Source organism: Lysobacter tyrosinilyticus (assembly GCF_054779815.1).
Window position 1 is genome coordinate 684177 of the sequence record NZ_BAAGXN010000001.1, and the last position, 230686, is coordinate 914862.

Annotated in this window: 200 protein-coding genes, 1 tRNA gene, 3 pseudogenes and 1 riboswitch (2 of these 205 only partly in view); of the genes and pseudogenes, 130 read left to right on the forward strand and 74 right to left on the reverse strand. The window is 65.2% G+C overall.

The window, feature by feature from the left end:
- From ACYVGK_RS02815 to ACYVGK_RS02835, 5 genes are all read right to left on the reverse strand, one after another.
- Positions 1-247, reverse strand: the 5' portion of a protein-coding gene (locus tag ACYVGK_RS02815) for a ribonuclease E inhibitor RraB (RefSeq protein ID WP_460731705.1). It extends 104 nt beyond the left edge of the window; only the first 247 of its 351 coding nucleotides appear in the window; it begins with the start codon at positions 245-247; the stop codon falls past the left edge of the window.
- Positions 248-267: 20 nt separating this feature from the next.
- Positions 268-1128, reverse strand: coding sequence for a 4Fe-4S dicluster domain-containing protein (locus ACYVGK_RS02820; RefSeq protein WP_460731706.1), 861 nt, complete (start codon positions 1126-1128; stop codon positions 268-270).
- Positions 1125-1355, reverse strand: coding sequence for a hypothetical protein (locus tag ACYVGK_RS02825; protein ID WP_460731707.1), 231 nt, complete (start codon positions 1353-1355; stop codon positions 1125-1127). The genes ACYVGK_RS02820 and ACYVGK_RS02825 overlap by 4 nt, the downstream gene beginning before the upstream one ends.
- Positions 1352-4537: a molybdopterin oxidoreductase family protein gene (locus ACYVGK_RS02830; protein WP_460731708.1), complete on the reverse strand. Its 3186-nt coding sequence runs from the start codon at positions 4535-4537 to the stop codon at positions 1352-1354. Before ACYVGK_RS02830 ends, ACYVGK_RS02825 begins: the two co-directional genes overlap by 4 nt.
- A 126-nt stretch (positions 4538-4663) precedes the next feature.
- Positions 4664-5338, reverse strand: coding sequence for a LolA family protein (locus tag ACYVGK_RS02835; protein WP_460731709.1), 675 nt, complete (start codon positions 5336-5338; stop codon positions 4664-4666).
- 168 nt (positions 5339-5506) lie between these two features.
- Here ACYVGK_RS02835 and ACYVGK_RS02840 point away from each other — a divergent pair, with 168 nt between their 5' ends.
- The 10 genes from ACYVGK_RS02840 (at position 5507) to hslU (ending at position 16614) form a co-directional block, all read left to right on the forward strand.
- Positions 5507-6475, forward strand: coding sequence for a helix-turn-helix transcriptional regulator (locus ACYVGK_RS02840; RefSeq protein WP_460731710.1), 969 nt, complete (start codon positions 5507-5509; stop codon positions 6473-6475).
- 144 nt (positions 6476-6619) lie between these two features.
- Entirely contained in the window at positions 6620-6934 is a 315-nt protein-coding gene (locus ACYVGK_RS02845; RefSeq protein WP_460731711.1) for a hypothetical protein, read from the forward strand.
- Between the two features lie 172 nt (positions 6935-7106).
- Positions 7107-9227, forward strand: coding sequence for a prolyl oligopeptidase family serine peptidase (locus tag ACYVGK_RS02850; RefSeq protein ID WP_460732432.1), 2121 nt, complete (start codon positions 7107-7109; stop codon positions 9225-9227).
- A 234-nt stretch (positions 9228-9461) separates the two neighbouring features.
- Complete coding sequence (locus ACYVGK_RS02855) at positions 9462-11621, forward strand: S9 family peptidase (RefSeq protein ID WP_460731713.1); 2160 nt, start codon at positions 9462-9464, stop codon at positions 11619-11621.
- A 102-nt stretch (positions 11622-11723) separates the two neighbouring features.
- Positions 11724-11948, forward strand: coding sequence for an LPS translocon maturation chaperone LptM (gene lptM / locus ACYVGK_RS02860; protein WP_460731715.1), 225 nt, complete (start codon positions 11724-11726; stop codon positions 11946-11948).
- The gene (gene dapF / locus ACYVGK_RS02865) at positions 11941-12819 is read left to right on the forward strand and encodes a diaminopimelate epimerase (protein WP_460731717.1); all 879 of its coding nucleotides are present in this window, start codon (positions 11941-11943) and stop codon (positions 12817-12819) included. Before lptM ends, dapF begins: the two co-directional genes overlap by 8 nt.
- On the forward strand, positions 12816-13496 hold the full coding sequence (locus tag ACYVGK_RS02870) for a DUF484 family protein (protein ID WP_460731719.1): 681 nt from the start codon (positions 12816-12818) through the stop codon (positions 13494-13496). Before dapF ends, ACYVGK_RS02870 begins: the two co-directional genes overlap by 4 nt.
- 174 nt (positions 13497-13670) lie before the next feature.
- Positions 13671-14552: a tyrosine recombinase XerC gene (gene xerC / locus ACYVGK_RS02875; RefSeq protein WP_460731721.1), complete on the forward strand. Its 882-nt coding sequence runs from the start codon at positions 13671-13673 to the stop codon at positions 14550-14552.
- Positions 14553-14668: 116 nt separating this feature from the next.
- Entirely contained in the window at positions 14669-15220 is a 552-nt protein-coding gene (gene hslV, locus ACYVGK_RS02880) for an ATP-dependent protease subunit HslV (RefSeq protein ID WP_460731723.1), read from the forward strand.
- Entirely contained in the window at positions 15220-16614 is a 1395-nt protein-coding gene (gene hslU / locus ACYVGK_RS02885; RefSeq protein WP_460731725.1) for an ATP-dependent protease ATPase subunit HslU, read from the forward strand. The genes hslV and hslU overlap by 1 nt, the downstream gene beginning before the upstream one ends.
- A gap of 211 nt (positions 16615-16825) precedes the next feature.
- On the opposite strand, the gene ACYVGK_RS02890 is transcribed toward hslU, so the two are convergent.
- The 3 genes from ACYVGK_RS02890 to ACYVGK_RS02900 all read right to left on the reverse strand — a co-directional run bounded on the left by ACYVGK_RS02890 (position 16826) and on the right by ACYVGK_RS02900 (position 18844).
- On the reverse strand, positions 16826-17338 hold the full coding sequence (locus ACYVGK_RS02890) for a cupin domain-containing protein (RefSeq protein ID WP_460731727.1): 513 nt from the start codon (positions 17336-17338) through the stop codon (positions 16826-16828).
- A gap of 136 nt (positions 17339-17474) precedes the next feature.
- A complete protein-coding gene (locus ACYVGK_RS02895) occupies positions 17475-18293 on the reverse strand; it encodes a D-hexose-6-phosphate mutarotase (protein WP_460731728.1) in 819 nt (272 codons plus the stop codon).
- 95 nt (positions 18294-18388) lie between these two features.
- Positions 18389-18844 carry a nucleoside deaminase gene (locus ACYVGK_RS02900; protein WP_460731729.1) on the reverse strand — a complete coding sequence of 152 codons (456 nt, stop codon included), beginning with the start codon at positions 18842-18844 and terminating at the stop codon, positions 18389-18391.
- Between the two features lie 214 nt (positions 18845-19058).
- Between ACYVGK_RS02900 and ACYVGK_RS02905 the strand changes: the two genes are divergently transcribed.
- Positions 19059-20798, forward strand: coding sequence for a S8 family serine peptidase (locus ACYVGK_RS02905; RefSeq protein ID WP_460731730.1), 1740 nt, complete (start codon positions 19059-19061; stop codon positions 20796-20798).
- A gap of 80 nt (positions 20799-20878) precedes the next feature.
- Positions 20879-21640 (forward strand): bifunctional demethylmenaquinone methyltransferase/2-methoxy-6-polyprenyl-1,4-benzoquinol methylase UbiE, encoded by a 762-nt coding sequence (gene ubiE, locus ACYVGK_RS02910; protein ID WP_460731732.1) that lies wholly within the window; start codon positions 20879-20881, stop codon positions 21638-21640.
- Between the two features lie 181 nt (positions 21641-21821).
- Here ubiE and ACYVGK_RS02915 read toward each other — a convergent pair whose 3' ends face one another.
- Positions 21822-24107, reverse strand: a complete 2286-nt coding sequence (locus tag ACYVGK_RS02915) for a carbohydrate binding family 9 domain-containing protein (protein WP_460731733.1) — start codon at positions 24105-24107, stop codon at positions 21822-21824.
- Between the two features lie 149 nt (positions 24108-24256).
- Here ACYVGK_RS02915 and ACYVGK_RS02920 point away from each other — a divergent pair, with 149 nt between their 5' ends.
- The 5 genes from ACYVGK_RS02920 to ACYVGK_RS02940 all read left to right on the forward strand — a co-directional run bounded on the left by ACYVGK_RS02920 (position 24257) and on the right by ACYVGK_RS02940 (position 29668).
- Positions 24257-26215, forward strand: coding sequence for a M1 family metallopeptidase (locus ACYVGK_RS02920; RefSeq protein WP_460731734.1), 1959 nt, complete (start codon positions 24257-24259; stop codon positions 26213-26215).
- Between the two features lie 198 nt (positions 26216-26413).
- Positions 26414-27400: an alpha/beta fold hydrolase gene (locus ACYVGK_RS02925; RefSeq protein WP_460731735.1), complete on the forward strand. Its 987-nt coding sequence runs from the start codon at positions 26414-26416 to the stop codon at positions 27398-27400.
- Positions 27397-28128, forward strand: coding sequence for a hypothetical protein (locus tag ACYVGK_RS02930; RefSeq protein WP_460731736.1), 732 nt, complete (start codon positions 27397-27399; stop codon positions 28126-28128). The genes ACYVGK_RS02925 and ACYVGK_RS02930 overlap by 4 nt, the downstream gene beginning before the upstream one ends.
- A 214-nt stretch (positions 28129-28342) precedes the next feature.
- Positions 28343-28810 (forward strand): aminoacyl-tRNA deacylase, encoded by a 468-nt coding sequence (locus ACYVGK_RS02935; RefSeq protein ID WP_460731737.1) that lies wholly within the window; start codon positions 28343-28345, stop codon positions 28808-28810.
- 123 nt (positions 28811-28933) lie between these two features.
- Positions 28934-29668: a glycoside hydrolase family 16 protein gene (locus tag ACYVGK_RS02940; RefSeq protein ID WP_460731738.1), complete on the forward strand. Its 735-nt coding sequence runs from the start codon at positions 28934-28936 to the stop codon at positions 29666-29668.
- Between the two features lie 60 nt (positions 29669-29728).
- Here ACYVGK_RS02940 and ACYVGK_RS02945 read toward each other — a convergent pair whose 3' ends face one another.
- Positions 29729-31108, reverse strand: coding sequence for an MATE family efflux transporter (locus ACYVGK_RS02945; protein WP_460731739.1), 1380 nt, complete (start codon positions 31106-31108; stop codon positions 29729-29731).
- A 300-nt stretch (positions 31109-31408) separates the two neighbouring features.
- Positions 31409-32341, reverse strand: a complete 933-nt coding sequence (locus ACYVGK_RS02950) for a carbohydrate kinase family protein (RefSeq protein WP_460731740.1) — start codon at positions 32339-32341, stop codon at positions 31409-31411.
- 242 nt (positions 32342-32583) lie between these two features.
- On the opposite strand from ACYVGK_RS02950, the gene ACYVGK_RS02955 reads away from it, so the two are divergent.
- From ACYVGK_RS02955 to ACYVGK_RS02995, 9 genes and pseudogenes are all read left to right on the forward strand, one after another.
- Positions 32584-33630 carry a rod shape-determining protein gene (locus tag ACYVGK_RS02955; RefSeq protein WP_460731741.1) on the forward strand — a complete coding sequence of 349 codons (1047 nt, stop codon included), beginning with the start codon at positions 32584-32586 and terminating at the stop codon, positions 33628-33630.
- Between the two features lie 135 nt (positions 33631-33765).
- Complete coding sequence (mreC, locus tag ACYVGK_RS02960; protein ID WP_460731742.1) at positions 33766-34860, forward strand: rod shape-determining protein MreC; 1095 nt, start codon at positions 33766-33768, stop codon at positions 34858-34860.
- Positions 34857-35342, forward strand: a complete 486-nt coding sequence (mreD, locus tag ACYVGK_RS02965) for a rod shape-determining protein MreD (RefSeq protein WP_460732433.1) — start codon at positions 34857-34859, stop codon at positions 35340-35342. The genes mreC and mreD overlap by 4 nt, the downstream gene beginning before the upstream one ends.
- Positions 35339-37192, forward strand: a pseudogene (gene mrdA / locus ACYVGK_RS02970) (penicillin-binding protein 2); the annotation flags it as partial. The gene mreD and the pseudogene mrdA, both read left to right, overlap by 4 nt.
- 389 nt (positions 37193-37581) lie before the next feature.
- Complete coding sequence (rodA, locus tag ACYVGK_RS02975; protein WP_460731743.1) at positions 37582-38694, forward strand: rod shape-determining protein RodA; 1113 nt, start codon at positions 37582-37584, stop codon at positions 38692-38694.
- Positions 38695-38794: 100 nt separating this feature from the next.
- Positions 38795-39943, forward strand: a pseudogene (mltB, locus tag ACYVGK_RS02980) (lytic murein transglycosylase B); the annotation flags it as partial.
- A gap of 80 nt (positions 39944-40023) precedes the next feature.
- Positions 40024-41289 (forward strand): septal ring lytic transglycosylase RlpA family protein, encoded by a 1266-nt coding sequence (locus tag ACYVGK_RS02985; RefSeq protein WP_460731744.1) that lies wholly within the window; start codon positions 40024-40026, stop codon positions 41287-41289.
- Positions 41290-41450: 161 nt separating this feature from the next.
- Positions 41451-42659, forward strand: a complete 1209-nt coding sequence (locus tag ACYVGK_RS02990) for a D-alanyl-D-alanine carboxypeptidase family protein (protein WP_460731745.1) — start codon at positions 41451-41453, stop codon at positions 42657-42659.
- A gap of 143 nt (positions 42660-42802) precedes the next feature.
- A complete protein-coding gene (locus tag ACYVGK_RS02995) occupies positions 42803-43771 on the forward strand; it encodes a CsgG/HfaB family protein (protein WP_460732434.1) in 969 nt (322 codons plus the stop codon).
- Positions 43772-43838: 67 nt separating this feature from the next.
- Here the strand turns inward: ACYVGK_RS02995 and ACYVGK_RS03000 are convergent, their stop codons facing one another.
- A complete protein-coding gene (locus ACYVGK_RS03000; RefSeq protein ID WP_460731746.1) occupies positions 43839-44042 on the reverse strand; it encodes a hypothetical protein in 204 nt (67 codons plus the stop codon).
- Positions 44043-44130: 88 nt separating this feature from the next.
- Between ACYVGK_RS03000 and ACYVGK_RS03005 the strand changes: the two genes are divergently transcribed.
- From ACYVGK_RS03005 to ACYVGK_RS03030, 6 genes are all read left to right on the forward strand, one after another.
- Positions 44131-44409: a DUF493 family protein gene (locus tag ACYVGK_RS03005; protein ID WP_460731747.1), complete on the forward strand. Its 279-nt coding sequence runs from the start codon at positions 44131-44133 to the stop codon at positions 44407-44409.
- On the forward strand, positions 44397-45098 hold the full coding sequence (lipB, locus tag ACYVGK_RS03010) for a lipoyl(octanoyl) transferase LipB (RefSeq protein WP_460731748.1): 702 nt from the start codon (positions 44397-44399) through the stop codon (positions 45096-45098). The genes ACYVGK_RS03005 and lipB overlap by 13 nt, the downstream gene beginning before the upstream one ends.
- A gap of 25 nt (positions 45099-45123) precedes the next feature.
- A complete protein-coding gene (gene lipA / locus ACYVGK_RS03015; protein WP_460731749.1) occupies positions 45124-46137 on the forward strand; it encodes a lipoyl synthase in 1014 nt (337 codons plus the stop codon).
- A gap of 286 nt (positions 46138-46423) precedes the next feature.
- Positions 46424-48676, forward strand: coding sequence for a carboxy terminal-processing peptidase (locus ACYVGK_RS03020; protein ID WP_460731750.1), 2253 nt, complete (start codon positions 46424-46426; stop codon positions 48674-48676).
- A 77-nt stretch (positions 48677-48753) separates the two neighbouring features.
- Positions 48754-49623, forward strand: a complete 870-nt coding sequence (locus ACYVGK_RS03025) for a bifunctional transcriptional activator/DNA repair enzyme AdaA (protein WP_460731751.1) — start codon at positions 48754-48756, stop codon at positions 49621-49623.
- 135 nt (positions 49624-49758) lie between these two features.
- Entirely contained in the window at positions 49759-50109 is a 351-nt protein-coding gene (locus ACYVGK_RS03030) for a hypothetical protein (RefSeq protein ID WP_460731752.1), read from the forward strand.
- Positions 50110-50244: 135 nt separating this feature from the next.
- Here the strand turns inward: ACYVGK_RS03030 and ACYVGK_RS03035 are convergent, their stop codons facing one another.
- Positions 50245-50745 (reverse strand): Lrp/AsnC family transcriptional regulator, encoded by a 501-nt coding sequence (locus ACYVGK_RS03035; protein ID WP_460731753.1) that lies wholly within the window; start codon positions 50743-50745, stop codon positions 50245-50247.
- Between the two features lie 92 nt (positions 50746-50837).
- Between ACYVGK_RS03035 and ACYVGK_RS03040 the strand changes: the two genes are divergently transcribed.
- Genes ACYVGK_RS03040 through ACYVGK_RS03060 form a run of 5 tightly spaced genes read left to right on the forward strand, consistent with a single transcriptional unit; the run spans position 50838 to position 54352 of the window.
- Complete coding sequence (locus ACYVGK_RS03040) at positions 50838-51476, forward strand: LysE family translocator (protein WP_460731754.1); 639 nt, start codon at positions 50838-50840, stop codon at positions 51474-51476.
- A gap of 23 nt (positions 51477-51499) precedes the next feature.
- A complete protein-coding gene (locus ACYVGK_RS03045) occupies positions 51500-52009 on the forward strand; it encodes a DinB family protein (RefSeq protein WP_460731755.1) in 510 nt (169 codons plus the stop codon).
- Positions 52010-52034: 25 nt separating this feature from the next.
- On the forward strand, positions 52035-52982 hold the full coding sequence (gene yedA / locus ACYVGK_RS03050) for a drug/metabolite exporter YedA (RefSeq protein WP_460731756.1): 948 nt from the start codon (positions 52035-52037) through the stop codon (positions 52980-52982).
- Positions 52979-53914, forward strand: coding sequence for an EamA family transporter RarD (gene rarD / locus ACYVGK_RS03055; protein ID WP_460731757.1), 936 nt, complete (start codon positions 52979-52981; stop codon positions 53912-53914). The genes yedA and rarD overlap by 4 nt, the downstream gene beginning before the upstream one ends.
- A gap of 9 nt (positions 53915-53923) precedes the next feature.
- Positions 53924-54352, forward strand: coding sequence for a GNAT family N-acetyltransferase (locus ACYVGK_RS03060; RefSeq protein WP_460731758.1), 429 nt, complete (start codon positions 53924-53926; stop codon positions 54350-54352).
- A 279-nt stretch (positions 54353-54631) separates the two neighbouring features.
- Here ACYVGK_RS03060 and ACYVGK_RS03065 read toward each other — a convergent pair whose 3' ends face one another.
- The 3 genes from ACYVGK_RS03065 to ACYVGK_RS03075 form a co-directional block, all read right to left on the reverse strand.
- Positions 54632-55237 carry a hypothetical protein gene (locus tag ACYVGK_RS03065; protein ID WP_460731759.1) on the reverse strand — a complete coding sequence of 202 codons (606 nt, stop codon included), beginning with the start codon at positions 55235-55237 and terminating at the stop codon, positions 54632-54634.
- A 10-nt stretch (positions 55238-55247) separates the two neighbouring features.
- On the reverse strand, positions 55248-57434 hold the full coding sequence (locus ACYVGK_RS03070) for a xanthine dehydrogenase family protein molybdopterin-binding subunit (protein ID WP_460731760.1): 2187 nt from the start codon (positions 57432-57434) through the stop codon (positions 55248-55250).
- 199 nt (positions 57435-57633) lie between these two features.
- Entirely contained in the window at positions 57634-58089 is a 456-nt protein-coding gene (locus ACYVGK_RS03075) for a (2Fe-2S)-binding protein (RefSeq protein ID WP_460731761.1), read from the reverse strand.
- A gap of 135 nt (positions 58090-58224) precedes the next feature.
- On the opposite strand from ACYVGK_RS03075, the gene ACYVGK_RS03080 reads away from it, so the two are divergent.
- Positions 58225-59217: an XdhC family protein gene (locus ACYVGK_RS03080; protein ID WP_460731762.1), complete on the forward strand. Its 993-nt coding sequence runs from the start codon at positions 58225-58227 to the stop codon at positions 59215-59217.
- 17 nt (positions 59218-59234) lie between these two features.
- A complete protein-coding gene (locus tag ACYVGK_RS03085; RefSeq protein WP_460731763.1) occupies positions 59235-59882 on the forward strand; it encodes a nucleotidyltransferase family protein in 648 nt (215 codons plus the stop codon).
- On the opposite strand, the gene ACYVGK_RS03090 is transcribed toward ACYVGK_RS03085, so the two are convergent.
- From ACYVGK_RS03090 to ACYVGK_RS03105, 4 genes are all read right to left on the reverse strand, one after another.
- Entirely contained in the window at positions 59857-61035 is a 1179-nt protein-coding gene (locus ACYVGK_RS03090) for an ABC transporter permease (RefSeq protein ID WP_460731764.1), read from the reverse strand. The genes ACYVGK_RS03085 and ACYVGK_RS03090 overlap by 26 nt on opposite strands.
- Before the next feature lie 24 nt (positions 61036-61059).
- Positions 61060-62217 carry an ABC transporter permease gene (locus tag ACYVGK_RS03095; protein ID WP_460731765.1) on the reverse strand — a complete coding sequence of 386 codons (1158 nt, stop codon included), beginning with the start codon at positions 62215-62217 and terminating at the stop codon, positions 61060-61062.
- Between the two features lie 239 nt (positions 62218-62456).
- The gene (locus ACYVGK_RS03100) at positions 62457-63158 is read right to left on the reverse strand and encodes an ABC transporter ATP-binding protein (RefSeq protein ID WP_460731766.1); all 702 of its coding nucleotides are present in this window, start codon (positions 63156-63158) and stop codon (positions 62457-62459) included.
- 97 nt (positions 63159-63255) lie between these two features.
- Positions 63256-64497: an efflux RND transporter periplasmic adaptor subunit gene (locus tag ACYVGK_RS03105; protein WP_460731767.1), complete on the reverse strand. Its 1242-nt coding sequence runs from the start codon at positions 64495-64497 to the stop codon at positions 63256-63258.
- Between the two features lie 478 nt (positions 64498-64975).
- Between ACYVGK_RS03105 and ACYVGK_RS03110 the strand changes: the two genes are divergently transcribed.
- From ACYVGK_RS03110 to ACYVGK_RS03130, 5 genes are all read left to right on the forward strand, one after another.
- Positions 64976-65893 (forward strand): ABC transporter ATP-binding protein, encoded by a 918-nt coding sequence (locus ACYVGK_RS03110; RefSeq protein ID WP_460731768.1) that lies wholly within the window; start codon positions 64976-64978, stop codon positions 65891-65893.
- Entirely contained in the window at positions 65893-66663 is a 771-nt protein-coding gene (locus ACYVGK_RS03115; RefSeq protein WP_460731769.1) for an ABC transporter permease, read from the forward strand. Before ACYVGK_RS03110 ends, ACYVGK_RS03115 begins: the two co-directional genes overlap by 1 nt.
- 71 nt (positions 66664-66734) lie before the next feature.
- Positions 66735-68582 (forward strand): CIA30 family protein, encoded by a 1848-nt coding sequence (locus ACYVGK_RS03120; protein ID WP_460731770.1) that lies wholly within the window; start codon positions 66735-66737, stop codon positions 68580-68582.
- Positions 68583-68712: 130 nt separating this feature from the next.
- Positions 68713-69870 carry a sensor histidine kinase gene (locus ACYVGK_RS03125; protein WP_460731771.1) on the forward strand — a complete coding sequence of 386 codons (1158 nt, stop codon included), beginning with the start codon at positions 68713-68715 and terminating at the stop codon, positions 69868-69870.
- A gap of 69 nt (positions 69871-69939) precedes the next feature.
- Positions 69940-70542 (forward strand): response regulator transcription factor, encoded by a 603-nt coding sequence (locus ACYVGK_RS03130; protein WP_460731772.1) that lies wholly within the window; start codon positions 69940-69942, stop codon positions 70540-70542.
- Between the two features lie 233 nt (positions 70543-70775).
- On the opposite strand, the gene ACYVGK_RS03135 is transcribed toward ACYVGK_RS03130, so the two are convergent.
- The 7 genes from ACYVGK_RS03135 to ACYVGK_RS03165 form a co-directional block, all read right to left on the reverse strand.
- Entirely contained in the window at positions 70776-72146 is a 1371-nt protein-coding gene (locus ACYVGK_RS03135) for a leucyl aminopeptidase family protein (RefSeq protein ID WP_460731773.1), read from the reverse strand.
- Positions 72143-72856 (reverse strand): HAD family hydrolase, encoded by a 714-nt coding sequence (locus ACYVGK_RS03140; RefSeq protein ID WP_460731774.1) that lies wholly within the window; start codon positions 72854-72856, stop codon positions 72143-72145. The genes ACYVGK_RS03135 and ACYVGK_RS03140 overlap by 4 nt, the downstream gene beginning before the upstream one ends.
- A 252-nt stretch (positions 72857-73108) precedes the next feature.
- Entirely contained in the window at positions 73109-74116 is a 1008-nt protein-coding gene (locus tag ACYVGK_RS03145) for an AI-2E family transporter (protein ID WP_460732435.1), read from the reverse strand.
- Between the two features lie 120 nt (positions 74117-74236).
- Positions 74237-74611: a hypothetical protein gene (locus ACYVGK_RS03150; RefSeq protein ID WP_460731775.1), complete on the reverse strand. Its 375-nt coding sequence runs from the start codon at positions 74609-74611 to the stop codon at positions 74237-74239.
- A 35-nt stretch (positions 74612-74646) separates the two neighbouring features.
- The gene (locus ACYVGK_RS03155; protein WP_460731776.1) at positions 74647-75213 is read right to left on the reverse strand and encodes a phage holin family protein; all 567 of its coding nucleotides are present in this window, start codon (positions 75211-75213) and stop codon (positions 74647-74649) included.
- Positions 75214-75404: 191 nt separating this feature from the next.
- Entirely contained in the window at positions 75405-75770 is a 366-nt protein-coding gene (locus ACYVGK_RS03160) for a hypothetical protein (protein ID WP_460731777.1), read from the reverse strand.
- A 69-nt stretch (positions 75771-75839) separates the two neighbouring features.
- On the reverse strand, positions 75840-77282 hold the full coding sequence (locus tag ACYVGK_RS03165; RefSeq protein WP_460732436.1) for a Do family serine endopeptidase: 1443 nt from the start codon (positions 77280-77282) through the stop codon (positions 75840-75842).
- Between the two features lie 588 nt (positions 77283-77870).
- On the opposite strand from ACYVGK_RS03165, the gene ACYVGK_RS03170 reads away from it, so the two are divergent.
- The 7 genes and pseudogenes from ACYVGK_RS03170 to ACYVGK_RS03200 all read left to right on the forward strand — a co-directional run bounded on the left by ACYVGK_RS03170 (position 77871) and on the right by ACYVGK_RS03200 (position 84657).
- Positions 77871-80024, forward strand: a complete 2154-nt coding sequence (locus ACYVGK_RS03170; protein WP_460731778.1) for an adenosylcobalamin-dependent ribonucleoside-diphosphate reductase — start codon at positions 77871-77873, stop codon at positions 80022-80024.
- Positions 80025-80265: 241 nt separating this feature from the next.
- Positions 80266-80769: a hypothetical protein gene (locus tag ACYVGK_RS03175; protein WP_460731779.1), complete on the forward strand. Its 504-nt coding sequence runs from the start codon at positions 80266-80268 to the stop codon at positions 80767-80769.
- 171 nt (positions 80770-80940) lie between these two features.
- Positions 80941-81726 carry a TSCPD domain-containing protein gene (locus ACYVGK_RS03180; protein ID WP_460731780.1) on the forward strand — a complete coding sequence of 262 codons (786 nt, stop codon included), beginning with the start codon at positions 80941-80943 and terminating at the stop codon, positions 81724-81726.
- A pseudogene (locus ACYVGK_RS03185) lies at positions 81704-81838 on the forward strand (DUF5763 domain-containing protein); the annotation flags it as partial. The gene ACYVGK_RS03180 and the pseudogene ACYVGK_RS03185, both read left to right, overlap by 23 nt.
- Positions 81839-81904: 66 nt before the next feature.
- Positions 81905-82663, forward strand: coding sequence for a PD-(D/E)XK nuclease domain-containing protein (locus tag ACYVGK_RS03190; protein WP_460732437.1), 759 nt, complete (start codon positions 81905-81907; stop codon positions 82661-82663).
- Between the two features lie 216 nt (positions 82664-82879).
- Positions 82880-83701 carry a hypothetical protein gene (locus ACYVGK_RS03195; protein ID WP_460731782.1) on the forward strand — a complete coding sequence of 274 codons (822 nt, stop codon included), beginning with the start codon at positions 82880-82882 and terminating at the stop codon, positions 83699-83701.
- A gap of 173 nt (positions 83702-83874) precedes the next feature.
- A complete protein-coding gene (locus ACYVGK_RS03200; RefSeq protein ID WP_460731783.1) occupies positions 83875-84657 on the forward strand; it encodes an SPFH domain-containing protein in 783 nt (260 codons plus the stop codon).
- A gap of 114 nt (positions 84658-84771) precedes the next feature.
- Here ACYVGK_RS03200 and ACYVGK_RS03205 read toward each other — a convergent pair whose 3' ends face one another.
- Both ACYVGK_RS03205 and ACYVGK_RS03210 read right to left on the reverse strand, forming a co-directional pair.
- On the reverse strand, positions 84772-85755 hold the full coding sequence (locus ACYVGK_RS03205; RefSeq protein WP_460731784.1) for a hypothetical protein: 984 nt from the start codon (positions 85753-85755) through the stop codon (positions 84772-84774).
- 433 nt (positions 85756-86188) lie between these two features.
- Entirely contained in the window at positions 86189-86593 is a 405-nt protein-coding gene (locus ACYVGK_RS03210) for a hypothetical protein (RefSeq protein ID WP_460731785.1), read from the reverse strand.
- A 305-nt stretch (positions 86594-86898) separates the two neighbouring features.
- On the opposite strand from ACYVGK_RS03210, the gene ACYVGK_RS03215 reads away from it, so the two are divergent.
- The 3 genes from ACYVGK_RS03215 (at position 86899) to ACYVGK_RS03225 (ending at position 89193) form a co-directional block, all read left to right on the forward strand.
- A complete protein-coding gene (locus ACYVGK_RS03215; RefSeq protein ID WP_460731786.1) occupies positions 86899-87165 on the forward strand; it encodes a hypothetical protein in 267 nt (88 codons plus the stop codon).
- 129 nt (positions 87166-87294) lie between these two features.
- Entirely contained in the window at positions 87295-87978 is a 684-nt protein-coding gene (locus tag ACYVGK_RS03220; RefSeq protein ID WP_460732438.1) for a hypothetical protein, read from the forward strand.
- Positions 87979-88167: 189 nt separating this feature from the next.
- Positions 88168-89193, forward strand: a complete 1026-nt coding sequence (locus ACYVGK_RS03225) for a proline iminopeptidase-family hydrolase (protein ID WP_460731787.1) — start codon at positions 88168-88170, stop codon at positions 89191-89193.
- Positions 89194-89344: 151 nt separating this feature from the next.
- On the opposite strand, the gene ACYVGK_RS03230 is transcribed toward ACYVGK_RS03225, so the two are convergent.
- Complete coding sequence (locus ACYVGK_RS03230) at positions 89345-89833, reverse strand: hypothetical protein (RefSeq protein WP_460731788.1); 489 nt, start codon at positions 89831-89833, stop codon at positions 89345-89347.
- A gap of 228 nt (positions 89834-90061) precedes the next feature.
- Here ACYVGK_RS03230 and ACYVGK_RS03235 point away from each other — a divergent pair, with 228 nt between their 5' ends.
- The 5 genes from ACYVGK_RS03235 (at position 90062) to ACYVGK_RS03255 (ending at position 93744) form a co-directional block, all read left to right on the forward strand.
- Positions 90062-90700 carry an NADPH-dependent F420 reductase gene (locus tag ACYVGK_RS03235; RefSeq protein WP_460731789.1) on the forward strand — a complete coding sequence of 213 codons (639 nt, stop codon included), beginning with the start codon at positions 90062-90064 and terminating at the stop codon, positions 90698-90700.
- A gap of 143 nt (positions 90701-90843) precedes the next feature.
- Positions 90844-91479 (forward strand): GNAT family N-acetyltransferase, encoded by a 636-nt coding sequence (locus tag ACYVGK_RS03240; protein ID WP_460731790.1) that lies wholly within the window; start codon positions 90844-90846, stop codon positions 91477-91479.
- A 310-nt stretch (positions 91480-91789) separates the two neighbouring features.
- Positions 91790-92695 (forward strand): cyclase family protein, encoded by a 906-nt coding sequence (locus ACYVGK_RS03245; protein ID WP_460731791.1) that lies wholly within the window; start codon positions 91790-91792, stop codon positions 92693-92695.
- Between the two features lie 67 nt (positions 92696-92762).
- Complete coding sequence (locus ACYVGK_RS03250) at positions 92763-93143, forward strand: VOC family protein (protein ID WP_460731792.1); 381 nt, start codon at positions 92763-92765, stop codon at positions 93141-93143.
- 19 nt (positions 93144-93162) lie between these two features.
- The gene (locus ACYVGK_RS03255) at positions 93163-93744 is read left to right on the forward strand and encodes an Hcp family type VI secretion system effector (protein ID WP_460731793.1); all 582 of its coding nucleotides are present in this window, start codon (positions 93163-93165) and stop codon (positions 93742-93744) included.
- Positions 93745-93823: 79 nt separating this feature from the next.
- Here ACYVGK_RS03255 and ACYVGK_RS03260 read toward each other — a convergent pair whose 3' ends face one another.
- The 7 genes from ACYVGK_RS03260 to ACYVGK_RS03290 form a co-directional block, all read right to left on the reverse strand.
- Positions 93824-94246 (reverse strand): nuclear transport factor 2 family protein, encoded by a 423-nt coding sequence (locus ACYVGK_RS03260; RefSeq protein ID WP_460731794.1) that lies wholly within the window; start codon positions 94244-94246, stop codon positions 93824-93826.
- A gap of 228 nt (positions 94247-94474) precedes the next feature.
- Positions 94475-94882 (reverse strand): hypothetical protein, encoded by a 408-nt coding sequence (locus ACYVGK_RS03265; protein ID WP_460731795.1) that lies wholly within the window; start codon positions 94880-94882, stop codon positions 94475-94477.
- Positions 94883-95179: 297 nt separating this feature from the next.
- Complete coding sequence (locus ACYVGK_RS03270; protein ID WP_460731796.1) at positions 95180-95881, reverse strand: hypothetical protein; 702 nt, start codon at positions 95879-95881, stop codon at positions 95180-95182.
- A gap of 142 nt (positions 95882-96023) precedes the next feature.
- Entirely contained in the window at positions 96024-97031 is a 1008-nt protein-coding gene (gene ahr, locus ACYVGK_RS03275; RefSeq protein ID WP_460731798.1) for an NADPH-dependent aldehyde reductase Ahr, read from the reverse strand.
- A gap of 91 nt (positions 97032-97122) precedes the next feature.
- A complete protein-coding gene (locus ACYVGK_RS03280; protein WP_460731799.1) occupies positions 97123-98310 on the reverse strand; it encodes a DUF418 domain-containing protein in 1188 nt (395 codons plus the stop codon).
- Between the two features lie 238 nt (positions 98311-98548).
- A complete protein-coding gene (locus ACYVGK_RS03285; protein ID WP_460731800.1) occupies positions 98549-99205 on the reverse strand; it encodes a phytanoyl-CoA dioxygenase family protein in 657 nt (218 codons plus the stop codon).
- 106 nt (positions 99206-99311) lie between these two features.
- Positions 99312-100319, reverse strand: coding sequence for a phytanoyl-CoA dioxygenase family protein (locus tag ACYVGK_RS03290; RefSeq protein ID WP_460731801.1), 1008 nt, complete (start codon positions 100317-100319; stop codon positions 99312-99314).
- A 235-nt stretch (positions 100320-100554) separates the two neighbouring features.
- Here ACYVGK_RS03290 and ACYVGK_RS03295 point away from each other — a divergent pair, with 235 nt between their 5' ends.
- The 3 genes from ACYVGK_RS03295 (at position 100555) to ACYVGK_RS03305 (ending at position 103860) form a co-directional block, all read left to right on the forward strand.
- Positions 100555-101868, forward strand: a complete 1314-nt coding sequence (locus ACYVGK_RS03295) for a hypothetical protein (protein ID WP_460731802.1) — start codon at positions 100555-100557, stop codon at positions 101866-101868.
- Positions 101869-101992: 124 nt separating this feature from the next.
- Entirely contained in the window at positions 101993-102934 is a 942-nt protein-coding gene (panE, locus tag ACYVGK_RS03300; RefSeq protein WP_460731803.1) for a 2-dehydropantoate 2-reductase, read from the forward strand.
- 74 nt (positions 102935-103008) lie between these two features.
- Positions 103009-103860: a hypothetical protein gene (locus tag ACYVGK_RS03305; protein ID WP_460731804.1), complete on the forward strand. Its 852-nt coding sequence runs from the start codon at positions 103009-103011 to the stop codon at positions 103858-103860.
- 70 nt (positions 103861-103930) lie between these two features.
- Here ACYVGK_RS03305 and ACYVGK_RS03310 read toward each other — a convergent pair whose 3' ends face one another.
- Together ACYVGK_RS03310 and ACYVGK_RS03315 are read right to left on the reverse strand one after the other, a co-directional pair.
- Positions 103931-104518, reverse strand: coding sequence for a hypothetical protein (locus ACYVGK_RS03310; protein WP_460731805.1), 588 nt, complete (start codon positions 104516-104518; stop codon positions 103931-103933).
- 2 nt (positions 104519-104520) lie between these two features.
- Positions 104521-104871: an RDD family protein gene (locus ACYVGK_RS03315; RefSeq protein WP_460731806.1), complete on the reverse strand. Its 351-nt coding sequence runs from the start codon at positions 104869-104871 to the stop codon at positions 104521-104523.
- 221 nt (positions 104872-105092) lie between these two features.
- On the opposite strand from ACYVGK_RS03315, the gene ACYVGK_RS03320 reads away from it, so the two are divergent.
- Positions 105093-105488 (forward strand): hypothetical protein, encoded by a 396-nt coding sequence (locus ACYVGK_RS03320; RefSeq protein ID WP_460731807.1) that lies wholly within the window; start codon positions 105093-105095, stop codon positions 105486-105488.
- On the opposite strand, the gene ACYVGK_RS03325 is transcribed toward ACYVGK_RS03320, so the two are convergent.
- From ACYVGK_RS03325 to ACYVGK_RS03340, 4 genes are all read right to left on the reverse strand, one after another.
- Positions 105373-106116, reverse strand: coding sequence for a hypothetical protein (locus ACYVGK_RS03325; RefSeq protein ID WP_460731808.1), 744 nt, complete (start codon positions 106114-106116; stop codon positions 105373-105375). The two genes, ACYVGK_RS03320 and ACYVGK_RS03325, sit on opposite strands and share 116 nt — an antisense overlap.
- A gap of 246 nt (positions 106117-106362) precedes the next feature.
- Positions 106363-107397: an NAD(P)H-dependent flavin oxidoreductase gene (locus ACYVGK_RS03330; protein WP_460731809.1), complete on the reverse strand. Its 1035-nt coding sequence runs from the start codon at positions 107395-107397 to the stop codon at positions 106363-106365.
- Between the two features lie 233 nt (positions 107398-107630).
- Positions 107631-108164 carry a tetratricopeptide repeat protein gene (locus ACYVGK_RS03335; protein WP_460731810.1) on the reverse strand — a complete coding sequence of 178 codons (534 nt, stop codon included), beginning with the start codon at positions 108162-108164 and terminating at the stop codon, positions 107631-107633.
- Positions 108165-108352: 188 nt separating this feature from the next.
- Positions 108353-108733, reverse strand: coding sequence for a hypothetical protein (locus ACYVGK_RS03340; RefSeq protein WP_460731811.1), 381 nt, complete (start codon positions 108731-108733; stop codon positions 108353-108355).
- An 803-nt stretch (positions 108734-109536) separates the two neighbouring features.
- Between ACYVGK_RS03340 and ACYVGK_RS03345 the strand changes: the two genes are divergently transcribed.
- Positions 109537-110136: a hypothetical protein gene (locus tag ACYVGK_RS03345; protein WP_460731812.1), complete on the forward strand. Its 600-nt coding sequence runs from the start codon at positions 109537-109539 to the stop codon at positions 110134-110136.
- A 97-nt stretch (positions 110137-110233) separates the two neighbouring features.
- Positions 110234-110863 (forward strand): hydrolase, encoded by a 630-nt coding sequence (locus tag ACYVGK_RS03350; protein ID WP_460731813.1) that lies wholly within the window; start codon positions 110234-110236, stop codon positions 110861-110863.
- Between the two features lie 30 nt (positions 110864-110893).
- Here the strand turns inward: ACYVGK_RS03350 and ACYVGK_RS03355 are convergent, their stop codons facing one another.
- Positions 110894-111184 carry a type II toxin-antitoxin system HicA family toxin gene (locus ACYVGK_RS03355; RefSeq protein ID WP_460731814.1) on the reverse strand — a complete coding sequence of 97 codons (291 nt, stop codon included), beginning with the start codon at positions 111182-111184 and terminating at the stop codon, positions 110894-110896.
- 149 nt (positions 111185-111333) lie between these two features.
- On the opposite strand from ACYVGK_RS03355, the gene ACYVGK_RS03360 reads away from it, so the two are divergent.
- On the forward strand, positions 111334-111987 hold the full coding sequence (locus ACYVGK_RS03360) for a glutathione S-transferase family protein (RefSeq protein ID WP_460731815.1): 654 nt from the start codon (positions 111334-111336) through the stop codon (positions 111985-111987).
- Between the two features lie 28 nt (positions 111988-112015).
- On the opposite strand, the gene ACYVGK_RS03365 is transcribed toward ACYVGK_RS03360, so the two are convergent.
- A complete protein-coding gene (locus tag ACYVGK_RS03365) occupies positions 112016-112945 on the reverse strand; it encodes an aspartyl protease family protein (protein ID WP_460731816.1) in 930 nt (309 codons plus the stop codon).
- Between the two features lie 796 nt (positions 112946-113741).
- On the opposite strand from ACYVGK_RS03365, the gene ACYVGK_RS03370 reads away from it, so the two are divergent.
- From ACYVGK_RS03370 to ACYVGK_RS03420, 11 genes are all read left to right on the forward strand, one after another.
- Positions 113742-114260: a hypothetical protein gene (locus ACYVGK_RS03370; RefSeq protein ID WP_460731817.1), complete on the forward strand. Its 519-nt coding sequence runs from the start codon at positions 113742-113744 to the stop codon at positions 114258-114260.
- Positions 114261-114266: 6 nt separating this feature from the next.
- Positions 114267-116219 carry a tetratricopeptide repeat protein gene (locus ACYVGK_RS03375; RefSeq protein ID WP_460731818.1) on the forward strand — a complete coding sequence of 651 codons (1953 nt, stop codon included), beginning with the start codon at positions 114267-114269 and terminating at the stop codon, positions 116217-116219.
- On the forward strand, positions 116216-119413 hold the full coding sequence (locus ACYVGK_RS03380) for a tetratricopeptide repeat protein (RefSeq protein ID WP_460731819.1): 3198 nt from the start codon (positions 116216-116218) through the stop codon (positions 119411-119413). The genes ACYVGK_RS03375 and ACYVGK_RS03380 overlap by 4 nt, the downstream gene beginning before the upstream one ends.
- Complete coding sequence (locus ACYVGK_RS03385; RefSeq protein ID WP_460731820.1) at positions 119397-120044, forward strand: tetratricopeptide repeat protein; 648 nt, start codon at positions 119397-119399, stop codon at positions 120042-120044. The genes ACYVGK_RS03380 and ACYVGK_RS03385 overlap by 17 nt, the downstream gene beginning before the upstream one ends.
- Positions 120044-120418 carry a hypothetical protein gene (locus ACYVGK_RS03390; RefSeq protein WP_460731821.1) on the forward strand — a complete coding sequence of 125 codons (375 nt, stop codon included), beginning with the start codon at positions 120044-120046 and terminating at the stop codon, positions 120416-120418. Before ACYVGK_RS03385 ends, ACYVGK_RS03390 begins: the two co-directional genes overlap by 1 nt.
- A 67-nt stretch (positions 120419-120485) precedes the next feature.
- The gene (locus ACYVGK_RS03395; protein ID WP_460731822.1) at positions 120486-121157 is read left to right on the forward strand and encodes a MotA/TolQ/ExbB proton channel family protein; all 672 of its coding nucleotides are present in this window, start codon (positions 120486-120488) and stop codon (positions 121155-121157) included.
- A gap of 22 nt (positions 121158-121179) precedes the next feature.
- A complete protein-coding gene (locus tag ACYVGK_RS03400; RefSeq protein ID WP_460731823.1) occupies positions 121180-121686 on the forward strand; it encodes an ExbD/TolR family protein in 507 nt (168 codons plus the stop codon).
- Entirely contained in the window at positions 121683-122189 is a 507-nt protein-coding gene (locus tag ACYVGK_RS03405) for an ExbD/TolR family protein (RefSeq protein WP_460731824.1), read from the forward strand. The genes ACYVGK_RS03400 and ACYVGK_RS03405 overlap by 4 nt, the downstream gene beginning before the upstream one ends.
- An 8-nt stretch (positions 122190-122197) precedes the next feature.
- Complete coding sequence (locus tag ACYVGK_RS03410; RefSeq protein ID WP_460731825.1) at positions 122198-123592, forward strand: AgmX/PglI C-terminal domain-containing protein; 1395 nt, start codon at positions 122198-122200, stop codon at positions 123590-123592.
- A gap of 54 nt (positions 123593-123646) precedes the next feature.
- A riboswitch (cyclic di-GMP riboswitch) is annotated at positions 123647-123736 on the forward strand.
- Between the two features lie 82 nt (positions 123737-123818).
- Positions 123819-136064 carry an isopeptide-forming domain-containing fimbrial protein gene (locus ACYVGK_RS03415; RefSeq protein ID WP_460731826.1) on the forward strand — a complete coding sequence of 4082 codons (12246 nt, stop codon included), beginning with the start codon at positions 123819-123821 and terminating at the stop codon, positions 136062-136064.
- The gene (locus ACYVGK_RS03420) at positions 136061-141202 is read left to right on the forward strand and encodes an OmpA family protein (protein WP_460731827.1); all 5142 of its coding nucleotides are present in this window, start codon (positions 136061-136063) and stop codon (positions 141200-141202) included. Before ACYVGK_RS03415 ends, ACYVGK_RS03420 begins: the two co-directional genes overlap by 4 nt.
- A 355-nt stretch (positions 141203-141557) precedes the next feature.
- On the opposite strand, the gene cueR is transcribed toward ACYVGK_RS03420, so the two are convergent.
- The gene (cueR, locus tag ACYVGK_RS03425; RefSeq protein ID WP_460731828.1) at positions 141558-141998 is read right to left on the reverse strand and encodes a Cu(I)-responsive transcriptional regulator; all 441 of its coding nucleotides are present in this window, start codon (positions 141996-141998) and stop codon (positions 141558-141560) included.
- 407 nt (positions 141999-142405) lie between these two features.
- Positions 142406-142481, reverse strand: a tRNA-Gly gene (locus ACYVGK_RS03430).
- Positions 142482-142691: 210 nt separating this feature from the next.
- Here ACYVGK_RS03430 and ACYVGK_RS03435 point away from each other — a divergent pair.
- From ACYVGK_RS03435 to ACYVGK_RS03445, 3 genes are all read left to right on the forward strand, one after another.
- On the forward strand, positions 142692-143363 hold the full coding sequence (locus ACYVGK_RS03435; RefSeq protein ID WP_460731829.1) for an HAD family hydrolase: 672 nt from the start codon (positions 142692-142694) through the stop codon (positions 143361-143363).
- A gap of 186 nt (positions 143364-143549) precedes the next feature.
- Positions 143550-144857 carry a DUF5690 family protein gene (locus tag ACYVGK_RS03440; RefSeq protein WP_460731830.1) on the forward strand — a complete coding sequence of 436 codons (1308 nt, stop codon included), beginning with the start codon at positions 143550-143552 and terminating at the stop codon, positions 144855-144857.
- Positions 144858-144919: 62 nt separating this feature from the next.
- A complete protein-coding gene (locus tag ACYVGK_RS03445; protein WP_460731831.1) occupies positions 144920-146077 on the forward strand; it encodes a TIGR03364 family FAD-dependent oxidoreductase in 1158 nt (385 codons plus the stop codon).
- A gap of 171 nt (positions 146078-146248) precedes the next feature.
- Here the strand turns inward: ACYVGK_RS03445 and ACYVGK_RS03450 are convergent, their stop codons facing one another.
- Together ACYVGK_RS03450 and phnF are read right to left on the reverse strand one after the other, a co-directional pair.
- Complete coding sequence (locus ACYVGK_RS03450) at positions 146249-147949, reverse strand: alkaline phosphatase family protein (RefSeq protein ID WP_460731832.1); 1701 nt, start codon at positions 147947-147949, stop codon at positions 146249-146251.
- Positions 147950-148416: 467 nt separating this feature from the next.
- A complete protein-coding gene (phnF, locus tag ACYVGK_RS03455; RefSeq protein ID WP_460731833.1) occupies positions 148417-149193 on the reverse strand; it encodes a phosphonate metabolism transcriptional regulator PhnF in 777 nt (258 codons plus the stop codon).
- Between the two features lie 102 nt (positions 149194-149295).
- On the opposite strand from phnF, the gene ACYVGK_RS03460 reads away from it, so the two are divergent.
- On the forward strand, positions 149296-150435 hold the full coding sequence (locus tag ACYVGK_RS03460) for an alpha-D-ribose 1-methylphosphonate 5-triphosphate diphosphatase (RefSeq protein WP_460731834.1): 1140 nt from the start codon (positions 149296-149298) through the stop codon (positions 150433-150435).
- Positions 150436-150665: 230 nt separating this feature from the next.
- The gene (locus tag ACYVGK_RS03465; protein ID WP_460731835.1) at positions 150666-153029 is read left to right on the forward strand and encodes a TonB-dependent receptor; all 2364 of its coding nucleotides are present in this window, start codon (positions 150666-150668) and stop codon (positions 153027-153029) included.
- Between the two features lie 62 nt (positions 153030-153091).
- Here ACYVGK_RS03465 and ACYVGK_RS03470 read toward each other — a convergent pair whose 3' ends face one another.
- A complete protein-coding gene (locus tag ACYVGK_RS03470) occupies positions 153092-155620 on the reverse strand; it encodes an ATP-binding protein (protein WP_460731836.1) in 2529 nt (842 codons plus the stop codon).
- A 313-nt stretch (positions 155621-155933) separates the two neighbouring features.
- Between ACYVGK_RS03470 and ACYVGK_RS03475 the strand changes: the two genes are divergently transcribed.
- From ACYVGK_RS03475 to ACYVGK_RS03485, 3 genes are read left to right on the forward strand one after another with little or no spacing between them, the layout of a single operon-like run.
- On the forward strand, positions 155934-156281 hold the full coding sequence (locus ACYVGK_RS03475) for a PadR family transcriptional regulator (protein ID WP_460731837.1): 348 nt from the start codon (positions 155934-155936) through the stop codon (positions 156279-156281).
- A complete protein-coding gene (locus ACYVGK_RS03480; protein ID WP_460731838.1) occupies positions 156278-157186 on the forward strand; it encodes a hypothetical protein in 909 nt (302 codons plus the stop codon). Before ACYVGK_RS03475 ends, ACYVGK_RS03480 begins: the two co-directional genes overlap by 4 nt.
- Positions 157187-157237: 51 nt before the next feature.
- On the forward strand, positions 157238-157804 hold the full coding sequence (locus ACYVGK_RS03485; RefSeq protein WP_460731839.1) for a DUF2867 domain-containing protein: 567 nt from the start codon (positions 157238-157240) through the stop codon (positions 157802-157804).
- Here ACYVGK_RS03485 and ACYVGK_RS03490 read toward each other — a convergent pair.
- Positions 157801-158034: a hypothetical protein gene (locus tag ACYVGK_RS03490; RefSeq protein WP_460731840.1), complete on the reverse strand. Its 234-nt coding sequence runs from the start codon at positions 158032-158034 to the stop codon at positions 157801-157803. The genes ACYVGK_RS03485 and ACYVGK_RS03490 overlap by 4 nt on opposite strands.
- A 158-nt stretch (positions 158035-158192) precedes the next feature.
- Between ACYVGK_RS03490 and ACYVGK_RS03495 the strand changes: the two genes are divergently transcribed.
- Complete coding sequence (locus ACYVGK_RS03495) at positions 158193-158645, forward strand: GNAT family N-acetyltransferase (RefSeq protein WP_460731841.1); 453 nt, start codon at positions 158193-158195, stop codon at positions 158643-158645.
- 85 nt (positions 158646-158730) lie between these two features.
- Here ACYVGK_RS03495 and ACYVGK_RS03500 read toward each other — a convergent pair whose 3' ends face one another.
- Positions 158731-159891: a hypothetical protein gene (locus ACYVGK_RS03500; RefSeq protein WP_460731842.1), complete on the reverse strand. Its 1161-nt coding sequence runs from the start codon at positions 159889-159891 to the stop codon at positions 158731-158733.
- Between the two features lie 225 nt (positions 159892-160116).
- On the opposite strand from ACYVGK_RS03500, the gene ACYVGK_RS03505 reads away from it, so the two are divergent.
- From ACYVGK_RS03505 to ACYVGK_RS03520, 4 genes are all read left to right on the forward strand, one after another.
- Entirely contained in the window at positions 160117-160968 is an 852-nt protein-coding gene (locus ACYVGK_RS03505; RefSeq protein ID WP_460731843.1) for a lysostaphin resistance A-like protein, read from the forward strand.
- Positions 160965-161357, forward strand: coding sequence for a cupin domain-containing protein (locus ACYVGK_RS03510; protein WP_460731844.1), 393 nt, complete (start codon positions 160965-160967; stop codon positions 161355-161357). The genes ACYVGK_RS03505 and ACYVGK_RS03510 overlap by 4 nt, the downstream gene beginning before the upstream one ends.
- An 89-nt stretch (positions 161358-161446) precedes the next feature.
- Positions 161447-161857 carry an inner membrane protein YiaA gene (gene yiaA / locus ACYVGK_RS03515; RefSeq protein WP_460731845.1) on the forward strand — a complete coding sequence of 137 codons (411 nt, stop codon included), beginning with the start codon at positions 161447-161449 and terminating at the stop codon, positions 161855-161857.
- Positions 161858-161951: 94 nt separating this feature from the next.
- Entirely contained in the window at positions 161952-162575 is a 624-nt protein-coding gene (locus ACYVGK_RS03520; protein ID WP_460731846.1) for a GIY-YIG nuclease family protein, read from the forward strand.
- A gap of 98 nt (positions 162576-162673) precedes the next feature.
- On the opposite strand, the gene ACYVGK_RS03525 is transcribed toward ACYVGK_RS03520, so the two are convergent.
- Positions 162674-162847 (reverse strand): outer membrane protein, encoded by a 174-nt coding sequence (locus ACYVGK_RS03525; protein WP_460731847.1) that lies wholly within the window; start codon positions 162845-162847, stop codon positions 162674-162676.
- Between ACYVGK_RS03525 and ACYVGK_RS03530 the strand changes: the two genes are divergently transcribed.
- Entirely contained in the window at positions 162831-162992 is a 162-nt protein-coding gene (locus ACYVGK_RS03530) for a hypothetical protein (protein WP_460731848.1), read from the forward strand. The two genes, ACYVGK_RS03525 and ACYVGK_RS03530, sit on opposite strands and share 17 nt — an antisense overlap.
- A gap of 67 nt (positions 162993-163059) precedes the next feature.
- Here the strand turns inward: ACYVGK_RS03530 and ACYVGK_RS03535 are convergent, their stop codons facing one another.
- Complete coding sequence (locus tag ACYVGK_RS03535) at positions 163060-164688, reverse strand: ABC transporter permease subunit (protein WP_460731849.1); 1629 nt, start codon at positions 164686-164688, stop codon at positions 163060-163062.
- Positions 164685-165566: an ABC transporter ATP-binding protein gene (locus ACYVGK_RS03540; RefSeq protein WP_460731850.1), complete on the reverse strand. Its 882-nt coding sequence runs from the start codon at positions 165564-165566 to the stop codon at positions 164685-164687. Before ACYVGK_RS03540 ends, ACYVGK_RS03535 begins: the two co-directional genes overlap by 4 nt.
- Positions 165567-165821: 255 nt before the next feature.
- On the opposite strand from ACYVGK_RS03540, the gene ACYVGK_RS03545 reads away from it, so the two are divergent.
- Complete coding sequence (locus tag ACYVGK_RS03545) at positions 165822-167045, forward strand: serine hydrolase domain-containing protein (RefSeq protein WP_460731851.1); 1224 nt, start codon at positions 165822-165824, stop codon at positions 167043-167045.
- Positions 167046-167049: 4 nt separating this feature from the next.
- Here ACYVGK_RS03545 and ACYVGK_RS03550 read toward each other — a convergent pair whose 3' ends face one another.
- Positions 167050-169248, reverse strand: a complete 2199-nt coding sequence (locus ACYVGK_RS03550) for a putative bifunctional diguanylate cyclase/phosphodiesterase (protein WP_460731852.1) — start codon at positions 169246-169248, stop codon at positions 167050-167052.
- The gene (locus tag ACYVGK_RS03555; RefSeq protein ID WP_460731853.1) at positions 169245-172319 is read right to left on the reverse strand and encodes a two-component regulator propeller domain-containing protein; all 3075 of its coding nucleotides are present in this window, start codon (positions 172317-172319) and stop codon (positions 169245-169247) included. The genes ACYVGK_RS03550 and ACYVGK_RS03555 overlap by 4 nt, the downstream gene beginning before the upstream one ends.
- 214 nt (positions 172320-172533) lie before the next feature.
- On the opposite strand from ACYVGK_RS03555, the gene ACYVGK_RS03560 reads away from it, so the two are divergent.
- The 4 genes from ACYVGK_RS03560 (at position 172534) to ACYVGK_RS03575 (ending at position 179439) form a co-directional block, all read left to right on the forward strand.
- Entirely contained in the window at positions 172534-174777 is a 2244-nt protein-coding gene (locus ACYVGK_RS03560; protein ID WP_460731854.1) for a CocE/NonD family hydrolase, read from the forward strand.
- A 104-nt stretch (positions 174778-174881) separates the two neighbouring features.
- On the forward strand, positions 174882-175460 hold the full coding sequence (locus ACYVGK_RS03565; protein WP_460731855.1) for a TMEM175 family protein: 579 nt from the start codon (positions 174882-174884) through the stop codon (positions 175458-175460).
- A 492-nt stretch (positions 175461-175952) separates the two neighbouring features.
- On the forward strand, positions 175953-178199 hold the full coding sequence (locus ACYVGK_RS03570; protein ID WP_460731856.1) for an NEW3 domain-containing protein: 2247 nt from the start codon (positions 175953-175955) through the stop codon (positions 178197-178199).
- Between the two features lie 274 nt (positions 178200-178473).
- The gene (locus ACYVGK_RS03575; RefSeq protein ID WP_460731857.1) at positions 178474-179439 is read left to right on the forward strand and encodes a lipase family protein; all 966 of its coding nucleotides are present in this window, start codon (positions 178474-178476) and stop codon (positions 179437-179439) included.
- Positions 179440-179528: 89 nt separating this feature from the next.
- On the opposite strand, the gene ACYVGK_RS03580 is transcribed toward ACYVGK_RS03575, so the two are convergent.
- On the reverse strand, positions 179529-179717 hold the full coding sequence (locus ACYVGK_RS03580; RefSeq protein ID WP_460731858.1) for a hypothetical protein: 189 nt from the start codon (positions 179715-179717) through the stop codon (positions 179529-179531).
- Between the two features lie 131 nt (positions 179718-179848).
- On the opposite strand from ACYVGK_RS03580, the gene ACYVGK_RS03585 reads away from it, so the two are divergent.
- From ACYVGK_RS03585 to ACYVGK_RS03615, 7 genes are all read left to right on the forward strand, one after another.
- A complete protein-coding gene (locus ACYVGK_RS03585) occupies positions 179849-180088 on the forward strand; it encodes a DUF1653 domain-containing protein (protein ID WP_460731859.1) in 240 nt (79 codons plus the stop codon).
- A 146-nt stretch (positions 180089-180234) separates the two neighbouring features.
- Positions 180235-180624: a VOC family protein gene (locus ACYVGK_RS03590; RefSeq protein ID WP_460731860.1), complete on the forward strand. Its 390-nt coding sequence runs from the start codon at positions 180235-180237 to the stop codon at positions 180622-180624.
- Positions 180625-180674: 50 nt separating this feature from the next.
- Entirely contained in the window at positions 180675-181073 is a 399-nt protein-coding gene (locus tag ACYVGK_RS03595; RefSeq protein WP_460731861.1) for a cupin domain-containing protein, read from the forward strand.
- A gap of 90 nt (positions 181074-181163) precedes the next feature.
- Positions 181164-181631: a group II truncated hemoglobin gene (locus ACYVGK_RS03600; RefSeq protein ID WP_460731862.1), complete on the forward strand. Its 468-nt coding sequence runs from the start codon at positions 181164-181166 to the stop codon at positions 181629-181631.
- 187 nt (positions 181632-181818) lie between these two features.
- Positions 181819-182502, forward strand: coding sequence for a hypothetical protein (locus ACYVGK_RS03605; protein ID WP_460731864.1), 684 nt, complete (start codon positions 181819-181821; stop codon positions 182500-182502).
- 80 nt (positions 182503-182582) lie between these two features.
- Positions 182583-183224: a hypothetical protein gene (locus tag ACYVGK_RS03610; RefSeq protein ID WP_460731865.1), complete on the forward strand. Its 642-nt coding sequence runs from the start codon at positions 182583-182585 to the stop codon at positions 183222-183224.
- A 258-nt stretch (positions 183225-183482) separates the two neighbouring features.
- Positions 183483-185894 carry a PKD domain-containing protein gene (locus tag ACYVGK_RS03615; RefSeq protein ID WP_460731866.1) on the forward strand — a complete coding sequence of 804 codons (2412 nt, stop codon included), beginning with the start codon at positions 183483-183485 and terminating at the stop codon, positions 185892-185894.
- Positions 185895-185954: 60 nt separating this feature from the next.
- Here ACYVGK_RS03615 and ACYVGK_RS03620 read toward each other — a convergent pair whose 3' ends face one another.
- Positions 185955-186404 (reverse strand): Lrp/AsnC family transcriptional regulator, encoded by a 450-nt coding sequence (locus ACYVGK_RS03620; RefSeq protein ID WP_460731867.1) that lies wholly within the window; start codon positions 186402-186404, stop codon positions 185955-185957.
- A gap of 214 nt (positions 186405-186618) precedes the next feature.
- Between ACYVGK_RS03620 and ACYVGK_RS03625 the strand changes: the two genes are divergently transcribed.
- Complete coding sequence (locus ACYVGK_RS03625) at positions 186619-187635, forward strand: 2-oxoadipate dioxygenase/decarboxylase family protein (protein ID WP_460731868.1); 1017 nt, start codon at positions 186619-186621, stop codon at positions 187633-187635.
- Positions 187635-189053 (forward strand): FAD-binding oxidoreductase, encoded by a 1419-nt coding sequence (locus ACYVGK_RS03630; RefSeq protein ID WP_460731869.1) that lies wholly within the window; start codon positions 187635-187637, stop codon positions 189051-189053. The genes ACYVGK_RS03625 and ACYVGK_RS03630 overlap by 1 nt, the downstream gene beginning before the upstream one ends.
- Positions 189054-189094: 41 nt before the next feature.
- Here the strand turns inward: ACYVGK_RS03630 and ACYVGK_RS03635 are convergent, their stop codons facing one another.
- Complete coding sequence (locus tag ACYVGK_RS03635) at positions 189095-189406, reverse strand: hypothetical protein (RefSeq protein WP_460731870.1); 312 nt, start codon at positions 189404-189406, stop codon at positions 189095-189097.
- A 171-nt stretch (positions 189407-189577) separates the two neighbouring features.
- Entirely contained in the window at positions 189578-190696 is a 1119-nt protein-coding gene (gene ald, locus ACYVGK_RS03640; protein WP_460731871.1) for an alanine dehydrogenase, read from the reverse strand.
- Between the two features lie 155 nt (positions 190697-190851).
- Between ald and ACYVGK_RS03645 the strand changes: the two genes are divergently transcribed.
- Complete coding sequence (locus tag ACYVGK_RS03645; RefSeq protein ID WP_460731872.1) at positions 190852-191325, forward strand: Lrp/AsnC family transcriptional regulator; 474 nt, start codon at positions 190852-190854, stop codon at positions 191323-191325.
- A 49-nt stretch (positions 191326-191374) separates the two neighbouring features.
- Here the strand turns inward: ACYVGK_RS03645 and ACYVGK_RS03650 are convergent, their stop codons facing one another.
- The 3 genes from ACYVGK_RS03650 to ACYVGK_RS03660 form a co-directional block, all read right to left on the reverse strand.
- A complete protein-coding gene (locus ACYVGK_RS03650) occupies positions 191375-191584 on the reverse strand; it encodes a dodecin (RefSeq protein ID WP_460731873.1) in 210 nt (69 codons plus the stop codon).
- 269 nt (positions 191585-191853) lie between these two features.
- Entirely contained in the window at positions 191854-192648 is a 795-nt protein-coding gene (locus tag ACYVGK_RS03655; RefSeq protein WP_460731874.1) for a thiol:disulfide interchange protein DsbA/DsbL, read from the reverse strand.
- Between the two features lie 93 nt (positions 192649-192741).
- Positions 192742-193317 carry a manganese efflux pump MntP gene (locus ACYVGK_RS03660; protein WP_460731875.1) on the reverse strand — a complete coding sequence of 192 codons (576 nt, stop codon included), beginning with the start codon at positions 193315-193317 and terminating at the stop codon, positions 192742-192744.
- Between the two features lie 105 nt (positions 193318-193422).
- Here ACYVGK_RS03660 and ACYVGK_RS03665 point away from each other — a divergent pair, with 105 nt between their 5' ends.
- Positions 193423-193887: a hypothetical protein gene (locus tag ACYVGK_RS03665; RefSeq protein ID WP_460731876.1), complete on the forward strand. Its 465-nt coding sequence runs from the start codon at positions 193423-193425 to the stop codon at positions 193885-193887.
- Between the two features lie 63 nt (positions 193888-193950).
- On the opposite strand, the gene pepQ is transcribed toward ACYVGK_RS03665, so the two are convergent.
- From pepQ to rph, 8 genes are all read right to left on the reverse strand, one after another.
- Complete coding sequence (pepQ, locus tag ACYVGK_RS03670; RefSeq protein ID WP_460731878.1) at positions 193951-195300, reverse strand: Xaa-Pro dipeptidase; 1350 nt, start codon at positions 195298-195300, stop codon at positions 193951-193953.
- 183 nt (positions 195301-195483) lie between these two features.
- On the reverse strand, positions 195484-195828 hold the full coding sequence (locus ACYVGK_RS03675) for a PilZ domain-containing protein (protein ID WP_460731880.1): 345 nt from the start codon (positions 195826-195828) through the stop codon (positions 195484-195486).
- The gene (locus tag ACYVGK_RS03680) at positions 195825-198080 is read right to left on the reverse strand and encodes a DUF1631 family protein (protein ID WP_460731881.1); all 2256 of its coding nucleotides are present in this window, start codon (positions 198078-198080) and stop codon (positions 195825-195827) included. The genes ACYVGK_RS03675 and ACYVGK_RS03680 overlap by 4 nt, the downstream gene beginning before the upstream one ends.
- 132 nt (positions 198081-198212) lie before the next feature.
- Entirely contained in the window at positions 198213-199367 is a 1155-nt protein-coding gene (gene hemW, locus ACYVGK_RS03685) for a radical SAM family heme chaperone HemW (RefSeq protein WP_460731882.1), read from the reverse strand.
- Positions 199364-199663 carry an antibiotic biosynthesis monooxygenase family protein gene (locus tag ACYVGK_RS03690; protein WP_460731883.1) on the reverse strand — a complete coding sequence of 100 codons (300 nt, stop codon included), beginning with the start codon at positions 199661-199663 and terminating at the stop codon, positions 199364-199366. Before ACYVGK_RS03690 ends, hemW begins: the two co-directional genes overlap by 4 nt.
- A 3-nt stretch (positions 199664-199666) precedes the next feature.
- Complete coding sequence (rdgB, locus tag ACYVGK_RS03695) at positions 199667-200257, reverse strand: RdgB/HAM1 family non-canonical purine NTP pyrophosphatase (RefSeq protein WP_460731884.1); 591 nt, start codon at positions 200255-200257, stop codon at positions 199667-199669.
- A gap of 11 nt (positions 200258-200268) precedes the next feature.
- A complete protein-coding gene (locus tag ACYVGK_RS03700) occupies positions 200269-200661 on the reverse strand; it encodes a VOC family protein (RefSeq protein WP_460731885.1) in 393 nt (130 codons plus the stop codon).
- Between the two features lie 70 nt (positions 200662-200731).
- Positions 200732-201460, reverse strand: a complete 729-nt coding sequence (gene rph, locus ACYVGK_RS03705) for a ribonuclease PH (protein ID WP_460731886.1) — start codon at positions 201458-201460, stop codon at positions 200732-200734.
- A gap of 114 nt (positions 201461-201574) precedes the next feature.
- On the opposite strand from rph, the gene ACYVGK_RS03710 reads away from it, so the two are divergent.
- The 10 genes from ACYVGK_RS03710 (at position 201575) to ACYVGK_RS03755 (ending at position 212122) form a co-directional block, all read left to right on the forward strand.
- Positions 201575-202435 carry a YicC/YloC family endoribonuclease gene (locus ACYVGK_RS03710; RefSeq protein WP_460731887.1) on the forward strand — a complete coding sequence of 287 codons (861 nt, stop codon included), beginning with the start codon at positions 201575-201577 and terminating at the stop codon, positions 202433-202435.
- A gap of 11 nt (positions 202436-202446) precedes the next feature.
- On the forward strand, positions 202447-203064 hold the full coding sequence (gene gmk / locus ACYVGK_RS03715; protein WP_460731888.1) for a guanylate kinase: 618 nt from the start codon (positions 202447-202449) through the stop codon (positions 203062-203064).
- A 226-nt stretch (positions 203065-203290) separates the two neighbouring features.
- A complete protein-coding gene (rpoZ, locus tag ACYVGK_RS03720; protein ID WP_310054152.1) occupies positions 203291-203590 on the forward strand; it encodes a DNA-directed RNA polymerase subunit omega in 300 nt (99 codons plus the stop codon).
- A 142-nt stretch (positions 203591-203732) separates the two neighbouring features.
- Positions 203733-205919 carry a RelA/SpoT family protein gene (locus tag ACYVGK_RS03725; protein ID WP_460731889.1) on the forward strand — a complete coding sequence of 729 codons (2187 nt, stop codon included), beginning with the start codon at positions 203733-203735 and terminating at the stop codon, positions 205917-205919.
- Positions 205920-206016: 97 nt separating this feature from the next.
- Positions 206017-206400 carry a RidA family protein gene (locus tag ACYVGK_RS03730; RefSeq protein WP_460731890.1) on the forward strand — a complete coding sequence of 128 codons (384 nt, stop codon included), beginning with the start codon at positions 206017-206019 and terminating at the stop codon, positions 206398-206400.
- Between the two features lie 65 nt (positions 206401-206465).
- Positions 206466-208595 (forward strand): ATP-dependent DNA helicase RecG, encoded by a 2130-nt coding sequence (gene recG, locus ACYVGK_RS03735; protein ID WP_460731891.1) that lies wholly within the window; start codon positions 206466-206468, stop codon positions 208593-208595.
- Between the two features lie 35 nt (positions 208596-208630).
- Entirely contained in the window at positions 208631-209188 is a 558-nt protein-coding gene (locus ACYVGK_RS03740) for a DUF4166 domain-containing protein (RefSeq protein WP_460731892.1), read from the forward strand.
- Positions 209189-209198: 10 nt separating this feature from the next.
- A complete protein-coding gene (locus ACYVGK_RS03745; protein ID WP_460731893.1) occupies positions 209199-210134 on the forward strand; it encodes a nucleoside hydrolase in 936 nt (311 codons plus the stop codon).
- An 84-nt stretch (positions 210135-210218) separates the two neighbouring features.
- On the forward strand, positions 210219-210464 hold the full coding sequence (locus ACYVGK_RS03750; RefSeq protein WP_460731894.1) for a type B 50S ribosomal protein L31: 246 nt from the start codon (positions 210219-210221) through the stop codon (positions 210462-210464).
- Positions 210465-210817: 353 nt separating this feature from the next.
- Complete coding sequence (locus ACYVGK_RS03755) at positions 210818-212122, forward strand: citrate synthase (RefSeq protein WP_460731895.1); 1305 nt, start codon at positions 210818-210820, stop codon at positions 212120-212122.
- Between the two features lie 57 nt (positions 212123-212179).
- Here ACYVGK_RS03755 and ACYVGK_RS03760 read toward each other — a convergent pair whose 3' ends face one another.
- Positions 212180-212839 (reverse strand): hypothetical protein, encoded by a 660-nt coding sequence (locus tag ACYVGK_RS03760; RefSeq protein WP_460731896.1) that lies wholly within the window; start codon positions 212837-212839, stop codon positions 212180-212182.
- Positions 212840-213045: 206 nt separating this feature from the next.
- Positions 213046-215553 carry a penicillin-binding protein 1A gene (locus ACYVGK_RS03765; protein WP_460731897.1) on the reverse strand — a complete coding sequence of 836 codons (2508 nt, stop codon included), beginning with the start codon at positions 215551-215553 and terminating at the stop codon, positions 213046-213048.
- Between the two features lie 432 nt (positions 215554-215985).
- Here ACYVGK_RS03765 and ACYVGK_RS03770 point away from each other — a divergent pair, with 432 nt between their 5' ends.
- From ACYVGK_RS03770 to ACYVGK_RS03830, 13 genes are all read left to right on the forward strand, one after another.
- On the forward strand, positions 215986-217059 hold the full coding sequence (locus ACYVGK_RS03770) for a pilus assembly protein PilM (protein ID WP_460731898.1): 1074 nt from the start codon (positions 215986-215988) through the stop codon (positions 217057-217059).
- Positions 217059-217772, forward strand: a complete 714-nt coding sequence (locus ACYVGK_RS03775; protein WP_460731899.1) for a PilN domain-containing protein — start codon at positions 217059-217061, stop codon at positions 217770-217772. The genes ACYVGK_RS03770 and ACYVGK_RS03775 overlap by 1 nt, the downstream gene beginning before the upstream one ends.
- The gene (locus tag ACYVGK_RS03780) at positions 217769-218461 is read left to right on the forward strand and encodes a type IV pilus inner membrane component PilO (protein ID WP_460731900.1); all 693 of its coding nucleotides are present in this window, start codon (positions 217769-217771) and stop codon (positions 218459-218461) included. The genes ACYVGK_RS03775 and ACYVGK_RS03780 overlap by 4 nt, the downstream gene beginning before the upstream one ends.
- 1 nt (position 218462) lies before the next feature.
- The gene (locus tag ACYVGK_RS03785) at positions 218463-219017 is read left to right on the forward strand and encodes a pilus assembly protein PilP (protein ID WP_460731901.1); all 555 of its coding nucleotides are present in this window, start codon (positions 218463-218465) and stop codon (positions 219015-219017) included.
- Between the two features lie 174 nt (positions 219018-219191).
- Positions 219192-220979 carry a type IV pilus secretin PilQ gene (locus ACYVGK_RS03790; RefSeq protein WP_460732439.1) on the forward strand — a complete coding sequence of 596 codons (1788 nt, stop codon included), beginning with the start codon at positions 219192-219194 and terminating at the stop codon, positions 220977-220979.
- 178 nt (positions 220980-221157) lie between these two features.
- Complete coding sequence (locus ACYVGK_RS03795) at positions 221158-222177, forward strand: AAA family ATPase (RefSeq protein ID WP_460731902.1); 1020 nt, start codon at positions 221158-221160, stop codon at positions 222175-222177.
- Between the two features lie 45 nt (positions 222178-222222).
- Positions 222223-223116, forward strand: coding sequence for a DUF58 domain-containing protein (locus ACYVGK_RS03800; protein ID WP_460731903.1), 894 nt, complete (start codon positions 222223-222225; stop codon positions 223114-223116).
- Positions 223116-223568 carry a DUF4381 domain-containing protein gene (locus ACYVGK_RS03805; RefSeq protein ID WP_460731904.1) on the forward strand — a complete coding sequence of 151 codons (453 nt, stop codon included), beginning with the start codon at positions 223116-223118 and terminating at the stop codon, positions 223566-223568. The genes ACYVGK_RS03800 and ACYVGK_RS03805 overlap by 1 nt, the downstream gene beginning before the upstream one ends.
- A 2-nt stretch (positions 223569-223570) precedes the next feature.
- Positions 223571-224581 carry a vWA domain-containing protein gene (locus tag ACYVGK_RS03810; protein ID WP_460731905.1) on the forward strand — a complete coding sequence of 337 codons (1011 nt, stop codon included), beginning with the start codon at positions 223571-223573 and terminating at the stop codon, positions 224579-224581.
- Positions 224578-226320, forward strand: a complete 1743-nt coding sequence (locus ACYVGK_RS03815; RefSeq protein ID WP_460731906.1) for a VWA domain-containing protein — start codon at positions 224578-224580, stop codon at positions 226318-226320. The genes ACYVGK_RS03810 and ACYVGK_RS03815 overlap by 4 nt, the downstream gene beginning before the upstream one ends.
- Positions 226321-226325: 5 nt before the next feature.
- On the forward strand, positions 226326-227993 hold the full coding sequence (locus tag ACYVGK_RS03820) for a BatD family protein (protein ID WP_460731907.1): 1668 nt from the start codon (positions 226326-226328) through the stop codon (positions 227991-227993).
- Between the two features lie 93 nt (positions 227994-228086).
- Positions 228087-229418, forward strand: coding sequence for a dicarboxylate/amino acid:cation symporter (locus tag ACYVGK_RS03825; protein WP_460731908.1), 1332 nt, complete (start codon positions 228087-228089; stop codon positions 229416-229418).
- A gap of 117 nt (positions 229419-229535) precedes the next feature.
- Positions 229536-230686: the 5' portion of a dicarboxylate/amino acid:cation symporter gene (locus tag ACYVGK_RS03830; RefSeq protein ID WP_460731909.1), read on the forward strand. The gene runs 169 nt beyond the window's last position; only the first 1151 of its 1320 coding nucleotides appear in the window; the start codon lies at positions 229536-229538; its stop codon lies off the right edge, out of view.

The window sequence follows — 230686 nt, forward strand, 5'->3', positions numbered from 1 at the left end:
CGGCGGTGTGCCGCTCGGCCTTCTCGACGTGCAGCCACCATTCGATCGCCTCGCCGTCATCGGGCTCGGTCGGGAAGATCTCGACGAGGCGGTAGCCCTGCGCCTCGAGCAGCGGCGCGACTTGGCGCAGCTTTGCCTCGGAAGCGTCGGTGAAGAAATAGCCCCACAACAGCGGCCCCGATGTATCCCACGGTGCATCGCGTTCCATCGCCTCGAACATCTCGACCAGTTGTTCCCGCGTGATCATGGCATCGCTCCTGTAATGGTTCAGCGTGACAGCACGCGATCGAGCCAGCGCAATACCGGCGGCAAGGCCGCGGTGTCGAGCGCTTCCGTCGCGGCTTCAGTGGTGGTGCTCGCGGCGTCACCCGCGCGACGCGGTCGCGGCGGAAGATAGCGGTTGACCGGCTGATAGCCCAGCTCGGGCATCAATGCGACGCCGCCGCGTTCGGCCACCAGCTTCGACACCTTCGATTCGGGATCACCCAGGTCGCCGAAGTGGCGTGCGCGGGTGGGACACACCTGCACGCAGGCAGGCTCGCGTTCTGCTTCCGGCAGGTTCTCGTTATAGATGCGGTCGATGCACAGCGTGCACTTCTTCATCACGCCTTCGACGTGCGAGTACTCGCGTGCGCCGTACGGACAGGCCCACGAACACAGCTTGCAGCCGATGCATTTGTCTTCGTCGACCAGGACGATGCCATCTTCCGCGCGCTTGTAGCTGGCGCCGGTGGGGCACACGGTCACGCAGGCCGGCGTCTCGCAATGCAGGCACGAGCGCGGGAAGTGCAGGGTCATCGCCGGTTGCGCAGCCAGCTGCTGCGCCAGCGGTGCATTCGAACTGCACGCCGTCGCTGAGGTGCTCTGCGCGAGATTGAGCGCGTTGTGTTCGCCCGGATCGTGGGCTGGAGTGTTGAAGTCGGTCGCGGCAAGCTCATAGCTGTGCACGCGGTTGAACCAGACGCCGCTGGGATCTTTGCCGTAAGGCTGTTCGTCGGTCAACGGAGCGGCGAAGCCCCCCGAATTCCACTGCTTGCAACCGACCGCGCAGGCATGACAGCCCACGCAGGTGTCGAGGTCGATCACCAGGCCGAGCTTCTTGGTCGAGGGCGGCGGCAGCGCGGTCACTTTTTCCCCGCTCCATTCTTGCGCGGACCCTTGAGCAGCCACAGGCCGATCACGAACGCGCCCAGTGCCAGCAGCACGCTGGGCGCCAGGCCAATCAGGATGTCGCGCATCGAAGCCGCCTGCGCAGGCAACCCGCCGATCGGATCGATGACGCCGTACCCCAACAGCAGGATCAGCGCGAAGCCGAGAACGACGCAGAAATAGCCGGCGAGCTTGCGGGTGTTCATGACCGTTCCTTGTGTTCGCGTGCCGCGCGAAAGTTTGCGCCGTAGCGCAGCGGCCGGTTGTCGGCTTCGCCCAGCTCCAGCGGCGCGAACTGCGGCGCGCTCTGCCCAGCCGAGTCGGCCTTGGCGATGCGCACGCGCAGATCGAACCATGCGGCCTGGCCGGTGACCGGGTCGGCATTGAAGTAATCGCCGCGCGGGGTGATGTCGCTGATCAGGTGATTGAGCAGGAAGCCCTTCTCGCCTTCCGGCGCATCCTTGCTCAGGCGCCACGCGCCCTTGCGCTTGCCGATCGCGTTCCAGGTCCACACCGTATCGGGCTGCACGTTGCCGGCGAACTTCGCCTGCACGGTGATCGTGCCGTGATGCGACGTCACGGTGATCCAGTCTTCGTCCTGTAAGCCGTACTTAGTACCGGTGCTCGGGTGCAGGTACAGGTAGTTACGCGCGGCGATCTGGCGCAGCCATGCGTTCTGCGAGCCCCAGGCGTGGTACATGAACATCGGCCGCTGGGTGATCGCGCTGAGCGGGAATTCGCCTTCTCCTTCTCCCTCCGGGAGAAGGTGGCGCGCAGCGCCGGATGAGGGTTCGGAGGAGTGGATGTTGTTGCCACTCGCGTTGATGTTCCCATGCTTGCGCTGCGCATCCTGCAATTCGTTCGCGAGCGCCGGCGATTGCCGCTCCGCCGTACCCTCACCCCAGCCCCTCTCCCGGGGGGAGAGGGGCTTTGTCTGCTCGTGCTCAAACGGCTCATACCAGATGGGAAGCGGATCGAAATACGTCGCCACGCGCTCGCGATGCTGCGCCGGTGGTTGCTGTGCACCGAAACCGAGCGCCGCAAGCCGGAATTTCTGCAGCGTCTCCGAGTACAGCTGCAGCGTGATCGGCGCGGTGCCCGCTAGGAAGCCCATGCGCTGCGCCCATTCCAGATAGCCGCGATTGGCCATCTTGTAATAGCGCGCGTCCTCGGGAATCTCGCTGCGCCAGAAGCCGCCGTTAGCGATGTAGCGCTGCAGCTGCTCCGGATTCGGCGCGCCCTTGGCTTCGAGCGAGCCGTCTTCGCCACGCCAGCCGGCGAGTAGGCCGACGCCGGGCGCACGCTCGTGGCGCTGGATGTAGTCGGCGTAGTCGCGATATTTGGCCGAGCCGTCTTCATTGCACAGGCCGGGCAGGCCCAGGCGCGCGCCCAGGTCGATCAGTACGCTCTGGAAGCCGCGCACGTCGCGGCCTTCGCGCTGCTTGGCGGCCTCCAACACCGGATGACGGATCGCATCGATCGCCGCATCCGCATCGGAGATCGGCCGGTCCAGCAGCGAGATCGCATCGAAGCGTTCGAGGTAGGTCGTGTCCGGCAACACCAGGTCGGCGTAGGCGACCATCTCGGACGCGTACGCGTCGGCATAGATGATCCGCGGGATCTTGTACTCACCACCGGCGTCCTTGTCGGTGAGCATCGCGATGGTCTCGCGCGTGTTCATCGACGAGTTCCAGCTCATGTTCGCCATGAACATCATCAGCGTGTCGATCTTGTACGGATCGGCTGCCCAGGCGTTGCGGATCACGCCGTGCATCATCCCGTGTGCGGACAGCGGGTACGCCCACGAGTACGCATGATCGATGCGGCGCGGATTGCCGTTGGCGTCGACGACAAGATCTTCCGGCGCATGTACGAAACCGAGCGGCGCGGCGTCGAGCACGCCATTGGGCTGGCGCGCCTTGCCGGGACGGTTTGGTGGCGCGATCGGCTTGGGGAACGGCGGCTGGTAGCGGAACGAGCCCGGCGTATCCACCGCGCCGAGCAGCAGCTGTAACAGATGCAGCGCGCGGCAGGTGTGGAAGCCGTTGCTGTGCGCGCTGATGCCGCGCATCGCGTGCATGGCCACCGGGCGGCCGATCATTTCCTCGTGCTCGCGACCGTGCGCGTCGGTCCACTTCACCGGCAGTCGGATCTCGTTGTCGAACGCCGCTTCCGCCAGTTCGCGCGCGATTCGGCGGATGGTATCGGCCGGCACGCCGCAGCGTTCGCTCACCGCGTCGGGCGAATACTGCGGATCGAGATAGCGTTCGACCACCAGATGGAACACCGGCACCGCGCGGCGGCCGTCGGGCAAAACGTATTCGCCAACGACAGCCGGAGAGATGTCGATCGCATCGGCGCGCGCTGTTGCTCCCTCCCTTTCGCGTAGCGAAGGGGAGGGTTGGGGAGGGGTGCTCTTGCCGTTGCTGTCGTCTTCACTCGCCAGATCAGGATCAAAAGCAACCCCCTCCCGGCCTCCCCCTTGCGCTTCGCGCAAAGGGGAGGAGACAGCGCGGTTCCAGCACAAAGGCTGTCCGTCGGCATCGCGCGCGAACAATCCGTCATCTTCGCCGTGCGGGTTCTGTACCACCAGCCAGTGCGCGTTGGTGTAGCGCACCAGGTAGTCGAGATCGATGCGGTCGGCTTTGAGCAGCTCGTGGATCAGCGCAAAGGCGAACAGGCCGTCGGTGCCCGGGCGGATGCCGATCCATTCATCGGCGATCGCGCCGTAGCCGGTGCGCACCGGATTCACCGCGACGATCTTGGCGCCGTGGCCCTTGAGCTTGCCCAAGCCGAGCTTGATCGGATTGGAGTCGTGGTCTTCGGCCACGCCCCACATCATCAGGTACTTCGCGTGTTCCCAGTCGGGTTCGCCGAATTCCCAGAACGAACCGCCCAGCGTGTACAGCCCGCCCGCGGCCATGTTCACCGAGCAGAAGCCGCCGTGCGCGGCGTAGTTCACCGTGCCGAACTGCTGTGCCCACCAGCCGGTCAGCGCCTGCGACTGGTCGCGACCGGTAAAGAAAGCGAGTTCGTCGGGATTGCGTTCGCGGATCGGCGCGAGCCAGGAAGTCGCGATCTCCAGCGCCTCGTCCCATTCGATCTCGCGGAACTCGGCCTTGCCGCGTTCGCCCACGCGCAGCAGCGGCTTGTCCAGTCGTGCCGGCGAGTAGTGCTGCATGATCCCGGCCGAGCCCTTGGCGCAGAGCACGCCCTTGTTGACCGGATGCTCGGGGTTGCCCTGGATGTAGCGCACCTTGCCGTCGGCCAGCCACACCTTGATGCCGCAGCGGCAGGCGCACATGTAGCAGGTGGTGGTCTTGAACTCATCGCCCGGTGACGGGGACAAGTCGATTGCGGGCTCGACAGGAGCGGCAGGCGTGCGCATGGCACGATTGTAGAGCCTGCCCGGTACTTGATATGGGGGCGGGTACTAACCCGCCCGCTCTTTGTCTCGCGCGGACTCGGTTCGGAACTGCAGTGCTTGTCGAACCGCGGCGGGGCAAGACCCGCCTTACTGCGGCGGATCGATGCGGATTTCGGGGTCGTTGAAGCGCGAATAGCGGATGCTGATCCGCGCCGCCTGCTCGCCGACGACTTCGATCCGCAGCGGGTAGCCGTCGCCATTGACCCAGATGGTCGACTCGCTCGGGCGCGGTTGCGTGTTGCGGATCAGGAACTTGCGCGCACTCTGGCCATCGATGGTGTCGTGGCCGAGCGCTTCGACGGTCATCGTCGCCTTGTTGGCCTCGAACTTGGCGGGATCGCGATAGTTCGCGACCTGGCCCGCGGGCAGCGCCATCTTCATGGTGCGTCCCTTCATGGACATGTACATGGTGTCGCCGATCACATACTGCGTGCCCATCGGCGTCTTCATGCGGTAGCGGTCGGGCGCGACGAAATCCATGTCCATCGCCATGTCGCCCCTGGCCGACGTCGTGGTCATGTCGACGTGATAGCTCTTTACCGCGAGGAAGGCGTCCATCACCTTGCCGATCTCGTCCTTGGCACTGAGCGGGTTGACCGCATCAGCGACATTGGCGATCGCTGAGGACGCGCTGCCCACCGGCGAGGTCGCCTCGGCGGCGGAAGGGATGCGGTCGGCCGCATCATTGCGCGTGCAGGCGCCCAGGCAGGCGAGGACGGCCGTAGCCAGCAGAAGTGGAACGATGGGACGTAGCGCGGTCATGCGGTGGATTCCGGAAGTCATGTCAACTGCCGAGGCAAACGCCAAAAGCGGGTCCGGGCCGGCCAGCACTGATCCTACAGCCGGTTTTTCGCCATACTGGCGCCGCCGCGACGCGTCATGCGTCGGTTCGTCCCGCGGCACCTCCCCCCTGAGTCGCCAATCGCTCCCATGGAACGCATCGAACGCATCCACGCCTTGCATCGCATCCTCAGCGCCGCGCGCTATCCGGTGACCGTGCAGCGCCTGCAGGAAGACCTGGAATGCTCGCGCGCGACGGTCTATCGCGACCTCGCCTATCTGCGCGATTACCTGATGGCGCCGGTGGTCGGTAATGGCGAAGCCGGCTTCCAGTACGACCACAAGGAAGCGCAGCGTTTCGAGTTGCCCGGCTTGTGGTTGAGCTCGGAAGAACTTCACGCATTGCTGGCCGCGCAGCAGTTGCTGATGCGCAGCGGTGGTGGCGTGCTTTCCAATGCGCTGGCGCCGCTGCAGCAACGCATCGAGAAGCTGCTCGACGAACACGCCGGCGGCCGCCGTCTGCCGGTCGAGCGCGTGCGCGTCGTCCCGCATCGCACCCGCAAGCTCGACGAAACCGCGTTCCGCGCCGTCGCTACGGCGGTGCTGGACCGCAAGCAGCTCGGCTTCGAATACCGCGCGCGCTCCACCGACGAGAAGACGCGCCGCATGGTGTCGCCGCAACGGCTGACCCATTACCGCGACAACTGGTACCTGGATGCCTGGGATCATGGTCGCGATGCACTACGCAGCTTCTCGGTCGATCGCATCGTTACCGCGAAACTGCTCGAGGACGCGGCGCGCGATGTGCCCGACGATGAGCTCGATCACCACCTTGCCTCCAGCTACGGCATCTTTTCCGGCACGCCGAAGGGCTGGGCGAAGATCCTGTTCAGCGCCAAGGCCGCGCGCTGGGTGGCCGACGAGCACTGGCATTCACAACAGCAGGGTCGCTATCTGTCTGACGGCCGTTACGAGCTGAAGGTGCCCTACAGCGCGGGGCGCGAACTGCTGATGGACGTCATGCATTACGGCAGCGATGCGGAAATCGTCGAGCCGGCCTCGCTGCGCGAACAGGCGCGTTCGCTGCTGTCGCTGGCGTTGACCAACTACGAGCGCTGATTTCAAGGACAGCCCGCACGCTGTTTCCCCCGCGCGCGGCGGCGCGTTTGAACCGTATCGCGGTTGTAGGCGTAGGGAGGCGCCGTCGCAGCCCCTGAGATGGCGCCTTGCCACGCTGGCTCCACATCCTCTGGAGCCCGCGCCATGCGTCACGCCGAATCGACCCGCGACGACCTCGTTGTCCTTCTGGAAGAGCTGCCGCGTTACGCCCTGGCGATCGGTGCGGCGCTGGTCCTGCTGGTGCCGGCGGCGCGCGGCTTCAGCCCGACCTTCGGCTGGCTGCCGCTGTGGTTGCTGGCGATGCCTGCGACGGCGTGGTGGGCGCTAAGCGGGTTCCGGTTGCCGCGGCGTGACGGTCGCGCGGAGTCGGTGGTCGGCGTGCGCCGGCGCCGCGCCGGGGCGCAGGCGCGGCGGCGAAGCCGTGGCGTGACGAGCCGCGCTGTTGCCCGCGCTGCATAAGGTGAACGGGTAGCGCCTTTCGATTCGCACGAGTGTCGCCCTGCGAACCAATCGTCATGACCTCGGGGGCGAGCCCCGGGCCGGACGCTATGCTAGCGTTCGGCCCTTTCCACCGCCGCACTCGCCCATGTCCCAACTGCCGAAGGCCCGCAAGGCCCTGAAACACGCGGCGCTGTCCGCGTTCCTGTCCGCCGGTGTCATCGCCCTAGGAGTCGGCTCGACCCTGGGCACCGCCCATGCCGAGGACGCTCCGAAGATGAAAGATTCCGCCGATCCGTTTGCCTGGCTCGAAGACGTCGACGGCAGTCAGTCGCTCGATTGGGTCCGCGCGCAGAACGCCAAGACCGAATCCGCGCTGACGCAGACGACGCAGTTCAAGCAGCTGGAAGGCGACATCCGCGCGATTCTTGATTCGACCGCCAAGATTCCCGGCGTCGAGAAGATCGGCGCGTACTACTACAACTTCTGGAAGGACGCGCAGCACCAGCGCGGCCTGTGGCGCCGCACCACGCTGGACGAATACCGCAAGGCCGAGCCGAAGTGGGAAACCGTGCTCGACCTCGACGCGCTCAACGCATCCGAGAACGAGAAGTGGGTGTGGCACGGCGCGCAATGTCTGAAGCCGGCGTACGAGCGCTGCCTGATCGCGCTGTCGCGTGGCGGTTCCGACGCCGACGTCACCCGCGAGTTCGACCTCACCACCAAGGCCTGGGTGAAGGACGGCTTCTATCGTCCGGAGGCCAAGGGTGGCCTGGGCTGGATCGATCGCGACAACGTGTACGTCTACAACGACTTCGGCCCGGATGCGAACGGCGCGAGCTCGATGACCTCGTCGGGCTACCCGCGCATCGTCAAGCAGTGGAAGCGCGGCACCGCGCTCGACAGCGCCACGGTCGTGTACGAAGGCAAGGCGGACGACATGTACATCGCCGCCTCGCACGACGACACGCCCGGCTTCGAGCGCGATTTCGTCAGCCGCACGCTCGCGTTCTACAACGACGAGCTGTACCTGCGCGGCAAGGACGGCAAGCTCGCCAAGATCGACGCGCCGAATTCGGCCAACAAGTCGGTGCACAAGGAATGGCTGCTGCTGGAGCTGCGCGATGCGTACACGGCCGGCGGCAAGACCTACACCGCGGGCAGCCTGATCGCGGCGAAGTTCGATGCCTTCATGGCCGGCAAGCGCGAGTTCACCACGCTGTTCGCGCCGACCGAGCGCACCTCCCTGTCCAGCTATACCTGGACCAAAACCCATCTCGTCCTGAACGTGCTGGAAGACGTGAAGAACCGCATCAGCGTGCTCACGGCGCAGGCCGGCGAATGGAAGCGCGAGGCCTTCGTCGGCGCGCCGACGATCGGCACGGTGAGCGTGGATGCGGTCGACGCCGATGAAAGCGATGCCGTGTGGGTGACCGCGACCGATTACCTGCGCCCGACCTCGCTCGCGATCGCGCAGATCGGCAAGCAGCCGGAAACGCTGAAGACCAACCCCGTCTTCTTCGACGGCAGCAACAACGTGGTCGAGCAGCACTTCGCCACCAGCAAGGACGGCACCAAGGTCCCGTACTTCCTGGTCAAGCCGCAGAACCTGAAGCTCGACGGTAGCGCGCCGACCCTGCTGTACGGCTACGGCGGCTTCGAGATCTCGCTGACCCCGGGCTACTCCGGCGGCGTCGGCAAGGGCTGGCTGGAGAAGGGCGGCGTGTATGTGGTCGCCAATATCCGCGGCGGTGGCGAATACGGCCCGCGCTGGCACCAGGCGGCGCTCAAGGGCAACCGTCACAAGGCCTATGAAGACTTCGCCGCGGTCGCGCAGGACCTGATCGCGAACAAGATCACCTCGACCAAGCACCTGGGCGTGCAGGGCGGCAGCAACGGCGGCCTGCTCACCGGCAACATGCTCACCCAGTATCCGGACCTGTTCGGTGCCGTGGTCGTGCAGGTGCCGCTGCTCGACATGAAGCGCTACAGCCACCTGCTGGCCGGTGCCTCGTGGATGGCCGAATACGGCGATCCCGACACCGCCGACTGGGAATTCATCCGCACCTTCTCGCCGTACCACCTGTTCGATGCCAAGCGCAGCTATCCGCCGGTCATCTTCATGACCTCCACCAAGGACGACCGCGTCCATCCGGGCCACGCCCGCAAGATGGCGGCGAAGATGCTCGAAGCCGGCAAGAACGTGACCTACTACGAGAACATCGAAGGCGGTCACGGCGGCTCGGCCAATAACGCGCAGGCCGCGCATATGAGCGCGCTGGCCTACACGTTCCTGTGGGACAAGCTGAAGTAAAGCCGGCTCAAGCAAGACCGCTTCCGGACATTGCCAGCGTTATCTCGGACGGGCGCTCATTGCGCCCGTCCGTCGTTCCGGCCTTGGGAAGGGGCTGGCCCAAACGCAGCGTGGTTCCGGCCCCTGGATGGCTGGCCCATTGCGCACCGCGGTTCCGGACCCCATTCCATGTCCACTTCCTGTCTCCGCCGGCTTCCATCCCTGCTGGCCCTGGTTCTAATGAGCACGCTGCTGATGACTACCTCACTGTCCGCCTCCGCCGCCGACCCCGGATCAAGTCCGGGGCAGGTTCTGCCCGCACCGCCCGATGCCGCCCGCAAGCCGCACGTGGTGACGGCGCCGCACGGCGCCGCGCGCACCGACGACTACTACTGGCTGCGCGACGACACCCGCAAGAACCCGGACATGCTGGCGTACCTCAATGCCGAAAATGCCTACGCCGATGCGGTGATGAAGCCGCTGCGGCCGCTGCAGGACATGCTGTACGAGGAAATCGTCAGTCGCATCCAGCAGGACGACGCCTCGGTGCCGTTCCGCGAGCGCGGCTACTGGTACTACACCCGCTTCGAGATCGGTAAGGACTACCCGGTGCATGCGCGCCGCAAGGACGCCGCCGACGTGGACGCGATGTCGATCCAGCGCGCCAATGCCGCCAACGATTTCGCCGGCGAAGAGGTCCTGCTCGACGTCAATGCGATGGCGGCGGGCAAGGAGTACTTCAGCGTCGGCGACTACGAGGTCAGCCAGGACAATCAGCTGCTGGCCTGGGCCGAAGACAGCGTCGGCCGTCGACAGTACACGACCCGCTTCAAGAATCTCGCCACCGGTGAGGTCTATGCGGACCAGGTGGAAGGCGTCTCGCCGAATCTCGTCTGGGCCGACGACAACAAGACCCTGTTCTACATCGAGAACGATCCGGAAACCCTGCTGACCGTGCGCGTGAAGAAGCACGTGCTCGGCACCAAGGCCGCGCAGGACGTGCTCGTCTACGAGGAGCACGACGACAGCTTCTACATGGACCTTTCGCGCACGCGCGACGAGAAGTTCATCTGCATCGGCATGAGCAGCACCGTCTCCGACGAACTTCGCTGCGCGCCGGCCGCGGATCCGAAGGAATTCGCCGTGCTCGCGCCGCGCCAGCGCGACGTCGAATACAGCGCCGACCACCACGACGGCCGCTGGGTCATCCGCACCAACGCGCCGGATTCGAGCGGCAAGCCGGCCAAGAACTTCAAGCTGGTCACCGCTCCGACCACGTCGACTTCGCGCAAGGAGTGGAAGGACTGGATCCCGGCGCGCGACGACGTCTACATCGACGGCTTCGAACTGTTCGATGGCTTTACCGCGATCGCCGAACGCTCAGAGGGCCTGGAGCGCGTGCGCGTGCTGGGCAATGACGGCAAGTCCGAGCAGGTGAAGGCTGACGAGCCGGCGTATTCGATGGGCCTGGACGTCAACGCCGAGCCGGACACCGAGTGGCTGCGCTACAGCTACACCTCGATGACCACGCCGAACACCACTTACGAACTCAATACCCGCACCGGCGAACGCCGACTGCTGAAGCGCGATCCGGTGCCGGGTTATGACCCGTCGCAGTACGTCACCGAGCGTCTGTGGGCGACCGCGCGCGACGGCACCCGGATTCCGGTGTCGCTGGTCTACAAGCGGGGCTTCAGGAAGGACGGCACCGCCGCGCTGCTGCAATACGGTTACGGCAGCTATGGCGCATCGATGGATCCGGGCTTCAGCAATTCGGTCGTCAGCCTGCTCGATCGCGGCATGGTCTACGCCATCGCCCACATCCGCGGCGGCGAGGAAATGGGCCGCGCCTGGTACGACAACGGCAAGCTGTTCAACAAGAAGAACACCTTCACCGATTTCATCGACGTCACCGATTTCCTGGTGCAGGAAGGCTACGCGGCCAAGGATCGCGTCGCCGCGCACGGCGGCAGCGCTGGCGGCTTGCTGATGGGCGCGATCAGCAACATGGCGCCCGACCGCTACCGCGTGATCCTCACCGAGGTGCCCTTCGTCGACGTGGTCACCACCATGCTCGACGCCAGCATCCCGCTGACCACCAACGAATACGACGAGTGGGGCAATCCGGAAAAGCAGGATTACTACGACTACATGCTGTCGTATTCGCCCTACGACAACCTGAGCACGCAGGCGTATCCGGCGATGTTCGTCGGCACCGGCCTGTGGGACTCGCAGGTGCAGTACTACGAGCCGGCCAAGTACGTGGCCAAGCTGCGTGACCTGAACACGTCGGGGCACACGGTGATCTTCCGCACCAACATGGACGCGGGTCACGGCGGCAAGTCCGGCCGTTTCCGCCGCCACAAGGAGCGGGCGGAGATGTATGCCTTCATGCTCGATCAGCTGGGCTTGTAGGCTGGGTCGCCTTCATCGCCCCAGCATGGGCGTGACGAAATGGTGCGCGGGATGCTGGGTTGGTCAAGCCAACCCAGCCTACGGCCGCGATACACTGCCCGCATGAACCAGACCTTCCGCCTCGTCTTCATCGCCGCCGCACTGGCCACGCTCGCCGGCTGCGGCAACAAGGGTCCGCTGGTGCTGCCGACGCCCCCGGCCGAGCCGGTCGTCGCTCCTGAAGCGCCTGCCGAAACCCCGCCGGCCGAGCCTGCCACTGACGGCACCACCACGCCGCCGGAGCAGACGCCGGTGCCGGCCACCAGCGATGGCGGCGGGAATGGCTGAAGCGGTTCCCTCGACCGCGACCATTTCTCGCGGTGCGCGTGTGCTGCGCTTCAGCAAGATGCACGGCGCGGGCAACGACTTCGTCGTGATCGATCTGCGCGACGGCGCGACCACGCTGGATGCCGAACTGTGCCGCGCGCTGGGCGATCGCCACATGGGCGTGGGCTGCGACCAGATCCTCACCATCGAGGCACCGCGCAGCGCGACGGCGGTGGCGAGCTATCGCATCTGGAATTCCGACGGCTCCCACGCGCGCCAGTGCGGCAACGGCGCGCGCTGCGTCGCCGCGTGGCTGCTACGTGACGGCACGGCAGATGGCGACGCCTTCGACGTCGACAGCCCAGTCGATACGCACCACGTCACGCGCCTGGGCAACGGTAACTTCCGCATTGCCATGGGCGTGCCGCGCTTCGCGCCGCAGGACGTGCCGCTGCGCGGTTTCGAGTATGCGCAACCGCAGTACACGCTCGAACAGGCGGGCGAGACCTACTTGTTCGGTGCCGTATCGATGGGCAACCCGCACGCGGTGATCGAAGTCGCCGACGTTGCCACGGCGCCGGTGGAAAGCGTCGGCCCGCAATTGCAGTCGCTGCCGGCGTTCCCGGACAGCGCCAACATTGGCTTCGCCCAGATCGAATCGCGCCAGCGGGTGCGCCTGCGCGTGTACGAACGCGGCGCTGGCGAGACGCTGGCCTGCGGTAGCGGCGCCTGCGCGGCGGCCGCGGTCCTGATGCAGCGCGGTCGTGTCGATCGCGAAGTCACCATCGCGCTGCCGGGCGGCGAGCTACAGATCGCCTGGCCGCACGATGACGCACCGATCACCATGGCCGGCCCGGCCGCATTCGTATTCGAAGGGGAGTGGATCGCATGAGCGATGTACAGGAGAAGCTCGGCGCGCATGAAATCGCCGCGTGGCTGCGACGGCACCCGACCTTCCTCAAACAGTTCCCCGATCTGGCGCTGAGCATGGTCGTGCCGCGCGATGAAGGCCCGGCCGCGTCGTTGGCCAGCTATCAGCTCGACGTGCTGCGCGACAAGAATCGCGAGCTGGCGCGGCGCCTGCAGGACCTGTTCGCCAACGCCCAGGAAAACGAGCGTCTGGCCGTGCGCACGCACCAGCTGACTTTGGCATTGATGAAGCAGTCCACCGCCGCCGACACGTTACGCGCGATGGTGGCCACGCTGGCCGAGGACTTCAGCGGCGATCTGGTCCGTGTCGTCACCTTCGCGCCGGTCGCCGGCCTGGACAGCGCCGACTGGCTGCAGCACATCGCCGCCAACGACGCGCGCCTGCAGCCGTTCCGCGACTGCATCGCGCAGGGCGAGCCGCTGTGCGGCCGCTTGCAGCCGGAAAAGAACGCGCTGCTGTATGGCCTGCGCGTCGACGAAGTGCAATCGAGCGCGCTGCTGCCGGTGGCCGATGTCGGCCTCGTCGCCGTTGGCAGTCACGATGCGAACCGCTTCTTCCCCGGCATGGGCACGCTGTTCCTGCGCATGATGGGCGAGGCATTGGGTGCGGCGTTGAAGCGGTATGCGCCGGCCGGCTGATTCTTCAGCCTTTACGTTCCCTGCTTTTGTCGTCATCCCGGCGAAAGCCGGGATCCATTTTGCTGTTGCTCTTGTCGCCCTGAATCCAGCGCAAGGGCAAAGTCAAAATGGATCCCGGCTTGACCAGCTTCGCTGTTGTGAAACGCTTCGCCGGAATGGCGAACTGGTGGATTGATGCCTTCGGCCCTCGAAGACTTCATCGCCTACCTCGCCGTCGAACGGCAGATGTCCGCGCACACGCTCGATGCGTACCGCCGCGATCTCGAAGTGCTGAGCGGATGGACGCAGGCGCAGGGCATCGATCCGGCGGTGCTGCAGGCCGACCAGCTGCGTCAGTTCGTCGCCGCCGAACATCGTCGCGGCCTTTCTCCGAAGTCGTTGCAGCGGCGGCTATCGGCCTGCCGCAGCTTCTACGCCTGGCTGCTCAAGCACGGTCGCATCGATGCCAATCCCGCGGCCGCGGTGCGCGCGCCCAAGGCGCCGCGCAAACTGCCACAGGTACTCGATCCCGACGAGGCGAAGGCCCTGGTCGAAGTGTCGACCGATGCGCCGCTGGGCTTGCGCGACCGCGCATTGCTGGAACTTTTCTATTCCTCCGGCGTGCGCCTGAGCGAACTGTGCGCGTTGCGCTGGCGCGATCTCGACCTCGCCGAAGGTCTGGTGACGGTGCTGGGCAAGGGGCGCAAGCAGCGCAGCGTGCCATTGGGCTCGCACGCACGCGCTGCCTTGCAGGAGTGGCATGCATCGAACGGTGCAGCGCCCGATGCGCCGGTGTTTCCTGGACGCAACGGACCGATCACGCCGCGTGCGATCCAGTTGCGCGTGCGCCAGCTCGCGCAGCAACAAGGATTGTTCAAACGCGTGCATCCGCACCTGCTGCGGCATTCCTTCGCCAGCCACATCCTGGAATCGTCCGGCGACCTGCGCGGCGTGCAGGAGCTGCTCGGCCATGCCGACATCGCCACCACGCAGATCTACACGCACCTGGACTACCAGCACCTGGCCAAGGTGTACGACGCCGCGCACCCGCGGGCGAAGCGCAAGACGGACAAATAACGCCATCACTACGGGCGCGCATTGAAGATGGTGCCGTCGTGCTACGGCATGACTTCCGTCCCGCTTGAACCCCGTCGCCCGGGCCCCCACGTCGGTGGGACCCCACGGAGAAGCCCATGGACCCCAGTCGCAATCCCGACGTTTTCCACGCCACGACCATCGTGTCGGTGCGTCGCAACGGTCACGTCGCCGTCGCCGGCGATGGCCAGGTTACGCTCGGCCACACAGTGATGAAATCCAACGCGCGCAAGGTGCGCCGCCTCGGCCGCGAAGGCCAGGTGCTGGCCGGATTCGCCGGTGCCGCCGCGGATGCCTTCACCCTGTTCGAACTGTTCGAAGCCAAGCTCGAGAAATACGGCCAGCTCACCCGCGCGGCGGTGGAACTGGCGAAGGAATGGCGCACCGAACGCCGTCTCGGCAAGCTCGAAGCGCTGCTGATCGTCGCCGACAAGGAAACCTCGCTGATCATCGGCGGCACCGGCGATGTGATCGAACCGGAGGACGGCATCGTCGCCATCGGTTCCGGCGGTTCCTACGCGTTGGCCGCGGCCCGCGCACTCGCCGCACACACCTCAATGGATGCCAAGAGTATTGCCAGCGAGGCGCTCAACATCGCCGGCGATATCTGCATCTACACCAACCGCAACATCGTGGTGGAAGAACTGTGATGAAGAAACTCGTGAATACTTCCGCCACGATGACTCCGCGCGAGATCGTGCAGGAGCTGGATAAGCACATCGTCGGGCAGCACGCCGCCAAGCGCGCCGTCGCCATCGCCCTGCGCAATCGCTGGCGCCGCATGCAACTGGTGCCGGAGCTGCGTGACGAAGTGATGCCCAAGAACATCCTGATGATCGGCCCCACCGGCGTGGGCAAGACCGAAATTGCACGCCGTCTGGCCACGCTCGCCAATGCGCCATTCGTGAAGGTGGAAGCCACGCGCTTCACCGAAGTCGGCTACGTCGGCAAGGACGTCGAGCAGATCGTGCGCGATCTCGCCGACACCGCGGTCAAGATGTACCGCGAGCAGGCCAAGCAACGCGTGCGCACCCAGGCCGAGGAGCACGCCGAGGACCGCATTCTCGAAGCGCTGCTGCCGCGTCGCGCGGTGACGTTGTTCGGCTTCCAGGGCGATCCGGAAGGAGTGCAGAAGGAAGAAGAGCCGAAGGAGTCGGAAGCCGACGACAAGACCCGCACCAAACTGCGCAAGCAGTTGCGCGCCGGCGAGCTGGACGATCGCGAGATCGAGGTCGACTTCTCGGTGAACGTCGGCGTCGACATCATGGCGCCGCCCGGCATGGAAGAGATGGGCCAGCAGTTGCGGCAGATGTTCTCGCAGGTCGCCGGCGGAAAGACCCACAAGAAGAAGCTGACCGTCAAGGCGGCGCGCGCGCAACTGATCGAAGAGGAAGCCGCGAAGCTGGTCAACGAGGACGACGTGCGCGACGCCGCGATCGAAGCTTGCGAGCAGCACGGCATCGTCTTCATCGACGAGATCGACAAGGTCGCCAAGCGCAGTGATAGCGGCATCGCCGGCGGCGACGTCAGCCGCGAGGGCGTGCAGCGCGACCTGTTGCCGCTGGTTGAAGGCTCCACCGTAAGCACCAAGTACGGATCGGTGAAGACCGACCACATCCTGTTCATCGCATCCGGCGCGTTTCACCTGGCCAAGCCGTCCGATCTGATCCCGGAACTGCAGGGCCGCTTCCCGATCCGCGTCGAGCTGGGTGCGCTGAGCAAGGACGACTTCGTCCGCATCCTTACCGAACCCAAGGCGGCGCTGACCACGCAGTACGTCGAGCTGCTCCGGACCGAAGGCGTGGCGCTGGAATTCGTGCCCGACGCGATCGACCGCCTCGCCGAGATCGCAGCCACGGTCAACGAACGCCAGGAAAACATCGGCGCGCGCCGTCTGCATACGGTGCTGGAGCGCCTGCTCGACGTGTTGAGCTTCGAGGCGCCGGACCGCGACGGCACGTCGGTGACGATCGACCGCGCCTACGTCGATGCGCATCTCAACGAGCTGGTGAAGGATCCGGATTTGAGCCGGTACATCCTCTGAGGCTGCGATTCCTCGGCTTCCCTCGCCCCGCTTGCGGGGAGAGGGACCGCGTTGCGCAGCAACGCAGGGTGAGGGGAGGTCGCGTAAAGACAAGAGCGCCCCTCATCCGCCCTTCGGGCACCTTCTCCCCACTGCGCGGGGAGAAGGACAGCCAAATTTGCGGAAAGAATTGGCGCGCTACGAACGCGCAGAAACTCGAGGCTCAGAACGACTACTTCGCCTTCTTCTCCGCTCCCATCTGTTTGCGCGGATCGTCGGCCGGATTGACGTAGTTGATCTGGAAGGGCCCTGTGCTGTTGATCTGCACGATCACGCCATTGCGGGTGCTTGCTTCGTGCAGCATCTTCGCGGGCAGCAACACGAAGTCGCCGGGGCCGAAGTCGGCCGAATGCGCATCGGCGCCATCGCCCATCGCCAGCGTGAAGTCGCCTTCGATCACGGTCACGCTCTCGTCGGTCGGGTGCCAGTGGCGAGGCACGCGATAGCCCGGCGGTGCCTTCAAGCGGATGGTGAAGTTGCCCGGCTTGCCCGGATCACCCGAAAGCACGACGGCTTGCGCGCCGGCTGGCAGCGACGCAGGCGCATCTCCCCACTTCGCTTCGGTTGCACGCACCATTATGTGCGTCGACATCGGCTTGGCTGCCTTTGCGGGCGCTTGCTTGGGATCGGAAGCCAGCAGACAACCAGGCAGCAGGCACAGGCCAATCAAGATGGACGGTTTCATCGAATCATCTCCGCTGTGGCGGCCCGCGGATTGGGCGGGTCGGGAAATCGCGGCCGTGGCTGGCCGGGCTTCCGCATTGTTCTCCGCTCTTGTTAAGGCGGCGCGATAGCGCTTCGCCGGGCGCAAGCCCGCGAAATCAGCTCAGCTGCTGGGTTCCGGTCCAGCGATCACCCGGTGCCAGGCGTACCGGCTGCAGCACCTGTCCGGCTTCCACGCAGACGAAGCGTCGATGATCATCGGGCGCGAGGTCGCTGATGCCGGCGGCCAGCGTCGCGCCCGGATTCCATACGACCGTGTCGCAGAAGCCGCGCTGCGCGATGGTCGTGAGATGCGATCCCGCCCGCAACGCGAGCGGCTGCGATGGAGCGACATAGATGCGGTCGACTTCGCCGGCAAAGCGCAGTGCATCGTGTGCCTGTTGCCGGATCGCGCCGGCTTCGACGCTGTCCTCGTACTGGCAGCCACCAAGGCCATGCAGCTCAACGGCTTCGATATCGTCGACCGCCAGATAGGTGTGCAATGCGGCGGTGAAGGCGAATGTGTCGCGCCCGGCATTGGCGATTTCAAGCGTGATTTCCACCGCATCCGCGTCGAGCGCGACATGCACGCGCGCGTTGAACGCATGCGGCCAGCTCGCAGTGGCTGGTCCGTCGGTCAGCTCGAAGGTCGCATGCTCATCCGTCCCAATCAGGCGCCACGGCAGGGTGCGTGCGAAGCCGTGCTTCGGCAGCGGTCCGCGCCCGGCGAACTGCGGAAAAATCACCGGCACGCCGCCGCGGATCGCCGCGCCTTCCGCGAGGCGTGCGCGTTCGCTCAGGAACAGGCGTTCGCGTCCGTCGGCGGGGATCCACGACAGCACGTACGCACCATGCAGCGCCACCAGTGCGCGCGCCCCGTTCGCGCCATGCAGGCGCACGCAGGGCAGGCCGTTGAAGAAAGTGGTTTCAGCTTTCATGGATGTCGTAGAGCCGGGCCTGCCCCGCTCGCTGTTCGTCACGGTGTCTGGCAGTGCAAGCGGAGCCGGGCGGGCCCGGCGCTACGAAGCAAGCGTCAGTCCTCGCCGATGTCTTCGTTCCACACGTCGGGATTCGCGGCGATCCAGTCGCCGAGCATTGCGATGCATTCCGCATCGGCCAGATCGATCACGCGCACGCCGTTGTCGCGCAGCCAGTCGATCCCGCCGCGGAAGTTGACCGATTCGCCGACCACGACCGTACCGATGTTGAACTGCCGGACCAGGCCGCTGCAGTACCAGCACGGGGCAAGGGTCGTCACCATGATGGTGTCGCGGTAGCGACGCTGGCGGCCGGCCTTGCGAAAGGCATCGGTCTCCCCGTGCACCGACGGATCGCCTTCCTGAATGCGGCGATTGTGGCCGCAACCCAGCAGCCGGCCGTCGTCGTGGTACAGCGCGGCGCCGATCGGTATGCCGCCTTCGACCAGGCCCTGGCGGGCTTCGGCGACGGCGGTGGCGAGCAGGGCACGGTAGTCGGGGGTGTCGATCATGGCGATTGATGAATGGGGCGCGATCAATCATGCCGCATTCCCTTGGGCGCGGCCGAGGCGTTGATCGAGCCTGCACCACGGTCTCGCGGCGCCAATCGGCGCTTTGCCGCGCCCGTACTGGACAAGTCCGGCCCGGTCCCGGTTAATGACGGCTCGAGGTGAAGGGCGCAGCACTTGCGTACCCGGGCTCGGTCACCGCAGGGGGATCAAACAAGTGAAACAACAGGCACTCGCCGCGGCGCTGGGCGCCGCGCTGGCATTTTCGGCATCCGGCAGCGCGTTGGCCGCGCAGCCCGATGCCAATCGCGTCTGGGTGAAGTTCAAGGCGGGTGCCGCTCCGAAGGTCGAGGGCACTCTGCGCGCGGCCGGCGGCAAGATGCACCATCGCTTCGACAAGCTAGGCGCGTTCTCGGTGACGATGTCGCCGCAGGCGGTGAACGCCCTGCGCCACAATCCGAACATTGAGTACATCGAGCAGGATGCGCCGCGCTATCCGTTCGGCCAGGTCACGCCCTACGGCATCGGCAAGGTGCAGGCGCCGCAGACGGTGAGCACCGGCGCCGACGGTACCGGCATCAAGGTCTGCATCATCGACTCGGGCATCCATGCCGGGCATGAGGATTTTGCCGGCATCGCGATGTCGGGCTATCCCACCGGCTGGAACAACGATCAATGCGGCCACGGCACGCATGTCGCGGGCACCATCGCCGCCGCCAACAACGGCCTGGGCGTGATCGGCGTGAGTCCGGGAAAGGTGTCGCTGTACATCGTCAAGGTGTTCGGTGATTCCTGTGCCTGGACTTACAGCTCGGACTTGATCGATGCCGCCCAACGTTGCCAGGCCGCTGGCGCGAAGATCATCAGCATGAGCCTGGGGGGCGGCGGCAGCAGCACTACCGAAGCCAACGCCTTCGCCCAGCTCAATACCCAGGGCATCCTCAGCATCGCCGCCGCGGGTAATGACGGCAATACGACCATGAGCTACCCGGCGTCATATCCCAGCGTGATGTCGGTCGCGGCGACCGACAGCAACAACGCACATGCCAGCTTCTCGCAGTCCAATTCCGAGGTGGACATCGCGGCGCCGGGCGTAGGCGTGCTCAGCGCCTATCCGCATAAGGACGCTTCGCTGGATGTCGGCGCGGCGAGCTACATGGTCGCGCCTCTGGACGGCACCGCGCAGGGCAGCGCCACGGGCATGCTCGTGAACGGCGGGCTGTGCACCAGCGCGGGCAGCTGGTCGGGCAAGGTCGTGCTGTGCCAGCGCGGCAGCATCACCTTCGCGGAAAAGGTCGCGAATGCGACCACCGGCGGTGCCGCGGCCGTGATCGTCTACAACAACGTCTCCGGCGGCTTCTCCGGCACGCTCAATGGCAGGTCGACGATCCCGGCCATCAGTGCCACTCAGGAGGATGGCCAGTTTCTGGTCAACAACCGTCTCGGCCAGATCGGCGGCGTGAGCACGGTCCCGCAGAGCAACGCCAATGGCTATGCCTACCTGGATGGCACCTCGATGGCGACGCCACACGTTTCCGGCGTGGCAGCACTGGTGTGGAGCGCCAATCCGACGGCGACCAATACCGCGGTCCGCAATGCCCTGGAATCCACCGCGCTCGATCTGGGCGTGGCCGGACGCGACAACGATTACGGCCATGGCCTGGTGCAGGCGCTCGCCGCCACGACTGTGATTACCAGCGGCGGTGGCGACCCGCCGACTGGCCTGACCCTCCGCAACAACGGCACCGCGATGGCCAGGTTGCAGGTCGGCTTGAGCTGGAGTGGTGGCAGCAGCAAGGTCGACATCTATCGGGGCAGTACCAAGATCAAGTCGGCCATCACCAATACCCAGGGGGCGACCGATGCCGTCAGGCTGCGCACCAGCACCCTGCTGACCTACCGGGTTTGCAACGCCGGCAGCACCTCCTGTTCGAACACGGCTCAAATCCTTTACTGAGCGAGGGCCCGCTTCGGCGGGCCTTCCTTTTTCGGGGCGCTGTCCGGGCCTTTCCGGGGACGCGATGCGATAATCCCCCGATGAACGAACACGACACTCCCCCCGGCACCACCCACTTCGGCTTCCGCGACGTCCCCGTCGCCGACAAGCAGAAGCTGGTCGGCGAAGTCTTCTCTTCGGTCGCCGGCAAGTACGACCTGATGAACGACCTGATGTCGCTGGGCGTGCACCGGGTGTGGAAGCGTTACTTCGTCGGCACCTGCCAGGTGAAGCGCGGCGACCGCGTGCTCGACCTGGCTGGCGGCACCGGCGACATCGCCATGCTGCTGCGCGAACGCGTTGGCGCCGCCGGCAGCATCGTGCTCGGCGACATCAACGGCGAGATGCTCAAGGTCGGCCGCGACCGCATGACCGATCGCGGCATGGTTTCCGGCCTTGAATTCGTCGAATGCAATGCGGAGAAGCTGCCGTTCCCGGATGCCAGCTTCGACCTGGTCACGATTGCCTTCGGCTTGCGCAACGTCACCGACAAGGATGCCGCGCTGCGCGAGATGCACCGCGTGCTCAAGGTCGGCGGCCAGGCGCGGGTGCTGGAATTCTCGGAAGTGAAGGCGGAGTGGTTCAAGCCGATCTACGACTTCCATTCGTTCAACATCCTGCCCAAGCTCGGCAAGCTGTTCGCTAACGACTCCGACAGCTATCAGTACCTGGCCGAGTCGATCCGCAAGCATCCGCCGCAGGACGAGCTGAAGGGAATGATGGAAGCCGCCGGCTTCGCGCGCTGCAGTTACAAGAACCTCAGCGCCGGCATCGTCGCGATCCATACCGGCTACAAGGTCTAAGCCAGGGCTCACAGCTGCCCGCACCGCTGTTCACGCACCGGCCGGGCATGGACGCGATGCAGCCGTACCACGAGGCCGACGCCGCGATGTACGCCGCCAACGCGCGCGGCGGTGGCGTGCTGGTCTGCGACGACGGCTTAACGTGCTCGCGCCTCATTGAGGCGCGAGAGTCGTCCTGGAGTTACGGCTGCCAGCCGTAACTGATCTTCAGGAACACGCTGCGCGTATTGCCGAACAGTTCGGGATGATCATCGTCCATGAACGCGCCGTAGGAGGCGCCCGCGTACATCGCGGTGCGTGGATTGATCTTGTAGGAATACACGAGCTGCGTGGCCCAGTCGCGCGCCGTTTCATTGACCGCCACTGTGCCCACTGACGGGCCGAGCACTTCCGCGGTATACAGCGACTGATCGCGCAGCACTTCGCTGCCCTGCAGCGTCAGGCGCAGGCGCTGACGTGGATCCAGCTGCCAAGCCAGGCGCACGTCGGCGACGCTGGCTTCGAAAGCGGTGCCGCCGTCGCGTTTCAGCTGCTGGCGGCTGATATCCCACTCCGCGTACAGGCCGCGACTCATGTTCGCGTTGCCCCAGATTCCGAGCAGGGTGCGGTGGCCGGTTCGCGAAGCTTTGAGGTCGAGCACCTGGCCAACGTTGACGGTCGCGCCGAACTGCACATCGGGCACCGGACGGAAGTTGCCTCGCAGGACCAGAATGTGTTCGTCGAACATGGCGCCTTCCCAGAAGCGGACACGGGTAAGCGGCGCGAGTGTGACGCTGCTCTGCTTCGGTCCCTGGATGTTGAGGCTGGCTTCCAGTTCGCGTTCCAGCAACTGGCCGTCGAAACGGTGGGTGATGTCCCAGTCGCTGTACAGCTCGATGCGGTTCACCGCCTTATCGTCGCGGAACCAGGTGTGGCTGCCGCCGATGACCGACTTGTCATAACCCACCTGGCCCATGAAGCCCAGGTCGGCGCGGAAGCCGGGGTCGATGTCGATATGCGAGGTGTTGAACGACCAGTTGCGGTTGGAAAACATGTACTGCGCGCGCCAGGCCTTGCCTGACGGCGTGGCGTCGGCACCCAGGTCATCGCGGTAAGCATCGACGATGTCGACGGGATACTCGGAACGGCTGTGCAGCAGCTGCGCGGTGACCGTGTGCGCGTCTTTCTGCCAGCGGCCGTCGACGCCCGCCACGTCATTGCCGTAGTCGTCGCCATGGCGGAAGGTGCCGATCGCGCCGATGCTGGTGTGTTCGTTCAAGTCATGGCGATAGCGCGTCACCGCGACGTCGGCCTGCTGGTCGAGCGTAAGGAACTGCGAGCCCTGCACGCCGGGGACCAGCACAAGCGTGGTCGCGTCGCGCGCCACGATCGCACCGTAGGCGCCGCTATCGGTGCGGCCGGTCACACGCATGCCGTAATCGGGATCGGCGATCTGACGGGTATAGAGCACGTCGAACTGGCTGTTGAAGTAGTCCGCTCCTTCCAGGAAGAAGGGGCGCTTCTCCGGGAAGAACAGGGCGAAGCTGTCGTTGAAGCTCAATTGCAGCTGGTCGGTTTCGACCTGCGAGAAGTCGGGATTGAGCGTGGCGTTGAGCGTCATGCTGGGCGAGGGCGCCCAGCTCACATCCACGCCGGGTTCGATCGACGTGTCGTCGCTGTGCCACGCCGTACCCGCCGCGTCACGCGACTGCGTCTTGCCGACGGTAAGGGTCGGCACGATTTCTAGATTTCGGCCCTGCTGCACGCCAGCCATGCCTTCGTATTTGGCCCAGGTGCACGGAAAGCAGTTGGAGTCGCGCGGAGACTTGTGGCTGGTCAGCTGGTGGCGCTTGTTGCGCGGATAGTTCCGGAACAGCGAGATGCCCCAGCGCTGGTCCTGCGGACCGCCGCGGAACCGCAGGGTGGAGAACGGGATGCGCATCTCGACGTCGTAGCCTTCCGCCGTGAGCTGGCCGGCGCTGCTCCACAGCCCGTCCCAGCTGGAGTCCTCCTGGTTGTCGGAGTTGGCTTCGTCACGGATCAGGTCGGACTGTACGCCCAGCGGATTGACGATCATCTCGTAGCCGCGGCGCTGGTCGTCGAAGGTGTCGAGGAACAAACCCACCCAGTCGTCGCTGAAGGCGGCGTCGCGGTCGCGCAGGTGAGCGAGGATCGCGGATGGATTGTCATCCTGCGCATGGAAGGCGACGTACAGGGCATCGTGGGTGTAACCCAGGCGCACGATGGTCTTCACGGGCGCCGGCGTGTTGTCGCCCGGTTGGATGTCGTAGGCGATCTCCTGCACCAGAGCGCCTTCCCAGGCGGCTTCGTCGAGCCTGCCGTCGATCGCGATCCCGTCCTGCAGCAGGGGAATGCGGCCGCCTGGGATGTAATCCGCGTTAGGGGCCGGGATGTCGTTCGCGAGGACGGGGGCGCACAACGCAAGCAGGCAAGCGAAGGCCAGAGGGCGCGGACGAAGCAGGGGCATGCGGATCGGTGGGAGTCGTGACGATCCACATACGATGCAGAAGCGGCGAGCAGGGTTTAAGTGATGTAAGTGGGGGTTGACGCCGGTTGGCGCGCCATGCGAACGGCGGAGCTAAACTCGGCGCTTTCCGATCCTCAGGTCCAGCACCCATGCGTCACTCGATCCTGATGTTGTCCCTGGCGGCCGCACTGGCCGTCACCGCCTGCCAGCGCGATGCGGCGCCCACCGGCGCCGGCACGGCCCAGTCCTCCGCAACCGCCACCACGGCCACTACCGCCATGCTCGACGAGCACTCCTACGCCGAACCGGGCAAGGTCAAGGTCAAGGACCTCGCGCTCGAACTGAAGCTCGACTTCGACAAGAAGGTCATCGACGGCAGTGCCACGCTGTCGCTGGACTGGCTCGACAAGAATGCTACCCAGCTCAATCTGGATACGCGTGACCTGACCATCAGCAAGATCGTCGGCGAACGCAGCGACGGCAAGTGGGAAGACCTCAAGTACACGCTGGCGCCGGCCGACAAGGTGCTCGGCAGCAAGCTGAGCATCGAGACGCCCAAGCGCAATGCGCGCGTGCGCATTACCTACACGACGTCGCCGAATGCCTCGGGCCTGCAATGGCTGACCGCGGCGATGACCGAAGGCAAGAAGACCCCCTTCATGTTCAGTCAGTCGCAGCAGATCCACGCGCGTTCGTGGGTGCCGCTGCAGGATACGCCGAGCGTACGCTTCACCTACACCGCGCATGTGCTGGCACCGAAGGACACGATGGTGGTGATGAGCGCGGCGATCGAGCCGGGGATCGAAGGCAGCGGGGACACCAGCGGCGACAAGCGCGACGGCGACTACAGCTACAAGATGCCGCAGCCGATCCCGTCGTACCTGCTGGCGATCGGCGCGGGCGACCTTGTGTTCAAGCCGATCGGTAAGCGCAGCGGCATCTGGGCCGAGCCGGCCTCGGTCGACAAGGCGGCGCGCGAGTTTTCCGATACAGAAAAGATGATCGAAACCACCGAGCAGCTGTACGGCCCCTACCGCTGGGACCGCTACGACATGCTGCTGCTGCCGCCCTCTTTCCCGTACGGCGGCATGGAAAACCCGCGCATGACCTTCCTGACCCCGACTGCGATCGTCGGCGACAAGTCGCTGGTCTCGCTGATCGCGCATGAGCTGGCCCACAGCTGGTCGGGCAACCTGGTGACCTTCTCCACCGCCAAGGACGCCTGGCTCAACGAAGGTGTCACCAGCTACGTCGAGAACCGCATCGTGGAGGCGCTGTACGGCAAGGATCGCGCCGACGAGGAAAGCATCATCAAGCGCCATGAACTCAAGGCCGAGTTCACCGATGCCAACAAGGCGCTGCAGCGCCTGGCCGGCAAGCCGGGTGAGTTGAAGGATCCGGACGACAACCTGAGTTCCACGGTCTACACCAAGGGCGCGTGGTTCATGGAGTTCCTGGAGAAGCGCTACGGCCGAGCCGATTTCGATGCGTTCCTGCGTGGTTACTTCGACCATTTCGCGTTCCAGTCGATTTCCTCGCAGCAGTTCGCCGACTACGCCAAGGCCAACCTGTTGGACAAGCATCCGGGCAAGGTCACGCAGGCCGAATTCGACGAGTGGCTGTACGAGCCGGGCGTGCCGGCGACGGCGCCGCAGACGACCTCTGCCGCCTTCGATGCCGTCGATGCGGCACGTGCCGCATGGCTGGAGAAGGGCGCGATCCCCGACAAAGCGCTCACGGGCAAGTGGAATACCCACGAGTGGGTGCACTTCATCGAAGGCATGCCCGAGACGCTCAAGACCGAGCAACTCGCCGCGCTCGACGCCGCCTATCACTTCACCGGCACGCCCAATGGCGAGATCGCGCAGCGTTGGTATCCGCTGGCGGTGCGCAGCGGCTATACGCAGGCCAATGCGGAGATCGCGAAGTTCCTCGAGCGCGTCGGTCGGCGCAAGCTGATCATGCCGACGTACAAGGAGCTGGTGAAAACGCCGGAGGGGTTGAAGCTAGCTGAGGAAATTCTGGCGAGGGCGAAGCCGGGGTATCACCCGATTACTACCAGCTCGGTTGAAGCGACGATTGCTGAGGCGAAGGGTTCAGCGAAGTAAGGCTGGCGCAATAGCGGTCCTTCTCCCCGCGTGCGGGGAGAAGGTGCCCAACGGGCGGATGAGGGGACGAAGCGGCACCGCATGAACTCCATGGATACCGCACGAACCCACACCCCTCACCCTGCTTCGCTGCGCGAAGCGGTCCCTCTCCCCGCCACGCGGGGCGAGGGGCAACGCACGCTGCTTCGCGGATAACACGTGCCACGCGCCGCGCGTCCGCTTTTTCTGCGCAATGCAGCCATTGCTGCACTGGTATTGGTTGCACTAGCGCTTATCGCAATCGCGCTCGACCCCTACGTCCTGGTCCGCGCCGAATTCACCCGCCAACGCCTCGATGCTGGATTGAGGCTAGGCACGGTGGAGACCGCCGGCCATCGCTGGACCTACGCCTACAACAACGACGCACCCGCAAACGCGCCGACGCTGGTGATGCTGCACGGCTACACCGGCAGCAAGCAGAACTGGTACGCGCTGGCGCAACGCCTGCGTGGCAAGTACCGGTTGCTGATTCCCGACCTGCCCGGTTGGGGAGACAGTGAGCGCAAGCCCGGTGCCGATTACGGCTACGCTGCACAGGCCGCGCGCGTAGACGCATTCGTACGTGCACTGTCGCCGCGCAGGCCGGTGGTGTTGCTCGGTCATTCCATGGGCGGCGGGATCGCGGCGGTAGTGGCGGCGCAACATCCGCACGACGTCGCCGCCGTCGGTTTGATCGCCGCGTCCGGCGTGCGCTTCCAGGACAACCGCTTTGGCGCGCAGGTCCTGGCCGGCGAAAATCCGTTCGGCGTGCACGACGAAGCCAGTCTACAGCGCTACCTCGACATCCTGTTCAACGACGCCGCGAAGAAGCCGGACGTGCCGTGGCCGGCCTCGCGCGGTCTGATTGCGATGCGGCGGGGCGATGCGGCATTCGAGCAGTCGGTGCTCGACCGCATTGGCCGCGGCCCAGAGCGCTTCCTGCCCGGTGACGTCGCCACGAATATCCATCAACCCGCGCTGCTGCTGTGGTGCCGGCGCGATGCGGTGATCGATTCGAGCTCCCTGGCGCTGTACGCTGCGCGCATTCCGCAGGCTCGGAAGGTCATGCTCGAGGGCTGTGGGCATATGTCCATCGTCGAACGCCCCGTCGCCGTCGCCGTCGCGGTGACGGCGCTGATCAACTCTTCAGGAACCACACTGCAATGAAGCCCTCCCGTCTCACCCTGATCCTGGCCTCCGCACTGGCGCTGTCCGCCTGCGATTCCGCCGAGAAGCAGAAAGCCGCCGAACAGGCCGCCGCTGCGGCGCAGGCCGCAGTGAAGGAGCAGAAGGCGGAGGAGCTGGGCAAGCAGTTCGATAAGGAATACGCCGCGCACAACTGGGACATGGCGCGCGCGCATGGCGAAGAGCTGGTGGTGATGCATCCGGACAGTCCGGTCAGTGCACGCATCAAGGCGCAATACGAGGAAGCAAGGGGCAAGTCCGATGCGCTGCGCGAGCAGCGCCGCATGGCAGGGTTGTGGGAATACCAGAGCATCCCGGTGAAGGGCGGAAACCAGCTGTCGGCGGCGATGTACTCGAAGAAGGCCGTCGATACCGGCGTCGGTACGCCGTACCCGGTGCGCCTGATCTTCCGCGACCACCCATCATGGGGACGCAGCAGCTACCTGGTGCTCGAGAATGGCGACTTCGATTGCTACGGCGGCTGCAAAGTGCAGGTCACGCTCGACGACAAGGCACCCAAGGCGATGGCGGCATCGCGTCCGAAAACCGACGAGGCGATCGCGATGTTCATCGAGGACGAGGGCGCACTGTGGCGCATGGCCGGCAGCGCGAAAACGATGACGATCGAATTCCCGGTCAAGATGGGCGGCAAGCGCACCGCGATGTTCGAAGTCGGTGGCTTGGACAAGGGGCGCCTGCCGAAGTGGTGAGCACCGGGCCGCAGCCGGTGCGAGCGGGCGAGGCGAGCAGGTAGAACGTCCGCTTCACGTTTGCCCCCGGCAACCGGAGTAAGCTCGCCGCGACGGCGTTAATGCAGTGCTTCGGGCCTGCCACGCCGGGTCGGCGCCATGCAGGATGCGTGCGCCGCGTACACCAGCGGCGCCGCCGCACGGGACGATGGGCGGAAGCCTCGCGGAGGGAGTCATGCTATCCCCACGCTTGCATAACCTGCTCGACGAGCATCACTCGCCTTACCAGACCCTCGTGCACGATCGCACCGTGACCGCGCATGAGACGGCGACCGCTTCGCACATCCGTCAGCAACAGTTTGCCAAGACGGTGATGCTGAAGGTCGATGGCAAGCTGGCGATGATGGTGATGCCGGCCGCGTATCGGGTCGATCTCACCCGCCTGTCCCGCGCGTTGGGCGGCGGCATGGTCGAGCTGGCCAGCGAAACCGAATTCAAGGACGCGTTCGCCGATTGCGAAATCGGCGCGATGCCGCCATTCGGTCATCTTTACGGCATGCCGGTCTACGTCGATTCGCGTCTGGCGCAGCAATCGGATATCGCATTCAACGCCGGCTCGCACACCGATGCGGTGCGCATGCCGTACGAGGAGTTCGAGAAGCTGGCGCAGCCCGAATTACTGTGGCTTGCCCACATGATGTAGCAGTATCCGGAGGGCATGCCCCTCCGGTTGTTTTTGCGCGTTCTGCAAGGCCGCGGTATCGAACGAATCGCGGACAGGCGGCTGCGCATCGCGAACGAGGGACCACCGAACCGGGAGCGAATGATGGACCGTCTGAAAGGCTGGATCTGCGGCGCGCTGGTTGGCCTGGCCGGAATGGCAGCCGCGACGCCGTGCGAAGCAAAGACGCTGTGGTTTTCCGGCATCAGCTGGACGGTGCGCCCCAACGGCATCGGCGGGCCCGGCGCCAACACCTGGTGCGAGAACAATGCTTTCATCGATGCGAACGGCGACCTGCATCTGCGCATCACGCGTTCGAAAAACAACAAGTGGTGTTCGGCCGAAGTCGTCAGCGACATGCGCTTTGCTTACGGGACCTATCAGTTCCAGTTGAAGAGCCGCGTCGATCTGCTGGATCGCAATGTGGTGCTCGGCCTGTTCAACTACCCCACTTCCGATGTCGGCGCCGATGGCACCAACGAGATAGATATCGAGTTCGCCCGTTGGGGCGATGCAAATGCGGACAAGCTCAACTACACGGCGTGGCCGGTACAGGCATCGCTTGGGCCCTCGGGCAATACCTTTCCGCTCGCACTTACCGGCAACTACAGCACCCATCGTTTCAACTGGCAGCCGACATTCATTCGTTACCAGTCCACGCATGGTCACTTCGACGACAACCGATATCCGATCGCCGACTGGACGTTCGCACCGACCGATTACAGCAAGCGCATCGGGCACGCGGCCATGCCGGTGCACATGAATCTGTGGCTGTTCGGCACACCTTCGACCCGGCAAACAATCGAAGTGATCATCAGCCAATTCAAGTACACGCCCTAGATCGCCGCCAAGAAAAAGACCGCCCATTTGGGCGGTCTGTTCGTTTCGCACTTTTGGATTTCAGTCCGCTGCCGGTTGCGCAGTGACCGGCGCGCGTGCGACCAGCGTAGGTAACTTGCGCCGGAATTCACGCTGCAGCAGTGTGAAGCTGACGATGGCCTGCAGCGCCATCGTCGCCATCGACAGCAGCCACAGATGACGCAGCTCGAACCCCGGTCGGCTCGACAACCACAGTGCGGGCACCACGAAGGTCAGCAGGCGGGTAGCCGTGGCGAACAAGGCGGGCAGGGTGTTGCCCAAGGCCTGGAACATGCCCGAGCAGGTAAACACCAGGCCAGAGGCCAGGAAGTTCCAGGAGATATAGCGAAGGAATTCGCTCGCCACTGCAATGACGCCGGCGTCGTGGCTGAAGCCGCGTACCAGCAGTTCCGGGCGCCATTGGCACAGCAGCGTAAGCGCCAGCATGAACGTTCCGCCGAACCACATCGCCACGCGGAACGTTTCGCGCACGCGCAATGGATGGCCCGCGCCGACATTCTGGCCCGCCACCGGCGAGGCCGCGAACGCGATGGCCATAACCGGCAGAAAGATCGCCTGCATCACCCGCGAACCGATGCCGAATCCGGCCTGCGCATCGGCGCCGAAATGGCGGATCACCCAATAGATCACGCCGATGTAGATGAACATCAGCGCGAACTCGCCACCGGGGGGCAATCCGACGCGGAGCAGACGGCGCCAAACGTCGAAACGCGCTCGCATCTGCGTGGTGTCGAAACCGACGTAGTGCTCGAGGCGAGCGAAGTACAGCGTCATCATCACCACGCCAACCGCGATCGCCAGTGAACTGGCCAGCGCCGCACCCGCCACACCCATGGGCTTGCCGGTGCCCCAGCCGGCGATCAGCACGGGCGCCAGAATGGTGTTGAGCACGACGGTGACCACCTGCACCAGCATGGTGGGTTTGGCGATGCCGGTGCCGCGCAAGGCCGAACCCATCGACACCAGCGCGAACTGCAGCGCCAGCCCCGGCAGGAACCAATGCAGGTAGGTGATGCCGGCCGCGGTGGTGGCGGCGTCGGCGCCGAGCGTATGCATGTACGCGCCGGTGAGCGCGTAGCCTCCGATCAGTACCAGTGCGGCGCAACCGGCCGAGAGCAACAGGCTCTGGTTGAACACCAGGTTGGCATCGCTCCGGTCCTTGCGGCCCACCGCCTGCGCGATCAACGCCATCGTCCCGACGCCGAGCACCTGGGTCAGGCCCATGATGATGAATTGCAGGTTGCTCGCCGCGCTGACGCCCGCCACGGCGGTGCCGCCGAGGCGCGCGACGAAGTACAGGTCGATCAGCACGTACAGCGTCTGGAACAGCATGCCGATCGCGATCGGTACCGCCATGCGCAACAGGTGCTTGGAGATGGAGCCTTGGGTCAGGTCCTGCATGGTGGGCCTCGCGATTTGCCGATTGCTTAGGATCGCATTGCTTCGCATAGACACCAATTGACAGCTGTCATTGAAAGCAAGTCCATGTGACGCCGCCCTTCTCCCCGCATCGCGGGGAGAAGGTGCCCGAAGGGCGGATGAGGGGCGCTTTTGCTGTTGCTCGAGCGTTCGCGTCACTTCCCCTCACCCTGCGTCGCTGGCGCGACGCTGTCCCTCTCCCCGCACGCGGGGCGAGGGATGACACAAACAAGAAGGCCGCCCTTGGGCGGCCTTCGATCGCGGTTTTGCCGGCGACTCAAATCAAAGCGCGTAACCAAACTGCTGCTTGAACTGTTCGGCGAATTCTTCGTAATCGAAGCGCTGGTTCTGCGTGCCCGGATGCTCGACTTTCAGTGCACCCATCAGGTTGCCGATGCGGCCGATCGTCATCCAGTCGTAACCCTTCTCGATGCCGAAGATCAGGCCCGCGCGGAACGCGTCGCCGCAACCGGTCGGGTCGGTGACACGGCGCTCGTGCGCCGGCGGCACGTCGAGCTTCTTCTCCGCGGTATGGATCTCAGCACCGTGCGGGCCGCGCGTGCAGATGTAGGCCTTCACCCGCTGCACGATGTCCTTCTCACTCCAGCCGGTCTTTTCCTGCAGCAGGTTGGACTCGTAGTCGTTGACCGTGACGTAGTCGGCCAGCTCGATGAAGTCGCGCAGCTCGGCGCCGTTGAACAACGGCATCGCCTGGCCCGGATCGAAGATGAAGGGGATGCCCGCTTCGGCGAATTCCTTCGCGTTCTGCAGCATGCCCTCGCGGCCGTCGGGACTCACGATGCCGAAGGTGACGCCGGGGACGTCCTTCACGTGGTTCTCGTACGACCGCATCATCGCGCCCGGATGGAACGCGGTGATCTGGTTGTTGTCGTGGTCGGTGGTGATGAAGGCCTGCGGCGTGAACAGCTCGTCGATCACCTTCACACGATCCAGGGTGATGCCCTGTTCGTTGAACCATTCGCGGTACGGACCGAAGTCCTGGCCCACAGTCGCCATCGGGATCGGCTCGCCGCCCAGCAGCTTGAGGTTGTAGGCGATGTTGCCGGCGCAGCCGCCGAACTCGCGGCGCATACGCGGCACCAGGAAGGACACGTTGAGGATGTGCACCTTGTCCGGAAGGATGTGGTTCTTGAACTGGTCCGGGAACACCATGATGGTGTCGTAGGCCAGCGAGCCGCAGATCAAGGCTGCCATCGGGAAGATCTTCCTGGTCGGGTGCCCGGTGAGGGGCGGGTAAGAGGTGTCCCGGGGTGCCCCGGGCGCCCGACAGGCGGGCGGCGCGTAGGGTAGCCGTTGGGCCCCGGCCGGGCCAGCTTTCACGCGCTTTTTGGGCAATATTTCCTTGTCTGGACAAGGGGCTAGGCGTAGTCTACCGGGCTCCCTGTGCCTCCATCCCCCAGTCGGCAGACAGCCGGCCAAAACGGTCAAATCCCCCGATGTTCAAGAAGTTTCGCGGCATGTTCTCCAATGACCTGTCCATCGACCTGGGCACGGCCAATACCCTTATTTACGTCCGCGGCCAGGGGATCGTGCTGAACGAGCCGTCGGTGGTGGCGGTGCGCCAGGACCGCGTGATCGGCGGCAATCGCACGGTGGCGGCGGTCGGTAGCGAGGCGAAGATGATGCTCGGCCGCACCCCGGGCCACATCAACACGATCCGCCCGATGAAGGACGGCGTCATCGCCGACTTCACCTACACCGAGGAAATGCTCAAGTACTTCATCCGCAAGGTGCACAAGTCGCGCTTCCTGCGCCCCAGCCCGCGTGTGCTGGTCTGCGTGCCCTGCGGTTCGACCCAGGTCGAACGCCGCGCGATCAAGGAATCGGCTGAAGAAGCCGGTGCTCGCGAGGTCTACCTGATCGAGGAACCGATGGCGGCTGCGATCGGCGCCGGCATGCCGGTGACCGAGGCCCGCGGCTCGATGGTCGTGGACATCGGCGGCGGCACCACCGAAGTCGCAGTCATCGCCCTGAACGGCATCGTCTACTCGCAGTCGGTGCGTATCGGCGGCGACCGCTTCGACGAAGCGATCATCAGCTACGTCCGCCGCACCTACGGCACCCTGATCGGCGAAACCACTGCCGAGCGCATCAAGCTCGAGATCGGCTGCGCGACCCCGCAGAAGGACCCGCGCTCGATGGAGGTCTCCGGCCGCAACCTCGCCGAGGGCGTGCCGAAGATGGTCAAGCTGAACTCGAACGAGGTCTACGAGGCCCTGCGCGAGCCGCTCGCCGGCATCGTCGCCTCGATCCGCCTGGCGCTGGAGCAGACCCCGCCGGAACTGTGTGCCGACGTCGCCGAGCGCGGCATCGTGCTCACCGGTGGCGGCGCGCTGCTGCGCGACCTTGACCGTCTGATCAGCGAGGAAACCGGCCTGCACGTGCAGATCGCCGATGACCCGCTGACCTGCGTGGCACGCGGCGGTGGCCGCGCGCTGGAGCTGGTCGACATGCACGGCAACGAGTTCTTCGCGCCGGAATGAAGTGCGTAGCGGAGCGATGCGCGGAAGCTCGACTGCCGCCACACATCGCTCCAGCGCTTTGCGCACAATGCAGCATCCGCGAGGCGCATTCGTCGCCTCGCTTCCCCTCGATCCTCCTTCGCCCGAACCGCTGACGTGCCTTCCTACGCCGGTCCCTCCGCAGCCCGCTCCGGCGAAATCGCCGACACCTTGCGGCTGCTGGCCTACCTGGCGCTGGCGGTCGTCCTGATCGTGCTCGATCACCGTGGCGGCTGGCTCAGTCGCGTGCGCCAGCAGGCGCAGGTGGTGATCCAGCCGATGCGTTCGGTCGCGGGCTTGCCGGGTCGCGTGGTCGAAAGCGTTTCCACCGATGCCGGCACCCTGAGCCAGCTGAGCGCCGAGAACAGCCGCCTGCGCAACGAGTTGCTGGTCACGCGGGCACGCATGGCCCGTCTGGCCACGGTCAATGCCGACAACGCGCGCCTGCGTGGCCTGCTCGGCGCCTCCGGGCAGGGCAGCCTGGATGTGCAGCTGGCGCCGGTGCTCGACATCGACCTGGATCCCACGCGTCAGCGCCTGGTGCTGCGCGCCGGCAGCAGCGATGGCGTGCGCACCGGGCAGATGGTGATCGACGCCGGTGGCGTGGTCGGGCAGATCATCGAAGTGGCGTCGCAGCAGTCCACGGTGCTGTTGCTGACCGACCCCGATCACGCGATCCCGGTGGCGATCGCGCGCAATGGCGTGCGCCTGGTCGCCTACGGCACCGGTCGCGCCGATCGCCTGGCCCTGGCCAGCGTGCCGCTGTCCAGCGACGTGAAGGTGGGCGACCTGCTGGTGACCTCGGGTCTGGGTGGTCGCTTCGCCGCCGGGTTCCCGGTGGGCACAGTGTCTGCGCTGCGACCCGACGAGAGTCGCGCCTTCCTGGTCGGTGACGTGAAGCCGGCGGCCCAGCTGGATCGCGGCCGCGATGTATTGCTGCTGCGTACCTTGCCAGCGCGCCCGGTCATCGGCCCCGTCGCGCCGGGAACGATCCCCACGACGACCCCAACCACGGCGCCTGTGCAGACGAGCACAGTGCCGCCGGCCGCGAGCGCGAAGCCACAGAAGCCAACGACTGACGCCGCACGTGCCAAACCCACGTCGGCCAAGCCCGCCGCGACTCCGGTCACCGCACCGGCCCAGCCCGCGCCGACCAGGCCGACTCCTGAAGAACCGGTGCCGCCCGCGCCGCCCAGCGAGGAGCAACGCTGATGCGCGCACGTTCGCCCTGGATCCTGCCGCTGAGCCTGCTGGTCGCGCTGCTGCTCGCGTTGTTGCCGATGCCGGCGCTGCTGCAACCGCTGCGGCCCTACTGGCTCGCGTTAGTGATGGCGTATTGGGTGATGGAAGACCCCGATCGCGTCGGGCTCGGTTTCGCTTTCCTGATCGGCGTCATCGCGGACCTGGTGGTCGGCAGCCTGCTGGGTGAGCAGGCGCTGCGGTTGGTGGTGATCACCTTCATCCTGCAGCGCTTCCGCGCGCGACTGCGGTTCTTCCCGATGTCGCAGCAGGCGCTGGCGATCGGTGCGCTGCTGCTCAACGATCGCATCGTCACCGCGGCGATCCGCATGGTCTTGGGTGAGCCCGCTTTGGGCGGCAATGCCTGGCTGTCGCCATTGCTGGGCATGCTGTTGTGGATCCCGGTGTTCATGCTGCTCGATGGCTTGCGCATGGGCGGCTGGCGCCGGCGATGAGTTTCCGTCCGCGCCGCCGCGTGCTGAAGAACGCCGCGCTGGAGGCCGACCAGTTCCGTCGTCGCGCCTTCCTCGCCTTCGCCGGCGTGCTGTTCGCGCTGAGCGGCTTGGCGCTGTGGTACTTCCGCCTGCAGGTTTGGCAGCACAGCGAATACGCCACGCGCTCGGAAGAGAACCGCATCAAGCTGCGCCCAGTGGTGCCGGCGCGCGGACTGATCTACGACCGCAAGGGCCGCATCCTCGCCGACAACGTCCCGGCCTATCGTCTCGATGTCACGCCCTTTGAGGCCGGAGACAGCAAACAGTGGCTGCCGGAGCTCGCGAAGATCGTGTCGCTCTCGCCTGAGGACATCGCCAGTTACGAGGCCAATCGCCATGTCGCGCGTGGTTACAAGCCGGTCACGCTGAAGCTGCGCCTCACCGAAGAGGAAGCCGCGCGTTTCGCCGTCGATCGCTGGCGTTTCCCGGGCATCGAATTGCAGTCGTATCTCAACCGCCGTTACTTCTACGGCGAGCTGTTGTCGCATGTGATCGGTTACGTCGGCCGCGTCGATGTGAACGACCTCAAGACGATGAGCGAAAGCGACGCAGCCTTGAGCCACGTCGGCAAGACCGGATTGGAGCGCTTCTACGAGAAGGACCTGCGCGGCAAGGTCGGCTACGAGAAGATCGTCACCAGCGTCGATGGGCGGCCGATGTATTCGGCAGGCCGCGTGCCGGCGCAACCGGGCGCCGATCTGCGTCTGAGCATCGATCTCGACTTGCAGCAGGCCATGGTGACCGCATTCGGCGACATGGACGGCTCGGCCATCGCGATCGATCCGCGCACCGGCGAAGTCCTCGCCATGGTGAGTCTGCCGGCGTACGACACCAACCTGTTCGTCAACGGCATCTCGCACAACGACTACCGCGCGCTGATGGACAACCCGTCGCGACCCTTGTTCAACCGCGACGTGCTCGGCGGCGGTCCGCCAGGCTCGACGGTGAAGCCGCTGATTGGCCTGGCCGGCCTCGACAGCGGCCTGCGCACGCCCGAATCCAAGGTGTTCTCGACCGGCACCTTCTACATCCCGGGCCAACGCCGTGGCTGGCGCGACGCGCACGGCGCTGCTGGCTGGACCGATCTGCGCAAGTCGATCTCCAATTCGGTCAACTTCTATTACTACAAGCTGGCCTACGAGATGGGCATCGAGAAGTTCGATGCCTACATGCGCAAGTATGGTTTTGGCGACAAGACCGGCATCGACCTCGGGGGCGAAAATGTCGGCGTGGTGCCGTCGCCGGAATGGAAGGCGAAGCGTTCGAAGGAAGGCTGGTATCCGGGCGAGACCGTGAATGCCGGCATCGGCCAGGGTTACTGGATCGCCACCGTGCTGCAGCTGGTGCGTGGCACCGGTGCGATCGCCAATGGCGGCGACCTGCGTCGCCTGCATCTGGCGAAGGATCGCCGCGACGGTTACGACCAGCCGTGGTCCCCGTTGCCGCAGCCGCAGCCGGTGCGCATCACCGACAACGCCGATCATCTGCGCGCGGTGCAGGGCGGCATGGAAGGCACGATGTACGACCCGGGCGGCACCGGCCGCGCCGTTGGCCTGGCGAACGGCGCGCCCTATCTGATGGCGGGCAAGACCGGTACCGCGCAGAAGATCAGCCGCAAGGGCAACGTCAGCTTCGATCCGCATGCGCTGCCGTACAACCTGCGCCATCAGGCGCTGTTCGTCGGTTATGCCCCGGCGGACAACCCGACCATCGCGATCGCGGTGTCGGTCGAGCATGGTGGCTTCGGCGCATCGTCCGCCGGTCCGATCGCGCGCAAGGTGTTCGATGCCTGGCTGCTGGGCAAGATGCCGCAACCGGCCGCGGGCGTGACGCGTTCGCCGCAGGGTGGGGTGCTGATGCCGGGGCGTGCGCCGCCGCCCGCGGTGGTGCCGTTGCAGGCGGCGGCGACGCCCTTGCTCCCTTCTCCCTCCGGGAGAAGGGTTGGGGATGAGGGTACGGCGCAAGCGGACATGTCGCCGACGACGGGGGCCGCAATTGCCCCCGCGACAGCGCAGGCGCCGAATCCGCCGGGCAATCTGCAACAGCAGCGCTCCGCCGAACCCTCATCCGCCCTGCGGGCACCTTCTCCCGAAGGGAGAAGGGAAAAGCAACCGCAACAGCAACCGCCGACGCAGCCGCAGAAGCAAACCGATACGTCGCCGCAGACGCCACCGGCGCCGCAATCACCGGAGCCCACGCGATGAAACTGATCCTGCGCTGGCTGTTCGACCTGCTGCTGCGTTTCACCCGCACGCTGGACCTGCCGCTGCTCGGCGCGCTGCTCGCGCTGATGACGATCGGCCTGGTCGTGCTGTACAGCGCGGGCGATGCATCGATGGGCCTGGTACTGCGACAGGGCTCGCGGTTCGTGATGGGCCTGGGCGCGATGTGGGCGCTCTCGCGCCTGCCCACGACGCAGCTGCGCAACTGGACGCCGCTGATCTACGCGGTCTCGCTGATTCCGCTGCTGATCGTGCTGGTGATCGGGCAGGGCAAGCACGGCAACCTTTGGATCAACCTGGGCGTGTTCTATTTCCAGCCCGCGGAAGTGCTCAAGCTGAGCCTGCCGATGATGGTGGCGTGGTATCTCAACCGCCGCCCGCTGCCGCCGCGCTTCAACGTCGTGCTGATGGCGGCGGTGATCATCGGTGCGCCGACCGGCCTGATCCTGCTGCAACCCGACTTCGGCACCGCGATGCTGGTCGGGATCAGCGGCGCTTTCGTCCTGTATCTCGCGGGCTTGCCGTGGTGGTGGTTCGGCGCGGCGTTCGGCGCAATCGGCGCGATCGCACCGATGGCGTGGTTCTTCCTGCTGCGGCAGTACCAGAAGGACCGCATCCTCACCTTCCTCAACCCCGAATCCGACCCGCTCGGCACCGGCTGGAACATCATCCAGTCCAAGATCGCGATCGGCGCGGGCGGCTTCACCGGCAAGGGCTGGGGCGAGGGCAGCCAGTCGCACCTCAACTACATTCCCGAGCACACCACCGACTTCATCTTCGCCGTATTGAGCGAAGAATTCGGCTGGCTCGGCGTGCTGCTGGTGCTGTCGCTGTATCTGTTCGTGATCGGTCGCTGTCTGTGGATCGCGGCTGGCGCGCGCGATGGCTATTCGCGCCTGGTCGCCGGCGCGCTGGGTCTGGCGTTCTGCGTGTACGTCATCGTCAACGGCGGCATGATCGCGGGCCTGCTGCCCGTGGTCGGTGTGCCGATGCCGTTGCTCAGCTACGGCGGCACGTCGGCGGTCTCGCTACTCGCCGGCCTGGGTGTGGTGATGGCAGTGCAGGCGCATCGACCGGTGCATGCACGCTGAAGTCGTCGTGGTGCGTCTTCACGCGAAACTGACCGATGCGTTCATCCCGCGGAAAACCAGAGGTTTTTCGATGCGGAGTCGCGTGCTACCCTCGGTCGCGATGACCCGATGCCCGTCCCCTTCACGCGCGTGGCTCAAGGCGGTGCGACCGGCACTGACCTCCGCGCTGATCCTCGCACTCGCCGCCTGCGCCACGCAGGCCTCGCAGGCCGCCAAGCACAAAACCGCATCCAGGAAGCACGCCGCGCCGTCCGCGCCGGGCATGACGCCGTCCGATGCGATCTCCAATCCCCTGCCGCCGCCCAAGCCGCCGAGCGATGAGGTGCGCGCGGCGTTCGTGGCCGAGACCGCGACGAAGTACGGCCTCGATCCGGCCTACATCGAATCGGTGCTGGCGCGCGCGCAGATCCGCGAAGCCACCGTCACCGCGATGGCGCGTCCGGCCGAAACCAAGCCGTGGCGCGACTATCGCCCGATCTTCATCACCCAGCAGCGTATCGATGGCGGCCGCGCCTTCATCGCCGAACACCGCGAGCAGCTGGCGAAAGCCGAAGCGCAGTACGGCGTCCCCGCCGAAGTGATCGTCGCCATCCTCGGCGTCGAGACCAGCTGGGGCGCCAACACCGGTAAGGCTTCGGTGCTCGATGCGCTGTACACGCTCGCCTTCAACTATCCGCGCACCAACCTGCCGGACAAGATCGCACGCGAGAACCAGCGCGAGGCCTTCTTCCGCGACGAACTCGCGCAGCTGATGAAGCTGGGCAAGGAGACCGGCTTCGACGTCGCCACGCTCACCGGCAGCTATGCCGGCGCGATGGGCTGGGGCCAGTTCATGCCATCTAGCTACCGGCTCTATGCCGTGGATGGTGATGGCGACGGCATGCGCGATCTGTTCAACGATCTCGACGACGTGTTCGCCTCGGTCGCCAACTACTTCGTCAAGAAGGGCGGTTGGATGCGCGGGCAGCCGGTGATGGTGCGGGCGAGTTATGCGCCCGGTCCGTTGCCGCTGCTGGATACCAGCGGCGAGCCGATCCATACGCTGGCCACGCTGGAGCTGGCCGGCTACAAGCCGCTCGAAGCCGTGCCGGCCGACATCACCGGCGCGCCGATCCTGCTCGACGGCGAGGCCGACGAATACTGGCTGACGTTCCGCAACTTCCGCGCGATCTGGAGCTACAACAACTCGATCCGCTACGCGACCGCGGTGCACCAGCTGTCGCAGCTGATCGCGGCGCCGCCGCCGGTCGCACCCGCGGAGCCGACTGCACCGGCAGTGCCAGACGGCAGCGCGCAGGCCCCCGCCATTTCCGCCGGACAGCCGGCGCAATGAGGCGCCTGCTGATCATTGCCGCGGTCTCGGGCCTCGCCGCCTGCGCCGGGGCACCGAAAAAATCCCCGCCGCCACCCACCACTTCCACCCATCCGGTGGAAGCGCCAACGCCGAGCGCGGGCAGGGATCGGAAGAAGTCGCCGTACGCGCCCGCGCAGGAAGATCCGGGCAAGCGCGGCGATTACGTTGCCGGCGGCCTGTATGCGCCGCACGTCCGCGACAGCGTGCCGGACGAGATCGTCGACGTCGATGCGATCCCGGAGCCGGAAGTCACCAACGAGCCTCGCTCGTCGGTCGGCAATCGCAAGACCTACTCGGTGCTGGGCAAGAAGTACGCAGTGCTCGACGATGCGCAGGGCTACGTCGAAACCGGCACCGCTTCGTTCTACGGCAAGAAATTCCACGGGCGCCGCACGTCGAATCTCGAGGTGTACGACATGTACGCCTTCAGCGCCGCGCACAAGACGCTGCCGCTGCCGAGCTTCGCGCGCGTGACCAATCTCGACAACGGCAAGTCGGTGATCGTGCGCGTCAACGATCGCGGCCCTTTTCATGACGGTCGCATCATCGACCTGAGCTACGCCGCGGCGACCAAGCTGGGTTACGTCAGCCGGGGCACCGCGCGTGTGGAAGTGCGCGCGCTCACGCCCGGCGACACGGTCCCCGAATACGCGGGTGCAGCGAACAATCCGCCGCCGCCCGCGCCGAAGACCAGCGACAACAAGCCTGCGACCCGCAAGCCGACGGCGATGGACAAACTCATCGCCGCGATGCCCGTAGCCACCGCTGCGGCGGCCGACAAACCGGGTCTTTCTGAAGACCGCAAGGCCGACGATTATCGCTTCGACATGCGCGCCGACGGCCGCACGATGAGCGCGGCCGAATTCGATGCATGGATGAAGGCGCGGCAGCTGCGCATCGCCACCGGGCGGCCGGGCAAGCCCGGGTCGGCCGAGGGCAGTGCCGTCTCGCCGACGCCCCCCCAGCCTGAAGTGCCGACGTCGGCTATCGCGACCGTCACGCCCCAGGGCGAACGCGTCTACCTCCAGGTCGCTTCCTTCGCGGCGCGGGCCAATGCAGATCGGGCGCTGGCGCTGCTGCAGGGAGCCGGCATCGACGCGGCCACGCTGTCCGATGGCGACGCCAACGGCCACAAGGTCTGGCGCCTGCGGGTCGGCCCGCTGGCCGCGACGGCGGCGCCGGAACTCGCCACACGCATCGCCGGTCTGGGCTTCGGCACACCGCAACGCGTGCGGGAGTAGGATCGCTTCCCGCAGCAGGCGAAGCGTCGCGGAACGCCGGTTCGCGGGATATGAGCAACCCCGCCTCGGCATTACGATTTTCCCGCCTTTTTCACCCCGCTTCTGCTTTTCAATCCACGCAGTACCGACCGCCGTCCCGGTCGTCCGGAGTATTTCCCGCAATGAAACCGCGCCTTGCCTTAGCCGCCGCCTTCCTCCTCACTTCGACCTTCGGCCTCGCCGTCGCGCAGACCCCAGCGGCGTCCACGCCGGCGGCGCTGCCGCCCGCCAGCGATGCGCTGCCGGTCCCGCCGCCCCCGAAGATCACCGGCACCGCCTGGGTCCTGATGGATGCCGCCAGCGGCAACGTCCTGGAGGGTTCGAGCTACGACACCCGCCTGGAGCCGGCGAGCATCACCAAGGTGATGACCAGCTACGTGATCGCCGCGGAAGTCGCCGGCGGCAAGGTCAAGGCGACCGACCAGGTGATGATGAGCGAGAACGCCTGGCGCACCGGCGGCGCCGGTACCGACGGCAGCTACAGCGGTTTCGAGGTCAACAAGACCGCGCCGCTGGAGCAGATGGAAAAGGGCATGGCGATCCAGTCCGGCAACGACGCCGCGATCGCGCTGGCCGAACACGTCGCCGGCAGCGAGGATGCCTTCGCTTCGCTGATGAACGCCTATGCCGCGCGCATCGGCATGAAGAATTCGCACTTCGTCAACGCGACCGGCCTGTCGGCGCCGCAGCACTATTCGACCGCGCGTGATTTGGCGCTGCTCGGTCGCGCCTTCATCCGCGATTTCCCCGAAACCTACGCTTACAACAAGATCAAGGAATTCACGGTCGGGCCGATCACCCAGCCCAACCGCAACCGCCTGCTGTGGCTGGATCCGACCGTCGATGGCATCAAGACCGGTCACCATTCCGGCGCCGGTTACTGCCTGATGGCGTCGGCCAAGCGCGGTGACCAGCGTCTGGTCAGCGTGGTGATGGGTTCGAGCTCGGACGATCAGCGCACCAGCGACAGCCAGGCGCTGCTCAACTGGGGCTTCCGCTTCTTCGAAACCCACAAGCTCTACGACGTCGGCAAGTCGATCGCCACGCAGAAGCTGTGGAAGGGCGCCGCCGACCAGGTGAGCCTGGGCGTGGCCGAGCCGATGCTGGTCACCGTGCCGCGCGGCAAGTACAGCCAGCTCAAGCCGTCGATGGACGTGCCCAAGAAGCTGGTCGCGCCGATCACCAAGGGCCAGAAGATCGGCACGGTGAAGGTGATGCTCGACGGCAAGGTCATCGCCCAGCGTCCGCTGGTGGCAATGACGGCGGTGGAAGAGGGCGGCTTCTTCAAGCGCCTGTGGGACGAGTTTTGGATGTGGTGGGAGTCGGAGTGACGTCCGCGGCCGGGCTGTGAGCCCGGTCACGTTTTCTTGTTAGCATCGAATCCAGTGGCCGCCCCGTGCCGCGAGTGCGGGGCGGCCACAGTGCGTTTTGGGGACGCCAATCGGCGTTCATGGATGACTACAAGGGAACGGATATGAAGAACCGCAAGACGACTCACGCGCTCCTGCATGCCTGCCTGCTGGGCAGCGCGCTGGTATTGGCCTCGACGCCCGTGCTGGCACAACGCAAGAGCGTGCAGGACCAGCGCAAGGAAAAGGAAGCGCAGATCCCGGTATGCGCCAAGAAGCTCGGATCGATCTCGATCCTCGAGCCGGAAGACGCCACCGACTGGTGGACCGGCCAGCAGCTGCCGGCGCCGTCCAAGCTGATCAAGGTCTTCGTCAACAAGTCCCGGTGCTTCACCCTGGTCGACCGCGGTGCCGGCATGGACGCGGCGATGCGCGAGCGCGCATTGGCCTCGAGTGGTGAACTGCGCGGACGCTCCAACGTCGGCAAGGGCCAGATCAAGGCGGCCGACTACGTGATGGTTCCCGACCTGGTCTCGAAGAACAGCGACGCCGGCGGCAGCGGCGTGGGCGCGCTGATCGGCGGCCTGCTCGGCGGCAGCCGCGGCGCGGCCCTGGGCGGTGCGGTCAACTTCAAGAAGAAGACCGCCGACGTGGTGCTCACCGTGACCGACGTGCGCTCCTCGGAGCAGGTCGCGATGGCCGAAGGCAACGCCAAGAAGACCGACATCGGCTTCGGTGGCGGCCTCGGCCTGTGGGGCGGCAGCGGCCTGGGTGGCGCGGGCGTCGGCGGCTACGCCAACACCGAAATCGGCCAGGTCATCACCATGGCCTATCTGCAGGCCTATACCGACATCGTCAGCCAGCTCGGCGGCCTGCCCGGTGACGCATCGGCGGCCAGTGCCTCGCAGGCCGTGACCGTGACCAAGCCGGCACGCCTGTTCGCCGGCGCCGACGGCAAGAAGGTGGTGCGCTCGCTCGACGTCGGCATGATGCTGTATCCGACCGGCACCAAGCAGGGCGTGATGTGGGAGGTCGAGGACGAGCTCGGCAACAAGGGCTGGGTGTCGTCGACTCTGCTGGAATTGTCCAAATAACGTCGGCCTGTAAAACACGAAGGGCTGCCTTTCGGCAGCCCTTCGTGTTTGGTGCATCCGTGCCCGGCTAGACGCGCACGAAATACGGAATCGCCATCAGCGCGGCGCCCACCAGCACCATCGCCCACAGGCTCGACACGAAATACGGGAACACCATCAACGCGATCCCGCACACGAGCGGAACCGGTGCGTGCTGGCGCTTGCCGTAGATGAAGAAGCCCAGCCCGATCGAGCTGAACAGTAGTCCGCAGAACAGCAGGCCGACATCCATCGAAGTGGTCCGAAAAGTGGTTGAAAAACGGGATTGGGCGCATCCTACGCTCCCTTGGGTTATCCGGCCCCGTCCCCATCTCCCGCCCATGGAAATCAAGTCCGACAACCCCGAGCACGGCTTCCAGTTTCCCGGCAGCTTCGAACTCAGCGCCATGGGCACCGCCGATGCAGGTCTGGAGCGCGAGTTGCCGCAACGCCTGATCGACGCGGGCATCGAAGTGGAATCCGAAACGGTGCAGTGGAAGCACTCGTCCAACGGCAAGTATGTCTCAGTGCGCATCAGCTTCCGCGCTGAAAGCCGCGAGCAATACGACCGTGCCCACCAGGTGCTGCGCGACCACCCGGAAGTGAAGTGGACGCTGTGACCGAAGCGGCCTGCCCGGCATCGGCGCCGGTCGAAGCGGTAACGGCGGCGCCGGCGTTGCTCCGCGACCTGGGGCGCCAGCCCTACGAGCCGGTCTGGCGCGCGATGCAGCGCTTCACCGATACGCGTGGCGACGACACTCCGGACGAGCTGTGGCTGGTCGAGCACGATCCCGTGTTCACCCTGGGCCAGGCCGGCAAGGACGAGCACGTGCTGCTGCCGGGAGATATCCCGGTCATCCACGTCGACCGCGGCGGCCAGGTGACCTACCACGGCCCTGGCCAGATCGTGCTGTACCCGCTGCTGGACCTGCGCCGGCTCAAGATCGGCGTGAAGGAATACGTCTGCAAGATCGAGCAGGCGATGATCGACACCCTGGCCGACTGGAACATCCACGCCGAACGCCGCGACGGCGCCCCCGGCGTCTATGTGAATGGGGCCAAGATCGGCGCCCTGGGCATCCGGGTCCGCCACGGCTGCACCTTCCACGGCCTGGCCTTCAACATCGCCATGGACCTGGAGCCCTTCATGCGAATAAATCCTTGTGGATACGCGGGGTTGCAGGTGACCTCGATGCTAGACTTGGGCGGCCCGTCCGGCCTGGACGCGGTCAAGCCGGTGCTGGTCGCGCATGTTGCCCGCCTGTTCGGGCTGAACATCGAATCCGCCGCACCGCAGCTCCCCGCCTGACCCCCGTCCGCTACCGATCCAAGCCATGACCGAGTCCGCTCCCAAGACCATTCCGCTTGCGGTGGTGAATGCCGACGCGCCTGCACCGCTGCAGGAAGGCGTGAAGCAGCTCGGCGGCGACAAGATCGGCCGTTCGCCGGTGCAGTTCGCCGACGCGCCGGTGCTGCGCAAGCCGTCGTGGATCCGCGTGCGGATTCCGTCCGGCAACTCGGTACAGCAGCTCAAGGCCAAGCTGCGCGAGAACCGTCTGGTCACGGTGTGCGAGGAAGCCAGCTGCCCGAACATCCACGAGTGCTTCAGTCACGGCACCGCGACGTTCATGATCCTCGGCGAGGTCTGCACCCGCCGCTGCTCGTTCTGCGACGTCGCCCACGGCCGCCCGAAGCCGCCGGATCCGGCCGAACCGCTGCACCTGGCGCAGACGATCAAGGACATGGAGTTGAAGTACGTCGTGGTGACCTCGGTCGACCGCGACGACCTGCGCGATGGCGGCGCCTCGCACTTCGTCGACTGCATCAGCGCGATCCGCGAGTTCAGCCCGCGCACCAAGATCGAGATCCTCACGCCCGACTTCCGCGGCAAGGGCCGCATGGAGCGCGCGCTGGAGATCCTGAACGCGAATCCGCCGGACGTGTTCAACCACAACATCGAGACGGTGCCGGACCTGTACACCAACGTGCGTCCGGGCGCCGACTACCAGTGGTCGCTGACGCTGCTGCAGAAGTTCAAGGCGCAGCATCCCGACGTGGCGACCAAGAGCGGCATCATGCTCGGCCTGGGCGAGAACATGGAGCAGGTGCAGGCGACCCTGCGCGACCTGCGCGCCCACGACGTCGACATGATCACCATCGGCCAGTACCTGCAGCCGACCGCGCACCATCACCCGGTGATGCGTTACTGGACGCCGGACGAGTTCAAGCAGCTGGAAATCTACGGCTACGAACTCGGCTTCAACCATGTCGCTTCCGGGCCGCTGGTACGTTCGTCCTACCACGCCGACCGTTCGGCGATCGAAGCGGGCGTGGTTGCTTCGGCCTAAACGCTGAAGCAATGCCCGCCGCGCCGAAGCGATGGCGCCGGCCGACGATGCGAATCGCATCGCAAAGAACAATCGACCCGCGCGAAACGCAGCGGAGAATGCTGACTAGGGGTCCACCAAACTGAACCGTACCCGGCATGCGCGGGTACGAGGGCGGTAATCGGCCTTCCGGCACGCTTTGTGCCGTTTTTTCATCGTGACAGCGCCTGCAACTTCCGGCACTGTGGACCGGTCGAATCCCGCGACATCCTTGCCCAGGACCGTACCGGTCCGCGAAGACCCCGCGATGAACATCAAGACCCCACGCGTCACGACCGCTCTGGTCGCCTTCCTGCTCACCGCCCCGGTCGCGCTGCTTGCGGCTGATGGCTCCAAGACCGCACAACTGCCGGTACCGCCGCAAAGCGACAAGGCGCTGCTGAAGTCGGTCGACGCGAAGACGCTGCCCAACGCGCCGACCACCGACCAGGCCACCGCGGCCAAGCTGGTGTACGGCTTGTTGTCCGACAGCCGTTACGCCTATCGCCCGCGTCCGCTCGACGACACGCTATCGGCGGACATGTACAAGCGCTATCTCGAAGCGCTCGACAGCGGCAAGCAATTCTTCACCGCGCAGGACATCGCCAGGTTCGATGCGTACAAGTTGAAGTTCGACGACGCGATCAAGTCGGGCGACCTGACTCCGGCGTACGCGATCTTCGCGACCTATCGCCAGCGTTTCGACGCACGCGTCACCTATGCGCGCAACCTGCTCAAGCAGGATATCTTCGGCTTCACCGGCAACGACCGCTTCGAGTACGACCGCGAGGATGCGCCGTGGGCCGCTGACGCGACTGCACTGGATGCGGTGTGGAAGCAGACCGTCCGCAACGACTGGCTGCGCCTGAAGCTCGCCGGCAAGAAGCCGGAAGACATCCGCAAGACGCTCGACAAGCGTTACGCGAACATGTCCAAGGGCGTGGCCGAGCTGAAAGGCGAGGACGTGTTCCAGACCTTCCTCAACAGCTACGCCAACGCGATCGATCCGCACACCGATTACTTCACCCCGCGTACGGCCGACAACTTCAACATGACGATGTCGCTCTCGCTCGAGGGCATCGGCGCGGTGCTGCAGAAGCAGGACGACGTGGTCGCGATCCGCGAAATCGTGCCGGGCGGTCCCGCCGGCAAGTCGCAGAAGCTCAAGCCCGGCGACCGCATCGTCGCCGTCGGCCAGGGCGACAGCGGCCTGATGGAAGACGTGATCGGCTGGCGCATCGACGACGTCGTCGCCAAGATCCGCGGCGCCAAGGGCACCAAGGTGCGCCTCGACGTGATCCCGGCCGAAGCCGGCCTCGATAGCCATCCCAACCGTCTGGTGCTGGTGCGCGACAAGGTGCGCCTGGAAGACCAGGCCGCGAAGTCGGAAATCATTTCGCTGCCCGCCGCCGACGGCGCGGCCGCGCGCCGCATCGGCGTGATCAAGCTGCCCGGCTTCTACCAGGACTTCGAAGGCCGCCGCCGCAACGATGGCGACTACGCTTCGGCCACGCGCGACGTGGCGAAGCTGTTGGCCAAGCTGCGTTCGCAGAAGGTCGACGGTGTCGTCCTCGACCTGCGCAACAACGGCGGTGGTTCGCTCGATGAAGCCATCGATCTCACTGGTCTGTTCATCGATCGTGGCCCGGTCGTGCAGCAGCGCGAATCCGGTGGTCGTGTGCAGGTGTACGGCGACGAGGATTCCGGCATCGCGTGGGAAGGTCCGCTCGCGGTGCTGATCAACCGTGGTTCGGCATCGGCGTCGGAAATCTTCGCCGGTGCGATCCAGGACTACGGCCGTGGCCTCGTCATCGGTGAGACCAGCTTCGGCAAGGGCACGGTGCAGAACCTGGTCGATCTCGACCGTTGGCCGGCCAACGAGACCGCGCGCTTCGGCCAGGTGAAGCTGACCATCGCGCAGTTCTTCCGCGTCAGTGGCGGCAGCACCCAAAACAAGGGTGTGGTGCCGGATATCGCGTATCCGGTTTCGGTCGATGCCAGCGAATTTGGCGAGAGCACCTACGACAACGCGCTGCCGTGGACCCGCATCGCCTCGGTGCCGCACACCCGTTACGGCAACTTCGTGCCGCTGGTGCCGAAGCTGCAGGCCCTGCATGCCGCACGTATCGCCAAGGACAAGGAATTCCAGTGGTGGAGCGAGGACGTTGCCGAGTTCCGCGAGGAACGCGCGAAGAAGTCGGTATCGCTCAATGAAGCCGAGCGCCGCGCCGAACGCGACCGCGACGACGCCAAGCGCAAGACACGCCAGGAACAGCGCAAGGCACTGGGCCTGGCGATCGATCCGCTCGCCGACGACGCCGGCGACGACGGCTTGGCTTCCAGCGAACGTGACATCGCCGCGGACGCCGCGCGCGACAAGCTGGCCGACCAGCGCCCGGATCCGCTGCTGCGCGAATCCGCCGCCATCTTGGGCGACGCCGTGCAGTTGCTGAGTGGCGATACCAAGCTGTCCGCGCAGGTGCTGCCGCAGGCCGCGACGCCGGGTCATTGGGCGGACTGAGCGCGCGGCTTCCCGCCGATGGGCCACAACAAGAATCGGATAGCGGGCACCTTCGGGTGCCCGCTACGCTTCGGGCCATGAACGCCATGGTCAAGAAAATCCCCGCCGAAGTTTTCCAGCACCAGGCCAACGCTCCGCGCGACAAGCTCGAACGCGTGCGCGCGTTGCTCGATGCCGGCGAACCGTCGTTGAACGAGCTGGCCGCGGCGGTCGGACTCAGTCCCTCGCACCTGCAGCGCAGCTTCGCCGCGCGCTATGGCATCAGCCCGGCCGAATACCTCGCCCAGCGCAAGCTCGGCACGCTGAAGTCGGCGCTGCGCGAAGGCCGCGATGTCAGTGCCGCGCTGTACGACGCCGGTTACGGCTCGCCCTCGCGCGTGTACGAACGCGGCGCGGCGCGGCTTGGCATGACCCCGGCCCGCTACCGTGCCGGCGGCGAGGGCGAGCAGATCCGCTGGAGCCTGCTCGACACCGCACTGGGTAAGGCGCTGGTGGCGACCACCCAGCGCGGTATCTGCATGGTCGAGCTCGGCGAGGATCCGGCAGCGCTGGAAGCGAAACTGCACAGCGAATTCCCGCGTGCGGTGCTCGAGCGAGTGGATGCCGGCCGCGACGAATTCCTGGCGCCGCGGTTGCGCGCAGTCGCCGACGTACTGGCCGGCAAACAGGCGCGGGTCGACATCGACCTGATCGGCACCGTCTTCCAGAAGAAGGTGTGGGACGCGTTGATGAAGATTCCGGCCGGCGAAACCCGCAGCTATGCGGAAGTCGCCGCGCAACTGGGCGCGCCGCGCGGCGCCCGCGCCGTGGCGAGCGCCTGCGCCCACAACCGCGTGGCGGTCGTAGTGCCGTGCCATCGCGTGGTTCGCGGCGACGGCTCGCTGGGCGGCTATCGCTGGGGCCTGCCGCTCAAGGAAAAGGTGCTGCAGCGCGAACGCGCGGCCTGAGCGGCGGCAGCGACACCGGTTCACCACGCCATCGCGGGCTCGTGACCCGCGAATGTCGATCATGACGTTGCCCGTTCGTCGGGGAAGTAAGGGCCGCAGCAAATCCGTTGCGACCCGCAACCTCAAGGAGACGTCATGAAGAAGTTTATGGCTGTGTTCACCGGCTCACCCGACGCCATGGCCCAGTGGCAGGCGCTGGACGAGGCCGAGCGCAAGCGCCGCGAAGCCGAAGGCATGCAGGCGTGGAAGCAGTGGACCGAGCAGCTGGGCGCCAAGATCGTGGAGCAGGGAGCGCCGCTGGGAAAGACCAAGCGCGTCACGGCGAATGGCATCGCGGACACACGCAACAACCTGGCCGCCTATACGGTCGTGCAGGCCGAGTCGCAGGACGCGGCGGCGCGACTGTTCGAAAACCACCCGCACTTCTCGATCTTCCCCGGCGACGGGGTGGAGATCATGGAGTGTCTGCCGATACCGGGTATGTAAACCGATTCCCCGCCGCGGACGGCGCGCGTGCATCAGCGCTTGCTGCGGCGGGGGCAAAGCGTCCGCGCGGACGCGGACCTACAAAACCGCGCTCTCTTCCGTGCTTAGCCTCTTGTAGGTCCGCGCCTGCGCGGACTAGCGTTTGCGCCGTCCCGGTGGCCGCGTCGGCAATGCGAGGCCCTGCTTGACCGGCTCGAACACCATGCGCGTCTCGTAACGCTTGAGGTAGTCGATGTCGTCGCCGCCGAACAGCCGCTCCGCCACTTCGCGCGTATGCGCCAGGCCGGTGGTGGCGAGGATGACGAGGTAATCCCATTCGCCGGCGAGCACGTAGCACTGCTGCACCTCCGGCGCCGCGCGCAGGCGAGCGTGCAGGGCGGCGTGATGACGTGCGGATTCGCGCTCGAGCGCAACCAGCACGGTGGCCAGGGTGACGTTGGCGAGCTGCGCGGGGTTGAGCACGGCGACCGTGCGCATCAGGCCGCTTTCGCGATAGCGCTTGATCCGGCGTTGCACGGCGCTGGCTGAGAGCCCCACGGTCTCGCCCAGTGTGGTCAGCGTGGTCGAGGCATCGCGCTGCAGCAGCTCGAGCAGCCGATGGTCGAATTCGTCGAGCGCGAGGGGTCCGGAGGCCATGCAAAATTTTTGCGCTAAGGCGGGTTTATTTTCAAGCGCGATGCTTGGCGCGTCGATACGCTGGTTTGCATTCCCCCACATCAAAGCGACGCATGATTCCGATCGAGAAGCTGCTGTTGTTCGCTGCCACGTGTCTGGTCATGGTGCTGACGCCGGGGCCGAACATGATCTATCTGGTCTCGCGTTCGATCAGCCAGGGGCCGCGCGCGGGCGTGGTCTCGCTATTCGGTGTGGTGTGTGCGTTTCTGGTGCACATGACCGCTGCCGCGGCTGGCCTGACCGCCCTGTTCATGGCCGTGCCGCTGGCCTACGAAGTGTTGAAGCTTGCCGGCGCGGCGTACCTGCTCTACCTCGCTTGGCAGGCGGTGAAGCCGGGCGCCCGCTCGCCGCTGCAACCGACGCTGCTGCCACCGGATTCGCGCTGGAAGCTGTTCCGCATGGGTTTCCTCACCTGCCTGCTGAATCCAAAGGCCGCGGTGCTGTACCTCTCGATCCTGCCGCAGTTCGTCGATCCGCACCGCGGCTCGGTGTTCGCACAGAGTGTTCTGCTGGGGTGCCTGCAAATCGCGATCAGTTTCACCTTCAATCTGCTGATCGCGCTGTCCGCAGCGGGCATCGCCTCGTGGTTCGCGCGCAAGCCGGTGTGGATGGCGGCGCAACGCTATTTCATGGGCACCGTGCTCGGTGGCCTGGCGATCCGCATGGCGCTGGAACCGCGCCGGCTGGTCTGATCACGCATCCCGAGGAACGCGTCATGATCGATACGACCCTGCAAACCCTCGCCGCCTTCCCGGATCAGCTGGAAGCGCATTACGCCGCAGTGCCTGCCGACTTCGTCCACTGGGCGCCACCGTCGTGGGAGGGCGTGCCGAGCGAGCGCTTTACGCCGATCGAGCAGGTGCTGCACGTGCGCGACATCGAGGTCGACGGCTACCACATACGCTTTCGACGCACGCTGCAGGAATCGCAGCCGCTGCTCGCCGACATCGACAGTTACGAGCTGGCTGCGGCCAACGGTTACACGTCCGCGACCGATGCAGAGGCGGCGCTGGCCGATTTCCGCGCCGCACGAGCGCGCACCGTGGCGATGCTGTCCGCGCTGACGCCTGAAGAGCTGGGACGCACCGCGATGTCCGAAGGCTATGGACCGGTCACGGTCCGTGGCCTGATGCACTACCTGTGCAGTCACGACCAGCAGCATCTGGCGGGACTGCAATGGCTACTTGGGCAAATCGAAGCCGCCCGCATCGAGCTATCTTCCTGAACCCGCTGCTCCACGGTTACCGCCAATGAACGCCGTCGCTTCTTCTTCCCACCGCAGTGCATCGCCGGTCGCCATCGCCTTCGCGCTGGCTTCGGTGTACGTGCTGTGGGGTTCGACTTATCTCGCCATCCGCTTCGCCCTGGAGAGCTACCCACCGTTCCTGCTCGGTGCGATCCGCATGGCGATCGCGGGCGTGCTGATGTTCGTGGTGCTGCGCTGGCGTGGAGTGAAGCCGCCCACGCGCAAGCAATGGCGCACCCTCGCGGTGCTGTCGATCTTCATGGTGCTGCTGTCCAACGGCCTGGTGAATCTGGCCGAGACCCAGGTCGGTTCCGGCCTGGCTGCAATTGCCGTCGCCTCGATGCCATTGTTCGCGGGCGTGTTCGCGATGCTGCGCGGTCGCCATCCGAGCAAGATCGAATGGGTCGGCACGATCATCGGCTTCCTTGGCGTGATCTGGCTCAACGCCGGCAGCGAACTATCCGCATCGGTGATGGGCGTGGTGTGTCTGGCGACGGCGGCGATCGCGTGGGCGTGGGGTTCGATCTGGAGCCGCGACCAGGATCTGCCGGAGCCGTTCATGGCGGCGGCCGCACAGATGATGGCGGGCAGCGTGTGGATGCTGGTCGCCGCATTGGTGACCGGTGAGCGTTTCGCCGCCGTGCCGTCGATGGGCGCGACCGCAGCGATGCTGTATCTGGTCGTCGCCGGCTCGATCTTCGGCTTCACCGCCTACATCTGGTTGCTGCACCACGTGCGCCCGGCGCTGGCGACGAGCTATGCCTACGTGAATCCGCCGATCGCGGTGTTCTTCGGTTTCATGCTCGGTGGCGAGAAGTTCACCACGCACGATCTGGGCGCGATGGCGGTGATCCTGGTCGGCGTGGTGATCATCACCCTGGCGAAGGCGCGCGCGGCGGCACCGACGTCGACGCCGATCGCTAATGCTTCCGCCAGCGAGCCGGCCGCATGAATCCGGGCACTGAAAACCGCAGCGGCCTGTGGGTCGCGATCGCTTCGTTCGTGCTGTGGGGGTTGATGCCGCTGTACTGGCATCTGCTCAAGGTGGTGCCGTCGTTGCAGGTGGTGGCGCATCGCGTCGTATGGAGCACGCTGCTGGTGGTGGCATGGCTGCTGTGGAAGCACGGCCGCGGCTGGCTACGGGCCGCGCTCGCACGACCGCGCGCGGCGTGGATGCTCGCCTTGAGCGGCACGCTGATCGGCTTCAACTGGAGCCTGTACATCTGGGCGGTCAACGCCGGGCATGTGGTCGAGAGCAGTCTGGGGTACTTCATCAATCCGCTGCTCAATGTCGTCCTGGGCGTCGCATTCCTGCACGAACGCCTGCGCCGCGCGCAGTGGTTTGCGGTAATCCTGGCCACGGCCGGCGTGTTGTGGCTGACCCTGCGCTTCGGCCAGCTGCCGTGGATCGCGATCTGCCTGGCACTGTCGTTCGCGTTGTATGGATTGTTGCGCAAGCTGCTGTCGATCGATGCCGTGGCGGGTCTCGGCGTCGAGAGCGTCTATCTGTTCCTGCCCGCCCTCGTCGTGCTGGCGTGGGGCGAGACGCACGGGCAGGGTGGTTTCCTGCCGCTGGATGACGCGAGTTGGGGCTTGGGCATCGACGCGCTGCTGATCTTCGGCGGGGCGCTCACCGCACTGCCGCTGATCGGCTTCGCCTTTGCCGTGCGCCGCGTGCCGCTGTCGGTAGTAGGACTGCTGCAGTACATCGCGCCGACGCTGCAGTTCCTCACCGGCGTGTTCGTGTTCCACGAGGCTTTCGATCAGGATCGGCTGATCGGCTTCGCCTGCATCTGGACCGGATTGGCGATCTTTGCGATCGATGGCGCGTTGCGGGCGAGGCGCCAGATCGTGGCGCCGGTCGCGGCTACAAGCGAGGTTTGAATGGACGGAATGGAGATCCTGGAGGCGCGCAGCGACGAGGAGATCGCGGCGACCTTCGATGTGATGCACCAGTTGCGGCCGCATCTGCAGCGCCACGACTACGTGGCGAGGATGCGCGCGCTGCAGGCGAGTGATGGCCTGCGGTTGTTCGCGTTGCGCGACCGGGGCGCCGTGCGGGCCGTGGCGACCTGGCGTTTGATGAACATGCTGTACTGCGGGCGGTTGCTGTATGTCGACGACCTCGTTACCGATGAAGGCACGCGTTCACGCGGCTATGGCTCACTCCTGATCGCGCGGTTGAAGGATGAAGCCCGCGCCCATGAGTGCAGCGAGATCCAGCTGATCTCGAACGTGAAGCGCGAAGGCGCGCATCGGTTCTATTTTCGGGAAGACTTCGGCATCGAGTGCTTCCACTTCCGTGCTCAGCTCAAAGGCTGACTGTCGTGTTTCGCAGTTGATCAAGAGCAAGAGCAGCTCGCTGTGCTCGCCGCCCCTCACACCCCAAGGGTGCTTCCTTCGGGGCGACGCATCATCACCCCTCGCCCCGCTTGCGGGGAGAGGGACAGCGTCGCGTTAGCGGCGCAGGGTGAGGGGAGGCAACAGCCAAGGCGCCCCTCATCCGGCGCTTCGCGCCACCTTCTCCCCGCAGGCGGGGAGAAGGACAAGCAGCTAGGAGAAGTCGCTCGCGCCTGACGATGGGGCAACGGCCCGCCTACCTCACGCATCCGGACACGGTCCCCCCGCATCCACCCACGTCTTGAACGCCACGACCAGATCATCGTGCGGCACCGGCACCGGTGCGCGTTCGCCACCAGGCGTCCAACCCCACAGCACCAGCTTGTCGTCGCTGACATGCTTGAGCAGCGCGGCGAGATCGCGATTCCCGTTGTGCTTGCGGTCCTTGATCATCTCGCACGTCGCCTTCGGCGACAGGCCGATCCAGGCCATCTTCTGATGCGGCGGCGGCAGGCCCCAATGCGGCGCGCCCGGCGGCGCGTGTGGGCCGTAGCTCGCCGGCGAGTTCTTCTCGCCGTGGCAACTCGCGCACGGCAAACCGACGGCGCCATGACCTTCCGGCCCGCGTGCGACACCCATCGGATGCGGCACGCCGATATCGGTCACCAGGGGCGCGTCGCCGGGGATGTGGCAATTGGCGCAGCGCGGATGCTGGAACACCGCATGGATGGTGGCGAACGCCGCCTTGCCGGCCTGCTGTCGCTCCGGCGCGGCCTGCGTTTCACAGCCGGCCACGGCAAGCACGCCACACAGCAGCAACGCCGTGCGCAGGACGATCATCGATTGAATCGTCGATTGGATTCGCATGGCACGCACCTCAGGCCTTGGCCGACGCAGTGGCCGGCAATTGCAGCGGCAACTCGCGCAGACGTTGCCCGGTCAGCGCGAACACGGCGTTGGCGACCGCCGGCGCGATCGGCGGCACGCCGGTTTCGCCGATGCCGCCGGATTTCTCGGTGCTCGACACGATGTGCACTTCGACCTTGGGCATTTCGTTGAGCCGCAGCACCGGGTAGTCGTGGAAGTTGGACTGCGCGACGCGACCCTCGCGGAAGCTCAGATGACTGTGCAGCGCCGCACTCAGCCCGAAGGCGACACCGGATTCCATCTGCGCGCGGATCGATTCGGGATTCACCGCGATGCCGCAGTCGACCGCGCATACGACCCGATGCACGCGAATGCTGCGCCGCCCCTGCGGTGAGTCTTCCAGCGACACCTCCGCGACCTGCGCCACGTAACTGCCGAAGGATTCGTGCACCGCGATGCCCCGAGCGCGGCCCTTCTTGAGCGGCTTGCCCCAGCCGGCCTTCTCGGCGGCCAGATTGAGCACGCCCAAATGGCGTGGGTGTTTCTCCAGCAACGCACGCCGGTACGCGAGCGGATCCTGCTTCGCCTCGTGCGCCAGTTCGTCGATCAGGCTTTCCATCACGAAGCCGCTGTGGCTGTGGCCGACCGAGCGCCACCACAGCACCGGCACCGGTTTGTGCGGCGAATGCAGGCCGACGCGATGATCCGGAATCTCCTTGAGGTACGGCGAATCCGCGACGCCTTCGACCGAAGTGCCATCAATGCCGTTCTTCACCAGCATCGCTTCGAACGGCGTGCCGGCGAGGATCGATTGCCCGGCGATGCCGTGCTGCCACGCGATCGGCATGCCCTTGGCATCGACGCCGATGCGCGCGTCATGCACGTAGGCAGGCCGGTAGTAGCCGCCGCGAATGTCGTCCTCGCGCGACCACACTGTTTTCACCGGAGCGCCGGCGGCCTTGGCGACGTGAACGGCTTCGGTAACGAAGTCCGAGGTCGGCGTTGCGCGCCGGCCAAAGCCGCCGCCGAGGAAGGTGGTGTGGATCTGCACTTGTTCGGGCTTCAGGCCGAGGATCTTCGAAGCGACCATCTGGTCAACCGTCTGGAACTGCGTGCCGGTCCAGATCTCGCAGGCGTCCTTGCCGATCTTCACCGTGCAGTTGAGCGGCTCCATCGGTGCATGCGCGAGATAGGGCACGGCATACACCGCGCTCAACGTCTTCTTCGCCTTGGGCAACGCGCCGGAGACATCGCCGGCCTGCGCCGCGGGCGTTCCCGGGGTTGCGGCAAGCCGGGTGAGTTCCGCACGCATCGCCTGGCTGTCCATGGCGGCGCCTTCGCCCAGGTCCCAGTCGACCTTGAGCGCATCGCGACCGAGCTTCGCCGCCCAGTAGTGATCGGCGACCACAGCGACGCCACTGGGCACCTGGACGACCTTGCGTACGCCCTCGACCTGCTTCGCCGCCGTGGCGTCGAACGATTTCACCTTCGCACCGAACACAGGTCCACGCGCCACGACCGCGGTGAGCAGGCCGGGGAACTGCACGTCCATGCCGAACTGCGCGCGACCGGTGATCTTTTCCGGCGTGTCCAGGCGTTTGGTCGCCTTGCCGATGAACTTCCAGTGCTTTGGATCTTTGAGCTGCAACGACTTCGGATCCGGCGCCTTGAGCTTGCCCGCGTCGTCGGCGAGCGCGCCGTAACGCAGGCGTTGCGCGCCTGCGATAACTTCGCCGTTCTCGGTGCGTACCTGTTCCAGCGGCACGTTGAAGCGCGTGGCCGCCGCTTGCATCAGCATCGAGCGCGCGGCGGCGCCCGCTTGGCGGTAGCGGTCGAACTCGGACCAGGTCGACGTTGAGCCGCCGGTCATCTGCATGCCGAACGCGGTGTGTGCGTACGCGGCAGCAGCAGGTGCGTGCTCGACGCGGATCTTCGACCAGTCCGCGTCCAGCTCCTCGGCGATCAGCATCGGCAATGCGGTCCAGATGCCCTGGCCCATTTCCGAATGCGCGATCAGCACGGTGACGTTGTCATCGCTGCCGACGCGCAGGAATGCGTTGGGCACGAAGGCCGCTGCAGGATCGGCGAAGGCGAACCGGCGTGCGCCAGGGATGACGAAGCCGACGACGAGACCGCCGCCGACCACGGCGCTGGTCTTGAGGAAATCGCGGCGGGAAAAGTGTTTCGCGGTGTTCATGGAAACCTCCGCTTTTTGTTTTTCCCTTCTCCCTCCGGGAGAAGGTGCCCGAAGGGCGGATGAGGGTCCGGCGGGGTGGAGGAGTTCGATCGACCGCAAGGTCTCAGCGAGCGTGGTTTGCCTGTTGATCGTTCACCATGATCGCTTCGCCGAACCCTCACCCCAACCCCTCTCCCGACGGGAGAGGGGCTCAAAAACATCAAGCCTTGTTGAGCTCCGCCGCCCGATGCACCGCAGCGCGAATCCGCGGATAAGTGCCGCAACGACAGATATTCCCGGACATCGCCTGGTCGATATCGGTATCGCTGGGATTGGGCACTTTCGCCAGCAAGGCGGCGGCCGCCATCACCTGTCCGGATTGGCAGTAACCGCACTGCACGACGTCGAGTTCGGTCCAGGCGCGCTGCACCGGATGAGTGCCGTCCTTGGACAGACCCTCGATCGTGGTGATCTGCTTGCCGACCACGCTCTCGACCGGCGTGACACACGAACGTCGCGGCATGCCATCCACATGCACGGTACAGGCGCCGCATTGCGCGATGCCGCAACCAAACTTCGTGCCGGTCATGCCCATCAGGTCGCGCAACACCCACAGCAGAGGCATCTCCGGCGGTGCAGCCACCTCGTGCTCGGTGCCATTGACGTGCAACTTCATGGCGCGCTCCCGCAGGTCGGGAGGGCCGAGCCTACTCCTGCCCCGGCCGGGTTGCATGGCACGCCGCAGCAGCGCAGGCCGGTGCTTCCGGGCATAGACTCTGGCGGTCGCCAACGCCTCGGGGTTCGCGTCCTCATGGATATCCAGGTTGCCGTAACCCGTTCGCCGCCCGGTGGTCCGCGCGCCGTGCTGGAAGCCTCCGCCCTGGCCGCGCAGCGTGAAGAAGCCGCGGTGCTGGCGCTGGTGGTGGCGACCGAGGGTTCGACCTATGTGCGGCCGGGCGCGATGGCGCTGTTTGGCGACGATACGGGCCAGGTCGGGTGGCTCAGCGGCGGCTGCCTGGAGCCGGAGATCGAACGCCGCGCGCGTCACGCCGCAGCCGCGCTGCGGATGAGCTGGCTCGATATCGATACCCGCGACGACGAGGATCTGTTCTCCGGCTCGGCGTTGGGTTGCCGCGGCCGGTTGCGCCTCGCCTTGCTGCCGTTGCATGGCATGCCCTGTTGGGGGGATATCGTCGCCGCCTGGCGCCGCGCGCAGGCGCCGCTGTGCATCGCCATTTCCAGTGACGGCGATGTGCGCGCACGGATCGACGCACTCGAGCGTCACTGGCAACTCGAATGTGTGAATCCGGATGATGTGCAGGCCGGTCCATGGGAAGTCGCCATCCCGACACCGCCCATGGTCGCGATCTTCGGCGCCGGTCCGGAAACACCGACGTTGTTGCCCGCGCTGCGCAATCTGGGCTGGATCGTCACGTTGATCGAGCAGCGTCCGCGCTGGGCAGCGTTGGCGGCCGCGGCCGACGCGCCGATCGAGCAGTCGCCGCAGGCCGCCTTCGCAGCATTGGCGGAAGCGCGGTTCGATGCCGCCCTGGTCATGCACCACAACTTCGAGCTGGATCGCGAGGCCTTGGCGGCATTAAGCGCGAGCAGGATTGGCTTCATCGGCCTGCTCGGGCCGGCGCGGCGCCGTGACGACCTGTTCCAGGTGCTGCCTGCCGAGATGCGTGAATCGCTGGCCCCGCGCCTGCATTCGCCCGTTGGCTTCGACCTGGGTGGGCACGGGCCGGAGGCGATCGCGCTCAGCATCGCCGCGCAACTGCACAGCTACCGCCATTCACCATGAGCAAGGAGCACGTCGCCATGAGCAGGGAGCACGCCGCGATCGTGTTGGCCGCGGGCGGTAGCCGGCGTCTGGGACACCCCAAGCAACTGCTCGTGCGGGGCGGCGAAACGCTGGTGCATCGCACCGTGCGACTCGCGCTCGCCACGGGCGCACGCCGCGTCATCGTGGTGACCGGCGCCGATCACCGGTGCATCGCGGCGGCGCTCACCGGCCTGCGCGTCGAAGTCGTGCACAACCCGGATTGGGAAACGGGACTCGCGAGCAGCGTGCAGGTCGCCGCCCGCGTATTGCAGGCGCACGGCGGGCACGTGCTGATCCTGGGCTGCGACCAGCCGGGGCTCGAAGCCGATCATCTGCAACGGCTGCTGCTCGCCGCATCCGAAGCGTTCTCCGGTTGCGCCGCCACGCGCCTGGCCGATCGACTGGGATCGCCGGCTGTCGTGACGGCAACGCTGCTGCAGACCGCGGACCAGTTGCAGGGCGACCGCGGCTTCGGCACCTACCTCAATGCATTGGGGCCGGGCACGGTGTGGTGCCTGCACGCACCCGAGCTGTACCTGGACATCGATACCCGTGAAAACGAACAGGCCGCGATTGCTCGCGGCCTGCTCGATGCTTCAAGTTTGGACCGTGTAGCGATTACGCCGCACGCAGCGCCGAAGTGACCGGCATCCGCGCCGCACGCCATGCCGGCAACAGGCCACCGAAGAAGCCGATCACCAGCGCGATCACCAAGCCGGTCATCACCAGCGGCGGGGTGACCTTGAACGCGAACACCACCTGGGTGAAGTTCTGGCCCAGCGTCGACACCGAGAAGTTGTTGAACAGCAGGTAGGCGATCACCGCGCCCAACGCCCCGCCGACGAAGGCCAGTACCAGCGACTCGATCATCACCGACAGCAGCACCGGCATGCCGCCGAAGCCGATTGCACGCAGCGTGGCGATCTCCTTGGCGCGGGTGGCAACCGCGGCGTACATGGTGTTGAGCGCGGCGAAGATCGCACCCAGCGCCATGATGAAAGTGACCACGCCGGCGAGGAAGCCGATCTGCTGGCGGAAGTTCTTGGTCTGGCCGCTGAAATATTCCTGTTGGCCCTTCACATCGACCGTGAGACGCGGATCGGTCTTCAGATTGTCCTGCAGGGTTTTCAGGCCATTGGCACCGTCCAGGCCGACCAGCACCGAACTGTAGCCGCCGCGGTTGAACGTCGTCTGCGCGACCTCCGCATCCGTCCACAGCTCGCTGTCGTACGCGTCGCCGGATTCGAACACGCCGACCACGGTCCAATCAGAGCCGCGCATGCGAAGTGTCTTGCCGAGCTCGGCTCCCTGGAACTGGCGGGTGACGCCGCGACCGACGATCAGCTCGCGCAGGCCGGTGCGGAACTTGCGGCCTTCGACGATCTTCAACTGCGGGCGTAATGCGAACGAATTGGCCTCGACGCCGCGTACCGTGATGTTGGCGCCGTTCTTCGCATCGCCCTGGCGGACCAGCTCGGCGATCACGATCATCTCGCCCGAAGCGAGCGGCTTGCCGTCGGCGCCCTTGCGGATGCCCACGGCCTGCTTGATCAGCGTGGCCGAATCGCGACTCAGGCCCGAGTTGAGTTCCGCATCGGAACCGCCACGCAGGATGATCGCGTTGTCGGTGCGACCGGTGGACGCCAGCGTCTTCTCGAAGCCGGTGGCCATGGCGAGCAGTGCGGTGAATACGGCGACCACGCCGGCAAGGCCGACGACGATCACCAGCGAGGAGGCCCAACGCTCGGGAATGCTCTTGAGGTTGAGGCCGGTGATGGCAGTGATTTGACTCAGCATGTTGTTCTCCTCAGCTCCGTTCCCTTAACGTCCCGCCAGGGCGTCGACGATCTTCAAACGGCGCGCGCGCAGCGCCGGCAGCAGGCCCACGGCCAGGCTCATCAGCGCAATCGTGATCAGTCCGGTCGTCCAGACCCAGCCATTCACGCTCAACGCGAACTGGCCGCCGGTGCCCTTCTCGATCATGGCGCCGAACAGCGTGGCGATGGACATGCCCACGATGCCGCCGAACAGGCACAGCGCGACCGCTTCGGCAAGCACGAAGCCGAGCACGCTGCCGTCGGAGAAGCCCAGCGTCTTGAGCACCGCCAGTTCCGGTATGCGTTCGCGCACGCTCTGCGCCATGGTGTTGCCCACCACCAGCAGCAGGGTGAAGAACACCGCGAACAGGATCCAGCGCACGATCATGCCGATGTCGCCGATCTGCTTGATGAAGCCGACGTTGAAGTCCTTCTCGGTCTGCGTCTTGGTCTCGTCGGGCGAGTTCTCGTACATCTTGTCGATGGTGCTGCTGATCTTCGCGCCATCGGCCCCGGGGGCCAGCTTCAGCATGAAGAAGTTGGTGCGGCCCTTGCTGAACTGGTTGGCCTCGTCGAAGTAGTCGTGGCTGATGAAGACCGTGTTGGTCTGCTTCTGCCAGTTATCATCGCTGCCGTCATAGATGCCGACCAGGTCGAACGCCCAGGCCTTGCTGCCGTCCTTCTGCGGATAGATGTTGGAGCGGATCGGGATCTTCTGGCCGATCTTCCAGCCGTACTGGTTGGCGATGTTGCGGCCCGCGATCATCGCGGTGCGCGTGTTGGCGAACGCCTTCCATTGCTGCTCGGGCATCACCCATTCCGGGTACACCTCGTGCTGGCGCATCGGGTCGACGGCGAACACGAACAACGGGGTGTTCTCCTGCCACACGCCGCCGAACCACTGCATGTGCGCGACACGCGCCACGCCCGGCACGGCCTCCAGCTTGGGCAGCATGCTCAGCGGAACGGGTTGGGTGAACGACACGCGCGCCTGGGTCACCAGGCGGGTCGCGCCAATGAAGTCGGCGCCCGCATCGAAGATGTGGTTCACCGATTGCAGCAACCCGAACAGCAGGAAGGCCATGATCACCGACAGTAGGGTCAGGATCGTGCGGGTCTTCTTGCGGAACAGGTTGGCGATGACAAATCCTGTCTTGGTCATGAAGGTTCTCCAGTTTTGGCCCTCCCTTTCGCCGCAGGCGAAGGGGAGGGTTGGGAGGGGTGCTCCTGCCTTTGCTTTTGCTTCATACAAGCAACAGCAACAGCACTCGCGCCCAGGGCGCTCGACCCCTCCCCAGCTAGGCCCGTCGGCATAGCCGACGGGCGTTCGTCGGGACGCGAGCCAGTGGCTCGCAAACGTCCCTTCTCACTCCCTTCGCTGCGCGAAAGGGAGGGAGCTGATCACACGCCCACCGATTGCTCGGCGAGACGGCCCTTGTCGAGATGCAGGGTGCGATTGGCATATTCGGCCGCGAGCGGGTCATGGGTGACCATCACGATCGTCTTGCCGTGTTCGCGGTTGAGCGCCTGCAGCAGCTTGAGGATCTCGTCGGCGGTGGCACGGTCGAGGTCGCCGGTCGGTTCGTCGCAGACCAGCAGGGCCGGGTCGGAGACGATCGCGCGGGCGATCGCGACGCGCTGTTCCTGGCCGCCGGAGAGTTCGCGCGGCTTGTGCTTGGCGCGATCGGCCAGGCCGACGACCTGCAGCGCGACTTGCACGCTCTTCTTGCGCTGCGCCGCGGACAGCTTGGTCAGCAGCAGCGGCAGCTCGACGTTGGCTTCGGCGGTGAGCACCGGCATCAGGTTGTAGAACTGGAACACGAAGCCGACGTTGTGGCTGCGCCAGCGGGCGAGCGCGCCGCCCTTGAACTGGTCGATGCGCTGGCCGTCGACGCTGATTTCGCCGGAGGAGGGCGTGTCGAGGCCGCCGATCAGGTTCAGCAGGGTGGTCTTGCCTGAACCTGAGGGGCCCATCAGCGCGACGAAGTCGCCGCGCGGCACATCGATATTGAGTCCGTGCAGCACTTCTACCTTCTGCTTGCCGCGCTCGTACGACTTGGTGACGTTGCGGATGCGGATCATCGTCTCGTCGTGCTTGCTCATGTCGTTCATTGCCTGCCTCGATCCTTTGGACGGGTTGTCTGTTATTCGCAGGTCGGTGCCATTGCTGACAGGGCCTGCGGGATGAATTTCGTATCGGTTACTTGTCTTCGGCGAGCTGTACCGCGTCGCCGTCCTTTAGCGTCGCCGGCGCTTCGGTGATCACGCGCTCGCCTGCGTTCAGGCCGGCCAGCACCTGACGGTTGTCGCCGATGTTGCCGCCGAGCTTCACCGCGCGGCGCTGGGCCTTCTCGTCTTGCATGACGAAGACGACGTCCTGCTCGCCATCCTTGCGCAGCGCTGCCGCGGGAACCTGCATGCGCGGCGCGGCCTGGGCCACAGCGGCGGTCTTCTTGTCTTCGGGCTCGAGGAACGAGACGCGCACGCCCATGTCCGGCACGATGCGCGGATCCTTCGACTTCAGTGCGATGCGCACCTTCACCGTGGCCTTGGCGCGATCGGCGGTCGGGATGATCGCGATCACCTCGGCCGGGATGCGCCAGTCCTGGTAGGCGTTGAGCACGGCTTCCACCGGCATCTTCGGCTGCACGCGGCCGATATAGGACTCGCTCACGTCGACTTCGACTTCCAGCGAATCCATGTCGACGATGGTACCGATGCCGGTACGGGTGAAGCCGCCGCCGGCCGACAGCGGCGAGACGATCTCGCCCGGCTGCGCGGCCTTGGCGATCACCACGCCGGCGAACGGCGCGCGCACGACGGTGTTGTCGACGCCCTGCGAGGCGATGCGCAGTCCGCCGCTGGCAACCTGGGCGTTGCGTTGCGCGGTGGCGAGCTGCGCGCGCAGCGCGTCGCGTTGGGCGATGGCCTGCTCATACTGCGCCTTCGACACCAGCTGCTGCTGCGTCAGGCCTTCCAGGCGCTTGGCGTTGGCTTCGGCCTCCTTCAGCTGCGCTTCCACGCTGCCGATCTGGCTGCGCGCGGCGGCGAGTTGCGACGAGGCGAGATCGCGTTGCGCATCGGCATCGATCGGATCCAGCGTGGCCATCACCTGGCCGGCTTCGACGCGCTGGCCTTCCTCGATCAGCACTTCGCGCACCTTGCCGGTGATCTTGGAAGACACCGTGGCCATGCGCCGGGCGACCACATAGCCGGTCGCATCGAGCACCGACGCGCTGCCGCCACCGCTGTTGAGCGAGGTGACTTCGGCGGTCTTCACTTCGATCGCCTTGTCGCGGCCGAGCACCATCCAGGCTACGACAGCCAGCACCACCATCACGGCCGCAATGCCGAGGCCGATCCACAGGCCCGTCCGCGACGGGGCCTCCGGCGGGGCGCTGCGGTCGATGCGGAGTTCCTTGAGCAAATCCACGTTGTTCATCCGGTTTCGTCCTGAATCAAAAGCGGGGAGCCGTAGGGTCATCGATACGACGAGTGACGCCGGCGTACTTCGACATCCTTACGGCGCAAAGTGGCGCCAGTGTGGCCATGCCCGGGTCCGGTGCCAGCTGCCGGAAGTCAGTTTTTTCGTCGGCACGGCTGGGCGACGCTCGGCAGGTTAGGGGATTGGCGGGTGTCATGCACCTGATGCTTGTCATGCGGTTGGGGTGGCGACTGTGAGTCCGGGGTTCGGGCCGTGTTCGCGCCAATTCATGCATATGCGGGAATTGCGTATCGGGCGAAAGGCGCGATGAGAGCACGCCGCCGTCTCACCCATGCAGACGGCACGATCCCTGACCGTGGTTCGCACCAAATGCCGCGATCTGACGTTTGTCATCCGCGATTTCTGACATCGGCAACTGCCGACGGCGGGGCCGGACGCCCAATGTGTGCGGCATCCACCCAGGGAGCCACAGGCAATGAGCGACGAAGGAACCGTGCTGGCCAGTTTGCGCGGCGCAGTCAGGAACTACGGCAAGGTCCGCGCGCTGGATGGCGTCGACCTGCAATTGCGCAGCGGCGAACTGCTGGCATTGCTCGGCCCCAATGGCGCCGGCAAGAGCACCGCGATCGGCCTGTTGCTCGGACTGGTTACGCCCAATGAAGGCGACGTCGCATTGCTGGGCCAATCGCCGCAGAACGTGGGCGCCCGCCAACAGATCGGCGTGATGCTGCAGTCCGCCGGCATTCCCGACACGCTGTGCGTGGGCGAACTGATCGAGCTGACCCGCAGCTACTACCGGCAGCCGCGCAGCGTCGCCGATTGCGTTGCACTGGCGGGTCTCGAAGGCCTGCTCGATCGCCGCTACGGCCGCCTGTCGGGCGGCCAGCAGCGGCGCGTGCAGTTTGCGCTGGCGATCTGCGGCCGGCCCAGCGTGTTGTTCCTCGACGAGCCGACCACCGGGCTGGATATCGAGGCCCGCCAGCGCCTGTGGAGCGCGATCCGCGAACTGGTTGCGCAGGGCTGTGGCGTGCTGCTGACCACGCACTACCTGGAGGAAGCCGAGGCGCTCGCCAATCGCGTGGTGGTGCTCAACCTGGGCCGCGTGGTCGCCGCGGGCAGCATGGAGGAGGTGCGTGCGCATGTGGCCCAGCGCCGGATCCGCTGCGTGTCGGCGGTCGATGCGGAGGCAGTGGCCGCATGGCCGGATGTGCGCAGCGTGCACCGCGAAGCCAATCGCATCGAGATCGTGGCCGATGCCGCCGAAACGGTGGTGCGTCGCCTGCTCGAACTCGATACCGGCCTGAGCGAACTGGAAGTCCAGCGCGCCGGCCTGGCCGAAGCCTTCCTTGAACTCACCCAGAACTCCACCGCGCCGCAACCGGAGATCGCGTAATGCACGCCGCCGCTACTTCGTCGTCCTTTTCGTTGCGCTGCTACTGGCTGGAAGCCAAGTACGAGTTTCTGCGCCTGCTGCGCACGCCCTCGTTCGCGGTGCCGTCGCTGGTGTTTCCGGCGCTGTTCTATCTGCTGTTCGGCGTGCTGTTGAATGGCTCGCGCCCGGGCGGTGCCGAGATGGCGCGCTACATGCTCGCCGGCTATGGCGTGTTCGGCATCATGGCCGCGGGCCTGTTCGGCTTCGGCGTGACCGTAGCCAATGAGCGCGAGCGCGGCTGGCTGACCTTCAAGCGCGCGCTGCCGATGCCGCCGGGCTCGTATCTGCTGGCGAAGATGGCGATGGCGATGACGTTCGCCGCGGCCATCTCGATGATCCTGATGCTGTTGGCAGTGTTCGTTGCCAAGGTTTCGCTGCAGCCGGAACAGTGGGCACTGCTGTTCGCGATCAATGTGCTCGGCGTGCTCCCGTTCTGCGCCATCGGGCTGCTGATCGGCACCTCGGTCGGCGCCTCGGCCGCGCCGGCGATAGTGAACGTGTTGTACCTGCCGATGGCCTTCCTGTCGGGCCTGTGGTTGCCGTTGCAGGTGCTGCCACCGATCTTCGCGAAGCTGGCGCCGGTGTGGCCGTCCTATCACCTCAGCCAGATCGCGCTGGGCGTGGTTGGCCGCAACGCAGGCGGCAGCGTGCTGACCCACCTGGGGATACTGGCCGTAGTGACGATTGCGCTGTTCGTGGTAGCCAAGGCGCGGCTGGCGCGTAGTGGCTGACGCGTCACATTCGATCTCTCGCTCGTCGTTGCTTTCAACTCATTCTCTGTGAACCCATAGGAAGGAACCGTATGAAACGCTGGCCTGAATACACCGCCATCGCCGCACTCGTCGCCACGCTGACCACGGCCGTGATGGCACAGGATGCCCCCGCGAAGCAGGCACCCGATACCACCGCGCACGCAGCCACCGACAGCAACAGCTTCGCGGTCCGCAAAGTGCGCGTCTTCGACGGCCAGCGCGTGCTGGACGAAGCCAACGTCGTCGTGCGCGAAGGCCGCATCGTTGCCGTCGATGCCAACGCCGCGATTCCGGCGGACATTCCGGTCATCGACGGCACTGGTAAGACCCTGCTGCCCGGCCTCATCGATGCCCACACCCACAGCTGGGGCAGTGCGCAAGGCGATGCGCTGCGCTTCGGGGTCACCGCCGAGCTCGACATGCTCGGCGACTGGAACCGCCTGCCCGCGCTCAAGCAGCAGCGCGAATCGCTGGCGCGGACCGCGCAGGCCGATTTGTGGTCGGCCGGTGCCGCGGTCACCGCGCCGGGCGGGCATGGCACCGAGTACGGCATGAAAGTGCCGACGCTGCCCGCCGACGGCGATGCGCAGGCGTTTGTCGACGCGCGCGTCAAGGAGGGTTCCGACTACATCAAGCTGATCGTCGAAGACATGAGCGCGTACAGCAAGACGCGGCGCATCCCGACCATCACTCCGGCGCAGGTTGGGGCCGCGGTGGCCGCTGCACATCACGACGCCAAGCTGGCGGTGGTGCACGTGTCGCTGCAGAAGGATGCCCTGAATGCGGTGAATGTCGGCGCGGACGGATTGGTGCATGTGTTTGCCGACACCGAGGCCAACGATGGCTTCATCCAGGCCGCGCAGCGTAAGCACACCTTCGTGGTGCCGACGTTGTCGGTGCTGGCCAGCATCGCAGGTGCCGGCGAAGGCGAGCGGCTCATCAGCGATGCGCGACTGCAGCCGCAGCTGTCGGCGGAACAGATCGACAGACTCAAGGCCAGCTTCGGCAATACGCATCTGCAGGAACTCGACCATGCGCTGCAGAACGTGCGCAAACTGCACGCGGCCGGCGTGACCATTCTGGCCGGCACCGACGCCGGCAACCCAGGCACCACGCACGGCGCGAGCCTGCATGGGGAACTGGCACTGCTGGTGCGCGCGGGCCTGACGCCAACGCAGGCACTGAATGCGGCGACCGGCGCCACCGCACAGCGCTTCGGCCTGAGCGATCGCGGCCGGATCGCTCCGGGTGCGCGTGCCGATCTGGTCCTGGTTTCCGGCGATCCCACCCGCGACATCACCGCCACGCGCGCCATCGATACGGTCTGGAAGAACGGCTATGCGGTCGACCGCACGTTGGCGAGCGACGCCAAGCCCGTCGCGGCCGCAGCCGCACCGGACGGGACCCTGGTCAGCGATTTCGACGGCGACGCGATCGATGCACACATCGGCAAGGGCTGGCAGGAGACCACCGACCAGATGATGGGCGGCGCGTCGACGGTGAGTCATGCGCTGGTAACTGGCGGCGCGGCGAATTCACGCGGTGCGTTGGGCGTCACTGGCGAGATCAAGCCGGGGTTCGCCTTCCCGTGGTCGGGTGTGATGTTCTTCGCCAGCAAGCAGCCGATGCAGCCGCTCGACTTCTCCCAGCGGCATGAACTGGTGTTCTGGGTACGCGGCGACGGCCGTCAGTACACGGCGATGATGTTCTCGGGCCCGAATGCACAGGCCATGCCGAGCATGCAGAGCTTCACCGCCGACGTGCAGTGGCGCGAAGTTCGGTTGTCACTGGCCGGCTTCAAGGGCGGCGACCCGGCCCAGCTGCGCGGGATCGCCTTCACCGCCGGGCTGCCAGAGGGCAAGTTCGGCTTTCAGCTCGATCGGGTCGAACTGCGCTGAGTGTCGTTAACATGATCGCGATGGACGCAGCCCCATCGCGGTCCTGCTGTGGCGATTCAATGCAGCACAGCCCTCCGGCGATGGCGTGAGTTGCGCGCTGCCGCCAGCGTCCGTGACAGGAGCCCTGCCCGTGTTTTTCGAATACTTCCGGCCTTCCGACAATTCATTGCTGGCCTTGCGCGCCCAGCTCATGGGCGGCCGCCACGGTGGGCAGTGGACGGCATGGCTGATGCTGGTCTGGTCGATCTGGATCTTCCTGACGCCGGCCATCACCGCACCGGGAGTCTTCCCGCATTGGCTGTGGCCGACGCTGGTCGCGTATGCGGTGTTCCTGTGGCTGTACTACCGCGCCTACTACCGTGATCGTCGCAAGGTCCTGTGGTCCGCGGTGGGTATCGCTGCGCTGGGCTTCGCGCTGATGCCGTTCAACGGCGGCGCGCAGGGCTTTCTGATTTACGCCTGTGCCTTCCTGGCGTTCGCCCTGCCGCCACGGCGTGCGATCGCCGGCATGCTGGGCGTGCTGGCGCTGCATGCCGTGCAATGGCTGTGGCTGGGCTTCCCGTGGCCGTACATCCTAAATGGCGTCATCGTGGGACTGGCGGTCGGCCTGATGAATGTCACCTACGCGCGCAAGATGCACGCCGATGCCGCGCTCAAGCTCAGTCACGACGAAGTGCGGCGACTGGCGGCGCTGGCCGAACGCGAACGCATCGGTCGCGATCTGCACGACCTGCTCGGTCACACGCTGTCGCTGGTGGCGCTGAAGTCGGAGTTGGCCGGCCGCCTCATACAACGCGATCCCGAAGCGGCACGCGCTGAAATCCAGGAGGTCAGTCGCGTAGCGCGCGAAGCGCTGGCACAGGTGCGCGCCGCCGTGACCGGCATCCGCTCCGCCGGTATTGCCGCGGAGCTTGCATCGGCCAAGCTGCTGCTCGAGTCCGATGGCGTGGTGTTCAAGTACGCGATGAACGAGGCGGCCCTGCCGCCGCGCGTGGAGACCGCGCTGGCGATGACGGTGCGCGAGGCGGTGACCAATATTCAGCGACATGCGCGCGCGAGCAACGCGGAAGTGGCTTTCGCCACCGAGCGTGGCGATGCGATCGTCCGCATCAGCGACGACGGCCGCGGTGGCGCGATCGTGCCGGGTAATGGCCTGGGCGGCATGCGCGAGCGCATCGAAGCGCTGGGCGGTCGCCTGCGGATCGACTCTACGGCGGGCAAGGGCACGCGCATCGAAGTGCGGCTGCCACTGGCCGCCAACGACGACACGCACGCGCCCGAACCCTGATCCGCGGCTGCGCCGGATGATCGCGTTTGCTACTTTTCCCGGCAGCTTCCCAATAGGGCGTCCGCCCCGATGATCCGTGTGCTGCTGGCCGAAGACCAAACGCTGCTGCGCGGCGCCCTGGCGGCTTTGCTCAATCTGGAATCGGATCTCGAGGTCGTGGGCGCGGCGGCGGACGGCGAGAGCGCGTGGCGCGAATTGCAGCGTCTCAAGCCGGACGTGCTGGTCACCGACATCGAGATGCCGGGCCTGACCGGCCTCGAACTGGCGCAGCGCATCCAGCGCCAGGAATTGCCGATCCGGGTGGTGATCGTCACCACGTTCGCGCGCCCCGGTTTCCTGCGGCGCGCGCTGGACGCCGGCGTCGGCGCGTACCTACTCAAGGATGCGCCGGCCGAGCAGCTCGCCGACGCGATCCGCCAGGTGCAGCGTGGCGGCCGCGTCATCGATCCGCAGCTCGCGCTCGATGCGTGGTCCGAAGCCGACCCGCTCAACGATCGCGAACGTCAGGTGCTGCGTCTCGCTGGGGAAGGACTATCGGCCAGCGAGATCGCCGCACAGCTCAACCTCTCGCACGGCACCGTGCGCAACTACCTGTCCGAAGCGATCGGCAAGCTCAACGTCGGCAACCGCATCGAGGCGTATCGCCTGGCGCGGCAGAAGGGTTGGTTGTAGGGCGCATTGCGGCGCAGTCCATTACCGGCAATTGGCGCGAAGCCCCAATGAGTTCCTTCTCCCCGCTTGCGGGGAGAAGGTGGCGCGAAGCGACGGACGCCCCGAAGGAAGCACCCTTGGGGTGTGAGGGGCGCTTTTGCGGTTGCCCTTACTTCCCCTCACCCTGCGTCGCTGGCGCGACGCTGTCCCTCTCCCCGCAAGCGGGGCGAGGGGTACGCAGTGCGCCGGCTACGTCAGCACAGCCCCTTCAACATCGCGTACGCCGCACGCAATCCCTGCGCTTCACCACCCGTCGGCTTGCCCGGGCGTTCGCTGTCATTCCACGCATACACGTCCAGGTGCGCCCACTTCTGCTGCGCGGGCACGAAACGCTCGAGATACAGCGCGGCGGTGATGCTGCCGGCCATCTTCGACGGCCCGCCGTTGGCGATGTCGGCAATCGTGCTGGTGAGGTAGCGCCAGTACGGACGCCATAGCGGCATGCGCCACAGTGGATCGCGCAGGCGCATGCCGGCTTCGAGCCATGCATTCGCGGTGGCGTCGTCATTGGAATACACCGCCGGCAGATCCGGGCCCAGCGCGATGCGCGCCGCACCGGTGAGCGTGGCGAAATCGAGCAGCAGGTCCGGCTTGAGTTCGGCGGCGCGGGTCAGCGCGTCGCACAGCACCACGCGGCCCTCGGCATCGGTGTTGTCGATCTCGACGTTGATGCCGGCACGGGTGGCGATCACTTCGCCGGGACGGAAGGCATTCGGACCGACCGCGTTCTCCACCGCCGGCACGAACAGGCTGATCCGCAGCGGCAGATCGCGCGCCATGATCCATTCGACCAGCGCGATCGCGTGCGCGGCGCCGCCCATGTCCTTCTTCATGTTGCGCATGCCATCGGCGGGCTTGAGGTCGAGGCCGCCGGTGTCGAAGCACACGCCCTTGCCGCAGATCGCGATGTGCGGCAGGCCTACCGCGCCCCAGGTGAGCGCGATCATCCGCGGCGCGCGGTGCGAAGCACGGCCGACCGCGTGGATCGCCGGATAGTTCTGGGTCAGCAGGTCGTCGCCGCTGACGACTTCGATATGCGCGCCGAAGCGCTCGGCCAGTTCGCAGCACACCTGCTCGAGCTGGTCCGGACCCATGTGTTCGGTCGGCGTGTTGACCAGGTCGCGGACGCGCAGGCACGCGGCGAGTTCGGCCAGCACGTCGTCGACGTCGTCTTCGATCAGTAGCGAGGCCGGCGTGCGCAGCGGCTGCTTGTAGCGGGTGAAGCGGTAGCTGCCCAGACCCCAGCCCAGTTGCAGCGCTGCGGTTTCGGCGGCATCGAGGCGATCGGCGAGGCGATAGGTGCGCATCGGCAACGCATACGGGGCATGGCCGTAGGCGGCCGGATCGAAGCGGTCAGCGACGCCGAGTACCGCCGCGGCGATGCGGCCGTCGGTATCCGGCACCAGCTGCGCGGTGTACGCGCTGCCGTCGAAGCCTTGTGCATCCAGCCAGGTACCGACCGCCGCGGGCTGCGCCGTACGCCACTCCGCGAAATCCGCACGGGTGACGATGTGCAGCGGCAGCGCGTTGGTGGAGTCGAGGGTGAGTCCGGCGGGTAGGGTCATGCGGCGGCTTCTTCTTGTGGGTGCGCATCCAGCCAGTCGGCCAGTGCGGTCAGCGTGGTGAATTCGAGGTCGGGGCGCACGTCGTCGTGCGGCCAGGCCTGGTGTTCGCGATTGAGCCAGCAGGTGCGCAGTCCCGCGCGTGCGGCGCCGACGACGTCCATCTCGATGTCGTCGCCGACATGCAGCACGTGGTACGGCGAGGCGCCGAGCCTGGCGCAGGCGGCGTGGAAGATGCTGGCCACCGGCTTGGGCGCGCCGTGTTCGCGCGCGCCGAGCTGGAAGGTGAAGTGGGTGTGCACGCCGACGCGGACCAGATCGGCATTGCCGTTGCTCAACGCGGCCAGCGGCACACGCGCGGCCAGGCGTTGCAGCGCGTCGAGCGCGTCAGGGTAGAACTCGACCCGGTTGCGTTCGGCGAAGAAGGCCTCGAACGCCGCGTCGACATGCACCGGATCGTCGCCGGCCAGGCGCATCGCGCGGTCCAGGGTCATCCGCCGCATCGTGCTGAAGTCGTGGATCAGGTGCGGATGCTCGGCGTCGAGCTCGGTGCGCAACTCGCGCATCTTCACGATCGGGAACTGCGCCGCGGTGCGCGGGCAGTTGGCTTCGAGCCAGTCGTGCAGCACCTGTTCGACCCGCGCCCCGATCGGCGCGAAGGGCCACAGGGTGTCATCGAGGTCGAGGGTGATGGCGCGGATGGGGAAGGTCACCGGGGCATTGTAATGGCGCCGGCTCGCGCAGGCCGACATCCTGAATGCGCCAAGGCCCCAATTCGCAGGTTTTGTAGAGCGGAGCTTGCTCCGCTGCCCTGGCTCCCGTAGATCCGGGCCTGCCCGGATCGCTCCTGCCTGTTGCGAAAAGCGCGCCGGGCTGGCGCAACGAAAAGCGCACCGCAAGAGCAGCGGAGCGAGCTCCGCTCTACAAAGATCAAGGCCAGGCCTGGATGCTCGAGTGTCGTATGGCTACTCCAACAACCGCGCCCACCCCTCCATCCCCTCGGTCCGCTCCAGCACCAGTTTCACGCACACCAGCAGCGGCACGGCCAACAGCAGGCCGATGATTCCCCACAAGGCGCCGAACACCATCAACACCAGGATCAGCACCAGCGGCGACACCCGCATGCGCCGGCCGAGCACGATCGGCGTCACCAGCTGACCCTCCAGCGTGTGCAGTGCCAGGTAGATGCCGGACGGCAGCAGCGCCTGCACGCCGTCGAACGCGGTCATGCCGATCAGCAGCATCACCGCCATGCCGACCAGCGGACCCACGTAAGGCGCGAAGTTGAGTAGCGTGGCCATCGTGCCCCACAGCAGCGCCTCGGGCAGCGGCAGGCCCAGCAGGATCAGCGCGATGGCAAACACCAGCCCGACCACCGCATTGATCAGGCTGATGGTGAGCACATAGCGCGACAGCTCCGCCTCGATCGATTGCAGGATCTCCACGGTGAGCTTCTTCTGCTGCCGGCTGTGCAGCAGCGCGATCGCGTTGCGCTGCAGGTTCTCGCCATAGACCATGAAGAAGAACGTCAGCAGCACCACCGCCAGCACCGAAGCAATCAATCGCGGCGTGGTGGTCAGCAGCTTGTAGGGCTCGTTGACCTCGGTGCGCACCACCTGCACCGGCTTGGACTCGCCACCCGCGGCGCGGGCAAGGTTTTCCGCCGCCTTGTTCGCCTCCTGCACCGGCTTGACCATCGCGCGCAGCTTGGGCGCGAGCTCCTTGAGTTCCTTGGGCGCCGAGCGCACCCATTCGCCGGCCGGCTCGACCAGCTGATTGGCCAGCGCGCCCGCCAGCAGCAGCCCGCCCGCCAGCACCAGCAGCGCGGCGAGGAAGCGCGGAATCCACACGCGTTGCAGCACGCGGATGATCGGATTGCCGATCAGCGCGAAGAACATCGACAACAGCACCGGCAGGATCACATCCTGCGCGAGCCACAACACCATGCCCACCGCGATCGTCGCCAGCACCACGGCCGCGAAGGATGCGCGTGGACGCGGCGCGTCGGATGCGGTGTGCGGAAGTTGCGCGACATCCGCGTCGTCGCTGGAAGCGTCGTTGTTGGAAGAATCGGATCGGGGCAGCGACACGGCTCAGGATTCCGCGACAGTGGATGAAACATCCTGCGATGTTGCCGTCGGCGCCGCCATCGTGCCGGCGGCATCCTCGACCGTTTCCGCGGTTTCTTCCGCTGCCTGCGCCGCGGCCTGGGCACTGCCGCCGGCGAATAGTCCCGACAGCATCGTCACCAACTGCATCCATTGCCCACTACGTGCCGCCACGCGCAGCGGATGCGTGCGGCCTACGAGGAAACCGGCCACCACTCCCGCGATGATCACGCGCCCCGGCGTCCACGCTTCCTTCCAGGTGGTCTTCAACCGCTGCCAGTCATCGACCACGAGGCGCTCGCGCGCTTCGAGTGCGGCCTCGGCCTGTTGCACCTTGCTGAGCAGTTGCTTGAAACCCATGCGTGTCCAGGTGGTTGTCGCGTGCGGGAATCGGATCAGGGCGGCGTGACGTCCACGCCCAGGCCCTTCTTCGGGGGATCGCCGCCGCTGTCGTTCATGCGTTCGGCGGCGTGATGGGTGGCTTCGTGCGAGCCGGGATCGGGCATGAAGTCGGACAGTTCGCCGATGCCCAGTCGCGCCAGTTGCCGGCGTGTGGCGTGCATGCGCGTGTGTTCGAAGTAGTGGATCGCGCGCCAGATGCCCAGCGCGGTCACGATCAGGCTCAGCAGTGCGCACACCGACAGCGACAAGGTCCACGACCAGCCCAGCGCATCGTGCAGCACTGCGGTGAGCGCGGCCATCAGTAGCATCCACGCCGAGCCGCCGAAGGCCACCGCCACACCGGTGTAGGCCAATGCGCGTCCGAACGCGCTGCGCGCCAGCGACAGATCGGCGGAAATCAGGATGCGCAGCGCCTTCGCGGCATCAGTGGCGGCATGCAGGCCGGCCTGACCGGCGGCGCGCACCTGGCGCAGCGACTCGGCCAGGTCCGGTGCGGTCGTAGCGCCGCCGGGCTTGCCGGCATCGGAGGGAGCGTTGCTGTCGCTACGCGGTTCGTCCATCGGGCCACCGTGCCTTTAGGCCAATGCGGTGAGAGTAGCCCGGGCGGGCGCGGTTCGTGCGGGGCGTTCCCGACAACACCCCGAGGGCGGACCCGGCTCTCCGGCATAGCCGGAGGGCGCTCGTCAGGGCGCGAGCCAATGGCTCGCTAGCGCCCTTCCTCACCCCGCCCGGGCCACATTCCAACCAGGACTTATTTATCGCCGCCGCCGCGGGCGAGCTTGGCGATGATCCAGCCGGCCGCGAAGGCGACGCCGAACGACGCCAGCGGCCGCTCGCGGATCAGGTCGGCCGCGCTGTCGATCAGGTCGCGGCCCTTGTCCATCAGCGTGTCCATCTGTTCGCGAGCGGCACCGCCGGCGTGTTCGGCGGCAGTGATGCCGGCCAGCGCGCTGTCGGCGAGATCGGCTTTCACGTTGGCCTTGCCCAGGCGCAGCTCGTCGGCGGCGGCGCCTGCGGCATTACGCAGTGCATCGCCGGTATCGACCGCAGCCTGCTTGAGATGACCGCCGGCCTCGCCGAGATGGGCCTTCATGCCATCGGTAGTGGTGGGTGACATGCTCGTTCTCCTTGGTGAGAAGCGGATGACCTGCCGACGATACCCCGCGCCGCGTGAGCCCCGCGGGTTTTATTGCATCGGCAGGTCGCCACGCTGGCCGCCACGCCAGACGCGAAGCACCAACTGTGCCGGGGCGCGTGTGAAGCTGGCGCGGAAGCCGGGGAGGTCGTCGAATTCGCCCGTGCTGGCGGCGAGGATCACATCGCCCTGCTGCAGGCGGTTGCGGGCCGCGCGGCTGCCGCGGGTGACGGCTTCGACCAGTACGCCAGTCGCGCCCTGCTGGCGCAGCGAGGCGGGCAGTTCGGCGAAGGTCGCGCCTTCCAGACGCGCGTCCAGTTCGACGCCGGCGATCGAGCGGGCCTGCTCACGCAGCCCGGCGCTGAGCTGCAGCGGCTTGCCGTCGCGGATCACCTGCAGTGACACCCGGCTGCCGACAGACTGCAGGCCTTCAAAGTTGCGCAGCGAATTGCGGTCGTCGATGTGCTCGCCGTTGGCGCCGATGATCACATCGCCGGTCTTCAGACCGGCGGCAGCCGCGGCCGAACCCGGGAATACCCGCGTCACCACCGCGCCGCGCGCTTCACCCAGCCCCAGGCCTTGAGCGATGCGCGGATCCACGTCCTGCGCTTCGACGCCCAGCGTGCCGCGACGGACCTGGCCGGTGGCGACCAGCTGGTCCATCACGCCGCGCGCGATGCTGGTGGGGATCGCGAAGCCCAGGCCGATGTTGCCGGCCATCGAACCGCGCGGGTTGAAGCTGGCGGTGTTGATGCCGACCAGTTCGCCATTGAGGTTGACCAGCGCGCCGCCCGAATTGCCCGGATTGATCGAGGCGTCGGTCTGGATGAAGTTCTGGAAGCCCAGCCCGCGCAGGCCGCTGCGGCCGACCGCGGAGACGATGCCGGAAGTGACGGTCTGGCCGATCCCGAACGGATTGCCCACCGCGACCACGAAGTCGCCGACCTTGAGCTGGCTCGAATCGGCCAGCGGGATCGCGCTGAGCTTGTCGGCCTTGATCTTCATCACCGCGATGTCGGTGTCCGGGTCGGACCCCACGAACTCGGCCTTGAACGTGCGCTCGTCCGACAGCGTCACCGACACCTCGTCCGCGCCTTCGATCACGTGGTGGTTGGTGAGGATCAGGCCGCGCGCCGCGTCCACGATCACGCCCGAACCCAGCGACTCGCTGATCCGTTCCTGGGTGAGCTGCGGAAACATGCGGCGGAACACCGGATCGTCGGCGAACGGCCCCACGCCCACCTGCACGCGTTGCTTGGTGTGCACGCTCACCACCGCGGGCGTGACCCGCGCCAGCATCGGCGCCAGCGACGGCAGCGGGGTGGTGCCGACCGCGGCCGGCAGGGCAGCGGTGGCGGGGATCGCCGGTGCCGCAGCGGGTGCGGCTTCGGCCGGGGCTTCCAGCGCATCGCGCATCGCGGTGGCGGCGAAACCGCCGAAGGCCGCGGCGGCGGAGAGGGTGAGCAGGGTCTTCTGGGCGTTCGACAGGCGCATGCAGGGCAGGTCGGCTGAATGGGTCAGGAAGTGAAGTCGCGACGCGCACTCAGGAATCAAGCCGTCGCGGTACGGTTCAGTGTCGGCGCTAGCCGCCCAACCGTCCATGAAGTTGACCGGAAGTTTGGCCGTCATCTGCAAATTGCGCGCCAACCCGCATGGCGACTGGGCTACGCAGTCGTGGGTGTTTTCCGGCCACGCAAAGTCGCAAAAAAACGGTTGACTTGGGTAGGGGGCGGGTTTAGGTTTGGTCCCCGTCCGGCCACTACATCTTGTGGTTAGCCGGACGGGAAGAGCCCAAGCTTAGGGGTAAAGCTTGGATGTCAAGGCCAGGCCGGAAGACGCGGGGGAGCGGCGGACGGCAGGAGCAAACAGGACCGGCGAAGCAGCTGCCACGCCAGGTCCAACGACCCATACAACTGACGGCACGCGGCGCATCTGCATCTCCAATGGGAGTTCCAGGAAAGCGGTCGCGGGCCGTGCTATCGGCGTTATGGGGCAGTGTGACGCGCAGCACAAAAAACCATAAGAACAGCATGGGTGGTTGGTGTTCGTAGCAGCCACCCCATTGAAGGAGACAGGACAGGCATGAGCACCGTGCGCCTTGAAGCGGTAAAGACCCCCATGGCCCAGCAGGAAATCCCGATGCAGCCCGCGTCCCAGGACATCTGGGACAAGAAGTACCGGCTGAAGACCAAGTCGGGTGAGGCGGTGGACGCGGACATCGACGCGACCTACCAGCGCGTCGCCAAGGCCCTGGCGGAGGCCGAACCGAATGCCGAGAAGCAGGCCTACTGGCACGACCGCTTCGTTTGGGCGCTGCGCCGCGGGGCAATCCCGGCTGGCCGCATCACGTCCAACGCCGGTGCGCTCGAACACAAGCCCGCCACCTCGACGATCAACTGCACCGTCTCGGGCACCATCGAAGATTCGATGGACGGCATCCTCGAGAAGGTCCACGAAGCGGGCCTGACCCTGAAGGCCGGCTGCGGCATCGGCTACGAATTCTCGACGCTGCGTCCGCGCGGCGCGTTCGTCGCCGGCGCCGGCGCGTACACCTCGGGCCCGATGTCCTTCATGGATATCTACGACAAGATGTGCTTCACCGTGTCCTCGGCCGGTGGCCGTCGCGGCGCGCAGATGGGCACGTTCGACGTGTCGCATCCGGACGTGAAGGATTTCATCCGCGCCAAGCGCGAAGACGGCCGCCTGCGCCAGTTCAACCTCTCGCTGCTGATCACCGACGGCTTCATGGACGCGGTCAACAACGATCAGGACTGGCCGCTGGTGTTCCCGGTCAACACCAAGGAACAGGGCGACATCGACGTCAACGACGCCGAGCAGGTGGTCTGGCGCGAATGGCCGACCCACCGCAACTACATCACCCGCGACGACGGCCTGGTCGCCTGCAAGATCTACGGCCACATCCGTGCCCGTCATCTGTGGGACATGATCATGGTCTCGACGTACGACTACGCCGAGCCGGGCTTCATCCTGATCGACCGCGTCAACGAGATGAACAACAACTGGTGGTGCGAGTCGATCCGCGCGACCAACCCCTGCGGCGAGCAGCCGCTGCCCCCGTACGGCGCCTGCCTGCTGGGCTCGGTGAACCTGACCAAGTTCGTGCGCAAGCCGTTCACCGATGAGGCCTCCTTCGATTGGGAGGAATATAAGGAAGTCGTGCGCGTGTTCACCCGCATGCTCGACAACGTCGTCGAAGTGAACGGCCTGCCGCTGGAACAGCAGCGCGCCGAGATCATGCGCAAGCGCCGCCACGGCATGGGCTTCCTCGGCCTGGGCAGCACCGTGACCATGTTGCGGATGAAGTACGGCTCCAAGGAGTCGTGCGACTTCACCGATCGCATCGCCCGTGACATGGCCGTGGCCGGCTGGGAAATGGGCCTGTCGCTGGCCAAGGAGAAGGGCGCTGCCCCGATCATGGACGAGCGCTTCGACGTCACCGCCGAGATGCTGCGCAAGCGTCCGGAAATGGTGAAGGACGGTTGGAAGATCGGTCAGGAAATCGAAGGCAAGACCCTGCACGCGCGCTACAGCCGCTACATGCAGCGCATTGCTTCGGTCGCCCCGGAGCTGGTGGACGAACTCGCCGAGGTCGGTGCCCGCTTCACCCATCACAGCTCGATCGCTCCGACCGGCACCATCTCGCTGTCGCTGGCCAACAACGCGTCGAACGGCATCGAGCCGTCGTTCGCGCACCACTACAGCCGCAACGTGATCCGTGAAGGCAAGAAGTCGAAGGAAAAGGTCGACGTCTACTCGTACGAGCTGCTCGCCTATCGCGAGCTGGTCAACGCCAAGGCCATGCCGTTCAGCGAGGAAGTCGACGCCAAGCTCCCCGACTACTTCATCTCCGCCGACGACATCACCCCGAAGGAACACGTCGACGTCCAGGCCGCCGCGCAGAAGTGGGTCGACTCGTCGATCTCCAAGACCGCGAACGTCCCCACGGACTACCCGTACGAAGACTTCAAGGACATCTACCGCTACGCCCACCAGCAGGGCCTGAAGGGCTGCACCACCTTCCGCTTCAACCCGGCCGCCTTCCAGGGCGTGCTGGTGAAGGAAGCCGACCTCGAGAACACCACCTACCGCTTCGAACTCGAAGACGGCAGCACGATCGAGGTGAAGGGCAACGAGCAGATCGAATACGACGGCGAAATGCACACCGCCGCCAACCTCTTCGATGCGCTTAAGGAAGGCTATTACGGCAAGTTCTGAGGAAGGCGCGCAGTAGATTTTCCGGGCCGCGCTTTTCCCCCTCCCTTTCGCGCAGCGAAGGGGAGGGCCGGGGAGGGGTTGAGCGCCGCAGGCGCGAGTCGCTTCAACGGTTCAGTCTTCCGCACCGCCAGCTTCACCACGATTTCGAAGCCCCACAGGTATAGGATCAATTTCGCAACACCGCAGTCCCAATTGTTTGTCCCGATAAGAACCAAAGGCATAACGCCCGCGAGGAGGGCACATGAGCAACGGGAATGGAGTGACGTCGACCCTGTCGCAGGCGGCGGAAGTCGTGAAGGAAGCCGCATCCAACGCCGGCACCGCCATCGCCAACACGGCCGTGGTCAAGGCGGTGAAGAAGCGCGCCAGCTCGGCCACCAAGGCCGTGAAGAAGCGCGTGAGCAAGGCGAAGAAGGCGACGAAGAAGGCCGTCACCAAGGCTAAGAAGAAGCTCGAATCCGCCTCGGCTGCGGCGAAGAAGGAAGCCTCCGCCCTGCGGGCGAAGGTCGCCGGCAAGAAGGCCGCGAAGAAGGCAACCAAGAAGGCTGCAAAGAAGACCGCAAAGAAGGCTGCCAAGAAGGCGACGAAGAAAGTCGCAAAAAAGGCCGCCAAGAAGACCGCACGCAAGGCGACCAAGAAAGCCGCCGCGCGTAAGGCACCCGCCAGGAAGGCGGCGAAGAAGGCAGTGAAGAAGACGGCACGTCGACCGGCCAAGAAGGCCGCGAAGAAAGCCGCTCGCAAGTAAGCAGTACTTTGTAGAGCGGAGCTTGCTCCGCTGAGGCCGTACCGAAGTAATCGAAGTAACCAGAATAGAAAGCCCCGATTGGTCACCGCGCCCCACGCGGGCGCGGTGACCGCACTGAACCACTTGGCGCCGCCGCGAGCGCGCCACCACGCACCACCAGGAATCACGCCGATGACCGTCAAAATCGAAAAGAAGATCAAGGGCTACGCCGTCGTAACCGCCGACGACAAGGCCAAGGAAGCCATCAAGGCCGAGTCCGTCTCGCGCGCTGCCGCCGAGACCGAAGCCAAGCCCATGGCTGACGTCATCCAGATGCACGAGCGCGTCGAGCGCCCCGAAGTGCTGATCGGCTCCACCTACAAGATCAAAACGCCGCTGGTCGAACACGCCATGTACGTGACGATCAACGACATCGTCCTCAACCCGGGCACCGAGCACGAACTGCGCCGCCCGTTCGAGGTCTTCATCAATTCCAAGTCGATGGACCACTTCCAGTGGATCGTCGCCCTGACCCGCATCATGTCCGCCGTGTTCCGCAAGGGCGGCGACGTCACCTTCCTGGTCGACGAGATGCGCGCCGTGTTCGACCCGCGCGGCGGCTACTTCAAGGCCGGCGGCGTCTACATGCCCTCGCTGGTCGCCGAGATCGGCGCCGTGGTCGAAGAGCACCTCAAGTCGATCGGCCTGATGCACGATCCCGAGATGAGCGACGCCACCCGCGCTCTCATCGCCGAGAAGCGCAAGGTTTACGAAGAGCGCGCAAAAAAAAACAGTGAAGTAAGCCGCTCGCTCGGCAGCGATGCCGAAGCCCGCACCGAAGAAGTCATCGAAGTCACCGGCGAAGGCGCGTCTTTCCCGCCGTCGGCCACCATGTGCCACAAGTGCTCCACCAAGGCGGTGGTGATCATGGATGGGTGTGCGACTTGTTTGAACTGTGGTTACAGCAAGTGCGGGTAAGGCATCGCGCTTGGCTCTGAATTCGACTAGCTCTAGCAACGCTTGCAAAGGCAAGACCAGGGACGGCCGTCGCTGTGCTAGACAGGCTGGTAGCTCGGGGTATTGCGCGCAGCACACCAAAGCAGCATCTGCTGAACGTCAAGGAGATGCTTCTGATTCGGGCGAGCAGCGCATGCGCATGGATGAAGCGCTAACTTCAGTGCTGCGGACCTGTCGAGCGAAGGGGTGGGATGCGCGAACGTCCCATCAAGACCGGGAGTCTTGGCGGTATGCGACGATCTCTGTCGAGAAACACATCTTTTCTAGAGGTGTGTCTGACTTCATTACCGGTCAGCTCAATATCACTGTTGACGGTGGTGTTGAGATTTCGACAAGCAAAACATCCTTTTATTCGCATGGGATAAACGATCTTCAACGCGCGGTAGTGAGCGATCTCGAAAAGCTTCCTTGGCTCGAGCCTGCGAAGAAAGGGTTGCCTCCTCCGGGAATCGATCGAGTGCTGATGATTGCGAGTCGATTCCATGCGGTCGCCACGCAGCTGCGACGCCGCTATGGAGGGCGTGCGTCGTTAGAGATCGAAGACGAGTACGACGTTCAAGATTTGTTGCATGCACTCCTGAAGCTCGATTTTGATGACGTTCGCCCGGAAGAGTATTCGCCAAGCAAAGGCGGGGCCAGCTCACGCTTGGATTTTTTGCTCAAGCAGCAAAAGATGGTTATCGAAGCGAAAATGGCGAGTCAGTCGCTTACTGATAAGAAAATTGGCGAGCAGCTCATTGTTGACATAGAGCGGTATCGCGCACATCCAGATTGTGAGCGGTTGGTGTGTTTGGTTTATGACCCGCATCATCACATCCGCAATCCGGTGGGACTTGAGCGCGACCTAAGCCGCAAAGAAGCAACGATAGAGGTTCATGTAGTTGTCGTGCCGAAATAGGGAAGGCAGGGGGCTGGGCACGTTTTAAGGAAGGGTCGAAGGGTCAGAGTACGTTTTCTCAGCGATCACGAAGCCTGCTTGACCTCTGTTTCCGAGCCGCACCTGCGAGGGAATAAAGGGGTCAGGTTCATTTACGCGAAGAATAAAGGGGTCAGGTTCATTTACGCGTCGGCTGTAAATGAACCTGACCCTTTTTGCAGCTAAAGGGGTAAAGGCATGGGCGCAACTAACCTTGGGAATCAGCTTAATCAGATCGTCTCGTCCGCTCGGGCGTCAATGTTTGATCAAGGTGAGCTAGTGCAGCTCACTTATGGCGCCTTCGATATTGCAGCTCGTGGCATGCAAGAGAGCGGGCAGCAAGAGATTCAAGTGACCTTTCCGATCGGGTACAAGGCAGACAAGACGGCAATATCTTCGACGCGCACCTACAAGCAAGATCAATTGCTAGGAAAGTATCAGTTCTTGGCGTTCCATCAGTTGAGTGTCAATGGGATCCTTCAGCTGGTTACGCTCGTCGAAGCCATGCTGAGTGACGTGCTTAGAGCCGTGGTCGTACGCTATCCGCACAAGATTGGCGGCAAGCGGTCCATCCCTATCCATTCGATTCTGGAGGCGACGTCGCTAGATGAAGTCCATCTACGGGCGACTGATGCGCTGCTAAACGAGCTTTCCTACAAGTCACCCGCCGAATTCGCCGAGGTGATTGAGCAACAGCTTTCCGTTAATTTGCTGGAATGCCCCGCATTCCATTGCTACGTAGAGATCAAGGCCACCCGTGATATCTACATTCACAATCGCGGAATCGCAAACGATGTCTATGTGCGTAAGTCCGGATCTCACGCCCGGGTGAGGTCGGGCATGCAAGTCCCAGTTAGCACGCAGTACTACCTAGAGTCTTACGAGCATTGCTTGCAAGTTGCCGATTGGCTGGAAGAGCAGTTGCATGAGCATTGGCACAGCTCAGAGTTCGAAGCCAGGAAAGCGCCCCAGATTGAAATGCCGCTAGAGGAAAAACAGGGGTCAGAGTACATTTTTTAATAGGACTTCGACGCCGCTATAAACAAGAAAACCGGGGTCACAGCGATAAAGGGGTCAGGTTCATTTATGCGTCGGCGGTAAACGAACCTGACCCTTTTATAGTTGGCGCTCCGGACCAACAAGCAATCGTAAAGAGAAGTAATCAAGTGAAGTTTTCTGCTCGTCGTTTAATGATGCCCGTCATCCTGCTGTGCATAGCTGTCTTCAGCATCGGCTGCACTGTCGCCCAGCCCGATCCGGGTGACGTCGCCGTCTACCAGGATCGCCCGTACCTCTTTGGCCATGAGGGCATCCGGTCCGACGTCCTTACGGAAGGTCGTGACATGACGTGGCCGTCCACCACGATCATCTACGTCACCACCGCACCGCAGACCCTGCACGTATCGTTCCAAGACCTCTCGTCGATGGACAACATCCTGCTCGACTTCGACACCAGCGTGCAGCTGCGCGTCGTCGATGCGGCGGACACCTTGAAGCGCTTCGGTCCACGGTGGTGGGAGAACAACGTGGTGTCGCCCTACAACTCGATCGTCCGCAAGGCGGTCAAGTCCGAGAAGATGGCGCAGATGATGTCCGACCCCGTGGCGGCCGAGAAAGTCGATCAGGAAGTGACCGAGCAATTGCGCGCGCTGATCAAGGCGTCCGGCATTCGCGTGGAAGTGATGGCGGTCAACCTCGGCAAGGCAAAGCCGAATGACAACGTGCTGGCGCAGATGAACAACACAGCAGCCGAACAGCAGCGCAACCTGACGCTGGTCGCCGCCACCATCGCCGAGCAGCAGCGCAAGCTTGAGCAGGAGGCCAAGGCCGACGCCGACAATGCCTACCGCAACAGGATGGGCCTGTCGCCTGAGCAGTACCTTGCCCGCCAGTTGGCCGAGATCCAAGCCGAAGCGTGCCAGAAGGCAGCCGCATGCTACCTGGTGCCGCAGGGAACGAACGTCGTCGTCAAGTAACTTGCGCCTAAACAATAAAAGGGGACAGGTTCATTTTATGCGCTGGCTATAAATGAACCTGACCCTTTTATAGTTGGGCGTCTACCGGCGCGGAGCTTGGCGGTAGTGCATGTCTTATGGGCGACCCGGCACTCGACAGCAGCGGGCGGTCGCGGTCACTGTTCCCGCCGAAGCGCTGTCGTTCACCATGTTGCAATGCGACGTCCAACTGCCCGCGACCCGCATGCCGAAGATGGAAGGACGACACTGCGTTTCGACTGCCGTGTAGCCCGCGGGGCACGCACCCGCGAACGCATTTCCGGCCGCCCCCGCCGCCAGATTGAGCGGCGTGCCGTCGACCTCGACGCACTGCAGCGCGGTCGGCTGCGGATTGATGTAGTAACCAACGATGTCGCCAACCAGATGGGTCTGCGCGAATGAGTACACGCTCAGCTCGTTCGCAGAAGCGCCCTGGTCGAGCTTGACCACGGCAAAGTTGCTGGCGATGTCGCCGGCGCGGTAAACCGCGGTAGCGGCGAGCGGTTGTGTCCCACCAAATGGAAATGCGGTGATGTAGCCCTGACTGATCGGTGTCACCCAGGTGAAGTTGATGGCTGCCGCCGCGAACGAACCGGCAGCGCCCACGCCGTCGCAATCGCCGGAGGCACCGCCCTGGAAGGTGTAATCGCTGACCGCGGTCACGTCGAAGCTGCGCACGGTGTTGGCGGCGATCGCGCCGCCGGCGAGGCGGGTATCGAAGATGCGGCAGGGGCTGATCGGCACGAACACCAGATCGTTGTCGGGGTCGCCGAGGCTGCTCGGCCCGACCTGGCCCGACTGGGCCAGCAACACATCCTGCGCACGGCGGCTGCGCTCGCCGTTGGCGATGAGCGCTTCGTTCATCGCATCGAAACTGCGTGCGTCCGCGGCACGACGCAACGTGTCGAGATCCGCCTTGGCGAAGATCGGCGCCATGTCGGACGCCCATTTGCCCACGTTCGCGCGATAGGCTTCCTGGACATGATTGCCCCATTTCATGACGATCTGGTACACCAGTTCGCCGCGAGGGCCACGCTTATCTTTCTCTGCGGCTTCGGCATTCATGCTCAGTGACAGCATGGGCAACGCCAAGGTCAGACAAGTAACGAGCAAGTATGTTTTTTTCACGCATGTACCCCGTTGGGTGGTGAGTCGGTGATGGTCAGGCCGGTTCCGGCAGGTCTTTATTGATGCGGTAGCGGCTGGACATAGCCCAGCGTCTGTGAAGTAAACGGAAGGTCGCCGCAATCAAGGACAAGGCGGAAACAGGGGTCAGAGTCACCTTTCCGAAAGAGGGGGCCCTGGAAAACTAGGGTCAGAGTCGACTTTCTCTCGGCGTATTTCTCTCGACGTAAACCATGGCCTCAGGACTAAAGGGGACGGAGGCAATTAAGTGATGCTAATTGTCTCGTCCCTCCAGTCCGAGGTTCCTGCAAGCGGCAAAACGAACCTGACCCCATAACTTTCTATCGAGAAAAGGGGACGGAGGTAATTAAGACCTCTCCGGCGCCGCTCAAGGATCCGGCGGATATGTGGTTTCCCGATCGGGAACGACCCCCCGGATGACGCTGAGGGTGACAGCCGTGCGGTCGAGGAGGAATTGCCGGTTTTCATAATCGACGTGCTCGACCCTCACCTTGTGCGTATGCGTCGCCAGTCGGGTCTGCAGCTGCTGCATGTCGTCCTGCGCCTTCACCAGCGCTGCCTGGGTAGTGGCCAGCTGCTGCTGCGTGGCAGTCAGCTGCTCCTGCATCGCATCGATGCGTTCTTCCAGCTTCACCTGCAACTGCGCCCAGTCGGGCATGGCGCGCGGGGCATTGGGATCGTCGGTAAGTTTGCGGGATTGGGACAGGACGACCACCTTGGGCGGGCCGGCGAGTACCGGGGTCGAAAGCAATGCGACGGACAACATAGCCATACAGCTAACGCGCATGAAGATTCTCCAAATGGTGTGAAAAGACAAAAAAGGGGACGACAAAAAGGGGACGGAGGTAATTAAGGGCTGTTAATTACCTCCGTCCCCTTTTCGGGGGCTGCGGATAAGGTTGTGATAGTCGATCAAATGCTGCGAGTTTTCGTGGAGGCTGATGGATTCAAGCTGCAACTCGCACAGCTGCCACATCTTCACAATCCATAGACGTACTCCAACGTCAGCTGTATGCGGTTCATGAACCCGGCAAAAAGGCCGCTATATTTCGATACCCCAGACGAAGGAGGATTGAAATGCTTCTGACCAAACAAAACTTGATGACGGCACGTACGCTCGGCGTGGCGATCATCGCCCTGAGCCTTGGCGCCTGCGCCACCTATAAAGACGAGTTTGCAACGATCAACTCCCGACTCGATCAGCTCGACGCGAAGGTGCAGGGTGCAGCCCAGAGCGCCGAATCCGCCAATCAGTCCGCGCAGCAGGCCAACCAACGGCTGGATCAAATGGAAACCCGCGTCCAGCAGCTTGAAGCGGCGCCGCGCCGCAAGCCGCGCGGTTAGTCGCTCTTGCCGAACCAGGACCCGGTGGCCTTTGCTGGCCACCGGTCTCCTTATCTTCACCCAGTCTTCGTAAGGAGCCGTCCCATCCGTACGCGCACACACCCTGCGATCCGGGCCGTTAATGGTGCGCTGGCACTGGTGCTGGCGTTCGCGAGCTTCCGCGTGGCCAGCGCCGAGGATGCCGCCGCGCAACCGGTCGCCGCCGTCGACCAGCTTCCGCGAGGTCAAGAGGTGTCCGGCACCGTGATTGAGCTCGCGGGCTGGGTTGTCGCAACCAAGGACAGCCAAGGCTATCCGTTCGCGGTCATAGACAAGGCCGCCGCACAGATCTTGGTGTTCGGCGGCGACGGCCGGCTTCGCGGCGCGGCACCTGGGCTCTTTGGCTCGGCGATCGGCGACCATACGGCCCCCGGCATCGCCGGTCTCGCGCTTCGCGAGATTCCGGGCCGAGATCGCACGACGCCTGCTGGTCGCTTTGTGGGCGGTTTCGGTCCGTCAATCGACGCTGGGCGCGTGCTGTGGGTGGACTACGAATCCGCGGTCTCCATCCACCCTACCGCTACTGGCGTCCCGGCCGAGAGGCGCGCCGAACGCCTTGCATCGCCTGCGCCGGACGACAACCGCATCACTCATGGCTGCATCAACGTCTCGCCCGAGTTTTACGAGGGGATCATCCGTCCGACGTTCGAGCGGGGCGGGGTGTTCTACATCTTGCCGGATGCGGCGCCGATAGCGGAGATCTTCCCGGAGTTCGCGCAAAGTCGCGCGACTACGCAACGCAACTATGGAAGAGGCGCACGGCCCGCCGAATAACAGGGGTCAGAGTCGACTTTTCAGGACCAAAAACTCGGGTCAGAGTCGACTTTCCAGCGCCGCGCACTTCGTAACGAAGGCGATTCCACCCGGGTGAGGGCTAGGGTGTCCCTGGGCAACGCGTCGGCAGGCCATGCCTGACCTCTACGACGCTAGACTTTCCCGACGCACGCACCCGTGGAGTACGCCATGCTCCGGTTCCTGTTTGCGCTGTCGCTCGGTTTGCTGTTCGTCTCGCCCGTCCTCGCCGCCGACCCGCCCACGCTGCGCGCCTACCACGCGAACGCCAACCATGCCGACGCCTGGCAAGGCGGGGTGCGCATGATCCCCATCCACACGCCCGCAGGCGACTTCCGCGTGTGGACCCGTCGCGTCGGCAACAACCCCCGCATCAAGCTCCTGCTGCTGCACGGTGGGCCAGGGGCGACGCACGAGGCGTTCGAGGTGTTCGATTCGTTCCTGCCTGCTGACGGCGTCGAGTACTACTACTACGACCAACTCGGCTCCTACTACAGCGATCAGCCCGACGATCCGCGGCTGCTGACGATCGATCGCTACGTCGATGAAGTAGAGCAGGTCCGCCAGGCGCTAGGCCTCGACCAGGACAACTTCTACCTGCTCGGCCACTCGTGGGGCGGCCTGCTCGCGATCGAGTACGCGCTCAAGTATCCGGGGCACCTCAAGGGCCTGGTGATCTCCAACATGATGTCGAGCATCCCCGCATACAACCGATACGCGAATGAGGTGCTCATGCCGCAGCTCGATCCGGCGGCGCTCGCCGAACTGCGCCGGCTCGACGCGGCGAAGGACTACGCCAACCCGCGCTTCGAGGAACTGCTCGTCCCGCACTACGAAAACCATTTCCTGCGTCGTCCGATCGCCGAGTGGCCGGAGCCGGTGCTGCGTGGCTTCGTCAAACATCTCAACCGCAAGGTCTATGTGCCGATGCAGGGTCCAAGCGAACTCGGCGCCAGCGGCGTCCTCGCCGACTGGGATCGCACCGCGGACCTCGCGAAGATCACCGTCCCCACGCTCGTCATCGGCGCGCGGTACGACACGATGGACCCGACGTGGATGAAGATGATGAGCCGGCGCCTGCCGCACGGCGAGTATCTCTACCTGGCCAATGGCAGCCACGCGGCCTTCTACGACGACCAGCAGGCCTATTTCGCCGGGCTGCTGAAATTCCTGCATCGGGTCGACGACGCGCGTTAGTTCCTGAAAACTGCAGCAGAACGAAGAACGGTGTCAGAGTGCCATTCTAAGAAATGACGTGAACTGTCCCGAAAACGGGATCCGGATCAAAAGGGGACGGAGGCAATTAGGACCTGCTAATTGCCTCCGTCCCCTTTGTCACTCTCAAAAACTAACGAGGCACGTACTTGATACGTGCGCTATCGGTGTCGACCAGAATCGTCGACCCGTTGCTGGCGCCAGGCAGAATCACGACGTAGTCGCTGCGAGTGAGCATGCTGATCGCGCCATCGCCGAGACGGTCGGACGAATGGCGAACTGCCAGACGGTCGTAGATGTTCTGCAGGGTCGCATCTGCGGGCGAATAGGTCGCGGCGATGTGGCTGGCGATGTTGATGCGATTCGGTTCACCCGTCGATACGCCGCGATCGCCCCAGGCGCACTGTCCAGGGGCCAACGATCCCCCATTGGGCCCGGCCGAGCTCAGGGTGCGGGTGAACGTCGCCGTGAACCCACCGTAGATTCCGCCTGATTCGACGACGAGTGGGCCGCGACAGTACAGGTCATACGTACCCGAACCAAGCGCGGTGCCCGACAGAACCGAGCCCGACAGAATTACCCCGCCGACGGCAACGAACCGCAAGATCTTCGTGACGCGCATCTTCTTCCTCCATAAAGACGAGAACCACGAGAACAGTAGCACGCATGATCAGTCACTCAGGCAGCGCTACGCCTATGGGCGAGCGAAAAGGTTCCAGGTTCGATTTCATCGAACCTGGAACCTTTACTTGTTTCATATGCGCTCGTTGACTCCATGCCTGAAAATCAATGCAGCAGACCCGATAGAGGGCTCTGCTCGGTCTCGCTGTTTGTCCCGATGGAGAATTTGATGAAGATAGGCGTTCTTGGATCCGGTGAAGTCGCCAAGACATTGGCCACCGGTTTTATCAATCATGGCCATGAAGTCATGGTGGGCACGCGCGACAGCGCGAAGTTGGCCGAATGGGGCGCGCAGAACCCGGGTGGCCATGTCGGCAGTTTCGAGGCAACGGCCGCCTTCGGCGAAGTCGTTGTCCTGGCAGTGAAAGGCAGCGCGGCGGCGGACGTCCTGCGCGCAGCGGGTGCGGCCAATCTGGTGGGGAAGCCGGTGATCGACACGACCAATCCGATCGCTGATGCGCCGCCCAGCAACGGTGTTTTGAAGTTCTTCACGGGTTCCGATGATTCGCTGATGGAGCGCCTGCAGGGCGAATTCCAAGCCCTCCGTTTTGTGAAGGCGTTCAATTCCGTCGGAAGTAACCGCATGGTCGATCCGCAGTTCACCGATGGCAAGCCGACGATGTTCATTTGCGGCAACGATGATGCGGCCAAGCAGACGGTCGGTGGTCTCCTGGATCAATTTGGCTGGGAGGTTGCCGACATGGGCAAGGCTGAAGCCGCACGCGTCATCGAGCCGCTGTGCATCCTGTGGTGCATTCCCGGATTTCTGCGTGGCGAGTGGTCGCACGCCTTCAAGCTGCTGAAGTGATTGATCTGTCCGGCAGGCTGGGTTGGCCCCACTGACCCAGCCGGCCGATAAAAGGGGTCAGGTTCATTTACGCATCGACTGAAAGTGCGCCTGACCCTTTACCGGAGAAAGGAACTCTGGCCCCTGTTTCTAACATCCTTGTTATGCCGAGAACTCCCATTGATCACTCGTTGCTTCTGGCTTGGCTCACCGCGCGATCAGTGGCTCGTGATCTTCCGCTCCCCGTGCCAGACCGGGGCGGGTTCCGGGTCGACACGAGTTCCAAGGACGAGGTGTGTCGCTGGGTATTCCCCGAGGTCTGCGAAGGCCTGAGTGAACTCGGACGTGAGCTCACTGCAGACCGCCACTTTCTGAAGCTGTGCGGCGCCGAGCAAGATCTGCGCAACGCGCTGCCGCCGCAGTGGAAGATCCAGCCGACGCGCTACTTCATGCGAGCCGGATCGGCACAGACGGACGCGAAACCGTTGTCGGACGGCTACGTGATCAGGTGCGAAGAGATGGGTTCGAACATCTGTGCGGCCGTTTTTGCAGCCGATGGCAGTCTGGCGGCCCGTGGCCATGCGGCCGAAGCAGCCGGTGTGTTCGTCTATGACCGGATTGAAACCGCCGTTGGCCATCGCAGGAAGGGATTGGGGGCGAGCGTCATGAGCGCTCTAGGTGCGCTTCGCAGATCTCCTGCGGCGCCGCAGCTCCTTGTTGCGACGGAGGACGGCCGCAAGCTTTACGAAACCCTGGGGTGGTGGGTGTTGTCCCCATACGCAACAGCAGTGATTCAATGAAACAGACCTCGTGGGGCGCAATCGATCAAAAGGGCGCAAACCGGGGTCAGAGTCGACTTTAGGAAGGTCGCCGCCCAGGTGCCGCACGCGGATGCAGGTGCACTTTGCGCACCATTGGATTCAAGTGCAGAACACTGCCCCATCGGTTGGAGGATTGAACATCCTGGATGCTGTCGTATGTTCCGGGTCGTGAAGCCGGGTGCGACTTGCGCTATTGCCGCGCCGAACCACGACTTCGATCCGCAGTTGACCACTGACACGCGCCGACAACCGTGCGCGGGCACTGACACCCAAACCGGACACGAGAGAAATGACTGACAGACGTGCTTGTTTCGACTTCGAGGTCGACTTTTCCAACGGAGGAGGCATCCAGGGCCAGGGATTCCGCCTGGACATCGATGGCGACGATATCGACAACGATGCGCTGGCTGCCTACATCATCCAGGACCTGCGCCTGTTGATGGTCGGTGAGGTGCGCATCCTCAACAAACGGATCATCGAGGAACGACACAAGCGCGCCATCAACGTCGTCGACGCCGATGAGGCCAGCGATCATGCCGAACTGATCGACCTGAGCCACACGATCGAAGACGGCATGATCACCTACAAGGGCCTGCCCGCCCCGCTGATTTGCGATCACCTTTCGCGCGAACAATCCCGCGCGGCCTATGCGGAGGGCACCGAGTTCCAGATCGGGCGCATCGATATGGTCGCCAATACCGGCACCTATATCGACACGCCGTTCCACCGCTATGCGCACGGCCATGACCTGGCCGGTCTGCCGCTAGCGAAAGCGTCAGGTCTGCCCGGGGTCGTGGTCCGGCTCGAGGGGTTCGAAGGACGCGCAATCGATTGGCACGCGTTCGCAGCGACCGATGTCAAAGGCAAGGCCGTGCTTGTCCAGACCGGATGGGACCGCCACTGGCGTACCGATGCCTACTTCGAAGGACATCCCTTCCTGACGGAGAAAGCGGCCCAGCATCTGCGTGACAACGGCGCGGAGCTGGTGGGCATCGATTCCTTCAATATCGACGACATTTCCGGTGGCGAGCGGCCGGTGCATTCCGTGCTGCTCGGCGCCGGCATCCCGATCGTCGAGCACCTGACCGGGTTATCAAGGCTGCCAAATCAGGGCTTCAGCTTCTGGGCCGTGCCGCCGAAAGTCGCTGGCATGGGCACGTTTCCGGTGCGTGCACATGCGAGGGTCCGTTCGTGACAAAGGGGTCAGGTTCATTTGGACCCTGCGTTGAATCCGCGTAATCCCGTTTTGCAAGGAGCCTACGATGCACCACTCCCGTCTTTGCGCACTTTTGATTGACTGCCAGGTGTCCGATGTCGATCAGGCGGCCAAGTTCTGGGCCGATGCACTAGGTCGCAAGGTAGATCTCGATCATCCCGGCACTCGCGGCAATTACCGCATGCTGGAAACGCCTCCCGATGAGCCCATCGTCCAGATCCAGCGCGTCGAGCATGAGAGTCGTGTCCACATCGACATCGAAACCGACGATATATCTGCCGAGGTTGCACGTCTGGAAGCGCTGGGTGCCCAAGTGGTTGACCGCCTGGAACGCTGGGTCGTGATGCAGGCTCCCACGGGGCAGCGCTTCTGCGTCGTTCGAGTTCAGCGGCCCGGATTTCCAAAGAACGCCACACGCTGGGATTAGATCCCGTAAGGACAACGTCATGGATTTGATACTGCTACAGCCGGGTAACAAGACGATTTTCGGAGGCGACGACACCAACAGCTGGGCCGCCGACGCCGCCCCGGGCGGTCCCGCCTACGGTCTGGACGATCCGATCGCCAAGCAATTCGGCCACTGCATCGAGTTGGTGTCGGTGCATCAAGGCGTGAAGCAACAGGTCACGACCGATGTCAGTAACTCGGCGCGCACCTCGGGCCGCCCGATCATCACCGACTTCACTTGCGTGAAGTACGTCGACAAGACCTCGGTAAAGTTTTACGAGTTATGTCTGCGCGCTGAGCCGCTGGGTAAGGGCAAGGACCAGCCGACCAAGATTCATATCCTGCGCAACTTCGGCGACAAGACGGCGAATATTCTCTCGTTCCATCTGCGCGATGCGTTGATCAGCGAGATCCAATTTCAATCGCATTCGGATGATATGCCGACGGAGCAGTTCAAGCTCAACTTCACCGAAATCCTGTGGGAATCCACGGTGCAGAGCGCTGACGCCGCCCGCGCCGGTATCGAGTCGTCCGGTTGGAGCCTGGCGCGTAATCGGGTGATCGGAAGCTTTACGGATTAGCGAAAAAATGGAGCGGAGGTAATTAGGAGCTATTAATTACCTCCGACCCCTTTGTCCTAAACGCGATTGCTGCGTTATGTCAGTTTTCCAGCTTGGAATGCTGCGAATACCAGGCGTGCCAGCGGCCGTCGCGGAAATAGAAGACGTCGACGGACCTGTCAGTGTCGCCGTGGTGTTGCACGACCGCGGAATTGCCGATCACGCGAATAGTGGAGGTGGGCGACAAGGGCTTGGCATGGTCGCCCGGGTGGGCTTTGGCGTAGTTGCTGGCCAATTGCAGGATCTCCGCCTTGGTGCGGGCATGGCCGGTGGTGCTGACCGAAACGTAGTCGGCATCCAGCAAGACGGCGAGCGCGGCGGTATCGCCGGTGATGAAGGCTTCGCTCCAGCGGTTCTCCGCCTCCCGCACGCCGGCACTATCGGCGACTGTAGCGGCACCAAGCGCGGCGCTGGAGATGCAGATCAAACAGGACATTGCGATGACGCGGCCACGCAGTGACATGAACCTCTCCTTGGGAAGATGGGGAACGGCGTGTTGCGCCGAGTCCGACCCCGTCGGGCGAAAAAGGTTCATGGCCCGCGCAGCCCGGGTAAGCGAGGCGCACCCGAGCCCGTAGGCTGGGTTGGCCTAATCAACCCAGCCGGAATCGCTGCTATTGCGCCCTATGCTGGGTTGATGGAGCCAACCCAGCCTACGCGGCTTATCCCCAGCCGCGGGGAGCCCAGTTCCCTAGTCGAACCTGAGCACGTTGCGACGCGTGCGCGGACGTTGGTGGCAGCCAAGTTCCCGCCATCGCTGACGGCAGCGTTGCGCGGTTCGTCGCGCGTCATGCTCGACCCTGCGATGGTCGCGATCGCCGCCGTCGAAGCATTCGCGGTTGACTCGCGCGCGCGCGTCGATGCACAGCGAGTTGCGGAGAATGCGCTGGCTGATGCTGTGGCAGCCGGTCAGGCCATCACAGGTGCGAGCGACGTCATCACACAGGGGATGAACCGGAGCCTGCAGTGCGCGATGCCGTGCCTCGGTACAGCGCCCGGGCGGCCGCAGCGGGATGCCTCCACCGAAGGCGTCGATCCCGTCGATCAGGGCATCCAGCATCTCGTCGATGTCGTCGTAGCGATCCGCAACCGTGTGCATCGTGCCGCTCCCAACGCTGCCTGGCCCGCGCCGATTCAACTCTACGGGAGCATGGGAATCCGGCGACATCGCCTGATGAGGCTAGGACGAATGTGGCAAGACCGGGGTCAGAAGGGCCGTCGGCTGGGTTAGCTCCATCAGCCCAGCATCCGACCAAATCGCACGGGCAGACTGCGGTAGGCGTAGGCCGTTGGATGCCCAGGCAAAAGGGACGGAGGCAATTGAGAACTCTTAATTGCCTCCGTTCCGTTGCTCTTTGAAACGACTGCCTCACGCCGTCGCCGTACCACTCGGAGCTCAGGCGTTCGCCTTCCGCATCAACCACACCGCGGCCGCGAGATTCCAGGTCAACTGTGCCAGCAGCACACTGAGGATCGCGGTCATGGTCATGCTGGTGGGCGACAGCAGCACCGCCGCACACACGGCTGCGCTCGACAACAGGCCGATCGCTCCGACGACGCGATTCGAGCCACGCGACCGCAGCAATGCGAACGACCACGCCAGCGTTCCGACCGCCTGCAGCACCCACCCCAGCTTGGCCAGGTCGTTGAGAACCAAGCCGAGGTAATGGATGAAGTCGTAACCGAAGCGAACGCGTTCGGGAGAACCGGCAATCGCATCCATGGCGACATGTGGCGTGACGAAACCGTCCAGCACCGTCGCTCCGATCATGGCAACGCAGCCAAGCAGATAAACCACCAGCCCCGCCAGAACCTGCGGACGGTGCAGATCCAGGCGCCGGGCCAGGCTGGCGTAGCCGAAGGCGTAAGCGCATACGCTCGCGATCGCCACGCCGTGCACCAATTCCTTTTGTGCCTGCAGTCTGGCGATCCCCCGGAGGATTTCCATCGGCGTCGTGCCGCCACCGCCGCTATCGAGGGCTACGAAGACGGTGGAAATGATCGTGGCGGCAGCAATGGCCATGCCCGCCGACCGGGTGTGCGTGGGGATGGGCCGGCTGGTCAGCGTGACCGGGTCCAGCGTGGCTTCGGAGAGCATCACAGGCGTTTCCTTGAGGACGCATGACGGGGATCGTCGTGCTGGCCCGCAAGGTAGGGGAGGCGTGTATGGCTACTCTTTCCGTCTGGTAAAGATTTGTGAAGCGTGGAAGCGTCGAGCACTTATCCCCAACTTCGCGCAATCACGCATCCAGCACGATGCGATAACGCGCCTTGCCCCCGCGCAGGTGATCCAGCGCGTCGTTGACCCGACTCATCGGGAAGTGCTCGGTCTGCGGCGCGATGCCGTGACGCGCAGCGAAGCCGAGCATCGCGTCGATCGTGCCGCGCGATCCGGTGGGCGAGCCCGACACGCTCTTCTGCCCGGAGATCAGCGCGAACGCGACGACCGGGATCGGCTCCAGCACCGCGCCCACCACATGCAGGCGGCCGTTCGGCGCCAGCGCGGTGAGCAGCGCCGGCCAGTCCAGCGGCACGTTGACGGTGTCGATGATCAGATCGAGCGTTCCGGCCAGCGCCTTGATCGCCGCGCTGTCGCGACTGGACACGACGCGATGCGCACCGAAGGCGCGCGCTTCCTCGGCCTTGGAATCGCTGGAGGTGAAGGCCGTGACTTCGCAGCCCCAGGCGCGGCAGAACTTCAGCGCCATGTGCCCCAGGCCGCCAATGCCGAACACGCCAACGCGGCTGGTCGGACGAATGCCCAGCAGTTCGAGCGGCGCGTACACGGTGATGCCGCCGCACAACAACGGTCCGACTTCGGCGAAGGGCAGGGCGTCGGGAATAGGTACCGCCCATACCCAGTGGCAGCGGACCTTGTCGGCGAACGCGCCGTGGCGCCCGGTGATGGTGCCGACCACCGCGCTGCACAGGTGATGACGGCCGGCGATGCACTGTTCGCAATGCAGACAGCTGTAGGCATTCCAGCCGATGCCCACGCGCTGGCCGAGCGCCAGTCCTTTCGCCTCCGCTCCCATCGCCACGACACGGCCGACGCCTTCGTGCCCAGGCACGAACGGATAGCTCGTCATGCCCCATTCGTTGTCGAGCATCGACAGGTCGGAATGGCAGATGCCGCAGTGCTCGATGGCGATCTCGACGTCTTCCGCACCGAGTGGTCCCGGGTCGTACTCGAACGGCTGCAGTCGTTCACCGGCGGACTGTGCCGCCCAGGCCTTGATCGTCGCCATCGTCTGCACCTCGGGCGGAAGGTGCCGATGTTACGCAGCGTTCGTTCCGTCGCCGTGAGTGTGGCGACGGCCGTGTGTGGGTTGAAGCCCCCTATCGGTTGATTCCCTCTGGCACGGCGAGCTTCGATATTCCAATGGACGAGATGGCTCCGCCGTAACACAGCTTCCTCCAAAGCCACTCCACTGGACCGTATTGGAAGCGCGCCAGCCACCATCGGCTCAGAAACACCTGAAGGGTATAGATGCCAATGGCCAGGATCAGATAGAACCAGTACGGCTTCGTGTTGAAGATTCCCAATCCGGCTCCGGAAAACACCGCGGCGATCAGTACGCACTGGACCATGTAATGGGTCAGTGTCATGCGGCCCATGTCTTGCAGGTGAGCACTCAAGACCCGCATCCGCCCCGTGCCGTGCAGCCAACACAGGCCGGTGGCGACGGCAAACATCGTGCTGATGACACCCCAGTAGCCGAACCTGAAATAGGTCAGGAGCGGGGCCTTGGTCTCGTTCAAATACGAGAACGCCGCAGTCAGGACAACGGCCAAAGCAAGGCTCGTAAAGAAGATGCGCCTGACCAGCCTCGGATCAGTGCCGAGCCTATGGATGAAGTTCGACCGGTGTGCCGCGACGCCCAAGAGCATGCAGGCCAACATGAGTACATGCACCATGATGGCGTAAGGCGGATTGAGTATCTGCAGATACCAGGTCGTTTCCAGGTTGAAGCGGAAAACATCCAGCCAGCTGTGACTCTTGAAGGCGGGAATCAACGCATCGGCCTGAGCCTGGAAGCTGACCCCAAGCGGTCGCGTATAGGCCGACACGAACGGAATGACCAGGATCAACAACAGGCTTGTGCGCAGCAGCGTTTGCGGGGAGCTCTTGCGGAACAGGAGCAGGAACACCCCCAGCAGCGCATAGTCCCGAAGGATGTCGCCGAAGAAGAACATGGAGTTCAGAAAAGCAAACGCCAGCAGCCACGCCATGCGCTTGAGGAAGAAGGAAATCGGCTTCGCGGTGTTGTTCACAATGTTCCCGATCAGAACGCTGAAGCCATAGCCGAACAGGATGCTGAGCAAGGTCCAGGACTTCGCGGCGAACAGATACCGCGCGATAAATTCCAGGACGAGGGTCAGGGTGTCCTTATCGCGCTCCGGGTCTGCTCCCAGGTAGTAGAACGACAAGAAGTTTCCGATCACTACTCCCAATAGAGCCCAACCGCGCAGGAAGTCGACGACGGGGGCACGCAACTGGGAGGGCACGGGCTGGGCAAGGCGCATGGATTCTCTCGAGGAAGCTCTTCGGGCCGCCGCGTCTGTCTCGTCATTTGTCGGGAATGCCTACCCCAGTCCGAACGCAGGCGCGGACCTTCCCTGTCAAGCGCAGCAACGCGGCGATGCCAAGCTAGATCCCAATCACGGGCGCGGACAGTACCGGTTCGATGCGATCCCTTGGTGCCAATTCGCGCCAGGGAAAACAGGGTCACGGCCGTACGGCGGTTGAAATCGCCCTACGACGTTACGGATCAAACCGCTCGGTCGTATCCATGCGGACACCGCGCAAATGCGCTGTGGCGAGGTGCGAGGTATGACGGGGCTCGGCGAAATAACCGATCAGGATGGAGCGACGTCGCGCGCCGTTTTGGTTCAGGCTGGCCGCATGCAGCAAATCGGCATCGAACACCAGGATGTCGCCCGCGGCGCCCGTGAGCTGTACTGACGCGGCTTCGCCGTTGACGTCGCACAGCGTCGCGCTCTGCGCGGGCCGATGACTGCCCGGGACGACGCGCGTCGCGCCGTTCGCAGGACCGAAGTCGTCGAAGAAGGCCAGGGCGTTCACCGTGTCGCCGGACCGTTGCGCCGACAGGTCGCGATGCAGACCCTGATGGCCAGCGCCCGCGAGCGGCTCGCGACCCTCCACCTGCGCGAGGAAATACCGTTCGCCGATTAGCGTGCCGACCACGGCCAGCAGCGCTGGCAGGCGGCACACGGCCTGCACGTTGGCGTCGAGGTCCAGCTGCGAATGGCGCCAGCCGGGTCCACGCGGCACCGGCCATTGGTCGGATGGCCTGACGCCCGCATCGAACGCGCTGCGTAGATCGTCCAGCCACTCGGCCGGGATCGCTCGGCGGAGCAGGGCGTAGCCGTCTTGCTGGATTTGTTCGTGGTCGATCATGGCTATTCGATTGCGGTCGTTCCAAAAGGACCAGGACGGGAGCACATGGCTGATGCAATGCAGGATCGTAGGCGGGATTGGCTCCTCCAGCCCAGCCTAGGTTGCCCTAGAGAATGCCGCCGGCCGACATCGGCTCCTGGTGCGGCCGGGCCAGGTAGAACCCTTCGGCGGCGGGTTGTTCCAATCCACGCAGCCAGGCGTATTCGTCAGTGCGCCAAATGTCCCCTTCACGCCAGAAATGCGAAACGATGGATTGGCGCGTGGCATCAGGTGCAGCGATGGGCAGCCCGCCATGAACCGTATGGGCATGCCAGAAGAACACATCGCCGGGCTTGCCGAGAAAGTGCGCGCGCCGGATGCCGCGGCGCTCGATCTCCGCCAGGATGTAGTCGAGATAGCGGGGCTTCTCGCGCTCGATCGAGCGCACGCTGCCGTGCGAGAACAGGTACTGCGGGATGAGGTGCGATTTCGGGTAGTAGAAGAGCGCGCCGTTATCCATCGAGTAGTCCTCGAGCACGATCGTCATTCCCGCCATCTTTCCCTCGATGGCCGGTGGCAAGACGAACGTGTCCACATGCGGCTCGTTCTCGCTGCCGAAGTTGAAGTGCAGCGAGTTGACGATCAGCGGATGCCCGTCGAACGCCTGCCGCAGGAACGATGCCAGCCCGCCACTCAGCAAGGTATGCCGGAACGAGGCCGATTCGAGGTAGACATCATTGAGGCGATGGTGTGCATCGCGCACATGCGCCGGGCAGTCGCGGATGGCAATGCGGTGGTCGCGCAGCTCGCCGCTGGTGATATCCACCATGATGCGGCCCATGTCCGGATCCAGCCAGCAGCGGTCGCGCTCGGCCTGCAGGCGCGCGACCTGGTCGGCATCGAAGTAACCGCGAAAGATCGCGAAGCCGTTCTCGTTCCAGCAGCGAACCTGCTTGCGGATCTCGGCCGCATCCGCCCGCAGGCGGTCGCGCAGCATCCAACGTGCCCGTTGCGCCTTCTCGGCCGCTTTGCGCAAGACGCCCTTCATTGCATTTCCCTTGGTGTGATCTTGATTGCGATTTCGGCGCGCATTCTGCGGCAGATTTTCAGCGCGGGGAATCATCGCGCTTTGCATCGTCTGCTCGGAATCGCACGGCGTGTCTGTCGAGCGCCCAGATGCAGTAGCCGTCAGTCGAGCACGGTGCCCAACAGCTGCAGGTCGCTGCGCTTACACGCTGATGGCCCAATTGATCTGCGCTGAGCCATGCAGGTTTTCGCCAAGGATTGCGTGCTGGTCAAGCAGTGCACCATGCCACCGAGGCTCTCGACCTGCTGCATACTCGCGGTCCATTTCTCGCATGGACTATGAGATGACGCACTCGCTCTTCCGCATCACCCTGATCGCCTGCGTGGGTTTCGCTGCAAGCCTGGAGGCCGTACCTGCGACAGCGGCGGTCGATCGCGACGGCGCCAACCTGGTGTTCGACGAGTCGCGCACCATCTGCGAACGCGATGCCGGCGCACTGTGGGATCGTTCGTTGTGTGGCCCGATCCTGATCGTCGATCCCATGGACCTCGCCGCGATCGCTAACCAGCAGGACCAGGGCAACAAGTTGACGGCGAACGGCGGCGTGTTCACAGGGACGCTGCCGAGCAGCGCCATCCTCGCCAATACACGCATCGAGTGGTCCGGCACGAACTGGACTCAACTGCTGTGGCCGGTGTCGTTCGAGACGTCGATCCGCCGGGTCACGCTCGCGCACGAACTCTTTCACCGCATACAGCCCGACCTCGGCCTGACCCGGCCCGAAGCGGGCAACAGTCACCTCGACACGCTCGAAGGCCGCTATCTGATGCAGCTGGAATGGCGTGCGTTGGCACGGGCGCTGATGGCCGACGATGTGAAGGCCCGCCGCGGCCATGTCGCCGATGCGCTTGCGTTCCGGCACGCGCGTCAGGGCTTGTCCAAGGACGCTGCCGGCGACGAAGCCGCGCTGGAGATCAACGAAGGCATCGCCGAATACACCGGCGTACGGCTTGGCCTGGCGCGCGCGGACGCGCGGCTGGCTTACGCGACCTTCGACTTGTCGCGTTTCCTCGACGCACCGAGCTTCGTGCGCTCGTTCGCGTACGCCAGCGGTCCCGCCTACGGCCTGCTGCTGGACGATGCCGATCCCGCCTGGCGCCACAAGCTTGCCGCCGGTGCCAACCTGGGCACGCTGCTGGCGGACGCCTACAAGACCGGCACGGTCGCGTCCGCCGAGCTCGATGCACGCAAGCGCCGCTACGACGCCGACGGCAGCCTGCGCGACGCGGAAGTCCGCCGTGAGCGCGAGCGCGTTGCCCGCGTCGACGCCTACCGCGCTGCGCTCGTCGATGGGCCGGTGTTGGTCTTGCCGCTCGCGAAGTCGAACTACCAGTTCAATCCCCAGACACTGGTCGCGCTCGACGACACCGGCACCGTATACCCGACCCTGCGCCTGACCGACGCCTGGGGCGAGCTGGCGGTGGAGCGCAACGGCGCGCTGGTCTACGCCAATCAGACGCGGGCAACGGTGCCCTTGCGCAGCGGCGAACCGCTCCGCGGCGACGGATGGACGCTCACCCTGAAGCCCGGATGGAAGATCGCGCCGGGTGCGCGCGTCGGCGATTCGACGCTCGTGCGCGACGACCGCCAGCCGTAAAGAAACTGACTCAAGGGACGGAGGCACTTGGGAGAAACCCATTGCTCCGTCCCTGTTCTCTGGTGTGGCAAGAAGCCGGCTCGCAGCGGAGAATCTGCGCCTTCTCGCGAGGGACAGGGATTCAATGCGGATATTGGTATTGGGTGCAGGCGGAATCGGCGGCTACTTTGGTGCCCGGCTGCATGACGCTGGCGGAGACATCACGTTTCTGGTGCGTCCCGCCCGCGCGGCGCAGTTGCGATCCGAAGGACTGCGCGTAACCAGTCCGCTGGGCGACGCCCGAATCACGCCGAAGGTCGTGACGGCAGCGGACCTGCAAGGCCGATTCGATCTCATCATCGTCGCGTGCAAGGCCTATGACCTGGCCTCCGCCATGGATGCGATCGCTCCCGCGGTGGGCGATCAAAGCGCCATCCTTCCGCTGCTGAACGGCCTTGCCCATCTGGAGGTATTGGATGCGCGCTTTGGCTCCGGCAACGTGTTGGGAGGTCTGGCGCATCTAGCCGTGGCTTCCCCGTCGACCGGTGAGATCAGGCATCTCAATGGCTTTCACCGGCTGGTCGCGGGTACCCGCGGCGCCGACAGCCCGCATCTGCAGTCGCTTGCCCGCTTGCTTGGAGCGACATCGATCGAGTTCTCGATCTCCGAACAGATAGAGCACGACATGTGGGGCAAGTTTGTGTTCCTCGCCACGCTTGCGAGTGCGACCTGCACCATGCGCGCCAGCATTGGCGAGATACTGGAAACGACAGCGGGCGAGGATTTCGTCGTGGGTCTTCTGGATGAGTGCGAGCAGGTCGCAGTCGCGAACGGTCACCCGCAGACGGCGGCACAAATCTCCGCCTATCGTGCGCAACTCACGGAGCGAGGTTCGAGCTATACCGCTTCCATGCTGCGCGACATCGAGCGCGATGGGCCAACGGAAGCCGATCACATCCTGGGCGACATGATTCTTCGCGGCTCCCGTTGCGGGGTGGTCGCGCCACTTCTCCGGTTGGCCTACTCGCACCTCCAGGCGTATGAGTCACGTCGCCGACCGGATGCGCTCTACAGCGATCGGAATTGATGGCTGCCACGAAATGAAACTGCACCTGGCTCGACAAGTGCCTCGACACCAATACCTCTACTAACGCTCACGCCATGTCCCGACCCGTCATCTACGCCGCTGTTCTCGGCTTCTACTTGCTGGGCTCTGCCCCTGCGGTTGCCTTCGAGGCGCCGGAGGAGGATCGAGCGGGAAATCGGATCGAGGCGTTTGAGGCGATAGCAGCGGATTCTGCGGTCCACTGCACCCCGGACCGTCAATGGTGTGCGCAGATCCATTCGGACGCCCAAGACGGAAGCCGGCTGCTCGAGGTGTTCGACCAGACGGCCCCTGTCAAAGAACGACCGACATGGCGTTACGCGCTGCCTAAAGGTGAAGACTACGAAGAGGGCGATCCGCCCACGTTCTGGCCCCGCATCGTGCGCCTGCAAGCTGGCGATGGTCCCGGGCACGGACGACACAGCGCGATGATGGGTGTGGTAATGCACTTCCGCGCCGGGTACTCGGGGGGCGGAGCGAGCGCTGATCACCTTGTCCTGATCAAGGTCGATGCGGGATATGGCAGTGAGGCGACGTTTGCGGAGGTGCTCTCAGTTCCACTGAGCGGCGCGGCCATGATCCGCGCCTGCTTCTCGGACGCGGATGTCGAACAGCGGGCGGGGGCTTGCCACGACGAATACAGCTTCTCGGCGACCTTGACCTTGCACGATGCGGACGCCTCCGCGGGCCTGCCGGAGTTCAGTTATGAAACGGAGGCAACCAGCTTCCCGGGGCCCGTTTCACGCAACGCAGACTCGCTCGCCAACCCGGCGCTCAAAGAGAGCGACCTCGTTACAGTCGTCAATCAAGAGTGCAGCTACAGCCGCATCCTGCGTTTCAATCCGGCCATCGGGCGTTACGAAGCCGACTCACCCCTGCCAGACTGCAGTGAGTTCACTGCGCCGTAGGCGAATGCAGGAAGTACAGGGGCGACAGAGAGGGACGGAGGCGTGAGAGAGGCTCCGTCCCCCATTTCTTCTATGGGGTTTTCGCCGGCCCCAGTTCGTCCGGCTTGAACCGGAATGCATACGAGCGCCAACCGGTCGCGATGCCCAGGTCATATCCATACGTCAGCGTCACTGCGACGACGTCGCGTTTCGCGAAGCCCGGCGCGGCCTGCAGCATCTTGCTGGCGATGCCCTTGGCGAAGGGCTTGTCTTCCACGCGCGGGTTATCCAGCTGGAGTATGGCCGCGACATAGGTGAGTTCGCCGCCGCTGCCGGAACTGAAGCCGGCGTTGACGGTTGCGTACTTCACACCGGGCTCGGCGTTGATGGCTTCGAGCGCGGGGAATATTTCCTCGAACACCGGCAGTCGCGTCAGGGACTGCGTCAGGAGCGGCAACGACAACGCCATCACCAGCAGCAACGCCACCGCGATGACGTGTCCGCGCCACAGTCGCGGCACGTGCCCCGTCGATGCGGGTGCAGCGACACGCACGACCCATGATCCCGCTGCGAAATCGTGCAACGAGCGCCGCGTGGTTCGATTGAAGACGAGCAGGTACAGAATCGAAAGCATGCCGCCGAACACGACCAACGAAATCACGTAACCCAACGGGGACATGATCACGTCGAGCGGCAGTGCTGCGTTGTTGAGGAAGACACGCCATAGCGCAGCAAGGAACGCGGAACCGACATCAATTGGCCGTCGAGCGTGACGGCACGGATGGACAAGGCCCGCTTGCCGAGCGTTTGTCCGCCACCGATCCGGCTGTTCAATACGCCGAAATAAAGCAACGCGACGGCGAAACCCAGCAGCCGGCCATACGGGCCCAGTTGCGCCAGGGTGTCGAACATCGCGAACCCGGCAATCATTCCGAACACGCCCAGCACCACGCTGTCGATCGCAAATGCGGCCAGGCGGCGCCAGAAGCCACTCACCGGCGACGGCGCGGCTTCAGCAACAACAGTTTCCATGCGTTTCTCCCCAAGAGTCGCTACATAATGCCCGGAAGAGCGGGGGTCGGAGCGCCTTTTGGGTTGCGTGTGTCTTGTCGCGCGACACTCGCACCGCTTTGATTCCAGGCTAGAGAGGAAGGAAAGAGACCAATGTCTCCGTCCCGATTTCCAGCCACAGCACCGCCGTGACACCGACCAAGTTGCTTCAACGCCTACACCTACTCCGGAGAAGGACCCCGATGAAATACCTGCCGCTCGCTATGCTGCTCATACCGCTGTCCGCGTTCGCCGCCAATGGCGGAATGGGGGAGGCCATCACCGCTACAGCCCGAGCGACGGGCATGAGCAACCAGTTCGGCACGCGCTGTGGCTTCGACAAGACGTTGATGGCGCGGCACAAGGCCAAGTTCGAGGTGGAGGCACGGCAGGCGAACGCGACGCTGCCCGCCGGACAGCAGGTGGACGCGGACGCGGAGTTCCAGACGGGCTTCGACGAAGCCAACAAGTTCTACGACTCGATCAAGGACGCCGCGATGCGCCAACAGATGTGCCAGGCAATGATGGTGCAGATCCGTCAGGCCGTGGACTACCCGAGCGTCCTGTCTCTGCCCACGCGTGGCATGCGGCCGCGGTAAGCCTGCTCGCGTAGGCCGGGGCAAACCATGGCAGTACGGTAAAGGCAGCCTCTTCGCCCCGCTCCTGCGCCTCGCCGGTTTCGTTCAACGCTTCCGGATCCGTTTCCAGTGCGACCCACGCGAGTTCGGGCATCGGATGTTTGCGCAACAGCGCCGACAACTCGTTCGCCTCGTCCATGCAGCCGCGACACCAAGATGCCCAAAGCTGGAAGGCGGCAAATCGCTTCCCGTCCAGTTCACTGCGTTGCAGGAGAGTGCCATCCGCATGCCGGGATGCGGCGATCAACGAATCCAGCAATGCCGGGGATGAGGATGCATGCAATGCATTGCTTGCCGGCGTCGCATGCGTGCTCGCGAACCTGGCCAGTGGCTCGGCAAGGTCGCCGGTGACGGCAGCCTTGCCGGTCTTCAGATCGACCAGATAGAACTGCGGCACAACCACATCCTTCTTCTGGTCGATGACGATGTTGGCCAGCAACTTGCGGTCGTAAACGACTGCGATACGTGCGACACCGGCGGGCGCCGCGGGCAATGACATCCTCGGGCCTAGCGGCGCAACACTCTGCTCCTTGCCATCGACGAGGATCCTGCCGTCTTTCCATTCCAGGCACTTTCCATCGTCGATCACCCCCTTGCACTCGTGCTGCGCGGACGTGTCCGCGGTGGCAGGCCGTGAAGTGGTCTGAGCCCATGCCGAAGCCGCGAACAAACCACACCACAACACGCCGATGAGCCTGCTTCCCTGCATTGCCCTCTCCTCTCTGGTTGGCGGCTAACAGCCTATGCGGAGTGCGGTGTTCTCTGTTGTGCCGGCAATGCGGACTCAGAGCGCCGAGCCAATCAGGAAATGCGGCGCCTGCGCCCCCCCAACCCGTCAATCCAGGCCCACCAATCGGCGCGTCACTTCGCCCGCTGCCATGTCGGGAAAGCCGCCGGGCCGTGTACCCGACCACAACGGCGTGAAGTCGTCCTGACCGCGTGCTTCTGCGGCCGCGCGCAGTGGCGCGAGCGCTTGCGCCGCCCAGGGAAACGCCGGTGGCAGGGCCGACAATGCACCCAGGTCGCGCATGAGACGGTTGACCAGACCGCGCGCCGGGCGGCCGGTGAATAGATTGGTGATCGCGGTGTCGCGTCCGGACTGCTGGAGCGCAGCCCGATGTACCGCCGAGGTTTTCGCTTCGGGACACAACAGGTACGCCGAGCCGACCTGCACGGCGGCCGCGCCCGCCGCGAGCATGGCTTGCACGTCGCCTCGGCTGCCAATGCCACCAGCGGCGATCACCGGCACACTCAGGTTGCGGCACAAGGCGGCAACAAGTTCGGGAGTCATCGGTTGGTTGTGCACGTCGTTGGCGAGGAAATGCCCGCGATGGCCGCCGGCTTCGATGCCCTGCGCGATGACGACATCGGCGCCATGGCGTTGCAGCCAGAGCCCCTCGTCCAAGGTCGTGGCCGACGCCAATACCACCGTGCCCCACGCCTTGATCCGCGCCAGCAGCGGCGCGGGCGGCAGGCCGAAATGGAAGCTGACCACCCTGGGGCGGAACGGCTCGAGCAGATCCACGGTCGCCGCATCGAGTGGCCGACGTGCGCCAGCGGTTGATGGCGCTGGGGGCTGAACATCGAACTCCCGGTAGTACGGTTCGAGCACGCCTCGCCAGCGTCTCTCTTCCTCGGGATCGGGCTCCGCCATGGCGTGACAGAAGAAGTTGAGATTGATCGGTCGCGCAAGCGTCGCGAATTTCTGCAATGCGGCCAGCAGCTGCGCCGGACTCAGCAATGCGCACGGCATCGAGCCGAGTCCACCCGCCGCGGAAACCGCAAGGGCGAGTGCTTCGTCCTGCACGCCCGCCATGGGCGCTTGCACGAGCGGCAATTCGGTACCGAGCAATGCATGGATGGCGCTCATCGCGATTCCCGCCTGATCGAGTCCGCAAGCTTACGGCCGGCAGTGGAAACAAGGTGCGTAGCCTGGGTCGGCTCCGCCGTTGCGCAAAAAAGAAGGCCCGCTTGCGCGGGCCTTCACATACATGCCGGAAGCCCGGATTACTTCCTCGGGAGCAGGGCCAGAGTTTCAAGCGAACAGGCGCGGGTGAGTCCAATCATCCGCCCGCGGCCCATTTCTTCATCTGACCCGGCTCATCACTCCTGCGGTCGCACGCCGAGATACGCGCCGGCGATGTGCTCGCTCATCCAGGGGTCGTTGTTCTCAAGTTCGACAGCGCGGTCGAACATGCGTTCGGCAGTGGCGCGGTCGCCCTGCAACAGGTAGTTCGCGCCCACTTCCGCGAAGCCGCGGGCGTCGTCGGGATTCTTGGCGAGGAAGCCTTCGAACATCGGCTTCGCCTTGTCCCAATCACCGGCCTCGGCATAGACGCGAGCAATGCGATAGACGTCGCTGTCTTCGTGCTTGCCATTGAGCACGGCGTCGAACACGGCCTGGCCCTCGGCCTTCATTCCGCCCAGGTAATAGACGCGGCCGGCGCCGATGCGCTCCCAGCTGCCGTTCTTGCCGGATTGCACGAGTGCCAGCGACAACATGGTTTTTGCAGCGTCCTGCGGCGACTTCTCGCGGTACGAGGTGGGCTCGGGTCGCAGCTTCTGCGCGCTGTAACCCACGCCAATGCCGGTGACAAACAGGACCGCGGCGGTGGCCGCCATGACGCGCTTCTTCATGAAGATTCCCCTGGTGAAGTGATGAGCGCGCGTTCGTTGCGAACGCGCAGGCCACGCACTATGCGGCGCGGCGGGAGGGAATAAAAGTAGCGCTGGGTGCAACGACGACCAGTGCTACCAACAGTGCGACAACCTGCAAAAAAGAAGGCCCGCTTGCGCGGGCCTTCGTATGCATACAGGAAACCGGATTACTTCTTGGCTTCCTCAGCCGCCTTGTCGGCCTTGTCCGCGACGTTCTTTGCGGCGTCGGCGGTCTTCTGTGCAGCTTCCGCAGTGGCGTCGGCCGCCTTCGAGGTGGCTTCGGCGGCGGCGGCCTTCGCGGCGTCGGCGGTCTGCTCAACGGCAGCGCCGGCTTCGGCGGCGCCTTCGCCGGTGGCGGCGGCGCCGGCTTCGACGCCTGGCTGCGCGGCTTCGCCGGTGGCTTGAGCAGCGTCGCTGGCAGCCTGGCCGGCCTGATCGGCTGCGGCCTTGGCTTCAGCGGCTTCGTTCTGGGCCGTCTGGGTTTCGTTCTTGCAGGCCGACAGCGCCAGGACGGCGGCGGCAAGGAGCACGACGAGCTTGGTGTTCATGACCGATCTCCAAAAAGGTGGTTTGAAAACAACGATCTCTTTGCAAAGCAGGATCAACTACAACAGGCAATGTCAGTGCGCACTGCGTCCGGCCAACGCCGGCCCGATCGTCACTGACCAAGACGAACCGACAGTTTCTCCGATAGCGACAAGGCCGTTTACCACAACAGGTGTTCGCGACTCTTCACGGGCCCGGATTTCTACCACGGTCTGGTACGACACGCGAGTACGACCCTAAGCCGTCCCCTGACAGCCGGCGTCGGGGGCGACCGATGCAAACCTTGAAGGAACGGGTGGCGGCCTCGACTTCTTGCTGGCTTCACGACTGTCCGGCAGGCTCGACCAACGGCTTGGAACACGGTCGGGGCAATTGGATATGACCCTGTTTGCGTCGGTGAGTATCGCGAAGCGATTGCCAGCTATGACGCCTCCATCCAGCGCAACCCTCAGGGCCGCGTCCTCCTATTACGTCCGCGGCTTGGCCAAGCGTGCGATGGGTGAAGCCGATGTCCAGGCCGACTTGGATAGGGCGTTGTCGCTGGAGCCAGGAGTGCATGGGCGTTATGCGGGCCATGGGGTTGCGCCTTAAGCGCGCGGGAATCCGCGCCTTCCGCTCCAATCCGTCAACCGCTACGCTGCGCCGCTGATTTCCGGGGGAACTCATGCGAACCACCTCGCTCCTGATTTGCGCCGTCGCGCTCACGGCTTGCTTCTGTGCACCCGCTGCTGCGGGGCGCGGCGCTTCGCCGACTCGCGTTACGAAGACGGCAGAAGAATCGCCGGTACTGCCGCCCGATGCCCGCGTGGCAGGCGTCAGCTTCGGTGAGTGGACGGCGCATTGGTGGCGCTGGGCTTTGTCGCAGCCGATTCCTCCCTATCTCGACCCGGACGGACGGTTGTGCCAAATGGGGCAGGGCGGTCCGGTGTGGTTTCTTGCGGGGACGGACGGGACGTTCACGGCGCGGCGCAAATGCGTGATACCCAAAGGCAAGCATGTGCTGATTCCGGTCATCAACATGTACTACCCCTACCATGCGGCCGCTTCCGATCCGGAACATACGCATCCTTGTGAAATCCTGCAGGCGCGCGCGGCAGTCAACAACGATCATCTGGTGAGCGCGGTCGTGCTGATCGACGGCAAACCAGTGCCCGACGTCAAGCGTTACCGCGTGCGCAGCGACGGTTGCTTCGCGCTCGATACCAGCGTGCCGATCGAGGAAAGCATCACCGCGGCCTCCGATGGCTACTGGCTGATGCTCAAGCCGCTGTCCCCGGGGCGACACGTCGTGAATATCGGCGCCAATTACGGCGCCTCCGGCAAAGGCTCGTACGGGCACATGCAACAGAACTTCGAATACGTAATCGACGTGGGTGGGGCGACGGATCTGGCCAGCGCGTGGTAGCCCCTTCCTGGCGGCTTCCCTGAAGCGCACCTGCTTGATCCGTTCTTAACCCCGGCTGCGCGGACAATCGCGCACTTTCCCCGCGCAGGAGTCCGTCATGTCCGGTGTCACGCCGATCCGCGATCCGAAGACCGACGCGCTGCTCACGCCGCACAACGCCGCCATCGCCTTCATCGACTATCAGCCGGAGCAGTACGCCGGTGTCGGCTCGATGCCGCACGACGAACTGGTGGCGAATGTCACCCTGTTGGGGCATGTGGCGACCGCATTCGGCTTGCCGGTGGTGCTGTCCACGGTCTACGTGCAGCACGGCATGGGCGCGACCAATCGCGAGCTGCGCGCGGCGCTGTCCGGCATCGAGGAAATCGACCGTACCTCGATGAACTCGTGGGAGGATCCCGATTTCCGTGCAGCCGTCGAGGCGACCGGGCGTCGCAAACTGATCATCGCCGGGCTCTGGACCGAAGTGTGTGTTGCCTTTCCCACGCTCGATGCGCTGCGCGAAGGCTATGAGGTGTACGTCGTTGCCGATGCCATAGGCGGCGTCAGCACGACATCCCACGAGAGCGCGATGCAACGCATGATCCAAGCGGGCGCCAAGCCGATTACCGTGCTCTCCCTGGCCTGTGAGCTGCAGCGCGATTGGGGTCGGCCCGAAGCCGATCGCCTGCGTTACGTCCTGCGCGAATATTTCGCTGCGCATCGGGCGTTGCGGTCGGCGCGCTGATTTTGTCGGTCGGATGATGGCTTGCGAAGGTCAGCGGTCAGGCTCTTCGCCGCGCTGCTCATACAGTGACGGCGTCACGCCAGCCGCAGCCAGATAGCCGCGCAGGCTGCGCACGGCGTTGCGGTCTAGCGCCGTGCCCTGATGCGGGCGATGCAGTACTGCTTCGACCTGCTTGATGCGGAAGCGGATGCGATTGCCGCTCAGGGTTTCGACTTCCGCACCCAGGTGGTGCAGCAGGGATTCCACTTCGCGCCAATGGATATTGGCGCTGACCGGGTCGTGGAAGATGGTGCGGATCAGTGCGCCGTGGCGATGGCTCATGGTGCGAAGTGTGCCGTTGCCCTACTGGCGCCAACGACCTTCAGGTGCGGAGGCGGCCACGGGTACGTCAGGGACGAGAGACGGCGTGTCGCCCCAAGTCGCGCGATCGCTGTGCGCGATCATGATGTATCGCCCCGTTGGATGTCCGCATGACCAGGATCCTGTACTCCGGCACCCGCAATGCATCGAGCTGGGCCTTCCGCGCCTGGCTTGCGCTGAAGGAAGCCGGTATCGCCTTCGACGAGGAGGTGGTGGACATCCGCCAGCCGCAGCGCCTTGCGAATCTCGCGCGGATCCGGCAGTTCTCGCCGCCGGGTGCGGTGCCGGTGCTGGTTGACGACGATGCGGTGATCTTTGATTCGCTGGCGATCATGGAATACGCCAATGACCTCGCCGGCGGCGTGCTGTGGCCTCGGGATCTGCGTGATCGCGCCCAGGCGCGTGCTTTGTTTGCCTGGCAGCACGCAGGTCTGTCGGGACTGTGCCCGCGGCTGTCGTTCGAAAGCGCTTTCTATCCGGATCGCCGCGCGATGAGCGAAGCCGAACGCGGTGACGCGGCGCGAATCTTTGAAGTCTGGGAGCAGGCGCTGGCGCGCAGTGGCGGGCGCTGGCTCGCGGGATCGCTGTCGCTGGCGGACCTGGCCTTCACCCCTACCGTAGTTCGCCTGCGCGCACACGCGCCCGAGCTGTCGTCATGGCCGCAGGCCGCGGCGTGGATGGATGCATTGTTGGCACGCGCCAGCGTGCGCGAATGGATGGAAGAGGCGCGTGCCGTGCCGCCGGTTCGTCTGGCGGACTACTAGCGAGCGCCGGCTGGTCCTCCGGCTGGTCCTATCGACACAGCGCGATGGTCTTCGAGCGCTGGTCGATGATCAGCACGAAGTTCTGCAGCACGTGCGCTCCGACGAGCAATTCGGGAAAGCGGTCCGCGACGCGCACTTCGACGTCGGAAACGCTGATGCCTCCGATCTGGAATGGGCCATGGATCGTTGCCCGCTGGGTTTCGATTTCGCCATTCGTCAGTTGCCCGTGTCCGGCTTGTTCGAGCGTGCCCGCGGCAACTTTGGCGTACAGCGCTTGAGGAAGCACGAAGCTCACGTTGGCGCCCGTGTCGAGGCTGCCCTGGGCCTGCACTCCGCCGATGGAAATGGGGACGCGGAAGGCGCGTTCATAGCTCAAGACGTTGCGGTCGGTGGGTGACAGCGCGTGGCTGCGGTTGAACGTCAGGACCTTCCTGGGATAGTCGATGACCAGCAGCCCATCGGCGAAGAATTCCCGCGCGATGATTCCGGAAAAAGCGGCCTCGGGCGCCTTGCGGCTGCTGTAGTCGCGGGTGATGACGTCGAGATCGTGCCGGGCCAGGCCGCCCAATTCGAGCGCCGCCAGATGCGTGGTTTCGACGGTTGCGGTCTGTACGCCATCCGAACTGCTTGCCTGCCCCTGCAGCGTGAGCCCGAGCGCGGACACCAGGCTGGCATCGGCGCGGGCCATTCCGCTGGCACCCGTGTCGACGGCGAACCGATACGGGCCGCCGCCATTCACCCGCGCCTGGACGTAGATGCGGCCGTCCACCACTTCGAATGGCGCGTGGACGAGGGCATCCGTCTCCGCGGCTTTGGACAGTCTGCAGGCGTCGTGCGCGGCGGCATGGGCGTCCATGCAGGTCGCGGCGAAGAATGTGCTTGCCAATGCCAACGCCAATGCCAGCGACGCGACGGCGCTCTTCGCTGGAGAGGCGATGGCGGGTTTCTTGTTCGGCACGTGGGTGCTCCGAGGGCCAGCGGGATTGGCCGCAGGGCGCGGCTTTGCTGACGAGGCTCCAGCCGGGTTGCCATGCGGGCAACGCATTTGCGACGAATCGCGGCTAGGGGCGACGAAGTCTGCGACGTGCGCGACGACGGAAGCAAAGCAGCTCGCTGCGCTCGCTCCCCCTCACACCCCAAGGGTGCTTCCTTCGGGCGTCCGGCCTTCGGCCCCCTTCTCCCCGCACGCGGGGAGAAGGGGATGCTAGCTCTTGCGCGCACGCCGGGAGGGTGCTGGTTCTTGCCGAAGGCGGGTGAGGGGCGCTTTTGACTTTGCTGTTCGCCGAAGCAGAAGCAGCTCTGTAGCTCATCTCAATTGCGACGCGCGTCAAAACTCGCGCGTGACGCTTGCAACGACTTCTCAGGCGTCAGCGACTCGACTGCTTTGCGCACATCTGAGATGCAGATCAACTTTCGATGCCGGAATACACCGAGAGCCGCATTCAGCATTGAAGATCTTCATCACATTTTCGTTGAGAGGTTGCGTCGGCTTCTGACAAAAATGCGCACCTTCCGCCGCTCTGCGTACCAAGTTCTGCAATGACCATCTCACTGCGCGTGAATAGCCAGCTGGTCTAATCGCCGCCGTTTTAACCGGTAGATAACAAAGAGCGCGAGCAGTCGAAACACTGCAGCGCCAGTCGCCGGTCGAGGGGAAACAAAAAATCCACGTAGCGAAACCACTGCAACCCGCCATGCGCGGGTTGCACGGGGAAGTGCGTCTTCGTGGCCGGGGAACTGTGAGGGCGGATTGCATGAAGAAGATTTTCCTGAAGGCGGTTGTGCCGTTCCTGCTGGCCGCGGCCTGCGTGCCCGCGTGGGCCGCGGACAACGCTTATCGCGAGCAGATGAAGGGCCTGGACGAGCAGGTGCAGGAGGTCAAGTCCGACGTCCTGTCCATTGCCGCCGAGCTCAGCCAGCTGGAAGAGAAGCTGCTGTATCCGTCCGACACGCACTTCGCGGTCTTCGTGCAGCTCGCCAAGGGCGACACGCTGCGCCTGGACTCGGTGGACGTGAAAGTCGACGGCCAGCCGGCCGCGCACTACATCTACAGCTTCAAGGAGCTCGAAGCCCTGCAGAAGGGCGGCGTGCAGCGCCTGTACACCGGCAACATCGCCAGCGGGCAGCACCAGCTCGAAGTGACCGTGAGCGGCAAGCGCGCCAACGGCGAGGCCTACAGCCGCAGCCAGACGGTCGCGGTCAGCAAGGAGATCAAGCCCAAGCTGGTCGGCCTGACCGTGTCCGGCGATTCCATCACCGCCACGGACTGGTAAGGCCCGATGCGTCGCGCATCCAGCATCGTGTTGGGATTCGCACTGGTCGTGCTGCCGGGGCTTGGCCCCTGCGTGGCCGCCGATGCGGCGCCGACTGCGGGTGAGCAGGATCCCTACTTCGGCGAAGCCCTGTACAACGCCTACCAGGGGCGCTGGTTCGAGGCCTTGCAGCGTCTCGATACCGAGTTGGCCCAGCACCATCGCGTCGACGAACCGACGCTGGACTCGCTGTTCCCGTTGATCGGCCATGCCGAGTTTTCGGTCGGCGACTTCGAACTGAACTACCGCATGCACCATCGCGCCGGCCGCGCGATCAAGGCGGTGCTGGAAGCGGACGTCGAAGACGTGGTGCGTAACGAGGCGGCATTCCGCCTGGCGCGCATCCATTTCCAGAAGGGCCAGCCGCAGGACGCGATGCAGGCGCTGGAACGCATCCACGGCGAAGTGCCGGAGGAGATCCGCGACGAGATCGAATTCCTGCGCGCCAACACCTACCTCGCCATGGGCCAGCCGGCCGAAGCGGCTGCGGTGCTGAAGAAGCTGCAGGGCGCGAAGGGCCTGGAAGGGTTCGCCGGCTACAACTACGGCATCGCACTGCTGCAGGACGGCAAGACCGCCGAAGGCCAGCTGCAATTGGCGAAGGCCGGTGAACCGGACCGCAAGGATTCCAAGGCCGTCGTCGCTATCCGCGACAAGACCAACATGGTGCTTGGCCGCCTGATGCTCGAGGCCAAGGACTACGCCAGCGCGCAGCGCTACTTCGATCGCGTCAGCCTCGAAGGACCGTATTCCAACCAGGCGCTGCTGAGCGCCGGCTGGGCCGATGCCATGGCCGGAAACTTCGAACGTGCGCTGGTGCCGTGGAAGATCCTGGCTACGCGCGATTCCACCGACAGCGCCGTGCAGGAAGCCAAGCTGGCCCTGCCGCATGCCTACGGCAAGTTGAACCTGCATGGCCGTGCCGCGGTGTTGTACGACGAAGCCCTGAAGTCCTTCGGCGAAGAACTCGAAATGCTCGAGTTCTCGACCAACGCCGTGCGCGACGGCAGCTTCCTCAAGGCGCTGGTGCGCGAGGAAATCCATCAGGACAAGCTGTGGGTGGTGAAGCTGCGCGATCTGGAAGACGCGCCGGAAACCTTCTACCTGACCAAGCTGATGGCGTCTCACGACTTCCAGACGGCGCTGCAGAACTACCTCGATCTCGAGGACCTGCGTCGCAAGCTGGAATCCTGGCAGTCGAGCTTCGACGCGTACGACGACTTGATCGCCCAGCGTCGCGGCTACTACGAGCCGCTGCTGCCCGGCATCGACGGCAAGTTCCGCGAACTGGACGCGCAGTACAAGCTGCGCCTCGAGCAGCGCAGGATCCTGGCCCGGCGCCTCAAGGACCAGCTGACCAAGCCACGCCCCGAACTGCTGGCCACCGCGGAAGAACGCATTGCGCTGGATCGCATCAATGCGACGGCCGCCGCCATCGCGCGCCTGCCGGAGGCCGCGCGCGCCGAACAGACGGAACGCCTGCAGCGCCTGCGCGGCACGATCGACTGGAAGCTGCGCACCGAATACGCGGACCGGCTGACGGAAGCCTACGAGCACCTGGCGCTGCTGGATACGGACCTTGAGGCGTTGCAGGTCCGCTACCAGTCCTTCGTGCGCGCGCGCCAGGCCAGCGTGCACAGCTACATCGGTTACGACGACGGTATTCGCGATCTGCGCAACCGCGTGCGCGATTCGCTGGAGCGCGTGAACCAGTTGCAGAAGCAGCAGGGTTCGCTGATCGAGGCGGTGGCCATCACCGAACTCACCGCGCGCACCGAACGCCTGAAGGCCTACCAGACCCAGGCGCGCTACGCCGTCGCCGACAGCTATGACCGCGCCAGTCAGGCGCAGGGCGCGGATGCCGCGCCGGATGCATCGAAGGCGGCGCCGAAGGGCGCATCGGCCGGGGAGGGTAAATGAGGCTTCGTCTTCGCACTGTCGTAGTCGCGGTGCAGGTCGCGCTGTTGGCCGCGTGCGCGCATACCGAACGCGCGGGCACGCTCGCCTCGTTGCGAGAGGTGAAACCGGATACCACGGATGTGCGCGTTGACAACGGCCTGCAGAAGGCCGTGGACGGCTATCGCCACTTCCTGGCGGAAACCCCGGCCAGCGAGCTGACGCCGGAGGCGATGCGTCGCCTGGCCGACTTGCAGCTGGAAAAGGAATACGGCGTTCGCGGCACGACCGAGATCGTGGTCGACCGCGTGCCTGCGGCGACGACGACTGCGGCCGCGAGCACAACGGCTGCGACCACAGCAGCCGCGCCGACTACCGCCGGCCCGAAGTCGCTGGCGCTGGCGGCGCCGGATGCGGTTACCAAGATTTCGGCTGCGGCCAAGTCCTCGACCAAGGCGGCGGTCGCTGGCGCGCCTGCTGACCTCGAGCGCGCTGTCGAGCAGCGTGCGAACGAGAAGCAGGCGATCGCCACCGCTTCCACCACCGGTGTCGCAGCGGCATCGGGTCCGCTCGAGTCGATCCAGCTGTACGACAAGCTGCTCGCCGAGTTCCCGAACTACGCCTACCGCGACCAGGTGCTCTACCAGAAGGCCCGCGCCTACGACGAACTCGGCCGCTCCGAGGACGCGATGGCGGTGATGGAGCAACTGGTCAAGAGCAACCCGGATTCCAAGCTGGTCGACGAAGTCCAATTCCGTCGCGGCGAAAGCTTCTTCGCCCAGCGCAAGTACCGCGATTCCGAGAACGCCTACCAGGCCGTCGTCGCCAAGGGCGCGGCGTCGGAATTCTACGAGCCCGCGCTGTTCAAGCTGGGCTGGTCGTTCTACAAGCAGGGTGCCTTCGAAGAGGCGCTGCACCGCTATTTCGCGCTGATCGACAACAAGGTATCGAAGGGCTACGTGCTCGGCGCGAAGCACACGCCGGCCGAGGATCGTCGCGTCGAGGACACCTTCAACGTCATCGCGCTGTCGTTCTCCAACCTCGGCGGTCCCGAGGTCATCGGCGAGTACTTCGGCCAGTTCGGCCATCGCCCGTATGAAGATCACGCGTATCGCTACCTGGGCGAGTTCTATCTCTCCAAGCAGCGCTACCAGGACGCCGCGACGGTCTTCAAGGACTTCGTCGGACTCTACCCTTTCCATGCCTCGTCGCCGGATTTCAGTCTGCGCGTCATCGGCATCTACGAGACCGGTGGCTTCCCGCAACTCGTGGTCGAAGCCAAGCGCGCGTTCGCGGCCAACTACGGCCTGAAGGCCGAGTACTGGAAGCACAACGCGATCGGCGAGCGGCCTGAGGTCGTGGCCGCGGTCAAGTCCAACCTGATGGACCTGGCGAACTACTACCACGCGCGCTACCAGGATCCGACGCTGGCCAAGGAGAAGCAGGAAAGCTTCGCCGAAGCCTCGCGCTGGTACGGCGACTTCCTCGATTCCTTCCACGACGATCCGACCGCACCGGCGGCGAACTACCAGTTCGCCGACCTGTTGCGCGAGAACGGCGACTTCCGTGGTGCAGCGACCCAGTACGAGCGCACCGCCTACGAATATCCGGCGCACGAGAAGGCAGCCGCCGCGGGCTACGCGGCGATCTTCGCGCATCGCGAAAATCTCAAGGTAGTGGCCGCCGCCGGACAGGAAGAGGCCAAGCGCGCCACGGTCGCCAGTTCGCTGCGCTTCGCCGACACGTTCCCGAAGCACGAGCAGGCACCGACCGTGCTGGTCGCGGCCGCACAGGATCTGTACGAGCTGAAGGACTACGTCGCGGCGCGCGAAGCCGGCCGCAAGCTGCTGGAAAAGTTCCCGACGGCGAGCAAGGAACTGCAGCGCACCGCGTGGACCGTGGTGGCGCACTCGTCGTTCGAGCTCTCGGAATACCCGGTGGCAGAGCAGGCCTACACGCAGGTCCTGGCCGCGACGCCGGCCAATGACGAAACCCGGTCCGCGCTGGTCGAGAACCTTGCTGCGTCGATCTACAAGCAGGGCGAGGCGGCCAACGCCGCCGGCGACTACCGCACTGCGGCCAACCACTTCCTGCGCATCAAGCAGGCGGCGCCGACCTCGAAGATCCGCGCCGGCGCGCAGTACGACGCGGGCGCCGCACTCATGCGCCTGCAGGACTGGAAGACGGCCGCGCAGGTGCTGGACGAATTCCGCCGCGACAACCCGACCCACGAGCTGGTGAAGGACGCGACCAAGCAGATCGCGAGCGCCTTCCAGCAGGCTGGAGAACTGGGCAGCGCGGCCGGCGAATACGAACGCGTCGCCAACGAGTCCGCCGATCCCAAGCTGCGCGCCGAAGCGCTGCTGCTCGCGGGCAAGCTGCATGAAGACGCCAAGGACTTCGATCGCGCGCTGGCGGTTTACACCCGCTATGTCGGCGAATTCCCAAAGCCCGCCGCCGATGCGATCGAAGCGCGCCAGCACATGGCCGACATCTACAAGACGCGCGGCGACGACACGCGCTACCGCGCCGAATTGCAGGAGGTCGTGCAGGCCGACGCCAAGGCTGGCGCCGAGCGCAACACCCGCACGCGCACGCTGGCCGGTCGCGCTTCGCTGGTGCTGACCGAGCCGCTGTACGCCCGCTTCGCGTCGCTCGAACTCAAGCTGCCCTTTGAGAAGAGCATGGCCGCCAAGCAGAAGTCGATGGCGGAAGCGATCAAGGGCTTCAACGCGCTGGTGCCGTACGAAGTGCCCGACGTCACCGCGGCCGCCACGTTCTACATGGGCGAGGTGTACGCCAACTTCAGCCGATCGCTCAACGACTCCGAGCGACCGAACAGCCTGAAGGGCGGTGAGCTGCAGGACTACAACGACCAGCTCGACGAACTGGCGTTCCCGTTCGAGGAAAAGGCGATTGCTCTCCACGAGAAGAACATCGAGCTGCTCGAAGCCGGCGTTCACAGCGAATGGATCGAGAAAAGTCTGGCGCGCCTGGCCCAGCTGGTACCGGCCCGTTATGCGCGTCCGGAGGCGAGCACCGGTTTCCTCGGCCAGGCCGAACGCTACGAGTACATCAAGCCGGTGCCCAAGGTTGTCGAAGCGGCGCCTGCGAACGTGTCGGCAACACCGGCCGAAACAAACGACGGCAGCGACGTCGAAAGCACGGCCCCCGCCACGCCTGCCAACACCGGAGATGCCGATGCCCGCGCGCACTGATCCGAACATCCGTCGTGCCGTGCGCCATTGCGTGAGCCTCGGCGCGCTCCTGCTTGTGTACGTCGCGACCACGGCCATGGCCGCGCGTCGCGAAGCACCCGGCGTGAACGTGAGCGACACCGGCTTCACCATCGTCGAGTCGACCAAGATCGACGGTGCGACGCGTTCCGACTACGCCCGTGCCGCGGGCCTGCTGGCCCAGGAGCGCTACGCCGAAGGCATCACCCTGCTGCAGGCGATCATCGCGAAGCAGCCCAAGCTGGCCGCGGCGCATGTGGATCTGGGCATCGCCTACGCCAAGACCAATGAACTGGAGAAGGCCGAGGCGAGCCTGAAGCAGGCACTGGAACTGCAGCCGAAGCATCCGATCGCCTGGAACGAACTCGGTCTGGTGCAGCGCAAGCTGGGCAAGCTGGAGGATGCGCGCGCTTCGTACGAGAAGTCGCTCGCCGCCGCGCCGGGCTTCCATTTCGCCAGGCTCAACCTTGCCGTGCTCTGCGACCTGTACCTCAAGGACACCGCCTGTGCGCTCGACAACTACGTCGCCTATCAACAGGCGATGCCCGACGACAAGCAGGTCGCCGGCTGGGTCGCGAGTGCGCGTGCCCGCGCCGAGAAGGGGGGCAAGTGATGCGCGTGATCCTGAGCCTGTGTCTTTCGCTGGCGACGGTTACGGCGTTCGCCGCCGAGCCCGCGTCGCACGACGCGAAGAGCAAAGCCAAGAACGAAGCCAAGAACGAAGCCAAAACCAACGCGGCTGACGCGAAGAAGGGCGCAACTGCACCCGCTGGCGACATGGTGCTGTCGGGCCTGTCGATCCTCGGCAACGACGAGACCCCGAAAGAACTGGTGATCGTGCCGTGGAAGAGCTCGCAGCTCGCTGATGCCCCAGGCATCTCGCGCCTGCTCGACGACAGCACGCAGCCCGTCGACAAAGACGTGTTCATGCGCGAACTCGATTACTACGGACTCACGGTTGACGAACCAAAAACCGGCAGCGAGTGAGTCAAGGCTTCACCCAGGTTGTTTGTTTCCCCGGATCTTCCATCGATTTTTCAGTGAGGGCAGTGCCATGTTTCATTCCGTAGCGGAGTTCTTCAAAGCCGGCGGCGCGATGATGTTCCCGATCCTGCTGGTCGGCCTCGTCGGTCTGGCGATCGCCGTCGAACGCTGGGTCACGATTGCGCGTGCGCAGAAGCAGACCAAGAACATGTGGGTCAAGGTCGAGCCGTCGCTGAGCGAAGGCGACTTCGAAAAGGCGCGCAAGATCGTCGGCGACGACAACAGCCCGCTCGGCCGCCTGCTTGGCGCCGGTCTGGCCATGCAGGGCGCCGTGCGCCGCCGCGACGACGTCGAGAAGACGATGCAGGAAGGCATGATGGAAGTCGTGCCGCGCCTGGAAAAGCGCACGCACTACCTCGGCACCTTCGCCAACCTGGCGACCCTGGTCGGCCTGCTCGGCACCGTGTCCGGCCTGATCGGCGCGTTCAGCGCGGTGGCGACTGCCAACCCGGCGGAGAAGGCCAACATGCTGTCGGCCAGCATCTCTGAGGCGATGAACTGTACGGCGTTCGGTCTCGGCACCGCCGTGCCGCTGCTGTTCATGCATGCGTTCCTGACCTCGCGCACCCAGCACCTGGTCGAGAGCCTGGAAATGGCCGCGATCAAGTACTTGAACGTGCTTTCGCTGCGCACCAACCGCGCCGCCCAGCAGGGTTCGGTCCAGAACATCCGGGCCGCCTGAGTAAGAGCACAGGAGAGACGCCATGGGTCTCATGCCCCGTCGCAAACCGCCGGCCAAGCCGACCGAGCTGATGCTCGTGCCGATGATCGACATCTTCAGCGTGATGATCACGTTCCTGCTGATGACTGCCGTGTTCTCGCGCATTTCGATCATCCAGCTCGATCTGCCCAGCGCCGCCGCTGGTGCGCCTACCGAGCCGACCTTCCGCCTCGAAGTCATGGTGCGCAAGGAAGGCCTGGAGCTGACCAACGGCCGCGACTCGATCGCCGTTTTGCCCGTTGAGAACGGGGCTTATCCGCTCAAGCAGCTGACCAACCTCGCGGCCAACCTGAAGGGCCAGCACGTCGAAGTCGACACGGCTTCGGTACTGATGGCTCCGGATGTCGAGTACGACCATCTGGTGCAGGTGATGGACGCGATTCGCAGCACGGACCTGGCCAACGCCAACGCTAACGGCTTCACCGGCACGCCCGATGCGGCCGGCCGCATTTCGATGTTCCCGAAGATCGCCGTGGGAGATGCACCATGAGGATGTCGCTCAACCCGTTCCGCGGCGCGCGCAGGCAACACGAAGAACCGCAGCTCAACCTGATCCCCATGATCGACATCATGTCGGTGATGGTCGCGTTCCTGTTGATCTACTCGACCGAAGTCGAGGTGGTTCCGAACGCGAAGAACGTGGAGATCCCGCTCTCCACCGCCGAGGCCAAGCCCGCCGAGACCGTCGTGGTGACGATCACCAAGGACATGCTGCTCGTGCAGGGCGAAAAGATCGCGTCGATGGACCAGATCCGCGACCCGAACGCCGCGTTGATCGAGCCGTTGCGCGAGTACCTGTCGCGTCCGCTGACCACCAAGAGCGGCGCCGCCCAGCAGGCCGCGCTGGCCCATCGCGAGATCACCGTGCTGGCCGACAGAGGCTTGCCGTACGAGGTAATCCGCAAGGTGATGACTACCTGCACCGCGGCTGCGTACGACAAGTTGTCGCTAGCCGTGCTTGAAACGGGCGGCAGTGCGCCGGCCGGTGGTTGAGGCAGGTCATGACCGATACCAACGCAATGGAACTTGAAACCCATCCCGCCGAGGCCCAGGCGGCACTCGCCGAACAGATCGCGGAAGCACGTGCGCGACTAGATGAGTTCGCGCACGACCTCGCCGTCATCGAAGAAGAGCTCGAAGGCTTCGCAAGCGAACGCGTCCGCCATCGGCTGCTCGAGCAGGCGTGCCATGCGCTCGAAGAGTTGGAGCAGGTCGGCGGCGCGGATCTGTTCTGGGACGGCCTGGCCGCGAACGGTGCATCGGCCGGATACATCGCCCGCGCACGCCGCCGCACCGAAGCGGTGCGGGCCCAGATCAACGAAGTCGAAGCGCGCCGCGGCGCGCTGGTAGAGCGGATCGGCGAACAAAACGAAGAACTGTTCCTGCTGGAAGACGAAGCCTTCGAGCATCAGGAAGAGCTGGACCGCCAACGCAACGAATGGATCGTCGAGCGCGAACTCGACGCCGGCCGCGTGCGTCCGCATCTCATGCTGTGGATGCGCGGCGACGAAGACCGGCGCTCGCGCAAGGGCCTGGCCATCGCGCTGTGCGTATGGCTGCTGCTCGTCGTCGTGATCCCGTTCATCAAGATTCCGGAGAAGCCGGTGCTCGCGCCGGAAGACATGCCCGAGCGCGTGGTCACCGTGATTCCGGAACAGAAGAAGCTGGAACAGGCGCCGCCGCCGCCGCCGGAACTCAAGAAGCCGGTCGAGCGCAAGGTCGAACACAAGCCGACGCCGCGTACCGAAGTCGCGAACGTCGAGCGTCCGGTCGCACCGAACCAGCCGCAGACGCCGAAGCCGCAGGGCATCCTTGCGTTCAAGGACGCGCTCAAGGCCGTCGACGACATGCCCACCGCGGCCAATCTCGGCAAGGCGGCGAAGCTCAGCACCGATACGGGCGCGGCGCGTCCAGAACGTTCGATGCTGACCAGCAGCGCCGCGGGTGGCAGCAGCGGCATCAATCTTGCCGCCGAAAGTCGCAGCTTCGGCAGCGGTGGTGGCGAGCGCGCGGCGATCAAGGGCACGGCACTGACGCGGGCCAGCAGCGGCATCAACGCGATCGCGGCCAAGGATTCCGCGACGAGTGGCGCCTCGCGGCGTGGCGGACGTTCCGACGAGGAGATCCAGGTCGTCTTCGATCGTTACAAGTCCGCGCTGTACCGCCTGTACCAACGCGAGTTGCGTAACGACGCGACGTTGCAGGGCAAGGTCATCCTGCGCCTGACCATCGAACCGGATGGCAGCGTGTCGATGGCACAAGTGAAGTCGTCGGAAATGGAAGCGCCCGCGCTGATCTCCGACATCGTGGCCCGCGTGAAGGGCTTCAACTTCGGCGCCAAGGACGTGCCGGCGGTGACGATCGTCTATCCGATGAACTTCCTGCCGGCAGGCTGAAGACATCAGATCGCACCGTGCCGCCGAACGCGGCAAGTCAAGGCAACAGAAACACATCGACAAAGGCAAAACCACCGAAAGGTGGTGACGCAAAGTCACCGGCCTGTAGGGCGCGACACGCCCCATGGCAGCGGGACCGCCGAATAACGCGCAGGACTTCCTGCGCGCGTTCTCGCGGATCCCGTCGGCTTTGCGATCAAGGCAAAACCACGAGGAACAGAAGAACATGGAAACGAATGCGAACGACGGGACGAAAGCGGGCAGGGGCCGGGCGCGGCACCTTCTGCGCAGCTTCGCGCTGTGGGCCTGCACGGCGTTCGCATTCTTTTTCACCGGCACGGCCTTCGCGCAGCAGTGCGTTGCCAGCAACGTCAACCCGAACGCGCTGGTACAGGTGCTGAGCAACGGCAACAACAGCTACTGCGAGCTGTGCGGCTACGGCTACGTGACCGTGCGCCTGAGCAATCCGTTCATCACCGGCAGCCAGAACAACGTTCCCTTCGAACAACGCACCATCAACGTCGGCAACAACACGATCGACCAGTGGCGGGTCAATCCCACCTACGGCACGTCGAATCCCGACATCAACTATTCGTCCAACAGCGTGGTGATCACTCTGCCGAACAACGGCCTGGTGTACTACGCCGGCGCCAATGTCACCGTTGGCGGCGCCAACTGGACCAACTTCGTGGTCAACGCGGCGGGCAACCAGATCACCATCCGCAACCTGGGTGCACTGGCCAATGGCTCGCGCGGCAACCCGAGTACACGCGACATCCGCATCCCGATCCATCGCGCGCCGACCAACACCCCGGAAAGCCTGTACAACGCCAACCCGACCGCGCAGGCACAGATCAACATCAGCTCGATGGCCGACAGTTGTTCGATCGCCAATTCGCGCGAGTTGCCCAACAACGACACCAACTGGCACAACGGCTTTCCGCCGGGAACCACGGCGTTCAATCCCGCGTTGAATCACACTGGCAGCATCGACGTGCGCCAGCCGAACCTGCAGATCTACAAGCAGGGATGGAACTACGACGCCGGACAGAGAGAGGCGACCCGCAGCGACACGGTGTACGGTCACAACGACGACGACATCGTCTGGCGTTTGAACATCGCCAACCAGGGCGATGCGCCGCTGCAGGATCTGCGCATCGACGACGTGATATCGCGCGCCGACGTCATGAACGCGCACTATGTCTGCCCGACGCAGGTGGCGGCGGACGCGATTGCGGCGGCCGACGGCGTGCTGCCGGCCGGTTCGGTCTGCGTGACCACGATGGCGCTGACCGGCAACGTCCTGGCCGACTGGGCCGTGCCGGCGCCGTTCGGTCTCAACGGCGACATTCCCGCGCCGTATGCGAACACGGTCAACGCGGTGACGCCGGGCACGTCGGTGGATGCCGTCGACATCGCGGCTGGCGCGAACATCAACCTTTACGTGGTCGGCAAAGTGCAGCGCAACGCGTCGTGCTCCAGCGGCACGCCCATGACCAACCAGATGCGCGACATCCAGTTCGGTTGCGCGGTGCAGACACCGCCGGGCGGTCTTCTGCAATCCGCCAACCTGACCGACAACGCCACGCTCAAGACTTACTACGGCCAGGGGGGCAGCAACGCCCCGGCGCAGGCCGCCTTGCAGGTCACCCGCACCCTGACCGGTATCGACGGCAGCGCCACCGTGGGCATGCGCGGGCTGGTGACCGTGGTGCTGAGCAACCAGAGCGGCGGCACGGTCTGGTTCGATCCGGCCATGGGCTATCACCTGAAGGACGCGCTGCCGGCGGGTTATGTCATCGACCCCGGTTATGCGCCGCGCCTGATCGATCCGGCGAATGTCGGCAACCGTTCGTTCTACGGTGCCTATCCGGGGCGCATCGACACGCTGACCTGGAGCAACCGCAACGGCGCCATCCCGGCGAACACCGGCGACAGCACCAGCTATCTGGCAAACGGCGCTCCGGAATTCAAGCTGTCCAGCACGACCAACTACAACGATCGCAACCCGGACTCGGCTTACGGTGGCGCGCCGGACGGCAATGGTCATGTCTATGCGAATCTGATGCGTCACGGCGACGTACTGGTGATCCGCTTCGCGATCGTGCTGAAGGATCCGAAGGACTTCGACCGCGCCGCCGACCTCGACGTGCAGACCGAAGACCCGGGTACGCCGCTGTACCAGCGCCCCGAACCCACCGACCCGGATCAGTCCGGTCTGCTGGGCCTGCACAACACCGTGGACCTGCGCTTCAAGACGCTGTGTGCCGGGCAGGGAACGCAGAGCTACACCCTGGTGGACAACGGCACTAGCACCGGCAGCCACACCGGCGGCGCGATCACGTTCGATCCCGAAGACCTGGACATCAGCGTCGACCAGCCGACCTTCATCGTCACCAACGACCGCACCCAGACCACTCCGCTGTCGGTGACCTTGCGCAACAACGGCGGCGTCAACGCGCGCGACTTCAGCGCCTTGGTCAGCTTCGGCCCAACCCTGAACGTGACCAGCGTGACCGCGCCGGCCAACTGGGCCTGCGACGTAGTTCCGTTGTCGGGTGCGGTGCCGCAGCCCGCTCCGTACAAGGCGTGGGTGGTGAATCCGCCGCCGGACGCGCCCAACGTGCCGCATTTGCCGTTGCCGGCCAACGGCACGGTGTACCGCTGCTATCCGAATCACGTCAACGCCTTCAACCGGGTGTTGGCGCCGAACGCCAGCGTGCAGTTCGCCTTCCAGGTCAACAAGACCAGCGACGCGGCGCGCATCCTTGCCGACGACGTGACCTTCCGCGCCGACGTGGTCGGCGAAATCTGGACGGTCAGCGGCATGACCACGCCGCTGCTGGACATCGACAAGGCCGACAGCGGCGGCAACCTCGACGACCTGACGGTGAGTCTGCGAAACACCGCCGCTCTGCACAACGTCAGCCAGATCGACAACCATGCGCCGATGTGGTTTCCGGCGCCCGGAAGCACCAACGCCGGCTACTACAACAAGCGCAGCGACGGCGAAGTCGATCGCGGCAACCTGTATTCGCTGGACGCGCACTGGTCGCGCGGCATCGGCTTCAACCTGATGAAGGACCAGGTGACGTGGAGCGTCACCGGCGGCGACACCAGCACCCTGATGGGCGCGGTGCCGGCACTGGGCGCGTGCAACGAGAACGTTACCGATACGACCCGTGTCCCCGCACTGCCGGACAGCGCGATGTCCGATGGGATGCCCAACTTCGCACGCAAGCAGCGCGAGCGCGTGCAGATCGGCGAGGAGTGCAGCAATCGCATCCAGGCCGGCGGCTGGTTCGGCTTCAAGTCGCGCGGCTTCCGCTTCATCGGCGTGCGCGACGTGCAGATGCAGGACGAAGTGCAGGACGGGCTGGTGTACGTGGCCAGCACTGCACCGCAGGTCGGCTCGCAGATCGCCGGCGCGACCCAGGCGCCGAACGACCCGGCGAAGTCGGCGCTACAGGAACTGCTCTTCGGCTGGCGCTTCACCGGCAACCGCCCGGACAGCGTCAGCAACACCGGCAACGACTACATCGTCGACATCGACCAGTGGTTCCACATCAACGCCGTCACGCGCCTGCAGAACAAGGCGGTCAACCAGCGCGCGCTGCCGGACCTGCACGGCGAAGACCGCAATAACGCATTGAACTCGATCTTCAAGGCGGTCTATTACAACGACAACGCCAACCGTCCTGAAACCTATGCCTTCGGCAGTGGCCAGGTCGGCATGCTGCTGCCGACGCCGGCCCTGGTTACGGGCAAGACGGTCGGTTATCCGTGGGAACGCATCCGCCGCAGCGACGTGGTGGTGACCGAACCGCGCGTGCAGATCGCCAAGCACGTCTGCCAGGACAACAACTTCAGCGCCGGTGCCAACGGCGGCACCTGCGCCGGTGGTTGGCAGACGGCGATCGCCAACGCCGACACCACGCACAACTACGTGTTCCGGCTGATGGCGTGCAATGGCGACATCGGCAACATCAACGCCGGCAGTCCGACCTGCGCCGTCAACAACGATGCCGGCCAGCCGCGCGCGCCTGCCTACGACGCGGTGGTGGAAGACACGCTCGACGCCAGCGACCTGATGGTCGTGACCGAGATGGCCAGCGACGGACTCGACAACGACGGCGATGGCCAGATCGATGAAGCCGACGAAGCCAACGCGCAGAACATCGGCGACAACGCGCCGATGAACGGCGTGCCCGGCGTCATCACGTTCTCGCACCTGCGTGGCGTGGATGGCGCCGGCCTGCGACGGATCAACAACGGCAGCAGCGCGTGGCTGTACTACGTCGTGGACCTGGACGATCGTCTTGCACCGAACCAGACCATCGGCAACGGCGTCGAACTGGACCGCTACGACTCATTGGCCGGCAGCGCCGACGATGACGGCCAGCAGATGACCGCGCAGCGCGGTAGCGGCGACATCGCCGGCGCGCGCGTGTACGGCTTCAACACCACCAACGGCGATCCGAACCTCACCGATCGCGTGTCGCTGACGCTGATCCAGCCGCAGACCCGGCCCAAGGAAATCATTGCACTGTCGCAGTCGCAGCGTCTGCCCGCGGGCACGCAGCCAGTGGTGATCGGCGAGGAAATCACCTACCGCCTGACCGCGTCGCTTCCGGTGACGCGCCTGCGCGGATTGACGATCACCGACAACCTGCCTTCCGGGTTGAGCTGCGCCGATGCGCCGGTGGTTGACCTGAGCAGCGGCGTCTACGCGGCGGCCGGCTTCAAGCGTCCCGACCTCAGTCCGGTGCCGCCGGTCACCCCGACCTGCAGCGGCACCATGGTCATGTGGAGTTTCGGCGACGTCGTCCTGACCCGGGCCGACAACGGCCAGAACACTTTCACCTTCCCGTTGCAGTTCGTCGCGCGCGTGGACAACACGCAGCCCAACCAGGACGGCGTCACCCTGTACAACGGCGGCACCCGCAACGGCGGCACGATCCTGCGTTGGCAGGATGCGGGTGGCGCGGAGCAGACCCGCACCTACGGCGAAGTGGCCGTAAGGGTGAGCGAGCCGCAGCCGTTCACCGCGACCAAGGTGCTGAGCAACGTCACTCCGGGCAAGGCCGCCAACGCACCGCTGGCCGCCGGCGACATTGCGCAGTACGTGGTGACACTCCGCAACGGTGGCTCGTCGACTGCGTACGACCTCAACATCGTCGATACGCCCGCGGCCGAACTGCGCCTGAGCAGCGGCGTTGCGCCGACGGCGACGATTGGCGGCGCGCCGGTGGCCGGCTTCGTCGCCACGCCCGCGGGCGCGCCGAACGGCCCGCTGGTCTGGGGCCGCGGCAACAACGACGGCAGCCTCGACCTGCCGGCCGGTGCGACCCTGGTGCTGCGCTATCGCATGCAGGTCGCCACCGCGCCGGCGGCCGGCACCAGCATCATCAACACCATCGTGGCGGACTGGACGTCGCTCGATGGCGCCAGCATCCATGAGCGCACCGGCGCCGATGCGCCCAACGCCGCCGCGCTGAACAACTACTTCATCGAAGCCCGCGAAGTAGGCAACCCTGATCCATCGCCGACGGTGGCGCTGGCCAAGGCGATCACCCAGCCGACCGCGGCCATTGGCGAGGCCTTCGCCTACCGCATCACCGTGCCGGCCGCTCCGTCCACGCGCCCGCTGTACGACGTGCGCATCAGCGACAACCTGGCCTCGGCCACCGGCGTGGTGCTGGAATTCGTCTCGGTGCGCAAGGTGTCCGGCGGCGGTAGCTGGACCCCGGTCAACACCGGCAGCGGCCAGAACCTGGTCATCGAAGACACCACCAGCGGCGGCATCGACATCCCGGCCGGACAACAGGCCGTGATCGAAGTGCGCGTGCGCCTGGCCAACGACCCGGCCAATGCGGTCGGCGACACCTTCACCAATACCGCCGGTTACGAGTTCGACCACGTCGACAACGACCGCAGCGTCGCCGGCGTCGGCGTGCCTGCCACGTCGCCGCAGATGACCGTGGTCGCACCGCAACTGGTCATGGACAAGAGCGGCCCGGCCTCGCTGCAGATCGGTCAAACCGGCACGTTCGTCCTCGACGCGGTCAACACCACCGCGGGCAACACCGCCGCGACCGCGTGGAACGCGCGCATCATCGATCGCCTGCCCGACACCGCCGATGGCGGCGGCGCCGGCGGCATGTGCGCGACCGCGCCGACCATCACGTCGGTGCAGCTGTTCGCGGCCGACGGCACGACCCTGGTCGCCACGCTGGCGGCCGGCAGCGGCTACAGCGCCAACTTCGCCGCAGCGGGCGCCGGCACGAGCTGCACGCTGACCGTCGACACCACGGCAGGCATCGGTCCCGGCCAGCACCTGCGCGTTACCTATCAGGCCGCTGTCGATGTCGACACGCCGCAGAACGCGACGCTGACCAACGTGGCTGGCGCGAACCGCTGGCTGAGCACCAATCCGGCCGGGGCGGGCAACATGCCGCTCGCCTACGACAACGTGTTGACCGACGGCACGCCGAGCGTTGCCGACTTCCAGGACGCGCACACCTTGCAGGCGCGCAACCCGATGCTGCGCTTCGAGAAGACCGTGGCCAACCTGAGCCGCGGCGAAAACCCGGCCACGCTGGCGATGCCGGGCGATCGACTGCGCTACACCCTGCGCGTGGAGAACCTGGGCAGCGCGGCGGTGTCGTCGTTCGACATCCGTGACGAACTCGACGCGCTCAACGCGGCGCAGGCCGCTTTCGTGCCCGGTTCGCTGGTCGTGGTCGCCGTGCCGGCAGGCGCGAGCAACAACAGCAATGCCAACGGCGGCGCGCGCGGTACCGGCCTGCTGGACGTGCGCGGCATCGCGCTGGGTGGGCAGGGCAGCGCCGTGCAGGTCGTCTTCGACGTGCAACTGGCCGCGAACCTCGCCAACGGCAGCAAGGTCGCCAACCAGGCGACACTGCTGGTCAATGCCAGTGCGCTGGCCCTGAGCGACGACCCGAACGTCAACGGCCAGGCCGACCCGGCCGTGGCCGGCGACGAAGACCCCACCGTGGTGCCGATCGCGGTCGCGCCCGATCCGGCCAGCAAGATCCTGCTTTCGCCCACCAATGGCGAAGCCACCATCGGCCAGGACGTGGTCTATCGCATCACCCTGCCGGGTGCGGTGCGCAACACGCCGATGCATGACGTGCGCCTGACCGACGTGCTGGACGCCAACCTCGAATACCTCGGTGCCACCATCACCGGCGGCACCGGCGTGAGCAACAACAGCACGGCGAATCAGCTGGACATCGCCATCGACCAGATCCCGCCCGACACCCAGGTCGTGGTCGAGTTGCACGCCCGCGTGCGCAACATCTTCGGCGCGCAGCAGGGCATGGACGTTGCCAATACCGCGCGCTTCACTTACTCCGAAACCGACGGCGGTAAGCAGGAAGACCCGCTGGACACCAACACGGTGAAGTTCCATCTGGTCGAACCGGGCCTGAGCATCGCCAAGAGCGCCAGCGCCGCCACCGCGTCCGCGGGCCAGGTGATCCGCTACACCGTGACCCTGACCGCTGCGAGCGGCGCGGATGCATCGGGTGCGTTCGACATCGATGTGGTCGATACGCTGCCCGCGGGTCTGACCTATGCAGGCAATGCCACCCTCGACGGCAACCCGCTGGCCGCACCCGCCATCAACGGCAACGTGCTGACCTGGACCAACCTGGGCGACATCGCCGAAGGCGCGAGCGTTGTGCTTGCCTACGACACGCGTGTGGCGGGCAACGCGCTTCCCGACCAGGTCATGACCAACAGCGCCATCGCGCGTTGGACTGGCCTCGACGGCAGCAACATCAACGAGCGCACCGGTGTCGATGGCGTCGGTGGACTGAACGACTACGTCACCGCACCGACGGTCGTCAGCGTGGCCACGCCCGGTTCGCCGCCGCACAAGGTGCTGACTGCACCGGCATCTGGCCTGGCCACCATTGGTGAGGACGTGGTCTATACCCTCACCGTGCCCGGCGCGCCGAGCAGCAGCACCTTGTACGACGTGCAGGTGCTCGACCCGCTCGATGCCAACCTTGAATACGTGTCTGCCACGGTCACCGGCGTGGCCGGCGTGACCAACAGCAGCACTGCTGCGCAAATGAACCTCGCCATCGCGCAGATCCCGGCCGGCCAGCAGGCGGTGATCGAACTGCACACGCGCGTGCGCAACATCGACAGCGCCAACGCGGGCGTCGTGGTAGGCAACATCGCCGCGTACAGCTACGCCATCAACGCTGGCGGCCAGCGCGTCGCCCCGCTGCAAAGCGAGGCGGTGAACTTCACCATCGTCGAACCAGTCGCCACCGTGGCCAAGACCGGCGACAAGACCGCGGTCACCGGCGGCGACATCGTGCGCTACACCGTGAACCTGGCCGCGGCCAATGCGGCGGAGAACTCCGATGCGTTCGACTTCAAATTGGTCGACACGCTCGCCCCGGGCCTGGAATACGTCGGCAACCCGACCGTCAGCGGTAGCGGCAACACCATCGCCGCGCCGGCGATCAGCGGCGATGGCAGTGCGGCCAATCCTTATGTACTGACCTGGAGCCTGGCCGGCGGCAGCGACATCGACGTGGCCAAGGGCGAGACCGTCGCCATTGCCTACGACGTGCGCGTGCGCAACGGCGCGCCCGCCTTGCAGAGCCTGCCGAACCGGGTGACCGCGGAATGGACCGGCCTCGATGGCGATTCGACGTACGAACGTCACGGCAACGGCTGCCCGTCCATCACCGCGCCGAATGACTATTGCGCCGGGCCGGCCAGCTTCGTCGTGGTCACCGATCCGCCGAAGCTCAGCTTCGCCAAGACCGTCACCAGCACCACGCCCGCGCATCCGGGTGAGTTCGCGAGCTATCGCCTTGAAATCGCCAACGTGAGCACGGTCGGCGTCAGCGCCTTCGAGCTGATCGACGAAATCGACGCGCTCAACAACACGGCCGCGTTCGTGCCGGGTACGTTGCAGATCGTCGGTGCATTGCCGGCCGGCGCCGTGGACAACAGCAACGCCAGCGGCGGCACCAAGGGCACGGGCCTGCTCGACATCCGCAACCTGACCCTGGGCGCGGCGGGCTCCGGCAACGAAACCCTGGCGATCGACTACCGCGTGCAGCTGGTGCCGGTGATCGCCAACGGCAGCGTCGTGCTCAACCAAGCGCGCGCACAGTCGGGCAGCACCTTGCTGGCCTTGTCCGACGATCCGTCGGTCAATGGCGTGGCCAGCCCGGACGTAGCCGGGGACGAAGACCCGACCCGCCTGCCGATCGAATCCGCGCCGCAACTGGTGATCGAAAAGACCTCGACCTATCTCGGCGCCAATCCCGCGCTGCTGATGGCCGGTGATCGCATGCGCTACACCATCACCGTGCGCAATACCGGCACCGATCACGCACGCAACGTGATCCTGCGCGACCTCGTGCCGGCCAATACCAGCTACGTGGCCGGCAGTACGACGCTCAATGGTGCGGCACTGGCCGATGCGGCCAATGGTTTGCCGCTGCAGAACGGCATTGCGGTCACCTCGCCGGTCGAGACCGTGGCTGGCGTGGTTCGCGTCGACAGTCCGGCCGATGCCGCCGCCAACGTGGCCACGCTGGGCTTCGAAGTCGTCGTGTCGCCGACCGCGGCCGACGGCACCGTGATCGCCAATCAGGCCTTCGTCATGGCCGACACGCTGACCGCCGAAGCGCCTTCCGACGATCCGCGCACGCCGGTCGTCAACGACCCCACCCGCGACGTGGTCGGCAATGCGCCGCTGCTGTATGCGGAAAAGGCGGTTGTCTTGCAGGTCGACACCAACAGCAATGGCGCAGTCGATCCGGGCGACACCCTGCGTTACACCCTGCGCATCCACAACACCGGCGCGGTGCCGGCAACGGGTGTGGTGTTGCAGGACGAAGTGCCGCCGCATACCACTTATGTCGCCGCCAGCACCCGTCTGAACGGCGCGCTGGTGAACGACGCCGCCGGCGGCTCGCCGCTGGTGCCCGGTGTGGCCATCGGCGACATCGCGCGCGGCGCGGTGGCCACCGTGCAGTTCAACGTGACCGTCGATGCCGGCACCCCCAACGGCACGCTGATCGAAAACCAGGCCAACGTGCGTAGCGTCGAGCTGCCCGACCTGCTGACCGATGGCGACGGCAATCCCTCGACCGGCCCCGAGCCGACCGTGGTCGTGGTCGGCCCGGCGCAGGCGCTGGCCATCAGCAAGCAGGTCGCCGTGGTCGGCGGCGGCGCGGCACTGCCTGGCGCGGAAGTCGAATACCTCATCAACGTGCGCAACGTGTCCACGGTAGCCGCCACCCAGGTGCGCATCGTCGATGACCTGCCGCCGCAGTTGGCCTACGTCGCCGGTTCGGCCACGCTCAACGGCAGCGCCGCTGGCGTCACCGTCACCGGCAACAACATCGTTGCCGATTACACCGCGGTGAACGGTCCGCTGGCCCCGGGCGCAACCGCGACCGTGCGCCTGCGCGCGCGCATCGCCAATGGCCTGGCCATCGGCACGCGGGTGACCAACACCGCCACCGTGAACTGGAACGACCCGGTGCAGGTCGCCAGCGCCAGCGTCGGCTTCGACGTCGGCGGCATGCCCGGCGTGGGTACGCTGAGTGGCCGCGTGTGGCACGACGCCGACTTCGACAAGTCCGCGGACCCGGCCGAGCGCCTGTTGCAGGGCTGGAGCGTGGAACTGCTGCGCAACGGCCGTACCGAACGCACCGTCACCACCGACGCCGGCGGCAACTGGCAGATGGGCGGCGTGTCGCCGAACGTGGCCGGCACCGCGGTGGCCGGTGATCTGCTGGAACTGCGCTTCACCGCGCCGGGTGCAGTCGCGACCACGGCCAAGCTGGGCTTCGCCGACTCGTCGTTCACCAACGAGCTGCAACGCATCCGCGCAATGGTGGTGCAGCCAGGCGCGGTGCTGGCCAGTCTGAACCTGCCGATCGAGCCCAACGGGGTGATCTACGAGTCGATGAACCGTGGCGCGATCCCGGGTGCGCGTCTGCGCATGCTCGACGCATCCGGTGCGGCGTTGCCCGCCTCCTGTTTCGCCGATCCGGTGCAGCAGGGCCAGGTCACGCTGCAGAGCGGCTACTACCGCTTCGATCTGAACTTCGCCGATCCGGCATGCCCGGCAGGTGGTGCTTATCTGGTCCAAGTCGCGCCGCCTTCGGCGAACTTCATCGCCGGTGCTTCGGCGCTGATCCCGCCGACGTCGGATGCGAGCACCGCGGCGTTCTCGGTGCCGGGCTGCCCGGCCAGCGTGAGCGATGCCGTGCCCGGCACGACCCAGCGCTGCGAAGCGCAGCCGTCCGAGTTCGCGCCGTCCACGTCGGTCGCGGCGCGTTCGGCCGGCACCACCTACTACCTGCACCTGCGCATGGACGACACGTTCGTGCCGGGCAGCAGCCAGATCTTCAACAACCACATCCCGCTCGATCTCGATCTGAACGGTGCGTTGGCCATCAGCAAAACCACGCCGAAGAAGAACGTCGTGCGCGGCGAACTGGTGCCTTACACGATCACGTTGCGCAATATCTCGGGCCTGCAGCTGCGCGACGTGCGTGCGGTCGACACCTACCCGGCGGGCTTCCGCTACGTGCCAGGCTCGGCGCGCGTCGACAACGTGGCGATCGAGCCAACGCAGAACGGACGTGAGCTGACCTGGAGCGGCGTCGCCTTCGGCACCAGTGATCAGCACGCGATCACGCTGCTGCTCGCGGTTGGCGCCGGTGTGGGCGAGGGCGAGTTCGTGAACCACGCACGCGTGTGGAACGGCCTCACCGATCGTCCGCTGTCTGGCGATGCCACGGCCACCGTGCGCGTCACGCCGGATCCGACCTTCGACTGCACCGACGTCATCGGCAAGGTCTACGACGACGCCAACCGCAATGGTCACCAGGACCAGGGCGAAGGCGGCCTCGGCGGCGTGCGTCTGGTGACGGCGCGCGGCTTGGCGGCGACCACCGACAAGTTCGGTCGTTACCACATCACCTGCGCGGTGGTGCCGAACGAAGACCGCGGCAGCAACTTCGTGCTGAAGCTGGACGACCGCACGCTGCCCAGCGGCTACCGTCCCTCCACGCGCGAGACCGTGATCGCGCGCGCCACGCGCGGCAAGGCCCTGAGCATCGACTTCGGTGCGTCGGTGTTCCGCGTGGTCAGCCTGGATCTCAGCGACGAGGTGTTCGAGCACGACGGCACGCAGCTGCGCGATCCCTGGCAGCCGCGTCTGCAGACCTTGATCGATGAACTGGCGAAGGAACGCTCGGTGTTGCGCCTGTCCTATCTGGCCGACCTCGAGGATCCGGACCTGGTCGAAGCCCGACTGGCGGCGATCAAGGCGAAGGTCATCGAAGCCTGGCCGGACGCCGGTGCCGACTATCCGCTCACGGTTGAGCAACAGACCTTCTGGCGCCGCGGCGCGCCGGTGCAACGCCCTGCGGGCAACCAGGGGGCGCGCAAGTGAACAACCAGCTGAAGAACAACATGTTGACGAAGAGCATGCGCCTGTCGCTGCTGGCCCTCGCCCTGATGACCGCCACTGCGGCGGCACAGACGGTCGAGGAGCCGGTCGCGGACGATCAGGCCGCTAACGAGCAGAGCGTTGATCAGGCCCCCAAGGACGTGCCGATCAACGAATCCGTCGAGCGCCACCTGCCGGGTGACCAGACGTTCCGTCCGTTGGCGCGCGATCCCAACGTGCTGCAGAACGAAGCCGGCGATCGCGTGGAGAAGCAGCAGGTCGCCGGCGAAGTGATGGAGACAGTGAAGCTGGGCGGCATCATCGCGCCGCTGCACTTCGATTCGGGCGCGATCAAGATCCGCGAGCGCGACATCGAGAAGATCCGCCGCGCGCTGGATTCGGTACGCGGCAAGGCCAACGTGCGCCTGCATCTGGTCGGACACGCGGACAACCAGCGTCTGTCACCCGAACTGACCGCGCAGTACGGCGACAACCAGGGTCTGTCGCGCGAGCGCGCCGGCGAAGTCGCCGAAACCCTGCAACGCGCGCTGTCGCTGCCGCCGGAAGGCGTCGCCTTCGAAGGCATGGGTGACACCAAGCCGGTCGCGAGCAACGCGACCGACGCCGGCCGTGCGCAAAACCGTCGCGTCGAAGTGGAAGTCTGGTACGACGAGCCCAAGGCCGCGACCAAGGAACAGGAAGTCGTGGTCAAGGCCGACCTGCGCCAGATCAAGGTCTGCCGCGTGCAGGAGCTCTGCCTGATGCGTTTCCAGGAAGGGCACGAGAAGCGCACGCGGGTGAACAACCTGGTGGCCGCGCTGCACTACGGCGAGGAAGGCGTGGACGTAACGCCCGAATTCGTCGAACAGGTGCGCAAGGGCTTCGCCAACCTGCAGGGCAAGCAGAACGTCGTCGCCAAGTTCATCGGCTATGCCGATGACATCGCCCTGTCGGATCGCAATGCGCGCATCTATGGTGATGCGACCGCGCTGTCCAAGGCACGCGCGCATCGCGCCGCGCTCGCCGTGCAGCAGGCGCTGGGCCTGCCCGCGGCGGCCGTGCAGAGCGACGGCCGCGGCGCGACGACCTTCGTCGCCCCGAACGACACCCCGCAGGGTCGCGCCCTCAACCGCCGCATCGACGTGCAGTTCTGGTACGACGACCCGATGCAGGAGCTGTCTGAAGCGCCGCAGATGTGCCCGGCCGAGGCGGACAACGAGATCGTCACCCGCGTCCATCAGCCCTCCGGCGGCACGCTGCCGACGCTGCAACTGGACGGCAGCGAGATCGTCATCCCCGTGGGCATGACCGACCGTCTTCGCAGTGCGCTGGATGAAGTGAAGGACCGCGACAACGCGCGCCTGCGCTTCATCGGCTACACCGGCAACGAACGCCTGGATCGCCGCACCGCCTCCGCCTACGAAGACGACATCGGCCTGTCGGCGGCGCGCGCGCGCCGTGCGATGGACACCATTCGCAGCCTGATGGAGCTCAGCCCGGAACAGGTCGAGCACGAGGGCCACGGTTTCGTGCAGGTCGCCGACGCGTCGAGCGAAGGTTTCGTCCAGGGCCTGGATTCCTATATCGAAGTGCAGGTCGTATACGACGAGCCGGCACTACGCGACGACCTCGAAGGCGTGGACATCACGCGCCTCAACCGCGAGCTGACCCCGCGCAATGCCTTCGGACTTAATCCGATGCACATCTCGGTGGATGGCAAGCCCATCGACGATCCGGGCCGCAGCTCCGCCGACGTGCAGCGCTGCACCGACGTGGCGCTGGACGAGTCCGGCATCAAGTTCCAGTTCGACGACCTGAGCGCCGCGCCGCGTCTGGCGGTCTCGGCATCGCCGCAGGTGGCGCTGGTGGACGAGCCGGTGCGCTTCCGGATGTATTCGAACTATTCGGGCTTCTTCCAACGCGCCGAAGTGCGCATCCAGGAGAAGGAACAATCCACGCAGGCCACGCCGCTGGCGGTGGTGGCGCTGGATGCGAATGGCGAGGCCGAGTGGCAGCCGAGCGTGGTGGGCATTTCGGCTTCCGGCCGCGAATTGCAGTACGTGCTGCGCGTGTATGACGCGCAGGGCCGCTTCGATGAAACCAGCCCGCGTCCGTTGTGGCTGGTGAATGCAAGCGACGATGGCAGCGTCGCGGACATCGCTACGGCTAGGGCCGAAGGTGCCCCGCCGCCGCTGGCCGGCTACGGCGAGAACCAGCTCGCGTTGCGCAATATAAAGATCGGCGCCAATACCATCGCCGTGCGCGGCAGCGGCATTCCGGAAGGCCACACGGTATTCGTGGCTGGCCGGCCGGTGCCGGTGGATCACAACGGCGACTTCGTCGCCGATGAAATCCTGCCCGATGGTTTGCAGACCGTGGAAGTCGCGGTGCTCGATCCCGAGGGCAACGGCAACCTCTACCTGCGCGATCTGGAGATGCGCAAGCACGATCGCTTCTTCGTCGGTGTCGCCGATCTGACGGCTTCGAAGAGCAAGACCAGCGGTCCGGCCGATCTGCTGCAGGGCGAAAATTCCGGTTACGAGCGCAGTTCCAACTTCGATGGACGCCTCGCCTTCTACGGTACCGAAAAGTTCGGCAACGGCTGGCGCCTCACCGCCAGCGCCGACACGCGCGAAGGCCCGGTCAAGGATCTGTTCGGCAACCTGTTGGACAAGGCGCCGGATTCGTTGTTCCGTCGCATCGATCCCGACTACCACTACCCGACCTTCGGCGATGACGGCATCGTCGAAGAGATGGCGCCGACGCTGGGCAAGTTCTATTTCCGCGCCGAGCATGGCGACGACTACGCGATGTGGGGCAACTTCAAGACCGACTACGCGGGCAATGAACTCGCCCAGGTCGATCGCGGGCTCTACGGTGCCAACGTCGAGTGGAAAGCGGATTCGACCACGTCGTTCGGCGAACGTCGCGCCACAGTCGGTGGATTCGCCGCCGAGCCCGGCACCATCGGTGGTCGCGACGAATTCCGCGGCACCGGCGGATCGCTGTTCTACCTGCGCAACCAGGACATCCTCAACGGTTCGGAACGCTTGCGCATCGAGATGCGCGACAAGGATTCGCAGCTTGTCACCGGCACGGTGGAGTTGCGTCCGGGCCTGGACTATGACATCGACTATCTGCAGGGCCGCATCCTGCTGAATGAGCCACTGTCGTCGACCGGTCGCGACAGCATGCTGGTGCGCAGCGGTGGCCTGTCCGGCGAGGAAGCCTGGCTGGTGGCGCGTTACGAATACGCGCCCGGCTTCGACAAGATCGACACGCTGACCACCGGCGGCCAGGCGCATGTCTGGATCAACGATCACATCGGAGTGGGCGTCACCGGCAGCCGCAGCAGCGACGATTCTGCCGACAGCAGCGTGATGGGTCTGGACGTCACCCTGCGCAAGAGCACCGAGACCTGGCTGAAGCTGCAGGGCGGCCGCACCACCGGCATGGTGTCGCTGTCGCAGTACTCGTACGACGGCGGCTTCGGCTTCAACGGTGCCAACTCCACCGCGTTTGACGACGCGGCGGCATCCGGCTACCGCGCCGACGTCAGCGTCGGTGTGGGCGACATCTTCAAGAACGGCAAGGGCCGCGTGACCCTGTACACGCAGGCGCAGGACGCTGGTTATTCGGCCCCTGGCCTGGGCACGGTCTCCGACCGTACCTACTACGGCGGCACCCTGGATCTGCCGATCGGCGACAGGCTCAGCCTCGTCGGCAAGGCCGACCATCGCGAACAGGACGCCGGACTCACGCTCGAAGCAACGGAGTTGAACGTCGAGTACAAGATGAGCGAACGCTGGAGCGTGGCGACCGGTGTGCGCAACGACAAGCGCGACGATCAGCGCGCCACGGTGCCGCTCACGCAGGAGCAGGGTCAGCGCACCGACGCGGTGGTGCATGTGGGCTACGACTCCGGCAACACCTGGAATGCCTGGGGCTTCGCCCAGGGCACGGTGTCGAAGGATGGCGATCGCCAGGACAACGGCCGACTCGGTGCCGGCGCCGCGATACGTGGCCAGAAGTTCCGTGTCGAGGCCGAAGTCTCTGCCGGCGATCTGGGACCGGGCGGTCGCGTGGGCACCAACTACATGGTGTCCGACAAGACCACCCTGTATTTGAACTACGCGCTGGAGAACGAGAGCGGCATCACCCTCGATGGCACCAGCGTCAGCGGACAGCGCGGCAGCCTGGTCGGCGGCATCAAGCGACGCCTGTCGGACAGCAGCAGCGTGTACGCGGAAGAGCGCCATCAGGACAGCGACCGCGCCACAGGCCTGACCCACGCCGCTGGCATGTCGTTGAACCTCGACGATCATTGGTCGGTGGGCGTGAACGCCGAGCTCGGCACCCTGCAGGACAGCGAAACCGCGGCCGAGACCGATCGTCGTGCCGGGGGCGTGCGCGTGGCCTACACCAACGGGCCGACCCAGGTCTCCAGTGGCGTCGAGTACCGCAACGACAACGCCGAACAGGCAGATGCCACGCATGTCGAGCGCCAGACCTGGCTATTCCGCAACAACTTCAAGTTCCAGATGTCCGACGACTGGCGCCTGGTGGGCAAGTTGGATCATTCGTATAGCGAGAGTTCGCAGGGCCAGTTCTACGACGGCAAGTTCACCGAAGGCGTGATCGGCTTCGGTTACCGCCCGGTGCTCAGCAACCGTTTGAACGCGCTGGCCAAGTACACGTACTTCTACAACGTGCCGACCACGGACCAGATCACGCTGACCGGCACCGCGGCGCAGTTCATCCAGAAGAGCCACATCGCTTCGGTGGACGCGACCTATGAAGTGACCCCGTCGTGGTCGGTGGGCGGCAAGTACGCCTACCGCCTGGGTTCGGTCAGCCTGGATCGCGAGAATCCGGAGTTCTTCGACAATCGCGCGCAGCTGGTGATCCTGCGTACCGACGTACGCCTGTTCGACAAGTGGGAAGGCCTGCTCGAGGGACGCCGGTTGCAGCTGCCGGACCTCGACGAAACCCGCAGCGGCATGCTGCTGGGCGTGTACCGCTACTTCGGCGAGCACGTGAAGGCCGGCGTGGGCTACAACTTCACCGACTTCTCGGAAAACCTCACCGACCTGAGCTATCGCCATCGCGGCGTGTTCGTGAATGTCGTTGGTGCGCTGTAAGCGCCGGCGAAAGGAAAGGACTTCGGTCTCCAATCTCTCTCCCCTCTCCCGTCCCCGGGAGAGGGTGCCCGAAGGGCATTGCTCTTCGGGCTTCTTTTTTTCAGCGGAAGAACGTCTCCCTCTCCCCGCTTGCGGGGAGAGGGTCGAAGCGGCCGCTAGGCCGCTGAGGGAAGGGCGGGTGAGGGGGGCGAGCGTAGCGAGCTGCTGTTGCAGTTGCTTCTGCGGCGACGTCGAAGAGCCAAAGCAACTCGCTACGCTCGCTCCCCCTCATCTGCCCTTCGGGCATCTTCTCCCCGCGAGCGGGGAGAAGAAAATCCGTAGCCAAGCGCGCTCATGTCGCGTACGTCCTCCACGCTCACCCCGCCAGATCATCCAGGATCGGGCACTCCGGGCGCTCGTTACCGCGGCAGTGTTGCGAGAGGTCGAGCAACGCGCGTTGCATCGCCTGCATCTCGCGGATCTTCGCGTCCAGTTCCTGCGCGTGGGCCAGCGCCAGCGCCTTCACTTCCGCACTCGCGCGTTGGCGATCGTTCCACAGTGCCAGCAATGCCTCGATCTGCTTCATCGAGAAGCCGAGATTGCGCGCGCGGCGGATGAAGCGGAGCCGATGCAGATCGGCATCGGCATACAGGCGATAGCCGGCGAAGGTGCGGTTCGCCGCGGGAATCAGGCCCACGCTCTCGTAGTGCCGGATCATCTTGGCGCTGACCCCGGTGGCGGCCGATGCCTCGCCGATGTTGTGCAGCCCCTGTTGCCTGGCCTCGGCCAGCTCGGGGCGTGGTGATTTTTTGACCATGCGTCGATTCCCGCGGAGTGCCGCGTTGCGCTCACAGCGTGAACCTTACCCCCATGGGAACGTCAATGGCCCTTTCCGGGACGGACACCGTGTTGACCTTGCCATGGGGGCAAGGCCCAGCCTGCGCTCCACGGCATCCCGCCGTATTCCGGAGAAACGTCATGCATAGCGTCGAAGTCGAGAAGAACCAGGCTTGTGGCTGCTGCAAGTGCCAGGAATGCACATGCACCGTGTGCGGTTGCTGCCAGTGCCAGCCGCGGTCGTGCGGTTGCGCAGGGAAGTAAGCAGGAGCGAAGCGGGCTGCAGGAGATCCAGCCCGTTCTTTGTAGAGCGGAGCTTGCTCCGCTGCTTTTGACTCGATATGGCGAAAACGACGACGCCCCGCAAGCGGGGCGTCGTGCTGAAACTGGAGCGGGAAACGAGACTCGAACTCGCGACCCCGACCTTGGCAAGGTCGTGCTCTACCAACTGAGCTATTCCCGCGGGGGCGCGAAGTTTACGCAAAACCACAGGGAAAAGGAAAGCGGCGTAATCCAGCCGGCACCGCAACCCCGGTTTCGAGCGATCACCGGCCCAAGGCGGTGCCGTCGCGCACCAGCCCAATGGACCTGTCTACATCCGGTAACTGAGGGTCGGACGCTGGCCGATAGGCTAGACGGCTTTGGCATTCCGGCGAATACGATGAAATACCGCATGGCTGTTTTCGACATGGCAGGCACCACGGTGCACGATCCGGGCCTCGTGGCCGAGGCGCTCGCCCAGGCACTGGTCGCGCACGGCGTGGCGGTCGAACCCGAGGCCGCGCGTCCGCTGATGGGCTACGACAAGCCCGAGGCGATCCGGCGGCTGCTGCGTGCGCACGATGCGGCAGCCGTCGCCGAAGACGCGGAAGCGGTCGCGAAGATCCATACGAACTTTGTCGCACGCATGATCGAGTGCTATCGGCATGATCCGCGCGTGCAGCCCATGCCGGGCGCGGAGGCGACGTTCCTGCAGTTGCGTGGGTACGGCATGCGCATCGCACTCAACACGGCGTTTTCGCGCGACATTGCGGATGCCATCGTCGGTCGCTTCGGCTGGCAGGAGCGGGGCGTGATCGATGATCTGATCGCGGCGGATGAGGTTCCGGCCGGGCGCCCGGAGCCGTACATGATCGAAGCGCTGCGCATGCGTGCCGGCGGCATCGACGCTGGCGCCGTGGTCAAGGTCGGCGATACGGAAGTCGACATCGCCGAAGGCCGCAACGCGGGCGTCGGCAAGGTCGTGTCGGTCACCACCGGCGCGTATCGACGCGAAGAGCTGCTGGCTTATGCGCCCGATGCGGTGATCGACGACCTGCAGGAACTGGCCGCGCTGCTCGATTGATCCTGGGCTCGCGTCCTGATTTGTAGAGCGGAGCTTGCTCCGCTGCCTTTTGCGCTTCCATTCGCACAAATCAAATGCAGCGGAGCAAGCTCCGCTCTACAAAGCAAAGGCGAAAACATCGCCACGCGACTAGACCTGTCTAGTCGTCGTCATCGCCGGGCCACCGCCGGGGCCGAAGCTGGTGCGATGTCTTCTACCTCGTCGCACCGCGCACAGCCGCGCGTACCCCATCCGCTGCAGATCACCCTGCTTGCCGGCAGCGCCGCATTGGCCACGTATGCCTGCATGTACGCCTTCCGCAAGCCATTCGCGGTCGCGACTTTCAGCGGCCGGGAAATCGCCGGCGTGGACTACAAGGTCTGGCTGGTGGTCGCGCAGATCCTGGGCTACATGTGCAGCAAGTTCATTGGCATCCGCGTGATTGGCGAGCTCGACGCGCGCCATCGCGGTCGACTGCTGCTGATGCTGATCGGCGGGGCGTGGCTGGCTCTGCTTGGTTTCGCGTTGGTGTCGGCACCCTGGAACGTACCGTTCCTGTTCCTCAACGGCTTGCCGCTGGGCATGGTGTGGGGGCTCGTCTTCAGCTATCTGGAAGGCCGCCGTGCGACCGAGGCGATGGGCGCGATCCTCGCATCGAGCTTCATTTTCGCCTCGGGCATGGTCAAGACCGTCGGCAAGCTGTGGCTGCTGGCAGGCGTGAGCGAATTCTGGATGCCGTTCCTGACCGGCGCGGTGTTCGCGCTGCCGCTGCTGCTCGCCGTGCGCCTGCTGGAACGGATCCCGCCGCCGGATGCCGCCGATCGCGTCGCGCGCCATGAGCGCAAGCCGCTTGATCGTGCGCAGCGCCGCGCGTTCGTGAGGCGCTTTCTGCCGGGGCTGGTGCTGGCGATTGCCTGCTATGTCGCGTTGACCGTGGTGCGCGATTTCCGCGACAACTTCGAAGCCGAGCTGTTCATCGACCTGGGCTACGGCCAGCGCGCCGGGCTCTTCACCCAGCTGGAAACCCCGATCGCGATCGCCGTGCTGTTGCTGACCGCGTCCTTGATGCTGGTGCGCGACAACCTGCGCGGGCTGATGGCGCTGCATGCTCTGATGCTCGCCGGACTGCTGACCGCGGGTCTCTCTACGTTGGCCTTCCGCGCCGGCCTGCTCGCGCCGCTGTGGTGGATGGGGCTGGTCGGCTTCGGTCTGTACCTGGCCTACGTGCCATTCAACTGCGTGTTCTTCGAACGCCTGATTGCGACCTTCCGTGTCGCCGGCAATGTCGGCTTCCTGATGTACCTCGCCGATGCCTTCGGTTATCTCGGCAGCGTGATCGTGTTGCTGAGCAAGGAGTTCGTGCACCTGCATCTGTCGTGGACGCAGTTCTTCTCGGCTGCCGTGCTGCACCTGGCCACCTTCGGCAGCATTGCTCTGGTCGGCTCCGCGCTGTATTTCCGCCAAAAGGTGCGCAGTGTCAGGCGCGCCGAACTCGCGCTGCCGCAATCGGCCTGAATCTTCCGGAATATTTTGTCCCCAAAGGAAAGACGCCGTCGCACCGGCGGCCGCATATCGCAATGAAGAACGAATCCGCAATCATCATCGGCGCCGGCATCGGCGGTTTGGCCGTGGCCCGTGCCCTGGCCGTACGCGGCTGCCGCGTCACCGTGCTGGAACGCTACGACCGCGCCGTGGGTGCCTCGGTACGCAACTTCGGCATGGTCTGGCCGATCGGCCTGCCCAACGGTCCGCTGTACGAGCGCGCGCTGCTGTCGCGTTCGATCTGGCTGGAGATGCTGCAGGAAGCCGGCATCTGGCACGACACCTGCGGTTCGCTGCATGTGGCCTACGCCGAGGATGAACTGGCGGTGCTGCAGCAATACGCTGAAGCCAATCGCTCGCTGCGTCCATGCCGGATGCTCAGCGCCACGGCGGCGCTGGATATGTCGCCCGCGCTCGTGGCCACGGGTTTGCGCGGTGCGCTGTTCAACGCCGACGAGATGGTGGTCGATCCGCGCGAGGCGATCCGCCGCCTGCCAGCGTATCTCAGCGAAAAGTACGGCGTGCAGTTCCATTGGCGTACGCCGGCGACCGCGGTGGAGACCGGCGTCGTGCACAGCGGCAAGCAGCGCTTCGAGGCCGATCGCGTTTACCTGTGCAACGGTCCCGAATTTGAACAGCTTTTCCCAGAGTTGTGGGCGGCCGCACCGATCACGCGTTGCAAGTTGCAGATGCTGCGCATGGTCGCGCAGCCCAGCGATTTCCGCCTCGGCGCGGCGCTCTGCGGCGGCTTGTCGCTGGCGCACTACGCCGGCTTCGAGCAGGCCGCCGATCTCGCGCCGTTGCGTGCGCGCTATCGCGCCGAACACGCCGATCTGCTCGAACTGGGCATCCATGTGATGGCAGCGCAGAACGGCATGGGCGAGGTCACCATCGGCGACTCGCATGCCTATGCACATACCCACGATCCCTTCGACGAACAGAGCGTCAATGCGAAGATCCTGGGCTATCTGTCGACCTTCGTCCGCCTGCGCGATCCGCGCATCGTGCAGACCTGGCATGGCATCTATCCCAAGCTCACCGATGGCAGCAGCGAGTTCGTGATGGAAGCCGCGCCCGGAGTCACCGTGCTCAATGGGTTTGGTGGCGGTGGTTTGGGTATGACCCAGGCATTGGGTTTGGCGGAGCAGCTGGTGGCGGGGGATTACCGGATAAAGCAATCGCTTGCGGCGTAACCCCTCGCCCCAGCGACTAGCTTCCCTCGCCCCGCTTGCGGGGCGAGGGACAGCGTTGCGTAGCAACGCAGGGTGAGGGGCCGTGGCGGAAGATCAAGAGCGCCCCTCATCCGCCCTTCGGGCACCTTCTCCCCGCAACGCGGGGAGAAGGGGGCTTTCAATAAGTCCGGATCAACAACCACCCGTCACGCTACACACCTCACGCCCAGCTCCGTTGTTGAACAACGTCCGGATCTCATCCTTACCCAGCGCCCGGCGCCACACGCCCAGATCATCCACGTCGGCCTTCAACTGATAGCCGTAGCTGCCGGTGCCGTCCTGGCCGATGTTGAGCGGTAGCAGCGAACGCAGATCCTGCAGCGAGTTGATCTCGTTGGCGATGAAGTAGAGCTTGCCGTCGGGACTGCCGGCATACAGCGTCGACAGACCGTTGCTGCGGTCGACGGTGATGGCCAGGAACCACCACTGCGTGGTGAAGTCCTTCGTATCGATGCGGTAGGCATCGGCGCGGCGTGCACCGGTGTCGGCGAGGTTGAAGCCGAGTTCGTTGCCGCCCGCGCTCGCTACCGAAGCGGTCCAAAGTAGCCCCGGATTGGCGCCGCTCGCCCAGTTCTTGTTGCCGATGATCACCGGATCGCCGCTCTGCGTGCCCGCGCGATACCACAGCGTGAAAGTGAAATCGCTGGCGCCGGTGCCGCCGAAATCGAGATCGGCCTTGCCGTTGCCGAAGCTCAGATATTCCTTGTCGCCCTTGCGATTGGGCAGGATCTGCACCGCGCTGCCGAACTTGCCGCTGATGAAGGCAGGCGAGCCGGCGCCGATGGTCACGCTGTTGCCACGGCCGGTGTTGTCGGCGTAGGTGTCGTTGAACCGCAGGTTCGCGACCAGACCAGTCGCTAGTGACGCCGGCAACGCGGGCCGCACACTGGCGCCGCGCGCGGTGTCGTCCAGCGTGTAGTTGCCGCTGCCGTCGATGCGCGGGAAGCTCTGCGCAGGGTCATAGCCGAAATGGCTCAACACCGTCGCCATCGTGTCCATGTTGTGCGCACGCCCACTGATCACGCCCTGGCTGGCCGTACGACTCGCCACCAGGAACGGGATGGTGAAGTACACGGCGCTGCGCGGGCCGTGGCTCGTGCCGTAGCCGCCGTGGTCGGCGGTGACGATGATCTGCCAGTTCTCGTTGGCGAAATTCGGGCGCGCGCGCACCGCGTCGAGGATGCGTCCGATCTGCGTATCGGCGGTCTGCAGTGCGCTGTAGTAGTTGCTGCTCAGCCAGCCGTAGGTGTGACCGGCGTGATCGGGGTCGTCGAAGAAGACGAACATGGCGTCGACGTTGCGTCCCAGCGCCCAGTTGGCATCGGTGTACGTGCCCCCCAGCATCTTCACCGCGCGATCGGTGGAACCCGCGTCGCTCTCGATCTTCAGGTAGTCGGAGGCAGTCGGCACATTGGCATCGAGGCTCCAAGTCGCCAGCTTCACCGTATTGAGCGCACTGTTCTTCAGTTCCAGCGCGGACAAGTAATCCAACTCGTTTACCGCACTCATCTGGGCCGCGTCGTTCGCGGTCACACCGTGCTTGGCCGACGTCACGCCGGTGTAGATCGAGGTGTGATTGGGGCCGCTCATAGTGTCGGCGTCTTTGATCGTCTGTGCCTGGTAGGCATACGCGCCCTGGTAGCCCGGCTGCCAGGTGCCGTTGATCAGGCGTTGCAGATTGGGTGTGCCGGCGATTTCCAGCGCGTCGGCGCGGGCGCCGTCGAGCGCAATGACCAGCGACTTGGGTTGTGCGCTCTGCGCACATGCCGGCAAGGTCAGCCCGATTAGGGTGACCAGCACGGCCGCGCGCCGCATTAGGGTTGATACGGACATCCGGAAGCTCCTGTTGAAGGCATCGATGGGTGATGCGCCGGCAGCAGGAGTCGCGATGTGTGTGCGTGAACTCTTCCCGCAGGACATCGCGACGGACAACGGCCCGGCGCGACGTCAGCTTGCGGATGGGGATTGGCAGGGCGGTGGCGCGATACGGGCCGGGCTCGCATCCTGTGCGGTACGGATGCGGGGAATACGGATCGGCAGCGACATCACTGAAGGTGCATTACGTACCCGCCAGTTCTCAATCTTGTCCCTCGCCCCGCTTGCGGGGAGAGGGTGCCCGAAGGGCGGGTGAGGGGGGCGAGCGTAGCGAGTTGCCTTTGCAGTTGCCTTTTTCATAGGTGAATGGAGCAGAGCAAGAGCAACTCGCTACGCTCGCCGCCCCTCATCTGCCCTTCGGGCATCTTCTCCCCGCAAGCGGGGAGAAGAGCGAGATTAGTGTGCATCGCGCTCGACTTGCGGCCTTAGCCATCCGGATGCAACGAAAGCTGCACCCAATCCCCGGCGAAATGAGTCACGCCGTACTGCACCGCCAACCCATCGGGATCGACATTGATCGATTGCACGCACAGCACCGGGCGGCGCGGCGACTGACCGATGACCCGCGCGATCTCCGCGGTCGGCAACTTGGCCATCACGCTGGTGTGCTTGCGCAAGTAGTCGTTCACGCCGAATTCGGCCAGCGTGCGCGTCACCGAGAGGTGGCGCCGGAATACTTCGGGCAGTTGCGGGAATCGCTGCGCGGGGAACCAAGCTTCGGCGTGGTCGACGATGCGCTCCTCGCCTGGGCCGACTTCCACGCGGGTGAAGTACACGATGCGATGCGCGCGTTCGCGTCCGACCAGCCCCAGGGCGCTGGCTACCTTGCGATCCGGAACCTGCGTCGCCGCCTCGATCAGTTCGTAGCGACTGCTGACATTGAGGTTATTCATCGCCTTGGAAAAGCGCGTGCGCCGACCGATCGGGTACTGATACGGATGCTCCTGCACGAAGCTGCCGCGACCGGATTCGGTGCGCACGTAACCGCGCGACTCCAGCGCTTCGAGCGCGCGACGTACGGTGTGCCGGTTGACGCCGTAACGGTCGGCGAGTTCGAACGCCGATGGCAGGCGCGTGCCCTCGCTGAGTTCGCCGTCGCGGATCTGCTGCAGCAGTGCGGCTTCGATCTGCTGCCATAGCGGCAGGGCGCTGTCGCGACTGAGCGACCTCGCGCGCGAAACCGGCGATTCGGCGACTGTCATGAAACTTCCATCCGGAGGTGTTTTGCTGGCGTGCTAGCTAATCGCCTGGATATTGCAGTCGGGTGACAACAACCGGATTCGGCAAAACAGCGGCGGCAAGACGTGACGTACGAAACTGTTCTGGACAATGCGCGCCTGGTCTTGGCGGACGAGGTGATCGACGGCCACCTGGTGTTGCGCGGCGGCCGTATCCACGCAGTCGGCCAGGGTCGGGTGAGTCAGCCCGCGGCGATCGACTGCGACGGCGACCTGCTGCTGCCGGGCCTGGTCGAGTTGCACACCGATAATCTGGAAAAGCACCTGCTGCCGCGCCCGGGCGCGTTCTGGCCCGCCGATGCCGCGGTGGTCGCGCACGATGCGCAATTGCTCGCTTCGGGAATAACGACGGCGCTCGACGCCTTGTCGGTGGGCGACGACGCGGAGGAGTCGCCGCTCGATCCGGTCGTCACAGTCCAGGCGTTGGAGCGAGCGCATCGCGCCGGCCGTCTGCGCGTCGACCATCACCTGCATTTGCGCTGCGAATTGCCGTGCCCCGACCTGCCTGCACGTCTGGAGCCATTGTTGGAGCAACCGCGCCTGCGTCTGCTGTCGCTGATGGATCACACGCCGGGACAGCGGCAGTTCCGCGACCTGGAGCGCTATCGGGCCTACAGCAGTCGGCATGGCGTGGCGTGGGACGAAGCCGGCTTCGCCGCGCGTCTTGAGCGCCTGCGCGCGCAGCAGCACGCGTACGCCACGCCGCATCGCGCGTACGTACTTACTCAGGCGCTGGCACGCGGGGTGCGCGTGGCCAGCCACGACGACGCCGACGCCACGCACGTCGAGCAGGCGTTGGCCTGCAACGCATCGATCGCGGAATTCCCGGTGACCCTGGAGGCAGCGCGTGCGGCGCATGCGGCAGGGCTGCACGTGCTGGCCGGTGCGCCCAACCTGGTGCGTGGTGGTTCCCACAGCGGCAACGTCGCCGTCGCCGAACTCGCGGCACAAGGGACGTTGTCGTTGCTGTCGTCGGACTACGTGCCCGCGAGCCTGTTGCACGCGGTGTTTCTGCTGGCGCGCCTGCCGGGCTGGACGCTCGCGGCTGCCGTGGCGACCGCAAGTGCGACACCTGCGCGCGCCGTGGGTTTCGATGATCGCGGTGTACTGGCAGCTGGCAGACGCGCCGATGTGCTGCGCGTACATGCCAGCGGTCCGGTACCCGTCGTCCAGGGTGTCTGGATATCAGGTGTGCCGCGCTACTGAGTCGGAAAACGAAAGAAGTAGTTCTCAGTACTTTCGTTTCATGCAGACAGGTGACGGCCGCGGCCCACGCCCCGCCGCATCCACTTCATTTCAAAGCCATGACCGTGCAATGGCGCACCGTCGTAATGCCGGCCGGCGCCGCGGCTTGCGTAGGGACACGTCTTGCGTAGGGACACGTCATGCCCGCGTGAGCGCCGTCCCGTATTCCAAGTTGCCTACCGAGATCGCTCATGTTGACCCCGATTCGTTCCCCGCTCGCGCTGGCCCCGCTGTATCTGGCCTTGCTCGCGGCACTTCCCATGGCCGCACGCGCCGCCGACGTCGCCACTGCCACGTCCTCCGCCGATGCCGATACCTCGACCGCCACCACTGGCGATGCCGCGGCCGCAACGCTCGACGCGATCAACGTGGTCGGCTCGCGCGAAACCCGTTCGGTGCAGACCGTTGGCCAGGTCGAGCTGCAGAAGTTGGCTCCTGGTACCAACCCGGTGAAGGCGCTGGAGAAGCTGCCGGGCGTGCACTTCGTCGCCTCCGATCCATGGGGCAGCTATGAATGGTCGAACCGCATCGCCATCCGCGGCTTCAACCAGAACCAGCTCGGCTACACGCTGGATGGCATTCCGCTTGGCGACAACAGCTACGCCAACCACAACGGCCTGGCGCCGAACCGCGCGATCCTCTCGGAGAACGTCGCGGAAGTGGAACTCGCGCAGGGCGCGGGCGCGCTGGGCATCCCCTCGACCAGCAATCTCGGCGGCGCGTTGGTGATGTATTCGAGCGATCCGCTGACCGAATTTGGTGGGCGCGTCGGCCTCGCTGCGGGCGACAACGGCCTGCGTCGCGGCTTCGTCCGCGTGGACACCGGCGACTTCGGCGGCTTCTCCGCGTACGTGTCGGCGATGGGAAACCAGGCTGACAAGTGGAAGGGCGATGGCGTGCAGGAACAGCGCCAGTGGAACGGCAAGGGCGTGTACCAGTGGGATACCGGCCGCATCGCACTGTGGCTGAGCACCTCGCGCCGCAACGAAACCGACTACCAGGATCTCTCGCTCGACTTGCTCAAGCGCTGCGGCTACGAATGGGACAACTACGCCCCGGATTGGAATCGTGCGCTGAACGCGGCCAAGGGCGTATTCACTGGCTGCGTCACCAACAAGGACGATGCCTACTACGCCGCACGCGGCCTGCGCGACGACTGGCTGGGCAGCTTGTCGGGTGAGTTCTCGCTGGGCGACACCGCGACGGTGAAGAGCACCGCTTACTACCACCGCAATGAAGGCCAGGGCCACTGGTTCACGCCCTATGTGATCTCGTCGCCGCAGATCCCGATGGCGTTGCGCATCACCAGCTACGACATCGAGCGCAAGGGCGTGAACGCCAGCGTGACCTGGAACGTCAGTGCCCATCACGAGGTCGAAACCGGCTTCTGGTACGAGGACAGCGTGCACGGCGCCGGCCGCAATGCCGTGGCGATCGATGGTCCGGTCGACGACGGCCATTTCTTCCCGCGCGAAGACTTCGATTTCTTCTTCTTCCGTCAGCGCTTCGATACCAGCACGCGCCAGTGGTACCTGCAGGACACCATGAGCTTCCTCGACGACAAGCTCACTGTGAATGCCGGCTTCAAGGGTCAGAACGTGGTGACTGATGCGCTCGCCATTCCGGCGCCGGCCGGTCAGTCGACGCAGTATCAGTCGCAGCGCACCAGCGGCCAGCTGACCACCAAGGACAGCTTCATGCCGCAGGTCGGCGTGCGCTGGGCGCTGGATGAACACAGCGACGTGTTCGCCAACTATGCCGAGAACCAGGTGGCGTTCCGCGCCGGCGTCAACGGCGCATGGTCGCTCAAGCAGGCGCAGTTCGACGCCGGCAGGGCCAATGCCAAGCCGGAAAGCTCGCGTTCGCTGGAAGTCGGCTACCGCACCGGCAATGACGACTATCAGGTCTCCGCCACGCTTTATGGTGTGCGCTTCGACGATCGCCAGCTGATCATCGTGCCGTGCGCCGGCGTGGTCAGCTGCCCCAACCAGTTCGCCAACGTCGGCAGCGTGACCACCCATGGCGCCGAGCTGGCCTTCATCTTTTCGCCGGGCGAGAACTTCCGCTGGTTCAACAGCGCATCGTTCAACGATTCGCAATACGACGACGATTACATCAACCGCGCCTATGTGAGTCCGGATCCGGCCTGTGCGGGTGCGACCAAGCCGGAATCATGCTTCGTGGTCCACGCCGGCGGCAAGCAGGTCGTGGATACGCCCAAGCAGTTGTTCGCCAGCGAAGTCGAATACCACTGGGGTGATTTCACCGCCAAGCTCGGCGGCAAGTACACCGGCAAGCGCTACTACACCTACAACAACGACGCCGGTGTCGACGCGTTCTGGCTGTGGAACGGCAGCGTGGCGTGGGAAAAGCAGGATCTGGGCTGGCTGCACCGGATGCGCGTGAGCCTGGATGCCACCAACCTGCTCGACAAGCAGTACATCGCGACGCTGGGCAGCAACGGCTTCCGCGATTCGGATCCGAATGGCACGTTCGCCACGCTGCTGGCGGGTGGGCCGCGCCAGCTGTTCCTGAGCGTGGATATGGAGTTCTAAGTAAGTGACGCGGGAGGGCCGCTCGCCGGCCCTCTTCGCGGGAAGTGCGAAACGGACGCCGGTCAGCCGGAGGAGTCCGCCGTTCTCCTGGCGTGGGATAACGTGAAATAGAACGTGGCGCCTTCTCCTACGACGCCCTTCGCCCAGATCTGGCCGCCGTGGCGGTTGATTACGCGCTGCACGGTGGTCAGGCCGATGCCGGTACCTTCGAATTCCGAGGCGTCGTGCAGACGCTGGAACGGTACGAACAGCTTTTCCGCCTGCGCCATGTCGAAGCCGGCGCCATTGTCCTGGATGAAATACGTCACCGGATCCACGTCGTTGGTACAGCCGATGGTGATCCTCGGTGCCGCCTGCTTGGCGCTGAATTTCCAGGCGTTTCCGATCAGGTTTTCCAGCACGATCATCAGCAGGTCCGGATCGCCCTGTGCGTTCAGGCCTTCCGCGATTTCGACCACGCCTGCGTGCTTGGGATCGCGTCGGCGCAGGTTCGCGACGACGGTGTGAGCGAGCTGGCTCAACGCGACCGGCCGCATGCGCACCGGGCTGCGCGTGGCGCGCGAGAGCGCGAGTAAGTCTTCGATCAGCTGCGCCATTCGGCGGGTGCCAGCGCGCACCCAGCGCAGGTAGTCGTGCGCCTGCACGTCGAGCGTATCGGCGTATTCGTCTTGAAGCGCCTGGCTGAAGCCGTCGATGGTGCGCAACGGGCCACGCAGGTCGTGCGACACCGCATAGGTGAAGGCTTCCAGCTCCTGGTTCTTGAGTTCGAGATCGTCCAGCAGGAGTGCGCGGGTTTCCGCGAGCTCGCGCGCGGCTTCGATCGCGGTGCGGCGCACGCGGGCCAGATCCAGGTGCGTTCCCACCCGGCTCAATAGTTCACGCGCGGAAAACGGTTTGACCAGGTAATCGTCGGCGCCGGTTTCCAGGCCCGCGACAACGGCTTCCTCGCCGGCGCGTGCGGACAGCAGGATCACCGGGATCATCGCGGTCCTGGCGTCATCGCGCAGCGCCCGCAACAGTGCCACGCCATCGCGGCGCGGCATCATCACATCGCTCAGCACCAGATCGGGCGGCCGCCGCAGGACGCTGGTCAGCGCGTCTTCGCCATCGACGACGACTTCGACTTCCCAATGCGGTGCGAGCAGGCGCGCCAGATACTCGCGCATGTCCGGGTTGTCATCGGCGACCAGCACGCGCAGCCGCGCCGGACCGGTTGCGGGTTCATCGCGCACATCGATCGGAACCCGACGGTCGATGGCCTTTGCCCACGACGATATTTGCCGTTCTTCCGACGCGGCATCGAGATTGCTCAGCTGGTCGCCGGGACCGATCTGCTCGACGGGCAGATGCGCGCAACCGGTGGGAATGGACACGGTGAAGGTGCTGCCCTTGCCGGGTTCGCTCTGCACCTCGATCGTGCCGCCATGCTGGTGCACCAGTTCGCGGACCAGGGCCAACCCGATGCCGGTGCCTTCGAAGCTGCGGCCCTGTGCGCCGGCGACACGGTGAAAGCGCTCGAAGATGTGCGGCAATTCGTGCGTGGGAATGCCGGTTCCGGTATCGGACACGTTGAGCACGACCTTGCCGTCGCGTGACTGCAGGCGCACGGCGATCTCGCCCGCGAACGTGAACTTGAACGCATTGGAGATCAGGTTGAGCACGATCTTTTCCCACTGCGATCGATCCACGTACACGGGTTCGGGCAGCGGCGGGCAGTCGATCTTCAGCGTGAGGCCGGCCGACGTCAGCAGTGACTGGAAGGAGCCGGCCACGCCGGCAGTCACCATCGCCAGGTCGGTCGGCTCGAACGAGGAGGTCAGGCGGCCGGCTTCGACGCGGGCGAAATCCAGCAGGCTGTTGACCAAGCGCAGAAGCCGCAGTGCATTGCGTTGCACCGCTTCCAGCGTTTCGCCCTGCAGTGAGCGGCGCGAGGTGCTCAGCGCGTCTTCGATCGGGCCGAGAATCAGTGTCAGCGGCGTGCGGAATTCGTGGCTGATGTTGTTGAAGAACGCGGTCTTGGCGCGATCCAGATCGGCCATGCGGTCGTTGGCTTCGCGCAATTGCTCGTTGGCCGTGGCCAGGTCCTGGCTGCGCTGCAGGATTTCCCGCGCCATCGCTTCGCTGCGCTGCTCCAGGACATTCGAACGTTCGCGCTGGCGTTGCTCCTGCTGCGACAGCCGGACGAACGCGGTGACGTCTTCGACGCGATGGATGATGTAGAGGACTTCGCCGGTGGCGCCGAGCACCGGTGAATTGAGCGGACTCCAGTAGCGCTCCTCGAACGCGCCATCGGGTCGGCGGATGTCGTATTTCTGCACCGCCATCGTGTCGGCGGTGCGCTGGGCCACCGCTCGCACCAGCGAGGCTTTCAGGTTGCTGGTGCCGGTAGCGGACTGGTCGTCGGGATTGTCGGGGAAGGCCAGGAACAGGGCCTTGCCGACGATCTGTTCGCGCTCGGTCAGCGTGGCGCGCAGGTAGGCGTCGCTGGCGGCAAGAATGGTGAAGTCGGGGTCGGGTCGCAGCACCAGAAACAACCCCGGAATGCTCTCGAAGAGAGCACGGAAATCCGGACCGTCCATGCGGATGCGCATAAGCGCGTCTCTCAATCCATCCCCGATAAGAAGATGCGACCGCGATCGGGCGGATGTCAAACCAGGATGCGCCGCCTGCGGATCGCCTCGAACCCGCTCATGGAACGGTCCTTCCATCGCTGAATCCAGCATCCATACCGGCCCTCCGCCGCTTGGCCGGTATGGCCCGGCGCCCGCTGATCGGGTGTTCCCTGCTGGCCAGATCCTCGTCGAACTGCCTCCTGGGGCTGGCCTTGCCGGGCCGGGGTGGGACGGGCTGGTTGCCATACTGTGTAGTGCTATGTATCGTGCGATGCACACTACAAGGCGAAGCATGGCTGACTCTCGCGAAAACCCCGTCCCCAAGCTGGAACTCGAGCTGCGCCGCGGCGCCCTAGTGCTAGCTGTGCTGTCGCAGCTGCGGGAGGTGCAGTACGGCTATTCCCTGCGGCAGGCACTGGCCCAGCGCGGTATGCCGATCGAGGAAGGGACGCTGTATCCGCTGTTGCGCCGGCTCGAAGGGCAGGGACTGCTCGCCTCCGAATGGCGGATCGAGGACGGCCCGCCCCGTCGCTACTACCGACTCAACGACGCTGGCGAGGCACTTCTCGTCGAACTCACGGCCTTCTGGAATTCCCTGGTGGGGACCATGGCCGACCTGCTGGGAGGAAGCGAGCAATGAAGCCGAGCGAAGTAATCGACTCCTACGTGACCGACGTGATCCGCCGGGTGCCACGCAGGGATCGCGACGAAGTCGGGCTGGAACTGCGCGGTCTCCTCAACGAGATGCTCGACGATCGCGCGCTTGGCGAAGGGCGCACCGCAGACGACGCCATGGTGCTGGCGATGCTGCGCGACTTTGGAACGCCCACTGAAGTCGCCGGCCGCTATCGCGAGCCGGGCATGGTCATCATTCCCGAGGAACAGACGCGTTCGTTCGCGCTCACGGCAGTCATCGGTGTCAGCCTGCAATGGGCACTGACGCTGCCCCAGGTCTTCCAGGGCGAACCCCTGTCCCGCTGGTGGCTGACCTGGGGCGTGGGTGCGCTGTGGTGGCCAGGCCTGATGGCGATGGGCGCACTCGCAGTAGCTTGTTTGCGCCGAATCGGGTTGCTCAAGTCGACATGGCGTCCGCGCACGGTAGACCCGGATCGGATCAATCGCGCCGCGATGGGCTTCGGCCTGGTGTGGTTCGCCATCGGGGTCGCATTCGTGACCTGTCTGCCCTGGACCGTGACTGCATTGCCGCAGCCGTTGTCGCAGGTGTTCGCATTCGATCCGGCGTTCCTGCACGCACGGGTCTGGCCTGCGCTGTTGCTGTGGGGCGGTCACTTCGCCGTCATGGTCATGGCGTTCGCTCAGGGGCGCTGGTCGGCGCGCATGCGTTCGCTGGACATCGCCTTCGGTGCGGCGTGGCTTGCGCTCCTGGGCTGGTGGCTGGTGGCGGGCAATGTCTTCCTCGCGGAGCCGACCAACGACGGTTTCCGCGGTGCCATCACCCTCGTGATGCTGATCATCGCCGTGGACCTGGCGATCAAGTTGCACCGGCGGCGTACCCAGATCCGGATGCCGGCCGCGATCGGTTGATCTCGCCAGCGGCAAAGGAGCAGGTTCGCCGTCGACAGACGAGCCTGCTCCGTGGTTTCCCACTACGCTTACGCGGCCATGCGAAATCAGAATCCCGTCGTTTCTCCGGTCGTGCTGCCGGCCGAGTCGCAAATCAGCGGCTTCTATCCGTCGGTGACTTTTGCCGACGCGTATGCGATCCGGCTTCCCACCCATGCCTCCCGTGATCCTGAAGTGCTTGCCCGCTTTCTCTTCGCGCGCCCGCCATCGATAGTGCGATCGCTGTTGAAAGTCCGCGATCTGCTAGTCGCGCCTTTTGGCATCAAGACGGCGGATCACATGCAGGCATCGGGAGCGTCCGGGTGCGATCAGCGTATCGGCATCTTCAGGATCTACGATTCGAATGCGGATGAAATCGTCCTGGGTGAGGACGACCGCCATCTGGACTTCCGGCTGTCGGTGCTGTGCCGCCCCAGCGATGGCACGGGGAGCGTTACCGAGGTCGTCCTGTCCACGGTCGTGAAATGCCACAACGCATTCGGACGCGCGTACATCACGGTGGTCGCGCCATTCCACCGCGCGATCGTGCAGGGAAGCCTACGGCGCGCCGCGCGATCCGGCTGGCCGCCCTGCGCCTAGGTTGCGCCGCCGCGCTCGCGGGAAACCGGGTCCGCGTTGCGTGCGACGACCGCCGGTCGAATGTGCAGAAGCTGGTTCTCCCACACGGAGAGGACGCTGATGTACTGGTCCAGCAATGCGCGGTCTTCGAGATGAAGTCCGGCCCGGTGGCCCAGGCTGACCGTCGCGATGCGGTCGAGCCGGGCCAGCAATTCGCGCAATCGATGCCTCTGCAAATCGTGCAGTTCCATGTTCGCCTCCCTCAGGAGAACGACTCTTTAACAGAGGCGCCGTCAACGGGGCGCGATTTCAACGCATGGGCGCGGCGCTGACCTGCACGACCAATGGAGTCGGAAGCCTGCACGCGATCGCCACCCTCGCCGCGTAAGATGATTCCGCTGTGTTGGTCTTGCCTTCCATTCGTCTCGCCACTCCGGCTGACGCGCACGCCATCGCCGAGTTGTCGCGCGATGCCATCGAGTGCGGATTGGGCTGGACTTACACGCCCGCACGAGTCCTGACAGCACTTCGCAGCCGCATCACCAACGTGGCCGTGATCCGCGACGATGACACGCTCCATGCCGCCGGCATCATGGATTACGGAGACACGTCGGCCCATTTGATCCTGCTGGGCGTGCAACGCGGCGAACGTCGCCGCGGCCTGGGCCGGCATGTCCTGACCTGGTTGGAGGAATGCGCGGCGACGGCCGGACTGCGCACGATCGGGGTCGAGGTCCGCGCCGACAATCCGGGCGCCATCGCCTTCTACTTGGCGCAGGGCTATCGATTTCGCGATCGCGTGCCGAACTACTATCGCGGCGTGCTCGACGCGATGCGCTTCGCGAAGCGGCTCGGCGTCTGAACCCGACAGCCGGCAAACGCCACGCGGGAAAAAAGAAAGCCGTCGCACTGCGACGGCTTTCGTGGACTCACTGACTAGCCGAAGCTCAGTGGTTATCCGCCTGGGTCAGCTCGGGCAGCACGGATTCGAACTGGCCCGCCACCGACAGGGACGGCTGGATGTGACCCTGCTTCTGCGCCGAAGCGGCGAGATTGGCGCCCCACACCGAGCTGCGCAGACGCTGGTTCGGCGTACCGTGGTGGCCGTCGGAACTGAAGCCGCAATCGCCGACCTGGTAGAGAGACTGCTGCGACGGCAGCAGGCGCTTGGAATTCAGGGCGAGGCCACGCTTATGCGTGAGGTAGTAGGTGCCAAAGGCGTCCGCCATCAGCTCGGTGCGACGCGTCGCTTCGGCGCCGGTCAGCGGCGAGTCGTACAGACCGTCCTTGAACTGCACCTGGTGGCCGAATTCGTGCGCCAGGATGGTGCGCGCGCCATTTTCGTCGAGGCCGACGGCGGCCATGCCTTGCAGGATGCCGTCACCCATGACGATGCGTTCGGGGATGCCGAGGCTCGGAGCGCCCGGGAACGCGAACGCGTTGAAGGTGAAGATCGGATGCGCGCCGTTCTGCAGCGCGGGATCGAGCTGCAGCGTCTGATGGATCAGATTGGCGACGAGCGGCGCGAGGTCCGGGCCATAGACCAGCTCGGCGGCGCGTTCGGTGCGTTCGACGCTGCTGAAGACGTCCGCGCCGTGCATCGGGACCATGCCCATCGTGCGCGTATCGACATCCCAGAAGCTCTTGAGGTCGCGGAACTCATGCGTAAGCTTGAGAGTGTATTCGCCATTGATGCCGTAGCTGTTCGCGGCGGCCGGATCGCCGTACACCAGCGCATCGTAGGACGGCAGATCGAAAGCGCCCAGGATCGAAAGGATGTAGAGACTAAAAGGATTGACCTTGCCGACTTCAGCGTTGACGTAGCTGCCGAGCGCCGTGCCGGAGCACTGGTAGTCATCCGGATCGATGGCGCTGCTGGAGATCGCCGACCATTGGGTTTCGCGGATGGCGTGCTTCATCGCCGCGTTCGCCTTCCAGTCCTGCAGCTTGACCTGGAGTGCCTGCGCGCGCGCGATCAACTCGGCGTAACGCGCATCTTGGGCCGAAGACGCGGCCGGTGCGGCGGTGGCCGTCGCCGGAATGGTGGCGCCGATGGCGAGGGTCAGGCCTGCGGCAATGCAGGTGGCCAGAAACTTGTGCTTCAACACGATCGTTCTCTCCTTGATGGTTGGGAGCAGCTGGCTGCTCTAAGGAAATAACGTCGCTGCGTGCGAGTGCCCTACCTGGCTCATACGGAAATTGCGCGATCGCGCCATTGGTTGGTGTGTCGAACGGCACTTCCATCGATCATTGCGCGAGCCGCGCGGGCCGTGTAGAACGAGCGCGATTGCGCCCTCGTAGGCACGAGCGCACGTAGGGGAAGGAGTCCAATCATGCAGAAGACTTCCTTGCACGAGCTGTTGCGTCTCTTCGGGTTCCTGCTGCTGGCCGCACTGGCGATGGCGGGTTCAGGCGTGGTATCCGGAACGGTGTTCGCGATGCTGGCGATTACTCCCGACAGACCGCTGGCCGCATGGATGTTTCCTGCGATCGCCACCGGCCTGCTCCTGCTCGTGACCTGGGTTGCGCTGCACGTCGAGAAGCTTGGGTTCGCGGCGTTGGGGCTGGCCTGCACGCGACGACGCGCGTGGGAATTCGCCATCGGATTGGCGATGGGCACGCTGGCATTTGGCTTGCTGACCATGCTGAGCGCATGGTGGGTAGGCGCCCACTGGCAGGTGGACTGGGCGAGCGGCGCGCGCGTGGTCGTGCAGGGACTTCCGCTGGCGTTGTTGATGCTCCTCCCGGAGGAGCTGGTGTTTCGCGGCTATGCCTTCCGCAAGTTGCAGACGTTATGCGGCGCGCGCGTTGCGCTCGTGCTTTCGTCGCTGCTGTTCGGCGCCTATCACCTGCTGGGTTCGGGCGACTGGGCGATGGGTGCGGTCTTCCGTTTCGCGATGCCGGCACTCGGGGGACTGGTCTTCGGCTATGCGCTGTTGCGCACCGGTGGTCTTGCGATGCCGATCGGGCTTCATCTGGGCGGCAACTGGATCCAGGGCAGTTTGTTCGGCCTGGGAGCCGAACCGGGAAGCACGTTGTGGGCGGCGCCGTTGGATGCGGAGCAGGTGCGTGCGCTCGCTGCACCAGACCTGATGCCGCACCTGCCGTACCTGCTAGCCATGTTGCTGCTGGGAGCCTTTGTCATGATGTGGCGTCCCCAACCAGCACCAGCGGCAGTGCGATGAAGCAAGCCATTCACCGATTCGATCCGGCCGGCGAATACGACACGCTCGAACGTTGCTACATCAACGAGCTCTCCAATACAGCTCACGATCCGGACGTTTCGATTGCGCGTGCACGCGTGGCCGTGGGCGTTACGACGCGCTGGCATCGCCTGCGTGGCACCAGCGAGCGTTACGTCATCATCGAGGGCAGGGGGATGGTGGAAGTGGGCAGCTTGCCTGCCACTGAAGTTGGCGTGGGCGACGTCGTGTCGATTCCACCCGACTGCCCCCAGCGCATTACCAACACCGGGTCGGTCGACCTCGTATTCCTCGCTGTGTGCAGCCCGCGCTTCGTGCCTGAGGTGTATGAAGACACCGAAGATCAGAGGATCCAGTGCCCCGAGCCGTAGCCGCTGAGAAGTATCGGCCTTGGGGTGGGGACATTGACCAGCCTGAACGCGTCCCGGCAGACTCCAGCCTTCGTTTCCGAGGAATAGACATGAGATCACACGCTCAACGCCCGACTCCCGCGTTCATTGGCGCCTCGTGGGTTGCGCTGTTCGTCGGGTCGATCGCGTACTTTGCCGGGCTTTGGAACGCGCCGATGCAGCTCAACGAAAAGGGCTATTACTTCACGGTGCTGATGTACGGGCTGTTCTCCGCGGTCTCGCTGCAGAAGTCCGTGCGCGACCGGCTCGAGGGTATCCAGGTCACGGGGTTGTATTACGGCTTGTGCTGGTTCTCGCTGCTCGTCGCCGTGCTGCTGCTGTCCACTGGCCTGTGGAATGCGACGCTGTCCCTGAGCGAGAAGGGTTTCTACGCGATGGCGTACCTGCTGAGCTTGTTCGCCGCGGTGGCGGTCCAGAAGAACGTGCGCGACATGGCGGCACTGCAACGCGATCCGGCCTGACCAGGATTGCGGCGCGATGGCCGATGTCATCGCGCCGCGCGAGGTCGGAGGGTTCACCCAGCGCCGAACCGTCGGTGCGCCAGAATGATCGCCGATGACCGCGCGAGCATTTCCTCAGAGAGATATCGAGAGGCCCGCTGGATACAGCGGAGCCGGCTTTGTCTATGTCGCCGCATGCAGCGGTCCTGAGGACATTCTCAAGGTGGGACTCAGCCATGATCCCATTGCGCGCTGGTCTGCGTTCCACCGCAGGTGGTTCGAAGCATTCGATCTCGAGCAGAGCCTGTTGATCCAGACCGAGACGCGCCGCGATGCCCAGACACTGGAAACGCAGTTGCACCGGCTGTTGCGGGAGCACAACTGTCCCGCGCCGATGACCATGCGCGATCAGTTCGGTGGCGCCACGGAATGGTATCGCGGTGCCTATGCGACGGCGCTCGGCTTTGCACAGGCGGCCGCGCGCCAAGGCTACGTGCTCCACTTGCCCGCGAGGCGCTGGTTCGAACCTGCGGTGCGGGCGCGGGTGGATGTTCTGGCGGGACTACTCGACCAGGCCCGGCGCGACGTGGTCAGCGGTGCCATGTCGCCTGCGCAACTGGAGGCACTGCACGATCTGATCGATATGTACCGTGCGTTCGATGACAGCCTCGATGCGCGCTATTCGGTGGAGCTGGCGACGCTGCCTCGACCGGGCGGTCTCGATTGGTCCCGTGATTAGCAAGTGTCGCGATACGCAGGGCGAATGGAAGCCCGCCCTGCGTTGTAGAAGACAAGAGGCCTGCGGACGCAGGCCTCTTGTCCACTCTCCGATTCCGATCAGAATCGATAATTGAGGCCGACGCGGAATACGTTCAGGCGCAGATCCGCCGTATGGGTAAAGACGTTGCTCGGGAAGTTCTGCGAGGGCGTAAAGGCGGTCAGGTTGGTGCTGGTGCCGCTGACCTTGCCGAAGTCGGCATATAGGTATTCCGCCTTGAACGACGAGTTCAACGACACCTTCGCGACGGCGCACGAGAGCTTCTCCACCTCGAAGACCAAGCACGACTGGGCCTACGGCGTTGGCTACGAGTACGGCTTCGCGGGCCAGTGGTCGGGTCAACCGACGGCTCAGGCCCAGTTGCTCGGCGCCTTTTGATTTGCCGGCTCCGGTCAGGAGAACATTGTGTCGGCGCAATCCCGCTGGGGATTACGCCGAATGCTTCCTAGACGCGAGCAGCCACGCCCTGTCGCCATCCGACCACCAGCAGCGCAATCGCCATCGGTATCCCCGCGGCATGCCAGGCCAGCGTGGTCTGCGGCGCCGCCAGCGTATTGAGCACGAGTGCGCCCTGCGCACTGATGTAGGCCGCGACGAGCAGGCTCAGTTCGAACGGACGCGCGTTGCGGAACAGCGCGCCCATGGCCAGGCCCCACAGCGCCACCGAAGCGCCGACCAGGATGGTGGTGAGGGCTGCGGTCGGATGCTGCACTGCCAGTCGCAGCAGTGCCGGTAGTGTCACTGCCCAGGCGAGACCAATCGCCATCGCCACTCGCGTGCCCAGCAGCTTTGAGCGCATGCCCGGTGCGGTGAATACCAGCGCCGCGGTGCGGGTGTCGTGCTCGCGCAGGATCAGGCGCGAGAACACATCCAGGCACAGGGTCCAGGCGACGAGGATGGCGATCGCCAGGTTCTCGTCCGGTGTTGCCAGTTGCACGATGAACACGATTGCCATCGCCAGCCACCACCACCAGCGCCGTGAGCGCAGCACCAGGCGCAGTTCCGCGGCCAGCAGCGCGCTGCCGGTGTGCCGCTGCATTGGCTTCAGCAGCCAGTCCAGCCAGCGCAGCGAGGCGCCGGCGCCACGGCTTTCATTGGCCTTGCTAGTGCGGGAAGCAAAGCGATCAAGCAGCGGCGAAGCCGCCAGCAACACCAGCGTTGCCAGGCCGAGCCAGAAGAGGCGGGCAGACAGCTGAGCGCTGCTGACGTTCCATTCCTTCCAGCCGATCAGGATCGGTCGCGCGCCTTCCAGCGGCTGCATGCCCACACTCAGGCCAGACGTCACGGTGCTTTCATCGGCGCCGAACTGATCGGGGTTTTTCGCCTTCCCCCCCTGCGCCCGCTCGCGAGCCCACTGTGCTTCCAGTGCCTCGCGTGCCGCGGGCCAGTTGTGCGCGATGTCGTATTCGGCCGCGACCAGACCCTGGCTGTCGCCCGGGAACGGCGGCGGGGCGCTCTTGTCGCGCGCGGCATTCGACACGCCGATGCTCACCAGGGCGATGAACACGAAGAAGAACAGCACGTTGCCGGCACTACGACGCAGCCATGGCACCAGGTCGAACCAGATCGCCAGCGCGGCGGTCAACGCGAGCGACGGCATCGTGATCAACGCGACCGGCTTGACCAGTTCGATCAGGTCGACGTGCATGTCCTCGCCGCGGATCAGCTGCAGTGCCAGCCCGAACAGCAGGCCCACCAGCAGCACGCCGCTAAACACGGTCAGGTGGCTGAGCCATTTCGCGATCAAGTAGGCGCGGCGGCTCATCGTGGTGGTGACCAGCAACTGCCAGGTCCGCGTGTCGATATCGCGCGTCACCGTGCCGCGCACGAGATAGAAACCGGCCAGCGAGAGCAGCGGGCTGTAGATCAGCGCCACGGCCATACCCACCCAGGCGCTGGAATAGCGGCCGCGCAGGTTGCCGATGCCTACCGTCAGGTAATCGGCCGTCGCGGGTGGCAGACACCACCACATGAAGGCGCCCAGCGCGAATATCACGATCCAGTAGCGCGGCGAGCGCATGCGTTGCAGCAGGTCGGCGCGCAGGATCGCACCGGTTGCGCGGAGTGTGTTCATGCCGATGCTCCCGCGCGATGCAGCAGCCACAGATAGGCGTCTTCGAGGTCGGGCGAGACCAGGGCGGCGTCGTTCGACGGTGCGCGTTCGCCGACTACGCGAACTTCCACGCCTTGCGCGCGACGTTGTGCGCGGCTGATGCGAAACTTCGCACGCACGTCGGCGAGTTGCTCGGAAGGAACCATCCAGTTCCACACATGGCCCTGGGCCGAAGCGATCAATGCCTCGGGCGTGCCATGGAAGCGCAGCTGGCCGGCGGCCATCACCGCAAGCTCGCCCGCGCTGGCTTCGATGTCGGAGACGATATGAGTGGAGAGGATCACCAGCCGCTGTCCGGCCAGTTCGGCGAGCAGGTGGCGGAAGCGCACGCGCTCTTCCGGATCCAGGCCGACGGTCGGCTCGTCGACGATCAGCAGGCGCGGATCATTGAGCAGGGCCTGGGCAATGCCCACGCGCTGGCGCATGCCGCCGGAATAGCCGCCCAGGCGGCGGTCGGCGACGTCGTGCAGGCCGACCATTTCGAGACATTCATCGACACGCTCGGCAACCTTGCGCGCGGGCAGGCCTTTCACCGACGCGAGGAAGGCGAGAAACTCGCGGGCCGAGAGCGCCTCGTAGACGCCGAAATCCTGTGGCAGATAGCCCAGCTCGGCGCGTAGCGCATCGGGTTTGCGGGCGATGTCCTCGCCGCGCCACAGCACCCGGCCGGTGGTGGCGCGGGCCAGGGTGGACAGCACGCGCATCAGGGTGGACTTGCCGGCGCCATTGGGGCCCAGCAGGCCGACGATGCCCGGACCGAGCTTCAGACCGACGTCCGCGACCGCCTGATGACCACCGCGATAGCGGTAACCGACTGATTCCAAAGTCAATTCAAGCATGGTCCTGCACCCCTGAGGTGATTCGTTGTGTAGGTAGTGTAGTGAAGTATAACACCTACATACATATTACTTCTGGCAGGGGGTTCGAAGGCGCCGAGACGAGGGGCTTGGATCAGGGCCAATGGGTAGTGGCGGCAAAGACCTGCACCTTCCCGTTACATTTCGGCACGCCGTGGCGGGGGACTAGTCCGCGCCGCCGCAATGGATGGACAAGGTCGAAGTCGCTTCCCAACGCCGCAGCCGAAGGAACTTCCCATGCAAGTGCACGGACTGGCCACGCCGCGATTCGCCACTATCGCCGCACGTGCATTCGCTTCGGCGTCGCGGCTACTGATCGCGACTTGCCTGCTGCTCGCGTGCCCGCAGTTGTCGGCGCAACCGCGCCTCAGTCAGGACCAGATCGCCAAGATCGACGCGTTGTTTGCGGGGTTCGATCGAGAGGGCTCGCCGGGATATGCCATCGGTGTCGTGAAGAATGGCGAGCTGGTGTACGCACGCGGGTACGGGCGGGCCGATCTCGAGAACGACATCCCGATCACGCCGCAGACGTCGTTTCACCTGGCGTCGTTGTCGAAGCAGTTCACGGCCGCCGCCGTCGCCCTGCTGATTCTCGACGGGAAGCTCAGCCTGGATACACCAGTCGCGACCTTCATCCCCGAAGCGCGCAAGTACGGCGACGACCTGCGCCTCAAGCATCTCATCTATTTCACCAGCGGCCTGACGGAATACTTCTCGCAACCGCGCAGAAACGGATTGCCCTGGTTCTCGTTCGACTACTTCACTACTGATGAAGCGATCGAGGCATCGCTCAAGGTCGACCGGCTGAAATTCGCGCCCGGCTCGCGCTGGGAATACGCGAATATCGACTACATGCTACTGGCCCGAATCGTCGAGCGCGCCAGTGGCATGCCGTTCTCCGAGTTTCTTGGCAGGCGCGTCTTTGCGCCGCTGGGCATGGACGATTCGCTGCTCAACGACGATCCGACCACGGTCATACCGCATCGGGCCACCGCCTATGCCGATCGTTCGAATGCCGATATCGCCCGCGCGCTGCATTCGGTTGGCGTCGACATCCATGACGGCACCGGCTATGTGCGCCTGCCCCGGGTGTCGCCGCATTTCGGTGGCAGCGGCGTGTTCAGTTCGGTCGAAGACCTGGCGAAGTGGGATGCGGACTTCTACCGGCACCGGCTCGCCGGTCCCGAATTCACCGAATTAATGCTGCGGCGGGAGAAGTTCCAGCACGACAAGGACAACGACGCCTTCGGCCTGGTCCACGGCTCCTACAAAGGGCGGCCGATGATCTGGTTCTCAGGCGCCGACTTCGACGCGTCGACCTACATGGCGCGGCTGCCGGAAGACGGGCTCACCGTGATCTGCCTGTCCAACATGCCGACGGGTGATGCGGAAGGCAAAGCCCGACAAATACTCGACGCCTTGTTGGCCGGGTCGGCGCCGCCGCCGGCTGCGAGCCAGTGAGCCGCTAGATCGGCGCGCGCGCTGTTTCGATTTCGGTCACATACACCGACAGCGGACGCGGCCGGTCGAACAGATAGCCCTGTCCGTAATCGACGCCGAGTTCGATCAGTGCGTCGCGTTGCGCCGTGGTTTCGGTGTGTTCCGCGATCGTCAACTTGTTCAGCACGTGGGCGATGCGGGTGATTGAGCGGACCACTTCCAGGGCGATGGGCGATCGATCCATGTCGCGCACGAAGCTGCCGTCGATCTTGAAGTAGTCGACGTCGAGCGCGCGCAGGTAGCTGAAGGAACACAAGCCCGTGCCGAAGTCGTCCAGCGCGAACTGGCAGCCGAGTGCGCGCAGCTCGCTGATCACGCGCTGCGCGCGCGCCATGTCGCGCACCGCACTGGTCTCGGTGATCTCGAAGCACAGTCGTTGCGGTGCGACCGAGCTGCGGCGCACGCGTTGCACCAGGTAGCCGATGAAGCTTTCGTCGGCCATCGCATGCCCGGTCAGGTTGATCGCGCAGGTGGAGATCTGTCCGGTGGCATCGGGGTGCGCTTCCAGGCATTCCAGGGCCATCTCGACGACCTTGCGATCGATCCGCGCACTCAATCCGAAGCGCATCGCCGCAGGCAGGAACTTGTCCGGCGTGTGCGGTGCGCCGCCGTTGGAATCGCGCAGGCGCAGCAACAGTTCGAAGCGATGGCCGGCGGCGGGCGCGGCCAAGGGCATGATCGCCTGAGCGTACAACTGGAAGTCGTCGCCCTTCAGGGCCTGGCGGATGCGCAGCGTCCAGCGCATCTCCGAGGTGGCATCGTTGAGCGCGCCGGCGAGCGATCCGGCCATGATGACGCGATTGCCGCCCTGTTCCTTGGCGGTGAAGCAGGCCGCGTCCGCCTGCGACATGAGCTCCGGCAACGTGATCTCGCCCGGCTGGAACGGAACCAGCCCGATGCTGGCCGTCGTCGACAGTCGTTGTTCCTCGTATTCGGTCTGGCAGTTCTCGACCGCGCGCAGCAGCGCCTGTGCACGCTCGCGCGCTACGGTGATGCTGCAGCCGTTGAACAGGACGATGAATTCATCGGCGCCGTAATGCCCAAGCAGGTCGAGCGGCGTGAGTTCGCCGCGCAAGGTCTCCGCGACCGCGGCGATCAGGGCATCGCCTGCGGCATGGCTGGCGGTGTCGTTGATCAGTTTCAGGTTGTCGAGATCGAGATAGGCCAGTGCCATCGACGAGCTGGCCGGATCTACCAGCAGCGTGGCGGCCTTCGCTTCGAATCCGGCGCGATTCGGCAATCCGGTGAGCGGATCGGTGCTGGCGCGGCGCTCCAGCGAGCGCGCGGTCGCGCGCTGCGCGCGCATGGCCATGGCGAGGATCGTTGGCATGCTCGCCAACACGCACAGGTACACCAGCAGGATCACGGCTTCGAGGGTTCGCGATGGCGGTCGGAAACCGCCCAGGCCATAGCCGGCCAGCATGCCGACGAGCGCAACCGTCAACAGCACCGACGATGCGGTCCTTACCGGCGAGAAGCGCAACGCACTCCACAGCATGATCGCGAGCGGCAGGCTGGTCAGGCCGAGTGCATAGCGCGGCGAGAGGCTTGCGCCCCAGGACATCAGCAGGAAGCTGGCGATCAGCGCGATGTTCCAGATCTGGCGCTCGGGTTCGGTGCCGGGGCTGGCATCGACACGCTGTGGCCGCTCGCGTGCGTCCAGCAGCAGCAACACGGCCGGCGCGACGCTGACCACGCCGAGCACGTCGCCGAATGCCCAGCGGATCCACGCGTCGCTCAATTTTTCGATGGGGACGAGGTGCGAAACCGACATGCCAAGGGTGCCGACGCTGGCGCTGACCAGCGCCAGCAACAGGGCCGCCACCGGCAGGCGCGTAACCATTTGCGCGACGTTCGACAGCTCGTCACGGCCGGCCCACCACGCGCCCACCCACGCGCCGAACGTCGTGGCCAGCAACGAGAACGGCAGGAAGGCGAGCGGTACCGGGGCGAAGCTGTGCACCAGCAATTGCGCCAACGGCACCAGCAACACCCACCGCTTGCCGTAGCGCATGGCACCAGCCAGCGCCACGCCGGAGGCCGGCCAGTACAGCGCGACTTCGTCCGGGTGGCCGATGTTGTAGACCGCGAACGCACCGGCAGCGACGTAGGCGCCGACCCACCCCAGCGCCAACGCCACGCTCTTCGCTTCCACACGGATCATGCGGTCGGCTCCGCCGTGCGCACTTCGGAGGTCAGCAACTGCAGGCGTCCGGCCACGAGCATGGCGTCGAGGTCGCGGCGCAATTCATCGATCAGCGTGGCCAGGTCCGTGCGCTCCGTCGGCAGCAGCGCGGCCCAGCCATCGCGGCCGTGCTGTTGCTGTGCGCGATACAGCGCGTAGTCGGCCAATTCGGCGATCTGTTCCCAGCCGAGGCGGTGGCGGCTGTCGCGATGCAGTGGGTATTCCGCGAGCCCGACCGTACAGGTCAGATGCAGCGGCGCGGCTTCGCCGACATCGAAGGGGAACGCCGCGACTGTCGAGCGCAGCCGCTCGCCCAGCATCCGCACCTGTCCCGCCGGCATCGGTCGGCTGACCAGCAGGAATTCCTCGCCGCTCCAGCGCACCAGATAGTCGCCTTCGCGCACCACCGACTTCAGCAACTGCGCGACCTGCTGGAGCACGCGATCGCCGACGCGACGACTGAAGCGCGTGTTGACCTCCTTGAAGCGGTCCATGTCCACCATGGCCAGCACGAGCACGCGATCGTAGTCGCCGCTGCGCTGCTGCTCGCGGTCGTAGTACGACAGATCCGCGGGGAGCTGGTTGCCAAGATAGCGCCGGTTGTGCAGTCCGGTGAGCGGATCGGCGAGGCTGACGCCTTCCAGCCGGGCGTTCGCGGAGTGCAGTTCCAGTGTGCGGTGCTGCACTTCCTTTTCGAGTTCGGCGCGTTGGCGCGCATGCAGCCACTGCTGGTGCCGGTAGATCGCATACAGCGAAACCGCGGCCAATGCGGCTGCGAGCATCTGGAACAGCCGCGTCTCGTAGAACCAGGGTGCGATGGTGAAGTGCAATGTCGCAGGCTGGCGGCTCCACACGCCGGCATTGTTGGCGCCGATCACCTCGAACGCGTAATCGCCCGGCGGCAGATTGGTGTAGTTGGCACTGCGCTGACTGGTGTCCTGGACGTGGTGCCAGGTCGGGTCGTAACCGCGCAGGCGATAGCGCAATTGCGTGCTGTGCGGGTCCTGGAAGCTCAGCACGGTGAATTCGAAGCCGAGGTCGCGTGCATCGGCCGGAAGCCCGAGCGTTTCTCCCGGTTGCGGTGTGCGCCAACCGTCGCGGGTGCGCACGCGTTCCACGATGACCGATGGCGCGAGCGGATTCTTCACGATCGCGCGCGTGTCCAGCGCCACCACGCCGTCGCGCGAGGGCAGCCAGAGCACACCGTCCGCATCGCGGAATCCTTTCGACATGCCCGCGCCGTTGCAACACAGACCGGGTTGCCCGGCATGGGGTGCGCTGCGCTCGGTGAGGACCATTTCGCCCGGCACCGGTTGCTTCGATTCGGCCGCGGTGGCCGGCAACGCCGACGCTGGCACCCGCGAAACGCCGCGGATGCCGGCGATCCACACCATTCCGTGCGGGTCCTCGGTCAGGAAGAAGGCGGAGTTCGCGGGAATGCCTTCCGCTTCGCCGAGCCGATGCCAGCGACCGCCCGCGAGCACGGAGATGTGCTGATCGAGCGTGCCGATGACGAGGCGGCCATCGTGCAGTTCGATGATGCTGGTGACATCGAGTTCCGGTGCCAGCCCGGCGTCCAGGCCGAGTTGTCGGGCGTGTCCGTCGCGCAGCTCGTACAGGCCCGACTGTGTGCCCAGCAACGTCCGCCCTTCGCGCAGGAAGGCGATGACCCGCACGCGCGGATCGCGCAGGCCCTGCTCCTGTGCGTAGCGCCTCAGCGTTCCGTCCTGCAGGCTATACAGCCCTTCGCTGCTGGTGATCCACAGCACGCCGGCCGGATCGCGCACGATGCCGTTGATCTGCGCGGTCGCCAGCGGGGCGAGTTCGGGTGGCGCGATGACGCGACCTTCCTGCAATACCACCAGGCCGCGCCGGGTGCCGATCCAGACGCGATCCTGCTCGGCCAGCAGGTTGTACGCATGCGGATGCGGCAGCGCAGATCCCGGCACCACCAGCTTCAAGGTGCCGTGTTCGAACAGGCTCAGGCCATCGTTCGTTCCGACCCACAGCCGACCATCGGGCGCCTTCGACAGCGACCACACGACCGCGTTGTGCAGGCCATCGCTGGTGCTGTAGCGACGGGTCCAGCCGTTCCACACACGCGCCAGGCCATCGGGTTGGCTGCCCAGCCACAGATTCCTTTCCCGGTCCTCGTAGATCGATGCGATCTGCTGCACCGCGCGCGGGTGCGATTCCGGAACGAATTCCACCAGCTTCGCGCCGCGCAGTCGCGCCAGTCCGGGATTGGTGCCGATCCACAGATTGCCGTCGCCATCGGCGCGCATCGACAAGACCGGAGCGCTGGCCAGCGCCGGATGCGCCTCGAAGCGCGACCAGCCGGTGCTATCGAGGGTGAACACGCCCTGCGCGGTACCCGCCCACATTCTTCCCTGCGTATTCACCAGTTGGCTGACTACGGTGGTCGCCGCCGCGGCCGGTAATGGCAGATGTGCGCGGCGGCCATTGGCGAGCCGGTCGACGGCGCCAAGCGTGCCGACCCAGAGTCCATCGGAGCGCACCAGCAGCGAGGTCGCCGGACGGGGACTGCCGGGAATCGCGACGAGGTGATTTCGGTCGACGCGGAAGACACCCTCCGATGTTGCGGCCAGGAGCGTGCCATCGGGCTTCTCGGCCAGGGCGAACACGTCGAGGGTGGGCATTGCCGGATCGGCTGGTGGCACCGGAATGAACCGGTCGCGTTCGCGCACCGCCAGACCCTTGTAGGTACCGATCCAGAGCCGGCCGCTGCGGTCGGTGAGCAACGCGCGAATCCAGATGCCGGGCAACCCGGGCGTGTCCTCCGGCGTGTAGGAGGTGAAGCGCATGCCGTCGAAACGCGCCAGCCCGCCCTGAGTGCCGACCCATAGATATCCGGCGCGATCCTGCGTGATGGACAGCACCGAGGTCTGCGGCAGTCCGCTCTGCGTCGTCCACCGATCGATCACGTAGTGGTGGAACGCCTTGTCCGGATCGAGCGCACTCGCAGCAGCCGCCCATGACAACAGGGCGACAAGACCGAGGCATTGCGCCAGACGCAGGCGGGCCGACATGACAGGAAGATTCCGCCGATCGTCGGGGCTTGTCCAGTTGCTACAGGAGAGTGCTGAATCCTTCATCCCGCTTCGAAGCTGGCGCGTGCTGCACTGCAAACCGGAAGCGCGCACATGGATGTTCCCGTGCCCGCCGGAACCGCCCCAATGGGGGATGACATGCGCCCTGTCTAGAATGCTCCGGGGCTCAAGGCGTCAGGGAAGGGATCGATCCATGTTCAGATCGTTGTTGGCCGCCGTACTGCTCTTGTGCGCGGTGCCGTCGGCATCGGCACAGCAGGTTCGATTCACGAGTGCGACCGGCGACGCCGCGCTGGCGCGAACGATGCCGGTCCTGGCCGAACGGACCTTGGCCGTGTACCGCGAGGACGACCGCGACCGTTACCTGGCCAATCTTTTCCGCCTGCAACTGGTCGCCGGCCGATACCCCGAAGCTGCGGCGACGATCCGCAATCTTCGGGAGCTGCGTGCAGCCAATGGCCTTGGCGCGACAGGCTTGTACGTTCAGTACGAGGTCTACGCCCAAGCCAAGGCCCTGCAACGCGCCAAATCCATCTCCTTCGCCCGGGCGTTCGAGCAGGCCTTCCGCACCGTGCATGCGGGTCTGAACGACAATGCCGCTCTGCAGGCGCAGTTTTCCTTCCGCGCCAACCTCGACGCGATGCAGGATGACCTGCGCAAGGCACTGCGTCAGCAACGCGGAAAATCCAGCATCGCGCTGACCGATGCGCTCGAACTCCTGCGCAGGTACCAGGTGCGCCAGGCTTATGCCGCGATGGCTCCACTTGCCGGTACGCTGATCGCAGAGGACGACGCACGACGCTATGTAGCGGATGCCGATGTGCTGGTCCGTACTCCGGACGGAGCGAATATCGCTGCACTGATGGTTCGGCCGAAATCCGCGTCGAAGCCGCTGCCGACCCTGCTGCAGTTCACCATCTACGCCAACGACGACTGGTCGTTGGCGGACGCCAAGCGTGCGGCGGCCCACGGTTACGTCGGTGTCGTGGCGTACACGCGCGGCAAGGGCCGCAGTCCCGATGCTGTGGTGCCCTACGAACACGATGGCGACGATGCGCGTGCGGTGATCGACTGGATCAGCCAACAGCCGTGGAGCGATGGCCGCGTCGGCATGTACGGCGGCAGCTACAACAGCTTCGCGCAATGGGCGGCAGCCAAGCGCCTGCCGCGGGCGTTGAAGGCCTTGATGACCTCAGCGTCCGCCGCACCGGGTATCGACATACCGATGCAGGGCAACATCTTCATGAGCTTCCTGTATCCATGGCCGTTCTATGTCGGCAACAACCACGCGCTCGACGACGCGACCTACGGCGACCAGAAGCGCTGGGACGCGCTCAACCGCAACTGGTACCGCAGCGGCCAGGCGTATCGCGACCTGGACCGGATCGACGGCACGGCCAATCCGATCTTCCACCGCTGGCTCGAACATCCCGGCTATGACGCCTACTGGCAGGCGATGATTCCGTATCAGCGCGAATTCGCCGCCATCGACATTCCGGTGCTGGCGACGTCCGGCTACTTCGATGGCGCCCTGGTCGGCGTGCAGTACTACTTCAACGAGCACACGCGCTACAACCGCCGCGCCGATCACACCCTGGTGATCGGTCCGTACGAGCACTTCACCATGCAGACCGGCGTGGGCCGCGTCGTGCAGGGTTACGAAGTCGACCCGGTGGCCAACGTCGACCTGCAGGACCTGCGCTTCCAGTGGTTCGACTACGTGTTCAAGGGCACAGCGAAGCCGGAGTTGCTCAAGGATCGGGTCAACTACCAGGTCATGGGTGCCAACGTCTGGAAGCACGCGCCGTCATTGGCTGCGATGAGCAACGGCGCCTTGCGCATGTACCTGCTCGCAGGCGAGGGCAAGCAGAACCGTCTGAGCACGGAAAGGCCAGGCCACAACAGCGTTATCGAGCAACGTATCGACTTCACCGACCGCGGCGATGGCGACTGGACTGCGCCACTGCTGTCGGTCACACCCACACTGGATGACCACAACGGCCTGGTGTTCACCAGCGCGCCGATGGAGCAGTCCACCGAAGTCAGCGGCCTGCTGTCCGGCCGGCTCGACTTCGTCGCCAACAAGCGCGACCTGGATGTGTCGGTCGCGCTGTACGAACGGATGGCCGATGGTCGCTATCTGCAGCTGACGACCTACATGGGGCGCGTCAGCTATGCACGCGATCGCAATCATCGCCGTCTGTTGACGCCGGGCAAGCGGCAGCGGGTGGATTTCGTCAGCGAACGCGCGACCAGCCGCCTGCTCCAGCCCGGCAGCGCCCTGGTGGCGGTGCTGAGCATCAACAAGCAGCCGGATCTGCAGATCAACTACGGTTCGGGCAAGGACGTGAGCGACGAAACCGTTGCTGATGCCGGCGAGCCGCTGCAGGTGCAGTGGCGTGGTGGCAGCTATCTCGATATTCCGGTCCGGCGTTGAGCGCGTGTGGCAAGCTGCATCTGGGGCGCGTCATCGGGGAATTCCGCGAGAGCCCGTGGGAGTGCTGATGCGAATCACTTATCCGGGACGCGAGGAGGGCGGGTATGGGCAAGAACAGGCTTGAAGCCTTCAGCGATGGCGTCATCGCCATCATCATCACCATCATGGTGCTGGAGATGAAGGTCCCGCATGGCGACACGTTGGCATCGCTGCGTCCGATCCTGCCCGTATTCCTGAGCTATGTGCTCAGCTTCGTCTACGTCGGCATCTACTGGAACAACCACCACCACATGCTGCATGCCTCGACCAAGGTGTCCGGCGCGGTGCTGTGGGCCAATCTGCATCTGCTGTTCTGGCTGTCGTTGTTTCCCTTCGCCACCGGCTGGATGGGCGAAAACCACTTCGCGGCTTGGCCGAGTGCGTTGTATGGCGTCGTGTTGCTGATGGCCGCCTGCGCGTACTGGATTCTGCAGCAGGCCATCATTGCGACAGAAGGATCCAATTCCCTGCTCAAGTCGGCGCTCGGCAATGACTGGAAGGGCCGGGTTTCGCCGCTGCTTTATCTGACTGGGATCGCATCGACGTTCTGGTTGCCGTGGATCGCACTGTCGATCTACGTGCTGGCTGCATTGCTGTGGCTGGTGCCGGATCGACGTATCGAGCGCGCGCTGCGTAATCGTTAGCAGCCTGTTCTTGTAGAGCGGAGCTTGCTCCGCTGCCTTGCCACGTCACGAAAAGCAGCGGAGCAAGCTCCGCTCTACAAATCGCTGGACGCTTCGCAGGCTGTCCCTGGAGCCCCTGCGCCCGTCGCGTATTCAGGCTGCCGCACCAAATGTGACCTAGCGCACAGGTTGGCACGCTTCATTCCATTGCTTCGGTGGCGATTTCGCCGCGATGGCGTCCGTGCGCCCGTTCAAGTCCCGAAATCCGCATTCCAGGCGCGGTTTGTGACCGCGTTCAAATGAGCTTTCCCTGTTCATTTTTCACATTCACAACTCCCAGCTGAACACTTCTAACCGGTGATCCGCTCTACGCGCGATCAGGCCCCGGTTCTCGAAGTTTTCGCACGCGAAGTGTGGCGACACGCACAAACGCGCAAAAACCCCGTCCCTACAGTCCGCCCCGGCCTTGAGGGAGGCGCCAACCAACCGTCAATCACACGGAGTTGTCCTCCCATGTACGTCGCGACCCTTCGCACCCGCAAGCTGTCCAAGGTCATCCTTTCGCTTCTTCTTCCGTCGATTGGCCTGGCCGCTTTCGGTGCCGCCAACGCCAGCACGTTCTACGTGCGCGCCGATGGTGGCGATGCGTCCCAGTGCAACGGTCGCGCCGATGCGGCGTATCCGGGCAGCGGCACCGCCCAGAACTGCGCCTGGAAGAATCCCAATATCGCGCTTCCCAATTCCGGCTCCGCCCGAATTGCCGGTGGCGACACCCTGCTGATCGGTTCCGGCTCCTACCAGATCGGTAGCGGCGGCTACATGCAGGCGATCCCGAGCGGCACCTCGTCGACTGCCAAGACCCGCATCCTCGGCAACGGCGCCACCGCGCCGAAGCTGATCGGCATCGGTGGCATCCACCGCGTGCTCAACCTCGACGGCAGCTCGAACGTCGAAATCGGCAACCTCGAAGTCACCGACGGCAGCGACTGCGTCTACAACCATTCGCAGGCCGCCGCGCTCTGCACCAGCACCATGCCGTGGGCACGCGTCGGTCTGTATGCGCGTTCCTCCAGCAATGTGTGGCTGCACGATCTCAACATCCATGGCATGGCCAAGAACGGCGTGAACGCCGGCGGCCTCACCAACTGGACGATCGAGCGCTTCAAGATCAACAAGAACGGCGCCGCGGGCTGGGACGGCAACATCGGTACCGTCGCGCCGAACGCGGGTCAGATGATCCTGCGCAACATCGAAGTCGCCTTTAACGGTTGCGGCGAGAAGGTTTCCACCGGTGAGCCGTGGGCGTGCTGGGCGCAGCAGACCGGCGGCTACGGCGACGGCTTCGGTACCACCGATACCGGCGGCCAGTGGCTGGTCGAAGACGCCTTCGTCCATCACAACACCTCCGACGGTCTCGACTTCCGCTACATGGATGGCGCCGACACCACCACCGTGACGATGCGTCGCGTGTACTCGGTCGCCAACGCCGGCAACCAGGTCAAGATCAAGGGCAACTCGCTGATCGAGAACTCGGTGCTGGTCGGCCAGTGCACCTACTTCCGCGGCAAGGACTACATGACCGAAGGCGATCTGTGCCGCGCCTACGGCAGCTCGCTGCTGCTGATTCTGACCGGCAACGACGTCGCGACCGTGCGTCACAACACCATCGCCGGCGAAGGTGATGCGCAGATCGCCTATGGCGAAGGCGCTTCGACCGACAAGGTGATCGTCCAGAACAACCTGGTGGTCGGTTTCCCGTACTACGCCAACACCGCGAGCAACACGCTGTTTGCAGGGGGCAGCGCGCCGGCGGTGAAGACGTTCTCGGGCAACATGGGTTGGAATGCGAAGAGCTGCCCGTCCGGCAGCACCTGCACGCAGAACCCGACGCTGAAGAACATGACGCTGGCTTCATTCGATGCCGAGCCGCTCGATGGCAGCCCGGTGATCGACAAGGCGCCGATGATCAGCGCCGTGACCACCGACTTCGTGATGGGCCAGCGTCCGGCGGGTGCCGCCAATGACGTGGGCGCCTATGAGAAGCAGGCTGCGGTCGTTCCGCCGCCGCCCCCGCCGCCGCCGGCTCCGGTGTGCACCACCGCTGCTCCGACCCTGACGATGACGGGTCCGACCGCCGCCGTCGCCGCCGGTACTTCGAACACCTACAGCCTGACCCTGAAGAACAACGACAGCAGCGCTTGCACCAACACCTCGTTCGCCCTGGCGCGTAGCGTTCCGAGCGGCTGGACCGGCACGCTGTCGGCCTCGGCTCTCGACCTGGCACCGGGTGCCAGCGCTACTGCCACCCTGGTGGTGGTCTCGTCGACCTCCGCGGCGGCTGGCAGCTATGGCCTCGGTGTTGGTTCCAGCAGTGCGGCGGGCAGCGTGCATACCCAGAGCGCTTCGGCCACCTATGCGGTTGCTGCGCCTGCGCCGGTTCCGCCGCCGGTGGTTGCGCCGATCACCGAAACGGTGAGCACGGACAAGGCCACCTATCGGACCGGTGAAGTCGTCTCGATCTCGGCACGCGTTCTCCAGAACAGTGCGGCGGTTGCGGGTGCGACGGTCAGCTTCAAGGTGACCAAGGTCAACGGCGGCAGCGTGGTCCTGAGCGGCACCACCGACAGCAGCGGCTATGCGCGGGTCTCGTACAAGACCGCCAGGGGCCAGGGCGGCGCCGGCAGCTACCAGCTGGTGGCCGACGCCACCAGCGGCAGCCAGACAGCCAAGGCTACGAGCACGTTCTCGGTCTCCAAGTAACCGGAACGCACGAGTAAGAGGGAGAGAGGGAGCGAAGGGCCCCGGACGAAATCCGGGGCCCTTTTTATGTGCTGCGACGGGTGATTGCCGAGCCGTGTGAGCGAAGGGACTGCACTGTCTTTGTCACAACGTCTGGCCTAACCTCGCTGCCGGGAAAGCTGCCGAGACCGCGCAGCTGGTTTCCCGCTGAAGGCCCGGTGCAGGCCACGACGATGTGCCTGGATGGAAGGCGGCAGCACCCGGCTGCGCTCACTCAATCACAAGGAAGGACTCCGTGAACAAGCCCTCTGCTGTTTCCGCACAGCCCACACTCGATCCCACGCTCACGCTCGCCCTCGCGGTGGCATCCGAAGCGGCGTACGACTACTACAGCGGCGATCCGATCACGCCGCCCGAGAACTACACACAGGTCGACGGTTGGACCGGTTGGGATGAATTCCTCGAAACCGGATCTCAAGAGAAGTACGGCCTGGTGTTCCAATCGCAGGTCGACGCGGGCACGTTCATCTTCGCATTCCGCGGCACCGATTCGGACCTGGATGCCTGGGAAGACGTGCACTTCCTCACCACCGACTTCGTACCGAACAAGGGCAGCATCAACCCGACACCGCGTGTGTCCTCGGGTTTCTACGGCATCTACAACGACGTGGGCGATGGCATGACCCAGTCGATGCAACAGCAGCTGTTCGCGCTGATCGCCAAGTACCAGCCGACCCAGATCTACGTCACCGGCCATAGCCTGGGCGCAGCGCTGAGCCAGCTGTTCTCGCTGGATCTGGCGATCAGCCAGCCGATCGCTTCGATCAACATCAATTTCGCCAGCCCGATGGTGGGCACCGATAGCTGGCAGACGGCCTATGCGAATGCGATTTCCGCCAGCAACAGCGTCCGCGTCTACAACTACTGGGACTACGTGCCGTCGCTGCCGCCGGACAAGTTCGGCTACCGCACCGTCGGCAATGGCTTTCTCACGTCGTTCTATGTGAAGGGCGAGTGGTTCCCGCATGAGCTGTCGCGACATTCCATCGTCAATCTGACCACGGTGCTGAGTCATGCCTTGCCGCTGACGCCGCAGCAGTGGACCGGAACGTTCGTGGACTATGTCGAGCCGACGTGGACGATGCTGAGCACGGTGCCACCGGCAACGGCCCCGGTGCGGTGGGTGGAGAAGGCGCGCGAACACATGGAGTTCGAGCGCTCGCTGCGCCAGGCCGCGGTGCAGGAACTGCAGCCGGCGTAAGGACCGGGTGCGACCCGGTTCAATGGATCAGGCCCGCACAGGGCCTGGTCCGCAGATGGAACCGGATCCGATTGATTCCGCGGGATCCGTCATCCGCCGCTGGAAAATTTGCAAAGCTTGGCGGCAATGCATCGATGCTGGTTGTCGCAGACCGACTTGGCCGACGAGGACATGGCACCCTCGGGCACGAGACTCCAGGTGCGGCGGATATAGACCGTTTTTCCGGCGATGGGGCAGACGTATGGGGTCACGGAGCTGTCGATACGTGTTTCCTGCATGTGGCTTTCCCTGCTTTGTATTCAATCTTGCGAGCGGCGTGCGCCTGGTGCGTCTTCGCCGCGATGTCATTGCTGCTAGGTCGATGCTGCTAGGTCGTTGCTGTTAGGTCGTTGCTGTTAGCATCCGCCGCATGTCCGAACTTCCTGAACTCCCGTCGCTGCCTCCGGGCCGCTATCGCCACTACAAGGGCAACGACTACGAGGTGATCGCCGTCGTCCGGCACAGCGAGACCATGGAAGTACTGGTTCTCTACAAGGCGTTGTACGGAGAGGGCGGACTCTGGGTCCGTCCCTACGCGATGTTCACCGAAGACGTTCTTGTCGATGGTCGCCCGATGCGTCGCTTTGCACCTTTGGTAGATGCGTCCTGAGCTCATCGGGTTGCAGTGATGTTCGACGATCCGGGTCGTCGCGCAACGTGTCTTAAGTACCGTGACTGATGGCAGGCCGTCACGGTTAAATCGACATGACGCTGGCGTACCGTCAAATGCAAGGCGGCACTTGGGACAACTTTCGAATGGACCTCACCATGCTCGGCCCTATCAGTCATATCGCTCTGGTAGTGCGCGACCCGACGCGTACTGCGGAATTCCTGCAGCAACTCTTCGGGGCGAAGGTCGTGCGCCGTTCCGATGCCGACGGACACGATGAAACTTATGTGCGCCTGGGGACAACGTGGTTCGTCCTGCCCATGGCCGATGTCGGCCGGCCACTGCTGGGCGATCACGTGGCCTTCCAGGTCTCGTCGGAGCAGTTGGGCGCATACGCCGGCAGGCTCGAGCAGATGGGGCATGCGTTCCAGATGGCCAGGTCGGATACGGCGCTGTATTTCACCGACTTCGACAATCACGTGTTCGAGCTGGATTCCACTAGCCTCGAATTGGATGCTGTGGCCGAAATCCGATAGTTAGCCGTCAACCAACGATACGGGAGGCATCAGTGGAACCATCTGGTCGAGTGGCATTGTTCCTGGCACCCGGTGAGGGGCGGGCTTACCCAATGGGTCGAATCTCGGCACTTTTTAAGGCGGACGGTTTTGAAACCGCAGACCGCTATTCCATTTCAGAGTGGTGGCTTGAGCCCAATACGCAGGGCCCCGGAGCTCACTCACATCCAGAGGATGACGTCTTCTATGTCATCGAAGGCACCATGAGCTTTCTCGTCGATGGCCGCTGGGTGGATGCGCCGAAAGGTTCATTCGTACTGGCCCCTGCGGGCGTAACCCACGACTTTGAGAACCGTAGCTCTACGCGCGCGGGGGTCCTCAATTTCTCTGCACCCGGCAACTTTGAGCAGCACATGCCCAGCATCGCTGAGTGGTACACCAACAACCCACCTGGGCATGCCGGCGGCTGACAATTCATTCAAGCCGAAGCCGCTTCACGGCCCTGCTTAGGCGCTTGAAATCAACACCAGATTTCTTGTTTCAGGACATGGGAGCACGTCATGACGGAAGCAGTTCCAACCCTCTACGACTGGCTGGGTGGTATCGATGCGTTGCGTCGTCTGACCACTCGGTTCTATCAGCACGTGCAGGCCGATGCCTCGCTGGGCGACGTATTCCGGCACATGAGCGCGGATCATCCGGAACACGTGGCTGCGTTTCTGGCGGAAGTCCTCGGTGGTCCCGAGGATTATTCCAGGCAGCATGGCGGCCATGCCGAGATGATCAGGCACCACCTAGACCGCCATCTCACCCAGGAGCTGAGGCGTCGCTGGGTGAGCCTGCTGCTGGAGACGGCCGATGAACTGGGCATGCCGGACGATCCGGAATTCCGTTCCGCGCTGGTCGGGTATCTGGAATGGGGTTCGCGTCTGGCGGTGATCAATTCACAGCCGGGCGCGGCAGTGGAAGCGGAGGCGCCGATGCCCAAGTGGGGATGGGGCGAGGTGAAAGGTCCGTACACCGGTTGAAATGCGCGGTCGCAGACGAGTGACGACCATGAGTGGCTTCGGCTCGAGGTCGAGGGCTTCTTCATCGAAGTGCCGGCGGGCGCGTGTTCGTTCGTCGTTGGGGGCGGCGCAAAGCCCATAACGGTTCGGGCAGCAGGGCGTAGCCGCTCGGCCTACACTTGCGCCTGGTCTTCCCTGGAACGGCGAAATGATGCGTGGGTTGGTGCTGTGGCTGCTTTTCTTCGCGACCATGCCGCTGGCGATGGCGGGCGACCTGCTGCCAGGGCGCGCGCCATCGTCGGATCCGCCGGGATCGCACGGCATGCTCGTGGTCGGCACCGATGTGGTGTATCTGTCGCATCTGCCGATGTTCCATGTGCCGCACAACTACCAGCTGATCTTCGAAGCCACGCTGGATGCGAAAGTGCTCGCTGATTACCGCCGCGACAGTGCGGCGCACGCGGATACCTACTACACCCTCGTGCCGACGGGACGTTGGGTGTTACCGAACACCATCGTCGAGGGTGCGAGCTTCCGCGCCGACCTGTATCGAGGCCACTTCGAGCGCGGCGGTACGCCGATCCGGCAGGGCATCGCAGTGAAGGTGCGGCGCATCGTCCATTTCCGCCGCTTCGATCCCGGACATGCGCCGGATCCGACGCAGTGGATTGCTTTCGGTCGCGGCCGCGAGCATTTCCTCGCGCATCGCATCGAAGCTGCTCCGGACATGGATCAGGTCGTGCAGCTCGCGTCGCCACCGGTGGAAGGGCAGGCCGTGCGCCTGTCGTTGCAGGGTGAATCGAAGGCGGGCGAATTGAAGGTTGGCGACGCCGTGCCATCGGGTGCCGTGCAACGCGTGATCTACACCGAGTATGGCGACCTGGCGCAGTAGAGGCCGCGCCTGCATTTCATGTCCTGTTGATTCGCCGTTTGGCTATCCATCCGGGATTTGCCCGCACGCAAGGAGCTGTCATGCGCAAATTGATGTTGATCGCGTCAATCGCCGTACTGTCCGCTTGTCGGCCCGCCGCAACTCCGAACAAGGTCGCCGAACCCAAGCCCGCGGAGACACCCGCATCTGCCGCGACGCCTGCATTAACACCGGCGGATGCCGCTCCCTCGGTGCAGACAGACTTCGCGGGCAAGGTGTGGCGTGTGCAATCGTCTTCGGCAGGCGAACCGGGCAGCACGTACGCGTTCCTTGCCAACGGGGAATTGGTGATCGACTCGCCCCATGGCACCCCGATGCATGGGCAATGGCGTTACGAAGACGGCAAGCTGACGATGGTCGAGGAAGGCATCGCTTATCCCACCGACGTCGTCAAACTGGATGCGGGCACGTTTCAAATCCGCAGCCACAATCCGGGTGGCGCGGTGGATATCACGCTGGTCCCCGCGACCGGGGTTCCGTTGCCGGCAGCGTCCGATGCCGGAAAGACCGAGCCCGCGATGCCGGGTTCCGATCGCGACGCGCATGGCTGCATTCCATCCGCGGGCTATTCGTGGTGTGCGCGCACCAACCAGTGCGAACGTCCGTGGGAACTCGCCAAGGCGAAGGGCTTCGAAAACACGCCGCAGGGGTTCGAGCAGTTCTGTTCGGCACCGTCGAAGTAGCCGCGCTACCGAGTCACAAGCAAGCAGGGCCGATCTTCGCGGATCGGCCCTTTGCTTTTTTTGGCGGAGGGCGGGGGTGGTGGGAGCCCTTCGGCGTCATTGGACATGACCGGGTCCACGGTTCCGGCACGACGTCACCGGATCTTCACGCGGTTGTCATCGCTGCCTGCCAACCATGCGCCCGGTCTGCCCCCGCCCAGCGGGGGCAGCGCCTGTCTGGGGGGCAGGTTTCGCCATCACTTTCATCGGGGATCCATCATGAAGACCAGCCAAGGTTGGCTGCTGCAAGGATTGCTGTTGTGCGCACTCGGATTCGCGCCGGCCGCCCAGGCCAAGCAGCGCATCCTGCAGTTGACCGAAGACAATGCGCAGACGCGCACGCTCTCGACACAAGGTTTGCTTGCCGCTGCCGCGCCCACGCGCGTGTGCGAACCGAACGCGAAGTGGATCCGCCTCAACTTCGCCGACCTGCAACTGCACAGCTACGACTCGCTGGTGCTGCGCAGCTCCGGCGGCGATCGTTATGTGTTCTCCGGCGAGCAGTGGAATGACCGCCGCTTCTCCGCGCGTGCCCTGCGCGGTTCCTGCGTCGACATCCAGCCGTACTTCGGCAGCGCCGACAGTTCCTACAAGGTCGACAGCTACAGCTTCGGCACCCAGGCGCTGGCACTAACCTCGGTCGTGGTCGCCGGCGCCGGCGACATCTGCGACAGCAGTGGGACCAAGTGTCAGGGCACCTCCGACCTGATCGTGAGCATCAACCCGACCGCGGTGTTCACCGCCGGCGACAACGCCTACACCAACGGCACGCTCAGCGAATACAACAGCAACTACAACCCGACGTGGGGCCGCTTCAAGGCGCTGACCAGCCCGGCGCCGGGTAACCACGACTACAACACCACCAACGCCACCGGTTACTTCGACTACTTCAACGGCGTGGGCAACCAGACCGGCCCGGCCGGCGATCGCAGCAAGGGCTATTACAGCTACGACGTCGGCGACTGGCACCTGATCGCGCTCAACACCATGTCCGGCGGCACCGTCGCCACCACCCAGATCGACTGGCTCAAGGCGGATCTCGCCGCGACCGCCAAGCCGTGCGTGGCCGCGTACTTCCACCATCCGCTGATCAGCGTGGGCAACTACACCGGCTACAGCCAGGTGAAGCCGTTGTACGACGCGCTGTATGCGGCGCATGCCGATCTGGTCCTGGTCGGTCACGACCACAACTACCAACGCTACGCCAAGATGGACGGCAGCAAGGTGGCCAAGTCCGACGGCCTGCGCCAGATCCTGGTCGGCACCGGCGGCCGCGCGTTCTACGGCATCACCGGCAGCAGCGGCCTGCTTGAAGCCAGCAACGCCAACACCCACGGTGTGTTGAAGCTGACCCTGACCGCGACCGGCTACACCGGCGACTTCGTGCCGTCGGACAACAGCTACACCGACACCTTCACCGGCACTTGCAACGCCAAGGGCACGCCGACGAATGTGCCGCCGGTGGCGAACTTCAGCTTCGTTACCAGCGGCCTGACCGCGACGTTCACCGACAGCTCGACCGACAGCGATGGCACGATCGCCTCGCGCAGCTGGAACTTCGGTGATGGCGTGACTTCGCCGAGCACCAATCCCTCGCATACGTATGCCGCTGCGGGTACGTACACCGTCACACTGGCCGTCACCGACAACGCCGGCGCGACCAACACGACGACCAAGACGGTAACCGTGAGCGGCCCGGTCAATGCACCGCCGGTAGCCAACTACAGCTTCACCACCAGCGGGCTGACTGCGACATTCACCGACAGCTCCACCGACAGCGACGGCACCATCGTTTCGCGCAGCTGGGACTTCGGCGACAGCAGCACGTCGACCGCCACGAACCCGTCGCACGCGTACGCAGCCGCCGGCAGTTACAACGTGACCCTGACGGTGACCGATAACGGTGGTGCGACCCACAGTGTCACCAAGTCGGTGGCCGTGTCCGACACCAGCGACACCGTGCTGCAGAAGGGCGTGGCCAAGACCAATCTCGCGGCGGCCACGGGTGCGTCGCTGAACTACACGATGGTCGTGCCGGCCGGGGCCACCAATCTGACCTTCACCATGTCGGGCGGTACCGGTGACGCCGACATGTACGTGAAGTTCGGTAGTGCACCGACCGACAGCGTGTACGACTGCCGTCCGTACAAGACCGGCAATGCCGAAACCTGCACGTTCGCTGCGCCGTCGGCGGGCACTTACTACGTCCGCCTGAAGGCCTACGCCGGCTTCAGCGGTGTCAGCCTTGTCGGCAATTACACCGATCCGTGCACCGGTAGTTGCCCTCAGACGTACAGCAATGCGACCGACTACAACATCCCGGACAACAACGCGACGGGCATCAGCAGCCCGATCACGGTGTCGGGCCGCACCGGTAATGCGCCGAGCAACGCGACCATCTCGGTGAATATCGTGCACACCTACGTCGGCGACCTGAAGCTGGACCTGATCGCGCCGGATGGCACGGTCTACAACCTGCGCAGCAACACCGGCGGCAGTGCCGACAACATCGTCGAGACCTACACCAGGGATCTGTCGACGGAAGCGCTCAACGGCGACTGGAAGCTGCGCGTAACCGACAATGCCTCGCAGGACACCGGCTATATCAACAGCTGGAGCGTGACGTTCTGATTCCGCTGCAATCGCAAGCCCCGGCCACGCGCCGGGGTTTGTTTTCATGTGCAGGCATGATCAGGCGCTGCGATCCACCCGCATCGCCAGCACCACCGAACTGGTGGTCTTGATCACGCCCTCGATGTCGCCGATCTCGTCCAGCAGCGCATCCAGGCGCGTGGTCGATTCGGCGTGCAGCACCGCCATGTAGTCGAATTCGCCGCTCACCGAGGCCAGCTGGCGTACTTCGGGGAAGCCGCCGAGCTTCTTGGTGACTTCGCGCCCGGCGCGCGGCTGCACCGTGATGCCGACGAAGGCCTGTACGCCGCGATCCTGCTGCGCCTCGCCTCCGAGCTTGGTTGTGTAGCCGACGATCACGCCGGTCGCCTCCAGCTTGGCCAGTTTGGCCACCACCGTGGTGCGGGCGATGCCGAGCTTGCGGGCCAGGTCGGCATTGCTGATGCGGGCGTTGGCCTGCAGCAGGGTGATCAGCTGGCGATCGATCTTGTCCCGGGCAGCTGCGCTCATGACCGAACCCTGCTCTTTGACGATATGGAGCAAGTATCGGTCATATCGTCGAAACATTCATTTATTTCGACGATGTCGCGCTTTTTTTCGACGGGCCCGATCCCTAGAGTGGGCCGCCCGCACGCCGACCGCCTTCCCGACTGTCGCTGCATCGCCCTCGTGAGCATTCGCCCGGGGCGCGGGTCCTGGCTTTGGTCTTAAGAGAGTGACAACGATGCTGGATACCGGTCTCTTCCGCCTGCTGAGCAGCGTGCTCGGCGAGGCTGGCGCGCTCAACGCCTTCGAACAACTGCATGTCGCCCCGACCCTGGTCGAGCCGGTCGGTCCGTTTGTCACCCGGGCGGAGATGGCGCAGGCGCTGAATATGGCGCTGTTCGTCGGTGTGATGCAGCGCGTGCCGGAAGGCGCGGCGTATGTCGCCGATTGCCGCCGCACCGGCAACAGCGTGGTGTTCGATCACGGCGCGTTGCGCACTGTGGCCTGGCCGAGCGGCGCGCTGCCGCCGGGCGAAGCCGCGATCACCCGCGTGCTGCGTCCGCTGGGCTTCGTGCACGCGGAGACCTATCCGCTGCCGAAGCTCAACATGACCGGTCGCAGCTGGCGTCACCAGGATTTCCCCGAAGACATTGCGCAGTTCTTTGTCTCCGAGCTGCATCCGGAGCAGTTCTCCGGTGAATTCCAGGCCGCGGTGAGCCGCGTGGTCGGCGCCTCGCGCGATCCGCTGTCGGCGGCCGACACGGCCGCGCTGGAGCGCCTGTCGCGCGACGGCCGTCTGCCGCTCGCCGAAGCGCTGGCCCTGCTGCCGCACCTGCTGAGCTGCTTCGAGCGCCAGCATCCGCTGTTCTCGCTCGACGACTACGAGCTGCTCAAGCGCGAATCCGCCGAAATGGCGTGGATCGCCACTGAAGGCAATGCGTTCAACCACGCGACCGATCGCGTCACCGATATCGAGACGCTGGCCGAGCGGCAGCGCACGCTCGGTCGCACGATCAAGGACCGCATCGAAGTGTCGCGTTCCGGTCGCGTGCGCCAGACCGCGTTCCGCGCCGCGCAGGTGCAGCGCCAGTTCCTGCACGAAGGCCACGTCATCACCCAGACCGTGCCGGGTTCGTTCCACGAGTTCATCCAGCGCGAGAACGATGGTGCGAGCCTCGATCTGCGTTTCGATGCCGGCAATGCGACCGGCATCTTCAAGATGACCGAAATGGCTGAAGCCGCCGAGGCCTGCTGATGTCGGCAGCCTTCCTCGATGCCGCGCGCACGATCTGCGGCGGTGCCGAGTACGCGGTCGATGGCGCGGCCATCGAGCCGCGTTATCTGGAGCCGGCGCGTTATGCGTCGGGCCGCGCTGCCGCCCTGGTGCGGCCGGGCACCACCGAGCAGATCGCCGCGCTAGTGAAGCTGGCCGCGACGCGTGGACTCACCATCGTGCCGCAGGGCGCGCACACCGGCCTGGTGCGCGGCGCCACGCCGACCGACGCGGAGCGTCATGTGCTGCTGGCGACCGATCGCCTGCGCGGTCGTTTCGAATTCGATCCGCTGGATCGCACACTCGTGGTCTCGGCCGGCTACAAGCTGTCGGAAATCAACGCGCGTCTGGAAGAACACGGCCTGTTCTTCCCGATCGATCTCAGCGCCGATCCGAGCGTCGGCGGCATGCTGGCGCACAACACCGGCGGCACCCGCATGCTGCGTTACGGCGATGTGCGCGCCAACACGCTGGCGCTGACCGCAGTGCTCGCCGATGGCGAAGTGGTTCACGCCGGTCGCGGCCTGCAGAAGGACAATGCGGGGCTCGCGCTGCAGCACCTCTTTATCGGCAGCTCCGGGTCGCTCGGCGTGATCACCGAGGCCACGCTGAAGCTGCATCCACTGCCGCGCCAGCGCGCTGCGACGCTGGTCGCGCCCAGCAGTCTCGACGATGTATTCCCGCTCTACCAGCGCGTGATGCAGAGCGAATTGGCGGGCCTGGTCAGCGCCTTCGAAGGCATTTCCAGGCCGGCGCTGGAAGCCGCGCAACAGCACCGCAGCCGTCACGGCAACGTGCGTCCGCTGTTCGACGGCAACGCGCCCGAGTACGCGCTGCTGATCGAACTATCGAGCGAACTCTCGCAGGCGCGCCTGGATCTGGAAGCGCTGTTGCAGCAGTTGTTGGAGCAGGAATTCGAAACCGGTCGCGTCGCCGACGCGGTGATCGGCGCCGACCACGACGTGTGGGAAGCGCGCCACAGCATCAGCGAAGGCCTGCGCGAACACGGCAAGGTGATCGGCTTCGATCTCTCACTGCCGCGCAAGCACTTCATGCGTTTCCGTGCCGAAGGCGCGGCGTGGTTGGCGGCTCACTTCCCGCAGGCACAAGTGGCCGACTTCGGTCATCTCGGCGATGGCGGACTGCACTTCAATCTGGTCTGGCCGCACGACGCACCTGTGCTGGACGCGGCCGCGATGGAATGCCTGCGCGCCGGCGTCAATGAAATCGCGGTGCGCATGGGCGGTAGTTTCAGCGCCGAACACGGCGTGGGGCCGCAGATCCAGCAGGCCTACTGGCAGTTGAGCGATCCCGCGAGTCTGCAGTTGTCCGGACGCATCGAGCGCGTGATGAATCCGGATGGCGTGCTGGGCCTGACGCGATTCGGACCGGCCGAATAGGGTCGAGGGCGCCGGGTCGGATCGATCCGGGCGCCTGCCAGTCATCCGGAATTTCGGGTGCGCCGTCGCGCACGCGCTAGGCGCTCGATGTCGTCGACACTGAATTCCATGGTGATGCGGCTGCCCGGCATCACGCCCCAGCGGATGCCGATGCGCGCGAGGCGCGCTTCCACTTCCGGCCGCTGTTCCGCGGGCACCAGGGCCAGGATCGCGTCATAACGCTCGGCCCATGCGCTCGCCAATGCGAACACGCTGCCGTGGCGCAGGTAGAGGTGCGGCATTTCCTCTTCGAGTTCCTGCAGCCGCGCGTCCACAACGCAGCCTGCGTCATCCTTCACGTCGGTGGGATGCATGGTGTCCCCTTGCGTTCGGCGATCCGTGCACTTTGGGAGTCCATGGTGTCGCGCGCAGCATACGCGCTCTGTATGAGAGCGCAAAAAGGGCGGCGATGAGCTTCGTTGCAGGCAAAAGAAAAGGGACGGAGCAAGCTCCGTCCCTTTTCGCGATGACACTGCGGCTGCGACTTACAGGCCGATGGCCGTTTCCGCCGTCACGTAAGGCAGGTTGTGCGCCTGGGCGACCGGTTCGCAGGTGACCTGGCCTTCGCACACATTCAGACCGTTGCGCAGGTGCACGTCCTGCGCCAGCGCCTTCTTCCAGCCGTTGTTGGCCAGCGACAGCGTGAAGGGCAGGGTCACGCTGTTGAGCGCGAAGGTCGAGGTGCGCGCGACGGCGCCCGGCATGTTCGCCACGCAGTAGTGCACGACGCCGTCGACGACGTAAGTCGGATCGGCATGAGTGGTGGCGTGCGAGGTTTCCACGCAGCCGCCCTGATCGATGGCGACGTCGACGATGACCGAGCCCGGCTTCATCGTCTTGACCATTTCCTTCGTCACCAGCTTCGGCGCAGCGGCGCCCGGCACCAGCACGGTGCCGATCAGCAGGTCGGCGCGGCGCACCAGTTCCTCGATGGCAGCGCGGGTGGAGAACACGGTGGAGATCGAGGTGCCGAACTGCGCGGCGAGGCGCTTGAGCGCATCGGCCGAGCGATCGACCACGGTGACCTTGGCGCCCATGCCCACGGCGATCGTCGCCGCGTGGGTGCCGGACACGCCGCCGCCGAGGATCACGACTTCAGCCGCCGGCACACCCGGCACGCCACCGAGCAGCACACCGCGGCCGCCCTGGGCCTTCTCGAGCGAATGCGCACCGACCTGCGGGGCGAGACGGCCGGCGACTTCCGACATCGGGGTCAGCAGCGGCAGCGAGCCGTTCGGGGCAGTGACGGTTTCGTACGCGATGCAGACGGCGCCCGAATCGATCAGGTCCTTGGTCTGCGGGGCATCGGGGGCCAGGTGCAGATAGGTGAAGAGGATCTGGCCCTTGCGCAGCTTCTTGCGCTCTTCGGCCAACGGCTCTTTGACCTTCACGATCATGTCGGCGCTGGCGAAGATTTCGTCGGCAGTCGCGATGATCTTGGCGCCGGCGGCGATGTAGTCGGCATCCGACAGGCCCGCGCCGAGGCCGGCACCCTGCTGCACCAGCACTTCATGGCCGTTGTGCACGAGTTCGTGCACGGACGACGGAATGAGGCCGACGCGGTACTCGTGGTTCTTGATTTCCTTCGGTACGCCGATACGCATGACTAGGTTCTCCCCGGTGGTGTTGGCACCGGTCGCCCGGCGTCTTCAGGTGGGGCAGTATGGGCGAAGGATTGCGCACTTTGGCGCGAATTTTGTTGATATCACCGCCTCAATGTCGCATCTTTGGTGACTGAATTCGCGTTCGGTGGAATAAAATGTCACAGATCGATCCCGGCCTGGACGAGCGCGACCGCGCCATCCTCCGCCTGCTGCAGGAAGACGGCCGCCTGACCAATCTCGAGCTGGCACAGCGGATCAACCTGTCGCCCTCCGCCTGCCTGCGTCGGGTGAAGCTGCTGGAGGAGTCGGGCCTGATCTCGCGCTACGTGATGCTGCTCGACGAGAAGGCGGCCGGCCTGCCGGGCACGGCCTTCGTGCTGGTAACGCTGGACCAGCAGGGACGCGCGGCATTGGACACGTTCGAAGCGGCGATCCAGGACCATCCCGAAGTCACCGAGTGCTGCCTGCTCGCCGGTGTCGCCGATTACATGGTGCGCGTGGCGTACGCCGATTCGGCCGACTTCGAACGCATCCACACCGAGATCCTCACGCAGCTGCCCGGCGTGGTCCGCGTGCAATCGACGCTGGCGTTGCGCACGGTGAAGAAGACGACAGCCTTGCCCGTGTGACCAGTGCGCGGGTCACGCAGTATGCGAATGACGCGCTGCGCGGCCGCTGTTATTCCTCCAGCGTGAAACCGACCTTCAGCGTTACCTGCCAATACGCGACCTTGCCGTTTTCCACATGGCCGCGGGTCTCAATGACCTGGAACCAGCGGATGTTGCGCATCGACCCGGAAGCGCGTTCGATCGCGGTGCGAATGGCGTCGTCGCTGCTGGTGCGGGACGAGCCGGTGAGTTCCAGCGACTTGTAGACATGGTCGGTCATGGCGCGAATCCAGTGCGGGGTCCGATGCGGACGGGCACTTGATCCAACGAGGCGACGGTCTGGCGCCGGTCAGGGCCTGGCCATGGATCGCGAGGGGATTGCGAATTGCGGCCGACGAAGGCCGATCGGCGGAAGGGACGCGTGGACCAGGCGCGCTAAGCGGCGGATGGTGTGCTGTCCGGAAGATGCTTTGGTCCGTCGCCGATCGGACGGACCGCGTGGAGTTCGCTGCGGGCGCAAGGCCAGCAGCGAACCCTACGCAAGGGTTATCAGGCGCCCTTGCCGGCCGCGGCGCGTTCCATCGCGATCAAGTGATCGGCGATGCGCAGCTTGTCTTCCCAGCTCTTGCCGCCGGAAACGCGGTACTTGCCGTTGATGACCAGCGTGGGCGTGCTGGACACGCCGCTGCGGGCCATGAACTGCTTGCCGCGCTCGACCTTGGAGTTGGTCGCGAAGCTGTTCATCGCGGCGAGGAACTGCGCCGGATCGGCGCCGTAGGCGGCATAGAAGTTGGCGATCTTCTGCTCGTCCGGCTTGTCACCTTCACCCGGCATGGTGTGCTTCGCATGGATGGCGGTGATCAGCGCATCGTGCGAACGCTTCACCAGGCCCATCGACTCGGCGACGTAATAGCCCTTGGCATAGGGAATCCATTCGGGGCCGAACGGCGCGGGCACGAAGGTGAAGTGGACGTCGGCCGGCAGCTTCTTTTCCCATTCGCTCACCACCGGATGGAAGCTGGCGCAGGCGGGACAGACGTAGCCGAACACTTCGACCACTTCGATCTTGCCGTCGGCCGGCTGATAGGGCTGGCCGCCGGCGATGACTTCGTAATCGGTGCCCGCGACGGGGGCCGGGCCCTGCGGCGGAACGATCGGGTTGTTGTTCGGCGCTTCGGGTTCTGCGGCGATCGGTGCGGCCGGGGCGGCGGCAGGCGTCGCCTCCGTCGGAGCGGTCGCTGTCGGCGTGGTGGCGGCGGGAGCGGCCGTTTCCGGCGTCTGCTGCTGCGAGCAGGCGGCCAGGGTCAGCAAGGCAAGAAGCAAGGAGGCCAGGCGCAAGTTCATCGTGAAATCTCTGCGTGGGACGGAACGGGAGGCGCAAGCATAACGGCGATGCGGTCACGCGGCGATGCAGCCGCGTCCGGCTCGGTCGCCGGGTTACGCAGCGCCGCTGAGGTGTTCGTAAAGAATCGCACCACCCACCGCAATCAGGATCACGCCCCCGGCGATTTCGGCGCGCTTGCCGATGAGCACGCCGAGCGCGCGGCCGAGCATGATGCCGAGGGTGACCATGGTGAAGGTGCACAGGCCGATCACCAACGCGACGATGGCAATGGGCACATCCACGAACGCCAGGCTCACGCCCACCGCCATCGCATCAATGCTGGTGGCCAGACCGGCTATGGCCAGCTTGACGAGGTTGCCGTGGTCGTCCGCGACTTCCTCTGCATCGTCGTTCGCCGGTTGCAGCGCCTGCCAGATCATGTGCATGCCCAGTGCGGCGAGCAGCACGAACGCGATCCAGTGATCCCAGGCCTCGATGAAGCGCGAGGCCGCGGTGCCCAGCAGCCAGCCGACGACCGGCGTGATCGCCTCGACCACGCCGAACACCAGGCCAGCGCGCAACGCCTGTGGCCAGCGCGGCCGCGCCATCGCCGCACCCTTGCCGATGGCGGCGGCGAAGGCGTCGGTCGACATAGCCAGGCCGATTAGCAGGATCGAGAGCGGGTTCATTCGGTCTCGCAGGACACGCAGGGGCCGCCATCATCGCCCGATCGAATGCGGTCGCGCGATGCGGACTTCGGCGGAATGGGGCGTTTACGGCCGCGACGCCTTAGGATGAGCGCCCCCAGCCAGGCGCTACGGCGCGAGTACTTCATGTCCAGGAATTCCAAGGCTCGCCGCGACGCGCGCAAGAAGAAGGAACCGAAGCGTCCGATCCGTCGCCTCGGTTCGCAACTGCAGCCGCATGCGCAACTGGAAACCGCCGACGGCAACACGATCGGCGGCGCCGGTTACCGGGATGGGGAATGGCTCACCGTGCTTGGTGGCCAGGTGGCCGCACGCACACAGAGCGCAGCGATGACGCTGGCGATGCTGCGCCACATCGTTGCCTTGCAGGAGCAGGCAGGCCAGGCGTTGAAACTGACGTATTCGCCGACGATGGAGGCGGTCGCCACGCGCGAAGCCGCGGCGGAGGGGCATTCGCTCGAAGACTACCTGCAGATGCTGGAACGCGAGCGGATGGAACGTGCGGCGGACGACGAGACACCGCCGCTGCCGGACGAAAGCCAGGACCCATAACACCGCAAACGAAAACGCCGACAGCCAGCGCTGTCGGCGTTTCTGTTGCAGCGTGTGCGTGGGTCAAGCCGCGGTGAACTGCTCGCGCGTGAGATTGATCGGATCGCCGTCGGTGCACACCACGTCGTCCTCGATGCGGATGCCGCCGTAGGGCTTGAACGCCGCCACGCGATCCCAGTTCACGCTCGGTCCCAGGCCCTTGTCCTTGAGTTCCTCGAGCAGCATGTCGATGAAGTACAGGCCCGGCTCGATGGTCACGACCATGCCCGGCTCCAGCACACGGGTCAGGCGCAGATAGGGATGGCCCTGGGGCTTGGCAATTGTGCCGCCGCGATCACTTTCGGCGAATCCGGCGACGTCGTGCACCTGCAGTCCGATGCCGTGACCGATGCCGTGCGGGAAGAATGCACTGCTCACGCCGGTTTCCACTGCGACTTCCGGCGACACGTTGATCAGGCGGAAGTCGTGCAGGATGCGCGCCAGCGACAGATGCGCATCCAGATGCAGCTGCTTGTAGTCGAATCCGGCCCGCACCTGGGCGCACATCGCTTGCTGCGCGTTGTCCACTGCATCGATCAGCGCCTGGAATTCGCCATTGCGGTCGAAGGCATAGGTGCGGGTAATGTCGCAGGCGTAGCCATGGAAGCTAGCGCCGGCGTCGATCAGGAAGCTGCGCATTTCGCGCGGCGGCAGGCGGTCGCGATCGAAGTTGTGCAGCACTGCGGCGTGTTCGTTCAGCGCGACGATATTGCCGTAGGGCAGGTCGTTGGCATCCTGCAGCGCCGCCTGGCAATAGATCAGATGGATGCCGAATTCGCTGGTGCCGGCGCGGAAGGCGCGTTCCGCGGCGCGGTGCGCGCGCACGCCGATGCGAGAGGCTTCGCGCATCATCGCGACCTCGTACAGCGTCTTGTAGGCCCGCTGGTACTCCAGGTAGGCGATGACCGCCTGCGGATTGTTCGGAGCGAATTGCGGGTTTGTCGCCGTACCGAGTGCACTCTGCGGCTCGCCGAGGATCGCGCAACGCGAGGCATCCGCCGGCAGGTGCTGCAGGGCTTCATCCGGCTTGCGGATGATCACGATGTCGAAGTGTTCGACCCAGTAGCCGCTCGGCGCTTCCGGCACCGAATGCCAGTAATCGAACGGCTGCAGATAGATCAGCTTCGGGCGGCGGCCCGGTGTGATCACGAGCCAGCTGCCGGGATTGCGCGTAAGCGGCGCCCAATGTTTGAACTGCGGGTTGACCGCGTACGGATAGTCGCGATCGTCGAAGAGCTGGTAGTGCAGGGTGCCGCTGGGTACGACCAGATGGTCGAAGCCACCGCGTTGCAACGCCTCGGCGGCGCGCTGTTGCAGGGTGGCCAGATGCTGCGGATACAGTGCAGCCAGGGTGCTCGTTGCGGACGGACTCATGCGCGATCAACCAGGTGGGGTCGCCGCATTCTACGGCGCGCGCGTGGGCGCACCGCGCCGCCGCGCACTCCGGGCCGCGAGGCGGTCGAACGCGCCGCCGCGCGCGGGGGCAGTCGGCATACCGGCTTTGCCATAAGGGCCACGCGTACAGCGTGGTGGCCCCAACAGATCATGAACCGCTTCTCAGGCGTACTGGCTGCCGGGAGCGTCGATCCAGCGCCGCAACTGCTGCAGTTGCTCATCGCTCATGGTGATGAAGCGAAACCCGGTCCAGGACTGGCCGGGTGCGCTGGCCTGGTCGCGCCACAACAGGTGCGCACCGACTTCCAGCGGCAGCTTGAGCGGGCCATCGGGCAGGGCCAATCGCAGTTGGTAAAGCGCATCGTTCACCAGCGGCGCATTGCACATCACTAGCATGCCGGTCTCGGAGACGTTGCCGACGTGGCCGATGACGGCCTCGGTCATGGTGTCGGTGACATGAATGACCTCGGCGACCTGCCGACGACGGCTGCGGCGGAATTCCTTCATTCCTGCGATTCCCCGTGGTGTTCCTTGCCCTTGACGAAGCCGCGCAGCACGCCGAGCGCGCTGTGCCAGGCGCGGTCGACCAGGTTGCTGTGTTCGACGGTCACGATGCGCGCCTGACCGTTCGCAAGCGCGCGAGCGACGCTGTCCAGCGACTGTTCTCCCACGCGCTGGCCGCGCTGGTTCACGAACAACGCGTGATCCGTCATGGGGCTGTACCAGGAAAGACGTCGGCGTACGACGTCGCCCTGCTGGTTGGTGACGAATTCAAGCCATGCACCGAACGGCAGGGTGCGAAGCATGTCGTAGGCCGCCTGCTCGTGCCCGGTGCGCGGCGGCAGGTCGGGTTTGTCGCCGCTCGCTTCCTGGCCGAGGCGGCCGCGCGCCTTCAGCCGCAGCGCCAGCTCGGTGCGCGATGCGGAGTCGTTTTCGTCATCGACGCGCGCCGTGAGTCGTCGCGCGATGTCGCTGGCTTCCTCGGCGTGGTAGCCGACCAGCGCGAGTGCCTGCTCGATCTGCCCGGCCAGCTCCGGCGGCGGCGAGGCTGGATGGTTGAGCGAGGTCGCCTGCACGATGGCGTGCGTGGCTTCCACCTGCTGCTGCCATTCGTCCGAATCCTCGCCGTTACGCAGCAGCACCAGGGTGAGTACGTCGGTCCAGGAGTTGGCGAGTAGGGTTTGCACGAATTTCGGCAGTTTGTGGTCATGGGACGCCTCGTCGATGGCGTCGGTGGCCAGCCGTTTGGCCAGTTCCAGCTTTTCCTTGCCGCGCGCGGCCTCGACGTGGCGGCGCTCGGAGACTTCCGCCCGGCGTGCCATGACCTGCAGATGCTGCTGGACGCGCTGGTTGGCCGATTCGAAGACGTTGTTGTCGCCCTGGTAGTGCTTGACCACGTCGTCGACGGCGTAGCTCAGCTGGTCGTTGAGCTGAGTGTCGACTTCCTCTTCGCCTACCCAGTTGGCGCCCGACTCGGCCACCGCGTTGAGCAGTTGTCGCGCGGGATGCGCGGGGTGAACGAAAAAACCGCGGTCTTTCAGTACCAGACGCAGCAACGGCACCACCAGTCGATGCACGAGTCGGTTGCCCGGGGCGTCCTGGCGTAGCTCGCGCTGGATTTCGGCGAGCAGGATCGCGAGCAGCTCGAAGGTGTCGTTGTCTTCGCGCGTGAGCGCCGTGCCTTGTCCATGCGCCTGCCGCGTGTGCGCGAGCAGTGCCTGTCGCACCTCGTGAACGCTGCGCGGCGGGCGGGCACCTTCGGCGTCTGCCGGATCGCGCGCGTTCTGCATGCGCTCCAGCGCCTGCATGACGTCTTCGGTGCTCAGTTGCGTGCGTGGCTGGGATTCACCGTGGCCTGGCGAGAACTTGTTGAGCAGGTCGCGGCGTGAGGCCAGCATCTGCTGCAGCAGGGAGAAGCTTTCTGGGCTGTCGCTGGCTTCGTCGTCGCCGCTGAACCAGCCGGTATAGGGCTCCTGTGGTCCGTTCGCGCGTGCGCGGGCCTGTTCGCGGCGTTCCCGCACCGCTTCGCCGGTGAGTTCGGATTGCAACGCCGGACGCGCCCGGATCGGTACGTAGGCGAGGTTTGGCAGGATGCTTTCGCGCGCCAGCGTGGCATTCATCGCTTCGACCAGCTGCGAGTAGCCGTTGAGCGCGTAATGGTCGAAGCAGCGGAACAGATCCAGGCGCGGCTGCAGGTCGAGCTGCAATACGCGGCTGGCGCTGGCGAGGATCTGGCCCAGCCGGTGCGGGCCGATCGGCAGATGCTCGGCGTCGAAGGCGGGAGCGCCGGCGAGCACGCCGAAGCGCTGCCCCAGTAGGTGCAAGGGCAGGCTGGAGCGCGATTCATGCCGCGAGGCGATGGCGCGCAACACGCTGCCTTCGTCGAGCTCGTGGTCTTCGACCAGACGCAGGTCGCCGAAGTGCAGGGCAGTGGCGAGCTTGCCCGGCGGTGGGGGCAGGTTGCGGATGCCGGCGAGACCGGCCTCCAGCCCGCCGAGAAACTCCGGAATCAGGTCCGCGCGGTTCTGTCGCACCAGGCGCAACGTATCGAAGTACGCCTGCTGCGCGCCGGGATTGGGGGCCTGGTCGGCCAGGCGGAACTGCTGCTGTTCGAACTCGAGCAGCATGCGCTCCAGCGCGCGTGCCATCTCGTCCGCGGCGAGGTTGTAGATCTGCTCGAGGGCACGGCGCACGCGGCGCGGCAGTTGCGCCGAAGCGAGGGTCGGGTGCAGGGCTGAGTGTTCGAATGTCACCGACATTGCATCCTTCCCCGGGGTGCGCCCGGATGGCTGACCGTGATCTTAATCACGGTCATGGCATGGCTGCCAGCGGCGACCCCATTCGGGCTAACGAAAAACCGACGCCTGGCACGGCCAGCGCGCTGGCCGGCATTACAGGAACAGCGACACCAGGTCGTTGTTGAATCGACGACCGGCCTCGGTCGGGCACACATGTCGATCGCGGATCTCCAGCCATTCGTTCGCCACCGCACGCTCGAGCTGGGCGGTGATGGCCTCTTCCGGGACACCGGTGCGCAGGCTGAACAGGTCGAGTTCGAAGCCCCCGGCCAGGCGCAGCGCATTGAGCATGAACTCGAAGGGGCGCCGTTCTGGCTCGATGCGGTCGTCGCCACCAATGGCGTCGGCCTTGCCGGCCACCGCGAGGTAGGCGGTCGGATGTTTGGTCTTCCAGCGGCGCAGGATGCTTTCGTCGTGGCCGAGCGTGAGCTTGCCGTGCGCACCGGCACCGATCCCCAGGTAATCGCCGTAGCGCCAGTAATTGAGGTTGTGCGCGCATTGCCGGCCAGGCTGCGCATACGCGCTGACTTCGTATTGGGCATAACCCTGCGCCGCCAGCAACGCCTGGCAGTGCTCCTGCATGTCCCAGCTGGCGTCGTCGTCGGGGATGCCCTGCGGCGGCCGCGCGGCGAAGATCGTGTTGGGCTCCAGCGTCAGCTGGTAGTGACTGACGTGGCTCGGCTGCAGGGCGAACGCGCGTTCCAGGTCGCGTTCGGCCATCGCCAAGCTCTGCTGCGGCAACGCGTACATCAGGTCGAGATTGACGTTGTCGAAGCCGGCGTCCTGCGCGAGCTTCACGGCGGAATCGGCTTCCTGGCTGTCGTGGATGCGGCCCAGGCGTTTCAGGCAATCGTCGTCGAAGCTCTGGATGCCGAAACTCAGCCGGTTCACGCCGGCATTGCGGTACAGCTCGAAGCGTCCGTGTTCGGCGGTGCCGGGATTGGTCTCCAGCGTGATCTCGCAACCCGGGGCGAAGCGCAGGCGGCTGCTCGCGCCCTGCAGGAAGCGATCAATGAATTCCGGCGGAAACAGGCTCGGCGTGCCGCCGCCGAAGAACACCGTCTGCACCGTGCGTCCCCATACCAGTGGCAGGTCGAAGTCGAGATCGGCCAGCAGTGCGTCGACATAAGTGCCGAACGGCAAGGCGCCGCGACCTTCGTGCGAGTTGAAGTCGCAGTACGGACATTTGCGCACGCACCAGGGCAGGTGCACGTACAGCGACAGGGGCGGGGGAGTGAGCGTGGTCATGTCGTCGTGAAGCGACCCAGGCAGCGCTCGCTCAGGGTGAGCGCATCGCCGCGCGCATCAATCTGCGCGTAGCGGGGTTTGGCCGCAGTGAGGAAAGCGGCGTAGGCGTCGGCGGACGACCAGCGGTCGATCGTGACGAAGCGGTTCGAGTGGCCGACGTCGCGCAGCAGCTCGGTGCCGACGTAGCCGTCATATTCGCGAAACAACGCCACCCATTCGCCGTCGCTGCCATACAGCGCTTCGAATGCGGCTTCACAGCCTGCGCGTGCCTCGTATTCCCAGATCGCCACGAACATGGCCTACAGCCGGCTATCCGCCAGCTTCTGTCGCAGCACCGCGAGCGCGCGGCCGCGGTGGCTGAGACGGTTCTTGATCGCGGGTTCGAATTCGGCGGCGGAGAGATTGTTCTCCGGATCAAGGAACACCGGGTCGTAGCCAAAGCCGCCGTCGCCGCGCGGCGCATCCAGGATCACTCCGGACCAGCGGCCCTCGGCGATGATCGGCTGCGGATCATCGGCGTGGCGCAGCAGGACGATCACGGCGATGAAGTGCGCGGTGCGGCGTTCGCGCGGCACATCGCGCATCGCATCGAGCAGCTTGGCGATATTGGCTCCCGCGTTGCCGTGCGTGCCGGCATAACGCGCCGAGTACAGCCCGGGCGCGCCGTCGAGCGCATCCACGCACAGACCCGAATCGTCGGCCAATGCGGGCAGTCCGGTAGCACGCGCGGCATGACGTGCTTTCAGCAGCGCGTTCTCGACGAAGGTCAGTCCGGTTTCCTCGGCGTCGCTGACACCGAGCTCACCCTGGGTGACGAATTCGTAGCCGTCGAGCAGGTCGCGAAATTCCGCGAGCTTGCCCCGGTTGCTGCTGGCCACGACGAATTTCACCGGCCTCAAATTCACGCGTGCAGCTCGATCAGATCCCAGCGATTGCCATACAGGTCGACGAATACCGCGACCGTGCCGTACGGCTCATGCCGGGGCTCTTCGGCGAAACGCACGCCGCGTTCCGTCATCGCCGTGTGATCGCGGACGAAATTGTCGGTATGCAGGAAGAAGCCGACACGCCCGCCGACCTGGTCGCCGATGCGTGTGCGCTGTGCTTCGGTGGCGGCATGCGCGAGCAGCAGCGCGGTACCGGTCGCGCCAGGCGGCGCCACGCGCACCCAGCGCTTGCCGTCGCCCAGGTCGGTGTCCTGCAGCAGAGTGAAGCCGAGCACCTGGGTGTACCAGATGATGGCTTCGTCGTAGTCGCCGACGAGCAGCGCGATATTTGCGAGATGTTGCTTCATGTGCGGCGGGCTTGGGCCCGCGTTTCCTGCAGAGGGGGAGTAGATGGGCAAAGACGGGGCGTGGCCCCTCTCACCCCAGTGCCTCGCGTTGCTTGGCGACGAGTTGGGCGATGCCGGCCTCCGCCAGCGACAGCAGCGAGTCCAGTTCATCACGCCGGAACGCGTGTCCTTCGGCAGTTCCCTGGACCTCGATGAAGCCACCGCCGTCGTTCATCACCACGTTCATGTCGGTGTCGCAGTCGCTGTCTTCGGCGTAGTCGAGGTCGAGCACCGGGGCGCCGCGATACACGCCGACCGAGACCGCGGCGACCGCGCCGATGACCGGGCTGGTCGCGAGCATCTTCTTCGCCTGCATCCAGCGCACCGCATCGACCAGCGCGACGTATGCGCCGGTGATTGCGGCCGTGCGCGTGCCCCCGTCGGCCTGCAGCACGTCGCAGTCGAGGGTGATGGTGCGCTCGCCCAGCGCCTTGCGATTGACGCAGGCACGCAGGGCACGGCCGATCAGGCGCTGGATCTCCAGCGTGCGGCCGCCCTGCTTGCCGCGCGCGGCCTCGCGGTCGTTGCGGCTGTTGGTCGAGCGCGGAAGCATGCCGTATTCGGCGGTGATCCAGCCTTCGCCCTTGCCGCGCAAGAAGGGCGGGACCTTGTCGTCGACACTGGCGGTGCACAGCACTCGGGTGTCGCCGAAGCTGACCAGGACAGAGCCTTCGGCATGGCGCGTGTAGCCACGCTCGATGCGCACATCGCGCAGCTGGTCGGCGGCGCGGCCGCTCGGGCGGAGAAGAGAGGTATTCATTGCACACAGTCTAGCAGCGCGCCCGAAACCGCCCCGGCGGGCCGCGCGTTCAGGCAGCGGGCGAGTCAATGGCATACTGCGCGCCCAAAAAACGCCGCCCGGCCGGAGTTCCGCATGATCCGCAGCATGACCGCCTTCGCCAGCGGCGAACGCGCCACGCCCTGGGGCACGCTCGGCTGCGAACTGCGCTCGGTCAATCACCGCTTCCTCGAGATCGGTGTGCGCCTGCACGATGAGCTGCGCTCGCTGGAACCGATGCTGCGCGAACGCATTGCCGGTCGCATCGCGCGCGGCAAACTCGATCTCACCCTGCGGCTGCGCGCGCCGGAAGGCGCCGCCACCCTGCAACTGGATCCGACCCGTCTGCGCGAGCTGAGCGAGCTGGCCGTCGACATGGCCGCGCGTTTCCCGGGCCTGCATACCGATTTCACCCAGTTGCTGCAGTTCCCCGGCGTGCTGCAGGCGCCGGTGGCGGATCCGGCGGCATTGCAGGAAGCCGCCCTGGCGCTGCTCGATCAGGTGCTGGATGAATTCATCGCCTCGCGCGAACGCGAGGGCGGCAAGCTTGCTGCGGTCATCAACGAGCGCGTCGACGGGATCGCCCGCATCGCGGCCGAAGTGCGCACGCTGATGCCGACGATCCGTGCCGGCCAGCGCCTCAAGCTGGAAACGCGGCTGGCCGAGCTGGCCCAGCCGCTGGAACCTGGCCGGCTCGAGCAGGAGCTGGTGCTGTGGCTGCAGAAGCTCGATGTCGAAGAGGAGCTCGACCGGCTCGAGTCGCACGTCAGCGAGGCGCGTCGCGTGCTCAAGCTGAAGGAAGCCGTCGGCCGCCGTCTCGACTTCCTGCTGCAGGAATTCAATCGCGAAGCCAACACGCTCGGCTCCAAGTCGGTCGATGCCCGCAGTTCCGCCGCCGCGGTGGAACTGAAGGTGCTGATTGACCAAGTGCGCGAGCAGATCCAGAACCTCGAGTGATCGGACCGAACATGCGCGGAACCCTCTACATCGTTGCGGCCCCGTCCGGCGCCGGCAAATCCAGCATCGTCAACGCCGTGCTGGCGCGCGATCCCAACATTGCGCTGTCGATCTCGTTCACTTCGCGCCAGCCGCGTCCGGGCGAGCGCCATGCCGAGCATTACCACTTCGTCAGCGCTTCGGAATTCGAGGCGATGGTCGGCGCCGGCGATTTCTTCGAACACGCGCTGGTGCATGGCGACTGGAAGGGCACCGCGCGCCAGTCGGTCGAGCCGCAGCTGGCCGCGGGCAAGGACGTGCTGCTGGAAATCGACTGGCAGGGCGCGCGCCAGGTGCGCAACAAGGTGCCGGATGCGGTGAGCGTGTTCATCCTGCCGCCGTCGCGGCCGGCGCTGGAGCAGCGCATGCGCAACCGCGGGCAGGACAGCGACGAAGTGATCGCCCAGCGTCTGGCCGCTGCGCGCGAGGAAATGTCGCACTACATCGAGTTCGACTACGTGATCGTCAACGAGCATTTCGAGACCGCGGTCAGCGAGATGTGCGCGATCTTCGTGGCCAGCCGCCTGCGTCGCGAGGCCCAGGTGGCCCGGCACCAGCGCCTGATCACCCAGCTGTTGGTGGACGAGTAGCGCCCGCCCCCTGTATCGCATGGCGGCCGGTCAGGATGAATGCCGCGCGCGCGGCTAGATCCGGCGAACAACCGCCCTTACAAGCAAGCGCAGCCTAAGTATTGAGTCAAATCCAGCCTAACTGACTGATTCATAAGGCTTGGCTTGCTTTCGGCGCGCTCGCGCCCTTACAATCCACGCCCCCTCAAAGCCTGATGGACGGCCCGACCGGCCGCCCGGGAGTCCCATGGCCCGCATCACCGTAGAAGATTGCCTGGAAGTGGTCGATAACCGCTTCGAACTCGTCATGATGGCCGCCAAGCGCGCGCGCCAGCTGGCCAACGGCGTCGAGCCGCTGATCGATAACAGCGAAGCCCAGGACAAGCCGACCGTGCTGGCGCTGCGTGAAATCGCCGCGCGCCGCATCGATACCGGCTACATCGACGCCGTCGAGAAGTCCGAGCGCGAGCGCAAGGAGCGTGAGGCACTGGAATGGGCCGCCGCGGAAGTGGTCGCCGACGACGACATGTCCAAGGGCGACGACTGATCGTCTCGCGACGTCATTCGTACCGTCACGACGGCCCCGCCCTGCGGGGCCGTTTTGTTTTTGTCGAAAGCCGTCGTTTTTCACCCATCGGTTCAGGTGAATTTCCGTTGCGCCGCACCCATTGCGCCCTTAGATTCCAGTCATGACACCCGTCTCGCCCGTACTGACCCCGGCCACGCCTGCTTCCGACGAAGCGGACCTGCCGGACTACGTACGCGAGCTCGAACAGGCCGCCCACTACCTCCCGGCACCGCAGCGCGAACAGCTGCGCCGGGCCTGGAGCATCGGCGCCGCCGCGCATGCCGGGCAGACCCGCAAATCGGGCGAGCCCTACATCACCCACCCGGTCGCGGTGGCGAAGGTGCTGGCCGACCAGGGTCTCGATGTCGAAACGCTGGTTGCCGCGATCCTGCACGACACGCTCGAAGACACGCCGCTCACCCCTGAGGCGATCACCACCGAATTCGGTGCCACCGTCACCGATCTGGTCGACGGCGTCACCAAGCTGGACAAGCTGCAGTTCCGCGACCGCCAGGAGGCCAATGCGGAAAGCTTCCGCAAGATGCTGCTGGCGATGTCGCGCGACCTGCGCGTGATCCTGATCAAGCTCGCCGACCGCCTGCACAACATGCGCACGCTCGGTGCTCAAAGCGTCGAGGCGCGGCGGCGCATCGCCACCGAAACACTGGAGATCTACGCGCCGATCGCGCAACGCCTCGGCATGAACCTGATCAAGGCCGAGCTGCAGGATCTGGGCTTTCGCGCGCTGCATCCCTGGCGCCACGCCGTGCTCGAGAAGCGCATTCGCACCCAGCCGGTGATGCGGCGCGAGGCGATGGTCCAGATCGAGGCGCAGCTGGCGCAGAAGCTGGCCAAGGAGAAGCTGCAGCACCGTCTGGTGAGCCGGGTGAAGTCGCCGTGGAGCATCTACAGCAAGATGCGTTCGGAGCACAAAAGCTTCACCCAGGTGATGGACGTGTTTGGTTTCCGTGTCGTGGTGGGGGCGGTTCCGGACTGCTATCACGCGCTGGGTGTGGTGCACGCGGCATACAAACCGCTCGACGCCCGCTTCCGCGATTTCATCGCCATTCCCAAGGCCAACGGCTACCAGTCGTTGCACACGGTGCTGTTCGGGCCCTACGGATCGCCGATCGAAGTGCAGATCCGCACCGAAGACATGGATCTGATCGCCGAGCGCGGCATCGCGGCGCACTGGTCGTACAAGCACGGCGGTCGCTCGATGCCGTCCAGCGCGCAAAGCCGCGCCCAAGGCTGGATCACCAACCTGGTCGAGTCGCAGCGCGCCACCGGCTCGTCGCTGGAATTCCTGGAGAACGTCAAGGTCGACCTGTTCCCGGACGAGGTCTACCTGTTCACGCCCAAGGGCGACATCCTCGCCCTGCCGCGCAATGCCACCGCGCTCGATTTCGCCTACGCCGTCCACACCGACGTGGGCAACCACGCCGTCGCCTCGCGCGTCGACGGCAAGCTGGTTCCGTTGCGCAGCAAACTCGCCAGCGGCCAGCGCGTGGAGATCATCACCGCCAAGTCGGCGTTGCCGAAGCCGCAGTGGCTGGAGTTCGTCGTATCCGGCAAGGCGCGCACGTCCATCCGCCAGCAGCTCAAACAGATCGAGCACGAGGATGCGGTCTCGCTCGGTCATCGCATGCTCGATCGCGCCCTAGAGGCCTTGGGCAGCTCGCTGGAGCGCGTGCCTGTGCAGCGCGTCGACGCCCTGCTCGCGGAACATCGTTATCCGCGTCTGGAGGCGTTGCTCGCCGACATCGCGTTGGGCAACCGCATGCCGCAGCAGGTCGCGCAGGCGCTGGTGCGCGAGACCACCGAGAAGAAGTCGCGCAAGATCGTCGCCGAACCGCTGCCGCTCACCCAGGATCACATCCTGATCACCGGTGCCGAACGCGGCGTGATCAGCTTCGCCCAGTGCTGCCTGCCGATCCCGGGTGACGAGATCATGGGCTATCACACCACCGGCAAGGGCATCGTGGTGCACCGCCTCGACTGTCCGAACGTCGCCGAGTACCGCAAGTCGCCCGATCGCTGGGTGGCGATCGGCTGGGACCGCGAGGTGAGCGGCGACTTCCCTACCGCGATGCGGATCGAACTCGACAACCGCCCCGGCGCGCTCGCGCAGGTTGCAGCGGCAATCGCCGAGGCCGGCTCGAATATCGATCGTCTCGAATACATGGAACGCGACACCCACGTCTCGGCGATCCGCTTCCAGATCGAAGTGCGCGATCGCAAGCATCTGGCCGAGGTGATGCGACGGGTGCGCCGCCTCAAGGTCGTTCTGGGCGTGCAGCGGATCTGAGAATTTGGAATAAGAGCCGCGGGAATTCGGATCCGGAGCGCGCATCGGCATCGATGCCATTACGATTCCCTCCCGATTTCCACTCCCGGATACGCCCATGTCCCGCGACATCATCCATACCGACCGCGCTCCCGCCGCCATTGGCCCGTACTCGCAGGCCGTGCGCGTCGGCGACACCGTTTACCTGTCCGGCCAGATCGCACTGGACCCCAACACCGGACTGGTGGTCGAAGGTGATGTCGAGGCACAGGCACGCCGCGCCTTCGAGAACCTCAAGGCGGTGTGTGAAGCCGCGGGCGGTTCGCTCGACAAGGTCGTGCGGGCGGGCCTGTTCCTCACCAACCTTGGCGACTTCGCCAAGGTCAACGCGGTGATGGCGGAATACTTCCAGGCGCCGTTCCCCGCGCGCTCGACGGTCGAGGTCTCGGCGCTGCCGCGCGGTGTGCAGTTCGAAGTCGACGCCATCATGGTGCTGGACTGACGGAGCGGTTCTCGTCCGCGCCCGCCGGGGTTTTGCCCAACGCACATTCCCGGCATGCTTCGCCCATGCCGACTCATCCCGGCGGCGCCGCGAAGCGGCTGGCCGTCGACCTCAACCAGCAAGCCCTCAGCAGCCTGCGCGGTGTCGGGCCGAGCGTGGCCGAGAAACTCGCCACGCGCGGCCTGCTGACCGTGCAGGACCTGTGGCTGCACCTGCCCCGGCAGTACGAGGACCGCACTTCGCTCACGCCGATCCGTGCGCTGCAGGCGGGCGTGGCGGCGCAGGTCGAAGGCCGCGTGGATGCGGTCGAGCGTGGCTTCCGCTATCGGCCCATGCTGAAGGTGGCGATCAGCGACGATTCGCACGCCACGCTGGTGCTGCGCTTTTTTCACTTCCGCGCGACCCAGGTCGCTCAGTTCGCTCCGGGAGCGCGGGTACGTTGCTACGGCACGCCACGGCTCGGGCAACAGGGGCTGGAGATCGTCCATCCCAGTTATCGCCTGCTGGGCGATGACGCAGATGTCGAGCTCGGTAGCGCGCTTGATCCGGTCTATCCCGCGATCGAGGGCTTTGGGCCGGCGTCATTGCGCAAGCTGATCGGACTCGCGCTGGATAGGCTGCCCGGCGACGACTCCTTGGAGCTTCTGCCGGCGTCGGTTCGCGAGAGTCTGCACCTGCCCACCCTGCGCGAGGCATTGCTGACGGTGCATAGGCCGCAGGCGAGCGACGACATCGCCGCATTGCTGGCCGGTCGCCATCCCGCGCAGCGCCGGCTGGCGCTGGAGGAGCTGCTCGCCCATCACCTCAGTCTGCGTCGCCAGCGTCTCGCGCAACAGGCGCATGCCGCGCCGGTGCTGCGCAAGGCGACGCTGGCGGCGAAGCTGCGCAAGTCATTGCCGTTCAAGTTGACTGGTGCACAACAGCGTGTGTTCGCGGAGATTCAGTCCGACCTCGCCAAGCCCATGCCGATGCTGCGCCTGGTGCAGGGCGATGTCGGCAGCGGCAAGACCGTCGTCGCCGCGCTCGCGGCGATGCAGGCGGTCGAGGCGGGCAAGCAGGCCGCACTGATGGCGCCGACGGAACTGCTCGCCGAACAGCACCTCAACAATCTGCGCGGTTGGCTGGAACCTTTGGGTGTGCGTGTGGCCTGGCTGGCGGGCAAGGTCACCGGCAAGGCGCGCAATAAGGTGCTCGGCGAAGTCGCGTCCGGCGAGGCGCAGGTGGTGGTGGGCACGCATGCTCTGATGCAGGAGGGCGTCGCCTTCAGCGATCTCGGTATCGCGATCGTCGACGAGCAGCACCGCTTCGGCGTGCACCAGCGCCTGGCGCTGCGCGACAAGGGCACCGGCAGCACCGGCAATGGCGACAGCATCGTGCCGCACCAGCTGGTGATGACCGCGACCCCCATTCCGCGCACGCTGGCCATGGCGGCGTACGCCGATCTGGATGTGTCGGCGATCGACGAGCTGCCGCCCGGCCGCACGCCGGTGCACACCGTCGCCTTGAGCGCGGAGCGTCGTCCCGAGCTGGTCGAACGCATTCGCGCGGCCTGCGCAGAAGGCCGGCAGGCCTATTGGGTCTGCACGCTGATCGACGACAGCGACGAGGTCATCGCGCAGGCGGCACAAAGCACCTTCGAAGAGCTGTCGAAGCAGTTATCGAAGCTGCGTATCGGCCTCGTCCACGGCCGGATGAAGGCGACCGACAAGCAGGCGACGATGCGCGCGTTCAAGGACGGCGCAATCGACCTGCTGGTGGCGACGACGGTGATCGAAGTTGGCGTCGACGTGCCAAATGCGTCGTTGATGATCATCGAGAACGCCGAGCGGTTGGGCCTGGCGCAGCTGCATCAGCTGCGGGGTCGGGTGGGGCGGGGAAGTGCGGCGTCGAGTTGCGTGCTGTTGTACCAGTCGCCGCTGTCGCAACTGGCGAAGCAGCGGCTCGAAACCATGCGCCAGACCCACGATGGTTTCGTGATCGCCGAGAAGGACCTGGAACTGCGTGGCCCGGGCGAGTTGCTGGGCACACGCCAGACCGGCCTAGCGGGCTTCCGCGTCGCCGATCTCGCGCGCGATGCCGACCTGCTGCCGAAAGTGCATCAGCTTGGCGCGCAGCTCCAGGCCGAGGCACCCGAGATCGTCGAGCGCATCATCGCGCGCTGGGTGGGTGGTGCCGCACGCTACGCGTCGGCGTGATCCGGATGCGACCTGCGGACCCCAATGCGAATGCTGTGACCCGCTGGTTCGGCGAGGACTTCGCCCGCCTGCATCCCGCGTTGCAGGCTTTGCATCGCGAGGGCGGCACACTTTCCGGCGCGGTGACGATCACCACCGGGCGAGGGTTCGCCGGCGCGCTGGGACGTCGCATGGCCCGGCGACTGGGTATCCCGACGGTACCGGGGCTGGCTGGCTTCGAAGTGCGGATCACGCATGACGCGCAGGCGATGCGCTGGGAGCGCCGCTTTGGCGAGGGGCGCACGCTGCTCTCGGTGTTCCGGCCGTTGGGCATGTGCCCACATGGCTATTGGCTGGAAGATACCGGCGTAGTGCAACTGAAGTTGACGGTCGATATCCGCGATGGTGGCTGGTACTGGCGCCTGCTGGGGGCATCGCTGCGCGGCGTGCCATTGCCCTTGTGGTTGTTCCCACGCACCGAGGCCTTCAAACGCATCGATGCCGACGGCGGCTATCGCTTCGCGGTGGCGTTTGCGCTGTTTCCATTCGGCACCTTACTGAAGTACGAAGGCGTGCTCACGCCCGAGCGTGCGGCGCAGGCTGCGCCGCGGTAATAATGACGCCATGACCGATCGCATCCCATTGCTGATCGATACCGATCCCGGTGTCGACGACGCCTTGGCCATCCTGATGGCCTTCAACGATCCGCGCCATGAAGTCGTGGGTCTCACCATCGCTGCCGGCAACGTAGGCCTGCAGCACACCGTCGCCAATGCGTTGAAGTTGTGCGAAATCGCCAATGCTGACGTCCCAGTGTTCGCCGGTTGCGCCGCGCCGCTGCTGCATCCGGCACGCGATGCCGCCTATGTGCATGGCCATGATGGTTTCGGTGATACCGGCTACCAGCCCGCATCGCGCCGTGCCGCGGATGAACATGCGGCGCTGGCCATTCTGCGCTTGTCGCACGAGCACGCCGGGCGCCTGCTGCTGGTCGCACTGGGGCCGCTCACGAATCTGGCGTTGGCGCTCAAGCTCGATCCCACGCTGCCTTCGCGTGTCGCGCGCTGCGTGGTCATGGGCGGGGCCGTTACAGCGCATGGCAATATCTCAGCAGCGGCGGAATTCAATATCGCCTTCGATCCCGACGCGGCGCACATCGTGTTCAGTGCCTTCCCGCAGATCGATCTGGCCGATTGGGAGGCCACGCTCGCGCATGGTCTGCCGCACGTGGATGTCGATCGGTGGCTGGGGGCGGGGTCACCGCGGGCGCGTTTTTACGACGCGATTTCCCGGCAGACCCGAACCTGGGCGAGCGGGCGCCATGGCGACCGCTGGCATTCCGCCGATAGCCTTGCCATGGCCTACGCGCTGCTACCGCAACATGCCCAGGAAATCCTCGAGCGGCCCTTGGCCGTGGAAACCGAGGGCCGGCATGCCCGCGGGGCCACGATCGTCGACTGGCGGCGCGAAAGCGGCCGTCCGGACAACGTCAGGATCCTGATGCGCTACGACCAGGCCCGGTTCGAGGCCCTGATCGAGGCGGCTCTGGCGGCGCGCTGATTCCCGGACAGGTCGGAGTTGCCACAGGGGCGGAGAAGCCGCTATACTGCCGGACTTTCCCCGCAACCATATTGGCACGTTGGCATGAAGACCGGCATCCATCCCAACTACCGCGAAGTCGTTTTCCAGGACGTGACCACCGAGTTCGCGTTCCTGACCCGCTCGACCCTTGTCAGCAAGGAAACGGTCAAGTGGGAAGACGGCAACGAATACCCGCTGATCAAGCTGGATATCAGCTCGGCTTCGCACCCGTTCTACACGGGCAAGCACAAGATCATGGACACCAGCGGTCGCGTCGACAAGTTCCGCAAGCGCTACGCGCAGAAGTGATCTTGTCGCTCGCGCGATTAGCGCGAGTGTGAGAAGGCCGGGCTCAGTGCCCGCAATTCTCCGCGAACCAGCATCAAGCCCGCCCTTCGAAGGCGGGCTTTTTGCGTTTAACGCCTGCGGTCTGTTGGGCGAACAGCGGCTCGGGCGATGCATGAAATGTGCTGCGAATATGCCGGGTTTTTGAGCAGTCGCTCTATTTGCTGATTGGTACGTATACGACTTTGGTGCGGCGATGCTGCGCTGAATGCTTGTGCGATAATTCTCCATCGCGGCGCCCGCGCCGTTTCCATTCAGTGTGTTTTCCTCCACCCGCCGCGGCCGTCCCTGCGGCGTGCAGATACCAGGAGCGTTGCGTGTCCGAGTCCTCCAAGTCCGGCCTCGACCAGGTCACCCTGACCGCGGGCGACAAGAGCGTCACCCTGCCGGTCCATCAGCCGACCCTGGGTGCCCCGTGCATCGACATCGGCAAGCTGCCCAAGGAAACCGGCTGCTTCACCTACGACAACGGGTTCACCGCTACCGCCAGCTGCCGTTCCGCGATCACCTATATCGACGGCGACAACGGCGTGCTGCTGTATCGCGGTTACCCGATCGAGCAGCTCGCCGAAAAGTCGAGCTTCCTCGAGGTCGCCTACCTGCTGATGAACGGCGAACTGCCGAACAAGGATGAGTTCGCGACGTTCGAGCATGAGGTCACGCATCACACGATGATGCACGAGGCCTTCCGCACGTTCCTGTACGGCTTCCGCCATGACGCGCACCCGATGGCGATGCTGACCGGCATGCTCGGATCGCTGGCGAGCTTCTATCACAACAAGCTCGACATCGAAGATCCGGAACAGCGCCGCCTCGCCGCGATCCGCCTGATTGCGAAGGTGCCGACGATCGCCGCCGCCTGCTATCGCTACTCGATCGGCTGGCCGATCCGCTATCCGCGCAACAACCTCGAATACACCACGCGCTTCCTGCACATGCTGAAGGAAGTGCCGTCGGAGCCGCTGGAGCTCAATCCGGTCGCCGCCAAGGCGATGGATCTGCTCTTCATCCTGCACGCCGACCACGAGCAGAACGCGTCGACCTCGACCGTGCGTCTGGTCGGTTCCACCGGTGCCAACCCGTACGTAAGCGTCGCCGCCGGCGTTGCTGCACTGTGGGGGCCGGCGCATGGTGGCGCGAACGAAGCCGTGCTCAAGATGCTGGCCGAGATTGGCAAGCCGGAGAACGTGGGTTCGGCGGTCGCCAAGGCGAAGGACAAGGAGTCGGGCTTCCGCCTGATGGGCTTCGGTCATCGCGTCTACAAGAACTTCGATCCGCGCGCCAAGATCATCCGTTCGATGTGCCATCAGGTGCTGAACGAGCTGGGCGTCAACGATCCGCTGCTCGACGTGGCGATGAAGCTGGAAGAGGCCGCGCTGAAGGACGAGTACTTCATCCAGCGCAAGCTCTATCCGAACGTCGACTTCTACTCCGGCATCATCTACAAGGCGCTGGGTATTCCGGTGGAGATGTTCACCGTGATGTTCGCCATCGCGCGGACCGCCGGCTGGGTCTCGCACTGGCTGGAACAGCAGAACGATCCGGAGAACAAGATCGGTCGTCCGCGCCAGATCTATACCGGTTCCGCCGAGCGCGATTACGTCGGCATGGACAAGCGCTGAGTTCGTTCACCGCATGCAAAAACGCCCCGCAGCCGCGGGGCGTTTTTGTTTTCGGCTTCACCGTTGGTCGTGCTCGTAACCGGCGATTTCTTCGTCGGCCAGGAGCTGGCGCAGCTGGCTGGCAGAAGCGCGCTTCATTGGCTTCTCATCGATGCTGGAGAGTGGTGCCTGTCGCAGCACGTCGCGCGGCAGCACGGTCAGGTCGAACGGCAGTCCTTCGGCGCTGAACACCCAGACGGGAAACTCCTCGCTGCGCTCGCGATCGAGGCGAATGCGGCGCGTGCGCGATTCGGCCGGAATGCCGTGCTGGTCCAGATGGCGGTGCGCGGCCTCAGGATCGTCGCAATGCAGGTGGAGCGAGACCGCAGTGCGCGCGTCGGCTGTGCCGTCGAGCACCGGGCCGACGAGGCGCGGCTCGAACTCGGCGAAAAATTCAAGCGCGCGCAAGGCGGCTTCGCGGCGCGCGCGCTGTTCGAATGAGTTATCGCGCTGGAACAGGCGCTGGTACTCGCGCAGCGCGTCCTCGATCTCGCGATTCCGCGGTAACGAGGCGTCGTCGTGGATGCCCAGTCGCTCCGCTGCCTTGAGCTTGGCCTGGTGATAGTCGCGGATACCGCCCTCCGCCATCAGGCGCGCGGCTTCATGGGCGAGGCTGCGACGGCGCTCGTGGGTGCGGGTCTGGGCGTGTTGGTGTGCGTGCTGTCGGGCGTGGCGCATGACGTCCTCCGCGGCTGGCACGACACGGCGAGCACTTCGCCGCGGCCGGCGCGTGCCGGCAGGGGCAAGCTAGCACGGTTGAAGTGAATCAGGAATGCCGGCACCGAGCGCGCGTTGCTGCCGATGCAGTTTTGTGACCCGCAAACGAAGAAGCGGGCCGAAGCCCGCTTCACTTGATGCTGAGTTGCCTGACGCCGTTGTAACCGTCAGAAGATGTCGAACGACTCTTCGGTCGGCAGCGTGTCCTGCGGACCGTAATCGACATAGGTTTCCATGCGATCGAGGTCCTCGGCCTTGACCCACTCGACCACGCCGCCGTTACCTTCCGGCAGCAACGTGCCATTCGCGGCGACCGACACCTTCACCATGCCTTGCGGCGGTTCGTTCACCGCAACCGGCTTGTCCTTGAGCGCCACGCGCATGTAGTCGATCCAGATCGGCAGCGCCGCCCGACCGCCGTATTCGCGATAGCCCAGTGACTTGAAGTCGTCGCGCCCGACCCAGACGGTGGTCACATACGGGCCACCGATACCCGAGAACCAGGCGTCGCGATGATCGTTCGTCGACCCGGTCTTGCCACCCACGTCTTCGCGATTGAGCACCTTGGCTGGCGTGCCTGTGCCGCGCAGCACGACGTCACGCAGCATCGACACGATCTGGTAGGCGATGCGGTTATCCATTGCGCGCGGCGCGACCACCATGTCGGCGGGCGGCGTCTTGGCTTGCTTGGGCTTGCTTTGTTCGGTTTCCTTGACGGCCGGTTGGCTGCCTCCCGCAGGTCCCAGATCGAAGCCGTCGACAACGGTAGAGTTCGCAGACGTCGCCGCCATGATCTTGCCCGCCGTGCCGACGGCGCAGTCGGGACAGGCAGTCGCAGGCTTCTCCTTGAACAGCACGGCGCCGTTGTTGTCGCGCACTTCATCGATGAACCACGGCGTGATCAGGAAGCCGCCATTGGCGAAGGCAGAGAATCCGCGCGCCACCGACAGGGGCGTCAGCGAGGCGGTGCCGAGCGACATCGACAGGTTGGGCGGCAGCTGCGTTTCTTCGAAGCCGAGATGACTGATGTACTTGCGCGCGTAGTCGACGCCGATGGCATCTAGCAGGCGCACCGACACCAGGTTGCGCGACTGGACCATTGCTTCACGCAGGCGCATCGGGCCGGCGAAGTTGCCGGTGTCGTTCTGCGGCCGCCACAGATGGCCGCGGCGGTCCTTGAAGACGACGGGGGCGTCGAGCACCACCGATGCCGGATTGAAGCCACGCTCGAATGCCGCGGCGTAAACGAACGGCTTGAAGCTGGAGCCCGGCTGGCGGCGTGCCTGCGTGGCGCGATTGAACTTATTGCCGGCGAAGCTGTAGCCACCCGATAGCGCACGCAGCGCGCCATTCGACGGTTCCAGCGACACCAGTGCGGCCTGGGCCCGCGGCACCTGGCCGAGAGAGTAGCGGACGCCAGGAGCGGCCGGCTTGCCGCCGGCGCCAGGCGCGGCGGGCGTTTCGGTGCGCAGCACGCGTACCAGGTCGCCGCGTTTGACCAGCTTTGCGGGGGCCTGGTTGTTCCAACCCTGGCTGGCGGTCAGGTCGAGCTGGCGACCATCGCTCAGCAGCACCTTCGCGCCACTGTCATCCGTGGCCAGCACGATCGCCGGAAAGAGGTCGGCCTGCGGCGAGACGCTGCGCACGCGCGCCAGCGTCGTGGCTTCGTCCTCGTCATTGGCGAGATCGAAATGCTGTTCGACCCCATGCCAGCCGTGGCGCAGATCGTAGGTGCGCAAGCCCTCGCGGATCGCCTGGTCGGCCTGCGTTTGCAGTGTCGGGTCGATGGTGGTGACGACGTGATAGCCCTTGGTCAGGGCCTCGGCGCCATAGCGCGCGACCATTTCCTGGCGAACCATTTCCGCCACATATGGGGCGTTGACCTCAACCGGACGCTCGTGCGGCGTGGCATGCATCGGCGCAGCCTTGGCCGTGTCGGCCTCGGCCTGGCTGATGAACCTGAGCTGCGCCATGCGTTGCAGGATGTAGACGTCGCGACGTTCCTTGGCGCGGGCCGGATTGCTCAGCGGGTTGGCGGTCGACGGGAATTTCGGAATCGCCGCGAGCGAAGCCATCTCGTCGAGCGTCAGCTCGTTCAACTTCTTGCCGTAGTAGAACTCGGCCGCGGCGCCCACGCCGTAGGAACGATGACCGAAGAAGCTCTTGTTGAGATAGAGCTCGAAGATCTCGTCCTTGCTCAGCTCGTTCTCGATGCGCATCGCCAGCATCATTTCGGCGATCTTGCGCTTGTAGCTGTATTCCTGGCTGAGGAAGAACTGGCGCGCGACCTGCTGGGTAATCGTCGAGCCACCCGGCACGCGCTTGTCGTTGGTCGTGGCGAGCAGCCAGACCGCGCGGGCCACACCCTTATAGTCGACGCCATGATGCTTGTAGAAGCGCGCATCTTCGGCGGCCAGGAACGCCTGCTTGAGGCGCTCGGGTACGTCTTCGATGTTGACCGGATAGCGCCGTGTCTCGCCGAACAGCGCCATCAGACGGCCGTCACGGGCATAGACGTACATCGGCTCCTGCAGCTCGACGTTGCGCAGGGTTTCCACGTCCGGCAGCTTGGGAGCGATCAGGAAGTAGAGCGTGCCGAGCGCGATGGCGCCAAGCAGAACTACGCTGGTGGTCGCGATCAGCGCCCAGCGCAGCAAACGACGTAGACGGGGCATCAAGCGGAGTTCCTGAGTAGCGAGGATTGCGGGTGCTATGGACGGAGAGTATAGAGGAGGCAGATAGCGACCCCGAACGGCAACTGCTTACTGACGAGGTCGCGCTTGCGACGTTGGTCCCACTGTTTGGTTTGCGCAGATTCGCGGTCGGAAGAGTGAGCGCGCGCCACTTGGCCGTTTTTTTTATCGCGCCGGCGGTGCCGGATCAGATCCAGGGTGGCAGGGGTAGGCTTGCGCCAGAGGTTGGGTGGGGGGTACCGAACCGGGGGTCCTGCTAGGGGTTCGCGACTGCCACGGCCGTTCCGGTTCCGGTTCAGCGTTGGGAGGGAAAAGCGGTCTGGTTGGCAGTTCGGGGCTCGGGGGAGTTGCCAGCCCGGGTAAAGTCCGATATTTAAGGCACGGCCACACGAAGTGCGCGTAAGCGCTTGTGGCATGGGGAGAAAAATCGTGGGGATCGTCACAAAAGGCCAGCCGACCCTCGTCGGCGTGGACATCAGTTCGACCGCGGTAAAGCTGTTGCAGCTCTCAAGGGCTGGCGACCGCTACCGGGTTGAGCACTATGCGGTCGAGCCGCTGCCGCCGAATGCTGTGGTCGAAAAGAACATCGTCGAGGTCGAGGCGGTGGGCGAGGCCATCAAGCGGGCGGTCAACCGCTCGGGCACCAAGGTGAAGTACGCGGCCGCCGCGGTTGCGGGGTCGTCGGTCATCACCAAGGTGATTCCGATGCCTGCGGATCTGGACGAGGAGGATCTCGAGTCCCAGGTCGAGCTCGAAGCCGTCAATTACGTGCCGTACCCGATCGAGGAAGTAAACCTCGACTTCGAGGTGCTCGGCCCGATGCCGAACAATCCCGGAACGCTGCAGGTGCTACTTGCGGCATCGCGTTCCGAAAACGTCGAGCTGCGCTCGTCCGCGCTGGAGATCGGCGGCCTGACCCCCAAGGTCATGGACGTCGAGGCCTTCGCGATCGAGAACGCCTTCGCGTTGCTCGCCAACCAGTTAAGCGGCCCGCGCGATGGTCTCACCGCGCTGATCGACTCTGGCGCGACGATGACCACGCTCAACGTGCTGCGCAACGGTCGCAGCCTCTATAGCCGCGAACAGGTCTTCGGCGGCAAGCAGCTCACCGACGAGGTGATGCGCCGCTACGGCCTGAGCTACGAGGAAGCCGGACTGGCCAAGCGCCAGGGCGGATTGCCGGAGAGCTACCAGGCCGAAGTGCTCGAGCCGTTCAAGGAAGCCATGGTCCAGCAGGTCAGCCGCCTGTTGCAGTTCTTCTACGCGGGTAGCGAATTCAACCGCGTCGACCAGATCGTGCTGGCCGGTGGCAACGCCGCCATTCCGGGCATTGCGCAGATGGTGGAAGAGCAGCTTGGCGTGCCGACCCTGGTCGCAAACCCCTTGGCCCACATGACGCTCGGCCCGCGCGTACAGGCACATGCCCTCGCGCAGGACGCCCCCGCGCTGATGATCGCCTGTGGCCTGGCCTTGAGGAGCTTCGACTGATGGCACGGATCAACCTCCTCCCCTGGCGCGCCGAACGGCGCAAGCAGCGTCAGAAGGAATTCAGCATCCTGCTCGCCATGTCGGCGCTGGGTGCGGTCCTGCTGTCGTTCCTGTTGGTGGGCTACTACAAGGCGCAGATCAACGGCCAGAACGAGCGCAACCAGTACCTGACCGATCAGATCGCGCAGGTGCAGAAGCAGATTGATGAGATCAAGTTGCTCGACGAGAAGAAGGCCAAGCTGCTCGCGCGCAAGGAAATCATCGAAAAGCTGCAAGCCAACCGCTCGCAGATGGTGCATCTGTTCGATTCGCTGGTCCGCACGATTCCCGATGGCGTGATCCTGACCTCGATCAAGCAGGATGAAGACACGCTCACGCTGGAAGGCCGCGCGCAGTCGAATGCACGCGTCAGTACCTACATGCGAAATCTCGAAGGCTCGGGCTGGATGACCAAGCCGGACCTGTCGATCATCGAAGCGAAGGGCGACGACAAGGCCTTGCCGAACGAGTTCAAGCTGGCGGTCAAGCTGGCCAACCCGAACGCACCGAAGGATGAAGATGGTGACGGCGTGCCGGACGCGCCTGCGCCGAGTAGCGCGCCTGCCGGCACGGCTCCCGCCGGCGCCGCGCCTGCTGCCCCGGCAGCCCCTGCTGCCACTCCGACCGACAAAGCCCCGGCTGCCGCCCCCGTGAAACAAGGAGCCGCCTCGTGAGCGCCAAGAAATTCTCACTGCGCGAACTCGACTTCAACAACATGGGCGCTTGGCCGCAGCAGGCCAAGATCGGCTTCTGCGTCATTATCTCCCTGCTGATCATCTTCCTGAGCTGGTGGCTGTTTGTCCGCGACAAGCTGGACGAGCTCAACGGCCTGGAAGCGAAGGAAACCGAACTCCGCCAGGAGTTCGAGACCAAGCAGGGGCGTGCGGCCAACCTCGAACCACTCAAGCAACAGCTGGCTCAGATGGAAGAGCAGCTGAAGCAGATGTTGCGCCAGCTGCCCAGCAAGACCGAGATGCCTGACCTCATCGTCGACATCTCGCAAACCGCACTGGCCACCGGTATCAGCAACGAGCTGTTCCAGCCTGGTCCGGAAGTTCCGAAGGAGTTCTACGCCGAGAAGCCGATCGCGCTGCGCATGGTGGGCACCTATCACCAGTTCGGCGGCTTTGTCAGCGGCGTGGCAACGCTGCCGCGCGTGGTGATCATGACCATGCACGACATCTCGCTGAAGCCGCGTGACAAGGACCGGTCGGGCAAGGCCGTGCCGATCACCCCCAACAGCCCGCTGGAACTTGCCGGCACCGTGAAGACCTATCGCTATCTGGACGAAGAAGAAGTCGCCGAGCAGGAAAAGGCCGCTCAGGACGCTGCGAAGTCTGGCTCGGCACCGGGGGGGGCGTGAGATGCGCGGATATCCTGATCGCTTGAATGCATTTCGACGCAACGCGGCCCTCGGGGTTGCGGTGGTGCTGCTCCTGGCCGGCTGCGCTCGCGGTATCACCAGCACGCCCGGCGAAGCTCCGAACCTTGAAAAATGGGTGGCCGAGGTGAAGGCGCGTCCCGCGCCGCCGTTGGAGCCGCTGCCGGTGATGCAGCAATTCGAAACTTTTGAATATGCCGCTTATTCGCTGCGCGATCCTTTCAGCACCGCTTTCACCGATTCCGACTCGGGCTCCGGTCCTCGGCCTGACCGCCAGCGTCGCAAGCAGACGCTCGAGCAGTTCCCGCTGGACAGCCTCGACATGGTCGGCACGCTGGGACACGGTGCTGGGATCGTGGCGCTGGTGATGGCGCCGGACAAGGTGACCTATCGGGTACGTCCGGGCAATTACATGGGCCAGAGCGACGGTCGTGTGACGGGTGTGTTTGAAGATCGCATCGAGTTGGTGGAACTGGTGCCGGATGGCGCGGGTGGCTGGCTGGAACGTCCAGCGTCGGTCGCATTAGAAGATCAATGATTGGGGGATGACACGATGACCGTTTTCAACGCCAACCGCTCCAAGCGCACCGGCATCGGCCTCGCAATCGGGCTGCTAGCCGGGTTCTGCGCAGTTCAGGCCAATGCTGCATCGCCTTCGCAGGGCAGCTTTACGCCGACCTTTGTCGCGCAGCTGGCGCCCTCCACGGCGCCGATGCCAAGCAACGATCCGGCGAAGCAGCTGCCCGGCACCATCTCGGTGTCGAACATCGATTTCAAGCGCGGCGACGGCGGCGCGGGCAAGCTGATCCTGCGTTTCAACGGGGACGGTGCCGCTCCGGACCTGCGCAGCACCGGTTCCACGGTGACGATCAACGTCGGCAACGCGCAGCTTCCTGCGAATCTGCAGAAGCCGCTCAACGTCACCGACTTCGCCACGCCGGTGCAGTCGATCGATGCGCGTACCGCCGGCACCGGCACCCAGCTGGTTCTGAATACCACTGGCGCTTACGAATCGATGGCCTACCAGACCGGCCGCGACTACATCGTCGAGATCATTCCGCGCGCAGCGAGTGCGAGCAAGCAGCGTGCGGTGGGCGCCACGACGGCCGGTGCTCCGGCTTCGCGTGGGTACACCGGACGTCCGGTGACCTTCAACTTCCAGGACGTGCCGGTGCGTACCGTCCTGCAGCTGATCGCCGAAGAGTCGGGCCTCAACGTCGTTGCGGCTGACACGGTCCTGGGCAACGTGACGCTGCGTCTGGTCAATGTTCCGTGGGACCAGGCACTCGATATCGTCCTGCAGGCTAAGGGGCTGGATAAGCGTCGCAGCGGCAATGTCGTCTGGATCGCACCACAGGCCGAAATCGCCAAGTACGAACAGGACAAGGAAGATGCGCGCATCGCCTTGGACAACCGCGTCGACCTGCAGACCGAGTACATCCAGATCAACTACCACAATGCTGGCCAGATTTTTAAGGCGCTGACCGAGGCTAAGGGTATCGGTGCCAGCCAGGGCGGCCAGGGCGGCCAGGGCGGCAACAATCAAGGTGATAACGGCTTCCTGTCGCAGCGCGGGCGACTCGTTGCGGATGACCGCACCAACACGCTGATGATCAGCGACATTCCGAAGAAGATCGCGCAGCTCAGGGAGCTGGTGAAGGTGATCGACCGTCCGGTGGACCAGGTCATCATCGAAGCCCGCATCGTGATCGCCACTGAGACGTTCGCCCGCGAAGTCGGCGCGAAGTTCGGCCTGCACGGCGCCATCGGCAAGGATGGTGACCGCAGTTCGCTGGGCTTCGGTGGCAGCACCGACTCCTCGTCGGCGAACGCCATCGAGCGCGCCAATCGCGTCGTGGCCGGACAGCGGAACGGGTTCACCTTCGACCGCTCCATGAACGTCGACCTGCCGGTCCAGAACCCGGCCGGGGCGCTCGCGCTGTCGATTCTCAATGCCGGCTACCTGCTCGACGTAGAGCTGTCTGCCATGCAGGAAGAAGGCCGCGGCGAAGTCATCTCCAACCCGCGCGTCGTGACCAGCAACCAGCGCGAAGCCGTGATCCGTCAGGGTCAGGAAGTCGGCTACGTGACGGTCACCCAGGGCGCCGGTGCTGGCGGCAACGTCGCCCAGCAGACCGTGCAGTTCAAGGACGTCCTGTTGGAAATGAAGGTCACGCCGACCATTACCAACGACGGTCGCGTCTTCCTCAACATGAATGTGAAGAAGGACGAGGTTGAGGACTTTATTCAAGCCTCGATCGGCAGCGTGCCGCTGATCAACAAGCGCGAAGTCAACACGGCTGTGCTGATCGAAGATGGCCAGACGGTGGTGATCGGTGGCGTGTACGAATTCCGCGATCGCAGCGACGTCCAGAAGGTGCCATTCCTCGGTGATATCCCCTTCCTCGGCAATCTGTTCAAGAAGAAGGGCAAGAACAAGGAAAAGGCGGAATTGCTGATCTTCGTCACGCCGAAGGTCCTGCAGGTGGCGCAGCGCTAAGCGCGCCGGTTGTTGAATACACACACGGGGGCCGCAAGGCCCCCGTTGCGTTTCCGCGAAAGGCTTCGACATCGTGATGTGGTACCAAGGCTGTCGCGAGGCTGAAAACCGAGCTGGCGCCATGAACCTCGCGCCGCTTCTTGGGTCAAAATGCATCGGATTCGCAAGCGAGCAACCGATGGACAGCACCATTCCTCCGATCCCGGCCGGCACGCAAGGCACGGACACCGCACGATTGCATGACGCCTTCCGCGACCTGCGCGCGGAGCTGTCGGCAGAAATCGTGGGTCAGGCCGCGCTTATCGAGCGCCTGCTGATTGCGCTGCTCGCCGACGGCCATCTTCTGGTCGAGGGAGCGCCGGGCCTGGCCAAGACCAGCGCCATCCGGGCGCTCGCTGCGCGTCTCGAGGCGGACTTCGCCCGCGTCCAGTTCACCCCCGATCTGCTCCCGGCCGATCTCACTGGCACCGAAGTGTGGCGTCCGCAGGATGGCCGCTTCGAATTCCAACCCGGACCGATCTTCCATCCGCTGCTGCTGGCCGACGAAATCAACCGGGCACCGGCCAAAGTGCAATCGGCATTGCTTGAAGCCATGGGCGAGCGCCAGGTGACAGTGGGTCGGCAGACTTATGCGCTGCCGCGGTTGTTCCTGGTCATGGCAACGCAGAATCCGATCGAGCAGGAAGGCACGTTCCCGCTGCCGGAGGCGCAACTCGACCGGTTCCTGATGCATGTGCGCATCGGCTATCCAGAAGTCGCTGCCGAAACCGAGATCCTCCGACTGGCCCGCGAGCGTGCCCGCGCCAGCATGCATGCCGCAGCAACCAACGTGACGCGGATGTCGCAGGCGGATGTCTTTGCTGCGCGGGCGGCAGTGCTCGACCTGCATGTAGCGCCTACGGTGGAGCGCTACCTGGTGGAACTCGTGCTCGCATCGCGCGACGCACAGCGTTACGACACGGCGCTGGCGCGTCGCATTGCCTGGGGCGCGAGTCCGCGTGGCTCGATCGCGCTCGAACGCTGCGCGCGTGCGCACGCCTGGCTCGCCGGCCGCGACTTCGTCACACCGGACGACGTGCGCGCGATCGCGCCCGATGTGCTGCGCCATCGCATCCTGCCCAGTTACGAAGCTACGGCTGAAGGCTGGGACGGCGACCGGCTCGTGGTGGAACTGCTGCGGCGTGTGCCGCTGCCCTGAGCGCTACCGACACGGCACGGGTGGCATTGATGGACACGCACGACGATGGCTGACGGTATCCAGCCGACATTGGCGGAACTGGTCGCGCTGCGTGCGTCCGTCAGCGGCCGCCACAATGCCCGTCAGGGACGTCACGGCGTGAGCGGGCACGCGCTATCGCCCTTGCGTGGCCGCGGCATGGAATACGCCGAATCCCGCGAATACGTGGCCGGCGATGACGCACGCCATATCGATTGGCGGCTCACCGCCCGCACCGGCCGTGCGCACACGAAGCTTTTCCAGGCCGAACGCGAACGCCTGACCCTGATCGTCGCCGATACCTCGCCGGTGCTTTATTTCGGAACGCGTGTGCGCTTCAAATCGGTGCAGGCGGCACGCGCGGGAGCCGTAGCCGCGTGGGCAGCGGCGCGCGACGGCGACCGGATCGCCGCGTTGCGCGGCAGCGTGCGCGAAGCGCCAATCGCCCCCGCTTCGGGCACGCGCGGCGCCCTGCGCGTGCTGGATGCCTTGGTGCGCTGGTATGCGCAACCGCCGTCGGAAGACGCTGGCCTTTCCGTTGCACTCGATCACGCGCAACGCCTGTTGCGACCCGGTGCGCGGTTGGTGTTGCTGGCCGATCCACGCAACGTTGCCGCGATCGCCGAACGGCGGTGGCCGGCACTGGCCCAGCATCACGAGGTCGTGGTCCTGATGCTGGTCGATCCACTGGAAACCTCGCCGCCGCGCAACACGCTGCCCTTCAGCAGCGGCCAGCATCGTTGTGAGCTGGATCTTGCATCCGCGGCGCAACGACAGCGATGGCTGCGCGAGTTCGGCGTTTCCGACACCGCCATCGACGCACTGACTTCGCGCGGCATTCGCGTACAGACACTCTCCACCGATGCGCCGAGCGAGTCGTGGCTGCCGCTGCTCGGTCGTGCGCGACCATTGGTGGCGTGATGCGGGATCCCACCCTGATCTTGCGCGATATTCATCCGGGCACGGCGCCGGCGTGGTGGCCGCCCGCACCGGGTTGGTGGGGCGTGGCCGCGGTGCTTGCGGCGGCGTTGGTCGCCTATCTGTGGTGGCGAAAGCGCAAGCAGCTGCGGTTGCAGCGCATGGCGGAACTGTTCGATCGATCCGTGCCCGAGATGGAGCCGCCGGTGGGGCAGGTCGCGGCGATGTCGGAACTGTTGCGTCGTTGCGCGCGGCAACGCGATCCGCAGGCCGATCGGTTTCAGGGCGATGCCTGGCTGGCGTTTCTCGACGGGACCGACATGTTGCAGGCCTTCACCCATGGCGTCGGCCGCTTGCTGCTCGAGGGTGGCTTTCGTCGCGAAGCCGATCCCCGTGAAGTGGCTGCGTTGCGCGCATTGGCGCGGCAACGCTTCGTGGCGTGGATGGTGCGATAGCGATGTCGACGCTCGCCTCCTTCGACGCATTGCGTGAGCTGTTCGCCTGGCCGTGGCTGTTGCTGGCGCTGCCGCTGCCACTGCTGGCGCGCTGGTGGCTGCCCGCGGCGCGCAGCATGGGCGCAGCATTGAAGGTCCCGTATGGAGAGCGTCTCGACACGATTTCCGTCGGCAAGGCACATGCAATGCGCGTCGGCGGCATCCATCCCTTCGCGGCGGTTGCCTGGATACTGCTGTGCATCGCGGCGGCCCGGCCGCAACAGTTCGGCGAGGCCGTCCAGCCGCCGCAGCTGGGAAGAGACCTGATGCTGGCGCTCGACCTGTCGGGCAGCATGGGCGAGCCGGACATGGAGCTGGGCGGGCGTCCGGTCGATCGCCTGACCGCTGCGAAGGCGGTGTTGGCGGACTTCCTCGATCGTCGTGCCGGCGACCGCATCGGCATGCTCGTGTTCGGACGGCACGCCTATGCGCTGACGCCACTGACCCGCGATCGCGATTCCGTGCGCGAGCAGCTCGGTGACAGCGTGGTTGGTCTCGCCGGTCAGGAAACCGCCATCGGCGATGCGATCGGCCTGGCGGTCAAACGTCTGCGCACGCAGGCAGCCGAACAGCGTGTCCTGATCCTGCTGACCGATGGCGTCAACACCGCGGGTGTGCTCGATCCGCGCAAGGCGGCCGAACTGGCCCGCAGTGAACACGTGCGCGTGCACACGATCGCCTTCGGTGGCGAGGGATCGATTGCGCTGTTCGGCTTCAAGCTGCCGTTACCTGGCGCGGGCGATGAAATCGACGAGGCCACGCTGCGTGCAATCGCGCAACAGACCGGCGGGCAATTCTTCCGCGCGCGCGATACCGCCGAGCTTGCGGGCATTTATGCGGAGATCGACCGGCTCGAACCGGTGCGCCGTCCAGGCCAGGCCGTGCGGCCCAGATACGAACGCTATGACTGGCCGTTGGCAGCGGCTTTCGTATGCGCGCTGCTGGCCTTCGCATGGCCACGGAGGCGGGCATGAGTCCGTGGGCTGGCATGTTTGCGCTGCATTTCCTACGCCCATGGTGGCTGTGCGCACTGGTGCTGTTGCCGGTGCTGATCTGGTGGTGGCATCGCCGTCGGCGTGAGCGCAGCGTCTGGCAACACGTGGTCGATGCACATCTGCTCCCGCGATTGCTTGAAGTGCGGGAGGACAGGCGCAGCCGCGTCGGGCTGGTGCTGGCGAGCCTGGCGTATCTAATGGCGGCACTCGCGCTGGCCGGACCGAGCTGGCGGCAATCCGAGCAGCCCTTATGGCAGAGCCGCATGCCATTGATCGTCGCGCTGGACTTGTCGAGCGCTGCGCTGGCTGGCGATTTGCCGCCCACACGGTTGGCACACGCGCGCGCCAAATTGGCCTCGTTGCTGCGGCAGCGTCAGGGCGGGCAGATCGGCCTCGTTGTCTTCGCCGGTGACGCCTTCACGGTGGCGCCGCTGACCGATGATGCCGGCAACGTCGCGGTGTTCCTCGACGCGTTGCAGCCGGATGTGATGCCGCGCGATGGCCAACGCGCGGATGCGGCGATCGCATGGTCGGTGCAATTGCTGCAGCGTGCCGGTGCGACCCGCGGCGATATCGTTGTGCTGACCGATCATGCGGACTCCCATGCACGCGACGCCGCTGCGGAGGCTGCAGCGCATGGTTATCGTGTCTCCGCGCTGGGAATGGGTACCGAAGCCGGCGCCGCGTTTCGTAACGGCGAGGGCGCAATTGTGCAGGCACGGCTCGATGACGCGTCCCTGCGCAGGCTTGCGACGAGTGGCGGCGGTCGTTACGCCACGATGGCCGACGACGAGACAGACCTGAGAGCGCTGGGTGTGCTGAGTCCCGACAACGCCGACGCGGGCGGCGCGGGAGGCGCCGGTCGCGTCTGGCGTGACGAAGGCTATTGGTTGCTGCCGCCGCTGATGTTGCTGGGATTGTTCGCCTTCCGTCGCCGCAATGCCGGGGCATTCGTATTGCTCCTGGCGTGTGCGCTGCCGCTGCGCGAGGCAAACGCCGCCGACCTGTGGCGCCGCTCCGACCAGGCGGAATACGCGCAGGTACAACGTGGCAACCAGGCGTATCGGAGCGGCAACTTCAAGGCTGCGGCGCAGGAATACGCAGGAGTGGATTCTGCGACCGCGCATTACAACCGCGGCAACGCCTTGGCGAAGTCCGGCGACTATCCGAAAGCCATCGAAGCCTACGACCAGGCGTTGCGCCGGCAACCCGGCATGCCCGACGCGCTGGCCAACAAGGGCGCCGTCGAAGCGGCGATGAAGCGTCAGCAACAGGGTGGCGGAAAGGGCGCCGGGCAGAAGTCGCAAAGCGGCCAGTCCAATCCGCAATCGTCTCCCTCGCAGGGCAGCAAGGCGTCCAATTCGCAGAAGCCCTCTTCATCCGCGCCGCAGAAGCAGGCGAATCCTTCGCAGCGCCCGAACGATCGCGCGCAAGCGCAACCCTCGCCAGCGAAGCCGCAGGATGCCAACGCGCAGCAGGAAGCCGATCGCGCACAACGCGAACGCATGCAGCGCGCCCTGCAGCAGGCGAAACAGGCGCAGGACAAATCACCGCAGCGGGGCCGGGAACGTCGCGAGGAAACCCCGGAGCAGCGTGAGCGTCGCCTGGCCAATGAGGCCTGGCTTCGGCGCGTGCCGGACGATCCGGGTGGTTTGTTGCGGGCGAAATTCCGTCTGGAGTACGAGCGTCGCGTTTCCCGGGGTAGGGCTGAAGAATGAAAACGATGGCTCCCACCGTGCAGCGAATTCTCGCCGTGTTGTTGCTGATGCTGCTGTCGTCCGCCGCCGTCGCGCAGACCCGCGCCTGGCTAGATCGCGATCGGATCAATGCGAATGAAACCGTCACCCTGAATATCCAGACCGACGGCATGGCGCGTCCCGATTACGATCCGCTGCTGCGCGACTTCGCCATCAGCGGACGCAGCAGCCGCACGGAGATGGACAATCGTGGCGTACACAGTCTCTACGCCGTCGCGCTGCAACCGCGTCGCGTGGGCAGCATCGTCATTCCCGCCTTGAGTGTCGGCGGCGCGCGCACCCAACCGGTGGCGCTGCAGGTGGAGGCGGTCAGCGCGCCCGCGCCGTCGCACGCCGGCGACGATGTCTTCCTCGAAAGCGAGCCCGATGATCCTGACCCCTACGTGCAGCAGACGGTGGGCTGGGTGGTGCGGCTGTATTCGGCCGCGCCACTGGTGTCGGGTGAACTCGACCAGCCACCGCCCGACGGCGCATCGATGCAGCAGATCGGCGAGGACGTGCGCTATTCCCGCGACGTCGCGGGCCGGCGCTACATGGTGATCGAACGCCGCTATCAATTGATCCCAGAACATAGCGGTGCGGTGACCGTGCCTGGCGCGCGCTTCGAAGGACGCGGAACGGGTGGCTTCTTCGACGAACTGTTCGGCGATCGCGGCGGCGCCCTTAGCGCGCAGGCACCGACACGGGTGTTGCAGGTGCACGCCGTGCCTGCCAATGCACCGCAACCGTGGTTGCCGCTGCGCGACCTGCAATTGCGTTACGCAAGTGCGCCGCGCGAATTGCAGGCGGGCAGCGCCGGCACCGTGGTGATCGAAGCCACCGCGGATGGTGCCACCGCCGCACAGATGCCCGAACTGCAGCTGCCACCGATGGACGGTGTGCAGGCATTCCCCGAGCCGGTGCAGGCCGACGAAACCTTCCGCGATGGGCGACCGCGGGTGAAACTCACCCGTCGCTTCTCATTGGTGCCTTCGCATGCGGGAGCCGTCACCTTGTCCGGCTTGCGGTTGGGATGGTGGGACGTCGCGTCCGGCACGCCACGCACTACCAGCCTGCCTCCCTTGTCATGGCAGGTGCGCGCCACCCAGGGTGGGCAACAAACGGGCCTTATCGCGCCTGACGCGAAGGCGGCCCCGACAGGAACCGTTTCGCGGTTGAGTACCGTTACCGGCGGAGCAAATCGAGGCTGGGTGCTGGCGACGCTCCTGTTCGCGGCGCTCTGGCTGATTACCCTGGTGTGGGCGTTGCATCATCGAGCGCATCCGGTGGCCACGCCGAAACCGGCTTCGCGTACATCCGGCGAAGCGCCCGCAGTGGCTCCGGAGGCGCTCAGGCGCGCCCTTGCCACCGGCGATTTTGCCGAGGTCGCGCAGACCCTCTGCGCGATGGCCCGGCCGCCCGTCCAGGATCTGGATGCGCTGTTGCCGCGACTCGACGACCCGCTGCAGCGTGCCGCGCTGGAGGCCTTGCAGCGTGCCCGTTGGGGTGGCGGCGATGGCCCTTCCGCACGGGAGCAATTGCGCCGGGCATTCGCGCAGGGGCCGAAGTGGCGGGCGAGCCCCGACGACACGGCGCCCTCGCTGCTGCCGCCGCTGTATCCCGTCGTGGGTAAAGGCGGACCGGCCGCACGGTAATGGGAGCAGGGCGCCGGAAGGCCAGCTTTTCATGAAAGTGAACGCGGGCCCTTGGTGTAATCTCGCCGCTGTTTTGCCCGACGAGATTCCCGCATGACCCACATCAGCCTGCCTGCCGCCACTGCCAAGGGCCTCCCGCTGCATCTCAAGGTGCTGATCGGCTTCGTGCTCGGCGCCGCGCTCGGGCTGGTGGCCCATGTGTACGGTGGCGCCGATGTGCCCTTCATTGGTGGTGTCATCGAATACGTGACGCGTCCTGCGGGCCAGATCTTCCTCAACCTGTTGTTCATGCTGGTGCTGCCGCTGATGTTCTCGGCGCTGGTGCTGGGCGTGGCGGAACTGGGCGACATCGCCAGCCTCGGTCGGCTCGGCGGGCGCACGCTGCTCTACACCGCGAGTGTCACCGGCGCGGCCGTGGGTATCGGCCTGCTGATGGTCAATCTGATCCAGCCCGGCCTGCACATGGATCCCGCGCTGGTGCAGAAGGCGATGAGCAGCAACGCCGGCAAGGTCGGCGACATCGTCGCCAGTGGCCAGCAGCTCAAGGTCCTGGATCTGCTGGTCAACATCGTCCCGCACAACGTGCTCGCCGCGGGCGTGGACGACAAGCAGAAGCTGGGCATCGTGTTCTTCGCGCTGATGATCGGCATCGGCCTGGTGCTGACGCCGTCGTCGGCCACGCAGGCGTTCAAGCATGCGCTGCAGGGCCTGTTCGAAATCTGCATGCGTCTGATCGGTCTGTTCATCCGCCTGGCGCCGTATGCGGTCGCCTGCTTCATGTTCGGCCTGTGCGCGCAGCTGGGTTGGGACGTGCTGGCCGGTTTGGCCTATTTCGTCGTCACCGTGGTGCTGGCGCTCGCCATCCACATGTTCGTGGTGCTGCCGCTGTGGGTGAAGATCATGGGTGGCATGTCGCCGCGCACGTTCTTCCGTGGCAGCCAGGAAGCCGTGCTGACCGCATTCGCCACCGCGTCTTCCACCGCCACCCTGCCGGTCACGCTGCGCGTCGCCGAAGAAAACCTGCGCCTGCCGCGCAAGGTCAGCCGCTTCGTGCTGACCGTGGGTGCATCGGCCAACCATCACGGCACCGCGCTGTTCGAAGGCGTGACCGTGCTGTTCCTGGCCCAGGTGTTCGGCCTGCATCTGCCGCTCGCCGAGCAGCTGATGGTGCTGGGCCTGTGCATCCTCGGCGGCATCGGTACCGCCGGGATTCCGTCCGGTTCGTTGCCGGTGATCGCGATGATCTGCGGCATCATCGGCCTCAACCCCGCGGGCATCGGCATCATCCTGGGCGTCAACAGCTTCCTCGACATGTGCCGTACTTCGCTCAACGTCACCGGTGACCTGGCGACTGCCGTCGTCGTCTCAGCGCGCAGCGGCGAGATCGCCGAAGCCGAATTACCTGCGACCGAGACCGCTCTCTAAGCTCCCAAACGCTCCGCCACTGCGGGGCGTTTTTCTTTGAATGGCTGCCCGGTCGTCGTTGACCAACGACACCGCGTCAGCTTGCTAAGCTCGTGCATCCGCTGTCGGAGCCGGGCCATGGACGAAACCAGTCGCACTGCCTCACGCAAGCTGCCGTTGCACTGGAAGATGCTGATTGGCTTCCTGGTCGGCCTCACGCTCGGATTGGTCGTTCACTACACCGTTGGGGCCGATGCGCCCTGGGTGAAGACGCTCACAACTTATCTCACGCAGCCGGCGGCGACGATCTTCCTGCGCCTGATCTTCATGCTGGTGATCCCGTTGCTGTTCTCTGCGCTGGTGATCGGCGTGTCGGAAATGGGCGACGTGCGCGCTTTCGGTCGCGTCGGCTGGCGCACGCTGATCTACACGGTAGTGATGTCCGCGCTCGCCGTCGTGCTGGGATTAGTGCTGGTCAACCTGTTTCGCCCCGGCGCCGGCGTCGACGAAGCGCAGGCTCTGAGGTTGCTGAGCGACAACGCCGAACGCGCACGCGGCATCATCAGTGATGCGGGAGAACAGCCCAAGGGCCTCGACATGCTGCTGTCGATCGTGCCCGACAACATCGTCGAAGCCGCTTCGAACAACAACACCATCCTGTCGGTGATGTTCTTCGCGCTGATGCTGGGTATCGGCCTGGTGGTGGTGCGCAACGATGCGACCGAAACGCTGACGCGCGGCATCCAGGGCCTGTTCGACGTGTCGATGGCCCTGATCGGCTTCGTGATCCGCCTCGCGCCCTACGCCGTGGCGTGCCTGATGTTCAACATGACCGTGGTGTTCGGCTGGGACCTGTTGTTCAAGCTCGCCGGTTATGTCGGCGTGGTCGTGCTGGCGCTGGCGCTGCACCTGTTCGTGACGTATTCGATCGCGTTGAAGCTGATCGCCCGGCGTTCGCCGCTGGCGTTCTTCCGCAGCGTGCACGAAGCGATGCTGCTTGCGTTCTCCACCGCATCGAGCAATGCGACGTTGCCGACGTCGCTGCGGGTCGCCGACGAAGAGCTGCATCTGCCGCGCCGGATTTCGCGCTTCGTGCTTACTGTCGGCGCCACCGCTAACCAGAACGGCACCGCGCTGTTCGAGGGCGTCACCGTGATCTTCCTGGCCCAGTTCTTCGGCGTGGAGCTGACGCTGACGCAGCAGGTGACGGTGATGTTCGTCTGCATCCTCGGCGGTATCGGTACCGCGGGCGTGCCCTCGGGTTCGCTGCCGGTGGTCGCGTTGATCTG

Excerpts from the sequence above, each read along its gene's own strand:
- ACYVGK_RS03555 (WP_460731853.1), bottom strand. The coding sequence starts at position 172,319 with ATGTCGGCCCGCCTGCGTCTGGCGCAATGCCTCGGTCTTGTCGCCCTG.
- ACYVGK_RS03045 (WP_460731755.1), top strand. The coding sequence starts at position 51,500 with ATGATCGATACGACCCTGCAAACCCTCGCCGCCTTCCCGGATCAGCTG.
- ACYVGK_RS03665 (WP_460731876.1), top strand. The coding sequence starts at position 193,423 with ATGAGCGCCCCCAGCCAGGCGCTACGGCGCGAGTACTTCATGTCCAGG.
- ACYVGK_RS03725 (WP_460731889.1), top strand. The coding sequence starts at position 203,733 with ATGACACCCGTCTCGCCCGTACTGACCCCGGCCACGCCTGCTTCCGAC.
- ACYVGK_RS03770 (WP_460731898.1), top strand. The coding sequence starts at position 215,986 with ATGGGGAGAAAAATCGTGGGGATCGTCACAAAAGGCCAGCCGACCCTC.
- ACYVGK_RS03030 (WP_460731752.1), top strand. The coding sequence starts at position 49,759 with ATGAAGAAGTTTATGGCTGTGTTCACCGGCTCACCCGACGCCATGGCC.
- ACYVGK_RS03700 (WP_460731885.1), bottom strand. The coding sequence starts at position 200,661 with ATGAAGCAACATCTCGCAAATATCGCGCTGCTCGTCGGCGACTACGAC.
- lipA (WP_460731749.1), top strand. The coding sequence starts at position 45,124 with ATGACCGAGTCCGCTCCCAAGACCATTCCGCTTGCGGTGGTGAATGCC.
- ACYVGK_RS03155 (WP_460731776.1), bottom strand. The coding sequence starts at position 75,213 with ATGGACGAACCGCGTAGCGACAGCAACGCTCCCTCCGATGCCGGCAAG.
- ACYVGK_RS03450 (WP_460731832.1), bottom strand. The coding sequence starts at position 147,949 with ATGTCCGTATCAACCCTAATGCGGCGCGCGGCCGTGCTGGTCACCCTA.
- ACYVGK_RS03510 (WP_460731844.1), top strand. The coding sequence starts at position 160,965 with ATGAAGCAAGCCATTCACCGATTCGATCCGGCCGGCGAATACGACACG.
- panE (WP_460731803.1), top strand. The coding sequence starts at position 101,993 with ATGCGGATATTGGTATTGGGTGCAGGCGGAATCGGCGGCTACTTTGGT.
- ACYVGK_RS03465 (WP_460731835.1), top strand. The coding sequence starts at position 150,666 with ATGTTGACCCCGATTCGTTCCCCGCTCGCGCTGGCCCCGCTGTATCTG.
- ACYVGK_RS03540 (WP_460731850.1), bottom strand. The coding sequence starts at position 165,566 with ATGCTTGAATTGACTTTGGAATCAGTCGGTTACCGCTATCGCGGTGGT.
- ACYVGK_RS03270 (WP_460731796.1), bottom strand. The coding sequence starts at position 95,881 with ATGCTCTCCGAAGCCACGCTGGACCCGGTCACGCTGACCAGCCGGCCC.
- ACYVGK_RS03590 (WP_460731860.1), top strand. The coding sequence starts at position 180,235 with ATGGACCTCACCATGCTCGGCCCTATCAGTCATATCGCTCTGGTAGTG.
- ACYVGK_RS03810 (WP_460731905.1), top strand. The coding sequence starts at position 223,571 with ATGTCGACGCTCGCCTCCTTCGACGCATTGCGTGAGCTGTTCGCCTGG.
- ACYVGK_RS02955 (WP_460731741.1), top strand. The coding sequence starts at position 32,584 with ATGTTCAAGAAGTTTCGCGGCATGTTCTCCAATGACCTGTCCATCGAC.
- ACYVGK_RS02840 (WP_460731710.1), top strand. The coding sequence starts at position 5,507 with ATGGAACGCATCGAACGCATCCACGCCTTGCATCGCATCCTCAGCGCC.
- ACYVGK_RS03570 (WP_460731856.1), top strand. The coding sequence starts at position 175,953 with ATGTACGTCGCGACCCTTCGCACCCGCAAGCTGTCCAAGGTCATCCTT.
- ACYVGK_RS03560 (WP_460731854.1), top strand. The coding sequence starts at position 172,534 with ATGTTCAGATCGTTGTTGGCCGCCGTACTGCTCTTGTGCGCGGTGCCG.
- ACYVGK_RS03110 (WP_460731768.1), top strand. The coding sequence starts at position 64,976 with ATGAGCGACGAAGGAACCGTGCTGGCCAGTTTGCGCGGCGCAGTCAGG.
- ACYVGK_RS03335 (WP_460731810.1), bottom strand. The coding sequence starts at position 108,164 with ATGAAGAAGCGCGTCATGGCGGCCACCGCCGCGGTCCTGTTTGTCACC.
- ACYVGK_RS03025 (WP_460731751.1), top strand. The coding sequence starts at position 48,754 with ATGAACGCCATGGTCAAGAAAATCCCCGCCGAAGTTTTCCAGCACCAG.
- ACYVGK_RS03785 (WP_460731901.1), top strand. The coding sequence starts at position 218,463 with ATGCGCGGATATCCTGATCGCTTGAATGCATTTCGACGCAACGCGGCC.
- ACYVGK_RS03605 (WP_460731864.1), top strand. The coding sequence starts at position 181,819 with ATGATGCGTGGGTTGGTGCTGTGGCTGCTTTTCTTCGCGACCATGCCG.
- ACYVGK_RS03400 (WP_460731823.1), top strand. The coding sequence starts at position 121,180 with ATGGGTCTCATGCCCCGTCGCAAACCGCCGGCCAAGCCGACCGAGCTG.
- ACYVGK_RS03680 (WP_460731881.1), bottom strand. The coding sequence starts at position 198,080 with ATGTCGGTGACATTCGAACACTCAGCCCTGCACCCGACCCTCGCTTCG.
- ACYVGK_RS02950 (WP_460731740.1), bottom strand. The coding sequence starts at position 32,341 with ATGGCAGCCTTGATCTGCGGCTCGCTGGCCTACGACACCATCATGGTG.
- ACYVGK_RS03675 (WP_460731880.1), bottom strand. The coding sequence starts at position 195,828 with ATGAAGGAATTCCGCCGCAGCCGTCGTCGGCAGGTCGCCGAGGTCATT.
- ACYVGK_RS02985 (WP_460731744.1), top strand. The coding sequence starts at position 40,024 with ATGAGGCGCCTGCTGATCATTGCCGCGGTCTCGGGCCTCGCCGCCTGC.
- ACYVGK_RS03380 (WP_460731819.1), top strand. The coding sequence starts at position 116,216 with ATGAGGCTTCGTCTTCGCACTGTCGTAGTCGCGGTGCAGGTCGCGCTG.
- ACYVGK_RS03150 (WP_460731775.1), bottom strand. The coding sequence starts at position 74,611 with ATGGGTTTCAAGCAACTGCTCAGCAAGGTGCAACAGGCCGAGGCCGCA.
- ACYVGK_RS02855 (WP_460731713.1), top strand. The coding sequence starts at position 9,462 with ATGACTACCTCACTGTCCGCCTCCGCCGCCGACCCCGGATCAAGTCCG.
- ACYVGK_RS03020 (WP_460731750.1), top strand. The coding sequence starts at position 46,424 with ATGAACATCAAGACCCCACGCGTCACGACCGCTCTGGTCGCCTTCCTG.
- ACYVGK_RS03615 (WP_460731866.1), top strand. The coding sequence starts at position 183,483 with ATGAAGACCAGCCAAGGTTGGCTGCTGCAAGGATTGCTGTTGTGCGCA.
- lptM (WP_460731715.1), top strand. The coding sequence starts at position 11,724 with ATGAACCAGACCTTCCGCCTCGTCTTCATCGCCGCCGCACTGGCCACG.
- ACYVGK_RS03645 (WP_460731872.1), top strand. The coding sequence starts at position 190,852 with ATGTCACAGATCGATCCCGGCCTGGACGAGCGCGACCGCGCCATCCTC.
- ACYVGK_RS03215 (WP_460731786.1), top strand. The coding sequence starts at position 86,899 with ATGCTTCTGACCAAACAAAACTTGATGACGGCACGTACGCTCGGCGTG.
- yedA (WP_460731756.1), top strand. The coding sequence starts at position 52,035 with ATGAACGCCGTCGCTTCTTCTTCCCACCGCAGTGCATCGCCGGTCGCC.
- ACYVGK_RS03820 (WP_460731907.1), top strand. The coding sequence starts at position 226,326 with ATGGCTCCCACCGTGCAGCGAATTCTCGCCGTGTTGTTGCTGATGCTG.
- ACYVGK_RS03580 (WP_460731858.1), bottom strand. The coding sequence starts at position 179,717 with ATGCAGGAAACACGTATCGACAGCTCCGTGACCCCATACGTCTGCCCC.
- ACYVGK_RS03190 (WP_460732437.1), top strand. The coding sequence starts at position 81,905 with ATGGATGAAGCGCTAACTTCAGTGCTGCGGACCTGTCGAGCGAAGGGG.
- pepQ (WP_460731878.1), bottom strand. The coding sequence starts at position 195,300 with ATGAGTCCGTCCGCAACGAGCACCCTGGCTGCACTGTATCCGCAGCAT.
- ACYVGK_RS03730 (WP_460731890.1), top strand. The coding sequence starts at position 206,017 with ATGTCCCGCGACATCATCCATACCGACCGCGCTCCCGCCGCCATTGGC.
- ACYVGK_RS03765 (WP_460731897.1), bottom strand. The coding sequence starts at position 215,553 with ATGCCCCGTCTACGTCGTTTGCTGCGCTGGGCGCTGATCGCGACCACC.
- gmk (WP_460731888.1), top strand. The coding sequence starts at position 202,447 with ATGCGCGGAACCCTCTACATCGTTGCGGCCCCGTCCGGCGCCGGCAAA.
- ACYVGK_RS03410 (WP_460731825.1), top strand. The coding sequence starts at position 122,198 with ATGACCGATACCAACGCAATGGAACTTGAAACCCATCCCGCCGAGGCC.
- ACYVGK_RS03035 (WP_460731753.1), bottom strand. The coding sequence starts at position 50,745 with ATGGCCTCCGGACCCCTCGCGCTCGACGAATTCGACCATCGGCTGCTC.
- ACYVGK_RS02830 (WP_460731708.1), bottom strand. The coding sequence starts at position 4,537 with ATGCGCACGCCTGCCGCTCCTGTCGAGCCCGCAATCGACTTGTCCCCG.
- ACYVGK_RS03545 (WP_460731851.1), top strand. The coding sequence starts at position 165,822 with ATGCAAGTGCACGGACTGGCCACGCCGCGATTCGCCACTATCGCCGCA.
- ald (WP_460731871.1), bottom strand. The coding sequence starts at position 190,696 with ATGCGTATCGGCGTACCGAAGGAAATCAAGAACCACGAGTACCGCGTC.
- ACYVGK_RS03075 (WP_460731761.1), bottom strand. The coding sequence starts at position 58,089 with ATGAAGTTGCACGTCAATGGCACCGAGCACGAGGTGGCTGCACCGCCG.
- ACYVGK_RS03285 (WP_460731800.1), bottom strand. The coding sequence starts at position 99,205 with ATGATCGACCACGAACAAATCCAGCAAGACGGCTACGCCCTGCTCCGC.
- ACYVGK_RS03340 (WP_460731811.1), bottom strand. The coding sequence starts at position 108,733 with ATGAACACCAAGCTCGTCGTGCTCCTTGCCGCCGCCGTCCTGGCGCTG.
- ACYVGK_RS03175 (WP_460731779.1), top strand. The coding sequence starts at position 80,266 with ATGAGCAACGGGAATGGAGTGACGTCGACCCTGTCGCAGGCGGCGGAA.
- ACYVGK_RS03165 (WP_460732436.1), bottom strand. The coding sequence starts at position 77,282 with ATGCGCCTGTCGAACGCCCAGAAGACCCTGCTCACCCTCTCCGCCGCC.
- hslU (WP_460731725.1), top strand. The coding sequence starts at position 15,220 with ATGAAGAAACTCGTGAATACTTCCGCCACGATGACTCCGCGCGAGATC.
- ACYVGK_RS03535 (WP_460731849.1), bottom strand. The coding sequence starts at position 164,688 with ATGAACACACTCCGCGCAACCGGTGCGATCCTGCGCGCCGACCTGCTG.
- ACYVGK_RS03405 (WP_460731824.1), top strand. The coding sequence starts at position 121,683 with ATGAGGATGTCGCTCAACCCGTTCCGCGGCGCGCGCAGGCAACACGAA.
- xerC (WP_460731721.1), top strand. The coding sequence starts at position 13,671 with ATGCCTTCGGCCCTCGAAGACTTCATCGCCTACCTCGCCGTCGAACGG.
- ACYVGK_RS03600 (WP_460731862.1), top strand. The coding sequence starts at position 181,164 with ATGACGGAAGCAGTTCCAACCCTCTACGACTGGCTGGGTGGTATCGAT.
- ACYVGK_RS03390 (WP_460731821.1), top strand. The coding sequence starts at position 120,044 with ATGCGCGTGATCCTGAGCCTGTGTCTTTCGCTGGCGACGGTTACGGCG.
- ACYVGK_RS03650 (WP_460731873.1), bottom strand. The coding sequence starts at position 191,584 with ATGACCGACCATGTCTACAAGTCGCTGGAACTCACCGGCTCGTCCCGC.
- ACYVGK_RS02990 (WP_460731745.1), top strand. The coding sequence starts at position 41,451 with ATGAAACCGCGCCTTGCCTTAGCCGCCGCCTTCCTCCTCACTTCGACC.
- ACYVGK_RS03105 (WP_460731767.1), bottom strand. The coding sequence starts at position 64,497 with ATGAACAACGTGGATTTGCTCAAGGAACTCCGCATCGACCGCAGCGCC.
- ACYVGK_RS03290 (WP_460731801.1), bottom strand. The coding sequence starts at position 100,319 with ATGCAAAGCGCGATGATTCCCCGCGCTGAAAATCTGCCGCAGAATGCG.
- ACYVGK_RS02890 (WP_460731727.1), bottom strand. The coding sequence starts at position 17,338 with ATGAAACCGTCCATCTTGATTGGCCTGTGCCTGCTGCCTGGTTGTCTG.
- ACYVGK_RS03200 (WP_460731783.1), top strand. The coding sequence starts at position 83,875 with ATGCCCGTCATCCTGCTGTGCATAGCTGTCTTCAGCATCGGCTGCACT.
- ACYVGK_RS03760 (WP_460731896.1), bottom strand. The coding sequence starts at position 212,839 with ATGCGCCACGCCCGACAGCACGCACACCAACACGCCCAGACCCGCACC.
- ACYVGK_RS03815 (WP_460731906.1), top strand. The coding sequence starts at position 224,578 with ATGAGTCCGTGGGCTGGCATGTTTGCGCTGCATTTCCTACGCCCATGG.
- ACYVGK_RS03245 (WP_460731791.1), top strand. The coding sequence starts at position 91,790 with ATGACTGACAGACGTGCTTGTTTCGACTTCGAGGTCGACTTTTCCAAC.
- rarD (WP_460731757.1), top strand. The coding sequence starts at position 52,979 with ATGAATCCGGGCACTGAAAACCGCAGCGGCCTGTGGGTCGCGATCGCT.
- rpoZ (WP_310054152.1), top strand. The coding sequence starts at position 203,291 with ATGGCCCGCATCACCGTAGAAGATTGCCTGGAAGTGGTCGATAACCGC.
- ACYVGK_RS03240 (WP_460731790.1), top strand. The coding sequence starts at position 90,844 with ATGCCGAGAACTCCCATTGATCACTCGTTGCTTCTGGCTTGGCTCACC.
- ACYVGK_RS03745 (WP_460731893.1), top strand. The coding sequence starts at position 209,199 with ATGACCGATCGCATCCCATTGCTGATCGATACCGATCCCGGTGTCGAC.
- ACYVGK_RS03585 (WP_460731859.1), top strand. The coding sequence starts at position 179,849 with ATGTCCGAACTTCCTGAACTCCCGTCGCTGCCTCCGGGCCGCTATCGC.
- ACYVGK_RS03330 (WP_460731809.1), bottom strand. The coding sequence starts at position 107,397 with ATGAGCGCCATCCATGCATTGCTCGGTACCGAATTGCCGCTCGTGCAA.
- ACYVGK_RS03295 (WP_460731802.1), top strand. The coding sequence starts at position 100,555 with ATGACGCACTCGCTCTTCCGCATCACCCTGATCGCCTGCGTGGGTTTC.
- ACYVGK_RS03005 (WP_460731747.1), top strand. The coding sequence starts at position 44,131 with ATGGAAATCAAGTCCGACAACCCCGAGCACGGCTTCCAGTTTCCCGGC.
- ACYVGK_RS03100 (WP_460731766.1), bottom strand. The coding sequence starts at position 63,158 with ATGAGCAAGCACGACGAGACGATGATCCGCATCCGCAACGTCACCAAG.
- ACYVGK_RS03310 (WP_460731805.1), bottom strand. The coding sequence starts at position 104,518 with ATGTCCCCGTTGGGTTACGTGATTTCGTTGGTCGTGTTCGGCGGCATG.
- ACYVGK_RS03210 (WP_460731785.1), bottom strand. The coding sequence starts at position 86,593 with ATGGCTATGTTGTCCGTCGCATTGCTTTCGACCCCGGTACTCGCCGGC.
- dapF (WP_460731717.1), top strand. The coding sequence starts at position 11,941 with ATGGCTGAAGCGGTTCCCTCGACCGCGACCATTTCTCGCGGTGCGCGT.
- ACYVGK_RS03520 (WP_460731846.1), top strand. The coding sequence starts at position 161,952 with ATGACCGCGCGAGCATTTCCTCAGAGAGATATCGAGAGGCCCGCTGGA.
- ACYVGK_RS03710 (WP_460731887.1), top strand. The coding sequence starts at position 201,575 with ATGATCCGCAGCATGACCGCCTTCGCCAGCGGCGAACGCGCCACGCCC.
- ACYVGK_RS03375 (WP_460731818.1), top strand. The coding sequence starts at position 114,267 with ATGCGTCGCGCATCCAGCATCGTGTTGGGATTCGCACTGGTCGTGCTG.
- ACYVGK_RS02900 (WP_460731729.1), bottom strand. The coding sequence starts at position 18,844 with ATGATCGACACCCCCGACTACCGTGCCCTGCTCGCCACCGCCGTCGCC.
- ACYVGK_RS03790 (WP_460732439.1), top strand. The coding sequence starts at position 219,192 with ATGCCAAGCAACGATCCGGCGAAGCAGCTGCCCGGCACCATCTCGGTG.
- phnF (WP_460731833.1), bottom strand. The coding sequence starts at position 149,193 with ATGACAGTCGCCGAATCGCCGGTTTCGCGCGCGAGGTCGCTCAGTCGC.
- ACYVGK_RS02930 (WP_460731736.1), top strand. The coding sequence starts at position 27,397 with ATGAAGCCCTCCCGTCTCACCCTGATCCTGGCCTCCGCACTGGCGCTG.
- ACYVGK_RS03265 (WP_460731795.1), bottom strand. The coding sequence starts at position 94,882 with ATGCACACGGTTGCGGATCGCTACGACGACATCGACGAGATGCTGGAT.
- ACYVGK_RS03505 (WP_460731843.1), top strand. The coding sequence starts at position 160,117 with ATGCAGAAGACTTCCTTGCACGAGCTGTTGCGTCTCTTCGGGTTCCTG.
- ACYVGK_RS03805 (WP_460731904.1), top strand. The coding sequence starts at position 223,116 with ATGCGGGATCCCACCCTGATCTTGCGCGATATTCATCCGGGCACGGCG.
- ACYVGK_RS03250 (WP_460731792.1), top strand. The coding sequence starts at position 92,763 with ATGCACCACTCCCGTCTTTGCGCACTTTTGATTGACTGCCAGGTGTCC.
- ACYVGK_RS03080 (WP_460731762.1), top strand. The coding sequence starts at position 58,225 with ATGGATATCCAGGTTGCCGTAACCCGTTCGCCGCCCGGTGGTCCGCGC.
- ACYVGK_RS03205 (WP_460731784.1), bottom strand. The coding sequence starts at position 85,755 with ATGCTGTCACTGAGCATGAATGCCGAAGCCGCAGAGAAAGATAAGCGT.
- ACYVGK_RS03095 (WP_460731765.1), bottom strand. The coding sequence starts at position 62,217 with ATGACCAAGACAGGATTTGTCATCGCCAACCTGTTCCGCAAGAAGACC.
- ACYVGK_RS03610 (WP_460731865.1), top strand. The coding sequence starts at position 182,583 with ATGCGCAAATTGATGTTGATCGCGTCAATCGCCGTACTGTCCGCTTGT.
- ACYVGK_RS03040 (WP_460731754.1), top strand. The coding sequence starts at position 50,838 with ATGATTCCGATCGAGAAGCTGCTGTTGTTCGCTGCCACGTGTCTGGTC.
- ACYVGK_RS03090 (WP_460731764.1), bottom strand. The coding sequence starts at position 61,035 with ATGCTGAGTCAAATCACTGCCATCACCGGCCTCAACCTCAAGAGCATT.
- yiaA (WP_460731845.1), top strand. The coding sequence starts at position 161,447 with ATGAGATCACACGCTCAACGCCCGACTCCCGCGTTCATTGGCGCCTCG.
- ACYVGK_RS03825 (WP_460731908.1), top strand. The coding sequence starts at position 228,087 with ATGACCCACATCAGCCTGCCTGCCGCCACTGCCAAGGGCCTCCCGCTG.
- ACYVGK_RS03115 (WP_460731769.1), top strand. The coding sequence starts at position 65,893 with ATGCACGCCGCCGCTACTTCGTCGTCCTTTTCGTTGCGCTGCTACTGG.
- ACYVGK_RS03230 (WP_460731788.1), bottom strand. The coding sequence starts at position 89,833 with ATGCGCGTCACGAAGATCTTGCGGTTCGTTGCCGTCGGCGGGGTAATT.
- ACYVGK_RS03750 (WP_460731894.1), top strand. The coding sequence starts at position 210,219 with ATGAAGACCGGCATCCATCCCAACTACCGCGAAGTCGTTTTCCAGGAC.
- rodA (WP_460731743.1), top strand. The coding sequence starts at position 37,582 with ATGAAACTGATCCTGCGCTGGCTGTTCGACCTGCTGCTGCGTTTCACC.
- ACYVGK_RS02895 (WP_460731728.1), bottom strand. The coding sequence starts at position 18,293 with ATGAAAGCTGAAACCACTTTCTTCAACGGCCTGCCCTGCGTGCGCCTG.
- ACYVGK_RS03775 (WP_460731899.1), top strand. The coding sequence starts at position 217,059 with ATGGCACGGATCAACCTCCTCCCCTGGCGCGCCGAACGGCGCAAGCAG.
- ACYVGK_RS03550 (WP_460731852.1), bottom strand. The coding sequence starts at position 169,248 with ATGATCCGTGTGGAAGCGAAGAGCGTGGCGTTGGCGCTGGGGTGGGTC.
- ACYVGK_RS03625 (WP_460731868.1), top strand. The coding sequence starts at position 186,619 with ATGCTGGATACCGGTCTCTTCCGCCTGCTGAGCAGCGTGCTCGGCGAG.
- ACYVGK_RS02995 (WP_460732434.1), top strand. The coding sequence starts at position 42,803 with ATGAAGAACCGCAAGACGACTCACGCGCTCCTGCATGCCTGCCTGCTG.
- ACYVGK_RS02870 (WP_460731719.1), top strand. The coding sequence starts at position 12,816 with ATGAGCGATGTACAGGAGAAGCTCGGCGCGCATGAAATCGCCGCGTGG.
- ACYVGK_RS03260 (WP_460731794.1), bottom strand. The coding sequence starts at position 94,246 with ATGTCACTGCGTGGCCGCGTCATCGCAATGTCCTGTTTGATCTGCATC.
- ACYVGK_RS03320 (WP_460731807.1), top strand. The coding sequence starts at position 105,093 with ATGAAATACCTGCCGCTCGCTATGCTGCTCATACCGCTGTCCGCGTTC.
- ACYVGK_RS03475 (WP_460731837.1), top strand. The coding sequence starts at position 155,934 with ATGGCTGACTCTCGCGAAAACCCCGTCCCCAAGCTGGAACTCGAGCTG.
- ACYVGK_RS03415 (WP_460731826.1), top strand. The coding sequence starts at position 123,819 with ATGGAAACGAATGCGAACGACGGGACGAAAGCGGGCAGGGGCCGGGCG.
- ACYVGK_RS03060 (WP_460731758.1), top strand. The coding sequence starts at position 53,924 with ATGGAGATCCTGGAGGCGCGCAGCGACGAGGAGATCGCGGCGACCTTC.
- hemW (WP_460731882.1), bottom strand. The coding sequence starts at position 199,367 with ATGACCACGCTCACTCCCCCGCCCCTGTCGCTGTACGTGCACCTGCCC.
- ACYVGK_RS03180 (WP_460731780.1), top strand. The coding sequence starts at position 80,941 with ATGACCGTCAAAATCGAAAAGAAGATCAAGGGCTACGCCGTCGTAACC.
- ACYVGK_RS03315 (WP_460731806.1), bottom strand. The coding sequence starts at position 104,871 with ATGGAAACTGTTGTTGCTGAAGCCGCGCCGTCGCCGGTGAGTGGCTTC.
- ACYVGK_RS03370 (WP_460731817.1), top strand. The coding sequence starts at position 113,742 with ATGAAGAAGATTTTCCTGAAGGCGGTTGTGCCGTTCCTGCTGGCCGCG.
- hslV (WP_460731723.1), top strand. The coding sequence starts at position 14,669 with ATGGACCCCAGTCGCAATCCCGACGTTTTCCACGCCACGACCATCGTG.
- ACYVGK_RS03065 (WP_460731759.1), bottom strand. The coding sequence starts at position 55,237 with ATGCGAATCCAATCGACGATTCAATCGATGATCGTCCTGCGCACGGCG.
- ACYVGK_RS03795 (WP_460731902.1), top strand. The coding sequence starts at position 221,158 with ATGGACAGCACCATTCCTCCGATCCCGGCCGGCACGCAAGGCACGGAC.
- ACYVGK_RS02940 (WP_460731738.1), top strand. The coding sequence starts at position 28,934 with ATGGACCGTCTGAAAGGCTGGATCTGCGGCGCGCTGGTTGGCCTGGCC.
- ACYVGK_RS03160 (WP_460731777.1), bottom strand. The coding sequence starts at position 75,770 with ATGTCACCCACCACTACCGATGGCATGAAGGCCCATCTCGGCGAGGCC.
- ACYVGK_RS03480 (WP_460731838.1), top strand. The coding sequence starts at position 156,278 with ATGAAGCCGAGCGAAGTAATCGACTCCTACGTGACCGACGTGATCCGC.
- rph (WP_460731886.1), bottom strand. The coding sequence starts at position 201,460 with ATGAATACCTCTCTTCTCCGCCCGAGCGGCCGCGCCGCCGACCAGCTG.
- ACYVGK_RS03130 (WP_460731772.1), top strand. The coding sequence starts at position 69,940 with ATGATCCGTGTGCTGCTGGCCGAAGACCAAACGCTGCTGCGCGGCGCC.
- ACYVGK_RS02935 (WP_460731737.1), top strand. The coding sequence starts at position 28,343 with ATGCTATCCCCACGCTTGCATAACCTGCTCGACGAGCATCACTCGCCT.
- ACYVGK_RS03565 (WP_460731855.1), top strand. The coding sequence starts at position 174,882 with ATGGGCAAGAACAGGCTTGAAGCCTTCAGCGATGGCGTCATCGCCATC.
- ahr (WP_460731798.1), bottom strand. The coding sequence starts at position 97,031 with ATGGCGACGATCAAGGCCTGGGCGGCACAGTCCGCCGGTGAACGACTG.
- ACYVGK_RS02835 (WP_460731709.1), bottom strand. The coding sequence starts at position 5,338 with ATGACCGCGCTACGTCCCATCGTTCCACTTCTGCTGGCTACGGCCGTC.
- ACYVGK_RS03070 (WP_460731760.1), bottom strand. The coding sequence starts at position 57,434 with ATGAACACCGCGAAACACTTTTCCCGCCGCGATTTCCTCAAGACCAGC.
- ACYVGK_RS03280 (WP_460731799.1), bottom strand. The coding sequence starts at position 98,310 with ATGCGCCTTGCCCAGCCCGTGCCCTCCCAGTTGCGTGCCCCCGTCGTC.
- ACYVGK_RS03135 (WP_460731773.1), bottom strand. The coding sequence starts at position 72,146 with ATGACCCTACCCGCCGGACTCACCCTCGACTCCACCAACGCGCTGCCG.
- ACYVGK_RS02845 (WP_460731711.1), top strand. The coding sequence starts at position 6,620 with ATGCGTCACGCCGAATCGACCCGCGACGACCTCGTTGTCCTTCTGGAA.
- ACYVGK_RS02825 (WP_460731707.1), bottom strand. The coding sequence starts at position 1,355 with ATGAACACCCGCAAGCTCGCCGGCTATTTCTGCGTCGTTCTCGGCTTC.
- ACYVGK_RS03170 (WP_460731778.1), top strand. The coding sequence starts at position 77,871 with ATGAGCACCGTGCGCCTTGAAGCGGTAAAGACCCCCATGGCCCAGCAG.
- ACYVGK_RS02945 (WP_460731739.1), bottom strand. The coding sequence starts at position 31,108 with ATGCAGGACCTGACCCAAGGCTCCATCTCCAAGCACCTGTTGCGCATG.
- cueR (WP_460731828.1), bottom strand. The coding sequence starts at position 141,998 with ATGGTCAAAAAATCACCACGCCCCGAGCTGGCCGAGGCCAGGCAACAG.
- ACYVGK_RS03800 (WP_460731903.1), top strand. The coding sequence starts at position 222,223 with ATGGCTGACGGTATCCAGCCGACATTGGCGGAACTGGTCGCGCTGCGT.
- ACYVGK_RS03620 (WP_460731867.1), bottom strand. The coding sequence starts at position 186,404 with ATGAGCGCAGCTGCCCGGGACAAGATCGATCGCCAGCTGATCACCCTG.
- ACYVGK_RS03350 (WP_460731813.1), top strand. The coding sequence starts at position 110,234 with ATGTCCGGTGTCACGCCGATCCGCGATCCGAAGACCGACGCGCTGCTC.
- ACYVGK_RS03445 (WP_460731831.1), top strand. The coding sequence starts at position 144,920 with ATGAAGAACGAATCCGCAATCATCATCGGCGCCGGCATCGGCGGTTTG.
- ACYVGK_RS03120 (WP_460731770.1), top strand. The coding sequence starts at position 66,735 with ATGAAACGCTGGCCTGAATACACCGCCATCGCCGCACTCGTCGCCACG.
- recG (WP_460731891.1), top strand. The coding sequence starts at position 206,466 with ATGCCGACTCATCCCGGCGGCGCCGCGAAGCGGCTGGCCGTCGACCTC.
- ubiE (WP_460731732.1), top strand. The coding sequence starts at position 20,879 with ATGAACGAACACGACACTCCCCCCGGCACCACCCACTTCGGCTTCCGC.
- ACYVGK_RS03000 (WP_460731746.1), bottom strand. The coding sequence starts at position 44,042 with ATGGATGTCGGCCTGCTGTTCTGCGGACTACTGTTCAGCTCGATCGGG.
- ACYVGK_RS03395 (WP_460731822.1), top strand. The coding sequence starts at position 120,486 with ATGTTTCATTCCGTAGCGGAGTTCTTCAAAGCCGGCGGCGCGATGATG.
- ACYVGK_RS03225 (WP_460731787.1), top strand. The coding sequence starts at position 88,168 with ATGCTCCGGTTCCTGTTTGCGCTGTCGCTCGGTTTGCTGTTCGTCTCG.
- ACYVGK_RS03355 (WP_460731814.1), bottom strand. The coding sequence starts at position 111,184 with ATGAGCCATCGCCACGGCGCACTGATCCGCACCATCTTCCACGACCCG.
- ACYVGK_RS02920 (WP_460731734.1), top strand. The coding sequence starts at position 24,257 with ATGCGTCACTCGATCCTGATGTTGTCCCTGGCGGCCGCACTGGCCGTC.
- ACYVGK_RS03360 (WP_460731815.1), top strand. The coding sequence starts at position 111,334 with ATGACCAGGATCCTGTACTCCGGCACCCGCAATGCATCGAGCTGGGCC.
- ACYVGK_RS03690 (WP_460731883.1), bottom strand. The coding sequence starts at position 199,663 with ATGTTCGTGGCGATCTGGGAATACGAGGCACGCGCAGGCTGTGAAGCC.
- ACYVGK_RS03660 (WP_460731875.1), bottom strand. The coding sequence starts at position 193,317 with ATGAACCCGCTCTCGATCCTGCTAATCGGCCTGGCTATGTCGACCGAC.
- ACYVGK_RS03255 (WP_460731793.1), top strand. The coding sequence starts at position 93,163 with ATGGATTTGATACTGCTACAGCCGGGTAACAAGACGATTTTCGGAGGC.
- ACYVGK_RS03385 (WP_460731820.1), top strand. The coding sequence starts at position 119,397 with ATGCCCGCGCGCACTGATCCGAACATCCGTCGTGCCGTGCGCCATTGC.
- ACYVGK_RS03655 (WP_460731874.1), bottom strand. The coding sequence starts at position 192,648 with ATGAACTTGCGCCTGGCCTCCTTGCTTCTTGCCTTGCTGACCCTGGCC.
- ACYVGK_RS03435 (WP_460731829.1), top strand. The coding sequence starts at position 142,692 with ATGGCTGTTTTCGACATGGCAGGCACCACGGTGCACGATCCGGGCCTC.
- ACYVGK_RS03305 (WP_460731804.1), top strand. The coding sequence starts at position 103,009 with ATGTCCCGACCCGTCATCTACGCCGCTGTTCTCGGCTTCTACTTGCTG.
- ACYVGK_RS03635 (WP_460731870.1), bottom strand. The coding sequence starts at position 189,406 with ATGCATCCCACCGACGTGAAGGATGACGCAGGCTGCGTTGTGGACGCG.
- ACYVGK_RS03085 (WP_460731763.1), top strand. The coding sequence starts at position 59,235 with ATGAGCAGGGAGCACGCCGCGATCGTGTTGGCCGCGGGCGGTAGCCGG.
- ACYVGK_RS03235 (WP_460731789.1), top strand. The coding sequence starts at position 90,062 with ATGAAGATAGGCGTTCTTGGATCCGGTGAAGTCGCCAAGACATTGGCC.
- ACYVGK_RS03630 (WP_460731869.1), top strand. The coding sequence starts at position 187,635 with ATGTCGGCAGCCTTCCTCGATGCCGCGCGCACGATCTGCGGCGGTGCC.
- ACYVGK_RS02915 (WP_460731733.1), bottom strand. The coding sequence starts at position 24,107 with ATGCCCCTGCTTCGTCCGCGCCCTCTGGCCTTCGCTTGCCTGCTTGCG.
- ACYVGK_RS03470 (WP_460731836.1), bottom strand. The coding sequence starts at position 155,620 with ATGCGCATCCGCATGGACGGTCCGGATTTCCGTGCTCTCTTCGAGAGC.
- ACYVGK_RS03490 (WP_460731840.1), bottom strand. The coding sequence starts at position 158,034 with ATGGAACTGCACGATTTGCAGAGGCATCGATTGCGCGAATTGCTGGCC.
- ACYVGK_RS03195 (WP_460731782.1), top strand. The coding sequence starts at position 82,880 with ATGGGCGCAACTAACCTTGGGAATCAGCTTAATCAGATCGTCTCGTCC.
- ACYVGK_RS03440 (WP_460731830.1), top strand. The coding sequence starts at position 143,550 with ATGTCTTCTACCTCGTCGCACCGCGCACAGCCGCGCGTACCCCATCCG.